237 protein-coding genes, 2 tRNA genes, 2 other RNA genes, 5 pseudogenes and 1 riboswitch (2 of these 247 running past the window's edge) are annotated in these 230,686 nt (G+C 45.4%); of the genes and pseudogenes, 99 read left to right on the forward strand and 147 right to left on the reverse strand.

Going from position 1 to position 230,686, the window contains the following annotated elements; translation table 11 throughout:
• Both QMF28_RS06535 and cphA read left to right on the forward strand, forming a co-directional pair.
• Positions 1-1,312 (forward strand): annotated as a pseudogene (locus QMF28_RS06535) (cyanophycin synthetase); its annotated part reaches 869 nt to the left of the window's first position; the annotation flags it as partial.
• 12 nt (positions 1,313-1,324) lie between these two features.
• Positions 1,325-3,895 carry a cyanophycin synthetase gene (cphA, locus tag QMF28_RS06540; RefSeq protein ID WP_281741827.1) on the forward strand — a complete coding sequence of 857 codons (2,571 nt, stop codon included), beginning with the start codon at positions 1,325-1,327 and terminating at the stop codon, positions 3,893-3,895.
• 90 nt (positions 3,896-3,985) lie between these two features.
• On the opposite strand, the gene QMF28_RS06545 is transcribed toward cphA, so the two are convergent.
• The 6 genes from QMF28_RS06545 to QMF28_RS06570 form a co-directional block, all read right to left on the reverse strand.
• Positions 3,986-4,984: a class 1 fructose-bisphosphatase gene (locus tag QMF28_RS06545; protein ID WP_425594888.1), complete on the reverse strand. Its 999-nt coding sequence runs from the start codon at positions 4,982-4,984 to the stop codon at positions 3,986-3,988.
• A gap of 67 nt (positions 4,985-5,051) precedes the next feature.
• Positions 5,052-7,661, reverse strand: coding sequence for an aminopeptidase N (pepN, locus tag QMF28_RS06550; protein WP_281741828.1), 2,610 nt, complete (start codon positions 7,659-7,661; stop codon positions 5,052-5,054).
• A 45-nt stretch (positions 7,662-7,706) separates the two neighbouring features.
• Positions 7,707-8,282 (reverse strand): TMEM165/GDT1 family protein, encoded by a 576-nt coding sequence (locus tag QMF28_RS06555; protein WP_281743652.1) that lies wholly within the window; start codon positions 8,280-8,282, stop codon positions 7,707-7,709.
• Between the two features lie 90 nt (positions 8,283-8,372).
• A complete protein-coding gene (ald, locus tag QMF28_RS06560; protein ID WP_281741829.1) occupies positions 8,373-9,491 on the reverse strand; it encodes an alanine dehydrogenase in 1,119 nt (372 codons plus the stop codon).
• A 12-nt stretch (positions 9,492-9,503) separates the two neighbouring features.
• Complete coding sequence (locus QMF28_RS06565) at positions 9,504-10,886, reverse strand: amino acid permease (RefSeq protein ID WP_425594889.1); 1,383 nt, start codon at positions 10,884-10,886, stop codon at positions 9,504-9,506.
• A gap of 256 nt (positions 10,887-11,142) precedes the next feature.
• The gene (locus QMF28_RS06570; RefSeq protein ID WP_068323788.1) at positions 11,143-11,904 is read right to left on the reverse strand and encodes a tRNA threonylcarbamoyladenosine dehydratase; all 762 of its coding nucleotides are present in this window, start codon (positions 11,902-11,904) and stop codon (positions 11,143-11,145) included.
• A gap of 22 nt (positions 11,905-11,926) precedes the next feature.
• Between QMF28_RS06570 and pdxH the strand changes: the two genes are divergently transcribed.
• Positions 11,927-12,562 (forward strand): pyridoxamine 5'-phosphate oxidase, encoded by a 636-nt coding sequence (gene pdxH / locus QMF28_RS06575; protein WP_068323791.1) that lies wholly within the window; start codon positions 11,927-11,929, stop codon positions 12,560-12,562.
• A gap of 12 nt (positions 12,563-12,574) precedes the next feature.
• Here pdxH and msrA read toward each other — a convergent pair whose 3' ends face one another.
• Positions 12,575-13,147: a peptide-methionine (S)-S-oxide reductase MsrA gene (msrA, locus tag QMF28_RS06580; protein WP_281741830.1), complete on the reverse strand. Its 573-nt coding sequence runs from the start codon at positions 13,145-13,147 to the stop codon at positions 12,575-12,577.
• A 49-nt stretch (positions 13,148-13,196) separates the two neighbouring features.
• On the opposite strand from msrA, the gene QMF28_RS06585 reads away from it, so the two are divergent.
• A complete protein-coding gene (locus tag QMF28_RS06585) occupies positions 13,197-14,594 on the forward strand; it encodes a coniferyl aldehyde dehydrogenase (protein ID WP_281741831.1) in 1,398 nt (465 codons plus the stop codon).
• 4 nt (positions 14,595-14,598) lie between these two features.
• Here QMF28_RS06585 and leuE read toward each other — a convergent pair whose 3' ends face one another.
• Complete coding sequence (leuE, locus tag QMF28_RS06590) at positions 14,599-15,276, reverse strand: leucine efflux protein LeuE (protein WP_281741832.1); 678 nt, start codon at positions 15,274-15,276, stop codon at positions 14,599-14,601.
• A 254-nt stretch (positions 15,277-15,530) separates the two neighbouring features.
• Here leuE and QMF28_RS06595 point away from each other — a divergent pair, with 254 nt between their 5' ends.
• Positions 15,531-17,075 (forward strand): DEAD/DEAH box helicase, encoded by a 1,545-nt coding sequence (locus QMF28_RS06595; RefSeq protein ID WP_281741833.1) that lies wholly within the window; start codon positions 15,531-15,533, stop codon positions 17,073-17,075.
• Between the two features lie 2 nt (positions 17,076-17,077).
• A complete protein-coding gene (locus tag QMF28_RS06600; protein WP_281741834.1) occupies positions 17,078-17,650 on the forward strand; it encodes a chorismate--pyruvate lyase family protein in 573 nt (190 codons plus the stop codon).
• A 3-nt stretch (positions 17,651-17,653) separates the two neighbouring features.
• Here the strand turns inward: QMF28_RS06600 and QMF28_RS06605 are convergent, their stop codons facing one another.
• Together QMF28_RS06605 and hemC are read right to left on the reverse strand one after the other, a co-directional pair.
• Positions 17,654-18,478, reverse strand: a complete 825-nt coding sequence (locus tag QMF28_RS06605; RefSeq protein ID WP_281741835.1) for a uroporphyrinogen-III synthase — start codon at positions 18,476-18,478, stop codon at positions 17,654-17,656.
• 14 nt (positions 18,479-18,492) lie between these two features.
• Positions 18,493-19,458 (reverse strand): hydroxymethylbilane synthase, encoded by a 966-nt coding sequence (gene hemC, locus QMF28_RS06610; protein ID WP_281741837.1) that lies wholly within the window; start codon positions 19,456-19,458, stop codon positions 18,493-18,495.
• Between the two features lie 43 nt (positions 19,459-19,501).
• Here hemC and argH point away from each other — a divergent pair, with 43 nt between their 5' ends.
• From argH to QMF28_RS06625, 3 genes are read left to right on the forward strand one after another with little or no spacing between them, the layout of a single operon-like run.
• Positions 19,502-20,920: an argininosuccinate lyase gene (gene argH, locus QMF28_RS06615; RefSeq protein ID WP_281741839.1), complete on the forward strand. Its 1,419-nt coding sequence runs from the start codon at positions 19,502-19,504 to the stop codon at positions 20,918-20,920.
• A gap of 5 nt (positions 20,921-20,925) precedes the next feature.
• On the forward strand, positions 20,926-21,477 hold the full coding sequence (locus tag QMF28_RS06620) for a TRAP transporter small permease subunit (RefSeq protein WP_281741840.1): 552 nt from the start codon (positions 20,926-20,928) through the stop codon (positions 21,475-21,477).
• Positions 21,474-23,003 carry a TRAP transporter large permease gene (locus QMF28_RS06625; RefSeq protein ID WP_281741841.1) on the forward strand — a complete coding sequence of 510 codons (1,530 nt, stop codon included), beginning with the start codon at positions 21,474-21,476 and terminating at the stop codon, positions 23,001-23,003. Before QMF28_RS06620 ends, QMF28_RS06625 begins: the two co-directional genes overlap by 4 nt.
• 47 nt (positions 23,004-23,050) lie before the next feature.
• On the opposite strand, the gene QMF28_RS06630 is transcribed toward QMF28_RS06625, so the two are convergent.
• Genes QMF28_RS06630 through QMF28_RS06645 form a run of 4 tightly spaced genes read right to left on the reverse strand, consistent with a single transcriptional unit; the run spans position 23,051 to position 27,694 of the window.
• A complete protein-coding gene (locus QMF28_RS06630) occupies positions 23,051-25,318 on the reverse strand; it encodes an arginine/lysine/ornithine decarboxylase (RefSeq protein ID WP_281741843.1) in 2,268 nt (755 codons plus the stop codon).
• Positions 25,315-26,232, reverse strand: coding sequence for an ion channel (locus tag QMF28_RS06635; protein ID WP_281741844.1), 918 nt, complete (start codon positions 26,230-26,232; stop codon positions 25,315-25,317). Before QMF28_RS06635 ends, QMF28_RS06630 begins: the two co-directional genes overlap by 4 nt.
• 12 nt (positions 26,233-26,244) lie before the next feature.
• The gene (dcd, locus tag QMF28_RS06640; RefSeq protein WP_281741846.1) at positions 26,245-26,811 is read right to left on the reverse strand and encodes a dCTP deaminase; all 567 of its coding nucleotides are present in this window, start codon (positions 26,809-26,811) and stop codon (positions 26,245-26,247) included.
• A gap of 40 nt (positions 26,812-26,851) precedes the next feature.
• Complete coding sequence (locus QMF28_RS06645) at positions 26,852-27,694, reverse strand: formate dehydrogenase accessory sulfurtransferase FdhD (protein WP_068323836.1); 843 nt, start codon at positions 27,692-27,694, stop codon at positions 26,852-26,854.
• A gap of 161 nt (positions 27,695-27,855) precedes the next feature.
• Here QMF28_RS06645 and metG point away from each other — a divergent pair, with 161 nt between their 5' ends.
• The 5 genes from metG to QMF28_RS06670 all read left to right on the forward strand — a co-directional run bounded on the left by metG (position 27,856) and on the right by QMF28_RS06670 (position 32,390).
• Positions 27,856-29,526, forward strand: coding sequence for a methionine--tRNA ligase (gene metG, locus QMF28_RS06650; RefSeq protein ID WP_345739965.1), 1,671 nt, complete (start codon positions 27,856-27,858; stop codon positions 29,524-29,526).
• Positions 29,527-29,630: 104 nt separating this feature from the next.
• Positions 29,631-29,819, forward strand: coding sequence for a DUF3460 family protein (locus QMF28_RS06655; protein ID WP_068323839.1), 189 nt, complete (start codon positions 29,631-29,633; stop codon positions 29,817-29,819).
• Positions 29,812-30,687 (forward strand): segregation and condensation protein A, encoded by an 876-nt coding sequence (locus QMF28_RS06660; RefSeq protein ID WP_281741850.1) that lies wholly within the window; start codon positions 29,812-29,814, stop codon positions 30,685-30,687. The genes QMF28_RS06655 and QMF28_RS06660 overlap by 8 nt, the downstream gene beginning before the upstream one ends.
• Complete coding sequence (gene panC, locus QMF28_RS06665) at positions 30,684-31,535, forward strand: pantoate--beta-alanine ligase (RefSeq protein ID WP_281741852.1); 852 nt, start codon at positions 30,684-30,686, stop codon at positions 31,533-31,535. Before QMF28_RS06660 ends, panC begins: the two co-directional genes overlap by 4 nt.
• A 39-nt stretch (positions 31,536-31,574) precedes the next feature.
• Positions 31,575-32,390 carry a bestrophin-like domain gene (locus QMF28_RS06670; RefSeq protein WP_281741854.1) on the forward strand — a complete coding sequence of 272 codons (816 nt, stop codon included), beginning with the start codon at positions 31,575-31,577 and terminating at the stop codon, positions 32,388-32,390.
• Between the two features lie 29 nt (positions 32,391-32,419).
• Here the strand turns inward: QMF28_RS06670 and QMF28_RS06675 are convergent, their stop codons facing one another.
• The 6 genes from QMF28_RS06675 to QMF28_RS06700 form a co-directional block, all read right to left on the reverse strand.
• Positions 32,420-33,352, reverse strand: coding sequence for a methionyl-tRNA formyltransferase (locus QMF28_RS06675; protein ID WP_281741856.1), 933 nt, complete (start codon positions 33,350-33,352; stop codon positions 32,420-32,422).
• Between the two features lies 1 nt (position 33,353).
• A complete protein-coding gene (gene frc, locus QMF28_RS06680) occupies positions 33,354-34,601 on the reverse strand; it encodes a formyl-CoA transferase (RefSeq protein WP_068323848.1) in 1,248 nt (415 codons plus the stop codon).
• Between the two features lie 140 nt (positions 34,602-34,741).
• Complete coding sequence (locus QMF28_RS06685) at positions 34,742-35,170, reverse strand: PAS domain-containing protein (RefSeq protein WP_068323851.1); 429 nt, start codon at positions 35,168-35,170, stop codon at positions 34,742-34,744.
• A 71-nt stretch (positions 35,171-35,241) separates the two neighbouring features.
• Complete coding sequence (gene frc / locus QMF28_RS06690; RefSeq protein WP_281741859.1) at positions 35,242-36,492, reverse strand: formyl-CoA transferase; 1,251 nt, start codon at positions 36,490-36,492, stop codon at positions 35,242-35,244.
• Positions 36,493-36,540: 48 nt separating this feature from the next.
• Positions 36,541-38,250 (reverse strand): oxalyl-CoA decarboxylase, encoded by a 1,710-nt coding sequence (oxc, locus tag QMF28_RS06695; RefSeq protein WP_068323857.1) that lies wholly within the window; start codon positions 38,248-38,250, stop codon positions 36,541-36,543.
• Between the two features lie 202 nt (positions 38,251-38,452).
• The gene (locus QMF28_RS06700) at positions 38,453-39,070 is read right to left on the reverse strand and encodes a Crp/Fnr family transcriptional regulator (protein ID WP_068323860.1); all 618 of its coding nucleotides are present in this window, start codon (positions 39,068-39,070) and stop codon (positions 38,453-38,455) included.
• An 82-nt stretch (positions 39,071-39,152) separates the two neighbouring features.
• Positions 39,153-39,369, forward strand: a riboswitch (cobalamin riboswitch).
• A 132-nt stretch (positions 39,370-39,501) separates the two neighbouring features.
• Here QMF28_RS06700 and QMF28_RS06705 point away from each other — a divergent pair.
• From QMF28_RS06705 to QMF28_RS06720, 5 genes and pseudogenes are all read left to right on the forward strand, one after another.
• The gene (locus QMF28_RS06705; protein ID WP_281741861.1) at positions 39,502-41,634 is read left to right on the forward strand and encodes a TonB-dependent receptor; all 2,133 of its coding nucleotides are present in this window, start codon (positions 39,502-39,504) and stop codon (positions 41,632-41,634) included.
• A gap of 102 nt (positions 41,635-41,736) precedes the next feature.
• The gene (locus QMF28_RS06710) at positions 41,737-42,024 is read left to right on the forward strand and encodes a hypothetical protein (protein WP_068323866.1); all 288 of its coding nucleotides are present in this window, start codon (positions 41,737-41,739) and stop codon (positions 42,022-42,024) included.
• A pseudogene (locus tag QMF28_RS09965) lies at positions 42,005-42,220 on the forward strand (cell division protein ZapA); the annotation flags it as partial. The gene QMF28_RS06710 and the pseudogene QMF28_RS09965, both read left to right, overlap by 20 nt.
• Positions 42,221-42,319: 99 nt before the next feature.
• A non-coding RNA gene (gene ssrS, locus QMF28_RS06715) (6S RNA) lies at positions 42,320-42,538 on the forward strand.
• On the forward strand, positions 42,539-43,357 hold the full coding sequence (locus QMF28_RS06720; RefSeq protein WP_281741863.1) for a sulfite exporter TauE/SafE family protein: 819 nt from the start codon (positions 42,539-42,541) through the stop codon (positions 43,355-43,357). It begins immediately after the preceding RNA gene.
• Here QMF28_RS06720 and QMF28_RS06725 read toward each other — a convergent pair whose 3' ends face one another.
• The 7 genes from QMF28_RS06725 to QMF28_RS06755 form a co-directional block, all read right to left on the reverse strand.
• Positions 43,358-44,881: a malonate--CoA ligase gene (locus QMF28_RS06725; RefSeq protein ID WP_281741865.1), complete on the reverse strand. Its 1,524-nt coding sequence runs from the start codon at positions 44,879-44,881 to the stop codon at positions 43,358-43,360.
• Between the two features lie 40 nt (positions 44,882-44,921).
• On the reverse strand, positions 44,922-45,878 hold the full coding sequence (locus QMF28_RS06730) for a Bug family tripartite tricarboxylate transporter substrate binding protein (RefSeq protein ID WP_281743654.1): 957 nt from the start codon (positions 45,876-45,878) through the stop codon (positions 44,922-44,924).
• Positions 45,879-46,069: 191 nt separating this feature from the next.
• Positions 46,070-47,374: a malonyl-CoA decarboxylase gene (locus QMF28_RS06735; protein ID WP_281741867.1), complete on the reverse strand. Its 1,305-nt coding sequence runs from the start codon at positions 47,372-47,374 to the stop codon at positions 46,070-46,072.
• A 135-nt stretch (positions 47,375-47,509) separates the two neighbouring features.
• Positions 47,510-48,418 (reverse strand): LysR family transcriptional regulator, encoded by a 909-nt coding sequence (locus QMF28_RS06740; protein WP_281741869.1) that lies wholly within the window; start codon positions 48,416-48,418, stop codon positions 47,510-47,512.
• Positions 48,419-48,433: 15 nt separating this feature from the next.
• Positions 48,434-49,222, reverse strand: a complete 789-nt coding sequence (lgt, locus tag QMF28_RS06745) for a prolipoprotein diacylglyceryl transferase (protein WP_281741870.1) — start codon at positions 49,220-49,222, stop codon at positions 48,434-48,436.
• A gap of 5 nt (positions 49,223-49,227) precedes the next feature.
• Positions 49,228-49,692, reverse strand: coding sequence for a DNA polymerase III subunit chi (locus QMF28_RS06750; protein WP_281741871.1), 465 nt, complete (start codon positions 49,690-49,692; stop codon positions 49,228-49,230).
• Positions 49,693-49,721: 29 nt separating this feature from the next.
• Positions 49,722-51,326, reverse strand: coding sequence for a leucyl aminopeptidase (locus QMF28_RS06755; RefSeq protein WP_425594914.1), 1,605 nt, complete (start codon positions 51,324-51,326; stop codon positions 49,722-49,724).
• Positions 51,327-51,490: 164 nt separating this feature from the next.
• Here QMF28_RS06755 and lptF point away from each other — a divergent pair, with 164 nt between their 5' ends.
• The 3 genes from lptF (at position 51,491) to QMF28_RS06770 (ending at position 54,761) form a co-directional block, all read left to right on the forward strand.
• A complete protein-coding gene (gene lptF / locus QMF28_RS06760; protein ID WP_068323891.1) occupies positions 51,491-52,606 on the forward strand; it encodes an LPS export ABC transporter permease LptF in 1,116 nt (371 codons plus the stop codon).
• The gene (lptG, locus tag QMF28_RS06765; RefSeq protein ID WP_068323894.1) at positions 52,603-53,757 is read left to right on the forward strand and encodes an LPS export ABC transporter permease LptG; all 1,155 of its coding nucleotides are present in this window, start codon (positions 52,603-52,605) and stop codon (positions 53,755-53,757) included. The genes lptF and lptG overlap by 4 nt, the downstream gene beginning before the upstream one ends.
• 62 nt (positions 53,758-53,819) lie before the next feature.
• Positions 53,820-54,761 carry a CysB family HTH-type transcriptional regulator gene (locus QMF28_RS06770; RefSeq protein ID WP_068323897.1) on the forward strand — a complete coding sequence of 314 codons (942 nt, stop codon included), beginning with the start codon at positions 53,820-53,822 and terminating at the stop codon, positions 54,759-54,761.
• Between the two features lie 62 nt (positions 54,762-54,823).
• Here the strand turns inward: QMF28_RS06770 and QMF28_RS06775 are convergent.
• A tRNA-Leu gene (locus QMF28_RS06775) sits at positions 54,824-54,908 on the reverse strand.
• Between the two features lie 152 nt (positions 54,909-55,060).
• On the opposite strand from QMF28_RS06775, the gene QMF28_RS06780 reads away from it, so the two are divergent.
• From QMF28_RS06780 to rng, 8 genes and pseudogenes are all read left to right on the forward strand, one after another.
• Positions 55,061-55,780 carry a YebC/PmpR family DNA-binding transcriptional regulator gene (locus QMF28_RS06780; RefSeq protein WP_281741876.1) on the forward strand — a complete coding sequence of 240 codons (720 nt, stop codon included), beginning with the start codon at positions 55,061-55,063 and terminating at the stop codon, positions 55,778-55,780.
• 51 nt (positions 55,781-55,831) lie between these two features.
• Positions 55,832-57,109: a phosphoribosylamine--glycine ligase gene (gene purD / locus QMF28_RS06785; RefSeq protein WP_281741878.1), complete on the forward strand. Its 1,278-nt coding sequence runs from the start codon at positions 55,832-55,834 to the stop codon at positions 57,107-57,109.
• 44 nt (positions 57,110-57,153) lie between these two features.
• Entirely contained in the window at positions 57,154-58,065 is a 912-nt protein-coding gene (gene hemF / locus QMF28_RS06790; protein ID WP_281743655.1) for an oxygen-dependent coproporphyrinogen oxidase, read from the forward strand.
• Positions 58,066-58,075: 10 nt separating this feature from the next.
• Positions 58,076-58,765 (forward strand): nicotinate-nucleotide adenylyltransferase, encoded by a 690-nt coding sequence (locus QMF28_RS06795; RefSeq protein WP_281741880.1) that lies wholly within the window; start codon positions 58,076-58,078, stop codon positions 58,763-58,765.
• Between the two features lie 45 nt (positions 58,766-58,810).
• Positions 58,811-59,200, forward strand: a pseudogene (gene rsfS, locus QMF28_RS06800) (ribosome silencing factor); the annotation flags it as partial.
• A 23-nt stretch (positions 59,201-59,223) separates the two neighbouring features.
• A complete protein-coding gene (gene rlmH, locus QMF28_RS06805) occupies positions 59,224-59,667 on the forward strand; it encodes a 23S rRNA (pseudouridine(1915)-N(3))-methyltransferase RlmH (protein ID WP_068323912.1) in 444 nt (147 codons plus the stop codon).
• Between the two features lie 4 nt (positions 59,668-59,671).
• Complete coding sequence (locus QMF28_RS06810) at positions 59,672-60,295, forward strand: Maf family protein (RefSeq protein ID WP_281743657.1); 624 nt, start codon at positions 59,672-59,674, stop codon at positions 60,293-60,295.
• Positions 60,292-61,755, forward strand: a complete 1,464-nt coding sequence (gene rng, locus QMF28_RS06815) for a ribonuclease G (RefSeq protein ID WP_281741882.1) — start codon at positions 60,292-60,294, stop codon at positions 61,753-61,755. Before QMF28_RS06810 ends, rng begins: the two co-directional genes overlap by 4 nt.
• 13 nt (positions 61,756-61,768) lie before the next feature.
• Here rng and msbA read toward each other — a convergent pair whose 3' ends face one another.
• Positions 61,769-63,532 (reverse strand): lipid A export permease/ATP-binding protein MsbA, encoded by a 1,764-nt coding sequence (msbA, locus tag QMF28_RS06820; protein WP_281741884.1) that lies wholly within the window; start codon positions 63,530-63,532, stop codon positions 61,769-61,771.
• Positions 63,533-63,542: 10 nt separating this feature from the next.
• Between msbA and QMF28_RS06825 the strand changes: the two genes are divergently transcribed.
• From QMF28_RS06825 to QMF28_RS06835, 3 genes are read left to right on the forward strand one after another with little or no spacing between them, the layout of a single operon-like run.
• Positions 63,543-64,304, forward strand: coding sequence for a glycosyltransferase family 2 protein (locus tag QMF28_RS06825; protein ID WP_281741886.1), 762 nt, complete (start codon positions 63,543-63,545; stop codon positions 64,302-64,304).
• On the forward strand, positions 64,301-65,080 hold the full coding sequence (locus tag QMF28_RS06830) for a glycosyltransferase family 2 protein (protein WP_281741887.1): 780 nt from the start codon (positions 64,301-64,303) through the stop codon (positions 65,078-65,080). The genes QMF28_RS06825 and QMF28_RS06830 overlap by 4 nt, the downstream gene beginning before the upstream one ends.
• 14 nt (positions 65,081-65,094) lie before the next feature.
• Entirely contained in the window at positions 65,095-66,252 is a 1,158-nt protein-coding gene (locus QMF28_RS06835) for a glycosyltransferase family 9 protein (protein ID WP_281741889.1), read from the forward strand.
• Positions 66,253-66,278: 26 nt separating this feature from the next.
• Here QMF28_RS06835 and dnaE read toward each other — a convergent pair whose 3' ends face one another.
• Positions 66,279-69,896 carry a DNA polymerase III subunit alpha gene (dnaE, locus tag QMF28_RS06840; protein WP_281741890.1) on the reverse strand — a complete coding sequence of 1,206 codons (3,618 nt, stop codon included), beginning with the start codon at positions 69,894-69,896 and terminating at the stop codon, positions 66,279-66,281.
• Positions 69,897-69,911: 15 nt separating this feature from the next.
• On the opposite strand from dnaE, the gene gluQRS reads away from it, so the two are divergent.
• Entirely contained in the window at positions 69,912-70,850 is a 939-nt protein-coding gene (gene gluQRS, locus QMF28_RS06845) for a tRNA glutamyl-Q(34) synthetase GluQRS (protein WP_281741891.1), read from the forward strand.
• A gap of 87 nt (positions 70,851-70,937) precedes the next feature.
• Here the strand turns inward: gluQRS and QMF28_RS06850 are convergent, their stop codons facing one another.
• The 3 genes from QMF28_RS06850 to QMF28_RS06860 form a co-directional block, all read right to left on the reverse strand.
• Positions 70,938-72,395, reverse strand: a complete 1,458-nt coding sequence (locus tag QMF28_RS06850; protein WP_281741892.1) for a DEAD/DEAH box helicase — start codon at positions 72,393-72,395, stop codon at positions 70,938-70,940.
• A gap of 6 nt (positions 72,396-72,401) precedes the next feature.
• The gene (locus tag QMF28_RS06855; RefSeq protein ID WP_205627529.1) at positions 72,402-72,806 is read right to left on the reverse strand and encodes a GlcG/HbpS family heme-binding protein; all 405 of its coding nucleotides are present in this window, start codon (positions 72,804-72,806) and stop codon (positions 72,402-72,404) included.
• A gap of 148 nt (positions 72,807-72,954) precedes the next feature.
• On the reverse strand, positions 72,955-74,139 hold the full coding sequence (locus QMF28_RS06860) for a pyridoxal-phosphate-dependent aminotransferase family protein (RefSeq protein WP_281741893.1): 1,185 nt from the start codon (positions 74,137-74,139) through the stop codon (positions 72,955-72,957).
• Positions 74,140-74,345: 206 nt separating this feature from the next.
• On the opposite strand from QMF28_RS06860, the gene QMF28_RS06865 reads away from it, so the two are divergent.
• Positions 74,346-75,041, forward strand: a complete 696-nt coding sequence (locus QMF28_RS06865; protein WP_281741895.1) for a GntR family transcriptional regulator — start codon at positions 74,346-74,348, stop codon at positions 75,039-75,041.
• Positions 75,038-78,139 (forward strand): FAD-binding and (Fe-S)-binding domain-containing protein, encoded by a 3,102-nt coding sequence (locus QMF28_RS06870; protein ID WP_281741896.1) that lies wholly within the window; start codon positions 75,038-75,040, stop codon positions 78,137-78,139. The genes QMF28_RS06865 and QMF28_RS06870 overlap by 4 nt, the downstream gene beginning before the upstream one ends.
• Positions 78,140-78,173: 34 nt before the next feature.
• Here the strand turns inward: QMF28_RS06870 and QMF28_RS06875 are convergent, their stop codons facing one another.
• The 3 genes from QMF28_RS06875 to queG are packed head-to-tail and all read right to left on the reverse strand — an operon-like array spanning position 78,174 to position 80,451.
• On the reverse strand, positions 78,174-78,545 hold the full coding sequence (locus tag QMF28_RS06875) for an AzlD domain-containing protein (RefSeq protein WP_281741898.1): 372 nt from the start codon (positions 78,543-78,545) through the stop codon (positions 78,174-78,176).
• Positions 78,542-79,327, reverse strand: a complete 786-nt coding sequence (locus tag QMF28_RS06880; RefSeq protein ID WP_281741899.1) for an AzlC family ABC transporter permease — start codon at positions 79,325-79,327, stop codon at positions 78,542-78,544. The genes QMF28_RS06875 and QMF28_RS06880 overlap by 4 nt, the downstream gene beginning before the upstream one ends.
• A gap of 26 nt (positions 79,328-79,353) precedes the next feature.
• Complete coding sequence (queG, locus tag QMF28_RS06885) at positions 79,354-80,451, reverse strand: tRNA epoxyqueuosine(34) reductase QueG (protein WP_425594890.1); 1,098 nt, start codon at positions 80,449-80,451, stop codon at positions 79,354-79,356.
• Between the two features lie 43 nt (positions 80,452-80,494).
• Here queG and tsaE point away from each other — a divergent pair, with 43 nt between their 5' ends.
• From tsaE to QMF28_RS06900, 3 genes are all read left to right on the forward strand, one after another.
• On the forward strand, positions 80,495-81,031 hold the full coding sequence (gene tsaE / locus QMF28_RS06890; protein ID WP_281741901.1) for a tRNA (adenosine(37)-N6)-threonylcarbamoyltransferase complex ATPase subunit type 1 TsaE: 537 nt from the start codon (positions 80,495-80,497) through the stop codon (positions 81,029-81,031).
• 10 nt (positions 81,032-81,041) lie between these two features.
• On the forward strand, positions 81,042-82,403 hold the full coding sequence (locus QMF28_RS06895) for an N-acetylmuramoyl-L-alanine amidase (protein ID WP_281741903.1): 1,362 nt from the start codon (positions 81,042-81,044) through the stop codon (positions 82,401-82,403).
• Between the two features lie 87 nt (positions 82,404-82,490).
• Positions 82,491-82,566, forward strand: a tRNA-Lys gene (locus QMF28_RS06900).
• A 272-nt stretch (positions 82,567-82,838) separates the two neighbouring features.
• Here QMF28_RS06900 and QMF28_RS06905 read toward each other — a convergent pair.
• The 3 genes from QMF28_RS06905 to QMF28_RS06915 are packed head-to-tail and all read right to left on the reverse strand — an operon-like array spanning position 82,839 to position 85,698.
• Complete coding sequence (locus QMF28_RS06905) at positions 82,839-84,149, reverse strand: TRAP transporter large permease (RefSeq protein ID WP_281741904.1); 1,311 nt, start codon at positions 84,147-84,149, stop codon at positions 82,839-82,841.
• Positions 84,149-84,718, reverse strand: a complete 570-nt coding sequence (locus QMF28_RS06910) for a TRAP transporter small permease subunit (RefSeq protein WP_281741905.1) — start codon at positions 84,716-84,718, stop codon at positions 84,149-84,151. Before QMF28_RS06910 ends, QMF28_RS06905 begins: the two co-directional genes overlap by 1 nt.
• A gap of 2 nt (positions 84,719-84,720) precedes the next feature.
• Entirely contained in the window at positions 84,721-85,698 is a 978-nt protein-coding gene (locus QMF28_RS06915) for a TRAP transporter substrate-binding protein (RefSeq protein ID WP_281741906.1), read from the reverse strand.
• A 183-nt stretch (positions 85,699-85,881) separates the two neighbouring features.
• Here QMF28_RS06915 and QMF28_RS06920 point away from each other — a divergent pair, with 183 nt between their 5' ends.
• From QMF28_RS06920 to QMF28_RS06955, 8 genes are all read left to right on the forward strand, one after another.
• Complete coding sequence (locus QMF28_RS06920; protein ID WP_216188457.1) at positions 85,882-86,424, forward strand: winged helix DNA-binding protein; 543 nt, start codon at positions 85,882-85,884, stop codon at positions 86,422-86,424.
• Between the two features lie 3 nt (positions 86,425-86,427).
• On the forward strand, positions 86,428-87,180 hold the full coding sequence (pxpB, locus tag QMF28_RS06925) for a 5-oxoprolinase subunit PxpB (RefSeq protein ID WP_281741907.1): 753 nt from the start codon (positions 86,428-86,430) through the stop codon (positions 87,178-87,180).
• Complete coding sequence (locus QMF28_RS06930; RefSeq protein WP_281741909.1) at positions 87,177-88,214, forward strand: 5-oxoprolinase subunit C family protein; 1,038 nt, start codon at positions 87,177-87,179, stop codon at positions 88,212-88,214. The genes pxpB and QMF28_RS06930 overlap by 4 nt, the downstream gene beginning before the upstream one ends.
• 25 nt (positions 88,215-88,239) lie before the next feature.
• Complete coding sequence (locus tag QMF28_RS06935; protein ID WP_281741911.1) at positions 88,240-89,010, forward strand: LamB/YcsF family protein; 771 nt, start codon at positions 88,240-88,242, stop codon at positions 89,008-89,010.
• Between the two features lie 50 nt (positions 89,011-89,060).
• Positions 89,061-90,380: a Glu/Leu/Phe/Val family dehydrogenase gene (locus QMF28_RS06940; protein WP_281741913.1), complete on the forward strand. Its 1,320-nt coding sequence runs from the start codon at positions 89,061-89,063 to the stop codon at positions 90,378-90,380.
• Positions 90,381-90,395: 15 nt separating this feature from the next.
• Positions 90,396-90,881 (forward strand): acyl-CoA thioesterase, encoded by a 486-nt coding sequence (locus QMF28_RS06945; protein WP_281741915.1) that lies wholly within the window; start codon positions 90,396-90,398, stop codon positions 90,879-90,881.
• A 417-nt stretch (positions 90,882-91,298) separates the two neighbouring features.
• Positions 91,299-91,565 carry a hypothetical protein gene (locus tag QMF28_RS06950; protein ID WP_281741916.1) on the forward strand — a complete coding sequence of 89 codons (267 nt, stop codon included), beginning with the start codon at positions 91,299-91,301 and terminating at the stop codon, positions 91,563-91,565.
• Positions 91,562-91,972, forward strand: a complete 411-nt coding sequence (locus QMF28_RS06955) for a group III truncated hemoglobin (protein ID WP_281741917.1) — start codon at positions 91,562-91,564, stop codon at positions 91,970-91,972. The genes QMF28_RS06950 and QMF28_RS06955 overlap by 4 nt, the downstream gene beginning before the upstream one ends.
• Positions 91,973-92,385: 413 nt before the next feature.
• On the opposite strand, the gene QMF28_RS06960 is transcribed toward QMF28_RS06955, so the two are convergent.
• From QMF28_RS06960 to QMF28_RS06970, 3 genes are read right to left on the reverse strand one after another with little or no spacing between them, the layout of a single operon-like run.
• The gene (locus QMF28_RS06960; protein WP_068324059.1) at positions 92,386-93,348 is read right to left on the reverse strand and encodes a Bug family tripartite tricarboxylate transporter substrate binding protein; all 963 of its coding nucleotides are present in this window, start codon (positions 93,346-93,348) and stop codon (positions 92,386-92,388) included.
• Positions 93,349-93,366: 18 nt separating this feature from the next.
• Positions 93,367-94,518 carry an acyl-CoA dehydrogenase family protein gene (locus tag QMF28_RS06965; protein ID WP_345739966.1) on the reverse strand — a complete coding sequence of 384 codons (1,152 nt, stop codon included), beginning with the start codon at positions 94,516-94,518 and terminating at the stop codon, positions 93,367-93,369.
• A complete protein-coding gene (locus tag QMF28_RS06970; protein WP_281741922.1) occupies positions 94,519-95,304 on the reverse strand; it encodes an IclR family transcriptional regulator in 786 nt (261 codons plus the stop codon).
• Positions 95,305-95,448: 144 nt separating this feature from the next.
• Here QMF28_RS06970 and QMF28_RS06975 point away from each other — a divergent pair, with 144 nt between their 5' ends.
• A complete protein-coding gene (locus QMF28_RS06975; RefSeq protein WP_281741923.1) occupies positions 95,449-96,651 on the forward strand; it encodes a CaiB/BaiF CoA transferase family protein in 1,203 nt (400 codons plus the stop codon).
• 250 nt (positions 96,652-96,901) lie between these two features.
• Here QMF28_RS06975 and QMF28_RS06980 read toward each other — a convergent pair whose 3' ends face one another.
• The 4 genes from QMF28_RS06980 to QMF28_RS06995 form a co-directional block, all read right to left on the reverse strand.
• A complete protein-coding gene (locus tag QMF28_RS06980) occupies positions 96,902-97,516 on the reverse strand; it encodes a class I SAM-dependent methyltransferase (RefSeq protein ID WP_281741924.1) in 615 nt (204 codons plus the stop codon).
• Between the two features lie 23 nt (positions 97,517-97,539).
• On the reverse strand, positions 97,540-98,496 hold the full coding sequence (locus QMF28_RS06985) for a DUF6803 family protein (RefSeq protein WP_281741926.1): 957 nt from the start codon (positions 98,494-98,496) through the stop codon (positions 97,540-97,542).
• A gap of 72 nt (positions 98,497-98,568) precedes the next feature.
• Positions 98,569-98,943, reverse strand: a complete 375-nt coding sequence (locus tag QMF28_RS06990) for a hypothetical protein (protein ID WP_281741928.1) — start codon at positions 98,941-98,943, stop codon at positions 98,569-98,571.
• Between the two features lie 22 nt (positions 98,944-98,965).
• Complete coding sequence (locus QMF28_RS06995; RefSeq protein ID WP_281741929.1) at positions 98,966-99,244, reverse strand: heavy-metal-associated domain-containing protein; 279 nt, start codon at positions 99,242-99,244, stop codon at positions 98,966-98,968.
• Positions 99,245-99,309: 65 nt separating this feature from the next.
• Here QMF28_RS06995 and QMF28_RS07000 point away from each other — a divergent pair, with 65 nt between their 5' ends.
• Both QMF28_RS07000 and trxC read left to right on the forward strand, forming a co-directional pair.
• Positions 99,310-99,924, forward strand: a complete 615-nt coding sequence (locus QMF28_RS07000) for a Crp/Fnr family transcriptional regulator (protein WP_281741930.1) — start codon at positions 99,310-99,312, stop codon at positions 99,922-99,924.
• A gap of 76 nt (positions 99,925-100,000) precedes the next feature.
• Positions 100,001-100,420 (forward strand): thioredoxin TrxC, encoded by a 420-nt coding sequence (gene trxC / locus QMF28_RS07005; RefSeq protein ID WP_281741931.1) that lies wholly within the window; start codon positions 100,001-100,003, stop codon positions 100,418-100,420.
• Between the two features lie 376 nt (positions 100,421-100,796).
• Here trxC and QMF28_RS07010 read toward each other — a convergent pair whose 3' ends face one another.
• Together QMF28_RS07010 and QMF28_RS07015 are read right to left on the reverse strand one after the other, a co-directional pair.
• Positions 100,797-101,606, reverse strand: a complete 810-nt coding sequence (locus tag QMF28_RS07010; RefSeq protein WP_281741933.1) for a DUF3800 domain-containing protein — start codon at positions 101,604-101,606, stop codon at positions 100,797-100,799.
• Positions 101,607-101,655: 49 nt separating this feature from the next.
• Positions 101,656-101,793: a hypothetical protein gene (locus tag QMF28_RS07015; protein ID WP_216170262.1), complete on the reverse strand. Its 138-nt coding sequence runs from the start codon at positions 101,791-101,793 to the stop codon at positions 101,656-101,658.
• Between the two features lie 500 nt (positions 101,794-102,293).
• Between QMF28_RS07015 and QMF28_RS07020 the strand changes: the two genes are divergently transcribed.
• On the forward strand, positions 102,294-105,098 hold the full coding sequence (locus QMF28_RS07020) for a class I SAM-dependent DNA methyltransferase (protein WP_281741934.1): 2,805 nt from the start codon (positions 102,294-102,296) through the stop codon (positions 105,096-105,098).
• A 3-nt stretch (positions 105,099-105,101) separates the two neighbouring features.
• Here QMF28_RS07020 and QMF28_RS07025 read toward each other — a convergent pair whose 3' ends face one another.
• On the reverse strand, positions 105,102-105,401 hold the full coding sequence (locus QMF28_RS07025; RefSeq protein ID WP_281741935.1) for a hypothetical protein: 300 nt from the start codon (positions 105,399-105,401) through the stop codon (positions 105,102-105,104).
• Positions 105,402-105,515: 114 nt separating this feature from the next.
• The gene (locus tag QMF28_RS07030) at positions 105,516-105,710 is read right to left on the reverse strand and encodes a hypothetical protein (protein ID WP_281741936.1); all 195 of its coding nucleotides are present in this window, start codon (positions 105,708-105,710) and stop codon (positions 105,516-105,518) included.
• A gap of 59 nt (positions 105,711-105,769) precedes the next feature.
• Here QMF28_RS07030 and QMF28_RS07035 point away from each other — a divergent pair, with 59 nt between their 5' ends.
• From QMF28_RS07035 to QMF28_RS07045, 3 genes are all read left to right on the forward strand, one after another.
• Positions 105,770-106,060 carry a hypothetical protein gene (locus QMF28_RS07035; RefSeq protein WP_281741937.1) on the forward strand — a complete coding sequence of 97 codons (291 nt, stop codon included), beginning with the start codon at positions 105,770-105,772 and terminating at the stop codon, positions 106,058-106,060.
• Positions 106,038-106,367, forward strand: a complete 330-nt coding sequence (locus QMF28_RS07040; protein ID WP_281741938.1) for a hypothetical protein — start codon at positions 106,038-106,040, stop codon at positions 106,365-106,367. Before QMF28_RS07035 ends, QMF28_RS07040 begins: the two co-directional genes overlap by 23 nt.
• A gap of 85 nt (positions 106,368-106,452) precedes the next feature.
• Positions 106,453-106,584 carry a hypothetical protein gene (locus QMF28_RS07045; RefSeq protein WP_281741939.1) on the forward strand — a complete coding sequence of 44 codons (132 nt, stop codon included), beginning with the start codon at positions 106,453-106,455 and terminating at the stop codon, positions 106,582-106,584.
• 213 nt (positions 106,585-106,797) lie between these two features.
• Here the strand turns inward: QMF28_RS07045 and QMF28_RS07050 are convergent, their stop codons facing one another.
• Positions 106,798-107,172, reverse strand: a complete 375-nt coding sequence (locus QMF28_RS07050; protein ID WP_281741940.1) for a hypothetical protein — start codon at positions 107,170-107,172, stop codon at positions 106,798-106,800.
• 141 nt (positions 107,173-107,313) lie between these two features.
• Between QMF28_RS07050 and QMF28_RS07055 the strand changes: the two genes are divergently transcribed.
• The gene (locus QMF28_RS07055) at positions 107,314-107,667 is read left to right on the forward strand and encodes a hypothetical protein (protein ID WP_281741941.1); all 354 of its coding nucleotides are present in this window, start codon (positions 107,314-107,316) and stop codon (positions 107,665-107,667) included.
• Positions 107,668-107,693: 26 nt separating this feature from the next.
• Here QMF28_RS07055 and QMF28_RS07060 read toward each other — a convergent pair whose 3' ends face one another.
• The 4 genes from QMF28_RS07060 to QMF28_RS07075 form a co-directional block, all read right to left on the reverse strand.
• The gene (locus QMF28_RS07060; protein WP_281741942.1) at positions 107,694-108,095 is read right to left on the reverse strand and encodes a hypothetical protein; all 402 of its coding nucleotides are present in this window, start codon (positions 108,093-108,095) and stop codon (positions 107,694-107,696) included.
• Between the two features lie 78 nt (positions 108,096-108,173).
• Complete coding sequence (ttdB, locus tag QMF28_RS07065; RefSeq protein ID WP_281741943.1) at positions 108,174-108,782, reverse strand: L(+)-tartrate dehydratase subunit beta; 609 nt, start codon at positions 108,780-108,782, stop codon at positions 108,174-108,176.
• Positions 108,779-109,678, reverse strand: a complete 900-nt coding sequence (ttdA, locus tag QMF28_RS07070) for a L(+)-tartrate dehydratase subunit alpha (RefSeq protein ID WP_281743660.1) — start codon at positions 109,676-109,678, stop codon at positions 108,779-108,781. The genes ttdB and ttdA overlap by 4 nt, the downstream gene beginning before the upstream one ends.
• Before the next feature lie 52 nt (positions 109,679-109,730).
• Positions 109,731-110,699 carry a Bug family tripartite tricarboxylate transporter substrate binding protein gene (locus QMF28_RS07075; RefSeq protein ID WP_281741944.1) on the reverse strand — a complete coding sequence of 323 codons (969 nt, stop codon included), beginning with the start codon at positions 110,697-110,699 and terminating at the stop codon, positions 109,731-109,733.
• Positions 110,700-110,825: 126 nt separating this feature from the next.
• Between QMF28_RS07075 and QMF28_RS07080 the strand changes: the two genes are divergently transcribed.
• Entirely contained in the window at positions 110,826-111,740 is a 915-nt protein-coding gene (locus tag QMF28_RS07080) for a LysR family transcriptional regulator (RefSeq protein WP_281741945.1), read from the forward strand.
• Positions 111,741-112,135: 395 nt separating this feature from the next.
• On the opposite strand, the gene QMF28_RS07085 is transcribed toward QMF28_RS07080, so the two are convergent.
• From QMF28_RS07085 to QMF28_RS07160, 16 genes are all read right to left on the reverse strand, one after another.
• Positions 112,136-113,260, reverse strand: a complete 1,125-nt coding sequence (locus QMF28_RS07085; RefSeq protein ID WP_281741946.1) for a linear amide C-N hydrolase — start codon at positions 113,258-113,260, stop codon at positions 112,136-112,138.
• Positions 113,261-113,394: 134 nt separating this feature from the next.
• Positions 113,395-115,437: an amidohydrolase gene (locus tag QMF28_RS07090; protein WP_281741947.1), complete on the reverse strand. Its 2,043-nt coding sequence runs from the start codon at positions 115,435-115,437 to the stop codon at positions 113,395-113,397.
• A gap of 148 nt (positions 115,438-115,585) precedes the next feature.
• Complete coding sequence (locus QMF28_RS07095; protein WP_281741948.1) at positions 115,586-116,911, reverse strand: metal-dependent hydrolase family protein; 1,326 nt, start codon at positions 116,909-116,911, stop codon at positions 115,586-115,588.
• Positions 116,912-117,203: 292 nt separating this feature from the next.
• Complete coding sequence (gene infA / locus QMF28_RS07100) at positions 117,204-117,464, reverse strand: translation initiation factor IF-1 (RefSeq protein WP_215347009.1); 261 nt, start codon at positions 117,462-117,464, stop codon at positions 117,204-117,206.
• Between the two features lie 85 nt (positions 117,465-117,549).
• On the reverse strand, positions 117,550-117,753 hold the full coding sequence (locus tag QMF28_RS07105; protein WP_281741951.1) for a cold-shock protein: 204 nt from the start codon (positions 117,751-117,753) through the stop codon (positions 117,550-117,552).
• A gap of 352 nt (positions 117,754-118,105) precedes the next feature.
• Entirely contained in the window at positions 118,106-118,615 is a 510-nt protein-coding gene (locus QMF28_RS07110) for a hypothetical protein (RefSeq protein ID WP_281741953.1), read from the reverse strand.
• A gap of 236 nt (positions 118,616-118,851) precedes the next feature.
• The gene (locus QMF28_RS07115; RefSeq protein WP_281741955.1) at positions 118,852-119,175 is read right to left on the reverse strand and encodes a hypothetical protein; all 324 of its coding nucleotides are present in this window, start codon (positions 119,173-119,175) and stop codon (positions 118,852-118,854) included.
• Between the two features lie 26 nt (positions 119,176-119,201).
• Entirely contained in the window at positions 119,202-119,531 is a 330-nt protein-coding gene (locus QMF28_RS07120) for an SMR family transporter (RefSeq protein WP_281741957.1), read from the reverse strand.
• Between the two features lie 82 nt (positions 119,532-119,613).
• Positions 119,614-120,018 carry a hypothetical protein gene (locus QMF28_RS07125; RefSeq protein ID WP_281741958.1) on the reverse strand — a complete coding sequence of 135 codons (405 nt, stop codon included), beginning with the start codon at positions 120,016-120,018 and terminating at the stop codon, positions 119,614-119,616.
• A 158-nt stretch (positions 120,019-120,176) separates the two neighbouring features.
• The gene (locus tag QMF28_RS07130; RefSeq protein ID WP_281741959.1) at positions 120,177-120,998 is read right to left on the reverse strand and encodes a M48 family metallopeptidase; all 822 of its coding nucleotides are present in this window, start codon (positions 120,996-120,998) and stop codon (positions 120,177-120,179) included.
• Positions 120,998-121,375 (reverse strand): carboxymuconolactone decarboxylase family protein, encoded by a 378-nt coding sequence (locus QMF28_RS07135; protein WP_068324166.1) that lies wholly within the window; start codon positions 121,373-121,375, stop codon positions 120,998-121,000. Before QMF28_RS07135 ends, QMF28_RS07130 begins: the two co-directional genes overlap by 1 nt.
• Before the next feature lie 172 nt (positions 121,376-121,547).
• Positions 121,548-122,168: a DUF6803 family protein gene (locus tag QMF28_RS07140; RefSeq protein ID WP_281741962.1), complete on the reverse strand. Its 621-nt coding sequence runs from the start codon at positions 122,166-122,168 to the stop codon at positions 121,548-121,550.
• 69 nt (positions 122,169-122,237) lie between these two features.
• Positions 122,238-122,591, reverse strand: coding sequence for a hypothetical protein (locus QMF28_RS07145; protein WP_281741963.1), 354 nt, complete (start codon positions 122,589-122,591; stop codon positions 122,238-122,240).
• Positions 122,592-122,683: 92 nt separating this feature from the next.
• Entirely contained in the window at positions 122,684-123,322 is a 639-nt protein-coding gene (locus tag QMF28_RS07150; RefSeq protein WP_068324168.1) for a cytochrome b/b6 domain-containing protein, read from the reverse strand.
• A complete protein-coding gene (locus QMF28_RS07155) occupies positions 123,319-123,777 on the reverse strand; it encodes a diheme cytochrome c (protein WP_281741965.1) in 459 nt (152 codons plus the stop codon). The genes QMF28_RS07150 and QMF28_RS07155 overlap by 4 nt, the downstream gene beginning before the upstream one ends.
• A gap of 7 nt (positions 123,778-123,784) precedes the next feature.
• A complete protein-coding gene (locus QMF28_RS07160) occupies positions 123,785-124,183 on the reverse strand; it encodes a DUF1924 domain-containing protein (protein WP_425594891.1) in 399 nt (132 codons plus the stop codon).
• 160 nt (positions 124,184-124,343) lie between these two features.
• Between QMF28_RS07160 and QMF28_RS07165 the strand changes: the two genes are divergently transcribed.
• Positions 124,344-124,760, forward strand: coding sequence for a MarR family winged helix-turn-helix transcriptional regulator (locus QMF28_RS07165; RefSeq protein ID WP_281741966.1), 417 nt, complete (start codon positions 124,344-124,346; stop codon positions 124,758-124,760).
• A 125-nt stretch (positions 124,761-124,885) separates the two neighbouring features.
• Positions 124,886-125,275: a tautomerase family protein gene (locus QMF28_RS07170; RefSeq protein WP_281741968.1), complete on the forward strand. Its 390-nt coding sequence runs from the start codon at positions 124,886-124,888 to the stop codon at positions 125,273-125,275.
• Positions 125,276-125,364: 89 nt separating this feature from the next.
• Here QMF28_RS07170 and QMF28_RS07175 read toward each other — a convergent pair whose 3' ends face one another.
• From QMF28_RS07175 to QMF28_RS07195, 5 genes are all read right to left on the reverse strand, one after another.
• Complete coding sequence (locus QMF28_RS07175; RefSeq protein ID WP_281741970.1) at positions 125,365-126,234, reverse strand: NAD(P)-dependent oxidoreductase; 870 nt, start codon at positions 126,232-126,234, stop codon at positions 125,365-125,367.
• 77 nt (positions 126,235-126,311) lie between these two features.
• The gene (locus tag QMF28_RS07180) at positions 126,312-126,503 is read right to left on the reverse strand and encodes a hypothetical protein (RefSeq protein WP_281741972.1); all 192 of its coding nucleotides are present in this window, start codon (positions 126,501-126,503) and stop codon (positions 126,312-126,314) included.
• Between the two features lie 2 nt (positions 126,504-126,505).
• The gene (locus QMF28_RS07185; protein WP_281741974.1) at positions 126,506-126,898 is read right to left on the reverse strand and encodes a VOC family protein; all 393 of its coding nucleotides are present in this window, start codon (positions 126,896-126,898) and stop codon (positions 126,506-126,508) included.
• Between the two features lie 16 nt (positions 126,899-126,914).
• Positions 126,915-127,850: a hydroxymethylglutaryl-CoA lyase gene (locus QMF28_RS07190; RefSeq protein ID WP_281741976.1), complete on the reverse strand. Its 936-nt coding sequence runs from the start codon at positions 127,848-127,850 to the stop codon at positions 126,915-126,917.
• A 94-nt stretch (positions 127,851-127,944) separates the two neighbouring features.
• Positions 127,945-129,138 carry a CaiB/BaiF CoA transferase family protein gene (locus QMF28_RS07195; protein ID WP_281741978.1) on the reverse strand — a complete coding sequence of 398 codons (1,194 nt, stop codon included), beginning with the start codon at positions 129,136-129,138 and terminating at the stop codon, positions 127,945-127,947.
• Positions 129,139-129,249: 111 nt separating this feature from the next.
• On the opposite strand from QMF28_RS07195, the gene QMF28_RS07200 reads away from it, so the two are divergent.
• The 4 genes from QMF28_RS07200 to QMF28_RS07215 all read left to right on the forward strand — a co-directional run bounded on the left by QMF28_RS07200 (position 129,250) and on the right by QMF28_RS07215 (position 131,626).
• A complete protein-coding gene (locus QMF28_RS07200; RefSeq protein WP_281741980.1) occupies positions 129,250-130,167 on the forward strand; it encodes a LysR family transcriptional regulator in 918 nt (305 codons plus the stop codon).
• A gap of 68 nt (positions 130,168-130,235) precedes the next feature.
• Complete coding sequence (locus QMF28_RS07205; RefSeq protein ID WP_281741982.1) at positions 130,236-130,472, forward strand: hypothetical protein; 237 nt, start codon at positions 130,236-130,238, stop codon at positions 130,470-130,472.
• Positions 130,473-130,551: 79 nt separating this feature from the next.
• The gene (locus tag QMF28_RS07210; RefSeq protein WP_068324195.1) at positions 130,552-130,977 is read left to right on the forward strand and encodes a universal stress protein; all 426 of its coding nucleotides are present in this window, start codon (positions 130,552-130,554) and stop codon (positions 130,975-130,977) included.
• A gap of 112 nt (positions 130,978-131,089) precedes the next feature.
• On the forward strand, positions 131,090-131,626 hold the full coding sequence (locus QMF28_RS07215; RefSeq protein ID WP_281741984.1) for an isochorismatase family protein: 537 nt from the start codon (positions 131,090-131,092) through the stop codon (positions 131,624-131,626).
• A 38-nt stretch (positions 131,627-131,664) separates the two neighbouring features.
• On the opposite strand, the gene QMF28_RS07220 is transcribed toward QMF28_RS07215, so the two are convergent.
• From QMF28_RS07220 to QMF28_RS07250, 7 genes and pseudogenes are all read right to left on the reverse strand, one after another.
• Entirely contained in the window at positions 131,665-131,988 is a 324-nt protein-coding gene (locus QMF28_RS07220) for a P-II family nitrogen regulator (protein ID WP_068324201.1), read from the reverse strand.
• Positions 131,985-135,080: an efflux RND transporter permease subunit gene (locus QMF28_RS07225; protein ID WP_281741986.1), complete on the reverse strand. Its 3,096-nt coding sequence runs from the start codon at positions 135,078-135,080 to the stop codon at positions 131,985-131,987. Before QMF28_RS07225 ends, QMF28_RS07220 begins: the two co-directional genes overlap by 4 nt.
• Positions 135,081-135,084: 4 nt before the next feature.
• A complete protein-coding gene (locus QMF28_RS07230) occupies positions 135,085-136,431 on the reverse strand; it encodes an efflux RND transporter periplasmic adaptor subunit (protein ID WP_281741989.1) in 1,347 nt (448 codons plus the stop codon).
• A complete protein-coding gene (locus tag QMF28_RS07235; RefSeq protein WP_281741991.1) occupies positions 136,428-137,825 on the reverse strand; it encodes a TolC family protein in 1,398 nt (465 codons plus the stop codon). Before QMF28_RS07235 ends, QMF28_RS07230 begins: the two co-directional genes overlap by 4 nt.
• 163 nt (positions 137,826-137,988) lie before the next feature.
• The gene (locus tag QMF28_RS07240) at positions 137,989-138,321 is read right to left on the reverse strand and encodes a hypothetical protein (protein WP_068324210.1); all 333 of its coding nucleotides are present in this window, start codon (positions 138,319-138,321) and stop codon (positions 137,989-137,991) included.
• Between the two features lie 158 nt (positions 138,322-138,479).
• The gene (locus QMF28_RS07245) at positions 138,480-139,085 is read right to left on the reverse strand and encodes a universal stress protein (RefSeq protein ID WP_371819924.1); all 606 of its coding nucleotides are present in this window, start codon (positions 139,083-139,085) and stop codon (positions 138,480-138,482) included.
• A pseudogene (locus tag QMF28_RS07250) lies at positions 139,068-139,736 on the reverse strand (TerC family protein); the annotation flags it as partial. The gene QMF28_RS07245 and the pseudogene QMF28_RS07250, both read right to left, overlap by 18 nt.
• 134 nt (positions 139,737-139,870) lie before the next feature.
• Here QMF28_RS07250 and QMF28_RS07255 point away from each other — a divergent pair.
• The 3 genes from QMF28_RS07255 to QMF28_RS07265 are packed head-to-tail and all read left to right on the forward strand — an operon-like array spanning position 139,871 to position 142,609.
• Positions 139,871-140,755 (forward strand): LysR family transcriptional regulator, encoded by an 885-nt coding sequence (locus QMF28_RS07255; RefSeq protein ID WP_281741993.1) that lies wholly within the window; start codon positions 139,871-139,873, stop codon positions 140,753-140,755.
• Between the two features lie 14 nt (positions 140,756-140,769).
• Positions 140,770-141,738: a sodium-dependent bicarbonate transport family permease gene (locus QMF28_RS07260; protein ID WP_281741995.1), complete on the forward strand. Its 969-nt coding sequence runs from the start codon at positions 140,770-140,772 to the stop codon at positions 141,736-141,738.
• 28 nt (positions 141,739-141,766) lie between these two features.
• Positions 141,767-142,609: a DUF6671 family protein gene (locus tag QMF28_RS07265; RefSeq protein ID WP_281741997.1), complete on the forward strand. Its 843-nt coding sequence runs from the start codon at positions 141,767-141,769 to the stop codon at positions 142,607-142,609.
• On the opposite strand, the gene QMF28_RS07270 is transcribed toward QMF28_RS07265, so the two are convergent.
• A complete protein-coding gene (locus QMF28_RS07270; RefSeq protein ID WP_281741999.1) occupies positions 142,606-143,226 on the reverse strand; it encodes a glutathione S-transferase in 621 nt (206 codons plus the stop codon). The genes QMF28_RS07265 and QMF28_RS07270 overlap by 4 nt on opposite strands.
• A gap of 74 nt (positions 143,227-143,300) precedes the next feature.
• On the opposite strand from QMF28_RS07270, the gene QMF28_RS07275 reads away from it, so the two are divergent.
• From QMF28_RS07275 to QMF28_RS07285, 3 genes are all read left to right on the forward strand, one after another.
• Entirely contained in the window at positions 143,301-144,065 is a 765-nt protein-coding gene (locus QMF28_RS07275; protein WP_281742001.1) for a COG3904 family protein, read from the forward strand.
• 101 nt (positions 144,066-144,166) lie between these two features.
• Positions 144,167-145,357 carry a DUF3300 domain-containing protein gene (locus tag QMF28_RS07280; RefSeq protein ID WP_281742003.1) on the forward strand — a complete coding sequence of 397 codons (1,191 nt, stop codon included), beginning with the start codon at positions 144,167-144,169 and terminating at the stop codon, positions 145,355-145,357.
• A gap of 49 nt (positions 145,358-145,406) precedes the next feature.
• On the forward strand, positions 145,407-145,760 hold the full coding sequence (locus QMF28_RS07285) for a Rap1a/Tai family immunity protein (RefSeq protein ID WP_281742005.1): 354 nt from the start codon (positions 145,407-145,409) through the stop codon (positions 145,758-145,760).
• 79 nt (positions 145,761-145,839) lie between these two features.
• On the opposite strand, the gene QMF28_RS07290 is transcribed toward QMF28_RS07285, so the two are convergent.
• From QMF28_RS07290 to QMF28_RS07305, 4 genes are all read right to left on the reverse strand, one after another.
• Entirely contained in the window at positions 145,840-146,160 is a 321-nt protein-coding gene (locus QMF28_RS07290; protein ID WP_281742006.1) for a hypothetical protein, read from the reverse strand.
• 98 nt (positions 146,161-146,258) lie between these two features.
• Positions 146,259-146,411 (reverse strand): DUF2256 domain-containing protein, encoded by a 153-nt coding sequence (locus tag QMF28_RS07295; protein WP_281742007.1) that lies wholly within the window; start codon positions 146,409-146,411, stop codon positions 146,259-146,261.
• A gap of 5 nt (positions 146,412-146,416) precedes the next feature.
• Positions 146,417-147,952 (reverse strand): cryptochrome/photolyase family protein, encoded by a 1,536-nt coding sequence (locus tag QMF28_RS07300; protein WP_281742008.1) that lies wholly within the window; start codon positions 147,950-147,952, stop codon positions 146,417-146,419.
• Positions 147,949-148,212, reverse strand: coding sequence for a TIGR03643 family protein (locus QMF28_RS07305; RefSeq protein ID WP_281742009.1), 264 nt, complete (start codon positions 148,210-148,212; stop codon positions 147,949-147,951). Before QMF28_RS07305 ends, QMF28_RS07300 begins: the two co-directional genes overlap by 4 nt.
• A 76-nt stretch (positions 148,213-148,288) precedes the next feature.
• On the opposite strand from QMF28_RS07305, the gene QMF28_RS07310 reads away from it, so the two are divergent.
• The gene (locus QMF28_RS07310) at positions 148,289-148,639 is read left to right on the forward strand and encodes an HNH endonuclease (protein ID WP_281742010.1); all 351 of its coding nucleotides are present in this window, start codon (positions 148,289-148,291) and stop codon (positions 148,637-148,639) included.
• Between the two features lie 125 nt (positions 148,640-148,764).
• Positions 148,765-148,983 (forward strand): hypothetical protein, encoded by a 219-nt coding sequence (locus QMF28_RS07315; protein ID WP_281742011.1) that lies wholly within the window; start codon positions 148,765-148,767, stop codon positions 148,981-148,983.
• Positions 148,984-148,991: 8 nt separating this feature from the next.
• Here the strand turns inward: QMF28_RS07315 and QMF28_RS07320 are convergent, their stop codons facing one another.
• The 3 genes from QMF28_RS07320 to QMF28_RS07330 form a co-directional block, all read right to left on the reverse strand.
• Complete coding sequence (locus tag QMF28_RS07320) at positions 148,992-149,366, reverse strand: hypothetical protein (protein WP_281742012.1); 375 nt, start codon at positions 149,364-149,366, stop codon at positions 148,992-148,994.
• Complete coding sequence (locus QMF28_RS07325) at positions 149,366-149,593, reverse strand: hypothetical protein (protein ID WP_281742013.1); 228 nt, start codon at positions 149,591-149,593, stop codon at positions 149,366-149,368. The genes QMF28_RS07320 and QMF28_RS07325 overlap by 1 nt, the downstream gene beginning before the upstream one ends.
• Before the next feature lie 85 nt (positions 149,594-149,678).
• Positions 149,679-150,908 carry a dicarboxylate/amino acid:cation symporter gene (locus tag QMF28_RS07330; RefSeq protein WP_281742015.1) on the reverse strand — a complete coding sequence of 410 codons (1,230 nt, stop codon included), beginning with the start codon at positions 150,906-150,908 and terminating at the stop codon, positions 149,679-149,681.
• Between the two features lie 134 nt (positions 150,909-151,042).
• Between QMF28_RS07330 and QMF28_RS07335 the strand changes: the two genes are divergently transcribed.
• Both QMF28_RS07335 and QMF28_RS07340 read left to right on the forward strand, forming a co-directional pair.
• Positions 151,043-151,684, forward strand: a complete 642-nt coding sequence (locus QMF28_RS07335; protein WP_281742017.1) for a hypothetical protein — start codon at positions 151,043-151,045, stop codon at positions 151,682-151,684.
• 33 nt (positions 151,685-151,717) lie between these two features.
• On the forward strand, positions 151,718-152,383 hold the full coding sequence (locus QMF28_RS07340) for an alpha/beta hydrolase (protein ID WP_281742019.1): 666 nt from the start codon (positions 151,718-151,720) through the stop codon (positions 152,381-152,383).
• Here QMF28_RS07340 and QMF28_RS07345 read toward each other — a convergent pair.
• From QMF28_RS07345 to pmbA, 3 genes are all read right to left on the reverse strand, one after another.
• Positions 152,376-153,161 (reverse strand): sulfite exporter TauE/SafE family protein, encoded by a 786-nt coding sequence (locus QMF28_RS07345; protein WP_281742021.1) that lies wholly within the window; start codon positions 153,159-153,161, stop codon positions 152,376-152,378. The genes QMF28_RS07340 and QMF28_RS07345 overlap by 8 nt on opposite strands.
• Positions 153,162-153,239: 78 nt before the next feature.
• Positions 153,240-154,322, reverse strand: coding sequence for a TRAP transporter substrate-binding protein (locus tag QMF28_RS07350; protein WP_068324257.1), 1,083 nt, complete (start codon positions 154,320-154,322; stop codon positions 153,240-153,242).
• 99 nt (positions 154,323-154,421) lie between these two features.
• On the reverse strand, positions 154,422-155,768 hold the full coding sequence (pmbA, locus tag QMF28_RS07355) for a metalloprotease PmbA (protein WP_281742022.1): 1,347 nt from the start codon (positions 155,766-155,768) through the stop codon (positions 154,422-154,424).
• Positions 155,769-155,794: 26 nt separating this feature from the next.
• Between pmbA and mog the strand changes: the two genes are divergently transcribed.
• Positions 155,795-156,418 carry a molybdopterin adenylyltransferase gene (mog, locus tag QMF28_RS07360; RefSeq protein ID WP_281742024.1) on the forward strand — a complete coding sequence of 208 codons (624 nt, stop codon included), beginning with the start codon at positions 155,795-155,797 and terminating at the stop codon, positions 156,416-156,418.
• A 75-nt stretch (positions 156,419-156,493) separates the two neighbouring features.
• Here mog and orn read toward each other — a convergent pair whose 3' ends face one another.
• Positions 156,494-157,090: an oligoribonuclease gene (gene orn, locus QMF28_RS07365; RefSeq protein ID WP_281742026.1), complete on the reverse strand. Its 597-nt coding sequence runs from the start codon at positions 157,088-157,090 to the stop codon at positions 156,494-156,496.
• 15 nt (positions 157,091-157,105) lie between these two features.
• Here orn and QMF28_RS07370 point away from each other — a divergent pair, with 15 nt between their 5' ends.
• Both QMF28_RS07370 and rsgA read left to right on the forward strand, forming a co-directional pair.
• Positions 157,106-158,359, forward strand: coding sequence for a M48 family metallopeptidase (locus QMF28_RS07370; RefSeq protein ID WP_281742027.1), 1,254 nt, complete (start codon positions 157,106-157,108; stop codon positions 158,357-158,359).
• Positions 158,360-158,361: 2 nt separating this feature from the next.
• Positions 158,362-159,375: a ribosome small subunit-dependent GTPase A gene (rsgA, locus tag QMF28_RS07375; protein WP_281742029.1), complete on the forward strand. Its 1,014-nt coding sequence runs from the start codon at positions 158,362-158,364 to the stop codon at positions 159,373-159,375.
• Here rsgA and QMF28_RS07380 read toward each other — a convergent pair.
• The 6 genes from QMF28_RS07380 to rpsP all read right to left on the reverse strand — a co-directional run bounded on the left by QMF28_RS07380 (position 159,320) and on the right by rpsP (position 163,281).
• A complete protein-coding gene (locus tag QMF28_RS07380; RefSeq protein WP_281742031.1) occupies positions 159,320-160,279 on the reverse strand; it encodes a CobD/CbiB family protein in 960 nt (319 codons plus the stop codon). The genes rsgA and QMF28_RS07380 overlap by 56 nt on opposite strands.
• Positions 160,276-161,013 carry a CoA pyrophosphatase gene (locus QMF28_RS07385; protein ID WP_082786432.1) on the reverse strand — a complete coding sequence of 246 codons (738 nt, stop codon included), beginning with the start codon at positions 161,011-161,013 and terminating at the stop codon, positions 160,276-160,278. The genes QMF28_RS07380 and QMF28_RS07385 overlap by 4 nt, the downstream gene beginning before the upstream one ends.
• Before the next feature lie 62 nt (positions 161,014-161,075).
• Positions 161,076-161,471 (reverse strand): 50S ribosomal protein L19, encoded by a 396-nt coding sequence (gene rplS / locus QMF28_RS07390; protein ID WP_068324277.1) that lies wholly within the window; start codon positions 161,469-161,471, stop codon positions 161,076-161,078.
• 133 nt (positions 161,472-161,604) lie between these two features.
• Complete coding sequence (gene trmD, locus QMF28_RS07395; RefSeq protein WP_281742033.1) at positions 161,605-162,351, reverse strand: tRNA (guanosine(37)-N1)-methyltransferase TrmD; 747 nt, start codon at positions 162,349-162,351, stop codon at positions 161,605-161,607.
• A 25-nt stretch (positions 162,352-162,376) separates the two neighbouring features.
• A complete protein-coding gene (gene rimM / locus QMF28_RS07400; protein WP_281742034.1) occupies positions 162,377-162,943 on the reverse strand; it encodes a ribosome maturation factor RimM in 567 nt (188 codons plus the stop codon).
• Between the two features lie 92 nt (positions 162,944-163,035).
• Positions 163,036-163,281 (reverse strand): 30S ribosomal protein S16, encoded by a 246-nt coding sequence (rpsP, locus tag QMF28_RS07405; protein WP_011902362.1) that lies wholly within the window; start codon positions 163,279-163,281, stop codon positions 163,036-163,038.
• 224 nt (positions 163,282-163,505) lie between these two features.
• On the opposite strand from rpsP, the gene QMF28_RS07410 reads away from it, so the two are divergent.
• On the forward strand, positions 163,506-164,030 hold the full coding sequence (locus tag QMF28_RS07410) for an META domain-containing protein (RefSeq protein ID WP_281742050.1): 525 nt from the start codon (positions 163,506-163,508) through the stop codon (positions 164,028-164,030).
• Positions 164,031-164,056: 26 nt separating this feature from the next.
• The gene (locus tag QMF28_RS07415; RefSeq protein ID WP_281742052.1) at positions 164,057-164,503 is read left to right on the forward strand and encodes a hypothetical protein; all 447 of its coding nucleotides are present in this window, start codon (positions 164,057-164,059) and stop codon (positions 164,501-164,503) included.
• A gap of 68 nt (positions 164,504-164,571) precedes the next feature.
• On the opposite strand, the gene QMF28_RS07420 is transcribed toward QMF28_RS07415, so the two are convergent.
• The 5 genes from QMF28_RS07420 to QMF28_RS07440 all read right to left on the reverse strand — a co-directional run bounded on the left by QMF28_RS07420 (position 164,572) and on the right by QMF28_RS07440 (position 170,784).
• A complete protein-coding gene (locus QMF28_RS07420) occupies positions 164,572-166,359 on the reverse strand; it encodes an acyl-CoA dehydrogenase (RefSeq protein WP_281742054.1) in 1,788 nt (595 codons plus the stop codon).
• Positions 166,360-166,421: 62 nt separating this feature from the next.
• Complete coding sequence (locus tag QMF28_RS07425; protein ID WP_281742056.1) at positions 166,422-167,357, reverse strand: electron transfer flavoprotein subunit alpha/FixB family protein; 936 nt, start codon at positions 167,355-167,357, stop codon at positions 166,422-166,424.
• Complete coding sequence (locus QMF28_RS07430; RefSeq protein WP_281742058.1) at positions 167,358-168,113, reverse strand: electron transfer flavoprotein subunit beta/FixA family protein; 756 nt, start codon at positions 168,111-168,113, stop codon at positions 167,358-167,360.
• Between the two features lie 55 nt (positions 168,114-168,168).
• Positions 168,169-169,821 carry an acyl-CoA synthetase gene (locus QMF28_RS07435; protein WP_281742060.1) on the reverse strand — a complete coding sequence of 551 codons (1,653 nt, stop codon included), beginning with the start codon at positions 169,819-169,821 and terminating at the stop codon, positions 168,169-168,171.
• A gap of 42 nt (positions 169,822-169,863) precedes the next feature.
• The gene (locus tag QMF28_RS07440; RefSeq protein WP_281742062.1) at positions 169,864-170,784 is read right to left on the reverse strand and encodes a histone deacetylase family protein; all 921 of its coding nucleotides are present in this window, start codon (positions 170,782-170,784) and stop codon (positions 169,864-169,866) included.
• 83 nt (positions 170,785-170,867) lie between these two features.
• Between QMF28_RS07440 and QMF28_RS07445 the strand changes: the two genes are divergently transcribed.
• Entirely contained in the window at positions 170,868-172,121 is a 1,254-nt protein-coding gene (locus tag QMF28_RS07445; RefSeq protein WP_281742064.1) for a lytic murein transglycosylase, read from the forward strand.
• Here QMF28_RS07445 and cysM read toward each other — a convergent pair.
• The 15 genes and pseudogenes from cysM to gyrA all read right to left on the reverse strand — a co-directional run bounded on the left by cysM (position 172,118) and on the right by gyrA (position 189,416).
• A complete protein-coding gene (gene cysM / locus QMF28_RS07450; protein WP_068324310.1) occupies positions 172,118-173,029 on the reverse strand; it encodes a cysteine synthase CysM in 912 nt (303 codons plus the stop codon). The genes QMF28_RS07445 and cysM overlap by 4 nt on opposite strands.
• A gap of 41 nt (positions 173,030-173,070) precedes the next feature.
• Entirely contained in the window at positions 173,071-173,499 is a 429-nt protein-coding gene (locus tag QMF28_RS07455) for a ComEA family DNA-binding protein (RefSeq protein WP_281742066.1), read from the reverse strand.
• Between the two features lie 88 nt (positions 173,500-173,587).
• The gene (gene rfaD / locus QMF28_RS07460; protein WP_281742067.1) at positions 173,588-174,607 is read right to left on the reverse strand and encodes an ADP-glyceromanno-heptose 6-epimerase; all 1,020 of its coding nucleotides are present in this window, start codon (positions 174,605-174,607) and stop codon (positions 173,588-173,590) included.
• A complete protein-coding gene (rfaE1, locus tag QMF28_RS07465) occupies positions 174,604-175,533 on the reverse strand; it encodes a D-glycero-beta-D-manno-heptose-7-phosphate kinase (RefSeq protein ID WP_281742069.1) in 930 nt (309 codons plus the stop codon). Before rfaE1 ends, rfaD begins: the two co-directional genes overlap by 4 nt.
• Positions 175,534-175,574: 41 nt before the next feature.
• Positions 175,575-176,939 (reverse strand): UDP-glucose dehydrogenase family protein, encoded by a 1,365-nt coding sequence (locus QMF28_RS07470; protein ID WP_281742071.1) that lies wholly within the window; start codon positions 176,937-176,939, stop codon positions 175,575-175,577.
• A gap of 15 nt (positions 176,940-176,954) precedes the next feature.
• Positions 176,955-178,166: a lipopolysaccharide assembly protein LapB gene (gene lapB / locus QMF28_RS07475; RefSeq protein WP_281742073.1), complete on the reverse strand. Its 1,212-nt coding sequence runs from the start codon at positions 178,164-178,166 to the stop codon at positions 176,955-176,957.
• A 66-nt stretch (positions 178,167-178,232) separates the two neighbouring features.
• Positions 178,233-178,571, reverse strand: a pseudogene (locus tag QMF28_RS07480) (integration host factor subunit beta); the annotation flags it as partial.
• A 52-nt stretch (positions 178,572-178,623) separates the two neighbouring features.
• A complete protein-coding gene (rpsA, locus tag QMF28_RS07485; RefSeq protein WP_068324328.1) occupies positions 178,624-180,297 on the reverse strand; it encodes a 30S ribosomal protein S1 in 1,674 nt (557 codons plus the stop codon).
• Positions 180,298-180,440: 143 nt separating this feature from the next.
• The gene (gene cmk, locus QMF28_RS07490) at positions 180,441-181,103 is read right to left on the reverse strand and encodes a (d)CMP kinase (protein WP_281742075.1); all 663 of its coding nucleotides are present in this window, start codon (positions 181,101-181,103) and stop codon (positions 180,441-180,443) included.
• A 14-nt stretch (positions 181,104-181,117) separates the two neighbouring features.
• Positions 181,118-182,437, reverse strand: coding sequence for a 3-phosphoshikimate 1-carboxyvinyltransferase (gene aroA, locus QMF28_RS07495; protein WP_281743664.1), 1,320 nt, complete (start codon positions 182,435-182,437; stop codon positions 181,118-181,120).
• Positions 182,438-182,445: 8 nt separating this feature from the next.
• The gene (locus tag QMF28_RS07500) at positions 182,446-183,327 is read right to left on the reverse strand and encodes a prephenate dehydrogenase (protein ID WP_068324339.1); all 882 of its coding nucleotides are present in this window, start codon (positions 183,325-183,327) and stop codon (positions 182,446-182,448) included.
• Between the two features lie 16 nt (positions 183,328-183,343).
• Positions 183,344-184,462 (reverse strand): histidinol-phosphate transaminase, encoded by a 1,119-nt coding sequence (gene hisC / locus QMF28_RS07505; RefSeq protein ID WP_281742077.1) that lies wholly within the window; start codon positions 184,460-184,462, stop codon positions 183,344-183,346.
• A 42-nt stretch (positions 184,463-184,504) separates the two neighbouring features.
• On the reverse strand, positions 184,505-185,584 hold the full coding sequence (pheA, locus tag QMF28_RS07510; RefSeq protein ID WP_068324344.1) for a prephenate dehydratase: 1,080 nt from the start codon (positions 185,582-185,584) through the stop codon (positions 184,505-184,507).
• On the reverse strand, positions 185,584-186,681 hold the full coding sequence (gene serC, locus QMF28_RS07515; RefSeq protein ID WP_281742078.1) for a 3-phosphoserine/phosphohydroxythreonine transaminase: 1,098 nt from the start codon (positions 186,679-186,681) through the stop codon (positions 185,584-185,586). The genes pheA and serC overlap by 1 nt, the downstream gene beginning before the upstream one ends.
• A gap of 26 nt (positions 186,682-186,707) precedes the next feature.
• Positions 186,708-189,416 carry a DNA gyrase subunit A gene (gene gyrA, locus QMF28_RS07520; protein WP_281742079.1) on the reverse strand — a complete coding sequence of 903 codons (2,709 nt, stop codon included), beginning with the start codon at positions 189,414-189,416 and terminating at the stop codon, positions 186,708-186,710.
• Between the two features lie 159 nt (positions 189,417-189,575).
• On the opposite strand from gyrA, the gene ompA reads away from it, so the two are divergent.
• The 4 genes from ompA to ssrA all read left to right on the forward strand — a co-directional run bounded on the left by ompA (position 189,576) and on the right by ssrA (position 192,038).
• Positions 189,576-190,145, forward strand: coding sequence for an outer membrane protein OmpA (ompA, locus tag QMF28_RS07525; protein ID WP_281742080.1), 570 nt, complete (start codon positions 189,576-189,578; stop codon positions 190,143-190,145).
• Between the two features lie 96 nt (positions 190,146-190,241).
• Positions 190,242-190,931, forward strand: coding sequence for a bifunctional 2-polyprenyl-6-hydroxyphenol methylase/3-demethylubiquinol 3-O-methyltransferase UbiG (gene ubiG, locus QMF28_RS07530; protein ID WP_281742081.1), 690 nt, complete (start codon positions 190,242-190,244; stop codon positions 190,929-190,931).
• 7 nt (positions 190,932-190,938) lie between these two features.
• A complete protein-coding gene (locus QMF28_RS07535) occupies positions 190,939-191,619 on the forward strand; it encodes an HAD family hydrolase (protein ID WP_281742082.1) in 681 nt (226 codons plus the stop codon).
• Between the two features lie 60 nt (positions 191,620-191,679).
• Positions 191,680-192,038: a transfer-messenger RNA gene (gene ssrA / locus QMF28_RS07540) on the forward strand.
• A gap of 77 nt (positions 192,039-192,115) precedes the next feature.
• Here ssrA and QMF28_RS07545 read toward each other — a convergent pair.
• The 7 genes from QMF28_RS07545 to QMF28_RS07570 form a co-directional block, all read right to left on the reverse strand.
• Positions 192,116-194,194: a TonB-dependent receptor family protein gene (locus QMF28_RS07545; protein ID WP_281742083.1), complete on the reverse strand. Its 2,079-nt coding sequence runs from the start codon at positions 194,192-194,194 to the stop codon at positions 192,116-192,118.
• Between the two features lie 84 nt (positions 194,195-194,278).
• Positions 194,279-194,458: a hemin uptake protein HemP gene (hemP, locus tag QMF28_RS07550; RefSeq protein WP_281742084.1), complete on the reverse strand. Its 180-nt coding sequence runs from the start codon at positions 194,456-194,458 to the stop codon at positions 194,279-194,281.
• A gap of 3 nt (positions 194,459-194,461) precedes the next feature.
• Positions 194,462-194,899, reverse strand: coding sequence for an energy transducer TonB (locus QMF28_RS09970; RefSeq protein ID WP_082786434.1), 438 nt, complete (start codon positions 194,897-194,899; stop codon positions 194,462-194,464).
• Between the two features lie 283 nt (positions 194,900-195,182).
• Complete coding sequence (locus tag QMF28_RS07555) at positions 195,183-196,355, reverse strand: methyltransferase (RefSeq protein ID WP_281742085.1); 1,173 nt, start codon at positions 196,353-196,355, stop codon at positions 195,183-195,185.
• Complete coding sequence (locus QMF28_RS07560; protein WP_281742086.1) at positions 196,356-197,210, reverse strand: pirin family protein; 855 nt, start codon at positions 197,208-197,210, stop codon at positions 196,356-196,358.
• Between the two features lie 21 nt (positions 197,211-197,231).
• Positions 197,232-197,783 (reverse strand): carboxymuconolactone decarboxylase family protein, encoded by a 552-nt coding sequence (locus QMF28_RS07565; RefSeq protein WP_281742087.1) that lies wholly within the window; start codon positions 197,781-197,783, stop codon positions 197,232-197,234.
• Between the two features lie 22 nt (positions 197,784-197,805).
• The gene (locus QMF28_RS07570; protein ID WP_068324373.1) at positions 197,806-198,819 is read right to left on the reverse strand and encodes a tripartite tricarboxylate transporter substrate binding protein; all 1,014 of its coding nucleotides are present in this window, start codon (positions 198,817-198,819) and stop codon (positions 197,806-197,808) included.
• A gap of 88 nt (positions 198,820-198,907) precedes the next feature.
• Between QMF28_RS07570 and QMF28_RS07575 the strand changes: the two genes are divergently transcribed.
• From QMF28_RS07575 to QMF28_RS07595, 5 genes are read left to right on the forward strand one after another with little or no spacing between them, the layout of a single operon-like run.
• The gene (locus tag QMF28_RS07575) at positions 198,908-199,690 is read left to right on the forward strand and encodes a sulfurtransferase (RefSeq protein WP_281742088.1); all 783 of its coding nucleotides are present in this window, start codon (positions 198,908-198,910) and stop codon (positions 199,688-199,690) included.
• 23 nt (positions 199,691-199,713) lie between these two features.
• On the forward strand, positions 199,714-200,691 hold the full coding sequence (locus QMF28_RS07580) for a D-2-hydroxyacid dehydrogenase family protein (protein ID WP_281742089.1): 978 nt from the start codon (positions 199,714-199,716) through the stop codon (positions 200,689-200,691).
• Between the two features lie 19 nt (positions 200,692-200,710).
• Positions 200,711-201,256, forward strand: coding sequence for a chromate transporter (locus tag QMF28_RS07585; protein WP_281742090.1), 546 nt, complete (start codon positions 200,711-200,713; stop codon positions 201,254-201,256).
• Positions 201,253-201,774, forward strand: a complete 522-nt coding sequence (locus QMF28_RS07590) for a chromate transporter (RefSeq protein WP_068324381.1) — start codon at positions 201,253-201,255, stop codon at positions 201,772-201,774. The genes QMF28_RS07585 and QMF28_RS07590 overlap by 4 nt, the downstream gene beginning before the upstream one ends.
• Before the next feature lie 17 nt (positions 201,775-201,791).
• Positions 201,792-202,769, forward strand: a complete 978-nt coding sequence (locus tag QMF28_RS07595; protein WP_068324384.1) for a Bug family tripartite tricarboxylate transporter substrate binding protein — start codon at positions 201,792-201,794, stop codon at positions 202,767-202,769.
• 41 nt (positions 202,770-202,810) lie between these two features.
• Here the strand turns inward: QMF28_RS07595 and crcB are convergent, their stop codons facing one another.
• The 4 genes from crcB to QMF28_RS07615 are packed head-to-tail and all read right to left on the reverse strand — an operon-like array spanning position 202,811 to position 204,337.
• On the reverse strand, positions 202,811-203,188 hold the full coding sequence (gene crcB, locus QMF28_RS07600; RefSeq protein WP_068324388.1) for a fluoride efflux transporter CrcB: 378 nt from the start codon (positions 203,186-203,188) through the stop codon (positions 202,811-202,813).
• A gap of 10 nt (positions 203,189-203,198) precedes the next feature.
• On the reverse strand, positions 203,199-203,978 hold the full coding sequence (gene ygiD / locus QMF28_RS07605) for a 4,5-DOPA-extradiol-dioxygenase (RefSeq protein WP_068324392.1): 780 nt from the start codon (positions 203,976-203,978) through the stop codon (positions 203,199-203,201).
• 9 nt (positions 203,979-203,987) lie between these two features.
• Positions 203,988-204,125 (reverse strand): hypothetical protein, encoded by a 138-nt coding sequence (locus QMF28_RS07610; protein WP_012358215.1) that lies wholly within the window; start codon positions 204,123-204,125, stop codon positions 203,988-203,990.
• Between the two features lie 44 nt (positions 204,126-204,169).
• Positions 204,170-204,337 carry a hypothetical protein gene (locus QMF28_RS07615; RefSeq protein ID WP_216212126.1) on the reverse strand — a complete coding sequence of 56 codons (168 nt, stop codon included), beginning with the start codon at positions 204,335-204,337 and terminating at the stop codon, positions 204,170-204,172.
• A 28-nt stretch (positions 204,338-204,365) separates the two neighbouring features.
• On the opposite strand from QMF28_RS07615, the gene QMF28_RS07620 reads away from it, so the two are divergent.
• Together QMF28_RS07620 and QMF28_RS07625 are read left to right on the forward strand one after the other, a co-directional pair.
• Entirely contained in the window at positions 204,366-205,028 is a 663-nt protein-coding gene (locus QMF28_RS07620; RefSeq protein ID WP_281742091.1) for a site-2 protease family protein, read from the forward strand.
• A gap of 68 nt (positions 205,029-205,096) precedes the next feature.
• Positions 205,097-205,549 (forward strand): c-type cytochrome, encoded by a 453-nt coding sequence (locus QMF28_RS07625; protein ID WP_281742092.1) that lies wholly within the window; start codon positions 205,097-205,099, stop codon positions 205,547-205,549.
• Between the two features lie 17 nt (positions 205,550-205,566).
• Here QMF28_RS07625 and QMF28_RS07630 read toward each other — a convergent pair whose 3' ends face one another.
• Complete coding sequence (locus QMF28_RS07630; RefSeq protein ID WP_281742093.1) at positions 205,567-206,247, reverse strand: cytochrome b/b6 domain-containing protein; 681 nt, start codon at positions 206,245-206,247, stop codon at positions 205,567-205,569.
• A 43-nt stretch (positions 206,248-206,290) separates the two neighbouring features.
• Here QMF28_RS07630 and QMF28_RS07635 point away from each other — a divergent pair, with 43 nt between their 5' ends.
• The gene (locus tag QMF28_RS07635; RefSeq protein ID WP_281742094.1) at positions 206,291-207,496 is read left to right on the forward strand and encodes an MFS transporter; all 1,206 of its coding nucleotides are present in this window, start codon (positions 206,291-206,293) and stop codon (positions 207,494-207,496) included.
• Positions 207,497-207,532: 36 nt separating this feature from the next.
• On the opposite strand, the gene QMF28_RS07640 is transcribed toward QMF28_RS07635, so the two are convergent.
• Positions 207,533-208,474, reverse strand: coding sequence for a 3-hydroxyacyl-CoA dehydrogenase family protein (locus tag QMF28_RS07640; RefSeq protein ID WP_068324404.1), 942 nt, complete (start codon positions 208,472-208,474; stop codon positions 207,533-207,535).
• Between the two features lie 84 nt (positions 208,475-208,558).
• Here QMF28_RS07640 and QMF28_RS07645 point away from each other — a divergent pair, with 84 nt between their 5' ends.
• The 4 genes from QMF28_RS07645 (at position 208,559) to QMF28_RS07660 (ending at position 213,510) form a co-directional block, all read left to right on the forward strand.
• Positions 208,559-209,488 (forward strand): 2-hydroxyacid dehydrogenase, encoded by a 930-nt coding sequence (locus tag QMF28_RS07645; RefSeq protein WP_281742095.1) that lies wholly within the window; start codon positions 208,559-208,561, stop codon positions 209,486-209,488.
• Positions 209,489-209,503: 15 nt separating this feature from the next.
• The gene (locus QMF28_RS07650; RefSeq protein WP_281742096.1) at positions 209,504-210,430 is read left to right on the forward strand and encodes a dihydrodipicolinate synthase family protein; all 927 of its coding nucleotides are present in this window, start codon (positions 209,504-209,506) and stop codon (positions 210,428-210,430) included.
• 31 nt (positions 210,431-210,461) lie between these two features.
• Positions 210,462-211,412 (forward strand): TAXI family TRAP transporter solute-binding subunit, encoded by a 951-nt coding sequence (locus QMF28_RS07655; protein ID WP_068324411.1) that lies wholly within the window; start codon positions 210,462-210,464, stop codon positions 211,410-211,412.
• 85 nt (positions 211,413-211,497) lie between these two features.
• Positions 211,498-213,510, forward strand: coding sequence for a TRAP transporter permease (locus QMF28_RS07660; protein WP_281742097.1), 2,013 nt, complete (start codon positions 211,498-211,500; stop codon positions 213,508-213,510).
• Positions 213,511-213,582: 72 nt separating this feature from the next.
• Here the strand turns inward: QMF28_RS07660 and QMF28_RS07665 are convergent, their stop codons facing one another.
• Positions 213,583-214,716, reverse strand: a complete 1,134-nt coding sequence (locus QMF28_RS07665) for a mandelate racemase/muconate lactonizing enzyme family protein (protein WP_068324416.1) — start codon at positions 214,714-214,716, stop codon at positions 213,583-213,585.
• A 105-nt stretch (positions 214,717-214,821) separates the two neighbouring features.
• On the opposite strand from QMF28_RS07665, the gene QMF28_RS07670 reads away from it, so the two are divergent.
• Together QMF28_RS07670 and QMF28_RS07675 are read left to right on the forward strand one after the other, a co-directional pair.
• Positions 214,822-215,748 (forward strand): 3-hydroxyacyl-CoA dehydrogenase NAD-binding domain-containing protein, encoded by a 927-nt coding sequence (locus QMF28_RS07670; RefSeq protein ID WP_281742098.1) that lies wholly within the window; start codon positions 214,822-214,824, stop codon positions 215,746-215,748.
• A 65-nt stretch (positions 215,749-215,813) separates the two neighbouring features.
• Positions 215,814-217,268, forward strand: coding sequence for a M23 family metallopeptidase (locus tag QMF28_RS07675; RefSeq protein ID WP_281742100.1), 1,455 nt, complete (start codon positions 215,814-215,816; stop codon positions 217,266-217,268).
• A 91-nt stretch (positions 217,269-217,359) separates the two neighbouring features.
• Here the strand turns inward: QMF28_RS07675 and QMF28_RS07680 are convergent, their stop codons facing one another.
• Complete coding sequence (locus QMF28_RS07680; protein WP_068324422.1) at positions 217,360-217,800, reverse strand: universal stress protein; 441 nt, start codon at positions 217,798-217,800, stop codon at positions 217,360-217,362.
• Between the two features lie 87 nt (positions 217,801-217,887).
• Between QMF28_RS07680 and QMF28_RS07685 the strand changes: the two genes are divergently transcribed.
• Both QMF28_RS07685 and QMF28_RS07690 read left to right on the forward strand, forming a co-directional pair.
• Positions 217,888-218,289, forward strand: coding sequence for a DUF2177 family protein (locus QMF28_RS07685; protein WP_281742103.1), 402 nt, complete (start codon positions 217,888-217,890; stop codon positions 218,287-218,289).
• An 18-nt stretch (positions 218,290-218,307) separates the two neighbouring features.
• Positions 218,308-219,933: a SulP family inorganic anion transporter gene (locus QMF28_RS07690; RefSeq protein WP_281742105.1), complete on the forward strand. Its 1,626-nt coding sequence runs from the start codon at positions 218,308-218,310 to the stop codon at positions 219,931-219,933.
• Here QMF28_RS07690 and QMF28_RS07695 read toward each other — a convergent pair.
• Positions 219,930-220,649 (reverse strand): sulfite exporter TauE/SafE family protein, encoded by a 720-nt coding sequence (locus QMF28_RS07695; RefSeq protein WP_281742107.1) that lies wholly within the window; start codon positions 220,647-220,649, stop codon positions 219,930-219,932. The genes QMF28_RS07690 and QMF28_RS07695 overlap by 4 nt on opposite strands.
• Before the next feature lie 77 nt (positions 220,650-220,726).
• Here QMF28_RS07695 and fnr point away from each other — a divergent pair, with 77 nt between their 5' ends.
• Entirely contained in the window at positions 220,727-221,497 is a 771-nt protein-coding gene (fnr, locus tag QMF28_RS07700; protein ID WP_281742109.1) for a fumarate/nitrate reduction transcriptional regulator Fnr, read from the forward strand.
• On the opposite strand, the gene QMF28_RS07705 is transcribed toward fnr, so the two are convergent.
• The 10 genes from QMF28_RS07705 to QMF28_RS07750 form a co-directional block, all read right to left on the reverse strand.
• Positions 221,494-221,754 carry a hypothetical protein gene (locus tag QMF28_RS07705; protein WP_281742110.1) on the reverse strand — a complete coding sequence of 87 codons (261 nt, stop codon included), beginning with the start codon at positions 221,752-221,754 and terminating at the stop codon, positions 221,494-221,496. The genes fnr and QMF28_RS07705 overlap by 4 nt on opposite strands.
• Positions 221,751-221,954 (reverse strand): FixH family protein, encoded by a 204-nt coding sequence (locus tag QMF28_RS07710; protein ID WP_281742111.1) that lies wholly within the window; start codon positions 221,952-221,954, stop codon positions 221,751-221,753. The genes QMF28_RS07705 and QMF28_RS07710 overlap by 4 nt, the downstream gene beginning before the upstream one ends.
• Positions 221,955-221,979: 25 nt before the next feature.
• The gene (gene ccoG, locus QMF28_RS07715) at positions 221,980-223,437 is read right to left on the reverse strand and encodes a cytochrome c oxidase accessory protein CcoG (RefSeq protein WP_281742112.1); all 1,458 of its coding nucleotides are present in this window, start codon (positions 223,435-223,437) and stop codon (positions 221,980-221,982) included.
• A gap of 12 nt (positions 223,438-223,449) precedes the next feature.
• The gene (gene ccoP / locus QMF28_RS07720; RefSeq protein WP_216212180.1) at positions 223,450-224,376 is read right to left on the reverse strand and encodes a cytochrome-c oxidase, cbb3-type subunit III; all 927 of its coding nucleotides are present in this window, start codon (positions 224,374-224,376) and stop codon (positions 223,450-223,452) included.
• Positions 224,373-224,540, reverse strand: coding sequence for a cbb3-type cytochrome oxidase subunit 3 (locus QMF28_RS07725; protein ID WP_216860658.1), 168 nt, complete (start codon positions 224,538-224,540; stop codon positions 224,373-224,375). The genes ccoP and QMF28_RS07725 overlap by 4 nt, the downstream gene beginning before the upstream one ends.
• 18 nt (positions 224,541-224,558) lie before the next feature.
• Complete coding sequence (gene ccoO / locus QMF28_RS07730) at positions 224,559-225,206, reverse strand: cytochrome-c oxidase, cbb3-type subunit II (protein ID WP_281742115.1); 648 nt, start codon at positions 225,204-225,206, stop codon at positions 224,559-224,561.
• Between the two features lie 10 nt (positions 225,207-225,216).
• Positions 225,217-226,659: a cytochrome-c oxidase, cbb3-type subunit I gene (gene ccoN, locus QMF28_RS07735; protein ID WP_216212187.1), complete on the reverse strand. Its 1,443-nt coding sequence runs from the start codon at positions 226,657-226,659 to the stop codon at positions 225,217-225,219.
• Between the two features lie 165 nt (positions 226,660-226,824).
• A complete protein-coding gene (gene ccoS, locus QMF28_RS07740; protein WP_068324457.1) occupies positions 226,825-227,004 on the reverse strand; it encodes a cbb3-type cytochrome oxidase assembly protein CcoS in 180 nt (59 codons plus the stop codon).
• A 9-nt stretch (positions 227,005-227,013) separates the two neighbouring features.
• Complete coding sequence (locus QMF28_RS07745; protein ID WP_281742117.1) at positions 227,014-229,446, reverse strand: heavy metal translocating P-type ATPase; 2,433 nt, start codon at positions 229,444-229,446, stop codon at positions 227,014-227,016.
• Between the two features lie 8 nt (positions 229,447-229,454).
• Positions 229,455-230,686, reverse strand: partial view of an MFS transporter gene (locus QMF28_RS07750; protein ID WP_281742118.1) — the 3' portion only. 4 nt of this gene lie beyond the right edge of the window; 1,232 of the gene's 1,236 nt are visible here — the last part of the coding sequence; the start codon falls outside the window, past its right edge; it ends in the stop codon at positions 229,455-229,457.

Consider the following 230,686-nt stretch of genomic DNA (forward strand, 5'->3'; position numbering starts at 1 on the left):
TGCAGTTGCGATTGATGAAGGTAGTGAAGTATTGGTTGAACGTCACATTGTTGGCGATGAACATCGCTTGCTCGTAGTTGGTAATAAAGTTGTTGCTGCTGCAAAAGGCGAAACAGTTTGGGTTACTGGTGATGGCAAACACACCGTTTATGAACTCATTCAAATTCAGATTAACTCTGATCCACGTCGTGGCACTGCTGAAGAGCACCCTCTCAATCCAGTTCGTATTGACTCTGCAGTAGAACTTGAACTAGCGCGCCAACAATTAACTGGCGATAGCATTCCTGCCATCGATCAAAAAGTATTGATTCAAAGTAACGGTAACGTTGCATTTGATGTTACTGATTTAGTTCATCCGGATGTAGCAAGTCAAGTAGCATTAGCTGCTCGTGTTGTTGGCCTAGAAATCGCCGGTGTTGATTTAGTAGCCCAAGACATCAGCAAACCACTAGCAGATCAAAATGCCGCCATTGTTGAAGTTAATGCTGGCCCAGGCTTATTGATGCACTTAAAGCCCGCTAGCGGCAATCCCCAGCCTGTTGGCAAAGAAATTGCCAATCACCTCTTCCCTCCTGGCGCGGATTTCCGCATCCCAGTGGTTGGTGTTTGTGGTGAACGTGGCAAAACGCCTGTTGCTGAAATGATTGCGCATTTCTTGCGCCTTACCAATGTCTATGTTGGTCTATCTTGCAGCAAGGGCTTATTTTTTGGCAATCGTGCCATTCCAAATTCCAACTCGTCAAACTGGGAAAATGCCCGTCGCACCCTTCTCAATCGTGCAGTCGAGGCGGTGGTCATTGAGAATAATCACCTATCAATGTTAATCGAGGGTTTGGCCTACGATCGTTGCCAAGTGGGTGTTGTACTCAATGTCGATCCTAAGGCCAATTTCCCCCAATACGCGATCTACGATGAAGATCAAGTGTTTAGCATTGTTCGCACACAAGTTGATGTCGTTCTACCAACAGGCGTAGCCGTTCTGAATGCGGATGATGCGATGTGCGTAAAAATGGCCGAACTATGTGATGGCGAAGTGATCTTCTTTAGCGAGAATCCAGAATCTGAAATCGTTAAGGCACATCTACTGAATGGTGGACGTGCAGTGACGATTGGTAAACAACAAATTTCTCTGAAGTCTGGCAAATTGGATCAGAAATCTATTCCCGTACCACGCCACTCAGAGGCAAGCAGTTCTACTCCTTGGAAGACTATGAATTTAGGTGCGGCTATTGCTGCAGCCTGGGCTTTAGACATTCCGTTTAACGTTATCGAAGCAGGTGCAGAAACTTTCGTACCTGACGCCACTACTGCTACAGGGGCTTAATTGGAAATTACCCGTATTCGCATGTTGCGCGGCCCAAATTTATGGAGCCGTCATACCGCTTTAGAAGCCATTGTTTCTTGTGATGAATCTGAACGCTCAATCGACTCCATTCCCCAGTTTGAAATTAAGATTCGTGAACGCTTTCCGCAGCTCGGCAGCATGCGTCGCGGCGGCCACAATGAAGTGCTTTCACTTGCACATGCTTTAGAGCATGCAGCCCTAGGTCTGCAAGCGCAAGCAGGTTGCCCGGTTACTTTTAGTCGCACCGTTCAAACTGTAGATGCAGGTGTTTACCAAGTTGTTGTTGAATACACCGAAGAGGTCGTTGGTCGAATGGCCTTTGACTTTGGATTTGCATTAATTCAAGCAACGCTCAACGATGCACCCTTTGATCTAGCTGCAGCACTCTCCGAACTAGAGGCGCTGTATGAAGATGTCCGTTTAGGGCCAAGTACTGGATCTATCGTCGATGCAGCAGTTCAACGTAATATCCCCTATCGCCGAATGACCGAAGGCAGCATGGTGCAATTTGGCTGGGGTAGCAAACAAAAACGTATTCAAGCTGCCGAAACTAGTGATACCAGCGCTATTGCTGAAGCAATTGCGCAAGATAAAGAGCTCACCAAGAACTTACTCGCTGCCGCCGGCGTCTCTGTTCCGATTGGTGAAGTGGTTACAACTGCTGATGATGCTTGGCGCGCCGCTCAAAAAATTGGTGGTCCTATCGTGCTTAAGCCAAAGGACGGCAATCAAGGCAAAGGTGTTGTTGCCAACATTCAGACCGAGGAAGAGGTTCGTGCTGGGTTTATTGTGACTCAAGCCTTTGGTCGTGAAACCATTGTTGAGCGCTATCTGCCAGGCGCAGACTACCGCTTACTAGTAGTAGGCAATCGTCTTTCAGCTGCTGCACGTCGCGAACCCGCCCAGGTAGTTGGCGATGGCACTCATACTGTTGCTGAATTAGTCGAAATTGAAAATAAAAATCCATTGCGCGGTGATGGTCATGCAACTGCTCTGACAAAAATTCGTTTTGATGACATTGCTCTAGCACATCTAGCAAGCTCTGGCCTTACCCCACAACATGTTCCTAAAACTGGTGAGCGCGTTCTACTGCGTAACAACGCCAATTTAAGTACTGGTGGCACCGCCACCGATGTAACAGATGACGTTCATCCTGATGTCGCAGCAAGTGCTGTAGCTGCCGCTCAAATGATTGGTCTAGATATTGCGGGTGTAGATATCCTTTGTGAATCTATCTACAAGCCGCTCGAACAACAAGGCGGTGGCATTGTTGAAGTAAATGCAGCACCTGGTTTACGCATGCACCTGAAACCTTCCTATGGCAAGGGTCGTCCTGTTGGCGAAGACATTATCAATATGATGTTTCCCCCAGGCGATGATGGACGCATCCCTGTCGTAGCGGTTACCGGAACCAATGGCAAAACGACAACTGTTCGTCTGATTTCTCACTTGATTGCTGAAACAGGTTTGCGTGTTGGCATGACGGGCACAGATGGTGTTTATATCAATCACCGCTTGATCGATACAGGCGATTGCAGTGGTCCTAAGAGCGCGCGCAATGTATTAATGCACCCTGACGTAGATGCAGCAGTTTTAGAGACCGCTCGAGGCGGCATGCTCCGTGAGGGGCTTGGCTTTGATCGCTGTGAAGTGGCAGTAGTTACCAATATTGGCGAAGGCGATCACCTAGGTCTTAATTACATTACCAGTGTTGAAGATTTAGCCATTCTGAAGCGCGTGATTGTGCAAAACGTTGCCCCTACTGGAGCAGCAGTTCTCAACGCGGCTGACCCAATGGTTGCGAAGATGGGTGATAAATGTTCTGGTCGAGTTATTTTCTTCGCCCAAAACCAGCACCATCCAGTGATAGCAGCGCATCGCGCCAAAAACAAAAAAGTTATTTACTTTGACGGCATCTACATCGTTGCCTCCAAAGGTGCACGCGTAATGTTCCGCTTCCCCGTCAGTGAAATTCCGTTGACTCAAAATGGCGTACTCGGATTTCAGGTGGAAAATGCGATGGCTGCAATAGGCGCAGCTTGGGCCTTGGGTCTGGATGCAGAAAAGATTGCGCGCGGCTTACACAGCTTTGAAAGCAATGCAAGTTCAGTACCGGGTCGCTTTAATCAATTCCAGCACAATGGCGCAACCGTCATTGCTGACTATGGTCACAATCCAGATGCGATGCGCGCCTTAACTAGCGCCATCGAAGCAATGAAACCAAATAAGAGCCATGTTGTGATTAGTGGCGCAGGCGATCGTCGTGATGAAGATATTCGCGATCTCACTCGTATCTTAGGAAATGCTTTTGACAACGTCATCCTCTATCAAGATGCTTGTCAGCGTGGACGCGAAGATGGTGAAGTATTAAAGCTACTTCAGGAAGGTCTTGTTGGGGCTACTAAGGCAAAGCAAATTAAAGAGATTCATGGTGAATTTAAAGCCATTGATACTGCTCTAGATGATCTCTCTGCTGGCGATATCTGCCTCATCCTCATAGATCAAGTGGAAGAATCACTTGCCTACCTCAAAGAAAAGGTAAAGCCTTAAGAGCAAAATAGATGGTCCTCTGAAATTACTTCAGAACAATAAAAAACCCAATCAGCTGATTGGGTTTTTTATTTGGATAAGTTGATCAACTTATGAGTGGTAGTGCTGAATACGATCGATCTCTTCTTTCGAACCTAGCATCACAGAAACACGCTCATGCAAATCGGTTGGCTGCAAATCCATAATGAGATCTGTGCCATTGGTAGATGCACCGCCCGCCTGCTCCACTAAGAAACTCATAGGATTGGCCTCGTACATCAAGCGTAACTTGCCAGGCTTATGCGGCTCACGCTGATCCCATGGATACATAAACACTCCACCACGGGAGAGAACACGATGTACGTCTGCCACCATAGAGGCGATCCAACGCATATTGAAATCCTTATCGCGCGCACCACTCACGCCAGCAAGACACTCCTCAACATAACGGCGTACTGGGTCAGCCCAGTGACGCATATTGGACATATTGATTGCAAACTCTTTAGTGGAATGGGAAATTGTTACCGAATCCTTGATCAATAAAAACTCGCCCGTTAATTTATTGAGAGTAAACATCACTACTCCATCACCTAAGGTCAATGCCATCGTGGTTTGAGGACCGTACACGACATAACCAGCAGCAACTTGATGACGACCTGACAATAAGAAATCAGAAGTCTGTAAAGGGGCGTTCGGGTCTTGCTTCTTTAGAACAGAAAAAATAGTCCCAATAGACACGTTCACGTCAATATTGGATGAGCCATCAAGTGGATCAAACAAGAGTAAGTAATCTCCCGTTCCTTGAACAGGAACAGGCAGCTCCATCTCTTCGGAAGCCAAACCAGCAAGAGACTTGCAACCCTTGACACCATCAATCAGCAAATCGTTTGCAATGATGTCGAGCTTTTGCTGAACTTCGCCTTGTACGTTGCCGGTGCCTGCTGAGCCGAGCAATCCAATCAACGCACCCTGAGCCACTTCATGACTCAGTATTGAACAGGTATTGACTACCGCCGTAAGCAAATCTTGTAATCCAGCAGGAACAGCAACGCCCGCAGGTTTTGCAGACGCTAAATATTGCTTGAAATTAATATGGGTACTTGAGGACAAAGGTATTTCTCCAGTTTTTTGCCAAAGTGGGTTATTGGGCTCTATTTTGCCTTGTTATTAGGAGGGGCTAGTTACCTAGCGCCTTTCCTATCACCTCTCTTACATCCGGAGAGAGTGTTTGGCACGCCGAAACCCGCTCCAAAGCCGCTTTCATGCGATCTTGATAGGGTTGAGCAAATAAGCACCAGCGATCCAGGGCTCTAGCAAGACGAGCGGCAACCTGAGGATTAATGGGATCAAGCGCCAAGACGCTATCGGCCCAGAACTCATAACCGCTGCCATCAGCCTGATGAAAGCTTGCCGGGTTGTTTGCACAGAAGGCATGAATAACGCTACGCACTCGGTTGGGATTATTTAACTTAAACGCAGGATGCTCGCGCAGCTTCTTCACCTCTTCCAATGTAGAGTCAAGACCATCCACTGGCGGACGGCTCGATTGCAAGCCAAACCATTTATCAATCACCAAAGCGTCACTGGCAAATCGGTTGTAGAAATCAATTAAACACTCTTTGGCTTGTTTTGCACCATGCATCACCAACGCAGCTAAAGCAGCGTAACGATCAGTCATATTGTCAGCAATTTGATACTGATTAGCAGCCATTGGCGCCCATACTCCCGGCGCCGCTTCAAGCAACATGCTTAAAGACAAGTTCTTGAGTGCGCGCTTTCCGGAGTCCACTCCGTCTGACTTAAATGGTCCTGGTGTTTGCATCTGCTGATACAAAGCAGCCCACTCCAATTGGAGTTGCTTAGCAATTTCTCTGCGGAAGGCACGACGTGCAGTAAATATCTTCTGCGGATCCACGCTCGTAGATTGCTCATACAAATAAGACTCCGCAGGTAGCGTCAGGGTCAGATCTTTAAAGGCTGGATCCAAGTTAGGATCAAGCAGGATATTGCGATAGGCCTCAATGATTTGGGCATCAGGCAAGCGATTATTCAAAATCATTTGCATTGCTAGTTTTTGACCAGCCTCCCAGCGATTGAACGCATCGTCATCGCTAGAGAATTGCGTCAAGAGATCAGCTTCAGACTGCTCAAAATCTAAGTTAACCGGTGCCGAGAAATTACGATTAATCGATAGCACTGGATGCTCTTCAACATTGTCAAAGGTCCACGTCTGACTACCTTGCATCAGCTCCAGCAATTGTTCTTTTTGATCGTTCGCTTTGGTAATTAAGCGCATCTTCAATGGTATATGAAAAGGCTTCTTCTCTGGCTGACCGGGGCTAGGCGCACAACTTTGCGTCAATGTGAGCTGGTACTGTTTTTTGGCTGCATCGTAATGCTCTTGCACCTTCACTCGTGGAGTCCCTGCTTGGCTGTACCAATTCTTGAACTGAGTCAGGTCTTTGCCATTAGCATCAGCCATCGCCATCAAGAAATCATCGCAGGTCACTGCTTGCCCGTCATGGCGCTTGATATACAAATCCATGCCCTTACGGAAACCATCCCTACCAAGCAGGGTTTGGTACATCCGAACTACCTCAGAACCCTTCTCATACACGGTAACGGTATAGAAGTTATTTATCTCTTGGTACTCATCAGGACGAATCGGATGCGCCATCGGACCCGCATCTTCTGGGAATTGGAGCTGACGCAACAATCGCACGTCTTCAATTCTCTTTACTGCCCTACCAGATTCACTACCCATTTGGTCAGCAGAAAACTCTTGATCTCTGAAAACGGTTAAGCCCTCTTTCAGCGATAACTGAAACCAATCCTGACAGGTGACGCGATTGCCGGTCCAGTTATGAAAGTACTCATGCGCAACAACGCTTTCAATATTGGCAAAGTCAGCATCAGTCGCTGTTTCTGGTTGAGCGAGAACAAACTTGGTATTGAAAATATTCAATCCCTTGTTCTCCATCGCGCCCATATTGAAATCACTCACAGCCACAATCATGAAACGCTCTAAATCCAGCTCCAGACCAAAGCGTTTTTCGTCCCAATGAATTGATGCAATCAAAGAGTCCATGGCATGACGGGTCTTCTTCAGATCATGCGGCTCAACCCAAATCTGCAAGAGCTTCTTAGCACCACTACTGGTAGTAATAGTCTCCTCAATGCACTCCAACTTGCCCGCCACCAAGGCAAACAAGTACGAAGGCTTAGGAAATGGGTCTTCCCAGGTCGCACTGTGCCAACCGTTTGGAAGTTTTTCTGTATTAATCAAGTTACCGTTAGATAACAAGACTGGGCACTCTGCTTCACGAGCACGTAGCGTTACTTTAAATCGCGCCATGACGTCTGGACGATCTAGGAAATAGGTAATCTTTCTAAAGCCCTCGGCCTCGCACTGGGTAAAAAAGTTGCCATTAGAAACGTACAAACCCATCAGGGTTGTGTTTTTCTCTGGCACACAAACACAAATAATTTCAACGATGAATTTGTCTTTACCTTCATTTGGCAAAGAATGAATCGTGAGTGTTTCAGGGGTTAATTCAAAATGACGATGGGCCTCGCCATTAATCCGTAAGCTAACGAACTCGAGATCATGTCCGACCAGTACCAAGGGAGCCCCCGGTTCAAAACTTTTGCCTGGCAGAACCTCAATTCGACTTTTAACAATTGTTCTGGCTGGGTCTAGAGCAATATCAAGCTCGACCTGATCGAAGGTGTAAACAGGAGGACGGTATTCGAGCCGACGAAAGCTTTGTGGGAGATCAGTTTTCATAAGCCTATTTTAAGTCTAGGCTGGCGAACTGGTGATCCCTCTAAATCAAGCCCAGATCAAGGTAGCAATACCAATGGCAATAAAGGTAATGGCCGCTATGGCATGCACCCACTTGATAGGCATCCGCTTGGTGAACTTTTGACCAATCCAGACTGCAGGCGCATTAGCCAACATCATCCCCAATGTGGTGCCAATGGTTACCGAGACTACATCCTCATAACGAGCACCCAGGGCAATAGTAGCAATTTGCGTCTTATCACCCATCTCAGCCAAAAAGAACAGTCCGGTCGTTAGCAAAAATACTTGTAGGGCTTTATCAGCTACCTTAGATCCAGCAGCGTCATCAATATGATCCGGCACCAACAACCACAAACCAATGCCTAAGAAACTCAATCCCAAAATCCAGCGCATAACATCGGGTGACACCAGAGTCGTCAACCAATGACCCAGTAAGGCAGCACATGCGTGATTAGCGATCGTGGCAATAAAAATACCAGCAATGATTGCCATAGCTTGCCTTGGATATCGAGCTGCTAGCATCAAAGAAAGCAGTTGGGTTTTATCACCCATCTCCGCTAAGGCAACTACCCCAGCGGAGAGGGTTAATGCTGAAAAATCCATGTCAGTAGGTCCAGTCAGTTTTGCAATGATTTGCACAATAGGGATAGTTTAAATCCCGTACTCACTGGACTACCCATTTATAGATATCTGCTATGCCACCAATAACTCCTCAGCCGAGGCGCAATCAAGTCCTTGAGCCCGCGCAACCGGCTCTGAAGTTAAGACTCCCTTATGAACGCTAAGGCCATTACGCAAATGATGGTCAATGGAAAGCGCTTTCATCACACCACGATTAGCTAAAGCCTCTACAAATGGGTAGGTTGCATTGGTGAGAGCAAAGGTAGATGTTCTAGCAACTGCGCCCGGCATATTGGCAACACAGTAATGAAGCACCCCATCGACCACAAATGTAGGATCTGCATGGGTTGTGGGTTTAGAAGTTTCAAAACAGCCACCTTGATCAATGGCTACATCCACCACCACTGAACCTGGCTTCATCTTTTTAATCATGTCATGCGTCACCAACTTTGGTGCTGCAGCACCAGGAAGCAAGACTGCTCCGATCACAACATCTGCCTCACTGACCTCCTGCTCAATGAGCAAACTATCAGAGTAAAAAGTTCTCACTCGATTACCATAGAACATATCGATCTGACGTAAGCGATCAATATCGCGATCAAAGATACACACATCTGCACCCATACCGACCGCCATTTGCAATGCATTGCGCCCCACTACACCTCCACCCAGAATCACAATTTTTGCCGGTGAAACGCCAGGCACTCCAGCCATGAGCACGCCTAGACCGCCATTGGTTTTCTCAAGATGTGATGCAGCCGCTTGAATAGACATGCGCCCAGCCACCTCGCTCATAGGCGCCAATAAAGGCAAGGCGCCATTCATAGCAGTGACGGTTTCATAAGCAATACAAGTTGCACCGGATTGCAGCAAGGCTTTTGTTTGCTTGGGGTCTGGGGCCAAATGTAAATACGTGAACAGGATTTGATCCTCGTGCAGCATGGCGCACTCCTGCGCCTGAGGCTCTTTGACTTTCACAATCATCTCCGCCTTGTGAAACACTTCAGCAGCACTATTGATTAAGCTGGCACCGGCAAGTCGGTAAGCTTCATCACTCAAGCCAATTTGCGCCCCAGCGCCTCGCTGAATAAGAACAGAATGTCCCTGCTTACATAGCCCGCTCACATTGCCGGGCGTTAAACCAACCCGAAACTCATTATTTTTTACCTCTTGAGGTACGCCAATAATCATTACTATCTCCTTTTATTTAAAGTCACGCTTGCTTGCGGTTTTACGATGTAAGCCCACGACATAAAACATCATGAGATACACGCCCATTAAGCACGGCCCTACTATTAAGGCAATCCGTGCATCCTCGTGAAAGCCCATCAACACCACTACCAGGGCAATGAATGCCAAAGCGAACCACGAGGAATACGGCCACCAAGGAGCGCGATAAGCTAATTGAGCTACTTGAGATTTAGATAGAGAGCGACGGAATTTAATCTGCGTAATCAGAATAGCAATCCAGACCATCAAACCAATGAATGTCACCGCCGCCATCATGTATTGAAAAGCTTTGTCAGGCACAAAATAATTCAGCACCACACCTGTCATACAGACTCCGACCGTAGACATCACAGCACGATGCGGAACTCCATACTTTGAGAGCTTTGAAAAGGATTTAGGCGCGTATCCATTTGACGATAAGGAATACAACAAACGTCCACCGCTGAAGATACCTGCATTACAGGAAGAAAGTGCAGCGGTAATAACAACAAAGTTAATTAATCCTGCAGCCTCACGCAAGCCCAATCTTTCAAACATCACTACGAATGGACTGCCTTGTTGACCCACTTGATTCCAGGGAAAGATTGCCAAAATCACGAGTATGGCGCCCATGTAAAAAATCAAAATACGCCATGCCAGGGAATCAATGGCCATCGGTATTGTTTTTTGTGGATTCTCTGCCTCGCCTGCAGACAAACCAATCATCTCGATACCAACATAAGCAAACAAAACCATTTGCAGTGACAGCAACATTCCACCAATACCATTTGGGAAGAAGCCACCGTGTTGCCACAGATTGCTTAAGCCTATCGGCTGCCAATCATTTGTAAATCCAAACAAGATGACCGAGCCGCCGAGAGTAATCATGGCGACAATCGCTACCACCTTGATCAAGGCAAACCAAAACTCAAACTCACCAAACACTTTTACGGCAATGAGATTGATTAAGCCCATCATCACAATTGAGGAAAGCGCCCAGATCCACTGCGGCGTCTCTGGAAACCATATCCCCATATAAATACCTACGGCCGTGACTTCCGCAATGCCGACCACAATCCAATAGGTCCAATAACCCCAACCCACCATGTAACCGGCCAGTGGACCGACATAACTATTGGCATAAGCAGCAAACGAGCCTGCTACAGGTTCGTGCACCGCCATTTCACCGAGGGTACGTAAAACAATGAAGGCAACCAAGCCTGCAAGCAGATAGCCCAAAAGAATAGAGGGGCCAGCAATTTGTATAGCGCTAGCCGATCCAAGAAATAAGCCCACGCCAATCGTTGAGCCCAAGGCCATCAAACGAATGTGACGTACTTTGAGATGGCGCTTTAAGCCAGTGTGTTCAGTCTGCAAGAGAGACCTCCTTTCGATTTGTCGTTGGCGACTTACCAACGGAGCAAAGTCTAGGGAGGACTGATGATGAGCACTAGAGGTGAAAAATTACTAAAGTGATGAATTGATTAAATCTAAGTCAGAACAAACTGAGCACAAACAAAAATGTCTTTGAAATCAATGAGTGGTCTTGCAATAAATTATTAGTGATTGCAAAAGAATCAGTAAATTCCTACAGGGAATCCCCTTAAGGATTTCAGGCGCTGTTTATAAAAAACTACTGAGCGGCAATCAGATTGAGTATTTCCGCAGCTGCCGCTAAGCCACAGGCAGCAGTAACCATCACCGTAGAGCCATAGCCGGAGCAAGCCAAGCCACCGCTAGAAGCTCCTGCACGTGGCTCGTGAGAGTAGATGGCGCGAATGCCAATTTTTTTCTTAAGATTTCTGGAGAAGCCGTGATCTTGTCTTAGCCCTTGGCGAACCTTAGCTAGCAAAGCATCTTGTTCAGTGCGCGAGAGATCTTCACAACGCACGGATGTGGGATCGGATTTTCCGCCGGCAGCGCCACACATTACTAATGCACGCTGATTTTTAACAGCCCAAACAGATAAAGCAATTTTGGTTTGCACTGAATCAGTGGCATCTAGCACCAATGCATTTTCTGGAATGAGTCGATCGAGATTTTCTGGTTCTAAAAACTCATCACAAGAAGTGAGTTTGATTTCTGGATTAATTTGCAGAATGCGTTGCGTCATTGCCTCAACTTTTGCTTTGCCGTACTGCCCCTCCAAAGCATGCAATTGTCGGTTTGTGTTGCTCTCGGCAATATGATCAAAATCAATCAAGACTAAATGTCCTATGCCAGTGCGCGCTAAAGCCTCGGCAGCCCAAGAGCCAACTCCTCCTAGACCCGCAACCACTACAGTGGCATTCAGAAAACGCTCGCGCAGTTCTGGCCCGTAGAGTCTGGAGACTCCGCCAAAACGACGATTTTCTAAGCTGCCCTCTGCCTTGTCTTCTGCCTTGTCTTCTGCCATAGCTTCTCTTTATACTGAATAAATGGACTCCATTGCTCAACTCCGCAAAAACTATACCTTTGGCCAGCTATCAGAGACCGAAGTGCCTCAGGACCCCCTGCAGCTTTTTCAGCTCTGGTTTGAACAAGCAATGAAGGCGGAGTGCCCGGAACCCAACTCCATGACCCTGGCAACAGCAGATCAAGCAGGAAATCCATCAGCCCGTATTGTCTTACTAAAAGGCGCCGATCAAAATGGCTTTACCTTTTTTACTAACTACGAAAGCCAAAAAGGCCGGGATTTAGCCATTCGCCCGCAGGCAGCCCTACTATTTCATTGGCATGAACTGGAGCGACAGGTGCGCATTCAGGGTGTTGTTGAGAAGGTAACCGCCGCTGAGAGCGATGAATACTTCCACTCCCGTCCACCTGCTTCCAGAATTGGTGCCTGGGCCTCGCCTCAAAGTGCAACTATCCCAAACCGCGAGTTCTTGGAAGAAGCAGAGAAACGCTTTAAGGCTGAATTTGGTGACAAGCCCCCTCGTCCAGAGCACTGGGGTGGTTATCGCCTACGCCCTACTGAAATTGAATTCTGGCAGGGGCGCCCTTCGAGACTGCATGACCGCATGCACTACAAACTAGATGGAAATCAGTGGCATGTGAACCGCTTAGCGCCTTAAGCTTTTATAGATTTAGAAATACTGGGGCGCAATCATCGATTTAAATTTCGCTCTAAATTTAGCCAACTTGGGCGCAACCACCGCCATGCAATACCCTTGATTAGGGTGCTGCTGAAAATAATTCTGGTGATAGTCTTCTGCCGGATAAATAGTTGGCGCATCTTCAATCTGCGTAACTACAGGATTGGAGTAGATTTTCGATTCCTCTAACTCCCTTACTACTTCATGTGCAATCTTGGTTTGCTCATCGCTATGCGTAAAGATGACGGAACGATATTGGGTGCCATGATCATTTCCTTGATAGTTCAAAGTGGTTGGATCATGAATCACAAAGAAGATTTCTAGCAAATCTCGAAATGAAACCACTTGTGGATCAAACAAAATATCCACAATCTCCGCATGGCCAGATAGGCCAGTACAGACAGCTTCATAAGTCGGATTAGGTCTCGCACCACCGGCGTAACCAGAAACCACGGATTTCACCCCGGTAATTTGCTGATAAACCGCCTCAAGACACCAAAAACAGCCCCCACCGAGGGTTGCGCGCTCCAAAAGGGGTTCGTTTTTATTGATATTTGTTTCCATGGCTTTATCCTAATGCCTTATTCCAATGTCTGCCAACCAATAATCCCCTATGAATCGCTTCACTATCCAGCTCGACGAAATTAAAGCAGCCTTTGCTGCCGAACCAAATCCTACGATTGAAGTCAGGCTAGATCGCATTGCTCGCATTGAAAAAATGATTGAAGCTAATGAAGAGAAAATTTGCAAAGCTCTTGAGGCAGACTTTGGCGTACGCCATTCCGTAGAGACAAGACTTGCTGAATGCCAGATGATTTATCAGGCATGCAAATACACACGCAAGCATCTTAAAGAATGGATGAAGCCCGAGCAAAGAGAAGTGCCTTTTCATATGGGCGCTTCACATGCTTGTGTTGAAAGTCAGCCACTTGGTGTGGTTGGTATTTTGAGCCCATGGAACTATCCTGTGCAATTAGCCCTCATTCCAGCGATCGCTGCTTTTGCTGCTGGCAACCGCGTTTGGTTAAAACCATCTGAACGTAGTTCACGTACTTCTGGATTTGTTGCGAGCTTAATTCAAGAATATTTCCACCCATCAGAATTTTGTGTCACTACTGGCGGTCCAGATGTGGCTGAGCAATTTGCAGCACTGCCTTTTGATCACCTCTTCTTTACTGGCTCCGGCACAATCGGTAAAAAGGTGATGCGCGCTGCGGCCGAGAATCTGACGCCGGTCACGCTGGAGCTAGGCGGTACTACCCCCGTCATTATTGATAAGAGCGCCAAACTCAAAGATGCGGCTGCCTCAATCACCTACGGTAAGTTACTAAATGGTGGACAAACCTGCATTGCGCCAGACTATGTGTTAATTGAAACAAGTCTTCAAGAAGCATTTATTCAAGAGTTACAAGCTGCAGCACAAACTCAATTTAGCAATCCTGAAGAATTGACTGGCCCGATTGATGAAAGACAACTGGAGTACTGGCAACATTTAGTGAGTGATGCACTAGATCGTGGAGCCAAAGCAATTCCTCTCCTTAATAACCCGGGCGCCGGCGTACGACCTTTTGAGCCAATTGCATTGATCAACGTTTCGCCAGAAGCGCGCATTCTTCATGAAGAAATCTTTGGGCCTATTCTGCCAATCGTGACTGTTGCTGATACCTCTGCAGCGATTGCTTATGTCAATAACAAACCAAATCCACTTGCTTTGTATTGGTTTGGTAAAGACAAAAAGAATATGAAGCAGGTTTTGAGTGAAACTCGCTCTGGCGGCGTTACCGTCAATGACACACTGCTTCACATCACCATTGAAGATCTACCATTTGGTGGTGTTGGCGCCAGCGGCATGGGCAGCTATCACGGTAAAGCAGGCTTTGATACCTTTAGTCACCAGAAGTCGATTCTTGAAGTACGCGGTTTCTTTGGTTTGAATTTCTTCAAAGGCACAAAAACAGCGCGACCTCCTTACGGAAAAATGACAGAGTGGTTGTTGCGCTATTTGAAGTAAAACTTCAAACCAGTAGCAGTCTAATTGCAAACCCAATAAATAAGATGCCTGCCAGCATCCAGAGTGCTGCAGCCAAACGGGGACGCGATTGAAAGAATCTCAAAGAGGCTTGGCCTACGCCGATGAGGCATGCCAAATAAGCCATGCTCATTAGCTGCAGAACAATTGCAAGATAAAAGAAGGTATGCAATGGGCGTACAAAATCTGGTCGAATAAATTGCGAGAAGAAAGCAATAAAGAAAAAGATAGCTTTAGGATTGGTGAGCGATAGTGTCAATGCAGCCAATAATGGATGTAAACGCATCAAACGCATTTGAATCTCAAGTGTTTTTGTTTCCAAGCCTGTTGACCAACGCTGCTGACCATTTCGAAATAAGCTGTAACCCATCCACGCTAAGTAGGCAGCCCCGAGGGTGCGCACAATACTAAAAATAATAGGTGATGCAACCAAGATAGATGCTGCCCCTAAAACAACGGCCAACATCAATATCGAATCGCCAATAAAAATGCCGATTGCACCCCATGCTCCAGCTCGCCAACCCTTTTGAATGGCTATCGTTAAGACATAAAGTGAATTTGGACCAGGCAACAAAATAATGAATAGCGTCCCAAGTAAATAACTTGAGAAATCCATGATTCCCGCATTACTGGGTGATAAGAGACCGAGGGATAGCCATTCCATCGCTCAATCATATAATTAATTCGGGAAAACCCTTGTAATCGAGCCCTCAAAATGTCATAATGAGAGGCTTTTTTAAGCATTTTGATTCATCGCCCCCCAGCTCTATTTCAGCGTACCGTTTAGAAGTCATAAACACAGAAGTCACAAAAACGCGCTGCCGCTTGTCTGATGGTCGATGCCTTTGACCATCGCACCCTATAAAAAACCATGGGTGCAACATACGGAGACATCCCTTAAAGGGGATGTGTAATAGCATGACTTTTTCTAAAGAAACTAAACACGAGTCACATGACTCAAAGAGCGCTGGAAATGAATTCCAGAATTTCGCCCTAGCGGCATCACTCCTTAAAAACGTTGCTGAACTGGGTTATACCCAAGCCACTTCCGTGCAAGCTCAGGTTATTCCTGCAGCCTTAGCTGGCGGTGACTTATTGGTCAGCAGCCAAACCGGTAGCGGTAAAACCGCAGCCTTTTTATTGCCTTTGATTAATCAACTCATCGAAGACAACCCAAACAACTCACCTGTACCAGGTCGCGCGCAACCTAAAGTCTTAGTGCTCTGCCCTACTCGTGAATTAGCTCAACAGGTTGCCGCAGATGCAGTGAATTTAGTTCGTGGCATGAAAGGTATCCGTATCGCAACTGTTATGGGTGGCATGCCTTACGGCAAGCAAATCCAGGCGTTAAAAGGTGCATTGTTAGTTGTTGCAACCCCAGGTCGTTTGCTAGACTTGTGCGACAGCAAGGCAATTCGCTTAGACGACGTAAAACAACTCGTTATCGACGAAGCCGATCGCATGCTCGACATGGGATTTGCTGATGATCTCGAGGCTATTGATAAGCGTTGCGCAGGCCGTAACCAAACTTTGATGTTCTCTGCAACTTTTGCGCCGAAGATTATGTCTTTAGCAAACGAGTTGACTACAGATGCCAAGCGTATTGAACTTGCTCATGCAGGTGAAAAGCACGCCAACATTGAACAGAAGTTGCATTGGGCTGACAGCATGTCACACAAGCATAAGCTGCTTGAGCACATTTTGGCTGATGCCGATTTGGATCAAGCGGTTGTGTTTGCAAGCACTCAGGTTGAGAGCGAAAAAATTGCTGACACCTTGCGCGCTAATGGCTATGAAGCTACTGCCCTTCACGGTGCAATGCCTCAAGCTGTGCGTATGCGTCGCCTTGAGTCTTTGCGTAAAGGTCACACCAAGATTTTGGTTGCGACTGACGTAGCGGCTCGCGGTATTGATGTACCACGCATTAGTCACGTGATTAACTTTGGCTTGCCAATGAAACCAGAAGACTATACGCATCGCATCGGTCGTACTGGTCGTGCAGGTCGCAATGGTGTTGCTATCACTTTGGTTGAACATCGTGATCGCGCCAAGATCCGCAATATCGAACGCTTTACACAGCAAGATATCGTTGCTTCAGTCATTGCAGGTCTTGAGCCACAAGCCAAGCCAAGCTTTGGTGGTGGCGGTGGTCGTCCTGGTGGCGGTCGCTCGGGCGGTGGTGGCGGTCGTTCCGGTGGCGGCTTTGGTGGTAATCGCTCAGGCGGTGGTGGCGGTCGTTCCGGTGGCGGCTTTGGTGGTAATCGCTCAGGCGGTGGTGGCGGTCGTTATGGCTCAGGCGCTCGTTCAGAGTCTCGCTTTGGCGGCGGTGGTTCAGGTGATTCACGTCCAGCCCGCTCTGCTGACTCACGTCCTGCGCGTTCTGCTGACTCACGTCCAGCAGGTGGTCCGCGTTTTGCGAAACCAAAGGCTGGCGGTCAACGTCGCAACTTTAGCGGTAGCTAAAAATGATTCGCCGTAATCGTCTCCGTTCTGCATGGAATCGAGTCGGTTCCGGTGAAATCCATCGGGCGCCACGCGAGTGGCAACCTTGGCTAAGCGATACCGGGTCTCTCACCCAAAAAATTGAGAAAGCAATTGGGCAAAAACTAGAAGTGCAGGTTTTGCGTGACTGCCCACAATCACTTAATAGCGACGAAAGTCGCTATTTTCATTTCAAGCTGAGGCGTTGTAGAGTGCGTGAAGTGCTTCTTTGCGCCAACGGAACTCCTTTAGTCATGGCACACAGTGTTATCCCCACCTTGAGCTCTAGCGGCAGTAATCATAAGGTCCTGCGCCTAGGTACAAAGCCTCTAGGGGCTGTGTTATTCGCCAAAACCCGCAAGCACTCAAAAGCAAAGCCTCCGCGAGATATTGCTCGTTTAGATAAAAGCAGTGAATTATGGAAAAAGTCTTCCAAACATATTCCTGGTTTGAGTTCACCACTATGGGCACGACGCACCCTCTATCGATTAAAGGGTCACCCTATTTTGGTAAATGAAATTTTCTTACCTGCTTTATTGAATGCTGTGAAGTTTTAGCTCTTAGATTGTTAACCAAGCTAAAGTGGATTTAATTAAAGCTTCATCACCAGGCTCACTGGTAAAGACTTGACCAAATCCAATTAACTCAGCTGCATCAGCAATATTGTGATGTGGGCATAGCGCGCTAGCAGAATTGAGGTTTTGGATAAACTGATCTTTCATGACTGCACCTAGATAACGCACCGCCTCAGAAGAAGTAAGCAACCAAAGAGATTTGCTTAAATCCATTTCTCGCACGAGATGCCAAGCGGGGTTATCTAGATCCAAGGGCACACGGCTGTATGTGGAAATAGCCTCTACAGCAGCGCCAGCCTTTGTCAATGTATCAGCCAGCCAGTCACGACCGCCCTCACCTTTAAAGATCACCACCTTCTTCTTCTGCCAATTCCATTGAAGGGCTTGAAGCTCCTGCCACAAACCCTCAGAGTCCCAGTTTTCATTATTTTTAGGGATGATGATGGGAGTGGGATTTTCTTCTAAACCAATACCATGATTTTTTAAAGCCAAATGGCTACTGCCACCCATCACACCAATGGGAATGATCTTTTTGGAAAAGTCTTGCCAGTCTCGTTCCAATAAACGCATCACGCTTTCAATGGCATTGGGACTAACAAAGATAGCTAGATCGGCATTACTCAATACAGTCGCAATATGGTCCGCCAAATGTTCGTCCGACTTTGGAACAATGGTGAGTAAAGGTAGCGACAGTATCTCCGGCAGACTACGTTTCCCTACTCCACTCGCTTCGATTGCACGAGTGAGGACCTCAATCAGCTGGCGAGCTTGGCCACTAGGTCTGGTAACGACAATCGTTTTAGTGCTCATCGCTACTAATGCGTTTATTTAGAAATCTTTGGGATTAGGTCTGCTGCACCCTGTGACAGCAGATCTTTTGCAACTGCAAGACCTAGGGCTTCCGCATCCTCAACTGATTTCACTTGCGCACTGCCGTTAGCAAGACAAATAAATTTGCCATCGGTGCTTGCGACAAATGAGCGAATCTGCATTTGATTTTGATCCCAGACAGCGTGTGCAGCGAGCGGCACTTCACATGAGCCGCCCAACTGACGTGACACCATGCGCTCAGCAGAAACAGCGAATAGAGTTGGCAAATCATTTAATGGAGCAAGCCATTGCTTGATGTTCGGATGCTTACTTAAAGTTTCGATACCCAAAGCGCCCTGACCTGCAGCAGGCGTATAAGGATCATATGGCAAGAATGCACGGATGCGCGACTCCAAACCTAAACGTTTTAAGCCAGCAGCGGCCAAAATAATGGCTTGGTACTCGCCCTTATCCAATTTACCCATGCGTGTATCTAAATTACCGCGTAGGGGTTGAATCTCGAGATGAGGAAACTTGGCGCGCAAAACAGATTCGCGTCGCAAGCTAGATGTCCCAACAATCGCTCCAGCAGGAAGATCTTCCAGGCTAGGGTAATTATTAGAAACAAAAGCGTCTCTTGCATCTTCTCTTGCCATCACACAGGAAAGGTCAAAACCCTCTGGCATCACCATAGGGACATCCTTTAAGGAATGCACAGCCAAATCTGCACGACCATCCTCTAGGGCGGTTTCTAGCTCTTTTACAAAAAGACCCTTACCGCCCACTTTAGAGAGGGCTCTATCCAAAATCTGGTCACCGCGGGTAGTCATTCCCAAAATCTGGACATCGCAGTCCGGATAGAGCTTTTTAAGGCAATCTCGGACGTGCTCAGCCTGCCACATAGCTAGGCGACTTTCACGGGAGGCGATTACGAGGCGCTTTGGGGCTGCCGAGGGGGTGGAATTCAGGGTTTGGGACATAACATTTAAAATAATCAAAGACCTACACCAATATACTGTGTTTATGAGCTCATCAAACAATTCCTTAGACAACAAAGCCCAAGCTTGGTCGGCCCGTTTTGCCGAACCCGTTGACGAACTAGTACAGCGTTATACAGCCTCTATCGGCTTTGATCAACGCTTTGCGATGGTTGATATCGCTGGATCCCTAGCCCATGCTGAGATGTTGGCAACCCAAAAAATCATTAGCGCCCAAGATTTGGCTGATATTCAAAAGGGAATGGCGCAAATTAAGAGTGAGATCGAGTCCGGTCAATTTAAATGGCAACTCGCCCTTGAGGATGTTCACCTCAATATTGAAGCTCGTCTTACTGCCTTGGTTGGTGATGCTGGCAAGCGTTTGCATACCGGTCGTTCACGCAATGACCAAGTAGCAACTGATCTACGTCTTTGGCTTCGTGGCAGCGTCGATGACATTGCTGTGACTCTGAAATCTTTACGTGTGGCATTGTTGGATTTGGCTGAGAAGCATGCTTCAACCATCATGCCTGGTCACACCCATTTACAAGTAGCGCAGCCAATTACATTTGGTCACCACTTGATGGCCTACTATGAAATGTTTAGTCGTGATGCAAGTCGCTTAGCTGACTTGCGTGCTCGCTTTAATCGCTTGCCTTTGGGTGCAGCAGCTTTAGCAGGAACCACTTACCCAATCGATCGCGAGCAAGTCGCCAAGGCGCTTGGGTTTGATGGCATCTGCAATAACTCCTTGGACGCAGTATCTGATCGTGACTTTGCGATTGAGTTCTGTGCCTTTGCATCTATCTTGATGATGCACGTATCACGCCTTTCTGAAGAGCTCATCCTTTGGTTGAGCCCACGCTTTGGCTTTATTGATCTACCTGATCGCTTTTGTACTGGCAGCTCAATCATGCCGCAGAAGAAAAATCCTGACGTCCCTGAATTAGCTCGTGGCAAGACTGGTCGCGTTTATGGTGATTTGATTTCTTTATTGACTTTGATGAAAGGTCAGCCGCTTGCCTACAACAAAGACAACCAAGAAGATAAAGAACCTTTATTTGATGCTGTAGACACAGTGCAAGATACCTTGCGTATTTTTGCTGACATGGTTCCACACATTGAAGTTAAAGCCGAGGTAATGAAGAAAGCTGCTGAAGAAGGTTTTGCAACTGCAACCGACTTAGCCGACTACTTGGTTAAAAAAGGCTTAGCCTTCCGTGATGCACATGAAGCTGTAGCACATGCTGTTAAGGCCTGCGTAGGCAGAAACTGCATGCTGACTGATCTCAGCCTCTCCGAGCTTCGCTTTGCTTGTGGTCTTGATAATCGCCCTGAGTTAATGAGTGATGATGTTTTTGCATTGCTCACAGTGGATGGCTCAGTTCAATCACGCCAACACGCAGGTGGCACCGCCCCTGCTCAAGTTCTTGCAGCCATCAAACGGGGTCGTACAGATCTCTAAATTGCATGGGGTTTTGGTCCAAATTCTCTGCAGGCATTGATCGCGTAAACCAGCTTCTGGGTAAGGCAGCAAGCATGATGATTTTGCTGTCTTGCGTAGTGTCAGCAGCCAATGCACTTCTGCGCTATGGATTAGATATCAGCAACAACTGGCCACTTGAGCTGCAGTGGTACCTCTTTGCTGCCGCAGTCATGCTTGGCGCCTCCTACACACTTAGATGCAACGAGCACGTTCGGGTTGATTTAATTTATTCCCAGCTTTCTGATCGTGGTCGTTTATGGGTTGACCTCTTTGGCTTAACTTTCTTTTTGATGCCAGCTTGCCTATTGTTTGCATGGCTCTCATGGACCACTCTTTTTTATCCATCTTGGTTAGTGATGGAGCACTCGCTGAACTCTGGTGGATTAGCTCGCTACCCCATTAAGTTTGTGGTTCCATTTGGATTTTTCATGCTGAGCCTACAAGGCTTATCTGAAATCATCAAACGTATCGGTGCACTCAAAGGTGACATTACCTTGCCCGCCGAAGACCTTCGTTACGAAAAGCCGATGCAATGATTCCATTGGAGTGGATGCCACCCTTAATGTTTGGTGGACTGATCGTCTTTATGTTGATCGGCTTCCCGGTCGCCTTCTCACTGATGGCAGCAGGATTATTTTTCTCTCTCATTGCAATTAGCGAAGGCTTTTTTGGAATGGCATTTTTACAAGCTATTCCACAACGTATCTTTGGCAGCGTGCTCGCCAATGATTTATTACTAGCCATACCTTTCTTCACCTTTATGGGCGCCATTCTTGAGCGCTGTGGGCTTGCAGAAGAGATGCTTGATTCAATGGGGCAGCTTTTTGGGCGGGTCCGTGGAGGTCTAGGTTACTCCGTCATCATCGTTGGATTTATCTTGGGTGCCATTACCGGCACCGTAGCCGCTCAGGTGATCGCTATGGCAATGATCTCGTTACCGGTGATGATGCGTTACGGCTACAACATGCGCTACGCTACAGGCGTTTTAGCGGCATCTGGAACCATTACTCAATTAGTGCCACCATCATTGGTATTGATTGTTTTGGCAGATCAACTAAAAACACAAAGCGGCAGTGCTGATGTGGGCAGCATGTATCTGGGCGCATGGGGGCCCTCACTTCTACAGATCGCCCTCTTTGCGCTCTATACCTTCTTCCTAAGCCGCATTCGCCCCGACTACTTGCCGCCAGTTCCCGAGAGTGATCTCACGCTAAAGGGCTGGGCGCTTTGGAAAAAGTGCCTCATGGGAATCATCCCATCTGCAGTGCTAATTTTTTTAGTACTAGGGACCATCATGACTGGCATTGCAACACCGACAGAATCTGGAGCGATGGGCGCAATGGGTGCGCTATTACTAGCGTGGATTCGAAGGGCGAGCATTCCGAACCTTAATGGTCTAGTACAAGAGGCTTATCAGAACACTATGCGCATTACTGCCATGGTGGTATTTATTTTGATTGGGTCGACTTGCTTCTCTGTTGTGTTTCAAGGAGTGGATGGCGGCTTCTGGGTCGAAGAGCTTTTCTCCAATTTACCGGGCGGCTGGGTTGGCTTTCTAGTTGTAGTGAATTTATTTGTTTTCTTCTTAGCCTTTTTCCTGGACTTCTTTGAAATCGCATTCATCGTTGTACCGATGTTGGCGCCAGTAGCTGTCAAACTATTAGCCCCAGTACTTTTGGCATCCATGAATGGCAATCCACAAGCAGCGGCCAGCGCTGCTTTAGTTTGGTTTGGAGTCATGCTTTGCGTAAACATGCAAACCTCGTTCATGCACCCCCCATTTGGCTTTGCCCTTTTCTATCTCAGAGGCGTGGCTCCTAAGGAAGTGAAGAGTAGCGATATCTACTGGGGCGCCTTGCCTTGGGTAGCACTCCAATTAGTGATGGTTGCGGTCGTGATTGCTTTCCCCGCCTTGGTGACGACCTTCTTAGATAAGCCTGCTGCAGTCGCAGAGAGTCAGGACTTCAACTTCACCAGCGATGAAAATAAGCCAGATACCCCATCAACCAAGGTGGATGAGGATGCCCCGGTGACTTTTCAACTGGACAAGTCGGTCAAATAAAAATGCCCCGCATTTGCGGGGCATCGTATTGCAACATAAAGCCTGAATTAAAGAGTAATGTCGCGCTCTTGTCTAACGCAATCCACGTAGTACTCGCTTTTCCCATCAATGCTAGTTTTCACTAAACCGTGGATATCCGTTTCAAATCCAGGGAACTGCTCATTGAAGTCTCTAGCAAAGTAGAGATAGTCAATGATGCGTTTGTTAAAACGCTCGCCCGGGATAAGCAATGGAATGCCTGGAGGGTACGGTGTAACCAACATCGCAGTCACGCGCCCTTCCAGTTGATCTAGCGGCACACGATCTACCTGTTTATGGGCCATCTTCGCCCATGCTTCTGAAGGCATCATCGCAGGAACCATGTCTGAGGTATACATCTCTGTTGTCATACGTGCTACATCACGGCTCTTATAGAACTCATGGATCTGCTGACAAATATCTTTTAAGCCAACGCGCTCATAGCGTGGGTGTTTAGCTACGAACTCTGGCAACACTTTCCACAAAGGCGCATTCTTATCAAAGTGATCTTTAAATTGTTGCAATTCAGTTACAAGAGTATTCCAACGGCCCTTAGTAATGCCAATGGTGAACATGATGAAGAAGGAGTACAGGCCACACTTCTCAACGATCACACCATGTTCTGCAAGGTACTTGGTAACAATGCTGGCTGGGATACCCATCGAGCCAAAGTTACCCTCAATATCTAAACCAGGGGTAACCACTGTCGCTTTAATAGGATCTAGCATGTTGAAGTCTTTAGCCAACTTACCAAAGTCATGCCAAGCAGCGGATGGTTCTAAGACCCAATCTGAACGCTCACCAATACCCTCTTCGGCCAAATGATCTGGACCCCAGACCTTAAACCACCAGTCAGCACCAAACTTATCGTCCACTTCACGCATAGCGCGACGGAAATCCATTGCTTCAGCAATAGATTCTTCTACCAGGGTTGTGCCGCCAGGAGACTCCATCATGGCCGCAGATACGTCGCATGAGGCAATAATGGCGTACTGAGGGCTGGTTGAGGTATGCATCAAATAAGCTTCATTGAAACAGTCACGATCCAATTTTGTATCTTCCGCATCCTGCACTAATACTTGAGATGCCTGGGATAAGCCAGCCAATAACTTATGGGTTGATTGGGTAGCAAACATCAAACTCTTCTTGGTGCGCTTACGATCTGAGCCAATGGCATGCATATCCTTATAGAAAGAATGGAAGGCAGCATGTGGCAACCAAGCTTCATCGAAATGCAAAGAGTCAACTTTGCCATCGAGCATCTCTTTAATCATCTCAACGTTGTAGACGATGCCGTCATAGGTACTTTGAGTCAGCGTCATTACGCGAGGTACTACATTCTTATTTTTGATGAATGGATTGGCATCAATTTTCTTCTGAATGTTTTTCCATTCAAACTCTTCCTTTGGGATCGGGCCAATAATGCCCAGATGATTACGGGTAGGCATCAAGAAGATAGGAATCGCGCCCATCATGGTGATGGAATGAATGACTGATTTATGGCAATTGCGGTCCACCAATACAACATCGCCCGGCGCAACAGTAGAGTGCCAAACAATCTTGTTTGATGTTGAAGTGCCGTTAGTTACGAAGAACAAATGGTCGGCATTAAAGATGCGGGCAGCATTACGCTCGCTCTGTAAAACTGGGCCAGTATGGTCCAAGAGTTGACCCAACTCTTCAACAGCATTACAAACGTCAGCACGGAGCATGTTTTCACCAAAGAATTGGTGGAACATTCGCCCTACTGGGCTCTTTAAGAATGCAACGCCACCTGAATGGCCCGGGCAATGCCAAGAATATGAACCTTCAGAAGCGTAGTTAGTTAACGCCCGGAAGAATGGTGGCGCTAGAGAATCTAAGTACACCTTTGCTTCACGAATAATATGACGCGCAACAAACTCAGGCGTATCTTCATTCATATGAATGAAGCCGTGCAATTCACGCAAGATGTCATTAGGCATATGACGTGAAGTACGAGTCTCACCATACAAGAAGATTGGAATATCTTCATTACGCTTACGCACTTCGGTAATAAAAGCACGTAGGTTATTTAAAGCCGGAAGATCATGGTCTTCAGAATCAGAGTCAAACTCTTCATCATCAATCGAAACAATGAAAGTAGATGCGCGAGAAGCTTGCTGAGCAAACGAAGTCAGATCACCATAGCTGGTTAAGCCAATAACCTCCATGCCCTCATTCTCAATCGCCTCAGCAAGGTCACGAATTCCTGAGCCCGAAATATTTTCGGAGCGGAAGTCCTCATCAATAATGATGATTGGGAAACGAAATTTCATAAATACTCCCCTACTAACTTGTCCGATGTATTCGGAACCCACTTATCAAAATTGGTTAGATCAATTACTCGATCACCATCTGGCAATGCTGTGACTATATCGATGAATGTCGCATTTTGCTGCACATCTTTAGGCAAGTAAACATGGCGAGCGTAGACCTGATTGGCTAAGCTCTCGTGATAACCAGTGAAGGTAATCAGCAAATGCCATTGACGTTCAATTGCCTCTTTACCCAAGTAATCTTTTAAGGCGCTTGTCTCATCAACACTATGCATCGCAGTCCAAGTCAATGAGAATACTGGGCTCTCAGAACGGTGCAACTGCAATTCGACTGAGCGACGATAACGCTCACCCTCACTCGTCATACTCTCGGCGATCAACCACAGACGTAACTGCGCTTCGACAATATGCGAGCTGCGATCATTTGCTACGCGAAACTTAAATGTTTGTACGCCATCATGACTTCCAACGACAGCCACTTTAGAGAAGCGCACACCAGCAGTCGGTCTAGTGAAGCGTGCAAAAGCCAAACCGGTGGTTAATGCGGAATACACAATTCCAAAAAAGGCTTCAAAGGTCACTATGGCATTTGGCCAGCTACCTATTGGCGTCATACGACCGTAACCAATCGTTGCCATGGTTTGCACACTAAAGAAAAAGACATCCAACAAAGAACCGGGCTGAGCATGAGTAATTGCGCCATCTCCACAAGCCAAGTAAGCAAAGGCAAACAGAAGGTTGGCCCCAAGATAAACCAAGACCACCAGCAGCATAAAACTGCCCCAGCTAGTCCCTAAAAGCCAGTGATAAAAATTGTTCTCTGGACGTGCAACTTCAGTGCGCGAGAGTGTTGCACGATATTCGTCTAAATTAATTCGCGCAGGACGGCGATTAAATGGAAAAAATTTACGCACTGCCGTAATGGCTTAGGTCTTGGGCAGGGTAACGCCCCGCTGACCTTGATACTTACCACCGCGATCTTTATACGATGTACCACACACTTCATCACTCTCAAAGAAGAGTACTTGTGCACAGCCTTCACCTGCATAAATCTTGGCAGGCAATGGTGTGGTATTGGAAAACTCTAGAGTGACATAACCTTCCCACTCTGGCTCAAATGGTGTGACGTTCACAATAATGCCGCAACGTGCATATGTACTCTTACCAACGCAAACAGTAAGGACGCTGCGTGGAATTTTAAAGTACTCAACCGTTCTTGCTAGCGCAAATGAATTCGGCGGAATGATGCAAACGTCACCCTTGAAATCAACAAAGGATTGTTCGTCGAAATTCTTTGGGTCAACAATGGTGCTATTGATATTGGTGAAGATTTTGAATTCGTCTGCACAACGAATGTCATAGCCATAGCTTGAAGTGCCATAACTTACGATTTTGTTGCCTGAGGAGTCTTGGCGAACTTGCCCAGGTTCAAATGGGCTGATCATGCCTTGCTTGCCCATGCGGCGGATCCAGTGGTCAGATTTAATAGTCATGGGCGAATTGTAAAACCTTCGCCCATACCTGCCCATGAATTTATTGGGGTTTTTGGCTAAAAACGACCCTCTCAGGGGCGTTATAGATCTCGAAGTGTTTGCCAGAGCAGCGAGACAGGATGGTGAGATTGGTTTTGCGAGCCAGTTCTAACCCCATCAAGGTGACTCCTGAGCGGGTCAAGAGGAAGGGAATGCCCATCTGGGCGCCCTTAATTACCATCTCTGAGGTTAGGCGGCCAGTAGTAAAGAAAATGAGATCCCTGCCCGGTTTATTGGCCAACCACATCAAGCCAGAAATCGAGTCGACTGCATTGTGGCGACCCACATCCTCAATGAAATGCAAAAGACGTACGCCCTCATTACCGTCGCGCTCAAAAACTGCACATGCATGGACTGAACCAGACTTTTTATAGATGGTGTCATGAATGCGGATGGAGTCAATCAAAGTAACTATTGCCTCTTGGGACAATGTCGGTCCTTGAGGAAGCTGAATCTCGTCCATCTCCTCAATGAGGCCACCAAACATCGTGCCTTGTCCACATCCCGTCGTCACCACCCGCTTACTCGTTAGGGCATCAATATCCACCGTACTCCGGCGGGTTTTCACAGCAGCTGAATCCGTCTCCCAGTCCACCTGAATGCTCTCGATATCGTCTGGAGACTCAACCAGGCGCTGATTACGCAAATAGCCCAGCACTAGAGCCTCCGGAGCGCTACCCAGCGTCATGAGGGTTACAACTTCACGCTTATCTAAGTAAATAGTCAGAGGGCGCTCACCAGGAATATGGGTCTTTTTAAGACGTCCCATTTCATCCATAACCTCAACCTCATGCACTACGGGCACGGAGGCGCAGGACATCTGAATATTGGGTTTTGCTGCCATAAATACTCTCTCGGGGTCGGGCTTAAAGGAAGTTTATCGGGGTTTATGAAGACTTCACGGTGCTTTACTTTAACCGCAGACTAAAATCACTGCATAAGCCAGCATAATTGAGGGCTAAACCCCAGTTAACCTTTTAACCTTCTTATTTAAGTCCGCATTACATGAGCAGTTCCCAACGCCGCCTTCTTGTTACCTCCGCCCTACCGTATGCCAATGGTCAGATCCATATCGGCCATCTGGTGGAGTATGTACAGACCGATATTTGGGTTCGCTTCCAAAGAATGCGTGGCCATGAAGTGCATTACGTTGGCGCCGATGACACTCACGGCACCCCCATCATGTTGCGCGCCGAAAAAGAAGGTCTTACACCAAAAGAACTGATTGCTAATGTTTGGAAAGAACATAAGCGTGACTTTGATAACTTCCTGATTTCATTCGATAACTACTACACCACAGACAGTCCAGAGAATGAAAAACTTGCGCAGAGCATTTACATAAAGCTGCGTGATGCAGGATTGATTGAAAAGCGAGCTATTGAGCAAGCCTACGATCCTGTTAAGGAAATGTTTTTGCCAGATCGCTTCATTAAAGGCGAATGTCCTAAGTGTGGCGCCAAAGATCAATATGGCGACAACTGCGAAAAGTGTGGTGCAACCTACTCACCTACTGACCTCAAGAATCCATTCTCAGTAGTCAGTGGTGCAACACCAATCAAAAAGATTTCTGATCACTACTTCTTTAAGTTATCAGATCCGCGTTGCGAAGAGTTCTTGCGCGACTGGACTCAAGTAAAAACACCGTTGCAGCCAGAGGCTCGCAATAAGATGAAAGAATGGGTTGGTCAACCCGGCGAAAGCAAGTTGGGCGACTGGGATATCTCCCGCGATGCCCCGTATTTTGGGTTTGAAATCCCCGATGCACCAGGCAAGTACTTCTATGTCTGGCTTGATGCCCCTATTGGTTACTACGCTAGTTTCCTCAATTATTGCCAGGCTAAAGGCCTCAATTTTGATGAATGGGTTAAGCCAGATACAACAACTGAGCAATACCATTTCATCGGCAAAGACATTTTGTATTTCCATACTCTATTTTGGCCGGCTACTTTGCAATTTGCGGGTTACCGCACGCCAACCAATGTTTTTGCACACGGCTTCTTAACGGTTGACGGCGAGAAGATGAGTAAGTCACGCGGCACACTGATCTCTGCAAACAGCGTGATTGAATGCGGCTTTAATCCAGAGTGGTTCCGCTACTACTTTGCAACCAAGCTCAATGACAGCATGGAAGATTTAGATTTAAATCTTCAAGATTTTGTCGCGCGTGTTAACAGTGACTTATTAGGTAAATACATCAACATCGCAAGTCGAAGCGCTGGCTTCTTGGTGAAGCGTTTTGGAGGCGTTGTTTCTGATGAAGCAATGAGTAATCCACTGCTTAAAGAAATTGCGTCATCTAGCGAAAAAATTGCCGAACTCTATGAGGGACGCGAGTATGCCAAAGCACTGCGTACCGTCATGGAACTAGCAGATAAGGTGAATGGCTTTGTTGACGAGAACAAGCCATGGGAAATCGCCAAAGATCCAGAGCGTGAAGCTGAGCTGCAAAGGGTCTGCAGTATTACTCTTGAGGCATTCCGCATGCTCAGCCTGTATCTCAAGCCAGTTATTCCTCATGTAGCTGCTGGCGTAGAGGAATTTCTCTCCTTGCCATCCCTTTCCTGGGCGGACATTAATACCCCCCTTTCCAGCAAGACCCCTATCAAGCCATACAAGCACCTAATGACTAGGGTTGAAGCCCCACAAATTGAGGCTTTGCTGGCTGCAAACTTGTAAAAAGCCCCCTAAAAAAACACCTATAATGGCGGTTGTAGTCCCTAGATAACTTTTCGAATTAATTTCATAAGTTATTGAATTTATTGAGTATTTTAGGAAATGCCATGGCAAGATATCAATCTGAATTCACCCAGTTCTTAAATGAACTCAAATCCGAGCACCCAAACCTCGAGGCTGAACAGCAAGCTGGTCGCGCCCTTCTCTGGGACAAAGAGCCATTAAGCGTTGAAGATCAACGTCGCGCAAAAGCTGCGAAATTGAAGCAACGCGCTTACGTGTATTCGAATGACTAACTCTGGCAATGAGCCAAGCGCTCAGCCAATATCGGACTTACTAGATAGCACTCCATCGGTTACCGATGGCATGTCGGAAGCGTTCGCCAAACTGTATGGCGAGCCACTCTTTAAGCTCCCTACCGATCTTTATATCCCACCAGATGCACTAGAAGTTTTTCTAGAAGCATTTGAAGGCCCATTAGATCTACTGCTTTACCTCATTCGCAAACATAACTTCAACGTTCTGGATATTCCGATGGCACAGGTTACGCAACAGTACCTCAGCTACATCGATCAAATCCGTCATCACAATTTAGAACTAGCTGCCGAGTACTTACTCATGGCTGCTATGTTGATTGAAATTAAGTCCCGCATGCTTCTGCCAATGAAGAAGGCAGACAGTGAAGAAGAGGTGGAAGATCCACGCGCTGAATTGGTACGCCGCTTACTCGAATACGAGCGCATGAAACTTGCTGCTCAGGAACTTGATCAGATTCCACAACAAGGTCGTGACTTCCAAGTGGCTCATGGCTATGTGGACACTACTATTGCGATTGCATGGCCGGATGTCAATGTAGAAGACTTGCAAGCAGCTTGGCGTGATGTTCTACACCGTGCCAAGCTCACGCAACATCACACCATTACTCGTGAAGAATTATCAGTGCGCGACTTCATGACACGCATCTTGCGCCGTTTACAAGGCACTAAATTCGTAGAGTTTGGTGAGTTATTTGAAGATGCCATTAAATCTGGCAAAGGCATACCAGTGGTGATCGTGAACTTCATCGCAATGCTTGAGCTCTCACGTGAAGCTTTAGTTGAAATTACTCAAGCTGAGCCGTATGCGCCAATTTATGTGCGTCTTGCCTACACCCCTGTTGCATGAAAATTATTAGCGACATTCAGGAGTTGCGTGACCACTTGCGCGGCCAAAACCGTGCGTCATTTGTACCAACCATGGGTAACCTCCATGAGGGCCACCTCTCTCTAATGCGCTTAGCAAGACAACATGGTGATCCTGTAGTTGCCAGCATCTTTGTGAACCGTTTACAGTTTGGTCCCAACGAAGATTTTGATAGCTACCCTCGCACTATGCAGGCTGATATCGATAAGCTGGAAAAAGAAGGTGTGTATATCTTGTTTGCACCTACCGAGCGCGATCTATACCCACAGCCCCAAGAATACCGAGTTGATCCACCGCAGCAGTTAGGCGACATCCTCGAGGGTGAGTTCCGCCCTGGATTCTTTAAGGGTGTTTGCACCGTTGTTCTAAAGCTCTTCTCTTGTGTTCAGCCTAAGGTTGCCGTGTTTGGTAAAAAAGATTACCAACAGTTAATGATTATTCGCCAGATGGCCAAGCAGTTTGCTTTGCCAGTGGAAATTATTCCTGGTGAAACCATTCGTGCGGAAGATGGCCTTGCCCTCTCCTCGCGTAATGGCTACCTTTCAGTTGAAGAACGTGCTGAAGCACCAGAGCTTATGAAGACATTAAAAGAAGTACGCCAACGTGTACTTGATTTGAATGTACGCGATGCGAATGCAATCTCTGAAATTGAAAAATTAGCAGTTGCCTCTCTAGCAAACCGCGGTTGGAAGCCTGATTACATTGCGATACGTCAGCAAAGCGATTTAGCGCCTGCATCAAACGAGCAACTGCAAAATGGTGAACCACTCGTCATCCTCACAGCAGCTAAGCTTGGCAAAACACGCCTGATTGATAACTTAGAGATTTAATCATTAAGGCGTCTAGGGCCATGCTTTCAGTATTTGGCGATGGCAAATCATGCCATAAGCAGTGCAACCAACTTAGAAAGGTGCAAATTGCAAAACTTATTTTTCAAAACTGAGCTTAGCTTAATCTTAGCCCTTTGTATTGGGTTTATAGGTCTCACAACCATCATTACAGCACTTTTTGTGATTCCAAAAACCAAATCTCTGCTTGAAAAATATGAAGGCCTGGTCGCCCCTTTTTTTAGCCTACCTGCAGTTCTATTTTCTTTAACCGCTGCCCTGCTGGCGACCTCTGTCTGGGATAACTATAGTGTTGCTACTAGAGCCATCAAAACCGAGAGTCAAAGTGTTATGACTATTATTAGTCTAGCAAATTCCGCTCCAAATTTGAAAGATAGCAACCTTGTAACTTCAGCCAAGGTTTATATAAAGTCAATCGTTGAGGATGAGTGGAAAACGTTAGCAACAGGGCGATCAAACTCACCAATTACTGACGAAAAATTTATCGCCATGAGATCAGAAATATTTAAGGCGGTGAATACTCAGCCCGACAAGGCTGAATCAAAGGCATTGTTAAACGAGTTCTATGCCATCAATACAGCGCGTGAAACTCGTCAAGCGTATGCTTCATTTGATCTTCATCCCGTTCGTTGGTATGCGATCCTTTTTTTAGCAGTATTGGTACTGATATCTGTCGCTTTTAGTCACTCTACGAAGCCGAAAGCCTTAATGGTAGCCATGTCAATCGCCACCCTCACTGTTCTCACGCCGCTTTGTATTCTGGCCTTGACCTTTAGCAGCCCCTATCAAGGTCTAATTTCGATCTCGCACGCTCCTTATTTGCAGATCATCAAATAATCTGCAAAGGCAAATCGAGGCTAGAGGGGTTAGAGGGCAAAGAACTGCCCTACTTCTAAATTCAGCTCTTTAGCTAATTCAGCACCAGTCACCTTACCTGCAGCGCCTTTGGCCTTGAGGACTTCAATCTGCCCACCATGGCAGGTGATGAAGATTGAATCAAGCGTGATCTGAGTTACTTCTCCAGGTTTGCCTTTGACAGCGCCGAATGTAGCAGCTACGTGCTTGTGGCAATCGTAGATCTGAACCTTTTGCTCGCCAAACTTCGTCCACGCACCAGGTGCTGGATTGCATGCGCGGATCAAGTTGTAGATCTGGCTAATATGGGTTGCCCAATGAATCTGAGCAGCATTCGCATCAAACCAACCTTCGTAGTTCGCTTGGGATTCATCTTGAACAATTTCTTGATGCTTGCCTGCGACCACCAAGTCAGCTGCTTCGAGCAATGCTTTAACGCCGATTGGGAAAAGGTGATCAAAGTAGATCTTGCCTAATGTGTCATTAGGCCCAATGGCAACTTCTTTTTGCAAAATTACTTCGCCTTCATCCAGACCATCAGATGGGCGGAAGATCGTTAAGCCCGTTTTCTCTTCACCTAATGCGATCGCCCAGTTAATGGCGCTTGGGCCGCGATATTTAGGTAGTAAGGATGGGTGATATTGAATAGTGCCGTGCTTCGGAATCTTGCAGAGCTCTTGCGGTACAAATTGAATGACATATGCCATTACGCAGATATCTGCATTACTATCAATCAGCGCCTGAGCAGCCTCAGGCCCCTTCAGAGAGGCAAACTGCAAGGGGTTTAATCCCCTTGCGAGTGCAGCTTCTTTTAAGACTTCCGGCTTGCTTGATTTAGGATTATCAGGTGGGCAGAAAACGGCAACCACTTCATCGCCGCGATCTAAAAAAGCTTCTAATGCTGCTTTACCAAAATCCGCACTCCCAATCAAAGCAACCCGCATCTTAGATCACCTTGTCGTGACGGAGAGAAATCAAATCGTCAGTGGTGTAACCCAACTCATGAAGAATCTCATCGGTGTGCTCACCAAGCAATGGTGAACGTGTCACTTCTGTTGGGCTATCAGACATCTTGATTGGGTTACCAACAGTGAGGTATTTGCCACGAATTGGATGATCCACTTCAACCACGGTGCCAGTAGCACGCAATGCAGGCTCTTCAGCGATTTCTTTCATGGACAAAATTGGGCCGCATGGAATGTCGTACTGATTGAGGATATCCATTACTTCAAACTTGGTCATCGTCATAGTCCACTTCTCGATCTCACCGAAAATTTCCATGAGATGTGGCAAGCGCGCCATTGGTGATGCAAAACGTACATCAGTAATCCAATCTTCACGACCGATTACTTTGCAAATGGCCTCCCAAACTGGAGCCTGAACGATTACATACATATAGGCGTTTGGATCTGTTTCCCAACCTTTGCATTTCACAATCCAGCCCGGCTGACCACCGCCAGAAGCATTGCCTGCGCGGGGTACGGAGTCGCCGAACTCACCGTTCGGGAACTGAGGGTACTCTTGCATCAAGCCAACACGCTCTAAACGCTGTTGATCGCGCAACTTCACGCGGCACAAGTTCAATACTGCATCTTGCATTGCTGCCAATACCTTCTGACCACGGCCAGAGTGAGTACGTTGATACAGGGCAGTCACAATACCGAGCGCTAAATGCAAACCAGTTCCGCTATCACCGATTTGTGCACCAGTTACCATCGGAGGACCATCGTCAAAACCAGTGGTTGATGCTGAGCCGCCCGCGCATTGCGCTACGTTCTCATACACTTTGCAATCTTCGTATGGGCCAGGACCAAAGCCTTTTACAGAAGCCATGATCATCATTGGATTAAGTTCTTGTATACGCTCCCAAGAAAATCCCATGCGATCCAAAGCACCTGGTGCAAAGTTCTCAACTAAAACGTCGCACTCTTTAATGAGGCGCTCAAGAATTTCTTTACCCTTTTGGGTTTTGGTATTTACGGTAATAGAACGCTTGTTATGGTTCAACATCGTGAAATACAAGCTATCAGCATCAGGGATATCGCGCAACTGACCGCGTGTTGCATCACCTTCGCCAGATTTTTCCACTTTGATTACGTCAGCACCAAACCAAGCCAGTAACTGAGTACAGGTTGGGCCTGATTGAACGTGCGTAAAGTCGAGGATTTTGACCCCTTCTAGTGCTTTTGCCATGGTTTAAGTCCTAATAAGAATGAAAATTTTGAATTGAGGCAATTTTACCAGCGGGAAATAGGGAAAAATGGTGCGTGCCCAATATTTGGGCACAGATCCCTTTTAAGCCTGAATTGGCGTCGCTATAAGACTATATGTGGCTAAGTCTGAGGATTTTCAAGATCGGCAAGACGCTTTTTGAGAGCCCTTTCTTGGGCAAAGCGCTCGGTTTCATCCCGAATGATGGCTACCACCCCATTGGCCTTACCAGAGGCGTCAAATAGCATTCCTACTGTAAAGGCAATCGACAGCATGCTGCCATCCTTATGTTTGGCAGGCACCTTCAATAGAGATGTTCCATAGCGAGTGGTGCCGGTCTCCATGGAGTGGCTGTAACCCTCATTGTGTTTTTGACGTTGGCGCTCTGGAACTATGAGATCCAAAGTATTACCCAAAGCCTCTTCTTCCAAATATCCAAAGATACGAGTTGCGGCAGGATTCCAAAGCACGATCTTTTCATGGGCATCAGCCACGATGATCGCATCACCTACGCACTCCACTAATTGATGTAAATCGATATCGGTATTCATGGGTCCAGTCTATAGAATAAAAAAGGCGCCCACAAGGAGCGCCTTCAAGATAATGCCAGTGTTACTTATTATTAAACTGCTTTAGCCGTGTGCAACTTAGCAATGTCATCAGCGCTGTAGCCAAGGTCAGCCAACACTTCATCGGTGTGCTCACCTAATACTGGAGATGGCTTCACTTCGATTTCCAAATCAGAGAACTTGATTGGGCTACCGATTGTCAAATACTTACCACGTACTTTGTGATCAACTTCAACGATAGAACCGCTCTTACGCAAGTCTGGTGAAGCAGCCAATTCTTTCATTGAGAGAACTGGAGCGCATGGAATATCGAATTTGCGGAGGATGTCCACAGCTTCGTACTTAGTCTTATCTTTGAGCCAGTCTTCGATAGTTGCGAAGATGTCAAAAATCTTATCTTGACGAGCTTCAGCAGTCATATATGCTGGATCAGTTGCCCACTCTGGTTTGCCCAAAGCTTTAGTAATTGGCTCCCAAGCGTGACCTTGAATTGTGAAATAGATATACGCGTTTGGATCTGTTTCCCAACCCTTACACTTCAACACCCAACCTGGCTGACCGCCACCACCAGCGTTACCGCCGCGTGGAACTACGTCAGTGAATGAACCGTGTGGGTATTGTGGGTACTCTTCCAAGTATCCAACTTTGTCCAAACGTTGTTGATCGCGCAACTTCACGCGGCACAAGTTCAATACAGCGTCTTGCATTGAGCAAGATACTTTTTGACCTTTGCCAGTTTTTTGACGCTGCATCAACGCTGTCAAGATACCGATTGCCAAGTGCATACCAGTGTTTGAGTCGCCCAAAGCAGCAGCAGAAACTGTAGGAGGACCATCCCAGAAACCAGTAGTAGAAGCGGCGCCACCAGCACACTGAGCAACGTTCTCATACACTTTTAAGTCTTCGTATGAGTGGCCATCACTAAAGCCCTTAACAGAAGCCAAAATCATTTTTGGGTTCAACTCTTGAATACGCTTCCAAGAGAATCCCATGCGGTCTAACGCACCTGGGCCAAAGTTCTCAACCATTACATCTGAAACTTTAATCATCTTCTCTAAAACTTCTTTACCTTCTGGAGTCTTAGTATCCAAAGTCAAAGAGCGCTTATTGCCGTTGAGCATTGTGAAATACAAAGCATCAGCACCCGGCACATCGCGTAACTGGCTACGAGTAACGTCGCCAGCACCTGGACGCTCAACCTTGATGACGTCTGCGCCATAAAAGCCCAATAACTGAGTACATGCAGGACCTGCTTGTACGTGTGTAAAGTCAATAATGCGAATACCGTCTAATGGTTTAGTCATGTTGTTTCTCCTTAAGTCTTTCTTGTTTACTTCTAAATTTATCTTGAATTACTTCTTAGCAGCTGCTGTGGATGGGTTTAAGTTTGTTAAACGTCCACTCTCAGTACCTGCAGTTTCATCAATAACAGCATTGATGAGAGCTGGTTTACCGGCAGCAATTGCTTCTGTTAAGGCCGCTTCTAACTCTGCTGGTGTAGTTACGTAGTAACCTACGCCACCAAATGCTTCAATCATCTTGTCGTAACGAGCGTCCTTAACAAACACGGTGGGCGCAACATCAGCACCGCCAGTTGGATTAACGTCGGTACCGCGGTATACACCGTTGTTATTGAAAACAACTGTTGTAATTGGCAAGTTGTAACGGCAAATAGTTTCCAATTCCATACCGCTGAAACCGAACGCGCTATCACCCTCTACGGCTACTGTTGGCAAACCGCTAGTTACAGCAGCACCAATCGCATAACCCATACCGATACCCATAATTCCCCAAGTACCAGAGTCAAAACGCTTACGTGGCTTATACATATCAACGATTGCGCGGCAATAGTCGAGTGTATTTGCACCTTCGTTTACCAAGTTCACATCTGGGTTCTTCTTGATCACATCACGAATCACACGCAATGCACCATGGAAGTTCATTGGGTTTGCTTCTTTAGCCAATGTCTCAGCCATCTTGGCTGTGTTCTTATCTTTCTTCTCGGTGATAGCTGCAATCCACTCAGCGCTTGGCTTGGGAACAGCAGAGATGCCCTTCAAGAGCTCACCAACGCATGAACCAATATCACCAATTAATGGAGCAGCGATTTGTACGTTGCTATCCACTTCGTTTGCCTGAATATCGATTTGGATAAATTTCTTAGGTTCTTTACCCCAAGTTTTACCTTTACCATGTGCAAGCAACCAATTCAAACGCGCACCAACCAATAACACTGCATCAGCTTCAGCTAATACAAATGAGCGCGCTGCAGAAGCAGACTGTGGATGATTGTCTGGCAACAAACCTTTAGCCATAGACATTGGCAAATAAGGAATGCCAGATTTTTCAACCAAATCACGGATCTCTTTATCAGCTTGAGCATAAGCAGCGCCTTTACCCAACAGAATCAATGGACGCTTAGCACCCTTCAACACGTCTAATGCACGAGCAACCGCATCAGCCGCTGGGATCTGACGTGGAACTGGATCGATTACCTTGAAGATGGATTTCTTAGCTTCTTCAACAGGCATTGTTTGCGCGAGCAACTGTGCTGGCAAGTCCAAATACACACCACCTGGGCGACCAGAAACCGCAGCGCGAATTGCACGTGCAAAACCGATGCCAATATCTTCGATATGGTTAATACGATAAGCAGCTTTGCAATATGGCTTAGCCGCGTTGAGCTGATCCATCTCTTCGTAGTCGCCTTGTTGCAAGTCAACGATTTCACGCTCGCTTGAACCAGAGATCAAAATCATTGGGAAGCAGTTCACAGTTGCATTAGCAAGTGCTGTTAAGCCATTCAAGAAACCAGGTGCAGAAACTGTCATGCAAATGCCTGGCTTTTGCGTCATGTAACCAGCAATCGCTGCAGCATTACCTGCATGCTGCTCATGACGGAAGCCAATAAAACGCAAACCTTCAGCCTGTGCTAAACGACATAAGTCGGTAATTGGAATACCAACCAGGCCGAAAATCGTATCAAGGTCGTTTGCCTTTAAGGCGTCAATGACGAGATGGAAACCATCCGTTAACTGTGTGTTTTGATTATCTGTTGTCATAGAAATTTTTCAAGAATCACAAATCGCCCGATAAGGGCTAATGCAATTTAGCTTTCGCTAATGTCTCCAATTTAGTTATTAATCGCACTGCGGAATTTTTGACCCCGCTTAGGCTGAGATGAATATTAGGCTTGGGGAGGGGGTTCATCATTGACTTCGGTCAATTTCCCTCTAAATCCTGTAATTACAGCTGGGTGGCTACTTATACAAAAAGCTCTTTATGCTTTGTTTTGAGGCGACTCAATGTCTCCGGGGAGAGGTTGAGGTAAGCCGCCAGCTCCTTTTTAGGAAGGAGCTCAAACAAATCCTCGTATTTACGCAGGAAACGCTCTACCCGACCTGGGGCATCGAGCATATGCAAAGTGATCGTATGGGCCATGATTTCACTCATCAGGCGCATGACTTCAAACTCAAAACTCTCTTTAAGAATCTTGTGCTCATCCAAGAACTCCGCCCACTTCTTGAGGGGCATACGAGCCACGCGGGCCTTGGTCACAGAGGCAATACTGTAGGGGGCAGCCGTCTTCAGACGCCATGCCGCATAGCTAGTTTCAATATCTTTTTCGATGGCAAAACGCAGGATCATTTCTTTTGCATCTGCACTAGAAACAATACGCTTTAGGATGCCGTCCAAAACAAAGTACTGCTCCATCTGATGGTCGCCTTGATGAAGCAAAATTTCCGATTTTTTGAGGTCCGAGATCTCTAAATGACGCTCCAACTCAGCCATTGCAGCTGGATCTAAGCTTTTTAAGACCGAGTTTTGGCTCAACTGCAGACGAATCAGGTTTTTTTCGGGATGCTTATCTAATACGGTCATCAATACTTGCTCCTAGAGCTCACATTGTAGGCTTTTTTACCTTTTTAAGCGGGATTTGGGGGCTTTGACCCCAGCAGATAAGCTAGAATGGCGGGGTCGTGGTGCTTTATTGCAATGCAATAAAGTTAAACGGGAAACACTAAACGTGTGCTGCCCCCGCAACGGTAGGTAAATGCGTCTTTTATTCTCACTTTAAAGGCGTCAGGAATCTGACAAAGCCACTGTGCGCGTCAATCGCATGGGAAGGCCAGATTCTGATATTTACTAGCCCGGATACCGGCCAAGACAGGTGGAATTTTGCGGACGGGGATCTTCGCGCGCCAATAAAGCGCAACCTGCGCCTCATTGACGCCTGAACTCCTGCACGTGAAATTCTGTTCGACCAAGCTAACGGGGAAGTTAGCTAGGCAATCGATAACAGAAAGTCTTTTATGAACTTGCAGTTAAAGCAGAAAAAAATCGCCGTAGTATGTGGCACCCTTCTCTCCCTCAGCATCAACCAGCTAGCATTTGCACAAAATAATCCATCTACACTCATTGTGACTGGTACGCGATTTGAGGAAAACCTTAATCAGGTCCCAGCGAATGTCAAAGTGATTACGCGCGATGAAATTGAGAACTCAACCTCCAACACAATTCCTCAGGTGCTATCACAAATTGGCGGCTTAAGAGTAAGCGGTTTAAATTCAAGCGCCTTAAATTTAGATGCATCAGTCGACATGGGTGGATTTGGACCAACCGGCAACAGCACAACCGCAATCTTGGTTGATGGCATCCGAGTAAATCCAATTGATTCAGGAAGCGTCGACTGGGAATCTATTCCAATCGATTCCATTGAGCGTATCGAAATTCTTCAGGGTGGCGCAAGTGTTCAATACGGCAATGGTGCAGTTGGTGGCGTGATCAACATCATCACTAATGGTGGCAAGAAAACAATTAACCAGGCCTCTGCGACCTACGGCACTTGGGGCACCTCCATTAACAATGCCATCTTTAGAAATACAGTCGATAAAACGACTTTACAAGTCAGCGCCAACACATCGAATACCAATGGCTGGCGTCCTAATACAGCGGCAAACGCCTACTCTATCGATGCGAAAATTTTGCAAGATTTAGGCAACAGAGATCGCTTTTTTGTTGATGCATATTACGGCTACACCAATTCACAACTTGCTAGTCCTGTAGTGGGATTGGTTGGCTCAGGAAACCCACTCTCCGTTAGACCGCAAAATGCGGGCAATAACATAACAACCAATAATTCTGGCTTTCGCCAAGGATTAACAAAAACATTAAGCGAGAATTACGTAGTAGAAATCGATACCTCTTATAACAATAAATCTTCTTTCTTCTACGTACCCCAAGCAGATTACTTTGCTAGCCCCGAGTTTGGTTCAGCCGGTAGTCCGATGAATAATAAATTGCAAGGCTGGCAGCTTGCTTTGTCACCGCGCCTGAAAGCAGACTTTGGCGTTATTGGCACTTCGATCTTTGGCTATGATTTCTCGAAAGCGAATCAAGCTGGAAGCAATAGCTACACGCCACAATCTCAAAGCATCATTCTCGCGAATCAATTCGATGCCACGAGCAATCCCTTTGGAACTTATTACAACAATCTAACAAGCGATTCGCAAAACGCCACACAAATTAATAATTCAGTCTACGTAATGCAAAGAGTTCCCCTAGGAAATATTTTGGAGGCAAGCGGAGGATTCCGTCGACAAGTGCAGCAAGCATCAACAACTAGCTCTGCCATCACCGCTTCCAATGGGACTGTCTCTGGCAATCAGCAATATGCTGCCAATGCAGGAGATTTAGCGCTTAATGCTAACTACCTGCCAGGACAGCGTGTGTATGTAAAGTGGAATCAGTCCTTCAGATTCCCCAATATTGACGAATACTGGGGTCTTCTATACAACCCAATAACCCAAACTACATCAACCGTCTTTAGCGGGATTTTGCAACCACAAACAACTCAGACATATGAGGTTGGCGGCAACTGGGATGTTTTGAGTTCTAAAGTGACATCGTCGATATTTAAGTCGATGACACAAAATGAAATTAGCTATAACCCTGCCACAGGTTACAACTACAACTCAATTTATCAAGTGAATCGCGGCGGAATTCTATTGGATGTTGCATCTAATATTTCACCCTCATTCAATATTGGCTTCGGAGGAAAATACCAAAAGTCATACTATGCCAATGGGCCATTTTCCGGAAATGCTATTCCAGTAGTTCCAGACACGCTTCTTAATGCTAGAGCGAATTACCTCATTGCAACAAATTGGACCATTGGTGGAGTAGTGAATTACGTTAGCAGTCAGCATTACGATACCGGCCCAAGCTACTACAGCGCAACACCAGTGATGCCGTCTTACGTCATTGGGGATATATTTACCTCGTATAAGTTCCAAGGCATTGAAGCACGTCTTACAGTCAAAAACGTTGGTAATGCGCAATATGCCACGTACGGAACTGCGCCAAGCAATGTCTCTAGTCGTTACTCTTACTATCCAAGCGAACCAAGGTCGGTTTTTGTAACCCTGAAATACAACTTCAATTAAACACCCCAGTAATGATTCGCCTACTTTAAGACCCCAATTCTGCATTGCGGTCTTAAAGTAGCGCCCTCCCCCATGGTTTGAAGCTGAGGCTACAATGCCAATATGAGTGAATTAAGCCCAATTCCCCCAAGCGAAGATACTAGCGATCTAAGTTCGCTGAGCATCTCTATTGCCCGCATATCCGAAAAAATTTCATTGATTGAAGATGCAGTAAGAAACTTGAATCAAAATCGAGCGCAACTGGAAGGCAAAATTGATGAAGCTCAAAAACGCGTTCAACGCATTTTGAGTCGCCTACCAGATCAAAGTGATGGTCGCCAACTAAATCTACTTGGCGAAGTTGCTACACCAAACAATCCAGAGGATGATAATGAGCCAACAACGCATTGAAGTCAGCCTTGCCGGCCAAAAAATCACCTTAGCAACGAGCGCTGAGCATGAACCTTTATTAAGAGCAGCATGCGTCCTAGTTGACGAACAAATTCAGCTTGCTATTAGTGGTGGTAATCGCAGCATTGAACGCGCCAGCATGATGGCGGCGCTCAAAATTGCCGGCGACCTCATTACATTACAAAAAAATCAAACGCAGCAAAGCAACTCCTCCAACGTGAGCTCCGATGAAATCACTCGCCTGCAAAGTGAAATTCGCGCTCTAGAGGATCAAGTCGACGCTTTGATGCAAACCCTTTCCCTGCCTGGTTCGCCAAGGCCAATAGTTCCTTGAACCGATGCGCAAGCATCCGGAACGATCTTTACCTTGTGGGCGTGAGCGTTTCGAAAGTTCACAGTGCCAACTTAGACTTGGTCACTCCCTGAGCCTCTTAATGCACCCGAAACAGAGTAGCCGTTCCACCTTGAACCTTAGGGTTCAGGATGACGGCCTAGCGGCTAAGGCGGGGAATTCATGTTACTAAGCGATATCGCCATGTTGATGCTGTGTGGCAGCATCTCCGGATTTTTAGCAGGCCTACTAGGCATTGGTGGCGGCATGATTCTGGTGCCATTCATGATCTTAGTTTTTAACCATCAAGGCTTTAGTCAAGAAGTGATTGTGCACATGGCCATCGCTACTGGTATGGCCACCATCTTGTTCACCACCACCTCCGCAATTTGGGCGCATCACAAACATGGCTCTATCGATTGGAAGTTGGTTGGGTCGCTGAGTCCCGGCTTGGTCGTTGGCAGTTTGATTGGTGGCAGCGAGATTTTTGAAGCCCTAAATACTTCTTGGCTCTCACTTTTCTTCGCCATTTTTATTATCTATACATCCATTCAGATGCTGCTCAATAAAAAGCCTAAGCCAGGTAGAGATTTACCTGGTTCTCTAGGCTTATTTGGGTTTGGATCATTTGCAGGAGCACTATCGAGCTTAGTGGGGGCCGGCGGGGCCTTCATCACTGTGCCATTTATGCTCTGGTGCAATGTCAAACCACACGTTGCTATGGCGAGCTCCTCTGGCTTGGGCTTTCCGATTGCAGCAGCAGCCACTGCAGGCTACATTTACGGTAGTTGGGGTCACCCCAACCTACCCTCCGGGTCTCTAGGATTTGTTTATTTACCAGCGGTAGTGTGTATTGCGGCAGTGAGTATTTTCACAGCACCGCTTGGCGCCAAAATGGCTCGCAAACTGGATGTGGCACAACTCAAACGTATTTTTGGGGTGATGCTACTAATGCTTGCGGCCTTCATGTTTAATGAAAGCCGCAAGGCATTTGGTTACTAACTAACTAGTAAATTGCTGGCGCAAAATATTCTTTTGCACTTTACCCATAGCATTACGCGGTAAATCAGAAACAATTTCCACGCGCTTTGGAATCTTGAAGTTTGCAATTTGTGTTTTCAAAGTAGCGATCATCTCTTCGGCATTTAATTTAGCCCCAGCCTTGGGCACAACTACCGCCATCACTGCCTCACCGAAATCCGGATGCGGAATGCCAATCACAGCGCTTTCTTCAACACCAGGCATGTCATCGATAAAGCTTTCAATTTCTTTTGGATAAACGTTATAGCCACCAGAAATAATTAAATCCTTACTGCGGCCAACGATACACAAATACTCCTTCGGTGCTTTGCCGCCATTGGCATCACCACCCCAACGACCAACGTCACCTGTCTTGAACCAACCATCTTTGGTAAATTCTTCAGCAGTCTTCTCTGGCATACGCCAGTAGCCTTTGAATATGTTTGGACCTTTAACCTGAATGCCGCCAATTTCATCGACCTTGCAAGGTTTATTGTCTTCATTCACTACACGTACCTTTACACCAGGAAGAGGCAGGCCAACAGAGCCACCTACGCGCTTACCTTTATAAGGATTGGAGACCAACATCACAGTCTCACTCATGCCATAGCGTTCCAAAATCGGCTGGCCAATGACTTCCTTGAAAGTATTAAACGTTTCTGTAAGTAGAGGAGCAGAACCAGAAACAAATAGACGCATATTGCGCGCCACTTTCTTATTAAAGCCTTTATCAGCTAATAAACGCACATAGAATGTTGGCACACCCATCATCACTGTTGACTGTGGCATATGTTTGATGAGTTGCGCAGTATCTAAGCGCGGCAACCAAATCATCTTGCTGCCATTAATCAATGCGCCATGAGCTGCAACAAACAAACCGTGAACGTGGAAGATTGGCAAAGCGTGCAATAGAACATCACCTTTTTTCCAACCCCAAAACTTTTGCAATACTTGAGCATTGCTGCCCAAGTTCTTATGAGTCAGCATTGCACCTTTGCTACGGCCAGTAGTGCCGGAGGTATACAAAATAGCCGCAAGATCATCATCCTTAGCGGGTACAGTTTTGAATTTATCGCTTAAACCAGCTGCACGGTCTAACAAAGAACCGGTGCGGTTTTCATCTAGGGTAAAGACATGCTTAGTGCCGGCTTTAGCGGCAACCTTAGATACCCAAGATAGGTTCTTACTGCTGCATACAACTACCGCCGGCTCAGCATTCTCTAAAAAATATTGAATTTCAGCAGACTGGTAGGCGGTATTGAGTGGCAAATACACATAACCCGCACGTATCGTTGCCAGGTATAGAAAAAGAGCCTCGGGTGACTTTTCAACCTGAACTGCAACCCTAGACCCTTTTGGCAACTTCAAGCTGGCAAGTAAATTTGCCAGCTTTGCCGTTGCAGCCTCAAGGTCACCCCAGGAGTAATACAGACCATCATGCGTCTCGAGAGCGCATGCTTTTTTATCTTTTGGAAAACCTTTTTCCAATAGTGAATATAAATTCATTTAAACCTCAAACCCCAGGGGTAATATTTAATAAAAATTCTTAGTCTAATTTGGCGCCAGAAGCCTTAGCAACGGCAGCCCAACGCTTAACATCAGCACTCACAAATTTTCCAAATGCTTCGCCTGAAAGGGTTGGAGTTTCGGAACCGTTATTAGTCCAGATAGTTTTGAGCTCAGGCGTATTCAGCGCCTTCTGTGTCTCAGCAATCATCTTGTCAACGATCGGTTGCGGAGTTCCTTTAGGAGCAAACAAGCCATACCATGTAGAAACCTCGTAACCCACTAAACCAGCTTCAGCTGCAGTAGGTACGTTCGGAAATCCTGGAGCGCGCTTTTGTGATGCAACTGCCAAAGCAACAATCGAGCCATTCTTAATTTGTGCGGCTGAAGAACCCAATCCGTCGAACTCGATATCTACCTGACCAGCAATTAGGTCTTGCATAGCTGGGCCAGCACCACGATAAGGGATGTGCGTAATAAAGGTTTTGGTCAACATCTTGAATTGCTCGCCTGCCAGATGATGTGTAGATCCATTACCTGCGCTGGCGTAGTTGAACTTACCTGGGTTTTTCTTCAATAGTGCAATAAATTCTTTCAAGTCTTTCACTTGAACATTCTTAGGATTAACAACGATCACCTGCGGTGGACTTGCAATCATTGCAACTGGCACAAAACTTTTCTCGATGTCGTAATCCAAGTTTGGATACATGGAAGGTGCAATTGCATGGTGCGCTGCACCCACAAAAAAGGTATATCCATCTGGAGCAGCCTTAGCAGCAATAGAGGCGCCCAAGGTTCCACCTGCGCCACCACGATTATCAATAATAATTTGCTTACCCAATTGCTTAGTCAACTGTGTTGCCAATGGTCGCGCAAAAGCGTCTGTACCACCGCCCGCAGGAAAGGGCACAACAAAGGTAATCGGTTTATTGGGCCACTCTTGCGCCATCACCACCAAAGGGGCAGCGCAAACCAAAAGAATTGCCTTCTTGATCATTGCCGAAAGGCTTAATTGGTTAATCATCTTCATCTCCTCCACTTGCCACTATTTCATGGCTATGTTCATTATTAATACCGCTGAATCGCACACCATACTACCTTCTGGATCTTGATGCCCAGTTTGCTTATTAAACCCTAAAGTGAATCTCTTTGGATTCTGCCTTGGGGCATCTCCTCCTCAATTCCTTATCAGGGTGCCATCAAGCGCCCTACCGATCTTGAATACACGATTTCGCCATTGGCAAATTTCTCATGGTTTTCTTCCACATTCCCTAGATCATAGAGATAGTTCACCATCAAACCCGCTGACTGACGCAAGCCTTTACGAGATAAATCTCCCGCCCAATTCACCAAATGCAACTTAGCGCCATTGCCTAAATGGAACTTAGCAACTGGATTGCCATTACGACCAGTAGAACCTAGACCCAAATAGATAGAGGCTAAACAAAGCAAAGACTCTTGCTCTTTAGGTGATGCCAAATCGGGATGCCATCCAGCACTGAGTTTTTCTGTCCATGACTGCGCATCTAACTTAAGATTTGCTAATGCCTGGTCTCGTGCCGCCCGTAAGTTTGGCTTCAATCTTTCTGCAGGCACATCCTCACCCAAGTTAGCACCAGCAGATACCCAATCCATAAATCCAGGTATCGGCGATAGAGTAACAAAGGTTTTGAGCCCTGGGAATTCAGCATGTAACTGCTCGGCAACACGCTTAATTAAGAAGTTGCCCATTGATACGCCACGCAGACCCGGCTCACAGTTGCTAATTGAATAGAACACCGCTACTTTGTATTGCGATGGCTGATCCACTGTCTCAGCCTTCTTATCCACCAAGGGCGTAATAACGGTCGGGATCTCGGGTAATAAGGCCACTTCCACAAAGATCAAAGGCTCGCTAGGCAGCTGCGGGTGGAAGAAGGCAAAGCAACGGCGATCAGGCTGTAGGCGGCGACGTAAATCATCCCAGCCATCAATGGCGTGCACTGCTTCATGTTGAATCAATTTCTCCAAAACCTCTGCAGGTGATTTCCAGTCAACACGATGCATCTTCAAAAATCCTGGATTGAACCAAGATGACAGAAGATGGCGCATATCAAAATCGACTGCTGCTAGCTCGGGCTTCTTATCTAAGATTTGCAAAAGATCTCGCCGCATTTGCACCACAGCAGCAGTTCCATGACCGGCACGATTTAAGCGGCGGAACAATTCTTGCCTAGGAGATTCAGAAACTTTTTGTAATTGAATGTAATTGCGCGCTGTAGATTCGGCAGCAAAATTTTGTGCAGCCTTAAGAACTGCATCGACTTGAGGATTTAATTTCTCAAATAAATAAGTAAAGAATGCAATGTGTTGGTCTTTTGTCAGCTTACGATAGTTGTTCACAACATCGTCAGCCATGCTGACTGCATTAGATTCGCCTCGCTCAGAAATCAAGCGCTTAATGGCGTTGTTTGCCTTTGATAGGTTGCGGGCTTTTGCTAACTTTTCGAGCATGTAATCTTTTCAAATAAGAAAAACGACAAAATTAAGATCGAGTTCAATTTATTACTCAGAACATGCAAAATCAATTAAGTTAAATGAATAATTATTAACTTAAAGTTAAGTATAGGCGCAAAACCTTAGGGTAAATCAGGAGTTTTTGCGATGCAGCATGCGGGCTTCAGCCGCTAAAGCCAAAATATTGGGGTTTGATTCATTAGCCTGAAGATACATTAGGCCAATACGTTGAATCACCTGGTATTTAGGTAATAAAGGCGTAAATTCGATTGCATCGCCCATTAGCGCCCTTACCCTACCGGGCAACAAGGAATGTCCCAGATCACCGGAAACCATATTCATTAGGGAAAAGATATCGCCCACCCTCATAACTACATCAGGTTTAAAACCAGCAAGCTGAAATGCCTCATAAAACCCCGAGGTAGTAGCAAAGCCATCTTGAAGGGTAAGAAATTTCTTATGTTGATATTCTGATAGGTCAATATCGGCTGCGGCAGGCTTACTGCCTTTTGAAGAGGCCAGAAATAACTGATCCTCAAAAAGAGAGACAACCTGGACGCCCTCAGGCAAGTCGTGCGCTGGAACAGCAATGACAACTGCATCAACACTGCCCTCAGTCAAGCGCTTCATCAACTCTTCATTAGACCCAAGAAATAAGTCGATATCTAAATCGGGCCTGCGGATTTTGGTGCCCATGATCATGCGAGGAATGATGTTGGCAGTCAGGGAATACATAGACCCTAGGCGAATTTGCCCGCTTTCAACCCCTGCTTTAGCCCTCGTCTTTTTTAGAATGCGATCTACGTCTGATAGCAAATCATTACTTGCCTCAGCTAAATAGATTGCCGCTGGCAAGGCTTTTAATTGGCGCCCCTCTTTAACAAATAAAGGGCACCCAATCCCTGACTCAAGAGAGTGCAATGCCTTGTGAATGCTGACTGAGCTCAAGTGCAACTCTTCTGCAGTTCGCGAGAGGCTTCCAGTTCGCACGAAAGAACAAAGAATCTCTAACTTTCGCAGCGTCAGTTCTTCATTCAACATAGAGGGCGATGGACTTTAAATACTTTTAGATTTAAATGCGGTCATCAAATAGATGCCAAATAGAATCATTGGCACGCATAACCATTGACCCATCGACAAGCCTAGACCAAGAAGACCAAGGAACGCATCTGGTTCACGCGCGTATTCGGCTAAGAAACGGCAAATACCGTAACCCAATAAGAAGAATCCAGACACCTGACCTACGCGCCTTGGTTTGCCTGCATAAATCCAGAGCGTAATACCAAGTAATACACCCTCACCTAGCAGTTGATAAATTTGCGAGGGGTGACGCGGTACAGAATCTACTAATGGGAACACCATTGCCCAAGGCAAATCTGTAGGCCTACCCCAGAGCTCTCCGTTAATAAAGTTACCAAGTCGACCAAAAGCTAAACCAAATGGAACGAGTGGAGCTACTAAATCACTAACAACAAAGAAAGTGGTCTTCCGTTTTTTAGCAAACCAGTAAAGAGCAGCAAGCACTCCTAGCAAGCCACCATGGAAAGACATACCACCTTCCCAGATTTTGAAAATACTCAAGGGATTGGCCAAGTAAAAGCCAGGCATATAAAACAAGGTATAGCCTAAGCGCCCACCAAGCACAACACCGAGAACACCAGCAAAGAGGAGATCCTCAAGATCTTTATAAGTCCAGCCTAAAGCCTGATAACGCGGCGCTCGAATACGTAAGCGACCTAATAGCAAAAACTGCACAAAAGCCATCAGATACATCAAGCCATACCAGTGAATGGCAAAGGATCCAATACGAATTGCTGCGGGGTCAAACTGAGGATGAATCAACATGAATATTAACTTTTGGATTGATCAAAGTTATGCAACTCGTGACCTAGATCCCGGTAGGCTTTATAGCGTTCGCGCCCAGCTAAACGCTCAGCCTCATTGACAGTAACTACCTCAACGATTCTAGGGAAGCGCGCAACTAGAGCGGCTACATCCGCAGGCATACACATACCCAGGTGAATCATCACATCCGCATGAGGTACGTTATTTAGGGCGGAGGAAGTAAAGTCGTCTGTCAAAACAATGGGCGTTTCTGCTGCGGCCTCGTCTTCGATAAAGCAGTGCGGTAAAAAATCAGCGCCACTAAATGACCACAAAAGATCATTTAACTTTTGGAGATCAGCTTTCTCACCAACCATCACGATATTACGAACAGGCTCGCCTTCAGGCGTGGCACTCCAAATCTTGCGTGTTAAACGACAGGCGTATTCCAGCTTGTCGTTTACATTGCTATGAAAATCAATTCGTGCCATTCGGTATCTATCCAAAACTTCTCAAGTTCTTACTTACGTTCAAGCAAGAAGTTCACCAACAAGGGAACTGGACGACCTGTGGAGCCTTTGGCGGCACCACTCTTCCAGGCTGTTCCTGCAATATCCAAGTGAGCCCATTTGTATTTCTCTGTAAAGCGTGACAAGAAACATGCTGCCGTCACGCTTCCTGCTGGACGTCCGCCAATATTGGCGACATCTGCAAAATTCGATTTGAGTTGCTCATGATAAGCAGCATCTAAGGGCAAGCGCCATACGGTATCCAAAGAAGCATGACCAGCTTTAGTGAGCTCACTCACCAAGCCTTCGTCTTCAGAAAATAAACCGCTATGCACATGACCCAAAGCAATTATGCATGCGCCAGTTAAGGTGGCGATATCAATCACCGCTGCGGGTTTAAAGCGTTCAACATAAGTTAAGGCATCACACAATATGAGACGGCCTTCTGCATCGGTATTGAGAATCTCAATCGTCTGCCCAGACATGCTCTTCACAATATCGCCTGGTCGCGTAGCTTGACCTGATGGCATATTTTCACAAGTAGGAATAACGCCAATGACATTCTTCTTTAAATTCATTAAAGAAACGGCGTACATGGTGCCTATCACTGATGCAGCACCACACATGTCGTACTTCATCTCATCCATCGCTTCGCCTGGCTTGAGTGAGATACCGCCCGTGTCAAAAGTAATTCCTTTGCCAACTAAGACAATCGGGGCCTCGCCCGCTTTGCCGCCTTGGTGACGCATCACAATAAACTGAGGTGGAGTATCAGAGCCTTTCGCAACCGACAAGAAGGAGCCCATTCCTAAGGCTTCAATCTGTTTGCGTCCTAGCACTTCCACTTTCAAGCCCGCCTTCTTGCTCAAGCCTTGTGCAGTCTTACCTAAATATGTTGGCGTACAGACATTGGGCGGAAGATTACCCAAATCTTTCGCTAAGTTCATACCCTCAACCATGGCTACACCCTGCTCTACAGCAGCCTTCAGCTCTTTTGCACAATCATCATTACCAGCAAACACTAAATGTTTAAATGTATCTGCTTTATCTTTCGCTTTAAATTTCATGGCAGGCTGACGAACGCCAAAACGATAGGCTTGATCGCCAGCGTATTGAACGGTCAGGCGCACCTCTTCTGCGATGAAATCTGCTTTATGGGAAAGCGCAAAACTTGGAGTAAACCAAAGTGCATTCTCAATTGAGCCGCCGCTCAGCACCTTCAAAGCTGCGCGAGCTACTTTGGAATAAGTAGTCAAACTACGTTCGCTAGCAAGATGAACGTCACCCAAAGCAACTAGCAATATGCGTTTTGCTTTAACACCACTAGCAGTCCAAGATTTTTCTGCTCGCAACATGCAAACGGAAGCCTGCTTAGGATCTAAATCCCCAACAACATTAGCGTGATTAACAGAACCTCCAAGCAAGAGATCCAGCTCCGGCAAAAAGCCAGCTTTGGCCTTGGCGCCTTTAGCCCCAGAGAAACTATCAAAATCTGCTTTTGAGAAGGCCAAGACCAAACAGTCGGTGTTGTGACCCAATAGAGATTTGAGGCTAGATTTCTGGAGTTTTGGGCTCTGCAGGTCGGCTTGAGGGAAAATCTTGGTACTAAATTGAATTGTCATAATCTATTACGGTATTTTGGTCGAATCAAAAGAGGGGAAATTGCTAATCCGGGACGTTTATCCATTATCCTCCGACATGAGAATAGTCTCCCTTATCGATAGCAATATAAGCCATTTATAGCCCCTAATAACCCCACGAATCCAGACCCTTATTTTTCATGATTTTTAAACAGGCCCTCCGCCGCGAACTCAGTTTTACGACTGGTGGGGTGTTTTTGGTCTTAGTCACCATCATGGTGACTACTTTGGTTATCCGAATCTTGGGCTATGCCGCCAACGGCGCAGTCAACCCTGAGGATGCGCTCGTTTTAATTGCCTTAGCCACTTTGGGTTATCTCGCCGTTCTTTTAACGGTCTCGCTGTTTGTAGCAACCCTCATTGTTTTAGTCCGCTGGTACAAAGATTCCGAAATGATCGTTTGGTTTGCAAGTGGCTTAAGCGTCACCAATCTCATTCGCCCCATTTTGCAATTTGCTACGCCACTCATCATCGTCATCGCCTTACTTGCACTTTTTGTTTGGCCATGGGCAAATCGAGAATCCACTCTAATCAGTCAACGTTTTCAACAACGTGATGATGTATCAATGGTGAGCGCTGGGCAATTTAAAGAATCCGCAAAAGCAGAACGTGTTTTCTTTATTGAAGAGCTCGATGTAGATAAGAGTGAAGTAAAAAATATCTTTGTGGCGGATTCTAAGAATGGTCGCCTGAGTATTGCGGTGTCCTCTACTGGCTATATCCAAAATTCAGAGGGTGGAGAAAAGTCTATCGTGCTCAATAACGGTCGGCGCTATGAGGGGCAACCCACTCAGCCCGATTTTAGAATTCTCGAATTTAATGAGTACAGCACCAAGATTCGCAGTAAGGATGCATTAGCCCCTGCACCTCGCGATCGTGAGAAGACCATTACCGAGCTTCTCAACGACCCTAACCCTGCTTCTGTGAACCCTAATCGCGCTGAATTGCTTTGGCGTGTTGGTTTGCCTTTAATGGCTTTGGGTTTAGTGCTAATCGCCATACCACTTGCATATGTAAATCCGCGTCTCGGCAATTACACAGCTATGTTCTATGCGGTATTGATTTACCTGATTTATAGCAACCTGCTGAACCTGACGCAAAATTTTGTTTCACAAGGTAAGGTCAGTGTTTTTGTGGCCATTTGGCCGATACATTTACTTGCTCTTTTGATTGCAACAGTCTTAATTCGCAATCGTATCAACCCCTCACTCAAGTGGTGGCTCCGTCAGTTGCCTGCCTCAATAGCTAGAAAATGAAGCTGCTCTTTCCCTTCATCTATGAGCGCTATTTAGCCAAGCAGATCTATGCTGCTTTTGGGTTCATTCTCTTTGCACTGGTAGCTTTGTTTTTGTTCTTCGATATTTTGAGCGAGCTTGGTTCAGTGCAGGGTGCTTACACACTCCCCTTGGCGCTACTTCACGTTCTCCTGAAGGCACCAAGCCGTATTTCAGAAATTATTCCGATTGCAGGCTTGATTGGCAGTATTTATGTATTTGCGATGCTAGCTAGCCAGTCTGAGTTCACCATCTTGCGCATCGCTGGCTTAGATGTGAGACGCGGACTCATTACGCTCACCAAAATCTCTCTTCCATTGATTGCACTTACACTCATCATGAGTGAATGGGTTGGGCCTTACGCAGAAGCCAAGTCCGATCAGATTCGCATGAAAGCTATGGGTTCAGCATACTCATCCCAATTTAGAACTGGTGTCTGGGTAAAAGATCGCTTGCGCGATGAGGATGGCAGTGGCCCTGTTCGTCCTGGGGTCCGCTACGTCAACGTTGGTAAGGTTGATAAGGATAATGAAATTCGCAATATCCGCATGTATGAGTTTGACGACACCTATCACCTGCTCTCCATTCGTAGTGCCGTATCAGGACAGTTTGATGAGACAGGTGTCTGGGTTTTAAACGATGTTACAGAAACTCGTTTCAAAGAAACCAAACAATCAGACCCACTTAATCCTGTTTTTTCTGCGCAGACTTTTACTCATCCAATTGTTACTCTAGAGTCCGAAGTCACGCCACAAATTTTGAGCGTGCTTTTAATTAGCCCTGAAAAAATGTCTATTGTGAGTTTGGGCCGCTTCATCTCTCATCTGCGTGATAACAAACAAGATGCGCATAGGCATTCGATTGCCTTCTGGAAAAAAGTCATTTACCCATTCACCATTTTTGTGATGCTCACTTTGGCGCTTCCCTTTGCTTACTTGAAGGTACGTGCAGGAAGCGTTGGTATTAAAGTATTCGGCGGCATCATGCTAGGTATGAGCTTCCAGCTCTTCAACTCCCTATTCTCAAACGTAGGACTTTTGGGTTCCTGGCCTGCGTTGATCACTGCTCTTACCCCGCCTTTGCTGTATTTCCTCTTAGCCCTGGTTGGATTGCGCTGGGTTTCTAAGGCTTAATACCTAAAAATCATTTAGAATGTAATTCCTATATCGTTGTTGATATATAGATAGGAATCCTCATGAATCTGCATCAATTCCGCTTTGTACGTGAAGCCGTTAGACAAAACTTCAACTTAACAACCGCTGCCAAAGCTCTGTTTACATCACAACCTGGCGTATCCAAGGCCATCATCGAGCTAGAGGATGAGTTGGGCGTTGAGATCTTCCGCCGTCATGGCAAACGCATTCGCTCCCTTACAGAGCCCGGCAAACGGATTTTGAGCTCGATTGAGCGCATCCTAGATGAAGTGGAAACACTAAAACGAGTAGGTAAGGATTTTGCTAGTCAAGATCAAGGCAGTTTTGTAATTGCCACCACCCACACGCAAGCACGCTATGCCCTCCCTAAAGTACTTACTGAATTTACTAAACGCTTTCCAAAGGTGAAGGTCAGCATTCAGCAAGGCAGCCCAGGTCAAATCGCTGAATTACTCACGCATGATCGTGCAGATATTGCAATTGCAACCGAAGGCATTGCCAATACTCCAGGCGTACTCGCACTACCAGGCTATCAATGGCATCACGTATTGATGGTGCCGCTAAGCCATCCACTACTCAACCAAGCAACGTTAACGCTAGAAGAGATCGCTAAGTACCCCATCATTACCTATGACAAAGCATTCGCGGGTCGCAGCAAGATTGATGCAGCGTTTGCACAAAGAAACATTACGCCTGACATTATTTTGGAAGCGATTGATGCTGATGTGATTAAGACCTATGTTGAAACCGGCATGGGTATCGGCATCGTTGCCGGTCATGCATACGATCCTGATCGAGATCGCAATCTGAAGGTGATTCCTGCGGGGCACTTGTTTGGCAACAACGTCACGCATTTGGGAGTTAAGCAAGGCGCCTACCTGCGCTCATTTGTCTACACTTTTATCGAGCTCTTCTCCCCCACACTCACCAAGAAAATTGTTGAGCAGGCAATGTCGAACGAAAGCGAGACGTACGAGATCTAACCGCGTGCAGTTTGTGATTGAGTCTGATTTTGGGGGTGCCCAAAGACTGATCAGTCTTTGAGTGGTGCCTCGGGGCGGACTCGAACCGCCACGCCTTGCGGCACCGGATTTTGAGTCCGGCACGTCTACCAATTCCATCACCGAGGCAGGTGTTTGCAGTGGAAATTCTGCTTACTTTGCTACTTTGTTACTGCTAAGACATGTGAGTGTAACAAAAAATGGTCAGATACCCCCTACCTTGGGTCTAGAACCCCTTAAAATGAGGTCTTCTAGCCAAATTATTAAAAGGACTTACCCGTATGGCCGGCCATTCGAAATGGGCCAATATTCAGCACCGCAAAGGTCGTCAGGACGAAAAACGCGGCAAGATTTGGACCAAACTCATTAAAGAAATTACCGTAGCTGCCAAATTAGGCGGTGGCGACGTTGCTACTAACCCGCGTTTGCGTTTGGCGATTGATAAGGCCAAAGACTCAAATATGCCCAATGACAACGTGCAACGAGCAATTCAGCGCGGAACTGGCTCACTTGAGGGCGTGAACTACGAAGAAATTCGTTATGAGGGTTACGGTATGAATGGCGCTGCCATCATCGTTGATTGCTTAACCGATAACCGCACTCGTACCGTTGCAGAAGTTCGTCATGCATTTAATAAAAATGGTGGCAACATGGGTACAGAAGGTTCAGTTGCTTTTTTATTCAAACACTGTGGCCAAATGTTGTTTGCTCCTGGCACTAACGAAGATCAACTCATGGAAGTTGCGTTAGATGCTGGTGCAGAAGATGTCATCACTCATGATGATGGATCTTTAGAAGTGTTATGCCCTGTTCCGGATTTCTCAAAAGTACAGGATGCCATTAGTCAAGCAGGCCTTAAGCCTGAGCTGGCAACCGTTGCTATGCGCCCTGAGACTGAGATCGCTCTTGAAGGTGAGCAAGCAGAAAGCATGCAGAAATTGCTGGATGCACTTGAGAACTTGGATGACGTTCAAGAAGTCTTTACGAATGCTGAACTTTGATTTCTGAATTTAATTTTTTAATTACCTCATTTAAATAATAGATAGCTTGTTATGAAAATTCTACTGATCGGATCTGGCGGACGCGAACATGCGCTAGCTTGGAAACTAGCTCAATCCCCACAAGTACAAACAGTCTATGTTGCGCCGGGTAATGGCGGAACTGCCACTGCCAAACAGACTGCTACGGGCATTGAGAACCTGCCGATCACCGGGTTACAGGAACTTGCTGATTTTGCTAAGCGCGAGAAAATTCACCTGACAGTAGTTGGTCCTGAAGCTCCTTTAGCTGCAGGCATCGTAGATGTATTCCGTAATAATGGCTTGCGTATTTTTGGGCCAACCCAATTGGCTGCGCAATTAGAGTCCTCTAAAGACTTCTCTAAAGCCTTTATGAAGCGTCATGGTATTCCGACTGCGGATTACCAAACTTTTTCTAGCGCTTTAGAAGCTCATGCTTACATTGATGCTAAAGGTGCGCCGATTGTGATTAAGGCTGATGGGCTTGCGGCAGGCAAAGGCGTAGTCGTTGCCATGAGTCTTGAAGAGGCGCATGCCGCAGTGGACATGATGTTGGCTGATAACAAATTAGGTAATGCTGGTGCCCGCGTAGTCATTGAAGAATTTCTCACAGGTGAAGAAGCTAGCTTCATTGTTTTGGTTGACGGTAAAAATGTTTTAGCTTTGGCAACAAGCCAGGATCACAAACGACTGCTTGATGCTGATCAGGGTCCAAATACCGGCGGTATGGGTGCTTACTCCCCTGCCCCAGTGGTTACTCCAGAAATCCATGCACGTGCATTACGTGAAGTGATCATGCCAACCGTGAATGGCATGAAAGCTGATGGCATTCCTTATACCGGCTTCTTGTATGCAGGCTTGATGATCGCACCTGATGGCAAGATCAAGACCCTTGAATTTAATTGCCGCATGGGCGACCCAGAGACTCAACCAATCATGGCGCGTCTGCGTAGCGATCTTGTGAACGCCTTAGATCATGCTGTGGATGGCACACTCAATGAAGTTGAGCTGGAATGGGATCGCCGTACCGCTCTTGGCGTGGTGCTCGCTGCTCATAACTACCCTGATACTCCACGGGCTGGCGATGTCATTACAGGCATCCCCGCTGATACCGAAGATCAAATTACTTTCCATGCTGGCACAAAACTGCAAGATGGCAAGGTAGTCACTTCTGGTGGACGTGTGATGTGCGTTGTTGGACTTGCGGATACTGTCCGTGGCGCCCAACAAAAAGCGTACGAAGCCATCAATCACATTAAGTTCGATGGCATGCAATATCGCAAAGATATTGGCTATCGCGCCATTAAGTAAACCGATATCGAGTTAGCGCAACCTTGTCAGATCAACACACCCAAATCGATATTGCCGCCTTAAAAGATTACTTTTTAGGATTGCAAGAACGCATCACCACTGCAATGAGTGCTTTGGATGGCAAAGTCTTTGTTGCGGATGAATGGCATAAGCCTGAAGACAGCAAACTCAAAGGGCATGGTCGCACCTGCATTCTGGATGGCGGTAATATTCTAGAAAAAGGTGGCGTAGGTTTCTCACACGTTCGCGGCGACCAAATGCCGCCCTCAGCATCGCATCACCGCCCAGAGGTCGCGGGCCGTAGCTTTGAAGCAATGGGTGTCTCTTTGGTGTTTCACCCAAATAACCCCAAAGTACCGACTACACATATGAATGTGCGCTGCTTTATTGCGCAAGCCCCTGGCAAAGAACCAGTTTGGTGGTTTGGCGGTGGCTTTGATCTCACACCCTATTACGGCGTTGATGAAGACTGTAAACATTTTCATCAAACCGCTAAAGATGCCTTAGATCCTTTTGGTGAAGAGCTCTATCCTCGCTTCAAGAAGTGGTGTGATGAATACTTCTATTTAAAGCATCGTGAAGAGCCACGCGGCATTGGCGGCGTTTTCTTTGACGACTTTAATGAACTCGGTTTTGAAAAGAGTTTTGCGATGACTCGCGCAGTGGGTGATGCATTCATTAATGCTTACCTGCCTATTGTGCAGCGTCGCCATCAAGATAACTTTACTCCTGAAGAAAAGGCTTTCCAAGAATATCGCCGTGGCCGCTATGTGGAATACAACCTCATCTTTGATCGAGGTACCATCTTTGGCCTGCACTCTGGTGGTCGTACCGAATCTATTTTGATGTCAATGCCTCCAGTGGTTCAGTGGTGGTACAACTGGCAGCCTAAGCCTGGCACGCCAGAAGCTAAGCTGTATGACTACTACCTCAAGCCACGCGATTGGCTAGCGTGAGCATCCATCATTGAGCGCTATTAAAAAAATTGGCATTCTGGGGGGCACGTTTGATCCTCCTCATGTTGGCCACCTCAAACTAGCTACGCATTTTGCCAAGCTACTGCGCTTAGATGCGCTCCTACTGATACCTAGTGGTGAGCCATGGCAAAAAGGCGCCTGCATCACTTCAGCAGAAATGCGTTTTAGATTGACTGAAGCTGCTGGCATTGATTTAGCTCGTGCGTTTTTGTATTTAAAGATATCGACTCAGGTGGGAATTGATCGCATAGAAATAGATCGTGCCGGCCCAAGTTACGCCATTGATACCGTGAAAGCACTGCGCGAGCGATTTGGAGTGGATGCCAGCCTAACTTGGCTCATGGGAGCTGATTCCTTGGTTGCACTACCCAGCTGGAACTCCTGGGAAAAGCTCAGCCAATACGTGAATTTTGCCGTAGCCACTAGACCTCACCATGACTTAAAAGAGCAAATCAGCTCTGAAGTGGGTCAATTTCTGCAAGAACATCAGACAAAAGATGCTGCCGCTCTTGAAAAATGCGCTGCAGGCCTCATATATATCGATGAAAGCCTCAATGTCGACTTGTCCTCTACCGAGTTAAGAGATCGCCTCAAATCCAGCTCCAGAAGCGCCATAGCATCTGAGCAAATTCCAACCCACACCCTAGAAATCATTACAAATCTGGGCTTGTATCAGTAATCAAGCTAAGATCACCCTAAATACAAAAATTATTGTCGAGAAAATATGGACTTACGTAAATTACAACGCGTCGTGATTGATGCTCTGGAAGATGTGAAGGCGCAAGATATACGCGTCTACGACACCACCAAATTAAGTGAATTATTTGACCGGGTCATTATTGCCACTGGTTCAAGTAATCGTCAAACTCGCTCATTAGCAATGTCCGTTAAAGAGGAGGTAAACGCCAAAGGTGGCGAAGTCATCTCTATTGAAGGCTTGGAGACTGGTGAATGGGTATTGGTTGATTGTGGCGATATCGTCGTGCACATTTTGCAACCGATGCTGCGCTCTTACTATCAGCTAGAAGGCATGTGGGGCGCTAAGCCTGTACGTGTGAAATTGGCTGGTAGCAAAGGTCTTGCCAAAGCTAGCGAATCTGAAGACGACGACGAATAACTTCGTCGTTAAAAGCATCGATGCGCCTCACCATTGTTTCAGTTGGTCATAAGATGCCTGATTGGGTTGCAACCGCAACCCATGACTACATTAAAAGAATGCCTGCAGACTGCAGCATTGAAATCAAAGAAATCAAACCAGACCTGACGCCTGCTAAAGAGGCCGTCAAAATTGCTGCCGCCATTCCGAAGGGCTCAAGAGTCATTGCCTTAGATGAGCGCGGCAAAGACCAAACTACTCAAAACTTAGCTACTCAATTGGCCAGTTGGCGCCAAGAGGGTTTTGATATCACCTTCTTAATTGGTGGTGCAGATGGCTTAGATCCCAGCCTGAAAACCACTGCTCAGGCAATGTGGCGCCTCTCCAGCCTCACCCTTCCCCACGCTATGGCTAGAGTGCTGCTGGTAGAGCAACTCTATCGTGCTTGGACCATTCTGCAGGGTCACCCCTACCATCGTGAGTAATCTTGTGAGCCCATTTATTTATCTCGCCTCACAAAGTCCGCGTCGCCAAGAACTCTTAAAACAAATTGGTGTTCGCTTCGAAATGCTTTTACCAAGTGCCGATGAGGATAGTGAAGGGATTGAAGCGCCTCTCCCCCAAGAAAAAGCTCGCGTGTATGTTGAAAGAGTTACCTTGGCAAAAAGTGTAGCGGCACTCTCTCGTTGGCAAAAAAGCAATTTACCTTGGGCTCCGATTCTTTGTGCGGATACTACGGTTAGCCTACCCAACAGTCCAGATGGTGAAATTTTAGGGAAACCAAGCAATGCAGCAGATGCTGCGCGGATTCTAAATATGCTCAGCGGCAAAGTACATGAGGTATTAACCGCCGTTGCCATAACGCCAGCCCCAACAGAAATTCCCAAGATTTTGGTACAGGTATCACGCGTGCAATTTGCAGAGCTATCCCCAACGCAGATTGACGCCTATATCGCCAGCGGCGAACCCTTTGGTAAAGCTGGGGCTTATGGCATTCAGGGTCTAGGGGGCGCTTTTATTCCCTCTATCCAAGGAAGTTATAGCGGTATCATGGGATTACCCATCTATGAAACCCAACAATTACTAGAAATTGCCGGCCTGAATCGCGTATGAACGAAGAAATACTGATCAATATCACCCCGCAAGAAACGCGTGTTGCTTTAATTCAGCAAGGGGCTGTTCAGGAGCTTCAAATTGAGCGCACTCGCCAACGCGGCATTGTGGGCAATATTTATTTAGCTAAAGTTGTTCGCGTCTTGCCTGGTATGCAATCAGCGTTTATTGAGATTGGCTTAGAGCGCACTGCTTTTATGCACGTAGCAGATATCACCCAAAACAATCCCCAAGCGCAAATTGAAAAGCTATTGTTTGAAGGTCAAACACTTTTAGTTCAGGTGCTCAAAGATCCTTTAGGTACAAAAGGCGCACGTCTTACAACCCAATTAAGTATTGCTGGGCGGAATTTGGTTTACCTTCCTCCAGCAGGTAGTGATACCGCTACCGAAAAATATATTGGCGTTTCTCAGCGAATCGACCAACCTGAGGAGCGCGAAGCCATCAAGACTCGTCTCGCCAGATTGATGGCTGCAGATGAAAAAGGTGGGATTATCGTTCGCACGAGTGCGCAGGATGCCTCAGATACTGAACTACAGCATGACATGCTTTACCTACGCACTACCTGGGACAACATCCATGCAGCCATGAAACACAATCCTGCGCCCACCCTGCTCTATCAAGACCTCAGCCTGGCTGAACGAGTATTGCGGGATGTGGCTGGAGAAGAAACTACCCAGATTCGCGTGGATTCGGCTGAGAATTTCGAGAAGCTCAAAGCATTTACTAATTCTTACATGCCCAATCTATTGGGCAAGCTGACATTACATCGTGGCGAGCGCGCCCTCTTTGATTTATTTGATGTCGATGCTGAGATTAATAAGGCGCTGGGTCGCAGAGTTGATCTCAAGTCGGGTGGCTATCTGATGATTGATCAAACAGAGTCTATGACTACGATTGATGTGAATACTGGCAGCTATGTCGGCGCACGCAATCTTGATGACACTGTCTTTAAAACCAATTTAGAGGCAGCCCAAGCAATCGCTCGACAGCTACGCTTACGCAATCTAGGTGGAATCATCATTATTGATTTCATCGACATGATTGGCAAAGATCATCAAGAATCTGTGCTGCATGAACTTAAGCGCAATCTTGAGCGCGATCATGCGCGCACCTCAGTGAGCGACTTCTCCGCTTTAGGTTTGGTAGAGATGACGCGCAAACGTACTCGTGAATCTTTAGCTCATATTACCTGTGAGCCATGTGCTACCTGCCTTGGAAAGGGTGAGGTTAAAACTGCACAAACGATTTGCTACGAGATTTTGCGTGAGATTGTGCGGGAGCACCGCCAATTTAATCCAAGAGAATTTAGGATTGTGGCTGCACCAGATGTCATTGACCTCTTCTTAGAAGAGGAGAATCAATTCTTAGCACAACTCGGTGACTTTATTGGAAAACCCATCACCCTCCAGGCAGAGGGTAGCTTCCGCCAAGAACAATACGATATTGTTCTTAGTTAATTTCGACTGTTAATTAAGCATTAGAAAACTGAATACGATGCAAGTTGGCATAAAGTCCATCTTGCTTAATCAGCTCTTCGTGTGAACCATTTTCAATGACTTTACCGTGCTCTAGCACCACAATACGATCGGCGTGTTCAATAGTCGATAAGCGATGGGCAATGACCAAAGTCGTCCTACCAGCCATTAAGCGCTCGAGCGCATCCTGAACCTGACGTTCAGATTCAGAATCCAAAGCGGAAGTTGCCTCATCCAAGATCAAAATCGGAGCGTCCTTATAGATCGCACGTGCAATTGCTAAACGCTGGCGTTGCCCACCAGATAAGCGATTGCCGTTATCACCCACCATAGAATCAATACCTTCGGGTAGCTCCTTAATTAATGCGCTTAAATTAGCAGCCTCAAGTGCCTCAATAACGCGACCGCGATCAATACCTTCTTGACCACTAGCTCCGTATGCCACATTAGCGGCAATGGTGTCATTGAACAGAATGACATCCTGACTCACAAACGCAATTTGACGGCGTACATCAGCCAATACGATATCTTCTAGCGGAATATCATCCAAGAAAATATGGCCCCTGGTGGGCTTATAGAATCGAGGCAATAAGTTTACGAGTGTAGATTTACCGCCACCAGATGGGCCCACAAAAGCAACAACTTCGCCAGGTTTAATAGAGAGATTAACATCGCTGAGTGCATCCTTGCGATCGCCCTCTTGTCCGTATGCAAATCCGACATTCTCAAATCGAATACCGCCTTTAGCCTTATCAAGCGGCTTCATGTTTTGCTTGCGCTCTTCACCCTCTTCAAAAGGTTGATCCATTAATCCAAAAATCATCTCTGCTGCAGTGAGGCCGCGTTGGAGAGGTTGATTAATATCGGCCAAGTGCTTCAGCGGTGAAATCACCAACATCATGGCGGTAATGAAAGCTGCAAAACCCCCAACAGTAGTGCCTTCAGTGGCCGATTGCATCAAGGCAATCACGAGGACCACGGATAAGGCCATAGAAGCAATCAACTGAGTAATGGGTTGATTCAAACCACCCGCTACTGCAGACTTCAAGGCAAACTGACGTGCGCGCTCGGCCTTTTGCTTAAAGCGATTCATTTCATACTCTTCAGCGCCATGAACTTTAACAATTTTGTAACCAGCAGCGGCTTCTTCAACAATATAAGCAAGATCGCTAGTAAGTGTTTGTTGTTCACGATTAAGCGATCTGAGTCGACGATTAATTTTGCTCATGATGAATGCAATCACCGGGAAAATAATCAAAACAACTAAAGTCAATTGCCAATTTAAATAGATTAAGTAACCCATCAAACCAACTACGGTTAGCGAATCTCGCACCAAGCTGATTAACATGCCGCCCATCACGGTAAGTACATTATTTACCTCGAATACCACACCATTAATTAGAGTTGATGCGGAGTTCTTTTGGAAAAATGATGTGCTGGCATGCAAAAGTGTTTGAAACATTTGCTCACGCAACTTCAACAACACCGCATTAATAACGCGAGTTAATAAATAGTTGGATAAAAATTGAGCCAAACTGCGCACCAAAGCCAAACCCACCAAGAAGACTGGAACCTGCCAGAGCTTGCTATTGAGCTGTCCAGTAAAGCCACGATCTAATAAAGGCTTCATCAGGGCCGGAATGGAGGTCTCGGCGGCGGCTACTACAGCCATAGCCAAAAGAGACCCGATAATCAAGCCAATATGGGGCTTTAGGTATGTAATTAAGCGATTTAAGGCGGTACGGTCTTGAGCATTCATATAATGAATTATGCCCACCTTATCAGTCATACTCATCACCCGCAATGAAGAGGCCAATTTGGACGATTGTCTGGCCTCTCTGGAGGGTATTGCCCAACAGATCGTGGTTGTTGATACCAATAGCTCAGATCGCACCCTAGAAATAGCCAAAAACCATGGTGCAACCATATCCCAGCCATCTGACTGGCCTGGTTTTGGCCCTCAAAAGAACCGTGCATTAGACCTTGCAACCGGGGAATGGGTCTTATCCATAGATGCAGACGAGCGCCTAACCCCAGCCCTCAAATCTGAGATTCTGACGGCAATTCACCATAGCGCCCATGTGGACTGTTTCGCTATCCCTAGACTATCTTGGTACTGCGGTCGTTTTATCCGTCACTCCGGCTGGAGCCCTGACTATGTAGATCGTCTTTTTAAGCGTGGTACCGCCCGCTTCTCAAGTGACCTAGTCCATGAGCGCCTCATTCCCAATGGTCAGGTAGCCAAACTAGAAAACCCACTACTCCATTACAGCTTCATGAACTACTCTCAAGTTCTACAAAAGCTCGATCGCTATTCCACCGCATCCGCAGAGCAAGCATTTGCCAAAGGCAAAACGAGCAGCCCTCTGAAAGCTGTTCTTCATGGCATATGGGCATTTATTCGCACTTATATTATTCGCGCAGGATTCTTAGATGGGGCGCAAGGATTTGCTCTAGCAGTATCTAATGGTCAAGGCACCTACTATCGCTACATCAAGCTTTGGCAGCTCAACCAGGAAGCCAGCAAATGATTTCGATTTTGCTGGCCACTTACAACTGGCCACAAGCACTCAAGCTTTGTCTGGAATCGCTAGCCACTCAAACGGATCAGAACTTTGAGATCATCATTGCAGATGATGGCTCTACCGAGAGCACCAAAACAGTCATTGAATCCTTTAAGTATTCCTCAACGTTTGCTATCACCCATTTGTGGCAGGAAGATATCGGTTTTCGGAAAACCAAAATTCTGAACCAGGCTATTAATGCTGCCCATGGGGACTACTTAATATTTTTAGATGGCGATTGCATCGTGCAACCGGACTTTGTAGCAAGACATCGTCAACTGGCACAAAAAGGATTTTTAGTTACTGGCAGCAGAATTCTTCTCAATGAAAGTCTCACCCAAGAATTACTAACCTGGTCGCAATGGAGTTTTCAGAAGTTCTCATCAGGCTTGCTAGGCAAGAGATTTAGTGGAGGCATTAATAAATACTGGCCTCTTAAAATCAAGCTAGGTAACGGCTCCTGGCGTGATTACAAAAAATTTGTTTGGCGCCGTATCAAAGGCTGCAATATGGCCTGCTGGAAAGCGGATGCCGAAGCTATAAACGGCTTTGATGAAACCATGACGGGCTGGGGTCACGAAGATGCTGACTTTGTATTTAGATTGCAGCAGCACGGCATCACCCGCAAATCGGGCTCTTGGTCTACCGAAGTCTTGCATCTTTTTCATAAAATCAATGATCAAAGTAATGCCGCTGAGAATGCGCGGCGCGTGCGTGAGAAGATTTTGGCTAAGGCACTGTAAGCATTCACAACGATATGACGACTTACTCCAAACTCAAGCCCAAAAAAGTCCTATTCATCGCCACTCGGCAAATCGGCGACGTGCTGGTCACAACACCTCTCATTAGTAAAGCTAGAGAGTTGTGGCCTGAAGCAGAATTTGATTTTTTAGGCTATCGAGGTAAGTTAGAGATGTTGCACGGCAATCCGGACATTGCTGAAGTCATTGAAACCTCAGATCGCCCAGGTTTTAGTGAATACCTCTCCCTATTTAATCGCCTATTTCAGCGCTATGACTTGGCAGTAGTCACCCAACCTAGCGACCGGGCCTACCTATATGGCTTAGTAGCGGCCTTCAGAAGAGTGGGTGTCTTAGGCGGCCATCCTCAAGGCAAAGATTCTACGGATCAACACAAGCGTAGCAAGAGTGAGAAACAAAATGCCTGGAAGAAGTTCATCTGCATGCATACCGTGGATGTTGATTACTTTAATCAACATGTCATTACAGAAAAGCTCCGCCTTCTAGAAGCCTTCTTTAAAAATCCAGCGGATTTATTCTCCCAGCCGATATCAGTGACACCTCCTGAAGGTGAACCTTTGACACCTGACATCGCCAGTGACCTTAAGCAACCCTATGTCGTCATACATCCAGGACCTCTGACCGCTTATAAACGTTGGCCACTCGCATACTGGCAAGAGCTCATTACCTGGTTAGTTAATCAAGGTTTTCAGGTTGTATTAAGCGCTTCACCCGCAAAGCAAGATGTGCAACTCAATCACGACATCATGTCCTTATTGGCTCAAGAAATTAGGGGCAAGGTGATCAACGCTGCGGGTAAGTTATCTATTCCACAGGCGGGCACACTCATTCGGAGTGCTGCTTTATATATTGGTGTTGATACGTCCATCACGCATTTAGCAGCAGCTTGTAACACTCCAACCATCACCCTATTTGGCGCTACTCCGCCAACCAACTTTGGCCCGTGGCCCAATGGCTTTATCGGCGAACAACCTTATCAATTGCGCGCCCGTACACAAACCGTGGGCAATGTCACCATTTTGCAAGGCCCTGGTGAATGCGTGCCATGCCGTAAGGCCGGTTGTCTTGATAAAGCGGATAGCTACAGCGAGTGTTTAGATCTACTAAAACCTAAACAAGTGATTGAAGCAGTTCAAAAAGCGCTAGCAAACTAAATTAGCGTCAGCACTAAACAACCCTCTTAGTGGTACTGAACTTGTACGGGATCTTTTTGCTTGGATGCCAAGATTTGGTTCAAACTATGTAAGCAGGCATCATCTGGATAGATGCGCAGCTCTTCTGGGAACTGCATCAAGCAAGCGCCACCACTAGTGGTAACAGCAGCAGTCAACATTAAGCCCTTCATGCCATCATTTGAGCCCGGCGCAGCTGGAGCAAAAGCCCCTAACTTAGGATCTCTGACGCGATTAGCCATCAAGTAAGGATTAATTTGACTACGCAGCATCTTGATATCAATAGCGTTATCAATACATACGTGAATGTTACGAGCAAAACGCATACGCGCACCAGTGATGTCCATCACCGCCTCAGAAACAATACGCATACCACCTGAGAACTTATCGGGAGTCACGTTCACTTTGGCGACTAGGAGCTCATCTTCCTTGAGCCATGAGCGATTAGGCTCATACACTTCGCTATACAAAGTGACTTCCAGGGCCGCAGTGCCATCATCAATTGTCGCAATCATCATGCGACCGCGCTGGCCAGTCAACATCCGCGCTGAAGTAATGATGCCAGCGATCAGCTGATCTTTGCCTTCAGTAACTTTTGACAAAGGTTGACGAATGAAGTGGGAGGTCTCGTCACGATAGGCATCAAACATATGACCCGTTAAACAGAGCCCTAAAGCATTCTTCTCTTCTTGCAGACGCTTCTTTTCAGACCAAACAGGCTCGCGTACTAACTCTGGTAGATGGCGATTCTCTTCGCCAGCAACTTCAAACAAGCTCACTTGATGAATCGATGCCTCAGCTTGCTCGGCAGCTTCAATCGCTCTCGCTAAAGAAGCAAGCAAGGTTGAGCGAATATCGTACAGATTGCCACCCGCAGGAACGGAGTCACGATACAAGCTATCAAATGCACCAGCACGCATTAAGGCTTCAATCGCACGGCGATTAACCTGTCTGCGGTCTACACGAGCACAGAAATCAAACAGATCCTTAAATGGTCCGCCAGTCTCTCGCGCTTTAACTATCGACTCAATTGCAGCCTCGCCAGTACCACGTACTGCACCTAAGCCGTAACGGACATGACTAATTGGGGAGTCTGGAGCTGCATCAGGCGCTCGCAATGGGGTGAACTCATAAACACCAGTATTAATGTCTGGCGAGAACACTCGAATGTTATTCACCAAGCAATCGTCGTACAGAATCTTCACCTTATCGGTGTCATCCATCGCGAGTGATAAGTTGGCTGCCATAAATTCTGCGGGGTAATACGCTTTAAGCCAAGCAGTTTGATATGCCAAAAGCGCATAGGCAGCAGCGTGGGACTTATTAAATCCGTAGCCCGCAAAGCGCTCCATCAAGTCATAGATTTCGTTGGCTTTACTCTCGGAGATACCGCCAGCTTTTGCACCATCACTAAAGATCTTGCGATGCTGTGCCATTTCTTCAGGCTTTTTCTTACCCATCGCACGGCGCAACATATCAGCGCCACCCAATGAGTAGCCGCCAATCATCTGCGCCATCTGCATCACCTGCTCTTGGTAGACCATGATGCCGTAGGTCTCACGCAGAACTGGCTCAATACGCGGATCGGGATATTCGACTTTTTGACGACCGTGTTTACGCTCAATAAAGTCTGGGATCAAATCCATAGGACCTGGGCGATACAAAGCCACCAAGGCAATAATGTCTTCAAAGCGGTCGGGCTTAGCTTCGCGAAGCATACCTTGCATGCCACGGCTTTCTAGCTGGAAGACAGCTACCGTATTAGCGCGCTTAAGAACATCAAATGCTTTTTCATCATCAAGCGGTATCTCACCGATATTCCAATCTCTGCGATCAGCGTGCAAGGTTTTAATCCAACGCTCTGCTGCTGCCAAGATCGTGAGCGTGGTTAAACCCAAGAAGTCGAACTTCACCAAGCCGATTGCTTCTACGTCATCTTTATCAAACTGACTAATGACGGAGCTACTGTCTTGATCTTTGCTTTCTTGGGTGTAGAGCGGACAGAAATCCGTGAGGCGCCCTGGGGCGATCAATACACCACCCGCATGCATACCCACGTTACGAGTCATGCCCTCTAATTGCTGCGCTAATGAAAGTAATTGACGCACCTCGTCTTCATTCTTTTCGCGTTCGGCTAATTGCTTCTCTTCCTTCTTAGCCATTTCAATCGTCATGTACTGACCTGGCTTATTCGGCACTAACTTAGCGATGCCGTCTACGAAGTTATAGCCTTGCTCAAGCACACGTCCCACATCACGAATCGCTGCTCGTGCAGCCATGGTTCCGAAGGTGGCAATCTGACTCACCGCATCTTTGCCGTACTTATCTTTCACATACTGAATCACACGGTCGCGACCGTGCTGACAGAAGTCAATATCGAAGTCTGGCATCGATACCCGCTCTGGATTGAGGAAGCGCTCAAAGAGTAAGTTGTAACGCAGCGGATCCAAATCGGTAATACCGAGTGAGTACGCGACTAAAGAGCCCGCACCAGATCCACGACCCGGCCCTACAGGCACTCCATTGTTTTTAGCCCAGTTAATGAAGTCTGCCACGATTAAGAAGTAACCAGGAAATCCCATTTGAGAGATGGTCTTCACCTCAAAGACCAAACGCTCGTGATAGCGGGCCATTTCTTTTTCGCGTTCTTGCGCATCCGGGAAGTTGCGTTCCATATGGCGCTTCAGACCGATCTCAGATTGCTGCAAGAGATAGTCTTCCAAAGTAATTCCAGGTGGTATTGGAAAATCTGGCAAGCGTGGCTGACCTAAAACCAAAGAGAGATTGCAACGCTTAGCAATTTCAACAGAGTTTGCAATTGCTGCTGGCAAATCTGCGAAACGTTTTTCCATCTCTTCTTGGGTCAAGAAGTATTGCTCTTCATTAAACTTTTTGGTGCGACGTGGATTGCCAAGCAATTCGCCTTCAGCAATACAAACACGGGCTTCATGCGCCGTAAAGTCACTTCTCTGCATGAACTGCACTGGGTGTGTTGCAACCACCGGTAAATCGAGCTCACTCGCTAAATGACAGGCAAGTTGCAGTTGCTTCTCGTCTTGTGGATTACCGCCGCGCTGAACCTCGATATAGAAGGAATTGGGAAACAGCTTTTCATAACGTCTAGCAATAATCCTCGCTTGATCTTCTTGACCAGCTAGCAATGCTGCCCCTACTTCACCCATGCGCGCGCCAGAGAGCGCAATCAATCCATAAGATAAGGTCCGCTTGGCTTTTTTATCTTCAGCTTTAGCAGCAGGCTCACTAAACCAAGCAGAATCCACTTCAGCACGACCGCGTGATTGATTATCTAAAGAGGCCCTACTGAGCAACTCACATAAATTGAGATATCCAGAATGGTTTTGAACTAAGAGCAATAAACGATGGGGCTGGTCTGGATCTTGCGGATTGCTGATCCAAACGTCGGCACCAGCAATCGGTTTAATGCCACTTGAGCGTGCGGCAGTATAAAAACGCACTAAACCAAATAAATTACTTAAATCCGTAATCGCTAGGGCGCCCATCTCATCCTTGACGGCCGCCGCGACTGCATCATCAATGCGAACGACTCCATCCGTAATCGAAAACTCGGAATGGACGCGGAGATGTACAAAACGGGGTAAAGCCATGAGATGATTTTAGCTGTGTCGACACCTAAAAACCCTCCATCCCCAGCCGGCGGCTATCGCGGGCGATTTGCCCCTTCCCCTACTGGCCCACTGCACGCCGGATCCCTGGTTGCTGCCCTCGGAAGCTGGCTAGATGCCCGCAAAAATGGGGGTAAATGGCTCCTCAGAATCGAGGATTTAGACACCCCTCGCTGCATCCCCGAAGCAACCCAGCAAATACAGTCCCAATTGCTCGCCTGTGGGCTTGCCTGGGATGAGGAGATCATCCATCAATCCCAGCGCCAAGAGGCTTACCAGAGGGCTTTGGAGCGCTTAAAAAGCTTGAAATGCCTTTATGCCTGTACTTGCTCTAGGCAGACCATTGCCTACACCCTAGCCAACCTCGGAATAGAAACCCCCCGCAATCAAGAAATAGTCTATCCAGGCACCTGCCGCCCCGCCTCTTTAATAAGCAATTCCGCAGAAGCCTTTAAAAATTCGGGGAAAGCTTGGCGGATTGCTCTACCCCCAAATTGCCATATAGAATTTGAGGATTTAGAACTAGGACACCAAAGCCAAAATCTCAATCAGGAAGTCGGTGATTTTGTACTACGCAGAAGCGATGGATTATTTACCTACCAGCTAGCTGTTGTAGTTGATGATGCCGAACAAGGCATTACCCATATCGTGCGTGGCAAAGATTTATTGAGCAATACCGCAAGACAAATTTACTTACAAAAGATATTGGGATATCAGAGGCCAAAGTATTTTCATCTACCTTTAGTACTTGATGAGCATGGTGAAAAGCTTAGTAAACAAACACTCGCAACGCAAATCAATACGCAAGATGAAAAACACTCGCTGATGGAGTTACGTAAAGCAGCAAAGCATTTGGGATTGAAAAACTTGCCTGACGGCGAGAACACTACGATTGCAGAGTGGCTGTTAGCAGCCACTCATGCATGGAAAAACTAAAGAACTTAGCCTTTCCTTTTTTATTTCTTGCTTCTTTAATTCTTTTTTCCTTAATTCTTACTTCTTGATTCTTTAATTCTTGATTCTTTATTTCTTTTTAAAGCCACCGAGCAAAGCACCAACGGCAGGCTTAGCAGGTGTAATACCTACTTTTTTCTCTTCGGGCTTTGCAGGATCTGTAGTGGAGGCTGTAGATGCAGATGGCTCGTAAGGCTTGTAGAAGAAAGGATCAGACATTTTTGCTGGTGCACTGCCATAGCTACTGGATGATGGGCGACTTTGTGCAGGCACACCTTCAGGCAAAGGCTTCACATCCAATTTACGCTTCATCAACTTTTCAATATCGTCGAGTAAGCGTTTCTCACTAGCATCAACCAATGCAATCGCATCGCCCTTGCTGCCAGCGCGACCGGTACGACCGATACGGTGAATAAAGTCTTCTGCGTTGTATGGCAGTTCGTGATTGATTACGCAAGGCATATCCGGAATATCCAAACCACGAGCAGCTACATCAGTCGCCACTAAAGCTTCGATGGCGCCAGACTTAAATGCATCCAAAGTTAAAGTACGTTCACCTTGGCTCTTATCGCCATGAATCGCGCCCGCTTTAATACCATCACGCTCTAAGGCGCGTGATAACTTTGCACAGCCCAAACGGCTATTGGTAAAGATGATGCATTGACGTGATAAGCCCGCACGTGTGCGTGCTTCAAGCACCTTCACAATCGCACGTTGCTTATCGGCGGAAGAAACCATATGCACTACTTGCTTAACCGTATCGGCAGCAGCATTTTGACGAGCAACCTCAACAGTCACTGGGGTACGCAAATAACTTTGCGCCAGCTTTTTGATTTCTGGTGAGAAAGTCGCCGAGAACAATAAGGTTTGCCTTTGCGCCGGAATTAAATCAATGATGCGTTGTAGATCTGGCAAGAAACCCATGTCGAGCATGCGATCGGCTTCGTCCAAAACCAAGATCTCTACTTGCGAGAGGTTGGCCACTTTTGAACCAATGTGATCAAGCAAACGACCAGGGGTGGCAATCAGGATCTCTACGCCATTACGCAAAATACCTACTTGCTCTTTCATGTCCACACCGCCGTAGACCACTGCAGCGCGCAGATCAGTGTGCTTTGAGTAGTTCGCAGCGTTTTCAGCCACTTGCACGGCCAACTCACGGGTTGGCGTGAGAACCAATGCACGAATGGGATGACGCGCTGGTGACGCGCTATTGCTAGCGTGACGCAAAATCTTTTGAATGATCGGCAATACAAAGGCAGCTGTCTTACCGGTACCGGTTTGCGCAGCGCCCATGAGGTCGCTTCCCGCTAAGACATGCGGAATCGATTGCGCTTGAATCGGAGTTGGAGTGTTATAGCCCTGCTCCAGAACCGCTTTTTGAATTTTCGGATCTAAACCAAAGTCAGCAAAAGTGATTGTTGCCGGAGGTGAAGTAGTGGCAGCAGTGTCAGTGTCAGTAACACTAGGGTTAGCGGCTTCGCTAACCCCTGTAGAAGAATTTATTTCAGTAGCAGTATTTGTCAAGGTAACTTACAGGATGGCCGCAATGCCGGCCTTAGCAGTTTCAGCATCCTCGGTCGATTTAACGCCGGAAACGCCGACTGCGCCGATGGTAAACCCATTTACCTCGATATTGACCCCACCCTCCAACATGCCCGAGATATGCGGAGCAGATAAGAAAGAGGTACGGCCGTTATTAATAATTTCTTCGTAGACACGGCTCTCACGTTTACCCATTGCTGCAGTACGTGCTTTTTCTTGAGCAATGTATGTGGATACAGGAGCGCAACCATCACGACGAATTAAACCCAAGACATGACCGCCATCATCACAAACGGCAATAGTGACAGCCCAATTATTTGCGGCAGCGTGTTTGTTTGCTGCATCCAAAATCTTTTGAACATCAGCTTGAGTTAAATATGGTTTAGTAGCCAACATGTTTAATCTTTCTTTGTCTCGAATATGTTTTATATGATGAAAGTGCTATCTATATAGAGCACCTGAATTATAAGGGGTGTAGCCCGACTTCGGTCTAGAAGCCTTGCTACACCCTGTCTCCACCCAACTTATTGATTATTTAAGGCTATTTGAGAAATTCTTGGGCGGCAACTACGCCGCTGGCCTTGGGTTTAAAGCCCATGGAGCCCAAGCTCATCTCTACACCACTTAAAGCAGCCATCAAGCTCAATTCATTGCAATCGCCCAAATGGCCGATGCGGAATGCCTTGCCTTTGATCTTACCTAAACCAGTACCCAATGAGAGGTTGAACTTCTCTAAAGCATGTTTACGCAATACATCGGCATCCATGCCTTCTGGTGTTGCAATACAAGTAAGTACTGGTGAATAGCAATCTTTGTCTTGACACTGAATTTCTAAGCCCCAAGCTTTCACCGCTTCACGACAAGCTGCTGCTAAACGTTGATGACGTGCAAAGATCGTATCTAAACCTTCAGCCATCATCATGTCCATTGCTTCATGCAATCCATACATCAAATTGGTGCTTGGAGTTGTCGGCCAGTAACCTGTTTTATTGGATTCGAGAATTTCATCCCAAGCCCAATATGCTTTGTGCATTTTGTTATTTTTACTAGCTTCGATGGCGCGCGGTGATAAGGCATTAAAGCCAATGCCTGGTGGCAACATTAAGCCTTTTTGTGAGCCAGAGATGGTGACGTCAGCGCCCCACTTGTCATGCTCATAATCCGCTGAACCCAAGCCAGATACGCTATCTACGAGCAATAAGGCTGGATGTTTCAGAGAATCAATCGCTTTACGCACTGCTGCGATATTTGATGTCACACCAGTAGAAGTTTCGTTGTGTACTACGCAAACCGCTTTGATTTCATGGCCAGTGTCTTTGCGTAAACGCTCTTCAATAACAGAAGCATCTACACCCCAACGCCAAGAATCTTGACCTGCTTTACCAACCACTTCGACATCCAAACCAAGGCGCTTACCAAGGGCGCGCCACAAGTTTGCAAACTGACCAGTTTCATAGAACAACACCTTGTCGCCAGGACTCAGTACGTTTACCAAAGCACCTTCCCATGAACCTGTTCCAGAAGCGGAATAAATAATCACAGGCTGCTCAGTTTTAAAAATCTTTTTGATGTTTTCTAAAACCTTCAGACCGAAGGCGCCAAACTCAGGACCACGATGGTCGATAGTTTGATAGCTGATGGCGCGCAGTACGCGTGGGGGCACAGGACTTGGGCCAGGAATATGTAAAAAGTGGCGTCCTGATGCGTGGTTATCAAGTTTCAACATGCTTTGTCTCACTTATGGGTGTGTTTATGGGTGTTATTTCTGGCACTAGTGTATGACAATTTTTGCCAATTTTCCATTTTGTATACAAATTATTTTAAATAATTACTTAAATAAACCTATAAATAGGCATTTAAAGCGTGTATTTATGCTTTATGATGGCTTATTGTTAATTTTGTATACAAATATAGGGTTTAGGGGATTCCAGCATGGCAGCCATAGAACAGCCTAATTCTCAGAATTTGCATGAGGCCACCTTCCAAAAGCTCAGATCACTCTTGGTTGAAGGCAAGATCGCGCCCGGCAGCAAACTCAATGAACGTGAATTAGCTGAGAGTCTCAATGTATCTCGCACCCCTATTCGGGAGGCAATTCGTCGCTTAGCTGCAGATGGCTTAGTAGAACTTATCGCCAATCGTGGTGCCATTGCCGTGCAACTCAGTCTTGAGGATGTCATTCACACTTTTGATGTGATTGCTGACCTTGAAGGATTCTCTGGCGAGTTGGCTGCTAACAATATTAGCGATGCCATCCTCTCTGAATTAGAAGCGCTCCAATATGAAATGATGGCTTCGTATGCGCGCCGTGATTTATCGAGCTATTACAAACTCAATCTACGTATTCATCATCTGATTAATCAAGCAGCAAATAATCCGGTGCTCTCCAAACTCTTCACACAAGTTAATGCACGCATTGAAGCTCTGCGCTTTCGCTCCAACCAAGATGGCGTGAAATGGGAAAAAGCAGTCGAAGAACACCAAGAGATGCTCGACGCCCTCAAAGCCAGAGATGCTGCACGCATGCGCAGAATCATGATCCAGCACGTTCAAAACAAACGTGATGTTGTAGTGCAGTTACTGAAATCAGAAGCAGAAATCAAAGATGCGGAGACAAGCAAGTCATGAATAAGCCCCTAGACCTCAAAGAACTCATGGTAGATCAGGCTGAGCTAGCCAAACGCTTGCGCCAGGAGACTTCTGGTGAAGTTATGACCGATAGCGCGAGTCGTGGACGCTATGCAACGGATGCCTCTATTTATCAAGCGATGCCAGTTGCCGTGTTTGTACCAAAGACTGCGCAAGATATTGCCAGCGCGATTCAGATTGCTGCTGAACTGGGCGTGCCTGTGCTGCCTCGTGGTGGCGGCACCAGCCAATGTGGCCAAACCACTGGCGCAGCACTGGTGATTGATAACACTAAATATTTCAGAAACGTTATAGATCTCAATCTTGATAAAGGTTATGTTGAAGTTGAGCCCGGCATCGTGCTTGATCACCTTAATGGCTCTCTAAAGCAATATGGCCTCTGGTATCCAGTTGACGTTTCTACTGCTGGTCAAGCAACCATTGGCGGCATGGCAGGTAATAACTCCTGCGGCAGTCGCTCCATTGCTTACGGCAATATGGTGCATAACGTTTTAGGTATTGATGCGTGGTTAGCGGATGGCCAAGTCGCACAGTTTGGTAATTACGCTAGCAGTTCTGGCGCTGCAAAAGAGCTAGGTGATTTTGTTAAAAACCTAGCCCACACCCTAACCCCGGAGATTGAGGCCCATTTTCCAAAAGTATTAAGACGGGTAGCGGGATATAACCTCGATATCTTCAATCCTCAAAGTGAATTGCCTTATACCCAAGATGGCAGCGTGAACTTGGCGCACCTGTTAGTGGGCAGCGAAGGTACTTTGGCGTATTTCAAATCTCTCAAGCTCAAACTCGCGCCATTGCCACAACATAAAGTGCTCGGCATTGTGAACTTTGCCAGCTTCTACAAGGCGATGGATAGTGCTCAGCATATTGTGAAGCTCGGCCCTACCGCTGTTGAGTTAGTCGATCGCACCATGATTGATTTGGCGCGCAGCAACCCAAGCTTTAAGAAAACCATTGAAACAGCCTTAGTTGATCACACCGCTAAAACGCCCGAAGCTATTTTATTGGTGGAGTTTTCTGGTGAAGCACATGCACCACTTTTAGAAAAGCTCAAAGCTCTACAAGAACTCATGAGTGATTTGGGTTTGCCGGGTTCTGTAGTGACTATGCCTGACGCATCTCTGCAAAAGAACTTGTGGGAAGTACGTAAAGCTGGTCTGAACATCATGATGAGCCTCAAAGGCGATGGTAAGCCAGTGAGCTTTATTGAAGACTGTGCTGTACCTCTGGAGAGTTTGGCTGATTACACCCAAGCACTCACTGAGGTATTTTCTAAATATGGTTCACGCGGCACTTGGTACGCCCACGCATCCGTAGGTACATTGCACGTACGCCCTATATTGGATATGCGCAGAGACGGCGCTCAGAAGATGCGCGCAGTTGCTGAAGAAGCTTCTGCCCTGGTGCGCAAATACAAAGGTGCTTATAGCGGTGAGCATGGTGATGGTCTATGTCGTGGCGAATGGATCTCTTGGCAGTTTGGTCCAAAGATCACTGAAGCCCTTGCAGAAATTAAATACGCATTTGATCCCAAAGGATTATTTAATCCGGGCAAGATTGTGAACCCACCAAAGATGGATGACTCCATCAACTTTAGATTTCCACCAAGTTATAAAGTGATTCCACTCCAACCGGCATTGGATTGGTCTGCTTGGAACGTACAAAACGATCCTGTCACAGAAGAAACTACAGCGCCAGGCACCGGTGGTGATCCAGCGATGGGTTTAGCTAAAGCAGTGGAGATGTGCAATAACAATGGTCACTGCCGTAAGTTTGATGCGGAAGTCATGTGTCCGAGCTACCGCGTCACCCGTGATGAGAAACATCTGACACGCGGTAGAGCCAACACGCTGCGCCTTGCACTATCCAATCAACTCGACCTGAAGAGTGGCACATCTCCCGAATCTTCACCATTAGCAAGTGATGCCATTAAAGAGGTAATGGAGCTTTGCGTGAGCTGTAAGGCTTGCCGCCGTGAATGTCCTACTGGCGTTGATATGGCAAAGATGAAGATTGAGTTCCTGTCTGCTTACAAAAAGCGTGTAGGCCACTCTCTCAGGGATCTAGCGGTAGCCTATCTTCCCAAATACGCCGGCACGATTAGCAATATTCCATTTTTGCCAAGTCTTCTCAATCTACGCAATCACATTGCGCCGATTGCCAAGCTCCAAGAATGGATCATGGGCATCTCTGCGCAAAGAAGCCTACCAACCTGGAAGAGTAAAACCTTCTGGAACCAAAAGGCAAAAGATTCTTATCAATACACTCCAGAACAATTGGCGAGCAATACCGATGGCAAGGGTGTTGTACTGTTAGCCGATACCTTTAACGCTTACTTTGAAGATGAAAACCTCCAGGCAGCATTAAAAGTACTCAAGGCAGCTGGCTATCGTGTGCATATCCCTAATAAGACTCAAAGCAAGAGCCAAAGTAATGGTCAAACTAAAGCAACAAACCAAGGCAATACTTGCTCAAAAGAGTTTTGCTGTGGCAGAACCTATTTAGCTGCAGGCATGGTTGATAAAGCCAAGGAAACACTTGGTGAATTAGTTGACCATCTCGCGCCTTATGCCGACAAGCACATTCCGATTATTGGTCTAGAGCCTTCATGCTTGTTTACCTTAAAGGATGAAGCTTTGGTAATGGGCTTTGGTGAGCGCGCAGTGAGCGTTTCTAAACAGGCGCAATTGCTAGAAGAATTCTTAGCAAGCGAGGCTAAGGCCGGTAAGCTTCAGTTAAATCTCAAAGCAGCTAATAAATCAGTGCTGTTTCATGGTCACTGTCATCAGAAGTCTTTTGCTGCTGTTACTCCCGCAATGGAATTACTCAAACTCATTCCGAACGCAGAGCCTAAGCTGATTGAATCGTCTTGCTGTGGCATGGCAGGTAGCTTTGGTTATGAAGCTGAGCATATTGAAGTGTCCAAGCAAATGGCTGAAGCTAGCCTATTGCCTAGTATTCGGAAGTCACCAGATAGCTGGGTGGTTGCTGACGGTACAAGCTGTCGTCATCAAATTGCAGATGGGACTCAAAGAGAGGCTGTGCATATCGCCAGAATTTTGGCGGCGCATCTATAAAAACAAAAAAGATGGGCTGGCGTTGTTTGGGTAGTTAGCGAATCACGCCGTAACCCACCATCAACAAGGTTCCAGTCAATAAGGCTGGAACCAATCGTTTTGTGGGTTTAGAAATCATCACGCCAATCGCTAAGGCGCAGATCAGAATACGTATCCATAGAGGTACGGTTGCCATCAGGCCAAGCGGCATCACAATCAAACGCACTGTAAGTGCAGCAACCATCGCGTAGGTCACCGCAGCTAACCAGCGAAAGATCTCGCTATCTTGATTAATACTCTGTGACAGAAATACACCAATAGCACGACAGAAGTACGTACCTAGGCAGGCGCCAACCAAGGCAATCCATAGACCCCAACCCGTCAGTGCATCACTCATGTGACTTAAAGCGTCCATCGCTTCATTCATCCAATCACCCCTGCTTTTTTACGCAAGAACTTACGATCGATAAAGTAAGCCATGGTGCCCGCAACCAAACCAGCCGTTAACAAACTGGTATCGCGATCGAGCATAAAGAAGATGGGTCCAAAGATACAACCCAGGAAGATAGCAATGCGATTGATCCAAGGCTTTACTTCGGTAAAGGTGAGCAAGAAGAACAATGGGTTAATAAACACCAAGCCCAAAGTAACTGGCTTTGGCACCATACCAGCCAAGTAGTAACCTAAGACAGTTCCAGGCACAGAGATCAACCAACATAAGAGCCCTAGCCCTACAAAGTAACTGAGGCGGTGCTTAATCTCAATCGCATGAAACTCCCGCATCGAGATAGCCCATGCTGTCATCGCCAATAAATGGACGGAAGCATAAAGACTACGATTGCGATCTTTTTGATGAAACTGCGGAAAGAGTGTCACCGTCATGGTGATAAAGCGTGTTGAGGTTAGCGTAACCGCTAAAGCGATCGCTAAAACAGATGAGCCAGTAATCGCCATCTCGAGCAAAACAACTTGCCCCGGTAAGGCGAACATGAAAAACGAAGTGAAGGTTGTGAACCAAACATCAAAGCCATTGGTTTTACCCATCGCTCCAAAGCCCACCATACCAGCAAAGAGTACCATCGCAGGCGCACCAGCAGCATCCCGAATGCCAGACCAAAAGGCATGACTTGGATTTTTAAAGCGCTGTACCGCAGCCTCTTCTAGCGGGATTTCGCTAGGATCGATGTAGGGCTGGTCGTTAAATGACATGGGTTAATTGTAAAGCTTGTGGGAATCTATGCTGAGTGCGGATGTTGATCTAAAGCCCACTGAATGTGCTCGGCCACCAGAGGATCAGAACTAGGAAGCGCTGCGTTTAATGCTTCAGTAATTGCGCTCTTCTCAAGCCCGCTAGCCAAAGCATTGCCCATGGCTACTGCTAGATTACGGCGCCAACGGCTGTAACCGATTCTGCGAATGGCACTACCTTCATGGCGTTGCTCAAACTCCGCTTCAGTCCAGGACCAAAGTTGCAATAGGGTCGCCTGCCCTAAACCGTGACGTCTTGCAAAATCCGGCAGATCTGTACGTTTGGCAAACTTATTCCAAGGACAAATGAGCTGGCAGTCATCGCAGCCATACACCCGATTACCCATGGCCTGTCGAAACTCCACAGGAATGGCGTCAGGATTCTCAATGGTCAAGTAAGAGATACATCTTCTCGCATCGAGTTGATAAGGCGCAGTGATAGCTTGTGTAGGACATATATCTATACAGGATGTACAGGTACCACAGCGCTCTTCAACTTCTTCATCAATGGGTAGTGGTACATCCACCAAGATCTCACCCAAGAAGAATGTGGATCCTGATTCTCGATTGAGTAGGAGCGTATGTTTGCCACGCCAGCCTAAGCCTGCTTTGCGTGCCAGCTCTACTTCCATGAGCGGTGCGGAATCCGTAAACACGCGATAGCCTAATTTGCCGATACGCTCTTCAATCAGCTGGGCAAATTCTTGTAAGCGGTTACGCAGCACCTTGTGATAATCGCGCCCTCTGGCATACATCGATACGACTGCTTGCGTAGGATCTTCTAGTCGTTGCCATTCAACATCAAAATCTGTCTCAGGCGGCAGGTAGTTCATCGACACACAAATAACGCGTACTGTTCCGGGAACTAAGAGTTCGGGATTAGAGCGCAATTCTGCGTGGCGCTGCATGTATTCCATTTGACCGTGGCGACCTTCAGCCAACCACTCTTTCAGGCGCTCAGTTGCAGGACCTAAATGGGTGTCGGTGATCCGCAAGCCATCAAACCCCAAGGCCATAGCCTGGGTATTGAGCCAATCGCGCAGATTGGACTCATCTAAGGTTTGAGAGCCGGCAGGTAAAGACATATGGAATACAGAATGTAGCGCAATAATTGAATAAACTAGGGGAATGGCTCAAACACAGGCAATCCAGTCCCCGCTCACCGCAATAGATCTCTATTGTAGGCAGGAAGCCGACACCGCCTCTCTTGCGAAGCAGCTAGCCACCAGTTTTACGCAATACCTGACTAAGCAGCCAGGCTCACATCTCAATATCTCCCTTGAGGGCGATTTGGGTGCGGGCAAAACGACTTTTGCGAGATACCTTATTCAAGCAATGGGTCATGAGGGCAAAGTAAAGAGTCCTACTTACACATTGTGCGAACCATATCCACTGCAATTGAAAGAGCAAGCGATTACCGTTCACCATTTTGATTTGTATCGCATGCGCGATCCCTTGGAGTGGCAAGAGGCAGGATTTGCAGAACACTTTGATGTTCCAGGAATTTGCCTCATTGAGTGGCCAGAAAAAGCAGAAGGTACTTTGCCTGCATTTGATATTCAGATTCAGTTGGCTGCTGGTGCGGAAGAGAATGAACGGACTATTAAGATCAATGCTTTAACCCCGTCTGGAGCAAGCGCATTACTAGAGACGCAAGCAAATTAATGCGTTAGTAATGGATAAGCCATACATGAAACCCAAAAAGATTAACCTCTCCAAAAGACAAACTCTCAAGACTTCAGCAAAGTTCTTGAGTTTTGCTCTATTACTCACTGAAGTTGATATTGCCTGGGGCGCCAAGATATTGGGCGTGCGCGTTTGGCCTTCCGAGGACTACACCCGCGTAACACTGGAATCCGATACACCGCTACCGATTACTCAGCAGATTCTGACTAACCCAGATCGTTTAGTAGTGGACGTACAAGGATTGGAACTCAATCCCACCCTCAAAGATTTAGTAGCCAAAGTTAAACCAAACGATCCTTATATCTCGCAAGTTCGAGTGGGGCAATTTCAGCCGGGTATTGTGCGTTTGGTATTTGACTTAAAAGAACCTATCAAGCCACAACTCTTTACGCTGGATCCAGTAGCTGAGTACAACTACCGCATGGTGTTTGACTTATACCCCACTACACCACCTGATCCTTTAATGGCTTTGGTGAGAAGCAGCGCCAAAAAAGAAACTGCTCTTGAAAAATCCAATGAAGAGGTGGATTTGATTGCGCAGTTCGCGACTAAAAAAGAAAAAGAGCTCGCCAAGGTTCCGGCAGCCCCTGTTGCTCAAGCTATACCTGAAACCAAAGAGTTGCCAGCGCCTGCCAAATACAAGCGCTTAATCACCATTGCGATTGATCCTGGGCATGGCGGCGAGGATCCTGGCGCCATTGGTGCAGCAGGCTCCAAGGAAAAACATGTTGTTCTCGCAATTGCTAAGCGACTCAAAGATAAGATTGAAGGCGAAGCGTATATGCGTCCCTTCTTGACTAGAGATGGCGATTACTTTGTGCCTCTACATGTCCGAGTACAAAAAGCACGCCGTGTTGAAGCAGATCTCTTTGTATCGATTCATGCAGATGCCTTTATCGAAAGAAATGCTAGAGGCGCTTCCGTCTTTGCACTTTCGCAAATGGGTGCTAGTAGTACCACCGCTCGCTGGATGGCCAATAAAGAGAATGCCTCCGATCTCATCGGTGGCATCAATATCAAGACGCAAGATAGGCAGGTTGCCAACTTACTTCTAGATATGTCGACCACTGCTCAGATTAAAGATTCCCTGCAGGTGGGTAATTCGATCTTGAAGCAAATTGGTGGATTTGCAGCCCTACATAAACCCAAGGTAGAACAAGCCAGTTTTGCGGTTTTAAAGGCCCCAGACATCCCCTCAATCCTCGTAGAAACCGCTTTTATTAGCAATCCACAGGAAGAGGCCCGCCTAAACGACGATAACTATCAGGACAAGATCGCAGAGGCGATTTTGAGGGGAATTAAGGAGTATTTTTCCAAAAATCCACCGGTCGCCAGACGGGTAAATTCATAAGCCACTTGTAACTACAAGGGCTGACGGGCAGACCCCGCAAACCCGAGGATGGCCTACAAACTTCTTGCTATAATTTATGGCTTAACTGGGTCGGTAGCTCAGTCGGTAGAGCAGCGGACTTTTAATCCGTTGGTCGCGAGTTCGAATCTCGCCCGACCCACCAGTTATACAAAAGCCTCTAGAGAAATCTAGGGGCTTTTTCTTTTGGTTGTGGCAAATGTGGTTGCTGTGCGGACTCAATCGGAGATCTTGTTAGCGTTAATTGGGTGGGGATGACGGACGCTGGGTAAGACTGGGTAACCGTGAGCGTCTCAAACGACTTACAAGTGTCGCGAAACGCGACACTTGACTATGTGATTTGTCGGGAAACACGACAAAGTATGCCAAAAACCCTTATCGCTCAAATAAGGGTTTATGTAACTTTTTAATTCAATTTTAGCGCTCTACACCCATAAACCAATTTGGCAAACTGGTAACAATATCAGGGAATACTGTGATGAGAACAATAGCCAATATCATGCAACCGAAAAATGGTAAGGTCATACGCGCAATACGGTTGCTATCAATTCCAGTCATATTCTGAAGAACGAATAAATTAAATCCAACTGGTGGAGTAATCTCTGCAATTTCAATCAACATAATGATGAAAATTCCAAACCAAACTAGATCAAAGCCAGCCTTTTCAATTAAAGGCAAGATCACTGCGCTAGTCAACATAATCATTGAGATACCATCTAAAGCTGTCCCTAAAATTAAGTAGACAACAACCAATACAGCAATCAAACCGTAAGGAGATAAATTAAGACTTTGAACATACTCAGCTAGTTCGCGTGGAATTCCAGTAAATGCCATGGTCTTCGTTAAAAATGCAGCACCAGCCAAAATAAACATGATCATGCAACTAACTCTAGTGGCGCCCACTAAGCCTTGCCAAAAATTTTGCCATGTCAAACTACGTCCAGCTGCAGCAATAGCTAGCGAGCCCACCACACCCCAGGCAGCACATTCGGTCGCCGTCGCAATACCGGCTACTAAAACCCAGACAATGAAAACAATCAGTAAGCCACACGGAATCAAGCTTCCTGAGCGATGAATTTTTTGCCAAAAAGTAGTGGGAAGCTCAGCCGGTGGCACCTTATCTGGATGACGCAAACTCCACCAAATGATGTAGCCGGAGAATAAGCCCATCAATAAAAATCCTGGTAAAAAACCAGCTAAAAATAATCGAATTACGCTAGTATCTGCAGCAACAGCATATACAACCATCGTAATTGATGGTGGAATCAAAATACCTAATCCACCAGCTGCTGAAAGAGAGCCTAAGGCGAGACTCTTGTCGTAGCCACGACGGTCTAATTCGGGCAAGGCTACCTTAGCAATCGTTGCGCAAGTTGCCGCTGAAGATCCAGATACGGAGCCAAAAATTCCACACCCCAAAATGGTGGTATGCATTAATCGCCCAGGAACTTTAGAGAGCCAAGGCGATAAGCCATCAAACATTTGTTCGGATAGTTTTGTTCTATAAAGAATTTCTCCCATCCAAATAAACAGGGGTAAGGCAGCCAACTCCCAACTGGATGCAGTTTCCCAAAATGAGGAGAACAAATTAAGACCTGGTTGCGTATTTGTAAAATAAGCCTGACCAATCCAACCCACGATTGCCAGTGTCATCGCTATCCAAACACCGCCACCCAGCATGAGAAGCATGATAAATAAAAGCAACCCGCCTATTTCGAGCAATCCCATTACAGCTCCTCAGAGAAATCGCCACGCGCATGCCGTTCTTCTACTCGAACGACGTAACTAGGCTTTGCGCCGCGCACTACACATAAACATTCATCAACCACCGCTATCATTAAGATGATTGATCCAATCACGAAACTGCATTGTGGAATCCAAATCGGAATAGCCACCATATTTCCTGCGATCTCGTTAAATTCCCAGCTTTGATAAGTAAATAAGGTGGCCCAATAGCCTAGATAGCTAATTGCAATAAACGCAATTGCCAATGAAATAAATTCCATCCATCGACGTACTGCTGGCGATACTGATTCGAGCAAAAGTGTTACCCTAACAAAATCACCGTTGCGAAAGCTATACGCCATACCAAAGAATGCGGCTGATGCACACAACCAAGCAACAACATCATTAATCCACGATACCCGCCAATCTAATTGACGACCGATCGATGCCCCAATCATTAGAATCAGGATAATTAATACTGCGCAGGCAGACAAAGCTCCACCTAACGCATAAAGACCATCCAAAAATCGTCGTATTGAAGAGCGGGCTTGTGGATTAACTGAATTTTCCATGATTAACGGCGATATGTATCTAAAAGAGTTTTGCCATCTGGCCCAGCTTTTTCAAGCCATTCCTTAAGCATAGTGTCGCCAACCTTTTTCATATCAGCTGTAAGCTGAGGTGATGGAGGCATGATTTGAATGCCGTTGGCTTTTAACTTATCTTTAGCTTCCTGATTAACACGCTTACTTGCTGCCAAGCCACGAGCCTCTGCACTTGCAGCTGCTTTTAATAAAGCATCTTGCGAAGACTTATCTAATGAATCAAAGGATTTTTTGTTAACGATAACTAGATTTTTAGGTAGCCATGCTTGCAAGTCATAGTAGTACTTTAGGTGCTCAAATAACTTACTATCAACACCTGTCGCACTAGAGGTCATAGTCGCCTCAACCACTCCAGTTGCCAAGGCCTGAGATAATTCAGCAGCCTGAACCGTTACAGGTTGTGCATTGACGAGATCTGCAATTCTTGCAGTTGCCGGGCTATAAGCTCTCCATTTGATCCCCTTGAGATCGCTGGCGCTAGTAATTGGCTTTTTACTGAATAGACCTTGTGGCGGCCATGGGGTGGAATAGAGATAAAGCATTCCTTGTTCTGCTAATTTTTTTTCAATTAATGGCTTTTGAGCAGCTTGCAGTTTTGCTGACTCCTCATAACTATCAGCTAAAAATGGCAAGCCATCAGCACCGTAAATTTGCCATTCATTTTGATAATTCGCCTCAATAATTTCACCGGCTTGAGCTTGCCCACCTTGAACTGCACGTTTAATTTCAGTAGCTTTGAATAATGATGCATTGGCATGAACAGTAATTTTGAGCTTACCGCCAGTTGACTTATCAACATCATTAGCAAATTGAATCAAATTTTCAGAATGGAAATTGCTCGTTGGATAGGCAGAAGCCAAGTCCCACTTCACCTGAGCTTGCGCTTGGCTTGTGAATATCGACATTGCCAGAATCAGACCACTTACAGCAAATAAAGGACGCTTCATGATGATTAACTCCTTGGGGGTGGAAAAACACTAATGTGATGAAATTTATCACCACAAAGATAAATTGGCATTAGTATATTCCCTAATTATCATTAAATTGTCAACAATTTGTTTTTATAAACCCTATAATAACGGTCAAGAAGTACTTTTAGAGTCATATGAAGGGGATTTAAAGAGATGAAAATGCAATCTATTGAATCAAATCAAGCTAAAAAAGTTACGCCTAGCCAACCCATCGTTTCCTCAGCCCATTTAGTGTCACCCCATAGCGCTGAAATGAGTGAATTTGAATTTGGCCTGATTGTTGCTGGTAACGCATTTCATCGCTGGATTGTTCATTGCATGGCGGCAGCAGGACTTAAAGACTTAACCCCTTTAGACGTTTTGGTTCTGCATCATGTAACCCATCGAGCCAGGGATAAAAAGCTAGCCGATATCTGCTTCATCATGAATGTGGAAGATACACATTTAATTAACTACTCATTAAAAAAATTACAAAGCATCGGGGTTGTCTCTTCTTCCAAAAAGGGAAAAGAAGTAACTTATGCCAGCACGGAGCTAGGAAATGAACATGTTGAACGCTATCGCGCCGTACGCGAACATTGCCTTATCAAGGCGCTAAATGCCGATGAGGGATTGAACCGCGATATAGGCCAACTTGCCTCTTTACTACGAATGCTCTCTGGCGTCTACGATCAGGCAGCAAGAGCTGCGGCATCAATGTAAGCAATGAACAACTTGCAACAACCTCGCTTACTCGCATTAGGGGATGGCGCCTGGACCATAGAGTTTGGCTCAAGCATTGATCCTGTGATTCATTCAAGGGTATTGGGATTTTGTAATGCTCTTCAAAAAAGTACTGATATTGCAGAAAAGATACTGGAGTATCTGCCAAGCTTTCGATCAGTTAGTGTTTACTATGATCCGGCAAAAGTAGATGGAATTCTGCTTGGATCAGAATTATTAAATCTTGCCCAAAACTCAGGAAATCAAGTGTCAGAAGGTAGACAACTTTATATCCCTGTATGTTTTGAAGATGAATTTGGGCCTGATTTAAATGAAGTTGCGCAATTAAAAAATCTAGAAGTTAATAAAGTCATTGATCTAATGACTTCGTCTGTTTTTTCAGTTTATATGATTGGTTTTTTGCCTGGCTTCCCTTACCTTGGCGGCTTACCTGATTCATTAAATATCCCTCGTTTGGCTAATCCACGGTTAACAGTACCTGCGGGATCTATTGCAATAGCTGCAGGTATGTGCGCAGTTTATCCCTGGGAGAGTCCGGGAGGATGGAGACTTTTAGGTCAAACACCTGTCCCACTATTTGACGTAAACCATAGCGATCACCCTGCGCTTATTGCTTCGGGAGATCAAATTCATTGGTGCTCTATCAATAAAGCTAGGTATGCTGAACTCAAGATTGAATGTCAAAAAACTAACTGGGATCGTGACAGCATATTAGAAATAAAGGACTGGTCGTGAGTGCAACGTTTGAAATTACCAATCCTGGTATTGCTGTCAGCATTCAAGATTTTGGACGAATTGGATATCGAAGTATTGGCGTACCGCTCTCTGGCGCGCTAGATGCAAATCTTTTATCAGCAGCAAATGCCCTTGTTAATAACCCACTCGATTCCGCTGGATTTGAAATACGCTGGAGCGGACCGACAATAAAAGCAGTCAATAAACCGATAAGAATTGCTTTAGCAGGCGATATTGGCGCTTGGTTAGCTGACCCACAAGGAATGCGAACACAGGTAGATGCATTTGAAAGTGTACTAGTGCCGCCTGGTCAAAGCTTAGTTATAGATTCCGTCAAAAGTGGTGTTGCATATGCGGCTTTGTCCGGCGGAATACTTGTCCCAAAACAATTGAAGAGCCGCTCTAGCTACCCAAAGGCGAGGATTGGGGGGCATCATGGTCTAGTCTTAAGCTCTGGCGATATCTTGTCATGCCAAGAGGCTGCTGCAGAAATTCCCACAGAATTGAAAGCCACAAAAAAATGGATCAATGAGAGTGGGGATATTCGCGTGATATTGGGCCCCCAGGAGAATCACTTTTCCCCAGAATCAATAGATCAGTTTTTTTCTCAACCGTGGACTATCAGTCGCCAAACTGATCGCATGGGAATGCGTCTTGAAGGGACACCTATAGCCCACAATGAACTAGGAGCAGATATTGTCTCTGACGGCGTCATTCCAGGAGCGATTCAAGTTCCAGCCAATGGTCAGCCAATCATCTTATTAGCTGATTGCCAAACTAGTGGTGGATATCCAAAAATTGCAACCGTTATTAGCGCCGACCTATCAAAGCTAGCGCATAGAAAGCCTGGTGATACCTTGCGCTTTATAAAGGTCAACCACCAAGAAGCAAAAGAAGCTCTAAATAAGAAAACTGAACTATTTGAAGCATGGAAGCAAAGTATCAAACCATTTTTGCCACCTGGCTCTATAGATTTTATTGCTTTATATAACTCGAATTTAGTTTCAGGGGTTCTTAGTGGCTCTGAGGAGTAAGGAGATATAAATTGGAATTAACTATATGAAAACAAAAATTAATATCAATGCAGACTTAGGTGAAAGCTTTGGTAACTGGAAGATGGGTAGTGACTCTGAGATGTTATCTTTAGTCAATAGCGCAAACCTAGCCTGCGGATTTCATGCTGGCGACCCACTAGTCATTCTTCGAACTTTAGAAGATGCTCATAAGCATCATGTAGGAATAGGAGCGCACCCCTCCTTCCCCGATTTACAGGGTTTTGGTCGTCGCCCAATGCAGCTCTCGGAGGCCGAACTTGAGGCTATATTGTTCTACCAGTTAGGGGCACTGCAGGGAATGGCGCAAACACAAAATATGACACTTGAGCATGTCAAACCTCATGGCGCATTAAATAATATGGCGTGCGCAGATATTCAGCTTGCCCGTCAAATTGTTAATGCAATTAGAACTTTTGATGATCAATTAATTCTCTTGGCGCCAGCATGTTCTGCCTTACTTATTGCAGGAGAGGAAGCAGGACTGCGGGTTGCTGCAGAAATTTTTGCCGATCGGGCATATCAAGATGATGCCCAGTTAGTTCCACGAAGTGAAAAAAATGCGATGGTTCATGGAGCTGAAAATAGCTATCAACATATACTCAAGATGCTAGAAGCTAGAGCAATTATTAGTACTAGTGGAAAAAAAATCCCTTGCAATATTCATAGTATCTGCGTTCATGGTGATAACGCTGATGCGGTAAATACAGCCAAGTATTTACGCGAAAAACTGCAAGCGAACAACTATGCATTAGTCTCGTTAAAAAAGATGTTTTGAGATGATAAAACTTGCTAAAGATAGATTAGTAATTTCGAAAGTGCCTTGTAATGAGTAAACAAAATATACAAACTGGCTCAGCTTTATACAAAACAACCCATGCCTTACCATCTTATCTGCAACCAGATAAATTAGGCCCGTGGGGAACTTTTTTAAATCAGGTTGATAGAGTAACGCCATATTTGGGCGACCTTTCTCGTTGGGTTGAAACCTTAAAACGTCCAAAGAAAGCGTTGATCGTAGATGTGCCAATTCACCTAGATGATGGGACAATAGCGCACTTTGAGGGCTATCGGGTACAACACAACACCTCACGCGGCCCTGGGAAGGGCGGCGTTCGCTTCCATCAAGACGTTACATTGTCAGAAGTCATGGCTCTATCAGCCTGGATGTCAGTAAAAAATGCTGCTGTTAATTTACCTTTTGGCGGCGCTAAAGGGGGCATCCGCGTTGACCCAAAATTACTATCACGCGGCGAGCTTGAGCGGATAACGCGCCGCTATACCAGCGAAATTGGCTCAATTATTGGACCCACAAAAGATATTCCAGCGCCTGATGTCAATACAGATGCGCAAATCATGGCGTGGATGATGGATACCTACTCCATGAATGAAGGCAGCACCTCTACCGGAGTTGTCACTGGTAAGCCTATCGCTCTTGGTGGATCACTAGGTAGGAGGGAGGCAACTGGTCGCGGAGTATTTACTGTTGGCATTGAGGCTGCACATAAAACCGGCCTAACGATTGAAGGTTCTAAATTAGCCGTTCAAGGCTTTGGGAACGTGGGATCAATCGCTGCCCAGTTATTTGTTGAAGCCGGAGCCATTCTGGTTTCTGTTCAAGATCATAGTGGTGCAATTTATTGCGGCTCAGGCATTGATGTTAGGCTACTTCAAGAATATGTTCATTCTCAAGGCGGTGTAGCCGGCTTTCCCAGCGCTGAATCAATTAATTCAACTCTTTTTTGGGAAGTAGATTGCGATGTGTTAATTCCTGCGGCCCTAGAAGGACAAATCACTGAAGAAAATGCGCCATTAATCAAAGCACGCATGGTGATAGAAGGCGCAAACGGACCAACAACACCTGCCGCTGACGACATTCTTGCGGAACGGAAAATATTAGTAATCCCCGATGTCATTGCGAATGCAGGCGGCGTTACAGTTAGCTATTTTGAGTGGGTTCAGGACTTCTCTAGCTTCTTTTGGAGCGAAAAAGAGATTAATGCTCGTCTTGTGTCTATTATGAAAGAAGCCTTTGATAGCATCTGGGAAACAGCCCAGAAGCATCACGTCACTTTACGCACGGCTACTTTTATTATTGGTTGCACTCGGATCCTTCGCGCAAGAGAAGATCGTGGCCTATATCCATAACTTGATAAATTAATCATGAATTTACCAAATCACCAACTGACCATGACAGTCTTAATGACTCCAGACAAGACAAACTTCTTTGGAAATGTTCATGGTGGAGATGTCCTTAAACTACTTGACCAAGTTGCTTATGCCTGCGCTAGTAGGTATGCTGGCAAACATGTAGTAACACTCAGCGTAGATCAAGTAATCTTTAAGCAGCCTATTCATGTGGGCGAATTGCTCACCTTCCTTGCTTCGGTTAACTATACTGGCACCTCATCGATTGAAGTTGGCATCAAAGTAATTGCCGAAAATATTCTCACTAAAGTGGTGCGGCATGTGAATAGTTGTTTTTTAACGATGGTAGCCATGGATGAAAATCGCAAACCCACCCAGGTGCCAAAATACGATCCGACAACACCAGACGAGATTCGCAGATTCAAGAGTGCAGAGCTCCGCAGAAAAATGCGTAAGGAATTGGAAACTCGTTTTAACGAAATTCGTAATCCAAAAAATTAAATCAACCGTCCCGTAACTAGACAATTCACCATAAAAAAATACCCGCTAGGGAGCGGGTATCAATTTACAGCCAGTTGGAGACTACGCTTTATCTTATAGTCCAGCTATAACTTAGGCAAGTTTATCGGTTTTCCCGACAATCAAGTGTCGCGTTTCGTGACGCTTAGAGGGATAATAAAAACTCCAATATCCACGTAAATCAAGCCTATGAGCGACTTAACTATAGCAAGAGCGGTACACATCCTTAGTGTAGTCATTTGGATGGGAGGGGTAAGCTTTGTCACTATAGTGCTCATACCCATGCTCAGGCGATCATCATTTCAACAGGATCAGTTAACTATATTTAATATTGTTGAGAATCGATTCGCCTCTATAGCCAGAATCATGGTTTTGTTGGCGGGTATTTCGGGCTTTTATATGACATACAAACTAGAAGCTTGGAGTCGATTTTCGCAACTTCAATTCTTTTGGATGCATGCGATGGTGTTTGTTTGGTCACTATTCTTTTTGGCACTCTTTGTCATTGAGCCATTTATTCTAAGAAACCATGGTCGCATGGTCAAGGATGGTCACAGCATTACGAACTTACGTAAAACCCAAATTGTTCACTCGATCATTCTGGTGCTCAGCCTAACTACCTTAGTCATATCGGTATTGGGCGCTCATGGATTTTTCTACTCATGAGCCTCGTTAAACCATCAGAACGCACTCCTTTAGCCTACCAAATTGGGCGGGAGTCGATTGATGAGGTGGTTTATGATTTTTATGATCGCATTCAAAACCATCCCACCCTTTCTAAGCCGTTTTCAATTGTGACTCACTGGAAAGAGCACAAAGAAAAAATTGCCGAGTTTTGGTGGGTAGTGCTAGGCGGAATACCCAACAGCCCATATAAGTACGACCCAGTAAATAAGCACTTCGCTGCAGGCTTTACACAAGAACTCCTAGAGGACTGGAAGGCGCTATTTTTTGAAGTCCTCTCTCAGCATCTACCTCTCAATCTTGCACAAGCATGGCAGTCTCGTGTTGAACTCATTGGAGGAAATCTTTTGATGCAAAATGATCGCCTCATACAGAAGATATTAAAGTAATCAATAGTCCACCGGATTTGTCGACTTCCCCGAAAAACCATTGTCGATACCAATCGACCTCCACATCGTACCAATCTGCTCCACAAGACCACCCACCGATATCGCGGTACTTTCTAGACAGGTTTAGGTTAATGTCTTAACAACTGTTTAAACACAATTTGACGTCTTTTAATCCGTTGGTCGCGAGTTCGAATCTCGCCCGACCCACCAGTTATACAAAAGCCTCTAGAGAAATCTAGGGGCTTTTTCTTTTGGTTGAATGGAATGTGTTGGTCACTGCGTAGACTCAATAGAAGATCAGTTGAACCGAGATGGGTCAGGATAGAAGGCGCTGGGTGACCGTAAGCGACTTGCAAGTGTCGCGTTTCGCGACACTTTAGAGGATGGCTTGTCGGGAAATCCGACAAACATGATTAGTCAGGCTTAATATTTCTCTTTGCAACCAAAGCTCTCCACTTTGCAATATCGTCCCGAACATATTTTGAGAACTGTTCCGGAGTTCCGCCTACTGTTTCCATACCCATATCAGCAAATCGTTGTTTGATCTCAGGCTGAGCCAAGATTTCATTGATATCCTTGTTTAGGCGATCAACAATTTTTACCGGCAGTTTTGCTGGACCAACCAATCCAAACCATGTGTAAACCTCTGTATTTGGGTAACCCAACTCACCGAGAGATGGCACATCTGGCAACAGCGGAGATCTAGTAGATCCAAATACTGCAAGAACCCGAATCTTTCCATTCTTAATATGAGGTAGTGGTGAGATGATTGGGTGAACGCCTGCATCAACCCTTTCTCCCAAGATATCGGTAACTGCGGGAGCATCACCTTTATACGGAATGTGAGTGAGATTTGATTTAGCGATATTGTTAAATAACTCTAAAGCCAAATGTGGTGCGGTACCATTTCCGGGGCTCGAGACATTAAGTCCATTTGGCGATTTTGCTGATGCCGCTAGAAGTTCTGCGACATTCTTGATTGGTGAATTAGCAGGCACCATTAAAAACAGTGGAGCTCTTACCGTTTGGATAATAGGAGTGAAATCCTTCACCGTGTCATAAGGAAGCTGTCCATATAAAGCAGGATTAGTTGTGTGTGGCGCCGCCACCATAATGAAGTTATAACCATCAGGCTCTGCCTTAGCAATCATTTCTGAGGCAATGCGTATATTCGCGCCAGGCTTATTTTCAACAATAATCGCTTGTGAAAGTTTCGGGCTTAGCTTTTCAGCTATCACTCTTGTGGCGATATCGTTAGAACCCCCAGGTGCAAATGGGGAAATGAATCGTATTGATCGATTTGGCCATTCCTGTGCATTTGCCACTCCGACACATAATGACGCAATGCAAATTGCACTAACAATATATTTTTTCATAAGATATTTCCTTAAGAATTACTTCAAAATTCGCTTAGCAATATTAAGCAGGTGAATCTGACTAGTGCCCTCATACAGGCGAAATAAACGCACATCTCTGTACAACATTTCTATCGGACCCCCGATATCAGCACAATACCCCGCGCCACCAAAAATTTGAACCACTCGATCTGCCACTCTGCCGCACATTTCAGAGGCATAGTATTTGCAAATTGATGCTTGGGTAGTGACATCCTCGCCTCGATCTCGTGATCTTGCTGTTTCTAGCACCAGGCTTTTTGCAGCCTCAATCTCCACTTTGCTTTCCGCCAGCATTGCCTGAATTAGCTGGAACTCTGATATTGGCTTACCAAACTGCTCACGAGTTTTCACATGTCTTAAGGCTTCATCCAACAATCGAATAGCTGGCCCAATACATAATGCCGCTAAATTTATGCGCTGTTTATTCAGTGCCTTCATGGCTGTTGCAAAACCCATGCCCAACTGACCACCCAACACATCATCAGAACATACGCGAACATTATTTAAATACACTTCGGATACCGGTGATCCAGATTGCCCCATTTTCTTATGCTCAGGACCTGTCGATATCCCTGGAGTTTCTCTCGAAATTAAAAAAGCGGTAATCCCCTTGTGAGATAAATCATTTAAATCTGTTCTTGCAAAAACAGTGAATAGATCAGCAATCGGTGCATTAGTAATATAACGTTTTGTGCCGTTAATTAAAAATTGACCATCTCCATCACTTACAGCGGTAGATTGCAATGCCGTTGCATCCGATCCAGCCTCTGGCTCCGTTAAAGCAAGGCATCCAGTAATCTCGCCCGATGCCAATCTTGGCAACCACTTCTCTTTTTGGGCACGGGTTCCATCCTGCACTAAACCTTCAGATCCAATACCAGTATTCGTACCAGCGCGCGCCCTAAATGCAGTGGCAGCCTGTGATAACTCAATATTTGCAAGCGCCAACTCTTCTGTAGTTAGGCCACTTCCACCGTACTCCTTGGGGATACTCCAACCAAAATAGCCATTAGCCCTCATCTGATCAACAATAGATTCAGAAATCTTGTTTTCTTCTACAACTTGGGCCTCCGCAGGAATTGCAATCTCTCGAACAAACCGGCGAATATTCTCCAATCGCCTATTGTTAACTTCAATATCATTGATCACTTATCGCCCTCTATTCATATAAGTTACTCCACCATCTCGTTCAATATTGCGCTTTGCCTCAAATAAATGCGGAATAACAGTTCTAGCGATATCCACCTGCGAGAGTTTTGCACCACTAATCGTGCAATTCAGAGCAATCAGAGGATCATCACTGCTCCCAACACGCAGCGGCACCGCTACGGCATAAACATCACCCTCCCAGTCCCCTCTACTTAAACAATAGGCGTTTTTTTCATAAAACTCTTGATCGCGATAAAAGCAGCCAATGTCTCGTCGATACTGGGATGGGTCGGCTATTTTCAGGCGATTTAAGATTGCCTTTTGATCCACCTCTGTCGATGCAAGCAATAATGCTCGCCCAATTGAAGTTGTAAGCAAAGGCCGGCTACTTCCAATATCAGGCTTGAGAAAGTTCTTCTTATCTAAACGCAAGGCATCTACATAAACCACTTCCAAGCGCCCTAGCATCCCTAAGTTAACTGTCCATTTTGTCTTGGCAGCCAATTTTTCCATATGAGGTCTGGCAAGATGGCGAATATCCATACTAGCTAACATTGGATATCCCAGCATCAGTACGCCAGGACCAAGGCGATATTTTTGCAATCGCTCAACTCGCAATAAATATCCCAACTTCTCTAAGGTGTATGTCAAGCGAGAAATGGTTGCTTTAGGTAGCGATGTTCGTTCGCAAAGTTCGCGATTTCCTAAAAGCTGATCAGTCGGGGTAAATGCACGAAGCACTTCCAAACCCCTACTTAAGTTGATTGCAAATTGACGATCAATCATGATAGCTAACGCTTTTAGACATAAAGCAATCCTCTTCTCTTTTTATTAAATCCACAATTCATTTTATCCACTGTTTCGCTGTGCGAAACAGTGGCACAATAAAAAAGAACTTAGGTTTAATCCTTTTATTTGCCTGGTACCTATATGACATCTCGCCCCCAATTACTTCAAGATGTACGGATTATTGATTTATCAACGGTAATTGCCGCCCCATTTGCCTCCACTCTATGCAGCGACCTTGGAGCAGATGTAATAAAAATTGAGTTACCCAATGGATCTGACGCCCTTAGGGGATTGGCACCAACTACGCCTGATCATGCGCTCTATTGGAAAACAGTAAATCGCGGAAAGAAAGGGATTACCCTTGATGTAAGAAACCCGAAAGGTAAGGAAATATTTCTAAAGATTCTGAAAGATACCGATGTACTAGTAGAAAACTTCAGAACTGGCACATTAGATCGCTGGGGGCTTGATTTGAAAACCCTATTAAAAGCCAACCCAAATTTACTAGTTCTCCGATTAACTGGATTTGGACAAACTGGTCCCTACGCAGAACGTCCAGGGTTTGCCAGAATATTTGAAGCCATGAGTGGATTAACCAATCTCATTGGCACTTCCGAAAGTGGCCCACAGCATCCAAACCTGCCTATTGGAGATTTAGTTGCGGGCCTGTTTGGGGCATTTAGCATTGCTTCATCCATAGCATCGTTAAGGAGAGACCCCTCTCAGGGTGGATTTGAAATTGATCTATCTGCAACTGAAGCTTTATTTAGACTGCTAGACCCTCTTGCCGTTGAATATGAATTCTTGGGCATCAACCGAAAGCATGAAGGCAATAGAGCAAGCTATACCGCCCCATCAAATATGTATCAGACCAAGGATGGAAAGTGGGTAACCCTGGTTGCATCCTCGGATGCAATATTCAAGAGATTATGCAACGCCATCAACAAATCAGAATGGATAGATGATCCAAGATTCACAAATAATCCTCAGCGCTGCAAAAACGTAATAGAGCTAGATAACGGAATTGCTGGCTGGTTTCAGAACAACACCTATCAACAAGTTGAGATTACATTAAATGAGTCAGATATTCCATACACAAAGGTATATGACATTGAGGATGTCCTCAAAGATCCTCAAGTTAAAGCTAGGCAAGGGATTATTCGACTAAATGATGCTGAATTGGGAAGCATCCCAGCACCCTGTGCAGTACCCAGAATTCCTGAGATTTTAGATATCCCAATTAAAACTGGCCCGAAAACTGGTGAAGATAATCAATCCTTCTATACGGCTCTTGGATTTTCAGAAGAAGAAATTAATCGCCTGAAGAATGAAAAAGTAATTTAACCCTTGGAACGGGAAACTCTAATCTCGCCCGACCCACCAGTTATACAAAGGGATCACAGCAATGTGGTCCCTTTTCTTTTGGCTGCATGGAATGTATTGGCAACTGTGTGAACTAAATAGGTAATCTCATGGACCGTGATGGGTCAGGATGGAAGGCGCTGGGTGACCGTGGTGCACTATAAGCAACTCTTTAAAGGACGCTTGTTACTGGTTTGTCGGGAAATACGACAACACTGGCATTAAATTAACTTTATTCCATCCTACAAAAACAATATAAAAACTGCTGGGTAGTGCCCATCGGAGTGTTATGGATTTCAGTTGAGCTATTGATTAACTTAAAGGTCTTGCCAAACTGGTTATGTAAACGCTCTGCGTCATATCGAACGACATCAAGCCCACTGCACTTCTCTGGACCTTCAGGACCAAAAGTCGACATAATCACATAGCCACCATGCTTCACTGACCGCATCACTTGCTCTACGTACTTCACCCGCTGAGCTTCTTCAGTTAAAAAATGAAATACCGCTCTGTCATGCCAAACGTCAAAATAGTTTTGTGGCAATGTGGCTTGAGTAATATCAGCACAGTACCAATGAACCGTATCTGCTCGCTTTCCAATGCGCTGTCTTGCGACATCAATTGCTTTTTGAGATATATCTAGAACGCTTATATCTTTATAGCCTTCAGATAGCAAATCATCAACTAAGGTAGCCTCACCACCGCCGATATCAATGATGGCGGCTTTTTTATTGCTTGTAGCTTGATGAATCAGGTTTAAGGATGTTTCTAAATGCGGGGCATACCAACTAACCGCATCAGGCGCCTTAGTTCCGTAAACTTTTTCCCAGTGCTCTTTGTTATCCACAATACTCTCCGGATTACCTGACTTTACTTTAGCTTATATCCCGCATGACAAGCAACACAGGCCGCGGTGGTATTGCCTAGAGCGATTAATGCAGGTTTTATATCACCTGTTACGGCGGAGTTTTGCACTTCGATTGCGAATTTACTGGCATTGCGATGCATCACCGTACCAGACTCCTGCATACCTTTTGGCATAAATTTGGAGTTCTCATAAGCACCATGCAGTTTAAGAGCACTCATTCCCAAACGATCTTCTGCTAATTGAGCAGCTTTGTCGCATTGGCCCTTGCCCATCAAATCCTGTATTTGAGAGATTGTTTGCAAATGATCTCGCATATTCATCAAAATATGCTCTCTCATAGGCGCCGGAAAATCCACGGCAATACGGTTATCCGGTATAGATGCACTCATGTGCATCATATGCATCTGGTGCATTTGTGCCATATCAGCATCAACTCCTTGTGGAGGTGCACTATTCTGCTCACTATGCATTTGATGCGCATTAGCGCCCTTATAACCCAACAAAGAAGGATCCAACATTCCGCTAATCATGGCAATATGTCCAAAGACTAAGAACAATGCTACACAGATTGCATGAATCTTGAGCTTGCCCATTTGATCAAGGCTTTTATTTACAAAACCAAATTCTTGCAGGGCAATCCAAATTAAAGGCAGGCCGCCAATCATATATGTTGATACCGCCACCACATCAATCACTGTGCGCCATTCACCAGCCTTGGTAATAGGCAAAACAGCCGTAGTCATCAAGTACGCAATGATGCCAATGAAATACAAACCCACGGTAGTGCCAGCAAAGCGGTTTAAGTGATAAACAAAACCATCAAACTTACGGGTAAACAAAATGTAGAGCTCAGTAATAGCTAACGTCTCAGCAAGTACTACTGGTATAGCCATAAAGATGAGCAAATTCCAAGGCTGGTTATCCGCGAGCAATTGCATGTAGTGAGTCATATTCATCATCTATCTCCTAATACCTCAATGAACAAAAACCACCCGAAGGTGGCCTTGTATTAACTAATGGCACTTTATAGCTTATCCGCAGGTTCTGCCTGACATCATTTGTGGGCCATGTCCTGCTGGCAAAGTAATGCCTTTTTCTTTGGCGCGCTTTTCCATCTCAGCATGGGTAGTCGTCATGATTGCTTGACGCTCTTCCACTGTCTTGGCGTCAATCATCTTGTCCATCATAGCAAGGCGCTCGGCTGGAGTCATCAGTTCACGCATGATTTTCATATTGGCGTTCTGCCCCATCATCTGACCTCGTATCATTTGGCCGCGCATCATGCCTGGGCCCATGCCATTACCCATTCCACCCATTGGGCCTTGTTGAGCATGAACAGTCGCGATGCCCAATCCAAGACCTAGAGCGGCTATTACCCCAATTGCAATTTTGTTTATCTTTTTCATTTTGAATTTCCTATTCATTTAGTTAGTTACAGCAACAACTTGTGCCACTCTTACAAGAACCACTCTTAGCCTTTGCTTGAGGCGATACATCAGAACTGATCTTTGCGGGATAACCATCCTTTTCTAAAGCCTCAATAATCTCTTTCATGTGTTGCGAGACATTGCCTTCAACCTTGACTGCGCCAGAGGCGAGATCTACTTCAACCCTCTGCACCCCAGCAATTGAATTAATGGCTTTTTCAACATGATTTACACAAGTGCCACAAGTCATTCCACTGACAGTTAAATTGATTGTTTCCATAACAACCTCCTTTATATGCGTTCATTATTGGACTAGACCCCTAAAAAGCGTATGATTTTGATCATATGGATATCTATATTCCTGAACCCCTTAAGGAGCTACTGCCACCGCCATTGCTAGAGCAATGCAATGTCCACGCCTTTAATAAGGGGGATTACCTCTTCCATTTAGGTAAGAAGCCTGAGTACATGTTCTTTATTGTTTCTGGTGAGGCGGTTCTCAGCAGAACCAGCGGCCATGGAGAAACGACTACGCTTCAACGCTGTAAAGGCGGGTTTTTAAGTGAAGCGAGTCTATTAACCGATGTCTATCACTGTGATGCGGTTGCTACTCATACAGGAACAGCTATTGCATTGCCAATTAATGCATTTAGAGACTCTTTGAAAAAGGAAGACTTTTCTCTAAAGTGGGTCAAACTCTTAAGCAGAGAAATCATGCGGCTACGTACCCAATCTGAGCGGCTTGGCCTAAAAGACATCCGAAGTAAATTAATTCACCTCATTGAGACTGAAGGCAAAGATAGAATGCTGGCTCTGCAATCCGATTACAAATCGCTAGCATCCGAACTTGGCATTACCCATGAGGCCTTATATCGAGCAATATCAAAGATGGAGTCCGATGGATTGATTGACAAGACTTCAAATTCTTTGAGGCTGATTAATAAGGCAGCTAAGTCTTGAAATTTTTGAATATGTACCCAACTATTACCTATAAATTGATTTTGCATACGATCATTCTTAAGTCGGAGTAATTGACATGTTAGTTAAATGCCCACACTGCCAAAAATTTAATCGCCTCCCTACTGAACGTCTCAGCGAAAAACCTAACTGTGGGGCCTGTAAAAGCAGTCTACTAGCAGGCCCAATTGAGGCTGATCAAGCAAGTTTCCAAGAGATTCTGAGAACAAGTAAGCTACCAGTTATTGTGGATTTTTGGGCGCCATGGTGTGGACCATGCAAAATGTTTGCCCCAACCTTTCAGGCAAGCGCCATCAAGCATGGCGAGAAAATACTTCACGTAAAGCTCGATACAGAAGCCAATCCAGCTATAGGTCAACAATACAACATTAGATCAATACCTACTTTGGCCATCTTTAAAAATGGATCGGAAGTTGAGAGAATTTCTGGAGCATTACCGCCCGCACAATTAGAGCAATTAATTTCCAAGATTATTTAATTTATTCAAATAGACTTTTTTAATTATTCCCAAAGTAACCCTCAAAAGTTCGAAATCCGGTCCGCAGATTCGAACTTTGCACCATAATGCAATCGCACACTCAATCGCACAGTTATTTTTTGGCCCTTTAGCCCATTGATTCATATGGGGTTTTGAAGAGTCACGACTTCTTTTAATCCGTTGGTCGCGAGTTCGAATCTCGCCCGACCCACCAGTTATACAAAAGCCTCTAGAGAAATCTAGGGGCTTTTTCTTTTTGGGCTGGATAAATGTAGTGGCTGTTTAGAGCAATAGGCGATCTATTGGACCGAAGTGGGTCAGGATGGAAGGCGCTGGGTGACCGTGGTGGACCGTTGGCGACTAGATATCATCCTCATCAGTCGAAATCTGTCATCTGGAATTTTTGACCGGGCTCAATTCCATTGCTCATCAAAAATTCTATTAATTGAGCATATTTTTTTCGATAGGCTTCCACTTTTATATCTTTGGGACTAAACCAAAGGCTAATTAGCTGAACTCTCTCCCCCACTTCACGAAAAAACAAAGGTGAAATTTGACTCAAAATCTGTTTAGCCGAATCTATATGTTGATCAGATTTTTCAGTAAATGCATTAATCGAAAATCTGATAGATCCAATTAATATATCAACAAGGCTGCAAAAATGTGACTGGCCGATGGCAGCATAGTGGTACCCCAATATTCGCTGTAATTTCCTATCATTTATATATGGTTGGTTACCGGCAATACCAAAGCTCAATCTATTTTTGAGTTGTCCATCAATTTGCTTATCATCAAATCTATCAATAATTACAAGACCAACATCTTTTGGCCTCGATAAATAACAGTCAAAATGAAAACAAAGAGTGTTAACGCTATTTCTTCGAGCCTCTTCTGAGGTTGTGGCAATGTCATGTAAAAGCAGATTGATCAGCAACTTACAATCATACTTTTCTGCAATCTTTATCACCCTCTTCTTCAAATCAATAAATTGCTTATGACTTAAGTTTTTTGGTGGAGGGCTAAATTTAAGTATGAAATCCTCGGGAACATGAAACTCTTTACGCAAAGCCTCTATATCCCTAGAAATTGCTTCAGCATTATTTCCGTCAATAATAAGTCCACCATAGAGAAAAAAATTATTAGGTTTTTTCTCAAAATTGGTCTCGTCACAATAAAGTAAATGCATTTAGATATAGCCTTGGGGAAACAGCCAGATTGCTCTGGCTGCCAATCCATTACTTCTTAGGTTTAGCTTGCTTGACTACAGTTTGCTTAAAAGTGGTGGATGGATTGCTCTTAGCGGTTTTAGCGCTTACGAACCTTCCATCCACAGCGCTTTTATTCACCGTAGTTACAGTCTTCTTAGTGGCCATAATGGACTCCAAAAAAGGGTTGTTAATCACAAGACCCTTTTCGCCAAATCATTTTGGTATAGACTACGCATACCTTGTTAAGCATGCTTAATCACGGGAAGCGGTGTTAGTTCGAGCTAATACCGCTTTTTTCTTGCCCCTCCGAACCCAAAAACACTATATCTAGTGATACTTGGATGCGTTACCCCCAATTTTAGTGTTTTGCATGGCCTTTTGCAGGCATTTCCGATGAAAATTTATAAGTATTTTTGCTTAAGTTTAGAGTGATTTTGGTGCGTAAATTTCAGAGCCTTAATGGTCACTGGTTTCACGGTGAGCAGCTGCTTACACACAGTGGACACACAAGTGTCGCGAAACGCGACACTTTCAATTCAACTCCAATCCCTAAACCATACTCAATAGCCTAAACCTTCGCATTCACTTGCACCAAAAGCCAAAAATTGCAATGGCATATAGCACATGGGTATTATTGATACACCCAGTCCTAAGCAATTAAATCTATGCCAGATATCACTATTAACGAAATACGCAGACGCTTACAGCTATTTGCAAAAGAACATGCTACAGATAGCGATGAAAAGCAACATGCACAGCAATTTTGGCGTGATTTCTATACGTGCTTTGGACTTAGCAAAAGTTCAGCAAGCATGTTTGAGGCTCGTGTATTAAAAGTTGGCGGTGCACGTGGCTATATGGATAGCTTTATACCCGGGGTCTTGTTGGTCGAACAAAAGAGTTTAGGCAGAAACTTAGATGATGCATACGTACAAGCACAGGCATATTTTCACGCAATTGCTAATGAATTTGAAAAGCCTCAATACATAATTACTTGCGACTTTCAAAACTTTCAACTTTATGACTTACAGAATAACGCTAAAGAACCTCTAACTTGCAAGCTAGATGAATTACATAAACGTGCAGATTGGTTTATGTTTTTGGTTGATAAGCGCGTTCATGCTGTTAGCGAAGAATTACCAGTCAATCGCAAAGCAGCTGAACAGATTGCCAAATTACATGATGCGTTGCTTAAAGCTAACTATAAGGGCAAAGATTTAGAAAGTTTTTTAACACGTCTTTTATTCTGTTTATTTGCAGATGACACGGGAATATTTGGCGAAGACGGCATATTTAGACGCTTAGTGGAAGCCACCAAGGAAGATGGTAGCGACTTAGGCAGTTCAATTGGCTTGTTATTTCAAGTTCTAAATACACCAAAAGATAAGCGACAAACTAATTTAGATGAAGCATTACAAGCATTTGAATACGTCAACGGCAGCTTATTTGCCGAAAATATACAAACGCCCTACTTTGATTTTGATTTACGTTCAATCCTACTTAAGTGCGTACAAATTGACTGGAGCGGCATTAGCCCAGCCATTTTTGGGGCTATGTTTCAGGCTGTATTGGAAGAAGGCGCAAGTGATACCGCACATCGCAAAGAGAGCCGCAGAGAGTTGGGCGCCCACTATACAAGTGAACGCAATATTCTTAAAGTTATCCAACCATTGTTCTTGGATGATTTACACGAAGAATTCAATAAGGCTAAGGGTAATAAACTCAAGCTAACCGCCTTATATGACAAGCTACCCACTTTAAAGTTTTTTGACCCAGCCTGCGGATGCGGGAACTTTTTAGTAATAGCTTATCGAGAAATACGTAGGATAGAAAACGATGTTATCAACGAATTGTTTTTTAAGGGTCAAGCACAAGGTGGATTACTGGATATTGCCACTTTATGCCGCGTAAATATTGGGCAGTTTTACGGTATTGAGATTGATGAAGCAGCCACACATATTGCACGTGTTGCGCTATATATAACTGACCATCAACTTAACTTAGAAGCGGCTAATAAGTTTGGTAAAACACGTGCAACAGTTCCTTTGGTGACTACGCCGCATATACATTGCGCCAACGCTTTAAGAGCTGATTGGAATGATGTAATTAAAGCCAATGAGTGCAGCTATATATTTGGCAACCCTCCTTTTTACGGGAAACAATGGCAAACTGCCGAGCAAAAAAGTGACATGCTTTTAGTTGCTGGAACTATTAAGAACTTTGGTGTGCTCGATTACGTAACAGGATGGTACATAAAAGCAATAAATTACTTAGAGGGAACAAATATTGAAGTTGGATTTGTTTCTACAAATAGCATTACACAGGGTGAACAAGTAGCAGTTTTGTGGAGTTGGATGATTGCAAAAGGAACTAAGATAAATTTTGCACACAGAACCTTTAAATGGAGCAATGAAGGCAGAGCAAATGCTGCGGTACATTGTGTAATTATTGGATTTTCTAAATTCGATAGAAAAGAGAAATATATATTTAGCTATGGGGCTGATGATATTGCGGTATCTAGTCTTGCCAAGCAAATTAGCCCGTATCTAGTAGATGCTAAATTTGTTGCTATTGAAGCCAAGAAGGCCCCCGTATGCAACGTAAAAAGTATTGCTTTCGGCAGCATGCCAAACGACGGAGGCTTCCTACTACTCAACACTGAAGAGCGCAATGAATTAATAACAAACGATGCAACATCAGCCAAATATATTAGAAAATTTATTGGTGGTGAAGAATATATTAATAGTATCGATAGATATTGCTTGTGGCTTGTAGACGCAAACTTAAAAGAATTAAGCTTAAATAGAAACATTTATGAGCGCATATCAAAAGTTAAAGAGACGAGACTAAAAAGCACGCGTGAGGCAACTAATAAATTAGCAAATACTCCAACTTTGTTTGGCGAAATTAGACAGCCCAAAACAAATTATCTAGCCATACCAGAAGTTTCAAGTGAAAGACGTACCTATTTACCGATAGGTTTTGTTGACGCAGAGATAATAGCTAGCAATAAGATTTACACCCTTTCTAATGCAACACTATTTGATTTCGGCATACTAATCAGTTCTATGCATATGGCTTGGATGAGAACTGTTTGTGGAAGATTGAAAAGTGATTATCAATACTCTGCTGGAGTTGTGTATAACAACTTTATTTGGCCTAAAGATGCAGGAGATGATGCCATTGCAAATGCGGCCACAGGCATACTAAATGCTCGTAAGTTATACGATAGCGACACTCTCGCTACATTGTATGATCCACTACTAATGCCTGCGGAACTCATTAAGGCACATGAAGCGAATAATAAGGCTGTAGATAAGGCATATGGCTATACAGGCGCAGATGATGATGCAAGTAGAGCAGCGTTTTTATTTAAGAAATTTGAGGAGCTAACAAGCTTGCTCCCAGCTACACCTGCTAAGAAAAAGCGTGTTAAAAAAGTTGATGATACGCAAACTAACTTAATTTGATGGTCACCAGCCCTTAACTACAGGGGCTTGTGGCACCTGCCTTGGCGTATTAATAGTGGTGTTAGGCTGCATTGTTATGGGTGCAGTAGTCGTACCTTGATATTGCCCTTGAGGTGAATATAAGTTAGTTTGCCCATTATCTGTTTGAAACGACTGCACATTCTGCCCTTGGGCGTTATAAACATTAGTCACACCACCGGGAGATGTTTGGGTATAGCCCTGATACTGCCCTTGTGGGCCATAAACGGCTTGAGCATATCCAAGCGCTGGAATAAACATTAAAACCGCTGCAATACGCTTCATATAATCCTTATTAGCAATCCACTAGATTCTTTCAGTTTAGTTATGGCATTGATAACTGTCCATACTTAGTTAGAAGCAGCATATGACTGCCAGCATGTCGTGTTTCCCGACAAACTAGGCTTTCCCTACTTTACTCCTGCGATTTCTCTGCTCAAACGCAATAGCTTCTTCTAATATCGCATTTTGACGTGCAGTCTCAAGAGCAGCTTCTTTTTGTTGCTTGATTAAGTGCTTGCCTGTAATCACTTGCCGGTCATTAAGCAGTGACTCTAATGTGGGCTTACCCTTCCCAGGGGAATCTTTCCACATCGGTTTTTCATAGAATCATGCTATAATGCATTCATGCCGCATGAATATAGGAGAATGCTATGGGCGCAGTGATAGATCATCAAGTTATTAAATCCATTGGATCCAGTGGGCAGATCTCGCTTGGGAAAGAGCATGCGGGGCGTCAGGTATTAGTGGAAACACCTGAACCTGGCGTTTGGGTGATTCGTACCGCCACAGTTATCCCCGACAATGAGCGTTGGGTACACACACCAGCTATTAAGAAGGACTTATCAGCAGCATTGGCCTGGGCACAAAAAACGCCGGCCAAAGCAACTGACCTTTCTAAACTAAAAATGACTAAAGCTCATGGCACGAAACGCAAAGCCTGAGCCCTTGGTTGAACTTGATCTGAATAGCCCTATCTTCCAATCTAGCTGGGAGAGTCTGGAGCCAACTGAGCAAGAAAAAGCCTTTGCCACTTTTGAGAAAATCACGCAATTGACCTGGAACCAGGTTTACCGCGACAAGGGATTGAGGTGGGAAAAGATTCATAGCATTCCCGCGCCAAAGGGCATTGATGCACTCTACTCATTTCGGGTTAGTAAATCGATTCGGGGAATTGGTTTCAGGGAAGATCATTTCCTAAGGGTTTTATTAATTGAACCAGATCATGATGCTGCTTATGGAAAAAAGTAAACCACCACACCAAAGCGTTGGTTACACCACTGTTGAGCAAATCCTCAATTCGCCTGATCCCGATATTGTTGGCTCCTACTAAGCCATGCAACGTGCTGGGCAAGCGGCAATTGACTTGGCAATTCAAACGAATACTGCAATCGTAATCATGGTAGATGGAAAGATTGTTAGGATCCCAGCCGCAGAACTGATTAAAAAGCGTCAACTAACAGCGTAAGCAACGTTGGTCGCGAGTTCGAAAATGAAGTTTCGACACAGCCAATCTCGCCCGACCCGCCAGTTATACGAAGGGATCAAAGCAATGTGGTCCCTTTTCTATTGGGTGAACGGAAAGCTGTGGTCTGTGTGGTGGCAATAAGTGATCTATTCGACCGAAGTGGGTCAGGATAGAAGGCGCTGGGTGCCCGTAAGCGTCTCGAAACGCGACACTTCACTCCAATACTTCAACCTTCAATACTCCATAGAACCAGCATTGGAATTTAGTATTTTTCCAGCCTAATTGCTCAAGACCTTCGCTCATAGAGTCAGAGTAGATTTTCTCAATTAACTCTTGCTCACCCAAACTGACATGACGGTATTCATAAAAGGTTGTGCATCCTTTAAATGCATGTCTCAAGGGCTCAAACTCTGCATTGACATCAACCCCCACTCGCGGGGAATAGTGCTCTGAAAATACAGGCTCATCTGCCAACACTAAATAACCAGTGCGCCATTTTTTAGTAATAGTCAGTAAGCTATCCAAACGAACCCAGCGTTCAATTTCAATAATTTGATTAGGGCTTTTGGGGGCTAGTTTGAACTGCATAAATTCAAGTAATTTAAAGGCAATATGCTCATTTAAACATCATTAAATCAGCATAGGGATTCTCATAATATCCATAATCATTTAATAGGCCCTTAATCATTAAAAACGCACTCATATAAAGTTGACTTAAGGTAACAATTCATGGCTTCTAGCACACTACACGCTATAGCCGTTGCAGAGCTTCGGCATACCTATCCCGTCTTTTACAGGGAATATTGCAATCTCGTTGATGGTATAACCAATCTCATTCGAGATCTAGCAGAGCAGCACGTTAATGATTTAGGGTTTACCTCATTTACCGAAACCTTTGATCACGCCAGTAACGAACCTGTTTTACAAATAGTCATTGGCGCAAACAAAAATGAACTTTATCTTCACGTCTATATTCATAAAGAACACTACTTTGTCATTGGTAAATCGGGTGGTGGAAAGCCGGCTAGAACAGCTGAACAAGCTCTAAAAATCATTGCCGAGAAGTTGAAGGAAGTTACTTAATTTATCGGGAAAACCGACAAACTCACTTACTTCATGTGGTCGCAGCAAATTTCCAACCAGCCTTTTAATCTCGCGAGTTCATAGGCGTAATGAAATCGCTTTTTAAACTCTGTTCTTTTTTGGCATTGCCTTCCAGCTTCAATGCACCTATCTAAAGTCCACGTTGCAGGCACAGCCGGCTTTCTTTTGAAGTCTTTGATGTGGGTGGTGCACTTGGTCAGCCACCCTCTTTTCATCGCTTTTGTATAGCTTACAGGGCTCTTCTTTTCCCACTCATCTCTAGTTGGAAAATGTGCAGCCTCTTCTATGCAACGCTCAAGAGTCCAATAACTTTCTTCAACTACAGATTGATTCAAACACCAGTTTCTCACTGGTGTTGTCGTTCTAAATTGCTTAAAAAGTGGTACTTGGGAAATTTGAGCTTGCATCAATGTCTCCTCATAATTCAATCGTCTCAGTTAATGACGCAGGAAATATTAAGGCCTGCGTCATTATTTTGAAGCTTATTACTTAATGAAGCGAATCTTCTCGTTAATTTTGCTGAGAATTGGGCCCTTCTTTGCATTAAAGACTTTTTTGTTTTCTTCAATTAGATTCTTACCCTTGGTATCAATCGAGATAATCAATGGGCCAAACTCTTTTACGCGATTTACCCAAAGAGTTTCAGGCATCCCTAAATCTTTCCACTGAGCATCTTCAATCTTCTCCACCTTAGTCGCCGCCAATACTGCGCAGCCACCTGGGAAGATCGCATGAACTGCTTTGTTTTCTACGCAACCTTCTTGCGTTTCAATACCCATACCGCCTTTACCAACAATGAGCTTCACACCAGTTTGTTTGATAAATTCTTTTTCAAACTTTTCCATGCGCATAGAAGTAGTTGGCCCGATCGAAACCATTTCATATTCGCCATCTTCTTTTTGACGAACAATTGGACCAGCATGAAAAATGGCGCCGCCCTTCAGATCAACAGGCAATTCACGGCCTAATTCAATTAAACGGCGGTGGGCAACATCACGACAAGTCACCAAGGTACCAGTGAGATAAACAACATCGCCAATATTTAAAGACTCTAGGTCTTCATCTCTGATCGGGGTTTGTAGAACTTTTCTCATACTTTGAATCCTTCGTGGGAAATAACTTCATATGACATATCAGCGTTGATCTTGATCTTGCCGCGACGATGCGCCCAGCAGCCGGTAGATACAGCCACACCGATGGTAGATGGATGACGAGCAGATGACTCAATATTGACGCCCATCACGCTATTAGCCCCTGTCAGACCTTGAGGGCCAAGACCTAACTCATTAAGGCCATCAGTTAGTAACTCTTCCATGAGAGCGGCGTTCTCGTTCGGATGGCTAGAAGTTACTGGACGCAGGATTGCCTTCTTAGATAAGCGAGCGGCAGTCTCCGCTGAGGTAGATACCCCAACGCCAACCAATAGAGGTGGACAGGCATTTACACCGCGAGATGTAATGACATCAAATACAAACTCTGCAACGCCTTCATACCCTTGTCCTGGCATCAATACCTTTGCCGCGCCTGGCAATGTACATCCGCCACCAGCCATGTAAACATCAACGATGCAATGATCAGCGCCAGGAATGATTTCCCAATCTAACCAAGGAATCTTGGAGCCTGTATTGGTGCCCGTATTTTTTTCTTCAAAGGTCTCAACTGCGTTATGACGCAATGGGCCTTCTTTAGTAGCGCCTTGTGTGGCATTCACCAAAATATCTTCCAGCTCCCCTAAGAGCGGGAAATTAGAACCTGCCTGTAAGAAATACTGAATCACTCCTGTATCTTGGCAACTTGGGCGATCTAACTTATCGGCTAGTTCTTGGTTCTCGCGCATAGACTCGAAAACCTCTTTAGCAAGGAAGTTCACTTCCTTGCTTCTTAATTCACCCAATTTGGTAGTAACGTCCGTTGGCAAACGCTTACCAATATAGGCTGTAAATTTTGATAGCACATTAGTGATATCAGCGACAGCTTGGTCTTTATTAATGGCTGCTGGCTGGCTCATTTTGGAATCCTTTTTCTAAATAAATCTTTGTTGGTTACTCAATTTGCAGCTTGGCTGCTTTGGCTAGGCCAGAAAATTTCACGGTCTCATCAGCAATTTGCTTTGCCATTTGAGCCTGGGTGTTTCCAACTGGTTCAGCGCCAATATCAAACATCTGCTTCTGAAACTCAGGCGACTTAATGATCTTGACGATTTCAGTATTGAGCTTTGCTGTAATGTCTTTTGGAGTGGCTGCTGGCGCAAGCAATCCAAACCAAGTACCAATATCCATATTGATACCGGACTCTTTCATAGTTGGCACGCCTGGCAATGTGGAAGAACGCTTAGCCGTTGTTACCGCTAATGGGCGTAGCTTCTTTTCTTTGATGAATGGCAATACTGGAGTAATCGTGTCAAAAGACATGGTGACTTGACCACCCAGAAGGTCTGTAGCCAAAGGGGCTGAGCCTTTATAGGGCACATGCAAAATTTCTGTGCCAGTTAACATTTGGAACTGCGTACCAATCATATGCTGGGCAGTACCATTACCATTAGAGCCATACGAAAGCGTATCTGGTTTAGCTTTTGCGGCTGCAACAACATCTTTCACTGTTTTGTATGGTGATGTTTCGCTAACCACCATGATGTTTGGCACTAAGGCTACAGTAGTAATGGGTGCAAAATCTTTTTCAAAGCTATAAGGCAGTGTTTTGTACACCGACGGCGCAATCGTGTGATGAACAGCGCCCATGAACAAGGTATAGCCATCTGGAGTAGACTTCGCAGCCAATCCAGCGCCAAGCGTTGCACCTGCTCCAGGCTTGTTATCCACAATGACTGATTGGCCTAACGCAGGCCCTAATTTTTGAGCAACTGCTCTAGCGAGCACATCGGTTGTTCCGCCCGGAGGAAACGGCACGATGATAGTGATTGTTTTGGTCGGATATGACTGGGCTATCGCTACACCCATGACGCTGCATAACGCCAAACTTGCCAGGCTATTTTTTGTTAATTTCTTTAACATCTTGTCCCCTCCACTCGTAAGATCCATCTGCCTCATGGCTATTGGAATGGGAGAACTATAGGATTGAGTGCCACTTAAAAATCATGTATAAAGTTAAATTACTGTTAACTTTTAATTAATAATCACATGGCTAAAGGCATCAATCCCGCTGATTTAGGCTTTTTTTCAGCACTAGCCTCCTCTGGAAGCCTGGGATCGGCCGCTCGTGAGCTGGGAATCACAACGGCAGCGGTTAGCAAGCGCCTCGCACAAATTGAAGAAAGGCTGGGCCTAAGCCTTGTTAATAGAACTACCCGCCGCATGAGCCTGACACCCGAAGGCGAGGTCTATCTAGAGCACGCCAGAAAAATTCTTGGTGAAATAGATGACATGGAGCATGTGCTTTGGGGTTCTACACAAACCCCCAAAGGATTGTTAAGGGTCAATGCAACCCTGGGCTTTGGAAGAACTCAAATTGCGCCGCTGATTTCAGATTTTGTTAAAAAATATCCTCAGGTTGATATTCAACTACAGCTATCAGTTAGTCCGCCCCCTATTGCAGACGACTTATATGACGTCTGCTTTCGATTTGGCCATCCACCAGACTCAAGAGCAATTGCAAAACTCATCGCACCCAATAAAAGAATATTGGTAGCATCACCAAACTATCTCAAGAAACATGGCGAACCTAAAACACCAAATGATTTGATTAAACATAATTGCATAGGCATTCGGCAAGGTGATGAGGCTTATGGCTTATGGCGCTTTGCTAAGAGCAAAACCAGAAATCAAAATGAGTCTACAGAAGATATCAAGATTCGAGGAAATCTGACCACAAATGACGGTGAGATTGCAGTGAACTGGGCTTTAGATGGCCAAGGTGTCTTGCTTCGAGCTGAATGGGATGTGGCTAGATACATCAAGAGTGGACGCTTGGTGCACATTCTAGAAAATTATCATACGCCTGATGCCGATATTTATGCGGTTTATTCTCAACGTCATAAAGCATCAGCTAGAGTCAGCGCACTCATTGAGTTTGTATCTGGGGCAATAAGGAAGTAGAAACTTGTCGGTTTTCCCGACAACTAAATATCCGAAAATGTGACACTTCAATGCTACTGTCTAGACCAATAAGACCTTTTTAAGCTCGTTGGTCGCGAGTTCGAATCTCGCTCGACACACCAGTTATGCAAAAGCCTCTGGAGAAATCTTGGAGCTTTTTCTTTTGGTTACTTGGAATGTATTGGTCACTGTGTGGACTCAATAGGTGATCTTTCTGTCGTTTATTGAGTGGGGATGGAAGATGCTGGAGGACCGTGGTTGACTATAAGCATCTCAAATGACTTGCAAGTGTCGTGTTTCGAGACACTTGGTTCATGTGGTTTGTCGGGAAAACCGACAAAATAAAACCACCCGAAGGTGGCATTATTTATTAAGACTTGAAGAAATGTATATTCTTACTGCATTAATCGATTTGTTAAATCCCCATCGGAATATGGCAGTCCATCGATCAACCAGGACATCTGCTTATTGCTAGCAAAGAGCTTATTTAGATCCATTTGAATGTAATTGGTTCGATTTAAATAGTTGGCAATCTTTAACTTATTATTAGTCAAATCTTTAATGGTTACCCACTGAGTATTGTCAGAAACCGTTGCCTTACCTTCTGTGGATATTGATGTTCCAAGGGGTACATCGACATTATTTAAAACGTGGCCAATTAATTGATTGGCCTCTTGACCCGTCTTCACTTGACCAGCCATCTGCAGTAAATAAGAGGCGCGAATAAAGCGCCCCGGAGTAGTGTAATCTCCCGGCATACCAATCATTCCAGCGCCCTCTGAGCCAAGCTCATTAATACTTTTTCCTTTAATAGTTAGCGGTTTAGGGGCGGTACCTGAAAGTGCTAAATAATTTCGAGCATTATTCAAATGCCAATCATAGGTAGGCGCATTGGTAAGAGTGTTGGCAATATTGTCGTAAATAACCATTTCACCTTTTACAAACTCAACAATAATGCTTTCGCCACTACGATCTGTAAATACAAAATGCAGCCATGGGGCTGTTGGGATACCGGATACCTCACTAGGATCAAACCATACTTTATATTTTGGCAATTCTTGCTTTAACTCTTTAACAGTTGAAAACATGCCCAAAGTAAAGGTTCCTAAATTGACAATAGATACATAATTTTTATCTTGCGGCGTTACTGACTGATATTGAGTAAAACCAGGAAGAAAATTTCCACTCATTCCCAAGCCAGCGCTATTTTGACCCTCTAAAAACGCATTTCCACCCTTCAGAATTGCTGGAGTGACGCCAATAAAAGCATGTTTACTGGACAGATTTTCTGCAGGAAGGCCCATTTTTGCAGGTGCACTCAAGAGAACCTGAGATCCTTTTGGCATGACCATTAGAGTCCATTTCATATCAAAAGCCCAATCCATATTTCTGCCTGCTACAACAGTGCCATCCTTGGCCATCGTATTCACTGCAGTACAAGCCAAACTGGCATGTATAAATGAAATCAGCGAGAGACTAACAATTGACTTTGTTAATAACGAAATGGATTGGGAAATCATAGGACCTCTGAAAAAAGTATGTATAAGAATCAGGATAACATTCTTAAAAAAACAAACCCCCATCATTGCTGATGAGGGATCGGATTTCTAGCGGCCTAATACAACTCAGGTAGCCATTAAATTGTCGTAATTGACTATTTCCAATCTGGGGAACGCGTCTCACTGGTTAAGGTTGGACGACCACCTAAAATTGTGGCCACCACACCAATATCTTTAATTTTCATTGGACGCACATCTTGAGGGTCTTCTTCAAGAACCACGAAGTCAGCCAGCTTTCCAGTTTCAATGCTTCCCAGCCGATCATTTAAGCCCAAGGCGTAGGCTGCATCAATCGTCACCATCTTCATTGCTTTATTAACATCTCTAACCCGCTCATATGGCGCATGGACTTTGCCGGAGAGATTGCCAACTCGATTGACTGCAATCCAAACCTCTAATAAGGGAGATGGGACTCCAACCGGAGTATCTGAATGCAAAGCTACGACAACATCCTGATCAATTAAGGAGGCCATGCGAGCCGCCAAGGAAGCTCGATCCGTTCCAATTTGGTTAGCATTAATATCGGCACGATCACTAACAAAATATGGATTGGTGCTTACTAATGCGCCAAGAGCCTTTACCTGACGACCTTGTGCTGTACTTGATATGCCAAAGTGCTCCAAAGTAAATCGATGATCAAAACGTGGGTGCTCTGCTTGCAAAATCTCTAAGGAATCTAGAGTAATTTGATTGCCACCACTTCCGTTAGAGTGCACATGAATCTGAAACCCTGTATTCCACCAGGGGCGCATTGCTTTAAGGAAGTCTTGTTTATTGTTAAACATAAAAAGGCCCTTGTATTGCTCGGGATTGATATATCCAGGCCACTCCAACTGCATACCAAGGCTGGTAAATGCATCGTCAGCAAAAAACTTCACGCCATTAAAAATAATTCGATCGTTTCCACTTTGCCTTAGAGCAACCGCTTGATCAATCGCTTTATTGCCATATAGACCCATGAATGTTATGCCATCGGCGACATGAACGATTCGCGCCTTCGAATCTGGCTGACCAAAGACTTGTTTTACTAGCTCATTTTCCAGTTCAAGATTCACGCCGCCATAAAACTGGTCACCTGTTGTGGTAATTCCAGCTTGCTGCATGAGAGCACTGATATAACGCAGACTGTATAAGCCTTGTTTTGGATTGAGAACTTCCGATAAGGGCTTCAGCATAATGAGTTTGGCTGCTTCCGCACCTAAAAATTGTCCATTAGAAGTGCCATCAGGATTTCGCCCTGCTCCTACAGTCTTTGCCAATTGCCCATTTGTCACTCCATATTTTTTAATAGCAGCGCTATTAGCAAAAATGAAGTGCTCAGATGCATCCCACAATATCAAGGGGTTGGTGGGTGAAATCTTATCCAATTCAATATTCGTTGGCTTCTTCTTGCCCATTGCAACCGAGTCATATCCCCAAGTGAGAATAGTCTGATCTGGAGTTTTAGCAGCTGCCACATATTCCTTGAGCTTGGCAACCATCTCCTCGGGTGTTTTTACCCCCGGGAAATCAGGGCCATAAGGATTACGAAGAGAGTAGTAGGTCAACGGAGGCAGACTAATAGCAACACCACCCATTACCGGGTGCCCGTGAGCTTCAATAAATCCTGGATAAATTACTTTATCTGCAAAGCTATTATTAATTTCGTAGGGGTTGTTATCTAACCATGGCTTTAAATCTTCTAACGTCCCAACCGAAAGAATGCGTCCATCACGAACTGCTACTGCAGTTGCAAATGGCCAACCAGGATCCATCGTGACGATTTTCTTTGCAGTAAATACGGTAATTTTTCCGTCAGCACTAGAGTTGGCTGGCATAGGTGAATAAGGAATCTTAGGTAATACTGCCGCCCTAAAGATAGGCTCGCTTTTATCTTTGCTCTTTTGCAGCTTCTTAATATCTGGAAACTGACCGCCATACGGCTTATCGATCAATTGGTTGTCTTGGTTGTATACAGTTAATGCCTCCCTAAAAAGAGGCGCCAATTCTGTTACGCAATAGGTTCCCCAAGTTTCAGGAGCTCCTGTTGGTGTTTGCTGATTTGGAGCACCAATTCGAGGACGATGACCATCGTGTGCGCAAGCATGAATGCTTATCATCGCAAACAACAAGCCACATATGTACTGATTAATCTTCATAGATTCCCCAAATCACCATATTAGAATTATAAGCAGCTCAAGAGTCGTCATTCTGATACCTCAATTAGGAATTTTGAATGATGAAGACGCCCTCTGGATAGGGGAAAAACCCGCCGAAGCGGGTTGATTAACAAGAATTCATCCAGTATCACAAAGTGTTTTTATAAATCTTGCCGTCTTTCATGATGATGCGGAAATTCTTGGCAGGGTCAGCAATGATGTCTAAATTCGTAGTTGGGTCGCCATCTACCAATAGTAAATCAGCGTAAGCACCTTCTTGAACCACGCCTAATTTTCCAGGATAGGGATTACGGATACCAGACAAGGCCATCAATTGTGCGTTGTCATGAGTAGCCATTTTTAACGCCCTAGCCGGTGACATCCATTTTTTTAACTTAGCCAATTGTTGATTTTGAGCAACGCCATAGGTTTGAAAGAAAAAGTCTGAGCCCCATGCCATCTTGACGTTGTATTTGATTGCCCATTTAAAGACATCGCTTTCGCCTTGAACAACCTGATGTTCTTTATGACGCTGAAGCGGTGAGTATGTATTATCGAACTCCTCAAATACTTGGGTACTAAGCCATACATCTTTATTTTTTAAATACTTTACTGTTGCTTCATCGAGCAGTTGCCCATGTTCAATAGACTTGACCCCAGCATCCACAGAGCGACGAACTGATTTTGTGTTGTATGCATGGGTTGAAACATAAGTACCAAGATCAGTAGCCGCCTCTACTGCAGCCTTAATTTCATCGGCCGTATATTCTTGCACTGTTACAGGATCACTTGGTGAAGCAACACCGCCTCCAGTTGCTAATTTAATTTGCGAGGCGCCATTGCGAATATTGAAACGAACTGCGGTTAGGACTTGATCACGGCCATCAGCTAAAGTGGAAATTCGGTATACCTCTCCTATGGAAAGTGGACCACCAAAACTTCTTGGCAGAGCCTCAGGTGCACTATAGTCTCCATGACCCGATGTTTGGGTAATCATGGTGCCGCTTGGGTAAATACGCGGACCCGGTGCTTTAGCAGCATCAAATTCACTTTTAAATTTAAACATTGGTCCACCCATATCTCTTACAGTGGTAAATCCAGACATGAGAGTAGCTTTTGAAGATTCATAAGCCTTTTGATCAAGCAATGCTGGTGTAGTGGCTGGATCAAAAAGCAGGCTTTGAGGCACACCGAGATACAAGTGAGCATGAGCATCTATAAGACCAGGCATTAAAGTACGACCATCACCAGCAATACGGGTGGCAACTATGCCCTGTGGAATTTCAATTGGCTTGCTGGATATAGTTTTAATGGTATTGCCAACAACCAGGACATTGGTTGGTGCGCTTAGCTTATCGGCGGTCCCATTAAACACGCGGACATTCTCATACAGCGTAGCAGCCTGTTGAGCGTGAACAAAAGAAACGCCAAAAAGCCCGCCAATTAATACAAATGCTTTAGCTATATTTTTCATAAAAATTTCCCCAAATATTTCGCAATATCATACAGGGAAAAGTCGCCCTATTTATGCGGTCACTAAGCCTCTACCCAACAGACATGCCAGCAATAAAATATGCACTGCAGCAATATGGTCCCTTTTCTTTTGGCTACATGGCATATGTCGATAACTTATGGTTGCAATAAGCGATCAAAGAAAAACCACCTGAAGGTGGTTTTAGTATTTCTTGACTGCCGGGGCGTTATCGACCCGCACCTGGGATTCTTTGCAAATATAAATTGAACTTACGGCTTTAATCTTTACGATATCAATATCGCCTCTTCGGCGCACTAGCAAAAGATTGCTTCTTCTCAAGGTGTCTAAATGTAATGCGGCCTTTGCTCAAGTCATAGGGTGAGACCTCTAAAGAAACCTTGTCTCCAGCCAATATACGGATGTGATTCTTTTTCATTCTTCCCGCTGTATAGGCAATAAGCTTATGGCCGTTATCTAATGTAATTCGATAACGAGAATCTGGCAGAATTTCGTCAACAAGACCTTCCATTTCAAGCAACTCTTCTTTTGCCATTTAACATCCTTAATAAAAATAAAAAGCCCAGCATGACTGGGCTTTGGACCAGGCAAATAATTTCTGCCTGGCATTTGCTCCTGATTTAAACAGGCTGAATATTGGATGCTAGCTTGCCTTTAGGGCCAGTAGTAATATCAAAAGTCACCTTTTGACCTTCAGCTAATGACTTGAAACCACTGCTGTTAATTGCTGAAAAATGGGCAAATAAATCTTCGCCGCCGAGTTCAGGAGTAATAAAGCCGAAGCCTTTAGCGTCGTTAAACCATCTCACAATTCCGTTTGCCATAATTGACTATTCCTTAAAAAATATAAAAAGGGGCAATGCCCCGAATGGGGCGAAACTCAAGAATGGCGGGGGAGATGCTAAAAAGAACTATCGCAGAACTGCGGTATTAATTACTAGTACAACAACACTATTAGCTTGAAAATCGCTGTTTGTATTTTACTCTACTTTAGCTACAAAAGCTTACTTATTATCAAATCGCCTTTGTAGGAGCCATTCGCAAGGGTAACTGCACTTTGGAAATCCGATGTACGCGAGTTCGAAAACGATGTTTCGACGAAGGCAAGCTCGCCCAACCTTCAAGTTATAAAAAAGTCACCTTCGGGTGGCTTTTTTCTTTTAACAATTAGACCTATCAATTACTTGGCCCAACCTGGATTGAATCCCGCTCCTTCCACTCGCGCCCCAGGTTTTCGAGATCGTCAAGAGACACTACATTTGATGGCATGTCAGGATTGTCATTATCTACGTAGTTTGATCCGCCCAAATGATTCTCCATCATGAATTCCCGCCTTCTTGCCATAACTGCTTCTGGGGTATTTGCAGCTGCAAGATCCTTTTTGAGGCCTGGCGCATTGGCCGGTCTTCTAATAAATATTTTGTAATTACCGTCACGCCCACGACATAAGAGTGACTCAGGAGATGAGGCTACAGCTCCGCTAGCCCAATGCGCTGTGAATGAAGGAGCCTCATAACAACCTTCTCCAGATTTTTGAAAAGATTGACCAATCTCAGAATCTAAGCTGATGCGAACTGGCGAAATACCTAAGTTCTGATTTTTACTGCTAATTAATGCCCCCGCAGGCCTTGAGTGAACCGAAACTGAGGTTGCACATGCACTCAATATCGATACAACAAAAACCATAAGAGTGAGAATTTTAATCATGACATTTTAAAATGAGCGTGGAATAGCCATACTATACATACGCTCATACAGCTACCTTTAGATGGGCTTTTTGGCAAGTATAAATGTATGGCCTCAATTAGCGACTATCGTCAATCTTGTGAACGCCGACTGGGTGGGGATGGTTTACGCTAGATGGCCGTGAGCTCAAGGATAAGCAAGGCCTAGTTATGTGATTTTTCGGTTTACCGCGTGATTCAATGCAAGAAGATAGAAACAATGAGGGTAACAGCTACTAAGTTATAGATATGGCCAAGCAATGACAACTTCACCCCAAAAATTTTGCCATCTTTAAGCTTTCTAAATACTTGGATTTGATTTATCAAAAATAACCAAATACCAACAAAGATTAGAAGCACAAAAACTAGCGCATTAAAAACGTCAATCATTGATGATATCGATTGAATTTGAGAAAGCTGCCACTCGGCAGCTACAAAAACTGCACCACAAATCCCCAAATTTCTGCAGATATCAAACACTTGTCTGATTTGATCATCTGAAAGCTCAAGAAATTTTTTCAAAATCTTCTCAAATTAGGCAAATAAAATTAATGCGCCACCGACTGGGAAAAGATATTAATTACCAATACCCCAGCAATGATTAATCCAATTCCAATCAAGGCCCCAGCATCTAGTTTTTGCCCTAACCAAATCCATCCTACGATACCCACAAGCGCAACACCTGCACCAGACCAAATCGCATAAGCTATAGAAATGGGGATTTGATTGAGCACCTTTGATAAACAATAAAATGCCCCAGCATATCCCACCACCACAAGTGCAGATGGCATTATTTTAGCAAAGCCTTCACTAAATTTGAGGGCAGTAGTTGCCATAACTTCTGCCGCTATGGCAATAGCGAGATAAAACCAAACCATTGGAGTCTCCCAAGTATGTTTCTCTAACTTTATAAACTATAAAACCACCCAGGGGTGGTTTTATTTGATTAACTGAAGCAACTTACTTAATCAGATCCAAAAACTGCACATTGTTGTTGATGTTTGTGAATGAGGAAGGATCATAGGTGTAATTTCCGTCAGCTGTAAACAAGAACATATAGGTTTTCATGGTGGTATCACCGCTAGAGCGATCCTTTGCCTTAACATCGCACACTACCATCCAGCCAAATTTTGGCTTCTCAAAAGCAATTGCCCTAGCCCATGCCTTACGTGGAGGAGAACATTCTTTTGTTGCCATTTCAGGATTATTTACAGCAGACTTGATATAAGTATTCACTTCTTTGTCTATTGCAGCCTGATTTGGTTGAGACGAAAACTTAGCTTGCGCAATTTCTTGTTGAGTCACTGGGGTAGCACAAGCAGCCAGGATAAGAGCTGCTAAAACACTTAATAATTTCGCTTTCATGAGAATTCCTTTTCTAAGTAAGACGGCTTGGCATTAATGTAGTTAATTTTAACTAACTCAATTATCACATTTCGCAGTTTTAAAGGCGACTTCAGGGGGAAACACTTTAAATTTTCCGATACCACTACTCAATAATATATTCCGACAATTGCCTAATATTATTGCTGAGAAAGTCGGCCGGATTTACCGACAATACCCGCTGATGGGTCAGGCGTTAGGTTATTGCACTCAAGCTTATTTTCTTTTAAGTACTGATTTGCCAGCTTCACGCGATCACCAATTCCAGGGTGTGTATATAAATAAGTAAGTGCACTAGAAACGGCAGAATTTTTATCTATAACATATTGAATCTTCAAGAAACCACATGGTGAGTAAGAGGCATCTATCAGCCACTTCATACCCAAAGGATTTACCTGATCTTCAATCCCTTTATCCTGAACACGCTTTGCCTCATCAATTGCAGCGCCCGCACCATACCCACCAGCAGCAGTTGCAAAAAGAGACACCCCGGTGCTGACAATTTCTTTAGTCACGAAATATTTTACTTCTCTACTATCCTGAACATCAGCATTATCGCCAGCGGCTATATGGGCATATTGATGGCTCATGGCGGCGGCCAAAGACTCTTCATCAGCTCCAAAGATATTGAGAAAATCAAAACTCATCGCTACATAACTTTTGCCATCATGCGATAGCAATAGCAAGGTATGAAAATCTGAATCAACCAGGGCAATTTGCATATATTGCCCTTGTACAGGTACGATCTTATTTCTAACTGCCAGAAGGTTCTGGAAATGCTGTTGAGTGATTACATAAGGCTTACCACTTGCACTATTGACACGCACATCCCCATCAGGAATCTGAGCAAATTGAGAGTCTGACAAATAGACGACATCATGAATTTGCGTTTTATATAGATGTGCGCATCCAGAAAGAACAACCACTACTACCAACAATAGCCCTAAAACTACAGGCTTCATTAGATTCCCATCTCTTTAAAGACCTCTTTAGCCACACGGAAACTATCAATAGCCGCAGGTACGCCACAGTAAATGGCTACTTGCATAAATACCTCTCGAATTTCTTCCTTGGTAATGCCATTGTTAATAGCGCCACGAACATGTAATTTTAATTCATGCGGACGATTCAAGGCGGCAATCATTGCTAAATTCAAGAAGCTACGTGTTTTTCTCTCAAGCCCAGGACGATTCCAGATCTCATTCCAGCAGTACTCTGTGACCAATTCTTGCATTGGCATATTGAAGTCATCTGCATTTTTTAATGAAGTCTCTACATACTCAGCACCCAAAACTTCTTTACGTGTTTTTAAGCCTTTTTCAAATAGTTCGCGGTTCATGTGTTCTCCTATTTTTATCAATGAATCAAAAACAATATATCTTAATCAAGGCTAGACTTTTCCACAAAAAAAAGATGGGTAGTCGTACTAGCTAGAAAAAAGCCCCCGAACTTTCATTCGAGGGCCCTATTAAGCAATCTTGTTATTTAACTCCCATCGGAGCACCTTGCTATTAGTGCTTATGGCTTTGGTTTCCCATAGGCATTGGAGAAGAAGGCGCACTTCCATTCATCATTTTTTGATGATCGCCCATCATCTGTTGGTGCATTGCAGGATCACAATGCTCGTAGTCATTGGACCCGCTCATTTGATGAGTGCCCGCACCCTTATAGCCAAGAATACTAGGGTCAGCCATACCGGCAATCATGGCGATATGCCCAAATACCAAGAATAGAGCTACACATATCGCATGAATTTTGAGCTTACCCATTTGATCAAGTGCTTTATTTACAAGACCTAGCTCTTGTAAGGCAATCCAAATTAATGGAAGACCAGCAATGACATAAGTAAATACGGCAATTACGTCAATGATCGTTCTCCACTCACCTGCCTTAGTAATGGGGATGATGGCATTAGCTACGATGTAGTAAATGATGCCAACAAAGTAGATACCTACTGCAATACCAGCAAATCGATTGAGGTAATAGACAGCCCCATCAAACTTTCGGGTAAACAGTAAGTACAACTCTGTAATAGCTAAGGTCTCCGCCAGAATGACTGGGATGGCCATAAAGATAATTAAATTCCAAGGCTGGTTAACAGCCAATAACTCCATGTAGTGAGTCATGTTCATTGTATTTCTCCAAAATAAGTGTGTGATTTGACATCACAAATCAAGCTCATGCGTAATGCAAAAAAGAGCTTAGGATTTTGGAGGTTTATAGATGTAGCTGATCATCGGCTGAAGTGCCAATGAAGAATAGCTAGAGACTGGTATTGCATTGAAATCCGCAGGAGCCATTACTGCAAAGGGGGAAATAAATACCAATCCTAAGCAGCATTGATAACTATCGCCATGACAAGGCTGCTTACTATTGCTATCCGATGCATTGCTAGCCACATCATCACAATGATGGGCAGAGTTATCAACCGCAGCAACCTGATGATGGGTTTGGGAAACCGATGATTGAGAAACGGGTTGCTCAATAGGCATCACTGCCGCATGAATCAAGCTGGCAAATAGGCTTAGGCAAAGAGCGATACATATCTTTCTCATTTCTTAATTCTATGCCTATTTGGTGGCTTTGTCTCTTGAGGTGATATCGCCATATAGCAGATATACCTACTGGTAGCCTATTGCCGTAGATCTTACTGAGTAAGACTAGGAACAGCTCCTGTCAGGATCATATAAAAGCAGTAGATAGAGCCTAGAACAAGCAAGAGCCCGATCAAATACTGAGGAAACCGAATCGCCTCTTCTGGCAGGCCCTGCTTTTTACCTGTCACCATAGATCTCACTAGATTCTCTTTTTGGAGCAAGCTCATAATGATCGCAGCGGCAACGTGAACCACAACTACTGCTAAAGCTAGGCTGGCAATTGCTTCATGCGCTTCACCCATTAAGTCGCCTAAAAATTCTTTCACACTGAAGTAGCCAGTGAGACCTATTAATAGAATCAATAGCATGAGGCCGACCATCACAATTCCGCCTACTGGGTTATGCCCAGGGGTGCTGTGTTGATCACCGCTCAAAAGGCCCTTAGCGTGCTTCATCATTTCTGCTGGGCCCTTGAGAAATTGGGTAAAGCGCGCGTATCTTGTACCCATTATTCCCCAGAACAATCTGAAGAGCACCAAAGCACAAGCAGAATAGCCAAACGCATAGTGAATCATCTGCAGGCGCTCGCTCTCAGAAGTAAGCCACGCTCCTGCAAAGCAAATTACTAGCAGCCAATGAAAAACACGCGTGGGGATATCCCACACCAAGATGGTTTGTTTATTGCTCATTTGCCGGGTATCGATATATTCTTTTCACTAAAGATACCTTCAGCTGCAGTGGTGTGACAGGCTCCACAGTTAGCTGGGCTTTTAACGCCCGCCCTCTTCCAAACATCGGCTTTGATCTCATCATGCTTACGAATAAACCAAGAAGTTTTGGTAATGCGATTTTCTGGGGCTACTACATTATATTTTTGCTTAGTGGCGGCATTCTTTTGCAGCCAGACAGAGATTTCTTTTTGATCTTTTGCATCAAGACTTGCATCGGTGCCAAAGTGTTTATTCAGACTGCTCATGACATTTTGCCAACTCTTTTCACTCAAAAGTCCTGGCGGATAAGCCATGTGACAGCTGGCACATTCAGCTTCATAGGATTTAGGCATATCTGATGGCATAGGCATCTTTGCCGCAAAGGCTGGAACAGTCATCAAAAAAGCAAACATTAATGTAAAGAAGTTTTTCATGAATGCCTCATTTAATAGTCATTAGCCAGGCAAGAACATCCGCCTTTTCTTGAGCGGTACAGTCACGCCCTAGAACATCATTACAGTTGCGCTTAAACCACTTATCTGCTTTAGCTTCGTCAGTAAAACGTGCTGGATTGGCATTAGGTGACAAAGGCTTGATTACCTTGCCAGTAACAATGTGCTTAGTATCGTGATTGGGCGGGTTTTCGTGGCAAGAAGCACAACTCCACTCTTTACCATGCTTGGCATTAAAAAATTGCTCGCCCCTGGCTGGAGATGCTTTGCCAGACTGAGACTCATAGGTCTTTAAAAGCTCTTGCGGAGTTGCTGCACTAGCCAAGCCAAACAAACCCAATGATGCGGCTAATAAACAAATTCTCATTACTGTTAATTCTTTATTCATTTCTCAAGTATGCGCCCTTAGGATGGCTAGACTGAATACATCACGAAATTACTCGGGATTGACGGAATGATTATCAATTAGCCTCTCTCTTTGATTGACAATAAATATCTATATTAATTATTTAGTTGCATAGCTAACAATTTGGTATTACACTGCTCTTATGTTTGAACAATGCCTCTACTTCAATACCACCAGCCTAGCCCGTCAGCTAGAGAGGGAATGGACTGCTGCATTCAAGCCATTCGGCTTAACCCCTTCCCAGGCATTTTTGTTGAGGGTGGTTTTAGATAAAGCGCCGCAATTGCAAAGTGAATTGGCTGCACAGATGAATATCAGTCGCCCTACTGCTACTAGAGGATTAGATGGTTTAGAACGTTTGGGGCTAGTAAAGCGCATAGCCTCTGAGAGAGATGGTCGTGAGCAAGAAATCCATCCGACCAAGAAAGCCTCTGATATGAAAGACGCCATCAATGCTGCCAGTGGTGCCGTTACTAAGCGCCTTAAGAAAGAATTAGGTAGTGATCATTTTGAAGAAGTTGTTGGACAGCTACGTGGAATTAGCTCTGCCTTGAAGTAGTTGGGGCTTTTTTATTTCCTTAATAGTTGCATAGCTAACTTATTTTGTTATCTTTTATCTAGTTTTTGTTGTTCCGTTGTTTGCTTTTCTGTTGTTTTATTTGTTGTTTATCAAAGGAGAAGGTCATGCCAATTTTGAATGTGAAAGTCAGTGGGCAAAAGAATATTGCTACCACCAAAGCAATTAATGAACTATTGCTAGATCTTACCCATCGGATATTGGGTAAGAAAAAGGAAGTAACCTCGATTGCGATTGATTACGTAGATCCTGATTACTGGTTTGTAGGGGGCAAACCTTTAAGCGAGCAAGATAAGAGTAGTTTTTACTTCGATATTAAGGTTACCGATGAAACTAATACCAAGGATGAGAAAGCTCAGTACATTGAAGAAGCATTTTCAGGCTTCGAACGAATCCTAGGCAGCCTTCATGAAGAAAGTTATATCTACGTTCAGGATGTGAGGGCTACTAGTTATGGTTATGGCGGCAAGACTCAGGAATACCGATACCACCAATAAACTTAGCATCATCGAATTTATATAAACGAATTGAAAAAGCCCTTGAACTTTCATTCAGGGGCTTTTGTTTTTTCTGCTTCTAAGGATTTTTATTTAATGTATCTCGTATAGATCACTTGCGTTCCATCGCGTGAGCAACCTTTGGCAACTAATTCATCGTAGAGTTTTTTGGCCAAGGCTAATGCTGGCAATTCCAGCTTGACCTTATCAGCCTCTTCTAGAGCAATGCCTAAGTCTTTTAAGAAATGCTCTACATAGAAGCCGGGAGCGTAATCACCAACAATCATCTTCGCGCCTAGATTGAGCAACTGAAAGCCAGATGCAGCACCGCCGCCGATGGATTCCATTACCGTTTCGGGATTGAGGCCTACTGATTTGGCGTAACCCAGACCTTCAGCTACACCCATGATGGTTCCAGCGATCACAATTTGATTACACATCTTGGTATGTTGCCCCGCACCAGGACCACCCTGTAACACTACATTGGTGCCCATGATTTTGAGAACTGGTAGTACTGCATCAAAGTCTGCCTGCTTGCCACCCACCATGATGGAAAGTTTGGCATTACGTGCACCGATGTCTCCACCAGAAACTGGTGCATCCAAACTATGGCAACCACGCTTTTCTGCTTCTTCTGCAATTCTCTTTGCTAGAGATGGGCTAGAAGTTGTCATATCGATGAGATAGGCATTCTTGGCGCGATCCAAAATATTGCCAGCGCCAAAATAAACTTGTTCTACATCGGATGGGTAACCCACCATCGTGATGATGACATCAGACTCAGCAGCAAGATCGCCAATGGTGTCAAACCACTTAGCGCCTTTAGCAACCAAATCATTGGTCTTGGCTTTTGAGCGATTAAATACATGTAAAGGGTGACCAGCAGCCAACAAGTGCCCTGCCATGCTTTGACCCATGATGCCTAGGCCAATAAAGCCTACTTTTAATTTATTGCTCATTTGTTTCGTCCCTTTTGTAGTATTTTTTAGGTAATTTCTTTATCAACTGATTATATTGTTCTACAGGGAGTTGGTGTTTATTCGTCCCAAGGAAAGCGCGCGCGGGATAGCTCCTCCATGATTTCACGCTTACTCTTACCCGCTTTTCTGGAGCTATACGAGCTTTGTTGATTTTCACCGTGCTGGTCAGGGGTATCTGCTTGCTCTTGTCCTAACTCTTCTGTCTTAGGACTTTCCTTTTCAGGCTCTGTATTCGAGTGGTTGGTCATGATTAAATAAGCTCAGAAATTTCAATGAGGTTTTGATCGGGATCGCGCACATACACAGAGTTAATCTTTTGTGTTGCTCCGGTACGGATCACGGGGCCCTCGATGATTGGCCAAGCTTCAGCTTTGAGCTTTTCAATCACTTGCGTAAGTGGGCGATCAGCAATAAAACAAAGATCCAATGCTCCAGGTGTTGGAATATCAGCCTTGGGCTCAAACTCTTTACCCTTGATATGCAAGTTGATCTTTTGATTGCCGAACTTAAATGCCTTACGCTCTACTGGTGGAGTACCGCCAATAAAAGATTCCAGTTTCATTCCCATAACACGGGTATAAAAATCGACGCACTCCGCCTCCTTTGCGGTAGTGAGTACTAAGTGATCTAAATGGTCAATCATGATTTATTCCTTCTGCTTATTGAGTACGACGTAATTCATCTACGTAGCTTGGCTCTGGATGTAATGTATAAGTGCTACCCGCCTTAGCAACCTGGCCTGGTACCTCATGCCCGACAATCCTTGGCAACTCTTTAGCAAGCTGCAATAACTTAGGAATATTCATTCCAGTGTCATAGCCCATCGCATCAAGCATATGAATGGCATCTTCACTAGAGATATTGCCACTTGCTCCCGGTGCATATGGGCATCCACCCAGACCGCCTAAGGAACCATCAAAGCGCACAATGCCAGATTGCACTGCGGCTAGAACATTGGCTAAGCCCATGCCTCTGGTGTTATGGAAATGCAAAGTCAGTTGCAAATTAGGAAAACGTTTTTGCAATACCTCACTCATCTTTTTAACTTGATCGGGATTGGCCATGCCCGTTGTATCGCAAATCGTCAGCCCTCTTACACCTAGATCAGCAAAGCGTTGTGCAAATTGCTCAACCACAACTTGAGGAACTTCACCTTCCATAGGGCAACCAAAGCATGTCGATAGTGAAACATTGATTGGTGTTCTGCCATCAACATATTTAATCACTTCGGCAAGCCCTGCAAAACTTTTCTCTCTACCCATTCGCAGATTGGCGAGGTTATGCGTCTCCGAAGTCGACATAACGAGATTAAATTCATCAGCCTTCGACTCAAAGGCGCGCTCTGCACCTCTTAAATTGGGCACCAAAACGGTGTACTCCACTCCTGGCACCCGCTTTATACGACCCATCACCTCCTCTGCATCACGCAGCATCGGAATTGCCTTAGGCGAAGTAAATGAGGTCACCTCAATTTTGGCAAATCCGCATTCGCTCAACTCATCAACCAACTTCACCTTATCGTCTGTTGGCACAAAGTTAGCTTCAATCTGCAAGCCATCCCTCATTACTACGTCATTAAAATAAATTCTGGTCATTTTTTCTCTTTGCTTTTCTCTTTGCTTTTTTCTTTGCTTATTCTCTTTAGTTATTTTTTCTTTTTTACTTTATTTTTGTTTTCTTAGTTTTTCTTTACTTCGTAAATGCTATGCCGCGCTCTTTTAAGGAAGCGACTTGATCATTTGTGAGTCCAATGCTTTTTAGAATCTCATCAGTGTTCTGACCGATATCTGGGGCAAGTGTCTTAATCGATCCTGGAGTGCGAGACAGCTTAGGAATAACTCCAGGCACATCCACCTTAGTTCCATCTTGCATCTGAATAGTCTGAATGTTTCCCCTGGCTTTGTAATGAGGATCGCTAGCGATATCAGCAACGGTATAAATTCTGCCGGCAGGAACTGCAACGGAATCGAGCATCTCTAATGCCTTAGTAGTGCTGACTGTCTTGGTCCACTCACCAATTGCCTGATCCAACTCAGCCACACGTTTAACGCGACCATCGTTATTTTCTAGTTGCGGATCATTACCTAAGTCATCCCTACCGATGACTGTCATGAGGCGCTTAAAAATACTGTCGCCGTTACCAGCAACCAATACGTAACCGCCATCAGCGCATTGATAGGCATTAGTTGGCGCAATGCCCGGCAAGGCACTGCCAGCAGCCTGGCGCACTTCACCAAAAGCACTGTACTCGGGCAGCAAGCTTTCCATACAGTTAAAGACTGCCTCATATAAAGCGATATCAATGATTTGACCTTTGCCGCTAATGTGTCGCTCTTGCAGTGCTAACAAAATACCAATCACACCATGCAAGGATGCCAAGGTATCGCCAATACTGATGCCTACGCGGACTGGAACTCTGCCAGGCTCAGCGGTGAGATGACGTAAGCCACCCATGGCTTCTGCTACAACACCAAATCCAGGCTTATCTTTGTAAGGGCCAGTCTGACCGTAACCGCTAATACGCAGAACAATGAGTTTAGGATTGAGCTCGAGTAATTTTTCTGGATCAAGACCCCAACCCTCTAATGTTCCAGGGCGAAAGTTTTCAATTAATACGTCCGCTTCTTTTAACAGGGTTCTGACAATGTCTTGAGCTTCTGCCTCTCTTAAGTCTAAAGAGAGTGAACGCTTATTGCGTGATTGCACCTGCCACCAAATTGATGTGCCATCTTTTAACAGTCGCCATTTACGCAAAGCATCACCAACCTTGGGCGGCTCGATCTTAATGACATCAGCTCCAAAATCCGCCAAGGTTTTTGCGGCAAATGGTCCAGCAATGAGCTGCCCCATCTCAACGACCTTTAACTTTGCTAACGGCTCCATACATTCCCCTGAATTGCTTTTATGACAATTTACCCTTCTTCATAAAGGCTGAAAATTGCTATTTATGGGCATATCCTTCTCATTTTGCGAAGGTATGGGTAGAATTACCCCATGAAATCCCCGCTAAACCCCGCCAGAGTCGACTTTGTTACCCTCAAGCTATTCTGCGCCATTGTTCAATCTGGCAGCATTACCAAGGGCGCAAGTGAATGCAACCTAGCCCTTTCAGCAGCCAGTAGACGGATATCTGAATTTGAAGAAACGGTCGGCATAGCTCTCCTGGATCGATCGGTCAAAGGGGTTACGCTGACACATGCAGGTCATGCAGTCATGCAGCATGCTCTGCGCTTGTTTCAGGGTTTTGAACAATTGAGTAATGAGTTGGGTGAATATTCCAAAGGCGTCAAAGGTCATGTGAGACTTTGGGCCAATATGTCTGCTCTAACGGAGTTTCTGCCATCAGCTTTAGCAAGCTTTTTAAAAGACTTCCCAGAAATACAAGTTGAGGTGGAAGAGCAACTCAGCGGTGACATCGTGAGAGCACTCATGGATGGCATTGCTGATATTGGTGTTTTTGCTGAAGGCCCTATAACCACCGGATTAGAAACGCACATTATGGGCAAAGACCAATTAGTCATTGCTTGTAGCAAAGATCACCCCTTAAGCAAAAGAAAAAACATTTCATTTGAAGAGTGTCTTCAATATGATTTTGTAGGACTGAATCGGGGCAGCTCTCTCCTGGAGCTAACATCTCGCAGCGCCGAGAGGCTGGGTAAGCAAATGAGTTTACGGATTCAGGTGCGTAGCTACGATGCGATGTGCCAAATGATTGCTGTCAATTTGGGCATTGGCGCATTACCTATCCAGGCCTGCGCCGCTCAAATTAAGGCTATGGGCTTGAAGGCAGTTCAATTAGAAGATGCGTGGGCAAAACGCAACTTATTAGTAGCAACCAAGGCGGGGATTAACCATTCCCCAGCGACCAAACTACTCAGCCAGCATTTACTGGGCAAACAGAACTCTATGTAAATTCTTGAGTGAATTTATCAAACGCTCATTTCTATGACACGCCATAAAAATAGGCATAAGATGAACTTATGACAATTTTGTTTTTACTACTCTCTCCGGCATTATTTGCTTTGTTCTGGATTATTCGATTTCAGATCTGCAGTGCTCGCCGTAGGCGCCTTGTCGACACTTATGGCATTGACTCCAAAAAACTCAGAAAGCTGAGCTGCAGGGAAGTCACCAAACTTCGCAAACAGATCGAAGAATTAGAAGAAAAGAAGGATTCCTTTGGCCTTGAATCAATTGTTCGGCCATACAGGTCATAAGATAGCCTGAAACCATTGTAGGCACTCTATATTTAACTTAAACTGAGTAAAGAATTCATAAATAACGAAAGGGTTAAAAATGAAAGTACTACTTCCTGTGGATGGTTCTAAATCCTCTTTGAATGCCGCTAAATATGTGGCCAAAATGGCTAAGAATTCCCGCAGCCCTGTAACGGTGACCCTAGTCAGCGTCCACGATGACATTGGTCTTGGCCACGTTAAGCAATTCGTAGCCAAAAGCGTAGTGGATGATTACCTACGTGAAGTCAGCGAAAAAGAATTAAAACCAGCGCAGAAAGTATTGGATGCTGCCAAGGTTAAGCACAATATGGCTATTAAGCGCGGTCAAATCTCAGAAGAGATCATTGCCTTAGCCAACAAGGACAAAGTTGACATGATTGTGATGGGCGTTAAGGGTCGCAGCGGCATCTTAGATGTTCTAGTTGGCTCCGTTGCTCAGCGCGTTTCTAGCTCAGCAAAGCAACCTGTCTTATTAGTGAAGTAATTTAAGCATTTTTCGCATCTAGCTTAGTTGGTTGCCGCCGGCAACCAACTTCTCTGATCACACCATTATTCCAAAGCGTTAGCCCCTCGAGAGACTCTTGATTGCAAAATAGATGGTGAAGATAAATCCAAATCGTTCTACCCTGGTTTTAATCGACTTACAAAGTCGATTAATGCCTGTCATACATCAAGGAGAAGAGGTTCTTAAGCAATGCATCAAGATCGCTAAAATCGCCAAACTTCTAAATATTCATATTGTTGGCACCGAACAAAGCCCGCAAAGTCTGGGGCATAACGTTGATGTAATCACCAAGTTATGTAAAACCACCGTTGCAAAAGATCGCTTTGATGCTTGCCAGGATGGGCTCATCAATGCGCTATCTAAAAATAGAGAGCATCTGATTCTTGCCGGATGTGAAACACACGTATGTGTAATGCAAACCGCCCTAGAGTTAGTGCGGCAGAACTTCAAAGTTTCTATTTTGGTAGATGCGGTTGGGTCACGTAGATCCCTGGATCGAGATATCGCCCTTCATCGCCTTGGCTCGTCTGGAGCAACACTTCTTACTACTGAGATGCTAGCCTTTGAATGGCTAGGAAACGCCTCTAATGAATCCTTTAAGGATGCATTAGCAATCATTAAATCCTAGGTTTGGCTTAACCTGGTTAGCTGACCTTTTTAGCTAACTCAGGCAGTTGATTTAGCAATAAAGAATGCTTTTGGTACTGGAGTACACCAAACTACGCCATCCCCCACTTGTCCCGTCTGACATACCGTCACAATTCGATCCATCAGCACTTCAGCAACTTCATCATTACAAATAATTTCTACTCGTACTTTTGCTGAGTAGTCAGTTAATTCATCTTTGATATTTGCTTTACTGGTTTTAGATGGCGCACTACAACCCTCCACCTTAGCGACCGTCATTCCCGGAAATCCAGGAGTCTCCATCAGAGCTGTTCGTAAAGCAGGTAATTTACTGGGGCGAATAACCGCCTTGACTTCCATCATGCTTCCACCTCTTTGTCTTCAAACCATCTATATAGAACAGGTAACACTAATAAAGTGAGTGCCGTTGAGGTGATCAATCCCGCAATCACCACAGCTGCCAGAGGGCGAGTGACCTCTGATCCAGGACCGCCTGAGAACAACATTGGTACCAATGCCAACATCGCCACTGATGCAGTCATCATGACCGGTCTAAACCGGTGACCGCAACCATGAAGGAGCGCATCTTCCATACTGTAACCATCTTCACGTAACTGCTTAATAAAGGAGATCAGCACCACACCATTCAGCACGGCGATACCCCATAAGTTAATGAATCCTACCGCTGCTGGTACAGAGAGGTACTCACCTGTAATAAATAAACCAAACACGCCACCAATCGAAGCAAATGGCAGAACTAAAATAATGAGGCCTGCCAAGCGAATCGACTTAAATAACATAAACAATAAGAAGAATATGGCCAAAACCGTCAAAGGAATGATGACCATCAGGCGAGCCATCGCTCTTTGCATGTTTTCAAACTGACCACCCCATTGCAAGGTATAGCCTTGGGGTAATTCCACATTCTTGGCAATCAGCTCTTGGGCTTCTTTTACAAAGCCACCAAGGTCGCGTCCTTCCACATTCACGCCAACAACCAAGCGACGCTTACCAGACTCGCGGGAGATTTGGGCTGGACCTTCAACCAAGGAAATTTCAGCCAAGTCACGCATCAATACTTGGGCACCATCCGGAGAATGCAAAATAATATTCTCAATGGCGTCAATATTATTTCTGTAAGGACTTGGATAGCGCAGCACCAATGGGAAGCGACGCTCTCCCTCATAGATAGTACTGGCCTGCTTACCGCCGATAGCCGTTTCAATAACTTCATTCACATCGGAAACATTGATACCGTAGCGTGCAATCGCATCACGGTCAATTTTGATGTTGAGATAGTTCTGACCAGACGCCTGCTCAATACGTAAGTCATTGCTACCCTTCATCTTGGTTAGGATTTGACCAATCTGCGAGCCGAGTTTTTGCAAGACAGGTAATTCATCACCAAAGATTTTGACCGCTACTTGTGAGCGCACACCTGACACCATCTCATCTACCCTAGCTGCAATTGGTTGGGAGATTGCTAATTCAATTCCGGGTAAGGTTTTGAGCTTTTCACGAATTTGTTGAGCAATTTCTTCCTGGCTTAAATCTCTATCACCTAAGGGCTTGAGAGTCACGATCGGATCCGACTCATTCGGCTGGCCTGGATCTGCAGGAGACTCGCCTTTACCAAGTCGAGAAACAGCCATTTCGACACCAGGAATAGTCATGATGCGTTTAATCGCTTCGAACTCTAATTTAATAGACTCGTCCAAAGAGATGTTTGGCGCACGAACAATTACAGGAGTAATCGAGCCCTCTTGCATCACCGGAATAAAGGCCTTACCCAGCATGACAAACCCAACCAAGCTAATTCCAAGAGCAATGATGGCGCGTTTGACCACCAATTTAGGGTTAGCTAAACACCAATGCAACCAACGCTCGTACGGAGCGCGCATTTTTTTAACAATCTTGGTGTCATCCTCGCCGCCGCCCTTCAAGATGTAGGAGCATAAGACAGGTGATAGCGTGAATGACAGAATCAATGAGATAGTTAAGGCGATAGCAATCGTAATTGCCATCGGGGCAAACATCTTGCCTTCCATACCCTCAAGTGAGAGTAGTGGCATAAAGACCAGAATGATGATGCCCACACCAAAGAGTACGGGTTTACCGACTTCGGATGCTGCTTCTAAGATAATCCTGTTTTTAGATTCACCCCCTTTAAGACGTTCTCCCAATTTCGCGAAGGTGTTCTCTACTACCACTACAGAGCCGTCCACCATAATGCCGATCGCAATGGCAAGGCCGCCTAGGGACATCAGGTTCGCTGAAATGCCATAACGATTCATGACCAAGAAAGTAAGCAATGGCGTGAGCAGCAGCGTGGCAACCACAATCAGAGATGAGCGCACATCCCCCAAGAAGAGGAATAGCAAAATAATTACCAGAATCACGCCTTCAACCAGTACTTTTGCCACGTTGAACATGGCAGCATTCACCAAATCAGTACGGTCGTAGAAGGGCACGATCTGCAAGCCATCAGGAAGCAACTTACCTTCGTTAATCTCTTCAACTTTGAGTTTGATGCGATTAACTACATCTCTAGCATTTCCGCCGCGGATCATTTGAATGATGCCGGCAACACTTTCCGTGTAACCATTCTTAATAGCAGCACCCTGACGAATCTCGCTACCAATTGTCACTTCGGCTACGTTCTTCACGTATACCGGAATACCCTTCACTTCTTTTAGAATAATCTTGCCAATATCTTCTGGCTTAGTAATTAAGCCTAAGCCACGAATCAGGTAGCGCTCTGCATACGTTGGCAACTGACCGCCACCAGAGTTGGCATTATTTCTGGCAAGCGCTTGGTAGACCTCGTGCAAACTAATTTGATAGTGGCGCAGGCGTTCAGGGTTTACTAAGACTTGATACTCTCTGGCATAACCACCTTGCGTATTAATCTCAGCTACGCCAGGAATAGAGCGCAGCATTGGACGCACAATCCAATCTTGCACTGCACGACGATCAGAGAGCTCATCCACTGAAAGCTCACGATGTCGATCTGATGGATGATCAATGGTGTACTGATATACCTCACCTAAACCTGTAGATGGTGGCGCCAATACAGGAGTGATACCAACTGGCATTCTTGAAGCAACTTCGATTAATCGCTCTGTGACTAATTGACGAGCAAAGTAAATATCCGTTTTTTCTGTAAACACTAAGGTAATGACGGAGAGGTTATTACGGTTTAAAGAGCGCATCTCTGTTAAACCTGGTAAGCCGGTCATCGCCAATTCAACTGGAATAGTGACAAACCGCTCAACCTCTTCTGGTGATTTTCCAGGAGCCTCAGTGGCAACCTGGACTTGCACGTTTGTTACGTCCGGAAACGCATCAACAGAAAGTCGCTTGGTAGCCAATAGTCCGGCAACGAGCAATACGATGGCAATAATCACCACCAATAGGCGTTGCTGTAACGAGAGGCGAACGATTCTTTCAATCATCTACTTATCCACCACTCAGCTGACGCTTACGCTCTGTGTTTAAGTGATAAGCGCCTTCAATAGCAATCTCTTGACCCTCTTTGAGACCCGATATCACCGGACGATATCCTTTGCCCTCTGGACCGAGCTTGACAGCCACCATACGATAAGTGTCATCATCCAATCTCACAAAAACGTGGTCATGGTTATCTTCTCGAACGATGGCGCCTAAGGGCACAACCAACTTCTCAACCGGCTGACTCTCAATCAACATGGTTGCCAACATACCAGGCTTAATTGAGCCATTATTATTAGGCAAATCCATACGAACGACCACTGTACGAGTCTGGGGATTTACGATCGAATCAACGTGGGCAATGACGCCTTCAATCTCTTGATTTCTAAGTGCAGGAATGATGACCGAAGCCTTTTGTCCTTTTTGCATCAGATAGGAGTTACTCTCAGGTACCTCAGAAACAGCCCACAGGGTGCTCAGATCGGCCACTGTAAATAATGCATCGGAAGGTTGTACAACCTGACCACGATTAATCTTTCGCTCAACAATCTCACCTGGAATTGTGGCAATCACATTATTAATGGATTCAATCACACCAGTTTTGGCAAGCTTATCAATGTTTGCTTGATCCATCCCCTGAACTTTTAATTGATCATTCGCAGCACGAAACTCTGCCTTAGCACTACTCGCCTCGGCTTCGCGCCTTTGCAGTTCTGCAAGAGCAATCACATCCTCTTTATAGAGAATTTTTGCGCGATTAGCGGCTTGATCAGCCAGTTGACTTGCGCTCTTCGCTTTTAAGTAAGCTAGTTGCGATTGAGTTAATTCAGTAGAGGTAATTTTCGCCAGAATATCGCCTTGTTTTACTTGCTGACCCGGCACAGCGAGTATCTCAGATACGCGCCCCGTGACATTCGCGCCAATCCGAGCCAAAAAGCGCTCGTTGAAATCAATCCGGCCAGAAGCCCGCAACTCTTCCACAAAAGGAGACACTTGAACCTTGCCATCCGCAATCATCTTATGCAAATCTTCATTAACTACAACCATATTCGGGTCTTGCACTGATTTAACTGCAGGACTTCTATCAAATACGTTGAAGTAATTCAGGATGATGATGAATGCACAGAACCAAGGCAGATAAAACATACCCTTTTTAAACCAATGCGGCGATTTGTCATAGCGGCCGGTAACGGCAGGCACGTGCTCTTCAAGCCATTGATGGGCTTGTGCATACCACTGGTTCTGGGTCTGCAGAATTTGGCCGAATAATTCCTTCTTATGGAATTTAATCTTTCGCACCAAAAAGGTCTTCCAGACTTTTACCTTTTTCAGCATGGCTGCTAACTCTTGGTTCATTGCATTCCACTTTCTATCTTCGCAAGCCACTCTGGGCTCGCTCTTAATCTCTGAATCTCAGTTACCACAGAAGCCAAATCAAAACGTGCCTTAATCAAATCATTACGCGCTGCTCTAAATGTTCTTTGTGCATCCAAATACTCGAGCATGCCTCGCTCACCATAGCGATAAGAAACTTCAGCAATGCGACGCGCACTAGCTGCTAACTCGACCACTTCTGAGCTTAGTATTTTGACTTGGTAACTAGTCATTTGATAAAGCTTATAAGCAGTTTCCATTTGCTGATCTAAAGTTTGGCTTTGTGCATTTAATTGATTCTTTGCTTTAGAGGCGTTGGCTTCTGCCTCAGCAATCTGACCACCCTTAAAGTCCCAAATCGGAATACTCACTTGCAAACCATAAAGGCGATCAGTGAAGTTAGGGTCGTTGTATTGAGATGCCTTAAATGCCAAGCGAGGTAAGCGTGAATTTTTTTCAAAACTCAATTTAGATTCCGTTGCCTCAACCTCTGCCTTTGCCTTTTGCAGCTCTGGACTTTGACTCTGAACCTCGTTTAACAATTGAGTTAATGATGGCAAGACCTCAGGTTTTGGCTGCTCCGCTACAACCGTAAAATCTGCAGGCAATTGATGGCCCACCACTTGGCGTAACTGACTACGAGCCTGCTCCACACGTAACTTACTAGACTCTGCAGTAATTTGCGCATTCAGAAACTCCGTTTGCACTCGAATCAATTCGAAGCGGGCTGTTTCACCAACGTCATACCGTATTTGCATACGATCACGAATCTGTTTCGTCAGACTCATATCTTCTTCAGCAGCTTTTTGCTCTGCTTCACGGCGCATGAGTTCATAAAAGCGCTGCTGCACTCTCGAAATCGTCTCAACTTCAAAAGCAACACGCGTTGCTTCAGCTGCACGTAAATTTGCCTCGGCAGCATTTACCCTAGGGAAGCGGGTGTAAGGCATGTCCAATGGCTGAGTAACGGCCCATGATGAAACATTACCTACCGTCAAAGGACCGGTAGCAGATCGTTGCTGGCCTGTACTCACCTCAAACTCCGGATTCGGAATAGCTCTTGCTGTCGACAACTGCCCTTTAATTGCCTTAGCTTGATCGCGAGCCGCTAACACTTGAGGACTGGACTCCAAGGAGATGGAAATCAAGTCATTGATAGTGAACGTTTTTTTAGATTGTGCGCTGACATTTGCTGCCATTAAGGTGCTAGCAAAAACAATGACCAACCATCGGTACCGCGTCATACGTCCAACTTGCAAAGTATCTAAACGCAAATTATCCAACCAGCTAGGCGGAAGAGCAAGAAAACGTCCCCAATATGGGGCATAACAAGGCAAAACGATGCCTGAACGAAGGTTTTTGAGGTGGAAAGTCAATATTTGGCCATTTAGAAAATAGTAAATGGTCTTGCCTTAAAAATTACTCACATACCGGGCGCGAAGGCCGTAATGACGATATGTGAGACCCATTAATGGGCAGGCTACTCCCCGTTTATTCATCTTATTAGATCACAGATAAGCGACAAAGCCATCTGCGAGCTCAAGCATACGCTCGGCCAGATAATCGACCGTACTTCTGAGCCTTATTAAAAGCCTTTTGCATATGCTTATAGACTTTCTTTAAACCCATATCCAAAGCCGTTCTCCGGTCTCTTGCAGTGAAGCTCACCTCAATCTGCCGATTATCAAAAGTTTGCAATTCAATAATGCAGTTTTGATTACAGCCTGTTTTTGCCTGGGCTACAGAGGAATACTTCACTTTAATTTTTCTTACCAACCAAAAGAGTCTCTTCAGAGAGAACTTCACGCGATTCTCTGTGAATGTTTTAAATTCTGGTTCGATTTGTTCTTTTGTTTCCAATATGACATTCATGATTTATCTCCTTTGTTGAACATCTTGGATTAAATATAAGGCGATCTTTATTCTTAATAAAGCAGATGTTTATTGATAATAATTCTGTTATTTACTGATTATTTGCTTAAAAAAATGCCCTCGGTTAGAGGGCATAAAGAGAACCGCAGGATGTAAAACTAGTCAATTACTGCCGCCATTAAGGCGGTTGCTGCACCAGCGCCCAGTGCTGGGATACCCCAACGCTCAAGCGTAGATAAAGACTTGCCAGTGACTACCTCAACTGGAATATCACTGATTTCTAGTAGCTTGGCTGTTGTTGAATTCTCAAACAAGCGGCTGAGCGTATTTTTCTTAGCAGTGCCAATCACAATACGATTACAACCTAAGCGCTGCGCCTCATCTCGTAGAGCTTCCCCCTTATCGCCAGTCACATAAGTGAAGGAGAAATTCGCGCCAGCTTTTTCCAAAAATTCAGATGCTGACTTTGCGGCTGTTTGTGCACGCTCTGCTTGCCACTCATTAATGGTTTGTTTACTTAAAAACTTTCTGATGTGTGTGTACAGCGTGGGTTGAACATTACAGATATGAAAGTGTGTTTGACGATCATTGCCATACATATTCACTGCATGTTTCAAGGCCATTAATGCGTTACTAGAATCATCAACCGGAATTAGAACTTTGTTCATCACCTTTTCTCCTACGTTATAAGTCTGCTTATCGGATACCTCTGCATCAACTACAGCTGGCGCAATTGTCTCCTCCAACGCCAACCTACTCTTCATGAAACCACCAAACAGAACACCAAATATCACAAGGGCTTGGAAAGCATACCCAAAGGCAGGATTCTGGAATAACTGCATCTCCTTAACCATAGGCTCTGAGATCATCATCTTGGCGGCTGTCCAAGCCAGCACGCCAGCACCTATATAGGTAATAGATGGATAGCGCTCAACCAGCTTCAGGATTTGTGTTGAACCCCAAATCACGATTGGAATGCTGATGAGCAAACCAAGCACTACCAATATATAACTTCCATGAGATGCACCTGCTACCGCCAAGACGTTATCTAAACCCATGACTGCGTCAGCAATCACAATGGTTTTCATAGCGCCCCAAAAACTAGTAGAAGCATTGTTATGACCACCATCCTCATCTTTTGCAGGGGTTAGCAGTTTGTAAGCAATCCACACTAAGAGCAATCCGCCGATTAGCATCAATCCAGGGATCTTTAACAAATACACCACTACCAGTGTCATTGCGCTTCTGACTGCAATTGCGCCTACTGCTCCCCATACAATGGCCTTCTTTTGCAAATGGGCCGGTAAATTTCTGGCAGCCATCGCAATTACAATAGCGTTATCGCCTGCCAAAACCAAATCAATCACCACAATCGCTAGTAGTGCCGAAAAAAACTCAGGGCTAAATAGTTCCAATTGAATACCTCTATCTGTTTAGATTAAATAAGCAGTACATGAAATGCCATGACTAACTATGGGGTTAATGTAGGCTTATTTGTATTTAGCTAAAAGCAGATATATATTGATAGTAATTTCGGAAAAAACTGAATATGGCTAATACCTATAACTATCGTCACCTCTATTACTTTTGGGTGGTTGCCAAAGAAGGCAGCATGTCTAAGGCGGCAGAACGCCTGGATATGGCTATACAAACCATTAGCGCTCAAGTACATGAATTAGAGAAGTCTCTGGGGTACATGCTCTTTAAGCCAGCCGGGAGAGGAATCGCCCTCACTGAATCAGGGTTTGCAGCCTTAGAAATTGCTGATCAAATCTTTTCTATCGGAGAGAGACTGCCAGAAGCAGTGAGAGATGCAGCCAAGTCTCCTAGAACAAAAATTACGGTTGGCGTTTCTGATGGACTGCCGAAATTTGTTACCAGGCAAATGCTCGAGCCCATCTTGAAACACAAAGACGTTCAATTGATTGCGCATGAAGGGGAGTTTGATGATTTGCTAGCAGATCTCGCTTTGCATCGACTGGATATCGTTTTAGCCGATCGCCCAGCTCCGAGTAATAAAAATCTGAACGTCTATAGCGAAGAGTTAACAAAAACAGTTATCGCCTGGTATGCACCCAAGCAGCTTTCCAAAAAAGCAAAAGGAAAGTTTCCGGAGTGCTTAAAGGATCTCCCAGTACTGTTGCCTACAGCACACTCCACTGTACGTCCACTGATTGATCAGTGGCTGAAAAAATACGACATTATTCCGAATATTGTTGGAGAGTTTGAAGATAGTGCCCTACTAAAGACCTTTGCTGCCAGTGGGCTTGGCGTCTTTCCTGCCGGTAAGTTGATCGAAAAAGACCTTAAAGATACCTATGGCATCGAATTGCTGGGCAGCTGTGATGACATATATGAATACTTTTATGCGATTCGCTCTGAGAAGAAAATTCAACACCCTCTTGTGCAGGCAATCATTAAACAAAAAAACTGATAAACCCCTAAACCATGACTAATTTTCTGGATCCCGCCATACTGTTTTTTATCTTTGGGGTTTTTGCCGGCTCCGTAAAGTCCAACCTAGAAATTCCTCCGCAAATTTCTAGGTTTCTCTCGCTCTATTTATTAATGGCGCTTGGGCTGAAAGGTGGCTTTGCGCTTCACAAGTCCGGGTTTACTACTGAGATTGCTTTTTCTTTGGGGTTGGCGATATTTCTTGCTGTCATTATTCCCATCATTGGCTACTGGATTTTAAGAAGAAAGTTAAGTGCATTTGATGCCGCTGCAATTGCAGCCACTTACGGTTCGGTCAGCGCTGTTACCTTCATTACTGCCACACAATATTTAGATCAATTTGGTATTACTTATGGCGGTCATATGGCGGCAGCGATGGCGCTGATGGAATCCCCCGCTATTATTCTGGCGATTGTCTTGGCAAATAAGGCCAGGGCAGCCATGTCAACAGGCTCGAGCGTAAAAAACGAGCCTACCGGTATATCTAAAATACTTCATGAGTCTTTTACCGATGGAGCGCAATTACTGTTACTGGGATCAATGGTAGTGGCCCTGGTGAGCGGAGACTCAGGTCAAAAGTTAATGGCGCCCTTTTCGATCGATCTCTTTAAAGGCATGCTAGCTTTCTTCTTGCTAGACATGGGACTTATGGCCGCCAGAAACTTCAAGGGCTTAAGAGGTAAACCGCCCATAACCTTGCTCTACGCGATTGGCTCACCGCTGTCACATGCACTCTTAGCATTAGTGCTTTGTAAACTCATTGGACTCCCTTTAGGAAACACCATTCTCCTCATGGTATTGGCCTCGAGCGCATCGTATATTGCAGTACCAGCAGTTTTGCGTCACGCCTTACCCGAAGTGAACCCCGCCTTATATATGGGTATGTCTTTGGGAATCACTTTTCCGTTCAACATTATTTTGGGCATTCCGCTTTACACCCTGATTGCCACAGCATTGCTGTAGAAATACTTTATAAGCAAATAAGAAACCTATGGGCATCTTTTCCAAACGATCAGCCAGCTTATTAACCAAGCACGGCAAAGAAAAGGTGATCGGCGAAGTGCTTAATGCCGAAGTAGATTGCTTTGTAGAGCATACGGATACCTACGATACCGATTTGCTGGGCACATTTACACAGGAAACGGCTCGATACGGCTCGCAACTAGATGCTGCACGCAAAAAAGCTGCTATCGGAATGGAATTGCTCAAGTGTGACTTGGGCTTGGCCAATGAAGGTGCGTTTATGAATGACCCTTACACCGGTGCCATCCCCTGGAATAATGAATTAGTTGTTCTGATGGATCAAAAACACCAACTTGAACTAACTGGATTTGCTAGTGGTCCAGCCCAAAATGAGAGTAGCTACGCAACACATTGGGAAGAGCTCAAAAAGTTTGCTGATTCTGCACTCTTTCCATCGCACCACTTAGTCATCAAACCCACTGATGAATATCACCCGCAATCGAGAAAAGGGATTCAAGATTTAGCGGAACTAAAGGATGCTTTTGATTGGGCAAAAAGCCTATCCTCAAAAGGTATTGTTTATGTTGAAAATGATTTACGCGCCTTTGCCAATCCAACCCGCATGGAAAACATTCGCAAGGCTGCGATTGACCTAGCAAATAAGATGAACTCAGTCTGCACCCAGTGCAATACTCCTGGATTTTGGATCACAGATGTAAAACGTGGCCTGCCATGCAAGGCCTGCGGTCTAGCAACAGATGAGGAAATTGCCAAAATCTGGAGCTGCATTAAATGCGAACACAAGCAAACCGAAGGTATGAAAGTATTTAGGTTTGCAGAACCCTCAAATTGCAAGCACTGCAATCCTTAATCCCGCCAGACTGGGTGCTTGTGCATTACAGAATGAAATAATTCAGACTCAAGAAGTTGTGCAAGCCATTTCTTGACTGCGGGAATTGGCAAATCATCAAACTTCTTTAGATCAACCATCGAAAACTGTCTAATGAATGGAAAGATAGCAATATCTACCCAAGTCATTTTTTCTCCAAGCAAGTATTGAGAATTTTGCAATGATTTTTCCATAGGCAACAACATTATTTGCAATATCTCATTGAGAACTGCTTCAGTATCTAGCTCTGGAAAACGGTTGGGATACTTATATTGATCTAACAGGACTTTAAAGGGTCCATCATTTTTTTCAATCCATGCTTGAGCAATAGCATCATCAGCACTTCTCCACTGATCGGGATCAGATCGCGAGATTGCCCAATGCATGATGTCCAAGCTTTGATCCAGAACTAAGCCATCCATACAAAGTACGGGAACAGTTCCTTTAGGGGAGGCCAGCAACATCGATTGAGGCTTGTTGCGTAACTCAATCTCACGATGCTCAACCTCAATGCCCGCGTATTTCAAAGCCATACGAGCGCGCATTGCGTAAGGGCATCGGCGATAGGAGTACAAAATAGGCGTCATAAATTTTTTCAATTAAATGCACCTCATAGTAAACGAAAAGCATTGAATGTCGCGTAAAGTTAATTATTATTAAGCTCTATTTTCTTATGAAAAAATTCCTTCTTTTATTTCTTGCTTTTTTACTTTTGCAAAGTACACGAGCTATATCCTCATCGGACGTACCCCGTATCATGCGAATTGAAGGGGTTATAAACGCAGACACCCTTCAGAAAATTCAACGCGAGTTATTGGGCTGGAAAAATCAGGATCCTATTCCAGCCGGCCTCATCGTGCTCTTAAATAGCCCAGGTGGCAATGGTGAAATAGCGATGCAAATTGGAAGATTATTGCGTCAAAAAAATGCCCAAGCTTTTGTAACCGGACACTGCGAAAGTGCTTGTGTATTTATTTTGGCTGGCGGGGTTGTGCGAGCAGCCAAAACTGGAACAGTGGGTGTGCATGCTGGAAGATTGACAATCACCAGCCGAGATGGAGAGATTATCAAAGAAATTGATGCTTCTCAAAGCCTTGAAAATTCATTCAAGCTTACTAGCTTTAATAGTATGGTGAATCAGTACTTATTCGAAATGGGAATTCGCAATGGCTTAATAGACGTAATGCTGTCATATAAATCTAAGCAAACTTATAAACTAACTGAAATGGAGATGCTTGAATTTGGAATTGTCGGTTTTGATAATGAATATCTGCGCAAGCGAGGGGATTTATTTGCATTGCTACCTAAATCCGAACGAATTAATCGAATTCAGCTATACAACAGAACCTTATCGGTACCCAAACTCTGCAGCAGCCAAAGTAACGATGCATTTATTAAATGCTATGAGTCCGTCTTATTAGGGAAAATACCACTGTGAGCCATATTGAACAGTTTACGCCTAGAAGATACTGAGTAATTTTTAATAAAACCTTGAAGATTGAGTAAAATATTTTTCTACTCATATAAAAGGATGCGCTAATGTCGGCACCAAAAAAAAGGGGGGTTCCCTCTCAATTACTTGCAGGGCTTTTAGTTACAGCACTGAGTCTACCTGCGGTAGTACCTGTTACCTATGCTCAAGGTAGCAATCAAACTCAAGCAAGCAAGCAATCACAAGCACAATTAGAGGCGCTGGTTGCCCCCATTGCACTATATCCAGATCCTTTGGTATCACAAGTATTAATGGCATCTACGTACCCCTTAGAGGTTTCAGAAGCTACGAATTGGTTGCGTAATAACGGCAACATCAAAGGGGATGCATTAAATAGTGCTTTGCAGCAACAGGACTGGGATCCTAGCGTGAAGTCTTTAGTATCTTTCCCTCCCGTTTTAAATATGATGGGATCACAATTAAGTTGGACCCAAAATTTAGGTAATGCGGTATTGGCTCAACAATCCGATGTAATGACTGCAATTCAAGCATTGCGCGCTAAAGCAAAAAAGACTGGCGCATTGCAATCAAACTCCCAGCAAACAGTAACAACTCAAGGTAGCGGCTCCTCCGAAACGATTGTGATTCAGCCAGCAAATCCACAGGTTGTTTATGTTCCATCCTACAACCCAACTGTCGTCTATGGCGCTTGGCCCTATCCAACTTATCCACCTGCCGCGTATTACCCTCCAGGCTATGTTGCTGGGACTGCACTTCTCTCATTTGGTGTAGGCATGGCGGTAGGTGCTGCACTTTGGGGCGGTTGCCATTGGGGAGGCGGCTGGGGTGGTGGCAACTCACTGACTATTAATAACAATAACTTCAATAACTTCAATCGCAACACTAACAACAATTGGTCTGGAAACAGAAGTGGCACAAGTGATTGGAAGCCAGATCAACAACGACGCAATGCCAATCTTGGTGGCGGGGGCGCAAGCCGTGATGCCGAACGTGACCAGTTACGTCAAAATCTTCAGCGCAACGGTATTAGCGGTGATAGCCGCAATAATATCGGCAGTCGCAGTGGCGAAGATCGCAACTTAGGTCAGAACGATCGGTCTGGAGACCGAAATTCAGGCAGTCGCGATACTAGACAAAGTAATTTTAGAAATGATTCCAGTGGTTTTGGGGATGCGCGCGGCGCCAAATTTAATGGCGGCGGTGATCGCTTTGGTGGCGGCAGTGCTCGCTCAGGTGGAGATCACTTTGGCGGTGGCGGCTTTAGAGGCAGACGCTAATCGACTAAACCTAACAAACTTAATTTAAGACTAATACGAAAGAATAATCATGAAAAAACAAATCCTATCATTAGTATTTAGTAGCGCACTTTTGGGCCTATCAAGCGGATCTCAAGCAGGCAATATGATTAGCACGCAAGAACTTTTACAAGACTGTAAGGGCACTAATGGCACTTTTATTACCTGCGAAATTTATGGACAGGCTGTTTACGACACTTATCTAGTAACGCGCAATTCAAAAACAGCCCCTGAATTTATTTGCCTAAAGCAACCCGCACCAACGCGCAAAGAGGTTATCCAAGAATTTATTGGCTGGGCAGAAAAAAATACTCAATACGCAGCCGATCCTGCAGCTGATAGTGTTTTACGGTTCTTGGCAGGTAAATTCCCATGCGGAAAATAATCTAAATAAAGCAATTAATGATTGCATAAATAAAGGCCACTTTCGAGTGGCCTTTATTTTGGTTAGTCAGTAATAAGTTTTAATAATTAACCCTTTGCCAGCCGCTGGGACAAGCCTGAGTCTGCGGGTAATAAAGCCCATTCTCAGGACAAAAAGCTGCTGATTGAGGTTGTGGTGGATAGCTATATTGAAGCATGTAGTAAGCAGGGGCAGGCCTGTAGTACGCATTTGCTACAACCACTCCAGCAAGAGCGCCTACAGCAAAAGGAGCCCACCCACCACGCCAACCGCCTCCATGACTGCTATAGTAGTAGCTACCTCTGCCACCATGGGCGCTGACAGTTGACGCTGCTCCGGCAAATGCCGCTCCTAGAAGCAAGCAAACCAGTAACTTTTTCATGTAGACCTCCTAGTCACAAAGGAAATACATCCTTTTCCTATGTAACGGGTCAACCTTTAGGGAGTTGACAGAGATACATTAAAAACTTCAGTTCGCCTTTAAAGTTTTTTTGCCCTACAGGCATCTGAGCAATACTTCACTGACTCCCAGTTTTTTGCCCACGACTTTCTCCAAGTCATCTCTTTTTTACAAACCACGCAAATCTTCGATGGCAGAAAGCTTTTATTACCCTTAAATGATGTCTTTGTCATGATTTTCAAAGATCATCCAAGTGATTTAGTATTTTCTGTGCATGCAGCGTAATTTCTTTTTGATCTTCGTCACTAATACGCTTCAGATTAGCCGTCATGAGTCTCGTTCTTGGGCTAGCCTCAAATTGTTCTCGATGCTTGATTAAGAAATTCCAATACAAAGTTGTGATGGGGCATGCATCTTCTCCGTAACGAACCTCAGGTTTATATTTACAAGACCCGCAATAGTTACTCATCCGCTTAATGTAGGCTCCACTGGCTATATAAGGCTTGCTTGTAAATCTACCGCCATTAGCAAATAAGGCCATGCCTGCCGTATTAGGAAGCTCAACCCATTCAATCGCATCCACATATATAGCCAAGTACCACTCACATACTTCCTGCGGCAGAATTTCTGCTAAAAGAGCAAAGTTACCTGTCACCATTAAGCGCTGAATGTGATGCGCATAGCCATATTGCAGTGTTTGGCCTATGGCATCTTTCATGCAAGCCATTTGTGTCTGCCCATTCCAGTACCACTTTGGCAATGGGCGTTGATGCTGGTAGTAATTATCCTGCGCCATCTTTGGCATATCTAGGTAGTACATGCCGCGTACAAACTCGCGCCACCCCAATACCTGCCGAATGAAGCCTTCAATAGTTGAAAGATCTAAAGAATATTTTCTCCAAGCCACTAACACTGCATTCACCACTTCGCGCGGATTAAGCAACTTCAGGTTGAGTGCACTCGATAAAATAGAGTGCCATCCAAAGGGTGTATCAGTCCACATCGCGTCTTGATAAACACCAAAGTTTCTTAAGCGGTACTCGACAAAATATTCCAGGGCTTGAACCGCTTGCTCTCTAGTAACGGGCCAATTAAATACATCTAGAGACCCAGGGTGATCTGGGTAAGTCTTTTGAACCCAGTCCAGCACTTCTTGTGTGATTGCGTCGACTTCAAACGATGCTGGAGCATCGATGATGCCTGGACCCTTTTTAGGATAGGGCCTGCGGTTATCTTGATCAAAGTTCCACTGCCCGCCCTCGGGATTGCCTTCACGGTCTACCAATATATTGTGCCGCTTACGCATCAATCGATAGAAGTACTCCAGCCTGAACTCTTTTTTATTTGCTGCCCACTCTACGAATTCTTGGCGGGAGCAATAAAAATGCTCATCCTCCCGCATTTCTAATTCAATACCAAGATCTTTTGCTAATGCTTCGAGCGCCTGCTTGAGACGCCATTCGCCTGGCTCAATACAAACCAAACGCTTCACTTTATTTTTTTGGATTTGCTCTCGCAGAACCTCAACAATCGACAGTGGCGAACTTTTTATATAAGTCAGCGGATAACCCTGCTTTTCAAGTTCAACTGCAAAGTGACGCATTGCCGATAGAAATAGAGCGATTTTGGCCTTATGAGTCCAAACATACTGGGCCTCATTGGCCGATTCAATCATGATGATTTGATCCGACTTGGGATTAATATCTCGCAAGGCAGAGCTCTGCAAATCAAGCTGATCACCCAAAATCAGAATGAGGCGCTCAGGATGCTTCATTTATTCTTATATTGAGTTGGGCAGTAAGCCCGAGTGACATCTTCACTACGCAAAGCACTATGTTTAGTTGCTCGTCCGGTAACTCGTTTACGCCAGAGCTCAAATGAGCTGCGCTTAAGCTCCTTACGCATGATGGCGATCACCTGGGGCTCACCCAGACCAAAGCTTTTCTCAATGGCATCAAATGGCGTACGGTCCTCCCAAGCCATTTCTATAAGGCGAGATAAGTCGGGTTCGGAGAGGGTTACGGATTTTGGCACCCAGCAAGTTTAAGACTTATTTACTAAACTAGCTTGAGTACATGACTTTGCTCCGGAATATAGCCAAACCCCTCGCATGATTGGAAAAATTCGTCAAAAACTGATTGCACAGGAGGTGCCGGCCTTACAAAAGCCGGCTGAAATCATGTGCCCCATCTGTGATCGCCCCATTCCGGCGTCGCAAAGGGATGCCCACCATCTCATCCCCAAATCTAAGGGCGGTAAAACTACGGAATACCTTCATCGAATTTGCCATAAACAAATACATGCCTTGTTTACCGAAACCGAACTTGCTCAGCAATATCATCACGCTCAGGCACTAAGAGAACATCCAGAGATGAAGAAATTTATTCACTGGGTAGAAAATAAGCCGGATTCATTTTATGAAAAGACTCGTAAAAGTAGTCGCCTAAAATCTAGCAAATAAATATTGCACCCCTTCTGTGCAAGCTATTACTTTGCAGTAGATGGTTAGCCCCTATTTTGGTGCAATTGATTTAGAAACTGTGCAATTCAAAAAATCATTCTAACTCCTATTGCTTAATATGAGTCATGCGCATCAAAATAACAAAGAGCTTAGTATTGCCTGCTCAAATGCTCGAGACTGAAAGTATTCCTGAAGCACTATTTCCGGAAGGGGATTACCTTGCCAACCTCACACCAGACGGAAAAATTGAGGTCATCAATACTAGGAAAATTAAGGCGCTCTTTTCGTTCTCGCAATTTAGAGACAGAGTATCTCTAGGAGAATTTATTGTTGTGGAAGCTTAAAAAAGATCTTAGTGAGCTAAATCCAAGCTTTCTACAACGGCAGTCAGAGCAGCCACAGATGTAAATGCCTGTGCACTCGCTCCTTTTAAGTCCACATCCTCCCAATTAAATTCCAGAGAGAAGTGGGCAGACTCCACAATCAATTCGTAACTGGCAGAAGGCTTGGCTGCAACTTCTTTCGGCTCTTCGCTGACTGGCACCCTTAAAGATTCAATGGCGGCCATTAAAGTGCTGACCTCATTGCCAGACAGCTCTCTTGAGCGCAGCACATCATCTGTTCGCTTAATAGAAATCTTAGAGACTTCATCAATCGTTACTTCATATTGATTCAGACCAAGATCCATCCACACAGTGAGCTCGAGAGCGATTGGGTATGTTTTCATTAATCCACCTCATCAATGTGTGGTTCATCAAAATGTTTTTGGGTAGGCTTGAGGCTTGCCTCTAGTTGGGTCCATCTACCTTGATGTATTCGATAGGCACAATCTTTAGCATGATTCTCGAGCAAGCCAAAAATAATCGTAGTTGGGATCTTGCAATGCAGGCACCGATATGCATGCTGATGCTCTGCAATTTTCTCCTGCGGATAATCTATATAAAACGGTTTCATCACAACCCCCTCTGTCTAGAGCAAGCTATGAAATCGATCTTACACCTACATACATCAAATTACGACTACATTTGAGGGGATCTACCTAACCCTCTAACTCACCTTCCCATTTGGAGATGACGGCAGTAGCCAAACCATTACCCAAAACATTGGTTGCAGAACGTGCCATGTCTAAGAAATGATCAACACCCAGGATTAATAACACCCCAGCTTCAGGCAAGTTAAATTGCGATAAGGTTGCAGCAATCACCACCAAAGAAGCTCGTGGCACACCCGCAATGCCTTTAGAAGTAATCATCAATACCAGCAACATTAAGAGCTGTTGACTTAACTCCATTTCAATACCATAGACCTGTGCAATAAAGACGGCAGCAAAAGTGCAATACATCATCGAGCCATCTAGATTAAATGAATAACCCACGGGCAAGACAAATGAAGCAATTTTGTTTTTACAACCAAAGCGCTCTACCCTCTCTAACGTCATGGGATAAGCAGCTTCAGAGCTGGCCGTTGTAAACGCCAATAATGCTGGCTCACGCAACATCTTTACTAAGTGCAAAGTGCGTTTTTTAAGAACGAGAGAACTGATGAGAATAATCACTATCCAGAGCGTAAAGATGGATGCATAAAAGCTCAACATGAACTTGCCGTAGGTCATTAATATGCCTACGCCATTCTCCGCAATTACTGATGAGACAGCTGAGAATACCGCTATAGGAGCAAGCTTCATCACTGCCGTTGTAATCTTGAGCATGATGTGCGAGAGCATATCGAGGTTGCGAATGAATTCATCTGCTCGCGCGCCCATACCAGCTGCACCCACACCAAAGAAGACGGCAAACACAACAATTTGCAAGATCTCATTTTTTGCCATTGCATCAAAGATACTGACAGGGAAGATATGTCGCACAAATTCAGGAAGATTGAGGCTGCTCTTATTTAATCCAGTACTAGCAGCAATCTCCGGCAGAGTTAACTCCACCCCAACACCTGGTTGCAGAATATTCACCATCACTAAGCCGAGCAATAGGGAAACCAAAGACATAGATATAAACCATGCAAAGGTTTTTAAACCCACTCGACCGATTGTTGAGGCATCACCCATTTTGGCAATACCAACCACGAGTGTTGCAAACACCAAGGGTGCAATAATCATTTTGATCAAGCGCAAGAATACGTCTGTCAAGATGGAGATATAAGTTACATACTGACCAGGAAAAGCCGTTCCGGCACCGTACAGATTCACCAAATAACCTGCCAAAACACCTAAGACCATCGCCCCTAAAATGAGATTAGTTAGCTTTTTTGAGTTCATGTATCGCCTATATGAAGGGGGAGTATTGGGAGATTTTACTAAGTTCCGCGCATCCCCTAGTGAAAGTGCCGATAGGTTTTATCTAGGCTTTAGTTAGACTGACATATTCACCTACCTGAATAAATAGAGGCAATATGATTTGGTTGGGCCTAGCAGTAGCCATTTTTCTGGGAGCCTTGTTTGCAAGTCCACCCCGCTCATTTTCTAAACCACCCCTAAGTTGGTTGGCTCCCGCTACCATCATCTTTCTGGTCATCGCTTGGAATATCTCACCAAGCCTGCCAGGCCAACCTGCTGGGAAGTTTTATGGCCTGATCTTCCATTTTTATGGTGCCTCACTGCTAACAGCAATGTTTGGACCAGCAATCGCCCTTGCCATTTTATTTCCAGTGGCATTTCTAGGTGTCTATGTAATCCAAGGAAACTATGAAGTCGCTTCGCAGCATTATTTAATGGTGTGTGTGCTGCCTACACTGTTTGCTTACCTATCCATTCAAATCATTCAACGATTTATACCAAAGCATTTATTTGTTCTGATTCTTGGCAATGGTTATGTAGCTGCTTTTATGAGCATAATTCTATCGGGAACCCTCTTGCTGGTTATCAGGCTGGTAATGGGCGAAGCAAATCAGCTAGATTTCGAAGGATGGTTCTTGGGTCTCATAATTATTGCGTTTATGGAAGGCTCTTTATCCGGAATGCTGTTGGCCATACTGCTTATTTTCAGGCCACACTGGGTGTCAACCTACAACGAAGATGCTTATATGAGTCGATAATGATCGATTCAAATTCATTCAGAGAAAATTAATATGCTCCCATGCATTGAAATAGAAACTAGTCCGAACCCTACAGCAGCCATTATCTGGCTCCACGGCCTTGGCGCAGATGGTAATGATTTTGTACCGATCATTCCAGAATTAAAACTCACGGACAGCCCCGGAATTCGCTTTGTATTTCCTAGTGCGCCAAGCATGCCCGTCACTGTAAATGGCGGCTATGTAATGCCAGCCTGGTATGACATCATCGGCCGAAACCTCATGGACCAAGAAGATGCAGCTGGCATTCAAAAATCGGCAGCAGCAATAGTTGAGCTTATTGAAAAAGAGGCTAGCCGCGGAATTGCATACGACAAAATAGTGCTAGCAGGCTTTTCGCAAGGATGCGCAATGGCATTACATATCGGCTTGCGTTTTCCACACAAGCTGGCAGGCATTATTGCCTTGTCGGGATATCTACCTCTCGCAATGAGTGCCAATATAGAAAAACATTCTGCAAACTCCACTACCCCCATCTTTATGGCGCATGGAACCTATGATCCAGTAGTCACTCTGGATCGCGCCCAAGCATCATATGCTCTGCTTGAATCCATGGGTTATCAAGTGGATTGGAATGAATACCCAATGGAGCACTCAGTGAATCATGAAGAGCTGATGGATATCTCACGCTTTTTACAGCAAGTACTGAAAACTACATAAGCCCATCAGAAATTAATTTGATGCTAGCGACTAGCAAAAAGAATCTCACTGTACGGTAATACCATTTCATAGAGATTCTTTTGGCTAAGTAAAAGCCAAAGTAGACGCCAATAGGCACACAGGGCAATAAGATGATTGAGGTTGCTAGCTGTTGGTAATTGAGAAGATCTAAATAGGCATATGGTCCAAGCTTGCCAAAATTAATGACCGTAAAGAAAATCCCCAGGGTCGAGGTATAGACCATCGGCAAAAGATTCTCTCGAAGCATATAAACGGTAATTGGCGGACCGCCAATATGCGCTACAAAAGAAGTGAACCCTGAGGTCAAACCCATGGCACGCCCAAGCCATGGATAGGATTTAGTCTCCTTCAGCTCCATACGCGACATGGCGAGATTCTGAATCAAAAACAGAAGGGTAAAAATACCAATGGAGAGCGTCAATGCCTTTGGAGTAATGGCAGTAAAGAAAATCACCCCCAGGAGAAGACCCACAATTGCTGGTGGCGTAATAATTTTCAGAATACGCCAGTTAGCATTGCGAATAAATCTACGCATCCCTACTAAATCAATTGCAATTAAAAGTGGCAGCAAAATTGCTAGGGCTTCGTTAATGCTGGATTGGCTTGCCATCAATGGTAGCGACAGAATACCAAGACCCGCACCAAAGCCGCTTTTTGACACCCCGACGATGATCACACTAATCACTGCACACACAAAAAATATGAATGAGTGCGCATGAAAAGACTGAACTAATGAAGAGGCAATCGAATCAAACATGGCTTGATAGTAGCAAACGTAGAGTCGCTAAAAAGAAATAGGGCCCACTGGGAGCCCTGTTACTAAATACTGTTCTGGTTAAAGTTTCTTGTTAAAGCTGTATTGTGAAAATGCTTGTTCAGCCACATTAAACCACTGGGCTTCCATATTCCTAAAGGCGCGATAGTCCTCAAAAATCTTTTTAAATTGTGGATTCTTGGCAGATTCTTCCGCGTAGGTTTCTTGACTAGCTTTAAAGCATGCGTCCAGGATCGTAGTGTTGAACTTACGCAGTACCGCACCATTTTGTAAAAGGCGCTGTAATGCTGGTGGGTTGAGCGCGTCATACTTGGCGCACATGTCTGTATGCGCTTCAAAACAGGCTGCTTCCCATGCCGCCTGGTAAGAAGGCGGCAATGAATCCCACTGCTTCTTATTAACCAAGAAAGATAATCCTGCGGCGCCTTCCCAAAACGCAGGGTAATAATAATTTTTAGCTACTTTAGCCAGGCCTAACTTCTCATCATCGTATGGGCCAACAAATTCTGCAGCATCAATCGTGCCTTTTTCTAAGGCCGAATAGATCTCACCAGCAGGTAGCTGCTGTGGAACAACGCCTAGCTTTGCAAGCACTTGTCCTGCAAAGCCTGCGATACGGAATTTCAGACCCTTTAAATCTTCTGGAGATTTAATTTCTTTACGAAACCAGCCACCCATTTGCGTGCCAGTCTGTCCGCCTAGGAAATTCACAATGTTGTAGCTTGCATAGAGCTCACGCATTAACTTCATACCATTGCCATGGAGCATCCAAGCAGCTTGCTGTCTGGCTGTCATACCAAATGGAGCGGCAGTATCAAAGATGAAAGCGCTGTTTTTGCCTAAGTAGTAATAACTCGCAGTATGTCCACACTCTACTGTGCCATTTTGAACTGCGTCTAATACTTGCAGAGCTGGAACCACCTCTCCTGCTGCAAATACCTTGACATTGAATTTTCCATCAGTTGCTTTACGTAATGCACTTGCAAAGACTTCTGGCGTACCAAACAAGGTATCCAATGATTTAGGAAAGCTGGATACCAAGCGCCAATTCAAAGTTGGTAAGTTTTGCGCAAGTGCCGGTGTAGCTAGAGCTGCAGCACCAGCGCCAATAGTGGCTTTCTTTAAAAATGAACGTCTTTGCATTACTGTCTCCCCCTTAAAAAATCATGCATTTGCATATTGGTTTTATATTTAGCTACTACGCTGAGTTACTGTACCTACTGACTGTCTTCAGATCTTTAGTTATTTTCCACCAACCGTCATTGAGCCCAGCAAGATCGACCCTGTTTCTTTAGTCCCGCGGATCAACGTATCGCTGCCTATGAGCTGAATATCCATCAGCATGTCGCGCAAATTACCAGCAATAGTGACCTCTTCAACGGGATATTGAATCTCGCCGTTTTCAACCCAATAACCAAATGCACCCCGCGAATAATCGCCCGTGACGTAGTTAACGCCCTGGCCCATTAACTCTGTAACCAATAGACCCGTGCCCATTTCTTTTAATAAGGCAGGTAAACCGCCCTTAGGTGTTTTCTTACTTTGCAAAGTGAGATGGTGAGAGCCACCTGCATTGCCGGTAGTCTTCATGCCCAATTTACGAGCTGAATAGGTTGATAAAAAATAGCCCTCTAGTATTCCTTTGTCTACCACTGTGCGAGTAGATGTTTTTACACCCTCTTCATCAAATGGCGCACTGCCAGTCATTGACTTTAAGTGTGGGTCTTCAAACAAACTGACATGCTTTGGTAAAACCTGCTTACCAAGGCTGTCTAGCAAAAAGCTAGAGCGACGATATAAAGCACCTCCTGAAACTGCTTGCACCAAGCCCCCCAATAAGCCCGCAGCCAAAGGGGCCTCAAAGATCACAGGACAACGTCGAGTACTTAATGATCTTGCCTTGAGACGAGATAAAGCACGCTGAGCCGCATATCGCCCAATCGCAGCAGGATCAGCTAGCTCCTCAGGAATGCGTGAACTAGAATACCAATCATCGCGCTGCATATGCGCTTTCTTGCCGCCTGAACTTGCAATCGGAGCACAAGAAATATAGTGGCGAGAAAATGGATAACCACCCATAAAGCCGAGAGATGTCCCCATCATGAAATGAGCATGATGTGCTGATACAGATGCGCCATCACTATTTTGAATTTGTTTGCTCACGGCAAATGCCGCACCTTCTGCACTGCGCGCGATTTCTACAGCAGCAGCTGCATCGATATTCCACGGATGAAACAAATCTAAATCCAGTGGATGCTTTTCTAGTAGGTCAGCCTCTGCTGGACCAGCACACACATCTTCTGCAGTATGTTGAGCAATATGAAACGCAGCGTCTACCGTTGCCTTGAGAGACTCTTTAGAAAAGTCACTAGTACTAGCATTACCACGATGATGGCCCAAAAATAATGTAACGCCTACTTGCTTGTCTAGGCTTTGCTCAATAGTCTCAACTTCACCCTTACGAACAGTGACAGATAAGCCTTGCCCTTCCGAAACCTCAGCCACGGCATCCGAGGCACCCCTTCTTTTGGCCTCTTTGAGCATGAAATCGATGATTTCTTGAAACTGATTCGATGTGTATGTAAACATACCCTAATAATAGCTAGAATAGAAACATGAAGCATACCGAAGCCCTAAAACGAAATAGCCCAAATGAGGTCAAAATTGGCCTCATTTCCATCTCAGATCGCGCCAGCAAGGGCGTCTATCAAGATGAAGGCATCCCCGCACTCCAAGCCTGGCTCATGAGAGCAATCAGTAACCCCTGCGCCTTTCATGAACGCTTGATTGCTGATGAATCCGAAGTCATTACCGAGACCATTGTTGAGCTTGTAGATGAACTAGGCTGCGACTTAGTCCTCACCACAGGTGGTACAGGCCCATCAAGAAGAGATGTCACCCCTGAGGCTACCCGCGATGCTGGAACCCGTGAAATCCCCGGTTTTGGCGAACAAATGCGTCAAATTAGCCTGAACTTTGTCCCTACCGCCATTCTGTCTCGACAAACCGCTGTTCTCAGGGAGGTCGATGGTCATGCTGCGCTGGTCATTAACTTGCCTGGACAACCCAAGGCGATTGCAGAAACACTCGAAGGCCTCAAAGACGAAAACGGCAAATCGATCGTTCCCGGCATCTTTGCTGCCGTACCCTACTGCATCGATTTAATTGGTGGTCCGTACATCGAAACCGATGAATCAGTGATTAAGGTCTTCAGACCCAAGAGCGCGATTAAAAAGTAATCCGAACACTGATCATCTGTTAGCAAATAAAAAGGTCCGCATTGCGGACCTTTTGCTTGTGCGGTGTTTATTGAATCACTGCGGCAGCGGTACGATAAATTTCTCACGATAGTATTTGAGCTCCTCGATAGACTCCTCGATATCAGCCAAGGCTGTGTGAGCCTGCTTCTTAGTAAAGCCCTTGACCAACTCGGGATGCCAACGTTTGCAGAGCTCTTTTAGAGTAGACACGTCGATATTCCGATAATGAAAGTAAGCCTCTAACTTAGGCATGTACTTAGCCATAAAGCGTCTGTCTTGACCAATCGTGTTGCCGCACATCGGTGCGATACCTGCCTTAATATATTTTTTCAGAAATGCAATACATTCAGCTTCGACGGTAGCCTCATCCAAGGTGGATGCCTTCACTTTATCGATCAAGCCTGAACGCCCATGAGTGCCCTTATTCCAAGCATCCATTGCATCTAAGACTGCATCCTCTTGATGCACAACCCAGACGGGCGCCGTGGCAATAGTATTCAAATGGGCGTCCGTAACGATGATGGCAATCTCCAAAATCCGCTCGGTTTCGGGGTTTAAACCTGACATCTCCATATCCACCCAAATAAGGTGCTCATTGGCTGGTGCCGCCTTAACTGCCGGTGTTACTGTTGTGTTAGTTTGCTCGCTCATATCTATAATGATCTCATGACATTCACAATTGTTTTTCTAATCGCCTTTATTGCTAGTTTTGGCTTGCGCCACTGGCTGTCCCAACGTCAAATTCGCTATGTGGCAAAGCATCGTGATGCCGTGCCCGCTGAATTCGCTGAAAAAGTGACTTTAGCCGAGCATCAGAAAGCAGCTGACTACACTATCGCCAAATTACGCCTTGGCATTATAGAAAATGGAGTCAGTGCCATCATTTTAATTTGCTTCACCTTATTGGGTGGCTTGCAGATCCTAAACATGGCACTGCTGCAACTTCTGGGTGAAGGTATTCCCCAACAAATGGCGCTGCTTGTTTCAATTGTGCTTATCTCCGGAGTGCTCGATATTCCATTTTCTTGGTACAAGCAATTTCATCTTGAAGAACGCTTTGGCTTTAATCGGATGACCAAAAAACTTTTCTTCTCAGATATGTTTAAAGGGATCTCGGTAGGGAGTGCAATTGGTGTCCCACTACTTTGGGTCATTTTGTCCTTGATGGAAAAAGCAGGAGATTTATGGTGGTTATGGGCATGGGCAGTATTAACCGTCTTTAGCTTGCTAATGCAGTGGGTTTTCCCAACCTTTATCGCCCCACTCTTTAATAAATTCGAAGCCCTAGATGAAGGTCCATTAAAGACGCAGATTGAAGCCCTTCTCAAACGCTGTGACTTTGCCAGCCAAGGTCTATTTGTTATGGACGGTAGTAAGCGTAGTGCTCATGGCAATGCATTTTTTGCAGGCATGGGCAAAGCTAAACGCATTGTATTTTTCGATACCTTAATTGAGAAACTCAATCCAGGCGAAGTAGAGGCAGTACTCGCACACGAGCTTGGTCATTACAAATGCAACCATATTCGTAAGCGACTCTTGGTTTCCTTTGCGTTGAGCTTTGCCATGTTTGCTCTCTTAGGTTGGATTAGCACAAAGGTTTGGTTCTACACAGACTTGGGCGTAATGCCTAACCTCAATGGCTATAACGGTGGACTTGCATTGGCGCTCTTTATGTTGGTATCGCCAGTATTTAGCTTCTTCTTCACACCACTCTCTAGCTTGGCATCACGTAAACATGAGTACGAAGCTGACGGCTTTGCTGCTGAAAAATCTTCCGCAAAAGATTTGGTTACCGCATTAGTGAAGTTGTACCAAGACAATGCGTCAACACTCACGCCAGATCCAATCTATACGGCTTTTTATAGCTCCCATCCGCCTGCGCCATTACGCATCGCCAACTTACAACGGTTTAGCTCATAAGGATGGAACAGTTTCATGCGCTACTCATTGCCTCCTACGGAAGGCATTATTTAGCGCAGCGTTTAAATACGGATGCTAATGGCTGTGAGTCCCCCAGCGGTCCACTGATTCAAGTAAGCACACCCGCCAAACAACACATCGGTGCCGTGGGTGATCGCATGTTGCTTGAAATGACTTCGGCAGATCAAGCGCGCATCATCCAAATTGAGCCACGAGAGAATCTTCTCTATCGCTCAGATGCATTTAAGAGCAAGCTCATTGCTTCAAACGTAGATCAAATCCTAGTAGTGCTCGCTACACAGCCGGCTTTCTCACCAGACCTTTTAGGCAGAGCAGTAGTAGCAGCAGAAGCCAATCAAATAGGTCTACATATCCTACTTAATAAATGCGATCTCAAAGATAACCTAGAACATGCCCGAAAAATCATCGCACCCTATGCGCGCATGGGCTATCAGGTAAGCGAAGTTTCTGCCAAATTTGATCCAGCCTCGATTGACTCCTTACGTACAGCGTTGCAAGGCAAGGTGTCTGTTTTTGTTGGTCAATCAGGTATGGGCAAATCTAGCTTACTCAATGCCTGGATACCAAACGCTGCAGCGCTGACCCAAGAGTATTCAGTACGTCTAGATACTGGTAAACACACCACCACTGCATGCCGTTACTTTGAACTGCCAGAAGCCTGGGGCAGAGATGAAACCGGCAAGTTGGGCGCGCTAATTGATTCACCAGGCTTTCAGGAGTTTGGTTTAGCTCACATGTCTGTAAGTGAACTACAACACGCCTTCAGAGAATTTAAAGACTTGCTTGGCAAGTGCCGCTTTCATAATTGCGCGCATTTATCTGAGCCAGACTGTGCGGTACGAGAAGCGGTAGACAGAAACGAAATAGCGCCAGAAAGACTGGCGCTATTTAGACAATTACACTCCGACTCAAAAACAGCGGATGTACAAATTCAGGGAATTAGCCAAGCCAAAGAGCGATGGTCAGCATTAGCAACAAAGCCATCCAAGCGATAACGAGACGCCATACCAATCCCACTGCGGAGCGCATGGTGCGCTCAGTAGGTTCAAGACCTACCTCGTATACAACTGGCTCACCAGCTTCCGCCATACGCAATGCTTCACCGCTATCAGGCTCACTCATTGGCTCACCTAAGCGAACACCTAGAGCTCCACTACCTGCAGCTAAGATCACTGCCGATAAAGAATCAGACCATTTTTGCGTCAGGTAACGCCAACCATAAACAGCGCCTTCGAAGTTGCCAACAATCGCAAAGCCCATTGCGGTGATGCGCGCAGGAACCCAATCCAACACATAGAAGAAATGACGTGCAGCTTCACTCAGATTGAAGTCACCACGCTCAGACCAACGTTGCGCAGCAATATCTGCCAAGCGATAGAGCACAACACCCGCTGGACCCATTGGCATCATGAACCAGAACAGTACACCAAAGACATGGTGATGTGATCCGATAATGGCACGTTCAAGCGCCAAAGAAATCACTTCGGTCTCAGTTAAGTTGGAAGTGTCTAACTCAGGACCGTACCACTCACCCAAGGCAGCACGAGCTCCAGGCAAGTCATGCGCTTCAATCGCTTCATGCACAGCAGTAAATGAATGGCTGAACTGACGAAAGCCAAAAAACAAATACGCGATGACGATGTTCCAAATAAATCCGAGAATGGGGTAAGTCACCATGCAAACGACATACACCATGAACACTAAGAAGGTTGGCAAGATGAAGGCAACCAAACAGGCCATACGCGCGCCTACAGGGCTCGCACCTTCTTCAGTCTTGCCACCGAATTCAGCGGCAACCCAATCTAACCAGCGAGCACAAACACGCGCAATCCAATGGCTTGAAGTTACTGGGCGATATTGCTCAGCAATAAGGGCAAAGAGAATAGAAAAGAAAGTCATACTTTTAATAAATGATAAAGGTTACGCAACATACCCGCAGTGGCACCCCAAATAAAGCGGTTCTCATAAGGCATTGAATAAAAACGTCGTCCGCCCTGCTCACTTTGCCACAGTCTAACCTGATGGTTGGCAGGATCAAGTAAAAAACTCAGGGGTACTTCAAATACATCCGCTACTTCAAACTCATCTAAGACGTATTCTGCCTGAGCCTGAACCAATCCCACTACTGGCGTCACGCTATAGCCAGATACTGTTAAATACTGAGGCATGTGGCCAATAATCTCAACTCTCTTGGGATCCAGTCCAATTTCTTCCTGACTCTCACGTAAAGCAGTGTCATTTGGACTTTGATCCTCGGGATCCATGCGACCCCCTGGAAAACTAATTTGCCCTGCGTGATCGCGCAAATGATTGGTTCTTTGCGTTAGCAGTACCGACAACCCCTCCTCTTTCAATACAAGAGGAATAAGTACGGCAGCTTTAGTAACTTTTCCGGCAGACTCACGTTTGGCAATAATATCTGCCGCAATCACATGACGGTTTTCATCGGTAATCTCTGGCTCCCATTTTGGTGGAGATTGCAAGCGCAGCTTTAAACCAGCTGGCTCAAGAAATTCTTTTGCTACCTTTTTTTCATGTGCGCATGTCTCATGAATCGGAACTGCTTGCGCATCAAATCCTGGGGGCGCTGCAACATTCATTGCATAGTCTTCAGGGCTTGGTGTCTTGGGCATATTCATATTCTAAGGCAACAAAAAAGGCGACCGAGGCCGCCTTTTTTACTTCAAGCCGACATTTATTCTGCGGCTGGAGCTGCTGCTGCAGTCTTGCGTGCAGGCAACTTCTCTTTAATACGTGCAGACTTACCTGAACGATCGCGCAAGTAGTACAACTTCGCACGACGTACATCACCGCGACGCTTCACTTCAATACCAGCGATCAATGGTGAGTAAGTTTGGAATGTACGCTCTACACCTTCGCCAGATGAAATCTTACGAACGATAAAGCTGGAATTGAGTCCGCGATTGCGCTTAGCAATCACAACGCCTTCAAAGGCCTGGGCACGCTTACGTGTACCTTCAACTACGTTTACGCTAACAACTACTGTGTCGCCAGGAGCAAAGCTTGGCAATACTTTGTTAGCACTTAAGCGAGCAATTTCTTCTTGCTCAATTTTTTCAATTAAATTCATTTTTAATCCTTAAACATCGTATTAGCGTTTAATCCCGAGATATAAATCAACGGACCTAATAGAGGATGCAGTTAAAACAATTTCACTAAACCAAAAACTAAACTACCTATTCACTACTGCACACCAAAAGTATTTACAGAGAGCGAAGAAATTGTTCATCTTCTCGGGTTAGCAACCCTTTGGCTCTAGCCGATTCAATTAAGTCCGGCCTTAACCTCAACGTCAGCTCTAAAGACTTCTGCCGACGCCAAACCGCTATTTTAGCGTGATGTCCGCCTAAAAGCACGTCCGGAACGGATAAATTTTCATATATTTCAGGGCGGGTGTAATGCGGATAGTCTAAAAGGCCGTTCATAAAGCTATCCTGGGCGGCTGATTCGCCATCTCCAAGGGCTCCTGGGATAAGCCTAATTACCGCATCCATCATGGCCATAGCGGCGATTTCACCCCCAGAAAGCACGAAATCGCCAATAGAAAGCTGTAAATCGACGTTTCGGTCGACAAAACGCTGATCTACGGCCTCATATCGACCACAAATGAAGCTTAAATTACCGTAATTGAGGATATCTGTCGCTATCTTCTGAGAAAAACGCTCGCCCTGGGGTGCCAATAAGCAGATTGGCCCACTTTTGATCCCTGCCAGCTCATGGGACGCCTTGATTCCAGCAACAGCATCCTCCAATGGCTTTGCCATCATGACCATTCCTGGGCCGCCGCCATAGGCGCGATCATCTACCGTTTTACGAGGATCAGAACAAAAATCTCGAGGGTTCCACAAATGGACGCTGGCCAAAGATTGTTCGCATGCGCGCCCAGTAATACCCCACTGCGTTAAAGCAGAGAACATTTCTGGAAATAAGGTTACAACATCAAAGCGCATATCTATCTCGAATTATCTTTGAGCTTTATTGCCAGTCAGATTGCCAGTCAAGCGCAATCACTTTTTTTGGCAGATCAACGTTTTGCACCACCTCTTTTACAAACGGTACCAAATATTTGATTGTCTTTGTTTGTGCATCGCCAATTGCGATCACACCATGCGCACCATTCTCAGTGACATCAATCACCTCACCAAGATTTTCATTTTGCAAATTAATGGCTGCACATCCAATGAGATCGACCCAGTAATAGGAATCACTCTCGGCTTTTGGAAAGGCATCACGGGCAACTAATATTCTGGCGCCTTTTAATGCAAGTGCTTGATCACGATCGCTAACACCGTCAAGCGTCATCACCACATTGCCACTGTGCATCTTGGCACTCTTTACTTTGTATTGCGTCAATGAGGCCTGCTCTACAGAAGCAGAAACGCCAGCATCCCTACGCGGGATCAGAGATAACCAAACCGATTTAGAAGAAAGAATTGCTACAGGTTCTGAAGAGTGAGGTCTAACCTTCACTTGACCCTGTAAACCTTGTGCCTCAGATATGGCGCCAAGTTCAATCAAATCATTTAGGGAAGGTGCGCTCATTTGTAAGACACCTTATTTTCCCAAAATAGAACTACTAGAAATTCTGTCGCTAAAAGCTTCATCACTTCGACGAAGCTTTTAGCAATCGAATATTAAACAGCTGGATTGTTCTTGATCAAACGCACTACTGTTGGAGAGATTTGCGCACCAACACCAGTCCAGTAAGTCAAACGGTCTTGAGCAATACGCATTGCTTGCTCAGTTGCCGCTGCTTGTGGGTTGAAATAACCAATACGCTCGATAAAGTTCGAGTCACGACGGTTGCGCTTATCAGTAGCAACGATGCTGTAAAAAGGGCGCTTCTTAGAACCGCCGCGTGCCAGTCGAATGACGACCATACTTATTCCTTAAAATCTAAAATGAAAACAGGTTGATTACAACCCAATGAAATTTCTACAAAAAATCTTGGGCTCCAGCTCACCAAATACAGATACGGTAGAGCGGAAAACCTCATATTCTAGACGAAAACCCCTACTTCTTCCACCTATTTAAGCAGGCTAGCCAGTAGAATAGAATGTAGCCAGACGTAAAAAGTATATTAAAAACAATAACTTAGAAAAATATGACCCTTAAATCGAGCGTTTCAGCCACCTTTAGAAGCCAAATAAATAGGCTATTTCTGGCGCTTTCTTGCTTAGGTCTTGGTCTTTTAGTTGGTTGCGCTAACGTTATCCCGCCTTGTGGCGCCAAAATCAGCCCGCCGAGCAGTGAGCTCAAAAACACCAAATGGGAGCTCACCCGCTGGAACCTGCCCCCAAACAACAATGGTGAAGTTCGCGCCCGCCAAATCCCCCAAGGTGACGCTAGCAATCCCATCCAAATCATTTTTGACGTCAATGGCCAGCGCCTTAGTGGTTCAACAGGATGTAATCGCTTTACTGCAACGATCGATGAAGATGCGCGTGGTTTCTCTCTCAAGCAAATTACCAGCACCAAAATGGCTTGTAGTCCGCAACGAATGGAACTAGAAAATGATTTTCTCTATCAGCTAAACGACTATCGCAGCATCGTGCGCAATGGCGATCAACTACTCATGATTGGCACGGATCGTGAAGTATTAAGCTTTACTCAAAAACCAAATAAATAAATATCAGTAACTCTACAGAAATACTTATGAAAAAATCCAAACTCCTATTTTGTGCACTGGGATTTCTCCTTCCTGGAAGCGGTCTCAACTGCTTTTATCTGCAGGGGCTCAAATCCTTTTGGGCATGGGTGCAGTTATTTGCCTTAATTGGTGGTGTGGCGGGTTGGATTATTTTAAAAGGCGCACATTTTCATTCTGCGCCAGGATGGGTGCTTGTGACTTTTGGGTTTATTGCTATTGAAGCAAGTTGGTTAACGACGATTGCTTTCGGTCTTCGCTTAGATGAAAAGTGGGATGCTCAATTTAATCCCGGCATTGAAGAGCATCGTCGCAGCCGCTCTGGCTGGCCGGTGATCTTGACTGTGATTTTCTCTTTAGTTTTTGGTGCTGGTGTGATGATGACTTTTTTAGCAGTCTCATTCGAGCAATTCTTTATCTCTCAAATCCACGAAGCAAAAAAGCTATCCCAGTAATTGCAGATAGCTTTTCTTTTGCAAGAACCGCTCTTTGGAGCGGTTTTTTTATTCACTTTTAAATCTCTTTAGAACTGCTCCACTTCTAATGCATTTGTAGAGTGTCCGCTTTCCACAATCGATGTGGCTAGGGCTTGTGCTTGAGGCATGAGGTTCTCGGCAAAGAAACGCGCTGTAGCAATTTTTGCATCATAGAAACTTGGATCACCGTCACGCAAACGCTCAGCTGCTAAAAGTGCTCTAGCCATTTGCCAACCACCCAACACTAAACCAGATAAGCGCAGGTAGGCAAAACTGCCAGCGTAGACCGCTTTGATATCAGTCTTAGCATTTGCAACGATATAGGCTACCGCTTGCTCGAATGCAGCGCGCGCTAAGGTAAGTTGCTTGAGAACCGCTTTAGCATCCGCTGAACCACTAGCAGCTAAATCTTTTTCTGTGGCAGCAATTCTTTGGGAAAGTTCTTTTGCAATAGCGCCGCCATCACGTACTGTTTTTCTGCCGACCAAGTCATTCGCCTGAATAGCAGTGGTGCCCTCATAAATCGTCAAGATACGGGCATCGCGATAGTGCTGAGCAGCGCCAGTCTCTTCAATAAAGCCCATGCCACCATGCACCTGAACACCCAAGCTTGCTACCTCAATCGACATCTCCGTAGAAAAGCCCTTAACGATCGGTACTAAGAATTCATAAATGGCCTGGTTAGCTTTGCGTACTGCCTCATCAGGCGCTGCGTGCTGTGCGTCATAGGCAGAAGCAGCGTAATAAGCTAGGGCACGTGATGCCTCTGTATAAGAGCGCATAGTCATCAGCATGCGCTTCACATCCGGCTGATGAATAATCGCTACAGGGCCAGGAGAGCCAGCTAAGTCACGGCTTTGAACACGGTCTTTTGCGTATTGAACTGCCTTTTGATAAGCGCGCTCTGCTACTGCAACACCTTGCATACCTACTGCAAAGCGAGCTGCATTCATCATTACAAACATATATTCCAGACCGCGGTTTTCTTCACCAACCAAGTAGCCGATAGCTCCGCCATGGTCGCCAAATTGCAGCACTGCAGTTGGGCTAGCCTTGATGCCAAGCTTGTGCTCAATGGATACACAATGCACATCATTGCGCTCACCTAATGAACCATCAGCATTGACCAAGAACTTAGGCACTACGAATAAAGAAATCCCTTTTACACCCTCAGGTGCATCAGGCGTTCTTGCAAGCACCAAATGGATAATATTCTTAGCCATATCGTGCTCACCATACGTGATGTAAATTTTGGTACCAAAAATCTTGTACGTACCATCACCCTCAGGTACAGCACGTGAACGCACCATCGATAAATCGGAGCCAGCCTGTGGCTCGGTGAGGTTCATTGTTCCAGTCCACTCACCAGAAATCATTTTCGGAACGTATTGCTCCTGAAGTTCTGGACTTGCCGCTGTTAACAAGGCTTCAATAGCCCCATCAGTCAGTAATGGGCAAAGAGCAAAAGAAAGATTGGCCGCATTGACCATCTCTAAACATGCAGTAGAAATTAGCTTTGGCAGACCTTGGCCACCAAACTCTGCTGGATGAATGACGCCTTGCCATCCTGCAGCAGCATATTGCTCAAAAGCATTCTTAAAGCCGGGAGTAGTTGTAACAACACCATCTTTTAATGAGCTTGGATTTTGATCTCCAGCCCAGTTCAGGGGTGCAACAACATCTTGATTGAACTTAGCAGACTCTTCCAAAATGGCAGGCGCCAAATCCACATCTGCACCCGCTTCTGCGTAAGAAGGGTAGGCAACAACATCTGATAGCCCAGCTAGTTCATTCATTACAAACAACATATCTTTCACTGGGGCTACATATGGCATTACAACTCCTTTTAATTCAAATTGAATACTTCAATTATTTGACTAGCATCGCTGCCAGCCACTTATCCCAAAGCTTTAGTTAACTCTGGAACCGCGGTATTTAAATCTGCAACCAAACCATAATCTGCAACGCCAAAGATCGGCGCTTCTGGATCTTTGTTAATAGCTACGATCACTTTGGAATCTTTCATACCAGCTAAGTGCTGGATGGCACCAGAGATACCTACAGCAATATAGAGTTGCGGAGCAACAATCTTGCCAGTCTGACCTACTTGGTAGTCATTCGGAACGTAACCCGCATCTACAGCAGCGCGCGATGCCCCTAAGGCAGCTCCGAGCTTATCAGCCAAAGGCGTAATGAGTTCTTGATATTTCTCACCAGAACCTAAGCCACGGCCACCAGATACGATGATCTTGGCAGCAGTCAATTCAGGGCGATCTGACTTAGTTAACTCGCGACCAACAAAAGAGGATTGAGCCTTACTGTCAGCAACTGCCGCTTTCTCAATAGCAGCTGAACCGCCAGTCGAGGCTACTGGATCAAAACCAGTGGTACGAACAGTGATCACTTTTACTGGGTCAGCAGATTGCACCGTTGCAATTGCATTACCAGCGTAAATTGGGCGCTCAAAAGTATCTGCTGACAATACTTTAGTAATGTCAGATAGCTGAGCAACATCCAACTTAGCGGCAACTCTTGGCAATACATTCTTACCGTTAGCAGTTGCTGGAGCCAAGATATGGCTGTAGCCATTCGCAATTGAGAGAATCTGCGCAGACAAGGGTTCAGCTAATTGATCGGCCAAATTAGCAGCGTCCATTTGAATCACTTTGCGTACACCAGTAATTTGCGCTGCTGCAGCTGCGGCGGCATCAGCCCCGCTACCAGCAACCAGCACGTCCACCTCTGGAGAGCACTGCAAAGCAGCCGCTACTGCATTAAGCGTAGCTGCTTTTAAGGATTGATTGTCGTGTTCAGCAATAACAAGTGCGGCCATTTAGATCACCTTCGCTTCATTTTTGAGTTTTTCTACCAAGGCTGCTACATCAGCAACCATCACACCTGCGCTACGCTTAGGCGGCTCTTCAACTTTGATTGTTTTAAGACGTGGAGCAATATCGACACCCAAATCTTCTGGCTTCACAATATCAATGGTCTTTTTCTTAGCCTTCATGATGTTCGGCAAAGTGACATAACGTGGTTCATTCAGACGCAAGTCAGTCGTAATTACTGCAGGCAAAGAAAGGGCAATAGTTTCTAAACCGCCATCCACTTCACGAGTCACAGTGGCTTTGCCATCAGCAATAACCACCTTAGATGCAAAGGTTGCTTGTGGGATATCCATCAGGCTTGCCAACATCTGACCAGTTTGATTGCTATCGTCATCAATCGCTTGCTTACCAAGGATGATGATTTGCGTCTGTTCTTTATCAGAGAGCGCCTTGAGAATCTTCGCAACCGCCAAAGGCTGCAAGTCGGCATCAGGAGCAGTCTCAACCAAGATAGCGCGATCAGCACCAATAGCTAAAGCAGTACGCAATGTTTCTTGGCATTGGGTTGCGCCTGCAGTCACCACCACCACTTCAGTTGCTACGCCCGCTTCTTTTAAACGCACCGCCTCTTCAACTGCGATTTCATCAAAGGGATTCATACTCATTTTGACGTTTGCAAGATCCACGCCAGAGTTATCTGATTTCACCCGAATTTTGACGTTGTAATCAACAACACGTTTTACAGCTACTAAGATTTTCATTTGGAATTCTCAATAATGGTTAACGATCTATTTTATCCGCCCTGAAGAGCAATCTCTAGACATCAATAGCAGTGGCAGATCCAGCCTGCTTGCGCAACTCAAACTTCTGAATCTTGCCGGTCGATGTCTTGGGTAGCTCGCAGAACACAATCGCCCTAGGAACCTTAAAGCCAGCCAAATGCTGCTTGCAATGGGCAATGATCTCTTCCGGCGTTACTGTTGACCCCGGCTTAATCTCCAGGAAGGCACAAGGGGTTTCGCCCCACTTTGGATCTGGTTTAGCAACAACGGCAGCGGCATTCACCGCAGGATGGCGATAGAGAACATCCTCCACCTCAACAGAAGAAATATTCTCCCCACCAGAAATGATGATGTCTTTGCTACGGTCTTTCATCTTGACGTAACCATCAGGATTCATCACAGCTAAGTCACCCGAATGGAACCAACCACCCTCAAACGCTTCTTGAGTGGCTTTCTCATTTTTCAAGTAACCCTTCATGGCGATGTTGCCCTTGAACATAATCTCGCCCATGGTTTCACCATCAGCAGGAACTGGTTTCATCGTTTCTGGATCTAGCACTGCAATTGCTTGCTGCATGTGATAGCGCACGCCTTGACGAGCGTTCAAACGCGCACGCTCGCCGATATCCAAATCATTCCATTCATCTTGCTTGACGCACACTGACGCTGGGCCATAAACCTCAGTCAAGCCATATACGTGAGTTAAGTCAAAGCCTAACTTTTCCATGCCCTCAATAATGGATGCAGGTGGCGCAGCGCCTGCAATCAAGCCTTTGACGCCCGCAGGAACACCGGCCTTCAGCTCATCAGGCGCATTGACCAAGAGGTTATGAACAATAGGAGCAGCACAATAGTGAGTCACGCCATGCTCTTTAATCGCTGCAAAAATATGCTGCGCATCCACACGACGTAAGCAGACGTTTACACCTGCACGAGCAGCAATCGTCCACGGGAAACACCAGCCGTTGCAATGGAACATCGGCAATGTCCACAAGTACACCGGATGCTTATTGATATCCCAGTCCAACACATTTGAAACGGCATTGATTGCAGCACCACGGTGGTGATAGACAACCCCCTTAGGATTGCCAGTAGTACCAGAGGTGTAGTTCAAGCAAATTGCTTGCCATTCATCGGCAGGCACTTGCCATGCAAAACTAGGATCACCTTCGGACAGAAATTTTTCATAAGTCAGCTTGCCCAATTTCTCACCAGGCACATCAAACTCTTTTTCTTCTACGTCGATTACTAAAAATTCACGTCCTGATTCTTTCTTTGCGATCTCCAAAGCCTTCTTCATGACAGCTGAAAACTCCGGATCAACAATGACCACTTTTGCTTCACCATGGTTGAGCATAAATGCGATTGATTCAGCATCTAAACGGGTGTTGAGAGCATTTAATACAGCGCCCGCCATCGGAATACCAAAGTGAGCCTCCACCATTGGCGGGGTATTGGGCAACATCACTGCCACCGTATCGCCCAAACCAATACCGTGTTTTTGCAAAGCACTAGCTAAGCGACGGCAACGTTCGTATGTTTGCTGCCATGTCTGGCGCAACTTGCCATGAATGATGGCGGTTTTATTTGGGTAAATCTCTGCTGAACGCTCTAAAAAGAGGAGCGGAGTAATTGGGGTGTAATTGGCAGGATTGCGATCCAAGCCTTGTTCATAAATATTTGCCATCTTCAGCTTTCGATTTCGTTTTACTAAATTACAGTTACTGCATTAAATGTCTGCCAATGCCTTAACGTGAGCCACAACACTTCGCCCTAATGCTGAGAGGTTGTAACCCCCCTCTAGGCAGCTCACGATACGACCTTGTGCATAATCATTTGCAATTTCTTTTAAGCGCTTGGTGATCCAGGCATAGTCATCTTCAACTAAACCCATCTGACCAAGATCATCTTCACGATGAGCATCAAAGCCTGCTGAAATAATCACGAGCTCAGGCTCAAAGTTACGCAAAGCAGGCAGCCATCTCTCTTCCACAATCGAACGAACTACATCACCACGAGTGGAGGCTGGTAAAGGCACATTAATCATATTGTTGGCATGATCAAGGCCACTGTAGGGATAAAAAGGATGCTGGAAAAAACTGCACATCAATACATTGGGGTCGTTGAAAAAAGCGGCTTCCGTACCATTACCATGATGCACATCAAAATCAATAATTGCTACACGCTCAATGCCATAGGTTTCCATGGCATATCGTGCAGCAATTGCCACGTTATCGAATAAACAAAATCCCATCGAGCGAGTTGGCTCTGCGTGATGCCCTGGAGGTCTCACCGCACAAAAGACATTCTCAACTTCGCCCTTCATTACGGCATCTACTCCAGCAATGGCAGCGCCAGCAGCTCTCAGCGCCACTCTGTAGGTATGGGGGTTCATGATGGTGTCACCATCAAGCATGAAATAGCCACTCTCAGGAGAGCGCTCTCTCACAAAAGAAACGTGATCAGGACTGTGTACCAACTCCAGTTGATCTTCGGTTGCCAATGGTGCATCCAAGTGATGCAGTAGGCGATCAACACCGCTACGAATCAATTGGTCATTAATCGCTTGAATTCGTTCTGGACACTCTGGATGATGGCTTCCCATCTCATGTTTCAGAAAGTCTGGATGAGTTATGTATCCTGTTGTCATTACTCAAAATCCTTAATCACAAATTTATAATTTTTATAATCCGATAAAACGTGTTCAATATTCGAAAATCCAATACCTTCAGCATGAACTTTCGCATCCCCCTCTTGCTTTTGACTCTTACGCTAGCGGCGTGTTCCAGCACCCCCACGCAGCCCACTAAGTCCCAACAATCCATCGTAAACCAGACTGAGGATGCAGCCTCAGAGGCGCGTTTTAGCCAAAACCTCAACGAACTACTCGGACAAGTCTCCCAAACCCAAGAAATACCGCTTCCAGCGCTAGAAATGGGCTTTCTTGATGTTAAAACGATTCCCTCGATTCGGAAACTGGTATTACCCCCATCGGCGACTTTTAAGAAAAATTGGCTGGCTTACCGGAAGCGCTTTATTGAGCCAGTCCGCCTCAAGGCTGGCAAGGCATTTTGGGAGCAAAACCAGGCCTTTTTGAGCCAAACCGAGCAAGAATCAGGGGTTCCTGCCGAAATTATTGTGGCAATTATTGGAATCGAAACTATCTATGGGCGCCAAACTGGTAACTTCAGGGTGAAAGACGTACTTTCCACTCTCGCCTTTAGCTACCCCGAGACCCCTAACAAACCAGCGCGTGAACAGCTTTTTAAGGACCAACTCAAAGAACTCATTTTGCTTTGCTGGACCGAGGCAGGTGGCAAGCTGCCATCCAAGAATAGTAGCCAAGGCGTCAATAGTGCAATCTTTAGCTCCTGCTTAAATCAAAACAGTTCTTATGCTGGAGCCATTGGTCTGCCGCAGTTCATGCCTGGAAGCATTCGTAACTTTGCGGTAGATGGCGACGGAGATGGACGCATCGATCTTAAAAATAGCCCGAAGGATGCCATTGCTAGCGTAGCCAGTTTTATGAAAAAACATGGCTGGCAACCAGGCATGCCGATTTCGTTTCCAGTTCAAGCCAATGGCATTGAAACCGCCAAGCAGTTGGCTGATGGTGAGCCGCAATTGAAATTCACTGTGCAGGAACTCATTGATAAGGGCATCCTAACCAAACAACAAGGCGACCTACAGAGTGGTGGCGTAGAACCGCAAAGCAAAGCCTTCATTATTGATTTGCCCTACCCCGATAAAGACGGCACTGATCAGGTGCAATATTTTGTTGGCTTAAATAATTTTCTGACAATTGTTCAGTACAACCGCAGCTACTTCTATGCGCAAAGCGTTGCTGAATTTGCTGAAGCCCTGGGATACAAGAATCAAAGTGTTGTGCCAGCAGAAAGCCCAAGCAAAAATGGAGGAGCTAAAGCTGCTACCGAAAAATCCAAGACTAAGAAATCAAGCCAAAAGAAAAAGGCTAAATCTACTTAAGCAGGAAACACCCCAGTAGATAAGTAGCGGTCGCCGCGGTCGCAGACAATAAATACGATCGTGGCATTTTCAACTTGACGCGCAATACGCAAAGCAACTACTAGGGCGCCGCCGGCAGATATACCGCAGAAGATACCTTCTTCAACAGCCAAACGACGCGCCATCTCTTCAGCATCAGCTTGAGATACATATTCAATAAGATCAACCTTTTCGCCTTGATAGATCTTAGGTAAATACTCAGGTGCCCATTTACGAATTCCCGGAATTTGTGATCCATCCTCAGGTTGCGCTCCAATAATCTGAATCGCAGGATTCATGGACTTTAGATAAGTCGACACACCAGTAATGGTGCCGGTAGTTCCCATCGCCGAAACAAAGTGAGTCACTTGTCCATCAGTATCACGCCAAATTTCTGGGCCGGTAGTTTCGATATGCGCCCTGGGATTATCTGGATTAGCAAACTGATCGAGCAATCTACCTCGACCTTCTCGTTGCAATTGCAGAGCATAATCTCTAGCAAACTCCATGCCACCAGAAGCTGCTGTCAAAATGAGTTCGGCGCCATAGGCAGCCATACTCTGACGACGTTCAATGCTTTGGTTTTCTGGCATCACTAAAATCATTTTGTAACCCAGCATCGCTGCAGTCATTGCCAACGCAATGCCAGTGTTACCGCTAGTTGCCTCAATTAATGTGTCGCCAGGTTTAATTTCGCCACGCTCTTGTGCGCGAGAAATCATCGACAGCGCAGGCCGGTCCTTCACCGACCCCGCTGGATTATTACCTTCCAACTTACCCAGAATCACATTGTTACGATTCTCGTTTTCCAGACCAGGAATGCGCTGTAAACGAACCAGTGGGGTATTGCCCACTGTCTGTGAAATAGTAAGGTAGGAAGGTTTGCTCATAAGGTCATTTTAGCCACAAGCCGCCTTACACGCGATAGGGTTTAATTTCGGCGACCTGCTCCCGCACGCTCCGGCTGATTGCGACCACTAGCTTGATTACGAGAATTACGTCTGCTAGAAGCCCCGCCCTCCTTTTTGGTGCGACCATTGGGCTCCCGAAAAGAGCTAGGAGCTTCAATGGTTAAGCCGTTATCCACCATTTTTTCCACTGATTTCATACCGATGCCACGAACGCGCTTTTGCAAGTCATTGGCATCCTGAAAATGTCCGCCATCTAAACGCTCAGCAATAATTGTTTTTGCCTTGGCAGGACCAATACCCTTGATACTTTCCAACTCAGATTGGGTTGCAGTGTTGACGTTAATCGGTGAAGCATGGCTCAAGCCTGTGCTTGAAGTCAAGAAAGTTAATGCCACTACTACAGCTCTAAGATAACCTTGGACTTTTTCTAATTTTAAATATTGAGTCATTCTTTCTCCTCTAGAAAATAAAAAATCCACGGACACAAAGTGCGCGTGGATCATTTACAACGAAGAGAATTTATTCTAGTTGACTACCTTACAAGGGGTTGGCCAAGAAACCAGAATTGGCCTCCAACCACTCGATATATCTTCCTACGCCCTGCTCAACATTGAGGAAGGGCTCGGAGTAGCCGGCGGCTCTGAGTTTAGTTAAATCAGCTTGGGTAAAGCATTGATATTTACCTTTGAGTGCATCCGGAAATGGAATGTACTCAATCGCTTTTTCCTTAACGAGCTCTTGTAAAGATGCGGGGGCTGCTTTATCGAGCTTACGCATCGCATTAGCAACTGCATGGGCAACATCGTTAAAGGGTTGTGCGCGACCACTGCCCAGATTGTAGATGCCACTGATTTCTGGATGATCTAAGAAAAATAGGTTGACCTTCACCACATCTTCAACAGATACAAAGTCACGGCTTTGTTCACCAGGACCATAACCACCATACTCACCAAAGAGTTTTACATGCCCGTTGGCTTTGTACTGATGGTATTGATGAAACGCAACGGATGCCATGCGACCTTTGTGTGACTCGCGAGGACCGTATACGTTGAAGTAGCGGAAACCGACCACTTGGGCTGTATTGGCTTTCTCAGCAAAGCGCTTACGCATCACTTGATCAAATAAAAACTTGGAGTAGCCGTAAATATTGAGAGGCTTCTCATGCTCACGGCTTTCTATGAATACATCTGAACCACCGTAAGTTGCAGCTGAAGAGGCGTAAAGTAGTTGTACTTTTTGAGCGGTACAGATATCAAGCAAATCCATGGTGTAGCGATAGTTATTTGCCATCATGAAAATACCGTCAGTTTCCATGGTGTCTGAACAAGCACCCTCATGAAAGACTGCTTTTACCTTGCCAAAGCGACCGCTTCTAAATGCCTCCAGAAACTCATCTTTATCGAGGTAATCAATGATGTCTAAATCCGCGAGGTTACGGTATTTATCAGCAGGACGAAGGTCATCGACTGCAATGATGTTTTTTTCACCACGCGCATTAAGCGCCTGAACAATGTTTGCGCCAATAAACCCAGCCGCGCCGGTTACGATAATAGTCACTGTAATTCCTCTGAAGTAACGGTTGCAGTACCTAGCTTGCCAACCACGATTCCACCCGCACGGTTTGCAAGAGCCATCGCTTTTTCTAGAGGCCACTTAGCGGCCAAGGCCACAGCCAATGTTGCAATCACAGTATCGCCAGCACCCGACACATCAAATACCTCGCGTGCCTGAGCTTTGACGTGACTCACACCGACATCGGTATATAAACTCATTCCTTCTTCAGAACGAGTTAAGAGTAATGCTTGCAAGTCGAGAGACTTTCTGAGCTCTTGGGCTTTCTTAGTTAACTCCTCTTCACTACTCCACTTACCAACCACTTGGCGTAACTCACTACGATTGGGCGTTAAAACAGTGGCGCCACGATACTTTTCGTAGTCTTCACCTTTAGGGTCTACCAAAATCACTTTGTTTTGCGCTCTAGCTTGCTCAATCATATGAGCTACTTGGCCCAAAGCGCCTTTGCCATAATCAGACAGAATGACGACATCCGCATCGCCGACCAGCTTTTCAAAACGTTCTAGCTTATGAGCGAGCGCTTTTGCACTGGGGGTTTCTTCAAAATCTAAGCGAATGAGTTGTTGCTGGCGAGCAATCACACGCAACTTCACAATCGTCGGCACATCAGCATCGATTTCTAACTGACTATCAACACCACCAGCTTTTAATAACTCAACCACACGTTTTCCAGGCTCGTCATTACCAACAATACCTAAGATAGTTGCTTTTGCATCGAGGGCAGCAACGTTTCGAGCTACGTTCGCAGCACCACCAAGTCGTTCATCAATTTTTCCTACCTGCACCACTGGTACAGGAGCTTCTGGGGAGATGCGATTCGTATCACCAAACCAATAGCGATCGAGCATCACATCACCTACTACGAGTAGGCGGGCTTTGGAGAACTGCTCTCGATTAGCTTTTTCCATTTGAATACTTTATTTGCTTTTATCTTTATTTGTGAATCTACTTAATTATGTCGTCCAATGCCGTGGTACTCAATACCCAATTCTTGCATGGACTGTGGTTCGTAGAGGTTACGGCCATCAAAAATGATTGGGCGCTTAAGCTTTTGCATTACTTGCTCAAAGTCAGGACTTCTAAAGGCTTTCCATTCGGTAACGATCACTAGGGCATCAGCACCATCTAGAGCAGTCATTGGGTTATCAACCATGGAGACTTGCTTTAGGCCATCAGGGTTACCTTTAAAGTCTACCTCTAAGGCATGTCCTGCTTCTGGCATTGCCACAGGATCGTGCGCTACCACTTGAGCGCCACGCTTTACTATCTCGGCAATAATGACGCGACTAGGCGCTTCGCGCATATCGTCTGTATTCGGCTTAAATGCTAAACCCCACAGTGCAAACTTCATCCCCTTGAGGTCTTTTCCAAAGCGCTTTTCAATCTTTTGCACTAAGGTGTACTTTTGCAACTCGTTGACAGCTTCAACAGCATCCAGGATCTTGAGATCTCTGCCATGCTCTTTAGCGGTTTTCGATAAGGCGGAGACATCCTTAGGAAAGCAAGAGCCGCCATAACCAGTGCCTGGATACAGGAAGCCAAAGCCAATGCGGGAATCTGAACCAATGCCTTGACGCACTGCTTCAATATCAGCACCTACCAAGTCCGCTAAGTTCGCCAACTCATTCATAAACGAGATGCGAGTAGCTAACATCGCATTAGCCGCGTATTTAGTCAGCTCTGCACTTTTCACATCCATGTAGTAGGTGCGCTCATGGTGACGATTAAAGGGGGCGTAGAGTTTGCGCATTTGCTCTTTGGCACGCATGCCTGCTGGAGTATTAGCCGTGCCAATAACAATACGATCGGGGCGCATAAAGTCTTCTACGGCAGCGCCTTCCTTAAGGAACTCAGGATTGGAAACTACCGAGCACAGCTCCGGAGATAAACCTCTTTTTTCTAATTCTTCAGTAATGGCTGCAGAAACTTTGTCTGCAGTGCCTACTGGCACGGTAGATTTATCAACAATGACTTTAGGGGTGGTCATGTGACGACCAATATTACGCGCAGCTGCTACAACGTATTGCAAATCGGCCGAACCATCTTCATCTGGAGGCGTGCCTACCGCGATGAACTGAATGTCACCATGAGCAACAGAGGCGGCAATATCAGTAGAGAACTGCAAACGGCCAGCAGCGCGATTGCGCTCAATCATTTCTTTAAGGCCTGGCTCATAAATAGGTACGCCACCAGAATTGAGGATCTCAATCTTTTTAGGATCCACGTCTACGCAAAAAATATTATTGCCTTGCTCGGCCAAACAAGCGCCAGTGACAAGACCTACATAACCACTGCCAATAATAGTAACTTTCAATTTCTCTCCAAACCTTTACATTGAAGGACCGCTTGGAGCGGCGCCCTCACTACGTCTTGGGGAATAGGCTTCCCAATGATTGCAACCAGGACACTGCCAATAAAATCTTCTAGCTCTAAAGCCACAGTTACCGCATGTATAACGAGCCAAACTAGTAGTACGCTGACGTAATAGATTCAGAATCGACTGAAGCTCCAACAACCTCTCGGGATTGGCGCTGCCCTCTTCTAATGCAAGACGAGTTTCAGCTAGCTTAGACAAAGCAATTAAAGTTGGGGAATGTTGCATCACTTCTGACAACATGGCATTTGCAGCTTGAGGGCCACGAATTTTCATGAGGTGCTTGTGCACAATGTCCAGCAACTCACCAGTTGCTTGGGTTTTAAGTAACTCGCAAAGACGATCTAATCCTTCGCCCTCTTTATTAATGGCCGCATGCGCCAACATCCAGCGGTCTGCCAATAAATGCATGTACGCAGGATGAGAATTGGCAACTATGCTCCAGGCCTCAATAGCTTGCGTGGGTCGATCCATGGCCATTAAATAATCACCTTGCAAAATTAAAGCACGGGCATGATTAGGTACAGCCTGTAATGCACGCTGTATTGACTGCTCAGCCTCAACCAAATCTTTACGACGCAATGCTTCTTGACCCAGCTCACAATGGAATTGTGCAATCTCAGTATGGTGTGATTTACCCTGCAGGCCCTCAAGCTCACTTGCAGCAATGATGGCCTTTTTCCAATCATGCTCAATTTGATACATCTCGAGCAAACTTTCTTTTGCTGGCTCGGCATATTTACCTGCACCAACACGATTGAGTGATGCCTCTGCGCGATCAAGCAAGCCAGCGCGCAAAAAGTCACGACCTAACTCATAAGCAGCATGATCACGATCACGCGGCTTGAGATCGTCACGATTAGCTAAATGTTGATGCACGCGAATAGCACGCTCAGTCTCACCACGGCGGCGGAATAAATTACCTAAGGAAAAATGGAGTTCAATTGTTTCTGGATCTAATTGTGCAATTTTGACTAGCGTTTCAATTGCTTGATCAGGCTGCTCATTGAGCAAAAGACTTAAGCCTTTAAATGTAGAGCGCTGCTGACGCATACGCTCACGCTCGTCCATGCGGTTCTCAAGGCGTAAGTCCCAGCGTGCAGCCAACCAACCGATGCCAAACATGACTGGCAGAAGCAATAACCAAGCAGTAGCTATCTGAATCATGATGTGCAGAATTTAAATAAAAAAATGGCCCGAATGGACCACTGAGGTTTAGCCTGAATCTTAGGCACCAGAACCCTCTTTGGGGCCCGCCTGCTTCAAAGGCTTGTAATCTACTCGCTCACGCAGCTCTTTGCCAGGCTTAAAGTGTGGAACGCGTTTTTCTGGAATCAATACTTTCTCACCAGACTTTGGATTACGACCGGTGCGCGCAGGACGATGATGAAGCACGAAACTTCCAACGCCACGCAGCTCGATACGCTTGCCCTCAGCCAAGGCATGAGTCATTGTGTCCAGCAAAGTTTTTACCGCCAACTCCACGTCCCTAGGCAGAAGCTGCGGAAACTGTTCCGCAAGACTCTCCACTAGTTCGGAGCGGGTAATTGCTTGTTGCTCTTGATCTGTCATGATCTATCAATAAAAAATCGCCGCTCTCCTAGTGGAAAGCGGCGATATTGATTTAGCCTTGATTATCCAATTTTGCTTTTAACAAAGCGCCCAAATTGGTTGTGCCAGACTGCGCATCACCTTGGAGCTTGCTCATTGCATCTTGTTGATCAGAGCTGTCTTTTGCTTTGATTGAAAGATTGATAACGCGTGACTTACGATCAATGTTGATGATCATTGCAGTTACGCTGTCGCCTTCTTTCAATACATTGCGTGCATCTTCAACGCGATCTGTTGAGATCTCAGAAGCACGTAAGTAAGCTTCAACTTCATCAGCCAAGTGAATAGTTGCACCCTTAGCATCAACCGCTTTCACAGTACCAGTAACGAGGCTACCCTTGTCGCTGACAGATGTGTAGTTGTTGAATGGGTCACCAGACAACTGCTTGATACCGAGGGAGATACGCTCTTTCTCAACGTCAATTGCCAGTACAGTGGCTTCAACTTCGTCACCTTTTTTGTATTTCTTAACAGCTTCTTCGCCTGGCTCATTCCATGAGAGGTCTGAGAGGTGAACTAAACCGTCGATACCGCCAGGCAAGCCAATGAACACACCAAAGTCAGTAATAGACTTGATTGCGCCAGTTAACTTATCGCCTTTTTGTTGGGCACGTGAGAACTCTTCCCATGGATTAGCTTTGCACTGCTTGATGCCCAAGCTAATACGACGCTTGTCTTCATCAATATCCAGAACCATTACTTCAACTTCGGTTCCTAATGCAGTAGCTTTACTTGGAGCAACGTTCTTGTTGGTCCAATCCATTTCAGAAACGTGTACCAAACCTTCGATACCAGATTCAATTTCCACGAATGCACCGTAGTCAGTCAGGTTAGTTACCTTACCGAATAAACGGGTGTTTGGTGGGTAACGACGAGCGATACCAACCCATGGATCATCACCAAGTTGTTTCACACCGAGTGAAACACGGTTCTTCTCTTGATCGAACTTCAAAATCTTAGCGGTAACTTCTTGACCAACAGTCAACATCTCGCTTGGGTGACGCACACGACGCCATGCCAAGTCAGTGATGTGCAAGAGGCCATCGATACCACCGAGGTCAACGAATGCGCCGTAATCAGTGATGTTCTTAACGAGGCCAGTAACCACTGCACCTTCTTTAAGGTTAGACATCAACTTAGCACGCTCTTCACCTTGGCTAGCTTCAACAACTGCACGACGTGACAACACTACGTTGTTACGCTTACGGTCGAGCTTGATAACCTTGAACTCCATCGTCTTACCTTCGTAAGGGCTGGTGTCTTTGATTGGACGTGTATCAACGAGTGATCCAGGCAAGAATGCGCGGATACCGTTAACCATGACAGTCAAGCCGCCTTTAACCTTACCAGTAACAGTACCGGTAACGATCTCAGCTTGCTCGAGAGCTTTTTCCAAGTTCATCCATGATGCCAAGCGCTTAGCTTTATCACGGGAAAGGATTGTGTCGCCATAGCCGTTCTCTAGAGCGTCAATAGCAACAGAAACGAAATCGCCAGGAGCTACTTCAATCTCGCCAGCGTCGTTATGGAATTCTTCAACAGGAATAAACGCTTCAGACTTTAAGCCAGCGTTAACAACGACGAAGTTGTGGTCGATGCGAAGAACTTCAGCCGAAATAACTTGGCCGGTCTTCATATTCGATCGGGTTAATGATTCTTCAAATAGTTCTGCAAATGATTCAGACATGTGTATTCACTTTGTGCCGTCAGAAGGCCTGACGGGTTAGGTTAAAAAAGTCTCAAAGAAACACGCTAATGAAAAGGTCGCGTTGTGGAGTTTCTTCAGACGCCAAAACTACTACTTACAGCTCACTACAACTACTTACAAAATTAGGTGGTTGCAGATTGATACCAATCTAAAACCGTCTTAACTGCTTGATCTATCGATAAATCTGAGGTTTCAAGCACTTTTGCACCGTCTGCAACCAACAAGGGGGCGGCACCTCGACTACTGTCTCTGACATCGCGCTCTTGCAAATCTTGCAGCAAGTCCTCAAGTTTAGCAGAAATTCCCTTAGCTATCAATTGCTTATAGCGACGCTCAGCTCTTGCGGCAGCTGTCGCAGTCAAGAAAACCTTCAAAACTGCATCTGGGAATATGACGCTTGCCATATCCCTGCCGTCGGCCACCAAGCCCGGAGATTGGCGAAAACTGCGTTGCAGACCCACTAAAGCTGATCTGACCTCTGGATGAACAGCCAAAGCAGAGGCTCTCAGACCAATACTTTCAACACGAATGGCATCCGTCACATCCTCACTATTGAGGAATATTTGACTATTTTTGAATGAAATCAGTAATTTAGGGACTAAAAGGCCCAATTCTGGGCCATTTTTGACATCAATTCCCTGTTTTTCGCTGGCAAGAGCAACCAAGCGGTACAGGGCGCCGCTATCCAAATAATGAAATCCCAACCTTTCCGCCACCAAGGAAGCCACCGTACCTTTGCCTGAGGCGGTGGGTCCATCAATTGCAATAACTGGGGGAAGATTCATGAATAGGGTTTGAGTTAGCTCACGACTTTCGCAAACTCTGCGAAATACGTTGGGAAAGTTTTTGCTACGCAATTTGGATCATTGATCTTGAGTGCATTTGGGCCAAACGCAGCCAATGAGAAACACATCGCCATGCGATGGTCATCATATGTATCAATGCCTTCGCTTGGTGATTTCCAGTCACTAGGTGAAGCGGGCGCTTGAACCACAATGTAGTCCGCACCCTCTTCAACGATTGCACCAATCTTCTTTAATTCTTTTGCCATTGCCGCAATACGATCCGTTTCTTTAACACGCCAGCTAGCAATGCTGTTTAATCGGGTTGGACCCTCAGCAAATAATGCAGCAACTGCAAGTGTCATCGCTGCATCAGGAATTTCTGTGCAGTCAATCGTGATGCCATTGAGTTTGCCATTGGCATTTTTCACGCCAGCAACTTCAATCCAGTCTTCGCCTGCATTAATGTTTGCGCCCATTAAAGCGAGTGCATCGGCAAAAGCCACATCACCCTGGATACTGTCCTTGCCAACGCCCAAGACCTTCATAGGCCCACCACCAATAGCGCCTAGGGCCAAGAAATAGGAGGCTGAAGATGCGTCGCCCTCAACGGATAACTGGCCGGGACTCTTGTAAACAGAGTCTGAAATTTTTGCCGGAATAACAAAAGATTGCATATCAGGGCAAGCAACAATCACGCCAAAGCGCGCCATCAACTTCAGAGTGATATCAATATAAGGACGAGAAATGAGTTCTCCAATCACTTCAATCCGTACTGGTTCATTCGCCACTAAGGGCAAAGCCATTAACAAGGCGGTTAAGAATTGACTCGATACATCACCACGCACTTTGACGACATCTTTAATCTGAATATCTGCCGCAGATATCTCAATTGGTGGATAGCCTTCTTGTAATTCATATTCGATCTTTGCGCCCACTTGGCGCAAACCATCAACTAAATCACGAATCGGTCTCTCATGCATACGTGCAACACCTGATAAACGGTAGTTACCGCCTTGCATTGCTAAAGCAGCAGTCAGTGGACGTATCGCAGTGCCTGCATTTCCCATAAAGAGGTCTGCTTCACGCACAGGGAACTGGCCACCACAACCTTCGACAACACAAACCTTATTCTCTTTATCAATCACAGAGAGGCCGAGTTGGCGCAAGGCATTACGCATCACCTGCGTGTCATCAGCATCTAATAAATTCTTAAGAGTGGTAGTTCCGGATGAGAGAGCAGCCAACAAGAGCGCTCGATTTGAGATGCTCTTTGAGCCCGGCAACACAATCGAACCTTGCGCTCGCTTAAATGGCCCAATAGTAATGTCTGGCAAACCGCTCATTAAAGTGCGTCCAAGTCTTGACGTGCTTTGCTCGCCTTGTTGAATAATTTCTCTAAACCAGCGCCATCATTTTCTGCAACAAGTTTGCGTAAATGGTTCACGATGAGTAAATACTGATCCAGCTCTTTCAGGATTGCAGTGCGATTGCCTAAGCAAATATCTCGCCACATTTCTGGGCTTGAAGCTGCAATACGAGTGAAGTCTTTAAAACCAGCTCCGACATGACTTAATTTTTGCTCAGCATCTTCAGAATTCACAACACTAGCCATTAATGCATAAGACAGAATATGTGGGAGATGAGATACGGCCGCATAAATCGCGTCGTGCTGTACAACGCCAATCTTTTTCACTTCGGAGCCAACAGACTCCCAGAAGCCAGTAATTAAAGCCGTATCTTCAGGTGAGTTTTCTTGCAGCGGGCAAATAATAGTTTGCTTACCCTGGAATAAATCAGCCTTAGCTGCTGCTGCACCATGCTGAGCACCACCAGCGATTGGGTGTGCCGGCACAAATTGGCACGCCTTTTTACCCAACACTTCTTTGGCAGCCAAAATCACATCGCCTTTAGTGCTACCGGCATCAGTAATCATCGTGCGTGGCTCAAGATGTGGCTCAAGTACCTCAAAGGCAGCACGCATTTGCGCTACCGGTACACAAAGCACAATCACATCGGATTGCTTGGCGGCCTCAACCAAATCCACTACACCATCAATCGCACCCATCTTTTGAGCTTGATCTAAGTTTTCTTTGCTGCGACCAACACCAAGCACCTTAGTAACAACACCAGCATTTTTTAGAGCCAAACCTAATGAGGCGCCAATTAAACCAACACCAACAATGGTGACAGTGCCGTAATTGCTAGCTGGATTAATGATGGTCATGAGTATTTTTTTATTCTTAAGCCAAGATTGCTTTTAAGGCATCGATAAAGGCAGCATTCTCTTCAGGCAAGCCAATCGAGATTCTCAACCACTGCGGCAATCCATAGTTACCCACTGGACGAACAATAATGCCGCGCTTGAGTAAGGCTAAATTGATGCGCGCACCCGCTTGATCATCATCACCTACCTTCACTAGGACAAAATTTCCAGCGGATGGCAAATACTTTAGACCCAACTCATCAAAAGCTTTTGTCAGTTGGATATAGCCAGCACGGTTTAACTCGAAGCCTTGCTGCAAAAATTCCTTATCTTGAAAAGCGGCAATCGCTGCAGCTTGAGCCAGGCTATTCACATTAAACGGCTGACGAATACGATTGAGCAGATCAGTCAAATGCGGTTGGGCAACTCCATAACCAATCCGCAAGCCGGCCAAGCCATATGCTTTTGAAAAACTGCGCGACAAAATCATATTTGGGAAACGCTTAACCCAAGCAATTGCATCGTAGCGCTGCTCTGGACTGAGGTACTCGTTATAAGCCTCATCAAGCACCACCACCACGTTAGGTGGCACTGCCGCTAAAAAATCTTCAATCTCCTTGGCGGGCAAATAACTGCCTGTAGGATTATTTGGATTAGCTACAAAAACAAGTTTTGCTTTATCGCCAGATAACTTAATGGCCGCTAACATCGCCGGCAAGTCATGTCCATAAATAGCAGTAGCTGGAACTTCAACAGCCTTTGCGCCAACAGCTTGGGTGGCGAGAGGGTAAACAGCAAAAGCATGTTTGGAAAAAATAACCTCATCACCGGCTTGAGCGACTGCACGCGCAGCTAATTCCAAAATATCGTTACTGCCATTACCTAACGTAATCCAATCTGTTGGAACACCAAGGCGTGCGGCAAGGACATTCTTTAGCTCAAAGCCATTGGAATCTGGATAACGGCCTAGATCACTTGCCGCTTTGAGCATGGCATCTTGTGCTGATTTAGGCATACCCAATGGATTTTCATTGGAGGCTAATTTCACAATCTTGCTTTCATCCAAGCCATATTCGCGCGCAACTTCACTGATCGGTCGCCCACCAACATAAGGGGCAATCGCATGAATGTGTTTTAAGCCAATCTTGGATGTCATTCGAATTTTTACTAACTTAATTTGGTTATTTTTAGGTATCAATCATGCAGAGTGCGGATAAGAACCGAGATTCTTATAGAAAGCAGCGACACCTCTCAGCTCTTCCAGTGCCTTCACTACTTTGTCATCATCAGCATGACCAGCAATATCAATATAGAAGTGATATTCCCAAGTGCCTTTGCGTGCAGGGCGTGATTCAAAGCGATTCATCGAAACACCATGCTTAGCTAAAGGCGCCAATAAACGATGCACAGCACCAGGCTGGTTATCTACAGAAAGAACTAAGGAAGTTTGATCTTTGCCGGTTGATTGACATGCGTAATTGCCCACCACAACGAAACGGGTACGGTTATGGGGATCATCCTGAATTTGCGCAGCCACAGCCTGAAGGCCATAAGCCTCTTGCGCAGGATCACCTGCAATGGCAGCTAATGATGGATCTGCGGCCGCCATGCGTGCTGCCTCGGCATTACTACTCACTGCTTGACGCTTAAGTTGCGGAGCATGAACACTTAACCACTGTTGGCATTGAGCCAAAGCCTGAGCATGCGCACACACTGTTGTTACGCCATCTAAATTGCCACTCTTCGTTAAAAGATGATGGCGAATTGGCAAAACAACTTCCCCACTAATGCGCATTGATGAATCAAGCAACAAATCTAATGTGCGAGAAATCGCACCTTCGCTAGAGTTTTCTACAGGCACTACACCAAATTGCGCCGCACCCTTCTCTACTGACTTAAATACTTCATCCAAACTTGCGCATGGCAAACCTGCAATGGAGTGACCGAAATACGTTTGTGCAGCCTGTTCGGAAAAGGTTCCGACTGGACCAAGGTAAGCAATTGTTTGACGGGCTTCTAAAGCCCTGCAAGCTGACATCACCTCACGCCAAATAGCAGCGATGCCATCCGGAAGTAAAGGGCCTTTATTGATTTCTTGTAAACGCGCTACTACTTGGCGCTCACGTTCAGGACGGAAGACTGGTGACGCAAATCCTCCTTTGACATGACCAACTTCTTGCGCAGCTTTTGCACGCTGAGTCAGTAAATCTAATATCTGCGCATCGAGTGCGTCAATTTTTTCGCGCAAGGGAGCTAAGCGCTGTTCTTCAGTACTCATTAAGCCCGCCTTTCAAAGTCCTGCATAAATTCAACTAAGGCTTTTACGCCTTCAATTGGCATTGCGTTATAGATGCTTGCACGCATGCCGCCCGCAGCTTTATGACCACGCAAGGCAACTAAACCAGCCGCATTTGATTGGGCCAAAAACTCTGCGTTTAGATTTTCATCTTTTAAGAAGAAAGTCACGTTCATACGTGAGCGATATTCTTTGGTGACGCGATTTTCATACAGACTGCTTTGATCTAAGAAGTTGTAGAGCAATTCCGCTTTTTCTTGATTGCGTTTTTCAATTGCCTTTACGCCGCCTTGCTTGAGCAACCACTTAAAGCCTAAGCCAGCCATGTAGATGGAGAACGTAGGCGGGGTATTAATCATGGACTGAGTATTAGTTTGCACTGCCCAATCCCAAATCGTTGGGGTGATGCCCATGCTGTGACCAATTAAATCTTTGCGCACAATCACAATCGTGACACCAGAGGGGCCAATATTCTTTTGCGCTCCACCAAACCAAACGGCGCACTTATTCACATCCATCTCTTTAGACAGAATGTTGCTAGAGATATCGGCAACCAGTGGAATATCGCCGACATCTGGCACATCCGGAAACTCTACGCCGCCAATAGTTTCATTCGCGCAGTAATGCACGTAAGCAGCATCACTTGATAGCTGCCAAGTGGATCTGGCAGGAATCGTATTAAATTTTTCTGCAGCAGAGGACGCAGCTAAATTTGCTATGCCATATTTTTGCGCTTCTTTATAGGATTTTTCTGACCAAACACCAGTTACCAAGAAATCAGCCTTAGGGCCATTCTTAGCCAATGGCATGAGGTTCATTGGAATCGCTGCATTTTGACCAAGACCACCGCCCTGTAAGAGCAAGATCTCATAAGAGTCAGGGATATTCATAAGCGTACGAAGGTCTTGAATGACTTCTTCATATACTTCCATGAACTCTTTACTGCGATGGCTGATTTCCATCACGCTCGTTCCGAGTCCACGCCAGTTCAGCATTTCATCGGCAGCCTGCTTTAACACCTCTTCAGGCAAAGTAGCAGGCCCCGCAGCGAAATTAAAAATGCGGCGGTCAAAAGTCATGATGTGGTCGAGCCTAAAGGTGACGCTTAAGCGTCACCTGCCGTGTCGTCAGTAGAGTCGGTTGTTGGATCCGCAGTGACATCGCCTTCTTCTGCATCATCAGCGTCATCATCGGTGTCGCTTTCAGCAATACGTTGCAAGCCAGACAAACGAGTACCTTCATCTACGTTAATCAAAGTCACGCCTTGTGTAGCGCGACCCATCTCACGGATTTCGGAAACACGTGTACGCACCAAGACACCGCCAGTAGTGATCAACATGATTTGATCTTCTGGAGAAACCAGTGCGGCTGCTACAACTTTGCCGTTACGCTCTGAAGTCTGAATAGCAATCATGCCTTTAGTGCCGCGACCATGACGGGTGTATTCAGCGATTGGTGTACGTTTGCCGTAACCATTCCCTGTAGCAGTCAACACGCTGCTTGGAATCGCAATGCCGTTTGCATCAACTACGGCCGCTTCAACACCTTCTGCAGCCTCCGCTGGAGCAACTAACATTGCAATCACTTGATGACCTTCACCAAGGTTCATACCACGCACACCGCGTGCAGTACGGCCCATTGGACGAACATCATTCTCATCAAAACGCACTGCTTTACCAGCGTCAGAGAACAACATCACGTCGTGTTGACCATCTGTAATGGCAGCGCCAACCAAGAAGTCGTTCTCATTCAAGTCAACTGCAATAATGCCGGCCTTACGTGGGTTAGAGAAGTCAGACAAACGCGTCTTCTTCACAGTACCCAAGCTAGTAGCCATGAATACATACTGATCGTCTTGGTAGCCTTTAATTGGCAGTATCACCGTAATCTTCTCACCTTCAATCAGCGGGAACATATTGACGATAGGCTTGCCGCGGGAAGTACGACTTCCTTGTGGAACTTCCCAGACCTTGAGCCAATACATGCGACCACGATCAGAGAAGCACAAGATCGTATCGTGCGTATTCGCAACGAAAAGTGTTTCAATCCAATCCTCGTTCTTAGTAGCAGCAGCTTGCTTACCGCGTCCACCACGTTTTTGCGCACGGTATTCACTCAGCGGCTGACTCTTCATATAACCAGTATTTGAAAGTGTCACCACCAAATCTTGCGGCGTAATTAAATCTTCAGTGAAGAGTTCGGTTGCATTCATTTCGATAAATGAACGACGACCTGTATCACCACCAGCAATACCAAACTCAGATTGAACTTCTTTTAATTCAGTTTCAATCACTTGAGTTACACGCTCTGGCTTCGCTAACAAATCGAGTAAGTCAGAAATCTCTGCCATCACTTCTTTGTATTCGTTAACAATCTTGTCTTGCTCAAGACCAGTCAAACGTTGCAAACGCATCTGCAAAATTTCTTGCGCTTGACTATCAGAGAGACGATACAAGCCAGTAGTTTGCATGCCGTACTCAGGCAACAATCCTTCTGGGCGATAAGCGTTACGGCCGCCTGGCGTATCAGTCTCAGCACGTGCCAGCATCTCACGCACCATCGATGAATCCCAAGCTTTGCCCATCAACTCTTGTTTAGCAATTACTGGGTTTGCAGCAGCTTTAATAATCGCAATGAACTCATCGATGTTTGCTAATGCAACTGCCAAACCCTCTAAGACGTGACCGCGATCGCGCGCTTTACGTAATTCAAAAATCGTACGACGTGTAACTACTTCACGACGATGTTGCAAGAAGTACTCTAGCATTTGCTTCAGGTTCAACAAGCGTGGTTGGTTATCTACCAATGCCACCATGTTCATACCGAAGTTATCTTGCAGTTGAGTGCTCTTATACAAATTATTGAGAACGACCTCAGGCACTTCGCCGCGCTTCAACTCAATCACAACGCGCATACCGGATTTATCTGACTCGTCACGCAAATCAGAAATGCCTTCAACTTTTTTGTCGTTTACTAACTCGGCAATGCGCTCGAGTAAGTTCTTTTTATTAACCTGGTATGGCAATTCGTCAACAATGATGGCTTGACGCGCGCCCTTGTCCAAATCTTCAAAGTGAGTCTTTGCACGCATAACCACACGGCCACGGCCAGTGCGATAGCCCTCGCGCACCCCTTGAACGCCATAAATGATGCCGGCAGTAGGGAAATCGGGGGCTGGAATGATCTCAATGAGCTCATCAATCGTGCATTCTGGGTTGTGAAGCACGTGCAGACAGGCTGTAACCACCTCATCCAGGTTGTGGGGAGGGATATTGGTAGCCATACCCACTGCAATACCAGAACTGCCATTTATGAGCAAATTTGGCACTTTGGCAGGCAGAATCTGGGGTTCTTTCTCACTACCGTCGTAATTTGGCCCAAAATCGACCGTTTCCTTGTCCAAATCGGCCAAAAGCTCATGGGCGATCTTGCGGAGGCGGATCTCGGTATACCGCATCGCAGCAGCGTTATCGCCGTCTACGGAGCCAAAGTTACCCTGCCCGTCAACCAGCATATAGCGCAGAGAGAAGTCCTGGGCCATTCGAACGATCGTGTCATACACCGCAGAATCACCGTGCGGGTGGTATTTACCGATTACATCGCCAACTATACGGGCAGATTTTTTGTAAGCTCGGTTCCAATCGTTGTTTAATTCATACATCGCGAATAAGACCCGGCGGTGAACCGGTTTGAGGCCATCACGCACGTCTGGCAGGGCTCTGCCGACGATGACACTCATTGCGTAGTCCAAATAGGACCGCCGCATTTCGTCTTCGAGGGATATTGGTAGTGTTTCTTTAGCGGCTTGTTCCATCTGGAAATAATATCATTTTGATGACAGGTAGGCCCTATGCTAAGATTCTGTCAGTTTGTACGAAATTGAGATGTGTCGCTTTGCAGTTTTTGCATCAAGGTAGGGCGAATTACATTTAAGTTTGACTTTAATTAAAAAAGAGATTTTTGAGGACTAAAAATGAACAAAACCCTAAAAGTGTTGCTGGCTTCTGTTATCACTGTTTCTGCTACTGCAGCAATTGCATCTGATAACTGGGAAAACAGCTCTGGCTTGAATTGGAAAAACAGCGATGGCACATTGTGCTGGCGCGATAGCAACTGGACACCTGCTACTGCAGCTAAAGGTTGCGACGGTGCATTGACTGCAGCTCCTGCTGCTTCCGGCGTTAGCCAAAGCAAGATCACTTTGCAAGCTGACACACTTTATGACTTTGACAAAGCTACATTGAAGCCAGAAGGCAAAGCTACTTTGGACAAGATCGCTAAAGATTTGAGCAAGATCAAGTTGGAAGTAATTATTGCTGTTGGTAATACTGATAGCGTTGGTACAGATGCATACAACATGGCCCTCGGTCAGCGTCGTGCGCAATCCGTTAAAGCATACTTGGTAAGCAAGGGTGTTGACGGTAGCCGTATCTACACAGAATCTAAAGGCAAGAGCAATCCAGTTGCATCAAATGCAACTGCTGAAGGCCGCGCTAAGAACCGCCGTACTGACATCGAAGTTGTTGGTACAGCAGCTAAGTAATTCACTTTACTTGTAAAAAAGCCCGCTTCTAGCGGGCTTTTTTATTTCCGCTATATTCATAGACTTCTTCAATAGCTTCACAGATAGCCAATCAATATGAACGTCGACCAGTCAGAAATCGCCAAATTTAGCGCCCTAGCCCATCGCTGGTGGGATCCTAATAGCGAATTCAAGCCCTTGCATGCTATCAACCCTCTCCGTCTAGGATGGATTAAATCCTTTGTTGATCTAGAGGGTAAGAAGGTCGTTGATATTGGTTGCGGTGGCGGCATCTTGGCAGAATCTATTTCTCAATCAGGTGCAGATACAACTGGCATTGATTTATCTGAAAAGGCTCTCAAAGTAGCTGAGTTACATGCACTTGAAGTGGGTGCAAACCTCACATATCGCTCTATCTCTGCAGAAGCACTTGCAGAAGAGCAACCGGAACAATATGACGTTGTGACCTGCATGGAAATGCTTGAGCACGTACCTGATCCAGCATCTGTAGTCCGTGCTTGCGCCAAACTCTGCAAACCTGGGGGCACATTATTTTTTAGCACCCTCAATCGCAGCCCTAAGTCCTACTTATTTGCGATTATTGGCGCCGAATATATTCTTAAACTGCTTCCTAAAGGCACTCACGAATACGCTAAATTCATCAAGCCTTCAGAGCTAGTTGCGTTTGCACGTCATGCAGGCCTGGAGATGGCTGGCATCAAAGGATTGAGCTACAACCCACTGACTCAGGTGTATAGCCTAGGCGATGATGTGGATGTGAACTACATGATTGCTGTCAGAAAGTAATCGATAGATGAGTAGGCTTCTCAGCCCCTATGCAGGCATCTTCTTTGACTTGGATGGCACATTAGCAGATACCGCCCCAGATTTGGTTGCAGCGACCAATAAATTGCTAGTTGCTCGTAACCTCACCCCTAAACCATATGAGTTTCTGCGCCCTTATGCCTCAGCTGGAGCTCGCGGCTTACTTGAGGGCGCCTTTGGGATCAGCCCAGATCACGAGGATTTTGTTGCACTTCGTGATGAGTTTTTCAGTAATTATGAAAAAGCACTCCTAGTAGATAGCAAACTATTTGATGGAATTGATCATTTATTGGATCAAATGGATGCTGCGAGCCTGCCCTGGGGAATTATCACTAACAAAAGCGAGCGCTTTACCAACCCATTAACAGACCTCATGGGTCTACGTCAGCGCGCTGTTTCCACTGTTTCTGGCGACACCACCCCTTATTCAAAGCCACATCCAGAGCCGATTCTCCACGCAGCCAGAATTAGCAACATCGACCCAAGCAAATCAATTTATGTTGGGGACGATATTAGAGACGTTTTGGCAGGTAAAGCCGCGGGGATGAAGACTGTGGCTGCCGCTTATGGCTACTGTGGCTGTAAAGAGCCTCCAGAGGCTTGGGGGGCTGATTACATCGCTAACAATCCCCTGGATTTGTTGCAAATCATCTTTCCCAACAAGGAATAAAGATATTCAACAATTTAAAGCTATCAGCTTTAAAATAAGAAGTTCCAATGCATGCAATCTGGGACCGACATGGTTTCGACGTGGATTACAAAGCATCAAGGGCATACCGAGGACCCGTTATCTCGTAAATCAATGGGAATGTAATAACTGCTAACGACGAACGTTACGCACTAGCCGCTTAATTGCGGTTGCCCCTGAACTGATTCTCTCTTGGGTCAGGTAGCGCAAGCTACATCAGGGTCATATACAAGAGATAAGACTATTTTGTGTCACGAAGAATAGTACGAAAACTTAGTGAATCGTCAGTGAGGAACGTGTCAGTCCGTGCCTAACTGATTAAATTAAATGATATGACTAAGTATGTAGAACTTGTTGTGGAGGATTTGCGGACGCGGGTTCGATTCCCGCCGGTTCCACCAATTTGAAGTCTGTAACGAATAAACGCCACCTACCAAGGTGGCGTTTTGCTTTCCTCAAAACGAGTTAATAAGATGCATTAATTAAACTGATAACTCATGCCAGCCTGAAAGTTAAGTGGTGCTCCAGCAAAAATGCCATCAGGACTACGACTAGAAATATAGCGCTTATCAAATACGTTATTGATTACCCCAAATACTTTCCAGTCTTTATTAATGGCGTAGTTAGCGCTCCAATTGACTGTCGTAAAGGCAGGCACCTCTCCTAAAGTTCCGATGGCATTTGGAGCAACAGTATTTGCTGAGTCAGCATATTGATTGGAAACATAATTCAGGCTAACCAAAGTATTGAAACCATTCTTTTCATAACTCACACCAAGATTAGATGTGAGCTTAGGGGTATAAGGAATGCGATTGCCATCACGCCCTAAAGAATTCGTCCCAACAAACTTTGCAACCGGTATGTAGGTAGCGTTGGCATTAATAGCCCAACCATGGCCCACCTCATAACCTAGGGATGCCTCAGCCCCCTGATGCAAACTCTTACCCCCGTTAGCTTTGGAAATTCCCGCAGCCAAACTTTGGTTCACAATTTGATTGCTAAAGTTCATGCTAAAGATTGCAGAGTCATAAGAAAACGCGCCTGATCGTCCACGCAATCCTAATTCCATATTAGTGGAGCGCTCTGGTGCCAATTGCTGATCGACCCCCTTATCGTCAATCGCCGTAGCTAATTGAGCTGGTGCAAATCCTTTGTAAATACTGCCATAGGCTTGCGCCTGCGGTATGAGTTGCCATGTCGCCCCAATTTGCGGAATAATTTCCACATTCTTGGCGCTACCCGATTTACCAGTGATCACATTTGAGCGAGTTTGGTTATAACTTTCAACTCGCATCCCTGGAATTAAAGCGAAGTTTTCGGTTAACAGGAACCTATTCTGTCCATATAGGGCAATCGAGTTGGCCTTATTTTCCTCATGTAGCGAAACTCGCCCGGAATACGCTAATGTTTTTGAGCTCACTAACTGATTGATTTGGGATTCAGTATGCAAACGCACACCAAACTCTGCCTCGTTAGCGATTCCCAAAGCCTTATACGCTTGATTTACTCGAGAATCTAAACCCAACATTTGGAACTCTCGATTACGACCAACTAAACAGTCAGCGCCCACATTACAAGCCTTAAAAATCGTGGCATCTTGAGTGCGTTTCACAATACTTTGTCGCCAATAGTCTCGAGATAACTTGCTCCAATACAGCAAAGTATTGATTTTGGTATCTGAATCAATTTCCAAAGAGTGATTGATATCTACGGCATTTCTTTGGGTAATAAAACGATCGTTTGGCGCTGGGTTATCTTTAGTGCGATTGATGTACTGGTTGGGGCGCAGACCCACATAGGATGTATTGATATTGTTATCGTAATGGGTGTACTTGACGCTTAGCCACTGATTCTGTGCAATCTCAATGCCGCCCTTCATTAAGATGTCGTACATCTTAAAACCATTTCCTTGATACCCGCTGGACTCCGACTGAATCAAGTTAATTCCGCCAATTGCACCATTAGTAGATGACTTACCTCCGGCCTCTATCTCCGCCAAGCGATATCCATAGTTACCAACCTTACCGGTTAACTTAAAACCTTGTGATGGTGTTTTAGTAAGGTAGTTAATGACCCCACCAATATTTGAGGGGCCATACTGAAGACCTGATGCGCCCTTTAATACCTCAATCCCACCAATGCGCTCAACTGGAGGGCTGTAATAGGAAGCATTGGAAATAAATAGACTAGGCTGAATTGGAGCGCCATCCTCTAGCAGCAGCACTTTAGAGCTACGACTGGGATTCAAGCCTCGAATACCAATATTAGGAATGGCGCCAAATCCACCCTCATCCCCTCGAATATTGACGCCAGGAACCGTTCTTAAAACATCCTGTAATGATTGAGGCTGCAACTCCTCCATCCTCTTTTGATCAATCACATCGACTGTCCCAGGAATTTTGCTAGAGGCATTTTGCTCACGACCAACAATATCAATTCTGGGTAATTCAATATCTTGAGCTTTTACCCAACTTGAAAAAGCACTCCCACATAACAATGCAATTGATGACAACCAGGCGAGCCTATTTTGATAACGCAAAACATCTTGATGCTTCATATACCATCTCCAGTGATAACAACAAAAAATCGCTGGCTATATGCATATGAAGATGCTCTTGCTGGCTAGTAAGCTATTTCATTTTTACTTCGTCAGAATGAGTTTTCCCAATTTAGTAATGCGCAATTGATAAGTGTGTCCGTCATGCGTAATAAACATTTGCTTGCCTCGACCAAGCAGGGTCTCACTTGAAATTGTTTTTGGCAAAATCTCGTCTGAGCGAGTGCATTTCAAATCTAGATCTGCGGTTTTGTAATTGGTCAAGCGCTACCCCTCCAAACTAAAATGAACGGGGGCCTGAAAACACTGCGAAGAGGAATTGAGAGCTGAAGAAAGTGGTAGAAATCTCCATTGCGACAAGGTGGCGAGCGCCGACCTATCCAAACTTTGAAATCCCGAGCTCTTGGAAACGCTAGCCTCATCAACAAAACCACCCTGGTTAACGCACAACTTAATCATCACCAAGCCCTGCTCCCTGAGCTTTCTACTTAACAAGGGATAGTTTGGCTTGGGGTTATGTAGAACTTGCCTAGCAATTAAGCTCGATGAGTGGCCGCCCCCTCTCTCGCTACTGCTTACAGAAGATCCCTCAGAGGGACTGGGGTTGAGATTTTCTATGGAGGTAATTGCGGCTGTTTTAGGTATTGACGCATATTTACGCTGACTAGGTTGATGTGTGCGTAGATTGACTAAATTCACCATCATGGATTCTGAAGTGAATGATCTTTCACCCTCATAAGATGAAGGTGCAAAGAATAGGAAAGCCAAAACATGGATTGTGACTACACCTGAAATAATCAAAGTATTTCTAGGCGGAAAACTACAGAGCAAATGACTTCCTTAAAAGTTAAACAAGCAAAGAGTAGGTAGTTGGACTGACAAAACTTTCAGTACCTACGGACTCTTCACAAACATTTTAAGGATGATGCATTTGATAAACAACCACAATCCCTATGGGGACGGGGTTCGTAGGGCTATTATTGTGTTACTACTTTAGCTCTAAACGCCAAAGTGAAGTTACTTCTTTAGAGCGCGCTGCATGTAATGCATCCGTTTGATCAAACGCCTTATGATGCGTTGGCTTGGTATCAACGCGTGCGAGAACCTTTAAGTTTGCTTGCTCAATCCATTGAAGAAGTTCATCTCTTGATCTCAAACCCAAATGCTCAGCCAAGTCAGACAGAATTAACCAGCCCTCACCGTCATCGAGTAAATGATTCTTTAAGTTACTCAAAAAGCCTTTTAACATTTGACTTTCAGGGTCATATACCGCGCGCTCGAGAGAAGAGCTTGGCCTAGCTGGCAGCCATGGTGGATTACAAATAATGAGCGCCGCCTTGCCCGATGGAAACAAATCAGTCTTAAGAACATCTATTTGAGATTGCAAATCTAGACGTTCAATATTTTCTTGTGCACATTCGATTGCTCTGTCATCTAGATCCGTACAAACAATCTTCTGAATTCCTCGCAAAGCCAATACAACCGCAAGCACACCAGTGCCCGCGCCAATATCAAAAGCAGTTGAATTTTTCTTGATGGCGGCTGGTAGCGGAGTCTTTAATACCAACTCAATATACTCACCGCGTACAGGCGAGAACACGCCATAGTGCGGATGAATGCGAACCTCTTCATCATCTCTAGTAAGAACTTGCACACCCGTTTTGCGCCATTCATGGGCGCTTATGACGCCAAGTAATTCACGAAGGGAAATGACGTAAGGTTCGGTCTGCTCACCATAAGCTTCAAGGCAAGCTTGGGCGACATCTGGAGCACGTCTTAAAGGAATGCTGTGATCTGCATTTACTGGAATTAATACCATCCCCAAAATACGAGCACGCTGTGATTGGGCAAGGCGGTGAAGATTGAATGTATCCAGCGGGCTTTTGGTTTTCTCTTTTGCCACTCGATTAGCTCTAGAGGATTTCTTGGAAGGCTTGTCTACTCTTCGCACCAAAGCCTGCAAAAGCTGACGGGCATTCTGAAAGTCGCCCTTGTATAGCATTGCCGTGCCTTCACAAGCCAAGCGATAAGCAATATCAGCAGTCAGAGTGTCGTCTACGATCTGAATCTTTTTATGGGGAGCAATACCATTTTCAGAGTGCCACTTGGCGCTATGTACTTGTCCGCCATCTTCCCAATGGAGAGTTGTTGATGAGGTCACCTAGGAAACCACAAAACGGTTATTTTGATAATCATCAATAGCCTGTTCAATCTCGGCACGGGTATTCATAACAAAGGGTCCGTATTGAACGATGGGCTCATGAAGTGGCAAGGCAGCCAAGACAATAAATTGCGCGCCAGTAGATCCTGCTTTCGCCTTTAAACGATCGCCATCTCCAAGAACAATGGCTGCCTGCTTTGGAACGGATCTCATGGGGCCGCCAATTTCTAGATCGCCTTCGTAAACATAAACAAACGCATTGAGCTCTTTGGGAATGCGGTGTTCAAATTCAGCATTAGACGGCAAATGCACATCCAAGAATAAAGGGGCTGTAGTTATTCCCTGAATCGGACCTTGAATTTCATTTCCTTCATGGCTATAACCTCCGGCAATAACTTTCACAGAGCCACCATTTTCTAAAACAACCTTAGGGATATCTTCAACCTGAATATCTTTATACCCTGCTGCCTTCATCTTTTCTTTAGCGGGCAAGTTAATCCACAACTGAAAGCCTCGCATGGCACCACTCACCTGTTGCGGCATCTCCGAATGAATAATGCCGCGCCCTGCTGTCATCCACTGCACTCCACCAGTCTTAAGATGGCCTTGATTTCCAAGGTGATCCTCATGCAGCATATGACCTTCAAGCATATAGGTCACTGTCTCAAATCCACGATGCGGATGGGCCGGAAAGCCTGCCACGTAATCGTTCGGATCGTTTGAAGAAAATTCATCGAGCATCAAAAAAGGGTCTAGCCTCACTTGATTCTGTCCACCAAGACTACGGCGCAATTTCACACCCGCACCATCAGAGGTGGCAATGCCAGGAATAATGGTTTGAATATTGCGGATCATGTTCGAAGTCTTATATTTCTTTTAAGCGGGTGGATGATCTTCAGGATTGACGTCTAGCGCGATTAAGAAGCGGGACACCATGTTGTAAGCGGCAATGACCGTTACCAACTCTACCGTATCAGTACTTCCTAACGCCTTTTGTAAACGTTTCATCAACTCAGGATCTACCTTGATATTGCGTGTCATCTGAAAAGTGAGTTCAGCAGCATCGTTTTCTACTGGTGAATACAACTCTTTTGGGAAATTCGGTTGCCCAATGAGGCGCAAGCCTTGCACCTGCTCCTCTGTGCCACCCGCCTTCTTGAAAGGGGGTGCATGGTGAAAGAATTCATACTCGGCACCATTGAGCACCGCCACGCCACACATGGCCAATTCACGCAACTTGGGATCTAAAGATAAATTATTCCGAATCTCGCCAATAAAATGATTCCAGCCTTCTGCAATCGGAATGCTATGCAAGAGCATGCGGTCTAAATTAATAAACTGACCACCACGTCTTTTGCGTATAGCATCTACCAACTCAGCTGGTTCAGCCAAATCCATTGGCTGATACGGAATTAAACGTTCTGACATAAATCTCTCTTATGAATACTGCTTACTGAGCAGTTTCTTTAATGTTATTTTCAATGACAAACTTACCCCAAATACCAATTTGCTTGCCAATAAACTCTTGCGCAGCTTCAGGTGTGCCACCAACAATTTGAATACCTTGAGCCTTGAATTTCTCAGCAACAGCTGGAGTTTTTAGCGCCTTGTTTAAAGCCTTATTCATCGCATCCACTACTGCTGGCGGAGTTTTACCAGGAGCTAATACAGCCCACCATGCAGGCGCACTAAATCCAGGGAAGCCACTCTCAGAAATCGTTGGCACATTAGGCAAGGAGGGTGATCTCTTGGCAGTAGTAATCACCAAAGGAATAACCCCGCCACTATCGACGTGTGGCTTCACTAAAAATTCTGAGCCTACCGCCAACTCCACCTGACCACCTAAAGCATCTTGCATCAACGGGCCGCCACCACGATACGGAATGTGATTCCAATCAAAGCCTGCCTGTTTTGCTAGACGCGCCATTGCCAAATGCCCCAAGCTACCAATACCGATGGAGCCATAGCTAAATTGCTTACCTGATTTAGAAAGATCCACCAACTGCTTGAAGCTAGTGATGCCTGATTTTTTACTGGCTACCAACACCATTGGTGAGGTACCAATCAACACTACAGGTGCAATATCTTTAATCGTGTCGTAGGGAAGTTTGTCTTTGAGGCTAGGGTTCACACCGTGCGTATCGAAGACCACTGCAAAGGTATAGCCATCTGCATCAGAACGAGTCATTGCGGACGTGCCAATTACTCCAGAGGCACCACCAATATTCTCAACAATGACGTTTTGCTTGAGCTCTGCCTGCAAAGCGGGTGCCAGTACCCGGGCAACCTGATCGACTGAGCCGCCTGGAGGGAATACGGCAATCAAACGAATTGGCTTTTGGGTGGGCCAAGCGCCCACTCCCGAGGTTTGGGCGCATACAAAGCCACTAAAGCCTAAAGTCATTAATGTGCTTAATAAGATGTTTTTAAAGGCTCTTTTGGCCATTTTTGCTAAATCCAGCATGGATTTCTCTCCTCTAAATAAGACCTCAAGGTTAACACCCCTGCAGCCTATTTGCTCGATAATGGTGGGGTAGCTAAGTGAGAGAAAAATGAAGTCGATTCTAAATATTGCAGCCTATTTATTTGTCAGCCTAGATGGCTTACCAGAGCTTCGCGCCAAGATGCTCGATGAATGCAATGCACGCCAACTGAAAGGCACCATCTTATTAACTGGCGAGGGGATCAATATGTTCCTTGCTGGTAAAGCCGACGCACTTCGTGGGTTTTTAGACTGGTTGCGTCTTGATCCTCGCTTTACACCTCTACAAGCAAAAGAGAGCTGGTCTGAAGAGCAACCTTTTAAAAAGATGTTGATCAAGCTGAAAAATGAAATTATTCGCATGAACCATCCAGCCATTCGGCCAGAAGAAGGTCGTGCCAACTTCATTAGCCCTAAAAAATTACAAGAGTGGTTAGATCGCGGCACCGATGATCTGGGTCGCCCAGTCGTCATGGTAGATACACGTAATGCCTTTGAAGTTGACTACGGCACTTTTGAGAATGCCCTGCATTTCAATATCGAAAAATTTACAGAATTTCCTGCGGCTATTTCCGCTCATAAAGATGAGCTTGCTGATAAGACCTTAGTTAGCTTTTGCACTGGCGGAATTCGCTGTGAAAAATCTGGTCTCTATATGCGAGAGATTGGTATGCAACATAGCTACCAATTAGAGGGTGGAATACTCAAGTACTTTGAAGAAGTGGGATCCGCCCACTATCAAGGCAGCTGCTTTGTTTTTGATGAGCGCGAAGCACTTGAACCTAATTTAGACTCCATTCCTATAGAGAATTCCATTCGTAAAAAACTGCGTATGAACTCTTCCACAGATTAACCCACTGAAAGCATTATTCATTCATGACCTCATTACCTAATATCGTTGTTCTCGGAGACTATGAGCGCGCACTACGCCGCTTTTCTAATTGGGACAAGTTAGATCAACAAGCCAAGCTGACTATTCATCACGAGCCCTTACGAGATGAAGCACTCTATGAAGCTGTTAAAGATGCCGATGCGATTGCTATCGTCAGGGATCGATCGCCTTTTAATGAAGCCATGATTGCGCGCCTGCCAAAGCTTAAGTTTTTAATGTTCACTGGTGAACGCAATGGCACTCTGGAAGCATCCGCTTTAGTTTCCAGAAATATCCCCATGGCATGCACTCCTGGCGGCCCTTCTAAAGAAACTACAGCTGAACTGACTTGGGCATTAATTTTGGGCGCATCTAAGCGCTTGATTGAAGAAAATAAATTAATTGCGTCTGGCGGCTGGCGTGATGCCATGTCCGTTTTGCCCATGCTCTCAGGTGAGCGTTTAGGCATCATGGGTTTGGGAGCCATCGGCAGCCGAGTAGCTCGTGTTGGCGCCGCATTTGGCATGGAAGTGGTAGCTTGGAGTCCGCGCATGACTCCAGAACGTGCGGCGGCTGAAAATGCAAAAGCAGTGAGTCTTGATGAGCTTTTGAAAACATCCAAAGTGGTATCCATGCATTTAGTTGCGGGTCCAGGAACCAAGGGTCTCATTAGCGCAGATCAATTGGCACTCATGCGTCCAGATTCCATTTTGATAAATACCTCACGCTCAGCGCTGATCAACATGTTGGATTTACAAACAGCGTTAGCAGCGGGCAGACCAGGTCAAGCTGCAGTAGATGTTTTTGATATTGAACCCCTCCCAGAAAAAGATGTGTTACGTAACACTCCAAATTTACTAGTCACACCTCATCTTGGATTTATTGCTGAACCTATTTTTGCCACCTTCTCAAAAGGAATCACTGAGACTCTGGAAGCGTGGCTAGAAAATAAGCCTGTGCCGCATCCATTTAAGCCACAGTAGGCTTTACTAGTTAACAATCATGCAGCAAAAAACACTGACTCCAAAACAGCTATTTATTGGCTTTAGCAAGATTGGCATGTCTGGATTTGGCGGTGTACTTCCTTGGGCAAGGCGGACTCTGGTTGAGCGTGAAAAAATTCTGACCTCAGAAGAATTTAGCGCCATCCTAGGAATATGCCAAATCGTTCCAGGTCCAAACGTTGTGAATCTAGCTGTCTGTGTTGGATCTCGCTTTGGTGGTGCTAGAGGAGCTGTCGCAGCCGCTCTTGGACTCACACTTGGGCCGATAGCGATTGTGATGCTCTTAGCAACTCTGTATGAGCACTATAGCCACCTTGATACTGTCCAAGGAATTTTGCGGGGCATATCTGCGGTGGGTGTTGGTCTGATTGCCTCTACTGGTTTTAAGATGCTACGCGATGAGTTTCAGTATCCGGCGATGTTATTGGTTGTTTTGATCACCATCCTTGCGGCTACCTATTTTCATTTAGGCTTGGGCTGGGTAGTTTTAACAGCATCGCCATTGGCTATTTTCTTGGCGCGCAAAAAGGCTCTCAGAATATGAGCATGCTCTTAAGTTTATTTCTGAAGCTATCTGTGTTTTCCATGATTGCATTTGGTGGAGTCAATGCACTTTTACCAGAACTATTAAATTTGGCAGTCAATCAAGAGCAGTGGATAGACCTGCAAACATTTTCCGATTATTTTGCTATAGCCCAAGCTGCGCCAGGACCCAACTTTATGACAGTGACCTTGTTGGGTTGGCACATCTACGGCATCATTGGCGCACTGGTAGCCACCTTTGCCATAGTATGGCCCTCTTCTGTCTTGATCTTTTTCTTACAGCGCTTCATCTTGGGCATCAAAGATCCCGTTAAAAAGAAATCGATTCAATATGCAGCAGCAGCATTGGCAATTGGGCTAGTTCTATCTTCCGCATGGGAGATCGCCTTGCAAATTAACCACGGGGTTGCTGCATATCTCTTGACCATTACCACTATCGGACTGACTTTATTTACTCGCTGGCATCCCCTCTACTTAATTGCTATGGGTGGAGTATTGGGTGTACTGGGATTTATTTAATTACCCCAAGGAAAAATATGAGAATCATTTCAAATATTTCTGCTTTCCTGCTGTGTTTATTTACTGTTTTCTCAAGCCCTATATTTGCTCAAAGCAATTACCCCAACAAGCCGATTAACCTTATTGTTCCCTACGGCGCAGGCGGAAGTGCAGATTCGAGAAGTCGTCAGCTTGGTCAAAAGATGAGTCTGATCCTCAAGCAACCTATTGTGATTGATAACAAACCAGGTGCCGGTGGGAATATTGGCACTGAGGCTATCGTGCGTGCAGCTCCTGACGGATACACCATCGGCATGGGTAACTTTGCGCCAATGGCTGTGAACAAAACCCTCTTCGGCAATTTGCGCTATGACCCCGAGATCGATTTAACTCCCATCATCCTAGTGGAAAAAGGTCCCTTGGTTTTGGTGGTTAATCCCAACTCCCCCTTTAAAACAGTCCAAGATATTGTTGTTGCAGCAAAAGCAAAGCCGGGTGTTCTCACATTTTCCTCGGGCGGCATTGGTGGAAGCCATCAACTTTCTGCAGAGCTGTTTGAGCTGAACGCAGGCATTCAGATGATTCACGTACCTTACAAGAGTGGATCTGCCGCATTGACTGATCTAATGGCCGGCAACGTTGATCTGATGTTTGATCAAATGTATTCAGCGGTTCCAAGTATTAAGGCGGACAAGATTCGGCCACTCGCCATTACTAGCAAAAAGCGCTCACCCTTACTTCCGAATGTTCCTAGCTTTGTTGAGTTGGGCTACCCAAAAGTAGAGGTTCTAAACTGGCAAGGTCTCATCGCGCCCAAAGGAACACCCAAAGCCATTATTGACAAGCTCAATGCTGCCGCAAATGAAGCACTCAAAGATCCTCAGCTACGTGAACTGATGCTCGCACAAGGTAATGAGATTGGCGGGGGAAGCCCCGCAGAATTTGCTGCTCTCGTTAAATCTGAAGCAAGCAAATGGAGCGCAGTAGTAAAAAGCGCGAACATCAAGCCAGAGTAAAGAACATTGATAAACATTAAAGGGGCTTGAAGCCCCTTTATTTATTTAAGCGCTTGGTAAGTCAGGATACCTAAGAAGGTAAGGACGAGTGAACCAACCAAATTCAGAAGAGCGGTACCTAAGGCCCATGTAAATTCACCGCGCTGCATAAAGCCAACTACTTCAGCAGAAAAACTAGAGAAAGTAGTCAGACCCCCTAAGAAACCCGTTACAACTAAAAGCTTCCACTCAGGAGATAGGTGTGGGTTATTGCCAAAAAAAGCTACTGCAACCCCTATCAAATAACCACCAACCATATTAGAGATAAAAGTCCCTAAAGGCAGAGCAGCTCCAGCACCAACAGTTAGAAAATTAAAAGACGCTCTCAATAAAGCCCCTAAACCGGCGCCAACGAAAATTGCAAAGATTGATAGCCACATAGTCTGTTCTTTATTGAATGGAGAAACCCAACATGCTAATTGAACTCATCTCGATGCCATCAGTATAGATTTTTACTTGCTCACCCTCTTCTTGTAAAGCTAAGGTATAAAGGGCAGGCCAATAATGTTCAGGGGTCGGTATCGACATATGAGCAGCATCACCATAGCGCTCCCAATCGATCAAAGACTCATGGTGATTGGCGCGTATCTCCGAAACGAAAAAATCATTGAAGTCTTTTGCCCAAGGATATGGCTGAGCATCCTCTTGCCAATGAATTGTGCGCAAGTTATGCACCACATTGCCGCTCGACAAAATGAGAATATTTTCATCACGTAATGGGCGCAACTGCTTAGCCAACTCGTAATGCTCCCTCGCTGACTTTGATCCGTCTAGGCTCAACTGCACCACCGGTACATCAGCCTCAGGGTACAGATACTTCAGGACTGACCATGCACCATGGTCAATACCCCATTCGTTTTCTTCAAGCACTACCGGAACATTCAATAACTCTTGCACGCGGTCTGCTAATGCAGGACTGCCTGGCGCAGGATATTGAATATCAAAAAGGGCTTGCGGAAATCCACCGAAGTCGTGAATTGTTTTAGGTTTGGACATTGCGGTAACCCATACCCCGCGAGTTACCCAATGAGCCGAGATTACCAATATGGCATCTGGGCGTTTGAATGTTTTTCCTAGAGCAGACCAGGCCGCTGTAAAGCGGTTGGGCTCTATGGCATACATCGGACTGCCATGGCCAGCAAATACTGCAGGTTGGCGATGGCTAGTCATTAATGCAGATTAACCGAATACGTAACCTGTATGTGCTGCAACCAAAGCAAACAAAATAGCCAAGCTAGTAGCGGCGCCCAACATCACGATCAATGTAATGATCTTTTTGTTGATTTCTTCTTTTGATTCGTTATGCCATTCGTTCATGCTAAATCCTCTGTAAACACATTAATGAGTGGGGTAATTATCCACTATCGACCGCGACCAGCCTTGCGCATCATGCCTTTTCCCCCGCCAAAGCCTGCCTGAGGCCTTCCAGCAGGTCCAGATGGGCCTTTTGGGACGGGTGGGCGTGCTGGCGGCTTGGCAATTACTGCCTTAGCCGGGGTCTTTGAATCGGGTTTCTTTTCGTCAGTCACTTTGAGCTCCTATGGATATCATATTGCCATGATTACCGACTATTCTATCCAAGCTATCGCAATTAATGCGATTCCCCTGATTTTTGCCATCACCATTCACGAAGCAGCCCATGGTTATGCCGCCCGTCGATTTGGGGATAACACGGCCTACATGCTGGGAAGAGTCAGCCTTAACCCCACTAAACATATAGACCCCGTTGGTACTATTTTGATCCCGCTGGTCTTGCTTCTAACTGGGTCGCCATTTTTAGTGGGCTACGCCAAGCCTGTTCCGGTAAATTTTGGACGCCTCAGAAACCCCAGAATTGACTCGATATGGGTTGCCTTGGCAGGTCCAGGCTCGAATTTCATTCAAGCACTGATTTGGCTCATCCTCTTGATTTGCTTAGTAGGTTTTGGGGTCAATGAAAAATTTCTAATCTCCATGTCTCAAGCGGGCATCACCTGGAATTTGGGCTTATTGGTATTCAACCTATTTCCCCTGCCCCCTCTGGATGGGGGCCGCGTCCTAGCAAGCCTACTTCCTGCACGTCAGTCGATTGCCCTTGGCAAGTTAGAGCCTTGGGGCTTCTTTATTGTGCTGGGACTCGTATTTACTGGGGTCATTAGCGCCTTATGGATGACTCCACTGATGAGCTTCTTTGAATGGCTCATCCTTTTACTCACCAGCCCTCTCAGAATGATCTTTTAAGCAAGCGGAAAAGCATTTTCTGGGATATTCTGAATCCACGTAGCGCACCTCATATTAGGAGAACAATCATGAAACTACAAAAATTGGTTTTAGCAGGCACCGCAACTGTTTTAGCGATTGGCGCAGGCGTAGCTTTTGCGCAATTCCAAAAACCAGAAGATGCCATTAAATATCGCCAGAGCGCATTTACGGTCATGGCAAACTCTTTTGGAAAAATTGGCGCAGTTGTTAAGGGCGAAGCGCCTTACAACAAAGATGAAGTTGCTAAGAATGCTGCCATTGTTGCGATGATGTCTACTTTGCCATGGCAAGCCTTTGGTCCTGGCACCGAAGGCGGCAAAGCACAACCAGCTGTCTGGTCTGATAACGCCAAGTTCAAGGCTGCAGGTGACAAGATGCAGTTAGCAGTAGTAGATCTTAATAAAGCTGCTCAGTCTGGCGATCTCGAAAGTATTAAGAAAGCCTTCGGCGCAGCTGGCGCAACTTGCAAAGGTTGTCATGACGACTTCAAAAAGAAATAACCTAACTTTATTGGTATTTACTTCGTAATAAAGTAACCCACTACTACCGCGATTAAGCTAAAGAGCAGTAAAGCAAAACCGCGCTGTAGCCCTCCGTCATTGGAGGCTCGACCCAAGTCAGCAGGCAAGTATTTAGCCTCTTCGCTTGGGTCAATTTCTTTGTCGCCGCTGATCATTGGTTTAATAAGATTTTCACCTTTAAATTTTTTGTAGAACCAGATCGCCGCAATATGAATAGTAATCAGCGTATAGATCACCACCTGATTGCCCTCATGAATCTGGGACAGAAATGAGCTTACCGAGCTCGATACATATTTTGCTAGCGGCCCCTGAAAGGCAATCTCATCATCGACAAACAAACCCGTTGTAACTTGTACGCACAATACAAAAAGCAATGCGAACACAGACAATGCACCAACTGGATTATGACCAAGCATGCGAGGTGAACCCCCTTGCAAATAAGCAAGAATCGCCTTTTTACTCGGAAAGAAGGAGACAAAACGCGCGTGAGTAGAGCCAATGAAACCCCAGATTATTCTGAAGATCAATAAGCATAAAATGCTGTAGCCAAAATAGGCGTGCCATTGAATGGCATTGCCACCTATATTGACGCTAATAAAACTGCCAATAATGCAGAGCACTAACAACCAGTGAAATAAACGAATTGGCAAATCCCAGACGCGAATGATTTTCTTCATGTTTAAAGGATAACTCGCTTCTCCCTTAAAATGCTGAGAATTCATGAATCCCGGCAAAGCCTTTAGAACCTTACTGCTGTACCGCATCGGTGCAACACTCAGCTACCAAATTACGATGGTAGCGGTAGGTTGGCATCTTTATGAAATCACCAATAGCGTGGTGTCACTCGGACTCATTGGTCTTGCAGAGCTTGTACCCTACTTTGCACTTGCCCTTTATTCAGGACATGCAGTTGATCACTATTCGCGCAAATGGATTGCGGCCATTGCCTGCCTGATTCATATTGCAGTAGGTTTATTTTTAACCTGCATTGCGCTAGGTTGGCTTTCTCCACCAGTCCCATTGATTTACACCGCCGTTGCATTTATTGGTGTTGGGCGAGCCCTCTTAAGGCCATCCTATCAAGCGCTGTTTGGCCAGATCATTCCAAGAGATCAACTACCCAGATACACAGCCTATGCATCCTCTGCTTTTCAGATTTGTGTAGTGGCCGGCCCAGGACTGGGTGGACTCATGATTGGCTTTGCGGGTCTCGAATGGACTTACTTACTTGCTGCATTTTGTGGAGCAGTCGGTTTATACGGAATCACCTTTATTAACGCCGTACAAGAAAAGTCCAGCAACCTATCTGGTCACTTCTTGAAGAGTTTTTTGGAGGGCTTTCATTACGTCAGAAAACATGAGCTCATTTTGGGCATCATGGCGCTCGACATGTTTGCCGTTCTCTTTGGTGGCGCCGTTTCTATCCTGCCCGCATTTGTTAAAGAAGTTTTGAACGCGGGGCCAGAGACCTTGGGGATTTTGCGTGCCGCACCCGCAGCAGGCGCTGTGATTACCGGAATCTACTTAGCTCGACGCCCGATTCTGACGGATTCTGGCAAACATCTTCTTATCTCAGTTGCTGGGTTTGGCGCAGCGATCATTGCCTTTGGTATCTCTAGTAATTTATGGCTATGCGCCCTCTTCTTATTTATTTCTGGATGCTTTGATTCTGTGTCAGTCGTGATCCGAGGAAGCATCATGCAACTGACAACACCGGATCATATGCGCGGCAGAATTAGTGCCATCAACGGAATCTTTATTGGTTCATCTAATGAATTAGGCGCACTTGAATCTGGCATTGCCGCCAGCATGATGGGCCTAGTACCATCTATCGTATTTGGTGGGGTGGCCACGATTGCAATCGTATTGATTACACATCGCCTTGCGCCACACCTGAGTAGATTACATTTAAAAGATATCGCTTAAAGTAATTTGATGCATTACTGAATTGCTAACTTGCCACTATTTAATCTCAGGCAAATCTTTCTGAATAATCTTCAGGCCAGCACGCAGGGCATCTTGATAGCGCTCACGCTCTGCTTTAATCGTTTCAGCAGTCCATGTGAAAAAGCCTTCACCAGTTTTCATTCCAAACTTTCCGCTTTCAATACGGTCGCTCAAACACTTCGCAATGGTAGGTGAATTATTTAGAGTGGGGTAAATTGTTGCTCCGCCAGCGCCATGCACCTCAAGACCAGCGTGATCTCTTTGCATAGCCGGTCCTGCTGCAATATAACGAAAGCCAAAGCCAAAGCGCACAGCTTTATCAATATCTTCAGGCGTACATATTCCCTCATCAACCATAGCAAAAGCCTCACGCGATAAAGCGTGTTGCAAGCGATTTGCTAAAAATCCAGGGAGATCTTTTTTCACAGTCACCGGCACCATGCCGCAAGCAGTCATTAATCGCGAAAGACTCTCGCCAACCATCGGGGAAGTCTTTTGACCATAAACTACTTCCACACAGGGCACTAAATGTGCGGGCATAAAAAAATGTAGGCCGATCATTCTGGCAGAGGTTCTCAAGCCGCTCGCGATTTCGCTAATAGGGAAACTTGTACTATTGCTAGCCAATACTGCCTCTGGCTTTGCATATTTTTCTAACTTGGCAAATAGCTCGCGCTTAATATCTAAGCGCTCTGGCACACATTCAATCACCAGATCGATGTCCGTCCAATCAACCTCTTCTAGAGTTCCGGCAACAGTGAGTAAATGGGTACGATGCTCGTATCCCAAATCAGCCATCGTGTTGGCGAAGTAGTCGGGCAACAGCGCGCGTCTTTCGGTTGTTGGCTCGACTACCTGCACAGCACAACCACCACGCGCACATACTGCTGCAACGTCTGCACCCATAGTGCCGCCACCGACTATCACCACTTTGGTTTCGGCTGGTGTAAATAACATGAATGCTCTCCTAAAGGGTGCCGACTTTTTCTGAAAATTACTCTTACAATGGGGTCATTATTTCAATAAAAAAGCTAGTGAGACATGATCCCCGTCAATTCGGTGCTGCAGGTCGGCCATTTCCCTGAAATTATGCAGGCTGAGATAGATCGGCGCTTTACCCCTATTCATCATCCCGATCCGCAAGCTCCCGCTCCTGCTGGAAACTTTCAAGCGATTTTGATTCGCTCCAATACGAAGCTTCCGGAAGCGCTGGTTAAACAAATCCCTAGTATCCGCATGGTTGCAACCTGTGGTGTTGGTTACGACAACCTTCCTCTAGACTATTTAAAAGCAAACGGCATTAAGGCAAGCAATACGCCAGGCGTCTTAAACGACGCAGTTTGCGAACTAGCAGTCGGCATGATGCTTGCACTTTTGCGCCATATTCCCAAGGCTCAGGAATACGTCAAGAGCAATGCTTGGTCAAAGGCACCCTTCAGAATCACCACTACCCTGGCTGGCAAGCGTGTGGGGATAGCAGGCATGGGCCGGATTGGCCAAGATTTAGCCGAACGCTTAAAGCCTTTTAAGGTAGAAATTGCCTATTCAGGGCCGAACAAAAAATTACTTCCTTACACTTACTATCGAGAAATCAAGGATTTAGCGAAAGACTGTGACATCCTATTTTTAGCTTGTCCTGCTACTCCTGAAACGAACAAGATGGTGAACGCTGCGGTACTTGAGGCTCTAGGTACTACCGGTTATTTAATTAACATCGCCCGTGGCAGCGTGGTGGATGAGGATGCTCTTTTATATGCACTGCAACATAAAAAGATTGCTGGCGCTGCTTTAGATGTTTTTGAAAATGAGCCCAATCCAAACAAAGACTTTTTAAATCTTGATAATGTATTGTTGACACCACATATTGGTAGCGCCACCTCGGAAACACGGATAGCAATGACCCAATTAGCTGTAGATAATTTAGAAGCTTTCTTTAAACAACAACCACTTCCATCGGAAGTTAATAACTAGAAAAACGGAGCCAGCATGACGATCTCTCTGCACCCATCAACCTTACCTGCGGTGCTTTCCCCTGTACTTACACCATTTAAGGCAGATGGCAGCCCCGATGCTCCAAAGTTATTGAAGCAATGTAAATGGTTAGAAGCCAATGGTGTTGGTCAGGCCATCTTTGGCACAAATTCAGAAGCCAACTCGATGTCAGCCCCTCAGAAAATGAGCACTCTGACAACACTTATTGAGGGCGGATTAAGTCCTGAGCATTTGATGCCTGGAACTGGCGCCACATCGATCGATGCCACAGTCAACATGACACGCCATGCTGTAAATCATCAATGTGCAGGCGTATTAATGTTGCCCCCCTTCTATTACAAAGACGTTTCTGATGATGGCCTATTTGCTTACTTCTCTGAAGTGATTCAAAAAGTTGGCAGTGCTGCACTACAGATCTACATCTACAACATTCCACCAGTCACCAAAATTAATTTAAGCCTCTCTTTGTTAGAGCGCCTAACAAAAGAGTATCCAAAGACCATTGTTGGCATGAAAGATAGCTCTGGCGATTGGTCTTATACAGAGTCCGTTATTAAATTATTGGCGCCGCATGGTTTCCGCGTATATGCAGGTAGCGAAGTATTCTTAATGCGCGCCTTGCGTGCTGGTGGTGTGGGCTGCATCTCTGCTACTGCCAACGTGAACCCGAAAGCAATTGCCGATTTAGCTGCGCACTGGAGAGAGTCCAATGCTGATGAGCGTCAAGCTGGCCTAGATCAAGTACGTGGAATTTTCGCTAAATACCAAATGATTGCTGGCATGAAAACTGCTGTCGCTCATTACAGCAAAGATCCTGAGTGGCTCAGAGTTCGTCCACCACTCATGCAGTTAACTCCTGAGCAACAAGCTCAATTGCTCAGTGAGTTGCAACAAATCAACTTCAGCATGCCGGGCTTGTAATACAAATAATAAAATCAACTAGGAGACAACAATGAAACTACTGAAAGTCATTGCTTTATCACTGAGCTTTTTATGCGCAAGCGTGAACGCTCAAAACATTTCTATTGCAACAGGCGGTACAGGCGGTGTTTACTACCCTATGGGTGGCGGACTTGCCTCAGTACTCTCCAGCAAAGTTCCTGGGATGTCTGCCACAGCAGAAGTCACTGGTGGTTCTGTTGACAACCTGAAACTGATTGGCACTGGCAAGCCTTATGTTGGTTTCTCAATGGCTGATGCTGCTAAAGATGCCACTAGCGGTGTTGATAAGTTCAAAGATAAGCCAATTGAAGTACGCACTTTGCTAATTCTTTATCCAAACTTGATGCACGTTGCAACAGTTGAATCGACTGGCATCAAAACTATGGCTGATCTCAAAGGCAAACGCGTAAGCACTGGATCTCCTGGCAGCGCTACAGAAGTCATGGCATTCCGTCTTCTTGAAGCAGCAGGCATCGACCCAACTAAAGACATCAAGCGCGAGCGCTTAAGCGTTGCTGAATCTGTGAACGCAGTAAAGGACCGCAAGATTGATGCATTCTTCTGGGTTGGCGGCCTACCTACTGCAGCGGTAACTGATTTAGCCAATAGCCCTGGCATGAAAATTGTCATGGTCGACACATCAGCTGAAGTTCCAGCAATGAATAAGAAATATGGCAACTTGTATTTCCCATCCCTCATTACTAAGCAGACTTATAGCGGCATGGCCAAAGACAATAATGTTGCTGCAGTAGCAAACCTACTGGTTGTAAATGCCTCTATGTCAGATGACGAGGCTTACAAAATTGTAAAAGCTGTCTTTGACAACCAACTCGAGTTAGTTCGTTCACATGCTGAATACCGCAACGTCAAACTGGATGCTCAAAAAGCAAATGCAACGCCAGTTCCATACCATCCAGGTGCCTTAAAGTACTTTAAGGAAAAGGGTGTCAAAGTAAACTAAGCCAGCATTTGTAGTCAGGGGTGAGTTTGACTCACCCCTTTTTGTTTTAAAGTAGCGCATAAATATAAAAAATATAGGTTGAGACATGAATCAAAACGTTATCGATAATGAAACCCAGGAAAAATTGGATGCCTTCATCAAGCAAGAGGAAGGCGACTCTAACGACTACAAGGGTCTACTGGCCAAGTTCATCACCCTAGTTGCAGTAGGTATGTCTTTATTTCATCTTTATGCGGCCTACTCGATTGTTCCGACCCAGCAGCTTCGTGTGATTCACGTTGCCCTCGTACTATTTTTGGTTTTCTTAAGTTTTCCGATAGCAGCTCGTTTTAAAAATCGTCTCATGATCTGGGACGTGCTATTCGCCCTTGGATCTGTAGCAATCGCCTATTACATCCTAGGCGGTGGCGATGATTTCATGGACAGAAATACTGCCCCTAACTCCACTGATGTGATTATTGGTATCGGTTTGATTTTGCTGATCCTAGAAAGCGTGCGCCGAACCAATGGCATGGTGTTGGTGACCGTTACTGTTCTGTTCTTGCTCTATGCCTTATTCGGCAACTACTTACCAGCACCCTGGACACATAAAGGCTATGGCCTCGATCGTTTGGTGGGTTACATGTATATGACCCTAGAAGGTATTTATGGCACTGCTGTAGATGTCTCTGCAACCCTCATTATTCTGTTCACCATTTTTGGCGCCTTCCTGCAATTCACAGGCGCAGGTAAATTCTTTATTGATTTCTCATTTGCAGCAATGGGCGGCAAATCTTCTGGCGTAGGCAGAACCATCGTGATGTCCTCATTCTTATTGGGTGGCCCATCAGGCTCAGGCGTTGCTACAACGGTTACCGTTGGCTCAGTTGCAGCCCCAATGTTAGATAAGGTGGGTTACGAAAAGAATGCAGCTGGTGGACTTTTGGCGGCAGGCGGTCTAGGTGCAATCATTTCACCACCAGTACTCGGTGCAGCAGCCTTCTTGATTGCTGACTTTTTGAAGATTTCCTATTTAGATGTGTTGTTAATGGCAACCATCCCAACGATCCTCTTTTATCTTGGCTTGTTTGTCATGGTAGAGATTGATGTTCGTAAATATGGCATGAAGAGCATTCAGTTTTCATCAGCTGAAACTGCGTGGCAACTTACTAAAAAATATTGGTTCCACTTTTTCTCACTCATCTCCATCGTCGTTTTTATGTTGATGGGCTTCTCTCCAGTCATGTCGGTATTTTGGGCAACCGTAGTTTCTGCACTATCCAGCATGTTGCGCGAAGATACCGCAATCATTCCTTGGGCATGGTTTAAGGGGAAAGAACCCATTTTTAAAGGACTCTACAACTCGAACCTCACGAAGGCGCTTGCCTCTGGATCAACCGGTGTATTAGCGATTGCTGCTACCTGTGCTGGGGCTGGCTTGATCGTCGGTACCGTCACTCTGACAGGTCTTGGTCTGAAATTTAGCTCGATTGTGATTCAGTACGCTGGCGGATCTCTTCTGCTAACAACGATCTTTACCGCTTTAGTGGTTTGGGTGGTTGGTCTGGCTGTTCCAGTGACGGCTTCTTACATTATTTGCGCAGTGATTGCAGCGCCTGCTCTCATTAATTTGGGCGTACCTGCATTTGCTGCTCATATGTTTATCTTCTATTACGCCGTACTTTCTGAAGTATCGCCACCGACTGCACTCTCTCCATTTGCAGCAGCGGCGATATGCAAAGGCAATCCCTATAAGACCACTTTGCAAACTTGGAAGTATGTTGCTCCAGCCATCCTAGTGCCATTCATGTTTGTATTAGACAAGTCTGGTGTCAGCTTATTGTTGATGGGATCTACTACTGCACTTGAGCAAGCAGACTGGATGCAAATCGCCTGGGTCTCATTTACAGCTGTAGTCGGAATCATCTGCTTGGCTGGAGGACTACAGGGCTGGTTCATCGAGAAAACCAAAATCTTTGAACGCGTGATTATGGTGATCTCTGGAGTTGCTCTTGCCTACCCCTCTACTGAGGCAGACTTGATTGGCTTCATCGGATTTGGTTTGGTTCTGGTTACTCAAACCATTACGCATTTCAAACTCAATCCGCGATCATCTTAAGAAGCTCTCTCTTGAAAACAATAAAGCCCGCACTAGCGGGCTTTATTTTTAAGCAAGAAGGTACAACTCTACTTACGAGATCTTGGTCCAAGCAGCTTTGCCTGCGTACTTCTTTACAGCCGCTTCATCAAACTCAAATCCTAGGCCCGGGGTTTTATGCAATATCAGATCCCCATTTTTAAAGGTGAGCTGCTTGTTAATTAATCTACGGAAGTTGAGAACCTGGTCATCCAAAAAGAACTCAACAAAACGAGCATTTGGGGTAGCGGCTACCAAGGGCGCATGTAAATCATGCATCCAGTGCGGGCAGACTATGACGCCTTTTAAATCTGCATATGCGGAGATTCTTCTCCACTCGGTAATACCGCCACACACTGCAGCATCAGATTGCAAAATAGCAGCGCCACCTGCATCAATAAGCTCTCTAAAACGCCAACGTCCCGCTTCCATTTCACCAGTAGCAACGTTAATCTTCGTTTGACGAGCTAATGCAGCATGCAGATCGATCGCATCTGGTGAAAAAGGTTCTTCGATCCAGTAAGGGTTATAAGCTTCAAAACGACGCACGTACTCAAGAGCGGTTGGTAGATCACGCCAAGCATTGTTAGCGTCCAAAGTAAGCAAAACATCATCACCCACCGCTTTACGAGCCGCTTTAACTCGAGCCTCCTCTTCGGATGGAGATAGGCGACCTACCTTCATCTTCACTGCCTTAAAGCCCTGTTTGACGTAAGACTCCATCTCTTTGCCAAGCTTAGCCGGAGTCTTTCCTTCAAGGTAGTAGCCGCCACTAGCATAGGCCGGCACGCGATCATCCACCACTGAACCGAGGTATTGATGCAAGGGCAAGCCCACTGATCGTGCATTTAAATCCCACAGAGCTGTATCCAAAATAGAGATTCCACGCATTACTGCCCCTGTGCGTCCCTGCAAGATGGATTCGTTGTACATCTCCATCCAGAGACCTTCACTGCGGTGACTATTTTGACCAATCAGTTTTGGAGCTAATAATTGCTCTACGGCAACCTTGGCGATATCTCCGCCAGCGCTACCAACATAACAAAAGCCAATCCCTTCGTTTCCATCCTTGCCGCGAACTTTCACTAGACAATAATGACGCTCAGAAACGGTGCGAGTAGAAAATGAGGTGACCTTGTCTAAAGGTACCGCTACAGAAGCAACTTGGATGGATTCAATAATCGGCATCTAAACTCCTTAATCAAAAAATGATTGTATCCAGAATTTAGATTGCCGACAGGAGTCTAAATAAGGAATAATCGACCCATTCCTAACAGCATACGCAGGTGGAGAATGAGCAAAGTGGTTGTCATCGGAACGGGAACTATGGGTGTTGGCATTGCGGCTGGATTTTTAGCCAGTGGCGCCAACATTGTCATGCTAGGTCGCACCTCAGATAAGGCTTTGGCCTGTCTCGACTCCATTAGATCATGTGCAAATTCACTTAATACTGAATGGCCAAAGGCAAACCCCTCGTTACAAAGCGGTAGCATTGAAACCTGGCAAGACTGGGATAATGTAGATTTTGTGATTGAAACAGTATCCGAGCAATTGCAATTAAAGCAGGACATCTTTGCCCTGCTAGACCAGCGTGTTCCGCCTCACATTCCCATTGGTAGTAATAGTTCTGGCTTTCCTATCAGCGATATTGCAAAGGATCTGCCAACAGCACATCGCATGTTTAATGCCCACTACTTTATGCCTGCGCACATCGTGCCACTCGTAGAAATTGTTACGGGGAAACGTTCTGATTTAGCCTTAGCAGAAAAGCTCTGCCAGTTTTATCGCGCCCACGGCAAGAAGCCGGTGCTAGTTAAAAAAGACATCCCGGGGTTTTTAGCAAATCGCATTCAGCATGCATTAATGCGTGAAGCACTCTCGCTTGTAGAGGAAGGTGTTGCCACTCCTGACGATATAGATACCGCGGTGCGCTATAGCTTTGGATTTCGCTACGCTGCAGTTGGGCCTATGACTCAGAAAGAAATCTCTGGCTGGGAAGGTATGACCTTAGCCGCAGAATTGATATACCCATCCCTATCCAATATCACTCAACCGCCAAGTTGTGTAACCAATTTAATCAAAAGTGGCAAAACTGGTATCGCTAAGGGCGCAGGATTTAAGGATTGGCCCACTCATGAGGCAACTCTCATGAAGCAGAAGTACGAACAAAGACTAAAGGCTGCCTTTGAAGTTCTAAATATCGCGCCAGACCAAGATTAAATCTAATTTGTTGCAGCACAGCATATTTATTCGCCGACGCTTTCACATTATTAGATAATTAAGGGGTGAATACAAAAGCATCTTTTCGCTCCCTCTTCAGTAGGGCTGTCATTATTTTGTCTGGCTGTGCCTTTCTAAGTTCAACACCGGGCTTAGCTTATGCACAGAGCAATTCAACTCAAGGCCCTGGCCAGACTCGCAACAAGATCACAGTTCAAACCACCAAACAGGTTGGATTGAAAGACAAATCTGCGGGTTCGAGCTCAAAAACTAGCAGTATGAGTCTCAATCCAGCCCTCTTTCAGCGCAAAGCGCCGGATGAGTTGATGCTCGATAGCGACGCCAATCTTGACTATCGCGTAGTACAAGGCTGTTTGCGACGAAGCTTTACCGAAGATAGTCTTCCCGCAAGTATTGGGATCAATAACAGCCAATTTGCCGAATTCTTTAAGAATCAGACCAAAACATTTTTTGATCACATGCGTGGGGACTGCATCCCTTATGCGGTTGCTTTCGGTAGTCGCAATCGCTTTGACTCGCTCAGCATTATGAATGGCCCAATTCAAGACAGTAAGACTGAAGTATGGACATTTACACCTTCAGCAGTTGGTGGCTTTTTAATTCAACAAGACTTACTTAAAGATGAATCTAAGCGTTTAACGGAGATTCGTATTCCCTTAAGAGACGTTCTATACGATCCCCGCAAAGTAAGCGACCAACTACCAGTTGAACTGGTTTGGGAATTGAATTCTCTAATTAAACAAATTTATCCAGAAGAAAATAATTCTCTCGAAAATACTAATAGCGTTGTACGCTTGATTGTAGATTTTGGTGATCGTGAAAAATGGGCTCAGATTTGGGCCGCAGAAATCATTGATCCTGCCACTAAAGAAGTTTATGCAAACGCTTTTTGGGTAGAGCGTAATGACATCCCGGGTGGATTTTTTACTGGCTCAGGGGAATCTCTTGAGCGCTCTTTCTGGACTAACCCCTTAAGCTATCGCCGCATCTCTCGGGGCGTTGGCATGGTAAGAGCATCTTCAGGCAAGCGTAGCAAAGCACCTGCAGCAGCAACCAAATCTGCGCCTGCAACCCCCGCACCCGCTCCTAAGCAACGTTATCGCGCCCATATGGGCATTGATTACTCTGCGCCAACTGGCACGCCTGTCTTTAGTGTCGCCAATGGCAAAGTTGCTCACATTGGCTACAGCGGCGCATTTGGTAACTTGATTATTTTGGAGCATCCAGGCAATTATCATACCTACTATGCTCACTTAAGTAACTACAACGTCGAGCTCGAATTAGGCAATGAAGTGCGTCGCGGATTAGAGATTGGTTATGTTGGATCTACCGGCAGATCAACTGGACCCCATCTGCATTTCGAACTGAGAAAAAATGGTATTTACGTTGATCCTTATGCGCCGAAGACTCAACTTGATTTATGGTCTATGCGTGATAACGAAAGTGGACAGCTCACTAGAGAAATATTATTACTTGGCAGCCCCATTAAAAATAACTAAGTAAGATTGCTGGCGAGTTGTTTAAATTTAATTTACTTTAGCCAAACAAAAAGGGTCCGTAAGGACCCTTTTTAACAGAGTGCTGAGTGAATTAACCCAAAACTAATACTGGTAGTTTTGAGTGAACAATGACTTCGTGAGTCTCGCTGCCCAACAAGACACTCTTGATACCTGTGCGCTTATGGGAGGCCATCACAATGACATCTGCCTTCGCCTTTTTTGCACCATCCAAAATACCTTCAGATAAGTTGCTATTTGCAATATGAAGACTCTTTACCTTGATACCAGCACCAAGCGCAGTAGTTGCCTTCTTGAATACATCTTTTGCATAAGCCTCGCAAACCTTGGCATGCTCCTTTTGTGAAATTCCATAGCCCATGGTGCTGTCTGAGTAGACCATTGGAGGCAGAGGATCAGAAACATAAACCAGAGTTACTGCGGCGCCATCTGCCTTAGCAAGTGCAGCAACCTTCTTCAAGGATTTTTTGCTGACATCCGAACCATCTACAGGTACTAATAAATGCTTAAACATGTTTACCTCCCCCTAAATTGGACTACTAACCTAGTCTTTCCATCATAATGCTTATTATTAGCCTATAAAAGAAAAAAGGTAACTTAATTGCTCAAGAATTTTGCTATCTACGCCTCATTTTTAGTCACCCTAATCGCAATTGATTTGATATGGCTTTTAGGTATTGCAAAGAATCTCTATCGAGATCAAATGGGTGACTTAATGGCTAACGAACCCAAGCTTATAGCTGGACTTGCTTTCTACCTACTGTATGCCCTTGGGGTCTGCATTTTTGTCATTGTTCCAGCGCTATCAAAACAGTCCTGGATATATGCACTGCAATATGGCGCCCTTTTTGGATTGTTCTGCTACATGACGTACGACCTCACCAATCTTGCAGTCATTAGAGGCTTTCCAACACAGCTAGCATTGATTGATATTGCATGGGGCAGTTTTGTTACCGCCGTATGTTCAGGTATCGCCTACTGGGTTGGTAGCCGTCTCTCATAGAGTATTTATATTGAGCTTATGTTTTTTCGCCCTCGACTATTAGACGCATTTAACGGATATAACCGCACCCTTTTTACAAAGGATGTATTGGCTGGTCTAACGGTTGGTATTGTTGCGCTGCCATTAGCCATGGCCTTTGCAATTGCCAGCGGACTCAAACCAGAGGCGGGTATTTTTACCGCCATTATTGCTGGCGGTCTCATCTCACTGTTGGGCGGCAGCCGCGTTCAAATTGGCGGCCCAGCAGGTGCCTTCATTGTGATTGTCTATGGCATTGTCGAACGCTACGGCGTACCGAATTTATTGCTAGCAACTGCTTTGTCAGGAGTATTTTTATTTCTGATGGGCGTGTTTCGCCTTGGAACGCTGGTGCGTTTTATTCCCATAGCAGTCATTATTGGCTTTACGAATGGCATTGCTTTCTTGATTGGCTTATCTCAAATCAAAGATTTTTTCGGGCTCCAGATTGAAAAAATGCCTGCCCAATTTTTCCAATCTATTCATACACTCTATTTAGCTGCCGATACTTTTAATCCTGTAGCTCTTGGCTTGGCCAGTGGCAGCCTTGCTTTATTAATCTTTTGGAAGTTATTTCAGAATCGCCTGGGATGGCTATCGCATCTTCCCGGCACAGTAGTGGCTATGGTTGTGGCGACTATTGTTACTAGCGTATTTAACTTGCCAGTTGACACAATTGGCAGTCGCTTTGGGGGCATTCCTTCTGGACTTCCTTCTTTTGAATGGCTACCGGTCAGCTGGGATAACGCGCAATACATGGTTGCACCAGCCTTAACACTAGCGTTACTGGGCGCAATTGAATCTTTGCTTTGTGCCCGTATTGCTGATGGTCTCATTCATGATCGCCATGAATCAAATCAAGAATTAGTTGCGCAAGGTATTGCCAATTTCACCATCCCCTTCTTTGGTGGTATGCCAGCAACTGGCACGATTGCGCGCACCGTTACCAATGTTGAAAGCGGTGCCACTACTCCGATTGCCGGTCTTGTTCACGCCGCAACCTTGCTGATCATCGTCTTGTTTGCTGCACCGCTCGCTAAAAATATTCCACTAGCTAGTCTTGCCGCCATCTTGATGTATGTCGCCTGGAATATGGGTGAATGGAGAAAGTTTATTGATCTCAAGCAGTTCCGCCTACCATACCGAATCACCATTCTCAGCGTCTTTATTCTTACAGTTGTACTGGATCTCACCATCGCCGTTCAGGTTGGTCTGCTTTTGGCTTTTATCACTTTTATTTACCGGATCTCTAGCCTATCGCGCTGTGAGATTGCTTTAGCGAGCGATTTCCCTGGACTAGGTAACCAGCAAGGCCGCATTGATGCTTACCGCATTCATGGGGCAATCTTTTTTGGCGCAGTCAAACTGCTAGAAAAGATTGAGACAAACTTACCGTCTGACACCCTCTTACTTGATTTGAAAAATGTAATCTATATCGACACTTCAGGCATGGATACGATCATGGAGCTTGCGCATCTATGCAAGATTCGTAATATTCGCTTGCTCATTTGCGGCTTGGCACATCAACCGCTTGAGATGGCTGAACGCAGCAACTTCATTGCTACGCTTCCGCCTGACTCTTTCTACCCTGACCTGATTTCTGGAATTGAAGCAGCAACTTCTTAAGAAATACAAAAGCCACCTTTTAATAAAGCTTCTGGCAAAACCCAAGCGCGGTATAAACCAAAGCCTCCTGCAATGAGTAAAAGCGAGGCAGCTAAATAACGCACCCAACGATATTGTCCAAACTGGGTGAGTGCTGCAGAAAATTTAGAGATCAATAATAGGTTAGGTAAGGTCCCCAACCCAAACGCCAGCATCAGCCCAGCACCAGTGAGAACATCACCTGATAAAAACGCCAACGGCAAAACGCTGTATACCAATCCACAGGGCACTAAACCCCAAAGCATGCCGCTAAACCAACGCGATGGACCACTCGCCATACGCCCCAGGTATTTAGCCCAGTAAGCGGCAATTTTGGAGCTGATCCACTTACCTCCCAGCAAACCTTGTGATGAGCCCGCTTTTAAAAGACGAATGCCCATCAGTATCAAAATAAGAGAGGTTAGAGCAAACAAGGGTCGCTGAATGGGAATTAGATTTTGCTGCCAAACCACCAGGCCCACAGTAGCGGCAAGAGAACCCAAAAGAACATAAGTGGTCACACGCCCAAAATGCATGATTAACTGCAGGTAAAAAAGCTCGGATTTGGGCCTTAATGGGGTCTCCAAAGCAATGGGTCTCTCGATGGCTGCCGCTATACCTCCGCACATCAGGGCGCAGTGCCAGCCGCTCACAAGAGCGCCCAAGAATACGGCAATCAGTAGGCTAGAAGTTAGCATCTGCTATTGAAATAAAGGTTAAAAAAACGGGATTCACTACTCATATAGAATAAACTGACTGCATAATTAGTTCCAATATGAATTACAAACCTACCGACACCCCAACCAGCAAATGCTCAGTATGTGTACTGGGTCAGTTTTGCCTACCGGTTGGTCTAAACAGCAGTGAAGTCTCAAAAATTGACAGCCTGGTTAAAGAGCGAGTCCACCTACAAAAAGGAGAAAGCTTGTATCGCCATGGCGATCCACTCAGCTCTGTATACAGCGTCCGCTTTGGCACCCTCAAAACCGAATTTTGCCTCCAAGATGGTCGACAACAAGTCATTGGCTTTCATATTCCAGGCGAAATCTTAGGTTTAGATGGAATTGGTGAAGGTCATTACCAATCAGATGCGATTGCATTAGAAGAGAGTGAAGTTTGTATTATTCGCTACGAAGCCTTTGAAGATTTAGCGCGTCAAATTCCAGTACTACAAAATCAGTTTCATAAGATCATGAGTCGTGAACTGACTCAAGACCAACGTCACCTACTTTCTCTTGGTACGATGCGCGCCGAAGAAAGATTGGCTGCATTTTTATTAAGCCTCTCTCAACGCTTAGCAGCACGCGGCTATCTGAATAATGAATTTGATTTACGCATGAGTCGAAATGACATCGGCAGCTATCTTGGCATTCAAATTGAAACTGTCAGCCGTATGCTCTCGCGCTTTGCCGAATCAGGCCTGATTCAAATTAAGCAACGTCATATCAAACTGATCGATATGAACGGCCTATATGAACTGGCAGGCATTCCAAACCCTGATCGCCAGGGCTGCTCAACCCCAGAAATCCCAATCAAACAGGCTTAAATTAAGCCGCGATCTACTTCTTTGCTATCTGGTGATTCAATACCAGGCAGGATATAAGCCGTAAGCGCACTAGATGCAGCGCAAAAGATCCAAATAGCAAAAAATCCAATGGTATAGATACCCTCATCCGAGATATCTGGGTGATGACCAAAAAATAGCAAATCCTGCGGATGCACTATGGTGAACAACAAGCCTTCTGCCATGCCAGCCACCAAAAAGGAAGGCCACAAAATCCAGATCAGTAGGCGGTACTTCATTTTTGTACCTGCGTATCTTTAATCTGTTCAACTTTTAAACCCTGCTTCATTACGCCTTCGCGCAAAGGCTTGTCAGCTTGATAATTGATTGCCAGGTAAATGGTGATGATGCAACCGATCATCGCAATTGCCGGCCCACTGATCAATAACCATGGCCACAATTGTTTAAACCAAGGTTTAGTATTTTTCTGTTCTGTCATATGCATCCTCTCCATTGCTCTTGGCTTAACGGGGAATAATAAAAGTAGATTTTTCTTCGCGGGTTCTAGTGACTTCTTTATCGCCCACTACCTCTTGCGCCGTTACATCAAAATGTATTGGATAATTTCCAGAATTATTCTGACCAATAGTAGTACTTACTTTAATTGGCATCAACTGATTGCTTGCCGGTGCTACGTCAATTTCCTGAATTTCTTTACCTTGAGAATTCAGAATTTTTAAATCATCTAAGCCTGTAGCCTTAACTCGTACTTTCATTGGATGTTCAGAGGCATTCATAATCTGAATGCGATAAATATTCTCTATACGAACGCCATCAACCTCGCGCGCCAAGGCACCACGATCACGCATGACATCGACCCTTAATGGATTACGCGTTACTAAGGAAAATAGAAAAGCCGAGGCAAGGACCGTAATAAAAGCTGTATAAATTAAGACCCGTGGTCGCAAGATATGACGAATCGTGCTTTGATTCGATTCTTTATCCTCAATAGCACGCTCAGTTGTATAACGTATCAAGCCTTTAGGATAGTTCACCTTCTCCATAACCTGATTACAGGCATCAATACAGGCGCCACAGCCAATACACATGTATTGGAGACCATCACGAATATCAATACCGGTAGGACAAACTTGAACACAAATACTGCAGTCAACGCAATCACCCAAGCCAAGAGAGCCATGATCAGCAGACTTGCTGCGACTACCCCTGGACTCACCACGTACTTTGTCATACGTTACTAGGAAGGTATCCTTATCCACCATCACGCTTTGGAAGCGTGCATATGGACACATATATTTACAAACTTGCTCACGCATAAAGCCTGCGTTGCCCCAAGTTGCAAAGGCATAGAAACATAACCAGAAGGTCTGCCAAGGTCCGAGAGAGAGATGAAGCAATGACACGCCTAAAGTTTCAATCGGCGTGAAATAACCAATAAAAGTAAAGCCCGTCCAGAATGCTATTAAGAGCCATAAAAAATGCTTGGTGATCTTCAAACGCCATTTACGGAAACCCCATGGCCACTCTTCACCATCTAAACGAATACGTGCAAAGCGATCGCCTTCGACCTTGCGCTCGATCCACATAAAGATTTCGGTATATACCGTTTGAGGGCAAGCATAGCCACAAAAAAGACGCCCAGCGACTGCTGTAAAGAGAAACAAAGCTAACGCTGAGAGAATTAGTAAGAGCGTCAAATAAATAACATCCTGTGGCCAAAGTACTAGACCAAAGATGTAAAACTTACGCTGAATTAAATCGAAGAGGACTGCTTGACGGTCATTCCAACTCAACCACGGCAAACCATAAAACAGTAATTGAGTTGCAAAAACAAGGATGAAACGCCAGCGGGCAAAGAGACCCGATACGGAACGTGGGTAGATCTTTCGCCGAACCTCGTAAAGAGACTCCTCAATTACTTCTATCGGAACGGGTTTCCCACCCGGCGGAAGATCTGACACTAAGTACTTTTCTTACTTGGCTGCTGCTGGCTGCTTATTATTAGATAAGCCCCAAACATAAGCTGTTAACAACTGGATTTTCTCAGGACTCAATACTTTGTCTTGAGCAGGCATTTGTGCCATACGACCTTTAGTCACAGTCTCAACAATTGTTGCTTCTGAGGCCCCATACAACCATGTCTTATCAGTTAAGTTAGGCGCACCCAGGGCGATGTTGCCTTTGCCGTCAGCGCCATGACATGCAGCGCAATTGGACTTAAATACATCGGCACCACGAGCTGCTTTCAAATCATCAGCAGGCAAGCCAGAGAGGCTACGAACATAGTTGGCAACATCAACAATTTGCTTGCTATCTAGCTGCGGAAATGGAGGCATGACACCAGCACGACCATTCACAATAGATGCTTTGATATTCTCTGGCGAACCACCATACAGCCAATCACCATCAGTTAAGTTCGGGAAGCCTTTAGCTCCGCCTGCATCTGAACCATGGCACTGTGCACAAGAATTTAAGAATAAACGTTGCCCCATTTCACGCGCTTTTGGATCGGCTGCTACTTGCTCAATATCCATCTTGACGTATTTGGCGTAGACAGGCTTAAGCTCATCATTGGCATTGGTCATAGACTGCATTAAGGCACCGTCAGTGCTGTAACCCAATACACCAGGATATGAACCGAGACCTGGATACAGAACTAAGTAAACCAAAGCAAAGATGCAGGAAATCAAGAACATCCACATCCACCAACGCGGTAATGGATTATTGAGCTCACGTAAATCGCCATCCCAAACGTGACCAGTATCATCCACTTGGCCGTCCGGCTTCAGTGTTACCTTGGTCTTGCGTTGAGAAAATAATAACCAGATGCACCAAAAGATACCGACCAATGTTACTAGGGCGATATAGGCACTCCAACCGGCACCAAGAAAGTCACTCATGATTTATCCTTACTGAATTCATCGGGTAGATCGAACGGAAGTTCGGCGGATTCTTGATTGGCAGACTGTCTTTTAGAAGACCAAGCCCACCAAACGATTCCTATAAAAAATACCAAGCCAAGCACGGTAGATATTGCGGAGAGGTATGGTGCAATAGTTTGCATAGTTCTCATTGCTAAGAATTACTTAGCAACCACCTCATCAACAACGATATATCTACGATTAACACCAAGCCCCTGGAGGTAAGCAATCAAAGCATCCTCTTCAGTCTTACCCTCGAGCTCCTTAGGTGCATTTGCAATTTGCTCATCGGTGTAAGGAACACCTAAGCGACGCATAGCAGCCATATGAGAAGAAATGGTGTCTGCAGCTGCTGGTTTTTGCAGATATGGATAAGCAGGCATATTGGACTCAGGAACTACATCGCGCGGGTTACGCAAGTGAATACGATGCCAATCATCCGAATAACGACCGCCTACACGAGCTAAGTCTGGACCTGTACGCTTGCTACCCCATAGGAATGGATGATCAAATACTGACTCACCAGCTAAAGAGTAAGGACCGTAACGCTCTACCTCTGAACGCAAAGTACGAATCTGTTGTGAATGACAACCCAAGCAACCCTCACGCTGATAGATATCACGACCAGCTAAACGCAATGCAGAGTATGGCTCAACACCTGGGCTAGGCTCAGTGGTTGAGTGCTGGAAAAATAATGGAACGATCTGCACTAAGCCTGCAATCGAGATTGCGGCGATAGTAGCAATGATCAGCCAACCAACATTACGCTCAAGCGTTTCGTGGGAGAAAAATCGACGTTGTTCTGACATGTTCTTATCCTTAATGAGCTGCTACAGATGCTTGTGGAATCGCAGCGTCGATGAATTTTTTACCAATCACAGTCTTGTACACGTTATAGGCCATAACAAACATGCCGCTTAGGTAGCACAAGCCGCCCAATAAACGAATTACATAGAATGGATAAGTAGCTTTTACAGACTCAACAAAGCTATAAGTCAAAGTGCCATCTGGTTCAAATGCTCTCCACATCAAACCTTGCATTACACCGGCAATCCACATTGCTGCGATATAAATCACCACACCAATAGTTGCAATCCAGAAATGCACTTCAATTAACTTCGTGCTGTACATATCCTTTTGGCCAACTAAACGTGGGATTAGGTAATACAGAGAGCCGATGGTAATCATGGCAACCCAACCTAAAGCTCCTGAGTGAACATGGCCGATGGTCCAGTCTGTGTAGTGAGACAAACTATTCACAGTCTTAATTGACATCATGGAACCTTCAAAGGTAGACATGCCGTAAAAGGACAGAGCTACAACTAAGAATTTCAGGATAGGGTCACGACGGAGCTTGTACCAAGCGCCAGACAAAGTCATGATGCCGTTAATCATGCCGCCCCAAGATGGCGCCAACAAGATCAAAGAGAACACCATACCTAAAGACTGAGTCCAGTCTGGCAAAGAAGTGTGTTGCAAATGGTGAGGACCAGCCCACATATAAGTAAAGTTCAAAGCCCAGAAGTGAACAATTGATAAGCGATATGAGTAGATTGGACGCTCAGCCTGTTTTGGAATGAAGTAATACATCATGCCCAAGAAGCTGGTAGTTAAGAAGAAGCCTACTGCGTTATGTCCATACCACCACTGAATCATGGCGTCTTGCGCGCCAGCGTATGCAGAGTAAGACTTAAAGAGGCTTGCTGGCATCTCAACGTTATTCACGATATGCAATACAGCAATTGTCAAAATATAAGCGCCGAAGAACCAGTTCGATACATAAATGTGTTTTGTTTTACGCTTAATCACGGTACCAAAAAACACAACCGCATAAGCTACCCAAACTACAGTGATCAATAAATCAATTGGCCACTCTAGTTCTGCGTACTCTTTTGAAGTGGTGATCCCTAGTGGCAAGGTAATAGCAGCAGAAACAATCACCGCCTGCCAACCCCAAAAGGTAAATGCCGCTAATTTGTCACAGAAGAGTCGTACTTGGCACGTGCGCTGAACAATGTAATAAGAAGTTGCGAATAATGCTGATCCACCGAACGCAAAAATCACCGCATTGGTATGCAACGGACGCAAACGACCGTAGCTCAACCAGGGAATATTAAAAGTGATTTCAGGCCAGATTAACTGAGCTGCGAGGATAACCCCCACAAGCATGCCAACGATTCCCCAAAGTACGGTAACAATGGCAAATTGGCTGATAACCTTGTAGTTGAAGTTATCTTGATTACTCCCCACGGTAAGTCCCATGGTTTCTCCTTTTTTGTGACCAAACAGCGACATAATCCAAATAGACTGGATTGATTATCAAAGTAAGGCCACCAAGGGGGTTTGATCTATATCAAAAAGGGTGGGGCAAATTCAGGAAGCAGTGAAAGAAAATAAATTAATTCCTAGATCTCTTTAAATATATGACTATTTTTGAGAGTGCTTACTAACTTCTTTGGGTCTAGGCACATCGTCATCCATCAAAATTGCTTGGCCTGGACCATCCAAATCATCGAACTGACCACTCTTAATCGACCAGTTCAAAATCCAGACCAAAAGACCAATAAGGACCAGCGACAAAGGGATGAGGAGATAGAGACTTTCCATTCCTATAGTCTAAGCCTTTCGCAAACGCCAAGCATTTAAGGTCACTGCAAGCGAGGAAAGTGACATGCCGATTCCAGCAACCCATGGATTGACCCAGCCCATCATCGCAGCCGGAATGGCAAGTAGGTTATAGATCAGAGCCCACAATAAATTCTCTTTAATAATTGCCTGCGTTTTATCCGCTAATAGCAATGTTTTTGCCAAAGGCTCTAGTGAGGCAGCAGTGAGAATGGCATCAGCTCCAGCTGCTGCTAATGGCGCACCCGCTCCAACAGCTATTGAGATATCTGCACGCGCAAGTAAAGGCGCATCGTTCACACCATCGCCAATGGCCCATATAAAGCGCCCTTCTTTTTGTAAGCGCTCAATGTAATCATATTTATCCTCGGGGGTGCAGCCGCCTTGATAGTGCTCTATACCAACATGATGAGCCCACCAAGCAACCGTCTCACGATCGTCACCTGAAACCAAATGCACGGCAATATTTCTAGACTTCACTACTTTTAAGAATTGCTCTAGACCCACCCTTGGTGTATCCAAGAAAACAAAGCTAGCGATTAATCCTTGTTCGTCAGCTAAATGCACCTGCCCATATTGCCCCTGTTGAGCGCCTTGATCTACACCCAACCATAGCGCGCTTCCTAGTCGATAAGGTCCAGAACTTAAACCTCTACCCAAAAGATTAATAACAGGTTCACTTAACAAAGGTAGCGTGAGCGCCTCGCTTTCTGCAGCACGCAATAATGAAAGCGCTAGTGGATGTCTCTGCCCAATCTCTAATGCTGCTGCCAATGCTAAGGCATCCCCACGGCGACAACCGGAGCGCAAATTGATAACTTCCTGTAGCTCTGGCTGGCCCATTGTTAAGGTGCCGGTTTTATCTAGCACTAAATCAGTTGCCTTCACCAAGCCCTCCATCACGTGTCCACGCACGATCAGCAAACCTAATTTAGTTACAGCACCTTGAGCAGCTGCCATGGCAGTAGGTACAGCTAACGATAAGGCACAAGGACAGCTGGCAACAAGAACTGAAACTAAAACTGTCCATGCGCGACTAGGATCAAAGTAAAACCAAATTGCTGAGGAAGCAAATGCACTTAGCAATAAAAAAGTGACAAAGTATGCCGTCCATTTTTCTGCAAGACTCACCATTACCGGCTTTGCTAGCAATGCTTGATCAAGTAGAGATGCAATTCCAGCAATACGAGTTGACTGCCCTACTGCTTCAATTCGCATCAATAATGGGTTAAGAATATTGTGCGTTCCCGCATATACGTGATCGCCAATTTTTTTCTCTACCGGCTTAGATTCACCAGTTAGTAATGACTCATCTAAAGCGCTTGCATTTTCAATTAAGACCCCATCAGCAGGAACTACCTCGCCAGGAGACACTCTCAACACCTCACCAGGATTGCAATTCACTACCGGAACTACTTCAACATCTTGTGATGCAGGGTAATTGAATACGCGCTCACAGGTAGCGGGCAATTGCTTCGCCAACGCCTCAGCACCACCCTGCGCATCTTGCCTTGCCAATAACTCAACATATCTTGCGGCCAATATAAACGCCACGAACATCGTGATGGAATCAAAATAGCTTTTTCCAGATCCAGTTACTAAATTAATAGTGCCCGCAATAAAGGCTAAGGCTAAAGCCAAGGCTATGGGAACATCCATCCCAAGCATATGCGTCTGCTTTACTGACTGCAAGCTCCGCCAAGATGCTTGGAATATGGGTCCAGCTGAATAAACTATTACAGGGACAGTGAGAGCCCAACTTGCCCAACCCATCAATAACTCAAACTCAGGTGTAATGTCAGCGCCAGTATAGGTTGGCCATGCATACATCATGACCTGCATCATGCCAAGCATTGCAACGCCCAGGCGCATGAGCAATTTGCGTCTCTCAACCTTTGCTCTATCCAAAGATTGAGATGGCTCGAATGGCCAAGCCTCGTAACCAATGCGTTCAATTTCAAATAGTAATCGCGCTAAGCTTGTTTTGACTGGGGAAAAGCGCACCATCACCTTTTGGGTGACGTAATTAATTTGTACATCCTGCACGCCCACATTACGACGCAAATGCTGTTCACATAGCCATACACAAGCTGCGCAACGAATTTTTTCTAAACGTAGAGTGGTTTCTAAACTATCACCATCTCCAGATGGTCGAGTAAAGCGACCACGCAAAGATGGATCATCGTAAGGCTTAAGTTTTTCTGGAGTTTCATTACTTGCAAGATAGGCCGCTGGCTTGTCACCAGACTGTGAGCGCCTGGCATAGAAAACTTCTAAGCCCTCACCGTGGATGGTTTGGGCAATCGCCATGCAACCTGGACAGCAAAATGATCTAATCTCACCGCCTAATTCTGCTTCGATTAAATCGCCTGGAAGGATCTGGCTTGAGCAGTGATAGCAAACTAAAGAATTCGATTTATTCATTCAATTATTCATGCACGCGCTGCGCTACCCCAACCTCTTCGACGTTCGTAAATGACGAACAACACGCCCCATATCACCACGGCAACATATGCCCAAACCCAAGCGACTTGAGAAGAACGCGAACCCGATATATCCAAAACGAAACCAAATATTGCAGGGCCCAATAAGCCGCCGCCAAACCCCATTAGCGAGTGCAAACCCATCGCCGCGCCCTTAATATTTTCCTGAGCACTAATGACCAAGCCTGCAGTAAGTGTTGATGAATCCGCCATGATGAAAATAGCATGTCCAATAGCAAGAGCAACAATCAACCACCATGATTGCCCCGTTGAACAAGCAAATGCAATGCCCAATACAGCGCTAGTCAGCATCACAATACAAACCCACTTCTGGCGCCCTACCCTTAAAGCAATCTCATTACCTAATATTGAAGCAGGTACACCAAAGAAATTAATCACTCCAGCCAAGGTCGTTGCCGCTAGAAAAAAGGATTCTCCTGATGCCACTGCACAAAAAGCGAAGAAGGCAACAATCCAGCTTCTAGAGGCAAAAAGTTCTAATGTATGAGCGGTATAGCCAAAAATAAATCCAGAGGCATTTTTATCTTGCAAAACCAGTTTCCATTTACCCACTGGGAAGATGTCGTGCAGACGTATATTGATTGGTCCCCTCCACTTGTCATGCTGCAATGCCGGAATAAATATCATTACAATCAAAAATGCAGCTAATGGGCCTAATGCAATCAGGCTAAATACATAATGCCAACCTAACGCACTCAAAATCCAACCGGAACATAAGTAAGAAAACCCTGTACCAATCCCAAAGAAGGCGGTGTAAAAAGCAATGTGTCGTGTTAGCTCGCCAGACTGAATCCGATCGGACAAAATTTTGAGGCCCGGCATATAGGTGCCAGCAAGGCCAGCCCCATTTAACGCCATAAACAATAGTGCCGTCCAAAAGTTATATGCCAACAGACCCATACCAAGAAGTCCGCAAGTAGCAATAAGACCGCCAACCAAGTAAACCTTGCGCGCATCAACCCGATCGGTCAATGCAGTTGCCAATGGAACTGCTAGCATGTAACCAAAGAAAAAAGCACTGGCAATCAAGCCGGATTGCAAATTACTGAGGTGCCACTCTTCTTGGAGGGCTGTTAACACTACTGCGTAGCAAGCAAAGCCCAATAAGGCACAGGTTTGTGCCAAGAGCATAAGAGGGGTATAACCAGCTGAACGAAAGC

The organism is Polynucleobacter yangtzensis (genome assembly GCF_027924165.1).
GTDB classification, from domain to species: domain Bacteria; phylum Pseudomonadota; class Gammaproteobacteria; order Burkholderiales; family Burkholderiaceae; genus Polynucleobacter; species Polynucleobacter yangtzensis.

Bases quoted from the DNA above. Each gene is read 5' to 3' on its own strand.
- pepN (WP_281741828.1), bottom strand. From the start codon at position 7,661: ATGAAAACTGATCTCCCACAAAGCTTTCGTCGGCTCGAATACCGTCCT.
- QMF28_RS06555 (WP_281743652.1), bottom strand. From the start codon at position 8,282: ATGGATTTTTCAGCATTAACCCTCTCCGCTGGGGTAGTTGCCTTAGCG.
- ald (WP_281741829.1), bottom strand. From the start codon at position 9,491: ATGATTATTGGCGTACCTCAAGAGGTAAAAAATAATGAGTTTCGGGTT.
- QMF28_RS06570 (WP_068323788.1), bottom strand. From the start codon at position 11,904: ATGGCAGAAGACAAGGCAGAAGACAAGGCAGAGGGCAGCTTAGAAAAT.
- pdxH (WP_068323791.1), top strand. From the start codon at position 11,927: ATGGACTCCATTGCTCAACTCCGCAAAAACTATACCTTTGGCCAGCTA.
- msrA (WP_281741830.1), bottom strand. From the start codon at position 13,147: ATGGAAACAAATATCAATAAAAACGAACCCCTTTTGGAGCGCGCAACC.
- QMF28_RS06585 (WP_281741831.1), top strand. From the start codon at position 13,197: ATGAATCGCTTCACTATCCAGCTCGACGAAATTAAAGCAGCCTTTGCT.
- leuE (WP_281741832.1), bottom strand. From the start codon at position 15,276: ATGGAATGGCTATCCCTCGGTCTCTTATCACCCAGTAATGCGGGAATC.
- QMF28_RS06595 (WP_281741833.1), top strand. From the start codon at position 15,531: ATGACTTTTTCTAAAGAAACTAAACACGAGTCACATGACTCAAAGAGC.
- QMF28_RS06600 (WP_281741834.1), top strand. From the start codon at position 17,078: ATGATTCGCCGTAATCGTCTCCGTTCTGCATGGAATCGAGTCGGTTCC.
- QMF28_RS06605 (WP_281741835.1), bottom strand. From the start codon at position 18,478: ATGAGCACTAAAACGATTGTCGTTACCAGACCTAGTGGCCAAGCTCGC.
- hemC (WP_281741837.1), bottom strand. From the start codon at position 19,458: ATGTCCCAAACCCTGAATTCCACCCCCTCGGCAGCCCCAAAGCGCCTC.
- argH (WP_281741839.1), top strand. From the start codon at position 19,502: ATGAGCTCATCAAACAATTCCTTAGACAACAAAGCCCAAGCTTGGTCG.
- QMF28_RS06620 (WP_281741840.1), top strand. From the start codon at position 20,926: ATGGGGTTTTGGTCCAAATTCTCTGCAGGCATTGATCGCGTAAACCAG.
- QMF28_RS06625 (WP_281741841.1), top strand. From the start codon at position 21,474: ATGATTCCATTGGAGTGGATGCCACCCTTAATGTTTGGTGGACTGATC.
- QMF28_RS06630 (WP_281741843.1), bottom strand. From the start codon at position 25,318: ATGAAATTTCGTTTCCCAATCATCATTATTGATGAGGACTTCCGCTCC.
- dcd (WP_281741846.1), bottom strand. From the start codon at position 26,811: ATGACTATTAAATCTGACCACTGGATCCGCCGCATGGGCAAGCAAGGC.
- QMF28_RS06645 (WP_068323836.1), bottom strand. From the start codon at position 27,694: ATGGCAGCAAAACCCAATATTCAGATGTCCTGCGCCTCCGTGCCCGTA.
- metG (WP_345739965.1), top strand. From the start codon at position 27,856: ATGAGCAGTTCCCAACGCCGCCTTCTTGTTACCTCCGCCCTACCGTAT.
- QMF28_RS06655 (WP_068323839.1), top strand. From the start codon at position 29,631: ATGGCAAGATATCAATCTGAATTCACCCAGTTCTTAAATGAACTCAAA.
- QMF28_RS06660 (WP_281741850.1), top strand. From the start codon at position 29,812: ATGACTAACTCTGGCAATGAGCCAAGCGCTCAGCCAATATCGGACTTA.
- panC (WP_281741852.1), top strand. From the start codon at position 30,684: ATGAAAATTATTAGCGACATTCAGGAGTTGCGTGACCACTTGCGCGGC.
- QMF28_RS06670 (WP_281741854.1), top strand. From the start codon at position 31,575: ATGGCAAATCATGCCATAAGCAGTGCAACCAACTTAGAAAGGTGCAAA.
- QMF28_RS06675 (WP_281741856.1), bottom strand. From the start codon at position 33,352: ATGCGGGTTGCTTTGATTGGGAGTGCGGATTTTGGTAAAGCAGCATTA.
- frc (WP_068323848.1), bottom strand. From the start codon at position 34,601: ATGGCAAAAGCACTAGAAGGGGTCAAAATCCTCGACTTTACGCACGTT.
- QMF28_RS06685 (WP_068323851.1), bottom strand. From the start codon at position 35,170: ATGAATACCGATATCGATTTACATCAATTAGTGGAGTGCGTAGGTGAT.
- frc (WP_281741859.1), bottom strand. From the start codon at position 36,492: ATGACTAAACCATTAGACGGTATTCGCATTATTGACTTTACACACGTA.
- oxc (WP_068323857.1), bottom strand. From the start codon at position 38,250: ATGACAACAGATAATCAAAACACACAGTTAACGGATGGTTTCCATCTC.
- QMF28_RS06700 (WP_068323860.1), bottom strand. From the start codon at position 39,070: ATGACCGTATTAGATAAGCATCCCGAAAAAAACCTGATTCGTCTGCAG.
- QMF28_RS06705 (WP_281741861.1), top strand. From the start codon at position 39,502: ATGAACTTGCAGTTAAAGCAGAAAAAAATCGCCGTAGTATGTGGCACC.
- QMF28_RS06710 (WP_068323866.1), top strand. From the start codon at position 41,737: ATGAGTGAATTAAGCCCAATTCCCCCAAGCGAAGATACTAGCGATCTA.
- QMF28_RS06720 (WP_281741863.1), top strand. From the start codon at position 42,539: ATGTTACTAAGCGATATCGCCATGTTGATGCTGTGTGGCAGCATCTCC.
- QMF28_RS06725 (WP_281741865.1), bottom strand. From the start codon at position 44,881: ATGAATTTATATTCACTATTGGAAAAAGGTTTTCCAAAAGATAAAAAA.
- QMF28_RS06730 (WP_281743654.1), bottom strand. From the start codon at position 45,878: ATGATCAAGAAGGCAATTCTTTTGGTTTGCGCTGCCCCTTTGGTGGTG.
- QMF28_RS06735 (WP_281741867.1), bottom strand. From the start codon at position 47,374: ATGCTCGAAAAGTTAGCAAAAGCCCGCAACCTATCAAAGGCAAACAAC.
- QMF28_RS06740 (WP_281741869.1), bottom strand. From the start codon at position 48,418: ATGTTGAATGAAGAACTGACGCTGCGAAAGTTAGAGATTCTTTGTTCT.
- lgt (WP_281741870.1), bottom strand. From the start codon at position 49,222: ATGTTGATTCATCCTCAGTTTGACCCCGCAGCAATTCGTATTGGATCC.
- QMF28_RS06750 (WP_281741871.1), bottom strand. From the start codon at position 49,692: ATGGCACGAATTGATTTTCATAGCAATGTAAACGACAAGCTGGAATAC.
- lptF (WP_068323891.1), top strand. From the start codon at position 51,491: ATGATTTTTAAACAGGCCCTCCGCCGCGAACTCAGTTTTACGACTGGT.
- lptG (WP_068323894.1), top strand. From the start codon at position 52,603: ATGAAGCTGCTCTTTCCCTTCATCTATGAGCGCTATTTAGCCAAGCAG.
- QMF28_RS06770 (WP_068323897.1), top strand. From the start codon at position 53,820: ATGAATCTGCATCAATTCCGCTTTGTACGTGAAGCCGTTAGACAAAAC.
- QMF28_RS06780 (WP_281741876.1), top strand. From the start codon at position 55,061: ATGGCCGGCCATTCGAAATGGGCCAATATTCAGCACCGCAAAGGTCGT.
- purD (WP_281741878.1), top strand. From the start codon at position 55,832: ATGAAAATTCTACTGATCGGATCTGGCGGACGCGAACATGCGCTAGCT.
- rlmH (WP_068323912.1), top strand. From the start codon at position 59,224: ATGCGCCTCACCATTGTTTCAGTTGGTCATAAGATGCCTGATTGGGTT.
- rng (WP_281741882.1), top strand. From the start codon at position 60,292: ATGAACGAAGAAATACTGATCAATATCACCCCGCAAGAAACGCGTGTT.
- msbA (WP_281741884.1), bottom strand. From the start codon at position 63,532: ATGAATGCTCAAGACCGTACCGCCTTAAATCGCTTAATTACATACCTA.
- QMF28_RS06825 (WP_281741886.1), top strand. From the start codon at position 63,543: ATGCCCACCTTATCAGTCATACTCATCACCCGCAATGAAGAGGCCAAT.
- QMF28_RS06830 (WP_281741887.1), top strand. From the start codon at position 64,301: ATGATTTCGATTTTGCTGGCCACTTACAACTGGCCACAAGCACTCAAG.
- QMF28_RS06835 (WP_281741889.1), top strand. From the start codon at position 65,095: ATGACGACTTACTCCAAACTCAAGCCCAAAAAAGTCCTATTCATCGCC.
- dnaE (WP_281741890.1), bottom strand. From the start codon at position 69,896: ATGGCTTTACCCCGTTTTGTACATCTCCGCGTCCATTCCGAGTTTTCG.
- QMF28_RS06860 (WP_281741893.1), bottom strand. From the start codon at position 74,139: ATGTTGAAACTTGATAACCACGCATCAGGACGCCACTTTTTACATATT.
- QMF28_RS06865 (WP_281741895.1), top strand. From the start codon at position 74,346: ATGGCAGCCATAGAACAGCCTAATTCTCAGAATTTGCATGAGGCCACC.
- QMF28_RS06870 (WP_281741896.1), top strand. From the start codon at position 75,038: ATGAATAAGCCCCTAGACCTCAAAGAACTCATGGTAGATCAGGCTGAG.
- QMF28_RS06875 (WP_281741898.1), bottom strand. From the start codon at position 78,545: ATGAATGAAGCGATGGACGCTTTAAGTCACATGAGTGATGCACTGACG.
- QMF28_RS06880 (WP_281741899.1), bottom strand. From the start codon at position 79,327: ATGTCATTTAACGACCAGCCCTACATCGATCCTAGCGAAATCCCGCTA.
- queG (WP_425594890.1), bottom strand. From the start codon at position 80,451: ATGTCTTTACCTGCCGGCTCTCAAACCTTAGATGAGTCCAATCTGCGC.
- tsaE (WP_281741901.1), top strand. From the start codon at position 80,495: ATGGCTCAAACACAGGCAATCCAGTCCCCGCTCACCGCAATAGATCTC.
- QMF28_RS06895 (WP_281741903.1), top strand. From the start codon at position 81,042: ATGGATAAGCCATACATGAAACCCAAAAAGATTAACCTCTCCAAAAGA.
- QMF28_RS06905 (WP_281741904.1), bottom strand. From the start codon at position 84,149: ATGGGATTGCTCGAAATAGGCGGGTTGCTTTTATTTATCATGCTTCTC.
- QMF28_RS06910 (WP_281741905.1), bottom strand. From the start codon at position 84,718: ATGGAAAATTCAGTTAATCCACAAGCCCGCTCTTCAATACGACGATTT.
- QMF28_RS06915 (WP_281741906.1), bottom strand. From the start codon at position 85,698: ATGAAGCGTCCTTTATTTGCTGTAAGTGGTCTGATTCTGGCAATGTCG.
- QMF28_RS06920 (WP_216188457.1), top strand. From the start codon at position 85,882: ATGCAATCTATTGAATCAAATCAAGCTAAAAAAGTTACGCCTAGCCAA.
- pxpB (WP_281741907.1), top strand. From the start codon at position 86,428: ATGAACAACTTGCAACAACCTCGCTTACTCGCATTAGGGGATGGCGCC.
- QMF28_RS06935 (WP_281741911.1), top strand. From the start codon at position 88,240: ATGAAAACAAAAATTAATATCAATGCAGACTTAGGTGAAAGCTTTGGT.
- QMF28_RS06940 (WP_281741913.1), top strand. From the start codon at position 89,061: ATGAGTAAACAAAATATACAAACTGGCTCAGCTTTATACAAAACAACC.
- QMF28_RS06945 (WP_281741915.1), top strand. From the start codon at position 90,396: ATGAATTTACCAAATCACCAACTGACCATGACAGTCTTAATGACTCCA.
- QMF28_RS06950 (WP_281741916.1), top strand. From the start codon at position 91,299: ATGACATACAAACTAGAAGCTTGGAGTCGATTTTCGCAACTTCAATTC.
- QMF28_RS06955 (WP_281741917.1), top strand. From the start codon at position 91,562: ATGAGCCTCGTTAAACCATCAGAACGCACTCCTTTAGCCTACCAAATT.
- QMF28_RS06960 (WP_068324059.1), bottom strand. From the start codon at position 93,348: ATGAAAAAATATATTGTTAGTGCAATTTGCATTGCGTCATTATGTGTC.
- QMF28_RS06970 (WP_281741922.1), bottom strand. From the start codon at position 95,304: ATGATTGATCGTCAATTTGCAATCAACTTAAGTAGGGGTTTGGAAGTG.
- QMF28_RS06975 (WP_281741923.1), top strand. From the start codon at position 95,449: ATGACATCTCGCCCCCAATTACTTCAAGATGTACGGATTATTGATTTA.
- QMF28_RS06985 (WP_281741926.1), bottom strand. From the start codon at position 98,496: ATGATGAATATGACTCACTACATGCAATTGCTCGCGGATAACCAGCCT.
- QMF28_RS06990 (WP_281741928.1), bottom strand. From the start codon at position 98,943: ATGAAAAAGATAAACAAAATTGCAATTGGGGTAATAGCCGCTCTAGGT.
- QMF28_RS06995 (WP_281741929.1), bottom strand. From the start codon at position 99,244: ATGGAAACAATCAATTTAACTGTCAGTGGAATGACTTGTGGCACTTGT.
- QMF28_RS07000 (WP_281741930.1), top strand. From the start codon at position 99,310: ATGGATATCTATATTCCTGAACCCCTTAAGGAGCTACTGCCACCGCCA.
- trxC (WP_281741931.1), top strand. From the start codon at position 100,001: ATGTTAGTTAAATGCCCACACTGCCAAAAATTTAATCGCCTCCCTACT.
- QMF28_RS07010 (WP_281741933.1), bottom strand. From the start codon at position 101,606: ATGCATTTACTTTATTGTGACGAGACCAATTTTGAGAAAAAACCTAAT.
- QMF28_RS07015 (WP_216170262.1), bottom strand. From the start codon at position 101,793: ATGGCCACTAAGAAGACTGTAACTACGGTGAATAAAAGCGCTGTGGAT.
- QMF28_RS07020 (WP_281741934.1), top strand. From the start codon at position 102,294: ATGCCAGATATCACTATTAACGAAATACGCAGACGCTTACAGCTATTT.
- QMF28_RS07025 (WP_281741935.1), bottom strand. From the start codon at position 105,401: ATGAAGCGTATTGCAGCGGTTTTAATGTTTATTCCAGCGCTTGGATAT.
- QMF28_RS07030 (WP_281741936.1), bottom strand. From the start codon at position 105,710: ATGTGGAAAGATTCCCCTGGGAAGGGTAAGCCCACATTAGAGTCACTG.
- QMF28_RS07035 (WP_281741937.1), top strand. From the start codon at position 105,770: ATGGGCGCAGTGATAGATCATCAAGTTATTAAATCCATTGGATCCAGT.
- QMF28_RS07040 (WP_281741938.1), top strand. From the start codon at position 106,038: ATGGCACGAAACGCAAAGCCTGAGCCCTTGGTTGAACTTGATCTGAAT.
- QMF28_RS07045 (WP_281741939.1), top strand. From the start codon at position 106,453: ATGCAACGTGCTGGGCAAGCGGCAATTGACTTGGCAATTCAAACGAAT.
- QMF28_RS07050 (WP_281741940.1), bottom strand. From the start codon at position 107,172: ATGCAGTTCAAACTAGCCCCCAAAAGCCCTAATCAAATTATTGAAATT.
- QMF28_RS07055 (WP_281741941.1), top strand. From the start codon at position 107,314: ATGGCTTCTAGCACACTACACGCTATAGCCGTTGCAGAGCTTCGGCAT.
- QMF28_RS07060 (WP_281741942.1), bottom strand. From the start codon at position 108,095: ATGCAAGCTCAAATTTCCCAAGTACCACTTTTTAAGCAATTTAGAACG.
- ttdB (WP_281741943.1), bottom strand. From the start codon at position 108,782: ATGAGAAAAGTTCTACAAACCCCGATCAGAGATGAAGACCTAGAGTCT.
- QMF28_RS07075 (WP_281741944.1), bottom strand. From the start codon at position 110,699: ATGTTAAAGAAATTAACAAAAAATAGCCTGGCAAGTTTGGCGTTATGC.
- QMF28_RS07080 (WP_281741945.1), top strand. From the start codon at position 110,826: ATGGCTAAAGGCATCAATCCCGCTGATTTAGGCTTTTTTTCAGCACTA.
- QMF28_RS07085 (WP_281741946.1), bottom strand. From the start codon at position 113,260: ATGATTTCCCAATCCATTTCGTTATTAACAAAGTCAATTGTTAGTCTC.
- QMF28_RS07090 (WP_281741947.1), bottom strand. From the start codon at position 115,437: ATGAAGATTAATCAGTACATATGTGGCTTGTTGTTTGCGATGATAAGC.
- QMF28_RS07095 (WP_281741948.1), bottom strand. From the start codon at position 116,911: ATGAAAAATATAGCTAAAGCATTTGTATTAATTGGCGGGCTTTTTGGC.
- infA (WP_215347009.1), bottom strand. From the start codon at position 117,464: ATGGCAAAAGAAGAGTTGCTTGAAATGGAAGGTCTTGTTGACGAAATT.
- QMF28_RS07105 (WP_281741951.1), bottom strand. From the start codon at position 117,753: ATGGCAAACGGAATTGTGAGATGGTTTAACGACGCTAAAGGCTTCGGC.
- QMF28_RS07110 (WP_281741953.1), bottom strand. From the start codon at position 118,615: ATGGTTTTTGTTGTATCGATATTGAGTGCATGTGCAACCTCAGTTTCG.
- QMF28_RS07120 (WP_281741957.1), bottom strand. From the start codon at position 119,531: ATGGTTTGGTTTTATCTCGCTATTGCCATAGCGGCAGAAGTTATGGCA.
- QMF28_RS07125 (WP_281741958.1), bottom strand. From the start codon at position 120,018: ATGAAAGCGAAATTATTAAGTGTTTTAGCAGCTCTTATCCTGGCTGCT.
- QMF28_RS07130 (WP_281741959.1), bottom strand. From the start codon at position 120,998: ATGAAGCCTGTAGTTTTAGGGCTATTGTTGGTAGTAGTGGTTGTTCTT.
- QMF28_RS07135 (WP_068324166.1), bottom strand. From the start codon at position 121,375: ATGAACCGCGAACTATTTGAAAAAGGCTTAAAAACACGTAAAGAAGTT.
- QMF28_RS07140 (WP_281741962.1), bottom strand. From the start codon at position 122,168: ATGAACATGACTCACTACATGGAGTTATTGGCTGTTAACCAGCCTTGG.
- QMF28_RS07145 (WP_281741963.1), bottom strand. From the start codon at position 122,591: ATGAGAAAGATATGTATCGCTCTTTGCCTAAGCCTATTTGCCAGCTTG.
- QMF28_RS07150 (WP_068324168.1), bottom strand. From the start codon at position 123,322: ATGAGCAATAAACAAACCATCTTGGTGTGGGATATCCCCACGCGTGTT.
- QMF28_RS07155 (WP_281741965.1), bottom strand. From the start codon at position 123,777: ATGAAAAACTTCTTTACATTAATGTTTGCTTTTTTGATGACTGTTCCA.
- QMF28_RS07160 (WP_425594891.1), bottom strand. From the start codon at position 124,183: ATGAATAAAGAATTAACAGTAATGAGAATTTGTTTATTAGCCGCATCA.
- QMF28_RS07165 (WP_281741966.1), top strand. From the start codon at position 124,344: ATGTTTGAACAATGCCTCTACTTCAATACCACCAGCCTAGCCCGTCAG.
- QMF28_RS07170 (WP_281741968.1), top strand. From the start codon at position 124,886: ATGCCAATTTTGAATGTGAAAGTCAGTGGGCAAAAGAATATTGCTACC.
- QMF28_RS07175 (WP_281741970.1), bottom strand. From the start codon at position 126,234: ATGAGCAATAAATTAAAAGTAGGCTTTATTGGCCTAGGCATCATGGGT.
- QMF28_RS07180 (WP_281741972.1), bottom strand. From the start codon at position 126,503: ATGACCAACCACTCGAATACAGAGCCTGAAAAGGAAAGTCCTAAGACA.
- QMF28_RS07185 (WP_281741974.1), bottom strand. From the start codon at position 126,898: ATGATTGACCATTTAGATCACTTAGTACTCACTACCGCAAAGGAGGCG.
- QMF28_RS07190 (WP_281741976.1), bottom strand. From the start codon at position 127,850: ATGACCAGAATTTATTTTAATGACGTAGTAATGAGGGATGGCTTGCAG.
- QMF28_RS07195 (WP_281741978.1), bottom strand. From the start codon at position 129,138: ATGGAGCCGTTAGCAAAGTTAAAGGTCGTTGAGATGGGGCAGCTCATT.
- QMF28_RS07200 (WP_281741980.1), top strand. From the start codon at position 129,250: ATGAAATCCCCGCTAAACCCCGCCAGAGTCGACTTTGTTACCCTCAAG.
- QMF28_RS07205 (WP_281741982.1), top strand. From the start codon at position 130,236: ATGACAATTTTGTTTTTACTACTCTCTCCGGCATTATTTGCTTTGTTC.
- QMF28_RS07210 (WP_068324195.1), top strand. From the start codon at position 130,552: ATGAAAGTACTACTTCCTGTGGATGGTTCTAAATCCTCTTTGAATGCC.
- QMF28_RS07215 (WP_281741984.1), top strand. From the start codon at position 131,090: ATGGTGAAGATAAATCCAAATCGTTCTACCCTGGTTTTAATCGACTTA.
- QMF28_RS07220 (WP_068324201.1), bottom strand. From the start codon at position 131,988: ATGATGGAAGTCAAGGCGGTTATTCGCCCCAGTAAATTACCTGCTTTA.
- QMF28_RS07225 (WP_281741986.1), bottom strand. From the start codon at position 135,080: ATGATTGAAAGAATCGTTCGCCTCTCGTTACAGCAACGCCTATTGGTG.
- QMF28_RS07230 (WP_281741989.1), bottom strand. From the start codon at position 136,431: ATGAACCAAGAGTTAGCAGCCATGCTGAAAAAGGTAAAAGTCTGGAAG.
- QMF28_RS07240 (WP_068324210.1), bottom strand. From the start codon at position 138,321: ATGAATGTCATATTGGAAACAAAAGAACAAATCGAACCAGAATTTAAA.
- QMF28_RS07245 (WP_371819924.1), bottom strand. From the start codon at position 139,085: ATGAAGAGTAGGTTGGCGTTGGAGGAGACAATTGCGCCAGCTGTAGTT.
- QMF28_RS07255 (WP_281741993.1), top strand. From the start codon at position 139,871: ATGGCTAATACCTATAACTATCGTCACCTCTATTACTTTTGGGTGGTT.
- QMF28_RS07260 (WP_281741995.1), top strand. From the start codon at position 140,770: ATGACTAATTTTCTGGATCCCGCCATACTGTTTTTTATCTTTGGGGTT.
- QMF28_RS07265 (WP_281741997.1), top strand. From the start codon at position 141,767: ATGGGCATCTTTTCCAAACGATCAGCCAGCTTATTAACCAAGCACGGC.
- QMF28_RS07275 (WP_281742001.1), top strand. From the start codon at position 143,301: ATGAAAAAATTCCTTCTTTTATTTCTTGCTTTTTTACTTTTGCAAAGT.
- QMF28_RS07280 (WP_281742003.1), top strand. From the start codon at position 144,167: ATGTCGGCACCAAAAAAAAGGGGGGTTCCCTCTCAATTACTTGCAGGG.
- QMF28_RS07285 (WP_281742005.1), top strand. From the start codon at position 145,407: ATGAAAAAACAAATCCTATCATTAGTATTTAGTAGCGCACTTTTGGGC.
- QMF28_RS07290 (WP_281742006.1), bottom strand. From the start codon at position 146,160: ATGAAAAAGTTACTGGTTTGCTTGCTTCTAGGAGCGGCATTTGCCGGA.
- QMF28_RS07295 (WP_281742007.1), bottom strand. From the start codon at position 146,411: ATGACAAAGACATCATTTAAGGGTAATAAAAGCTTTCTGCCATCGAAG.
- QMF28_RS07300 (WP_281742008.1), bottom strand. From the start codon at position 147,952: ATGAAGCATCCTGAGCGCCTCATTCTGATTTTGGGTGATCAGCTTGAT.
- QMF28_RS07310 (WP_281742010.1), top strand. From the start codon at position 148,289: ATGATTGGAAAAATTCGTCAAAAACTGATTGCACAGGAGGTGCCGGCC.
- QMF28_RS07315 (WP_281742011.1), top strand. From the start codon at position 148,765: ATGCGCATCAAAATAACAAAGAGCTTAGTATTGCCTGCTCAAATGCTC.
- QMF28_RS07320 (WP_281742012.1), bottom strand. From the start codon at position 149,366: ATGAAAACATACCCAATCGCTCTCGAGCTCACTGTGTGGATGGATCTT.
- QMF28_RS07325 (WP_281742013.1), bottom strand. From the start codon at position 149,593: ATGAAACCGTTTTATATAGATTATCCGCAGGAGAAAATTGCAGAGCAT.
- QMF28_RS07330 (WP_281742015.1), bottom strand. From the start codon at position 150,908: ATGAACTCAAAAAAGCTAACTAATCTCATTTTAGGGGCGATGGTCTTA.
- QMF28_RS07335 (WP_281742017.1), top strand. From the start codon at position 151,043: ATGATTTGGTTGGGCCTAGCAGTAGCCATTTTTCTGGGAGCCTTGTTT.
- QMF28_RS07340 (WP_281742019.1), top strand. From the start codon at position 151,718: ATGCTCCCATGCATTGAAATAGAAACTAGTCCGAACCCTACAGCAGCC.
- QMF28_RS07345 (WP_281742021.1), bottom strand. From the start codon at position 153,161: ATGTTTGATTCGATTGCCTCTTCATTAGTTCAGTCTTTTCATGCGCAC.
- QMF28_RS07350 (WP_068324257.1), bottom strand. From the start codon at position 154,322: ATGCAAAGACGTTCATTTTTAAAGAAAGCCACTATTGGCGCTGGTGCT.
- pmbA (WP_281742022.1), bottom strand. From the start codon at position 155,768: ATGTTTACATACACATCGAATCAGTTTCAAGAAATCATCGATTTCATG.
- mog (WP_281742024.1), top strand. From the start codon at position 155,795: ATGAAGCATACCGAAGCCCTAAAACGAAATAGCCCAAATGAGGTCAAA.
- orn (WP_281742026.1), bottom strand. From the start codon at position 157,090: ATGAGCGAGCAAACTAACACAACAGTAACACCGGCAGTTAAGGCGGCA.
- QMF28_RS07370 (WP_281742027.1), top strand. From the start codon at position 157,106: ATGACATTCACAATTGTTTTTCTAATCGCCTTTATTGCTAGTTTTGGC.
- rsgA (WP_281742029.1), top strand. From the start codon at position 158,362: ATGGAACAGTTTCATGCGCTACTCATTGCCTCCTACGGAAGGCATTAT.
- QMF28_RS07380 (WP_281742031.1), bottom strand. From the start codon at position 160,279: ATGACTTTCTTTTCTATTCTCTTTGCCCTTATTGCTGAGCAATATCGC.
- QMF28_RS07385 (WP_082786432.1), bottom strand. From the start codon at position 161,013: ATGCCCAAGACACCAAGCCCTGAAGACTATGCAATGAATGTTGCAGCG.
- rplS (WP_068324277.1), bottom strand. From the start codon at position 161,471: ATGAATTTAATTGAAAAAATTGAGCAAGAAGAAATTGCTCGCTTAAGT.
- trmD (WP_281742033.1), bottom strand. From the start codon at position 162,351: ATGCGCTTTGATGTTGTAACCTTATTTCCAGAAATGTTCTCTGCTTTA.
- rimM (WP_281742034.1), bottom strand. From the start codon at position 162,943: ATGAGCGCACCTTCCCTAAATGATTTGATTGAACTTGGCGCCATATCT.
- rpsP (WP_011902362.1), bottom strand. From the start codon at position 163,281: ATGGTCGTCATTCGACTGGCACGCGGCGGTTCTAAGAAGCGCCCTTTT.
- QMF28_RS07410 (WP_281742050.1), top strand. From the start codon at position 163,506: ATGACCCTTAAATCGAGCGTTTCAGCCACCTTTAGAAGCCAAATAAAT.
- QMF28_RS07415 (WP_281742052.1), top strand. From the start codon at position 164,057: ATGAAAAAATCCAAACTCCTATTTTGTGCACTGGGATTTCTCCTTCCT.
- QMF28_RS07420 (WP_281742054.1), bottom strand. From the start codon at position 166,359: ATGCCATATGTAGCCCCAGTGAAAGATATGTTGTTTGTAATGAATGAA.
- QMF28_RS07425 (WP_281742056.1), bottom strand. From the start codon at position 167,357: ATGGCCGCACTTGTTATTGCTGAACACGACAATCAATCCTTAAAAGCA.
- QMF28_RS07430 (WP_281742058.1), bottom strand. From the start codon at position 168,113: ATGAAAATCTTAGTAGCTGTAAAACGTGTTGTTGATTACAACGTCAAA.
- QMF28_RS07435 (WP_281742060.1), bottom strand. From the start codon at position 169,821: ATGGCAAATATTTATGAACAAGGCTTGGATCGCAATCCTGCCAATTAC.
- QMF28_RS07440 (WP_281742062.1), bottom strand. From the start codon at position 170,784: ATGACAACAGGATACATAACTCATCCAGACTTTCTGAAACATGAGATG.
- QMF28_RS07445 (WP_281742064.1), top strand. From the start codon at position 170,868: ATGAACTTTCGCATCCCCCTCTTGCTTTTGACTCTTACGCTAGCGGCG.
- cysM (WP_068324310.1), bottom strand. From the start codon at position 173,029: ATGAGCAAACCTTCCTACCTTACTATTTCACAGACAGTGGGCAATACC.
- QMF28_RS07455 (WP_281742066.1), bottom strand. From the start codon at position 173,499: ATGACTCAATATTTAAAATTAGAAAAAGTCCAAGGTTATCTTAGAGCT.
- rfaE1 (WP_281742069.1), bottom strand. From the start codon at position 175,533: ATGGAAAAAGCTAATCGAGAGCAGTTCTCCAAAGCCCGCCTACTCGTA.
- lapB (WP_281742073.1), bottom strand. From the start codon at position 178,166: ATGATTCAGATAGCTACTGCTTGGTTATTGCTTCTGCCAGTCATGTTT.
- rpsA (WP_068324328.1), bottom strand. From the start codon at position 180,297: ATGTCTGAATCATTTGCAGAACTATTTGAAGAATCATTAACCCGATCG.
- cmk (WP_281742075.1), bottom strand. From the start codon at position 181,103: ATGAATCTTCCCCCAGTTATTGCAATTGATGGACCCACCGCCTCAGGC.
- QMF28_RS07500 (WP_068324339.1), bottom strand. From the start codon at position 183,327: ATGACCATCATTAATCCAGCTAGCAATTACGGCACTGTCACCATTGTT.
- hisC (WP_281742077.1), bottom strand. From the start codon at position 184,462: ATGACATCCAAGATTGGCTTAAAACACATTCATGCGATTGCCCCTTAT.
- pheA (WP_068324344.1), bottom strand. From the start codon at position 185,584: ATGAGTACTGAAGAACAGCGCTTAGCTCCCTTGCGCGAAAAAATTGAC.
- serC (WP_281742078.1), bottom strand. From the start codon at position 186,681: ATGACTTTTGACCGCCGCATTTTTAATTTCGCTGCGGGGCCTGCTACT.
- gyrA (WP_281742079.1), bottom strand. From the start codon at position 189,416: ATGGAACAAGCCGCTAAAGAAACACTACCAATATCCCTCGAAGACGAA.
- ompA (WP_281742080.1), top strand. From the start codon at position 189,576: ATGAACAAAACCCTAAAAGTGTTGCTGGCTTCTGTTATCACTGTTTCT.
- ubiG (WP_281742081.1), top strand. From the start codon at position 190,242: ATGAACGTCGACCAGTCAGAAATCGCCAAATTTAGCGCCCTAGCCCAT.
- QMF28_RS07535 (WP_281742082.1), top strand. From the start codon at position 190,939: ATGAGTAGGCTTCTCAGCCCCTATGCAGGCATCTTCTTTGACTTGGAT.
- QMF28_RS07545 (WP_281742083.1), bottom strand. From the start codon at position 194,194: ATGAAGCATCAAGATGTTTTGCGTTATCAAAATAGGCTCGCCTGGTTG.
- QMF28_RS09970 (WP_082786434.1), bottom strand. From the start codon at position 194,899: ATGATGGTGAATTTAGTCAATCTACGCACACATCAACCTAGTCAGCGT.
- QMF28_RS07560 (WP_281742086.1), bottom strand. From the start codon at position 197,210: ATGATCCGCAATATTCAAACCATTATTCCTGGCATTGCCACCTCTGAT.
- QMF28_RS07565 (WP_281742087.1), bottom strand. From the start codon at position 197,783: ATGTCAGAACGTTTAATTCCGTATCAGCCAATGGATTTGGCTGAACCA.
- QMF28_RS07570 (WP_068324373.1), bottom strand. From the start codon at position 198,819: ATGCTGGATTTAGCAAAAATGGCCAAAAGAGCCTTTAAAAACATCTTA.
- QMF28_RS07575 (WP_281742088.1), top strand. From the start codon at position 198,908: ATGAAGTCGATTCTAAATATTGCAGCCTATTTATTTGTCAGCCTAGAT.
- QMF28_RS07580 (WP_281742089.1), top strand. From the start codon at position 199,714: ATGACCTCATTACCTAATATCGTTGTTCTCGGAGACTATGAGCGCGCA.
- QMF28_RS07585 (WP_281742090.1), top strand. From the start codon at position 200,711: ATGCAGCAAAAAACACTGACTCCAAAACAGCTATTTATTGGCTTTAGC.
- QMF28_RS07590 (WP_068324381.1), top strand. From the start codon at position 201,253: ATGAGCATGCTCTTAAGTTTATTTCTGAAGCTATCTGTGTTTTCCATG.
- QMF28_RS07595 (WP_068324384.1), top strand. From the start codon at position 201,792: ATGAGAATCATTTCAAATATTTCTGCTTTCCTGCTGTGTTTATTTACT.
- crcB (WP_068324388.1), bottom strand. From the start codon at position 203,188: ATGTGGCTATCAATCTTTGCAATTTTCGTTGGCGCCGGTTTAGGGGCT.
- ygiD (WP_068324392.1), bottom strand. From the start codon at position 203,978: ATGACTAGCCATCGCCAACCTGCAGTATTTGCTGGCCATGGCAGTCCG.
- QMF28_RS07610 (WP_012358215.1), bottom strand. From the start codon at position 204,125: ATGAACGAATGGCATAACGAATCAAAAGAAGAAATCAACAAAAAGATC.
- QMF28_RS07620 (WP_281742091.1), top strand. From the start codon at position 204,366: ATGATTACCGACTATTCTATCCAAGCTATCGCAATTAATGCGATTCCC.
- QMF28_RS07625 (WP_281742092.1), top strand. From the start codon at position 205,097: ATGAAACTACAAAAATTGGTTTTAGCAGGCACCGCAACTGTTTTAGCG.
- QMF28_RS07630 (WP_281742093.1), bottom strand. From the start codon at position 206,247: ATGAAGAAAATCATTCGCGTCTGGGATTTGCCAATTCGTTTATTTCAC.
- QMF28_RS07635 (WP_281742094.1), top strand. From the start codon at position 206,291: ATGAATCCCGGCAAAGCCTTTAGAACCTTACTGCTGTACCGCATCGGT.
- QMF28_RS07640 (WP_068324404.1), bottom strand. From the start codon at position 208,474: ATGTTATTTACACCAGCCGAAACCAAAGTGGTGATAGTCGGTGGCGGC.
- QMF28_RS07645 (WP_281742095.1), top strand. From the start codon at position 208,559: ATGATCCCCGTCAATTCGGTGCTGCAGGTCGGCCATTTCCCTGAAATT.
- QMF28_RS07650 (WP_281742096.1), top strand. From the start codon at position 209,504: ATGACGATCTCTCTGCACCCATCAACCTTACCTGCGGTGCTTTCCCCT.
- QMF28_RS07655 (WP_068324411.1), top strand. From the start codon at position 210,462: ATGAAACTACTGAAAGTCATTGCTTTATCACTGAGCTTTTTATGCGCA.
- QMF28_RS07660 (WP_281742097.1), top strand. From the start codon at position 211,498: ATGAATCAAAACGTTATCGATAATGAAACCCAGGAAAAATTGGATGCC.
- QMF28_RS07665 (WP_068324416.1), bottom strand. From the start codon at position 214,716: ATGCCGATTATTGAATCCATCCAAGTTGCTTCTGTAGCGGTACCTTTA.
- QMF28_RS07670 (WP_281742098.1), top strand. From the start codon at position 214,822: ATGAGCAAAGTGGTTGTCATCGGAACGGGAACTATGGGTGTTGGCATT.
- QMF28_RS07680 (WP_068324422.1), bottom strand. From the start codon at position 217,800: ATGTTTAAGCATTTATTAGTACCTGTAGATGGTTCGGATGTCAGCAAA.
- QMF28_RS07690 (WP_281742105.1), top strand. From the start codon at position 218,308: ATGTTTTTTCGCCCTCGACTATTAGACGCATTTAACGGATATAACCGC.
- QMF28_RS07695 (WP_281742107.1), bottom strand. From the start codon at position 220,649: ATGCTAACTTCTAGCCTACTGATTGCCGTATTCTTGGGCGCTCTTGTG.
- fnr (WP_281742109.1), top strand. From the start codon at position 220,727: ATGAATTACAAACCTACCGACACCCCAACCAGCAAATGCTCAGTATGT.
- QMF28_RS07705 (WP_281742110.1), bottom strand. From the start codon at position 221,754: ATGAAGTACCGCCTACTGATCTGGATTTTGTGGCCTTCCTTTTTGGTG.
- QMF28_RS07710 (WP_281742111.1), bottom strand. From the start codon at position 221,954: ATGACAGAACAGAAAAATACTAAACCTTGGTTTAAACAATTGTGGCCA.
- ccoP (WP_216212180.1), bottom strand. From the start codon at position 224,376: ATGAGTGACTTTCTTGGTGCCGGTTGGAGTGCCTATATCGCCCTAGTA.
- QMF28_RS07725 (WP_216860658.1), bottom strand. From the start codon at position 224,540: ATGCAAACTATTGCACCATACCTCTCCGCAATATCTACCGTGCTTGGC.
- ccoO (WP_281742115.1), bottom strand. From the start codon at position 225,206: ATGTCAGAACAACGTCGATTTTTCTCCCACGAAACGCTTGAGCGTAAT.
- ccoN (WP_216212187.1), bottom strand. From the start codon at position 226,659: ATGGGACTTACCGTGGGGAGTAATCAAGATAACTTCAACTACAAGGTT.
- ccoS (WP_068324457.1), bottom strand. From the start codon at position 227,004: ATGGAAAGTCTCTATCTCCTCATCCCTTTGTCGCTGGTCCTTATTGGT.
- QMF28_RS07745 (WP_281742117.1), bottom strand. From the start codon at position 229,446: ATGAATAAATCGAATTCTTTAGTTTGCTATCACTGCTCAAGCCAGATC.